Consider the following 230686-nt stretch of genomic DNA (forward strand, 5'->3'; position numbering starts at 1 on the left):
CGGTAGTTCAGTTGGTTAGAATACCTGCCTGTCACGCAGGGGGTCGCGGGTTCGAGTCCCGTCCGTTCCGCCACTTATTAAGAGCCCTGAGCATTAGCTCAGGGCTTTTTCTTTGCCTGCAATTTAATTATTGCTACATCCGCAAAAATCCTCTGCATTTATCACTCTTTTTCTATAAAGAGCTGGAAGTCATAATCCTCTTAGTTGATGAACATAGTGATTAAAAAGAGGAATTCTATGGCTATCCCTGCATTCGGTTTGGGTACTTTCCGCCTGAAAGACGACGTGGTTATCGCTTCTGTTAAAACGGCGCTTGAGCTGGGCTACCGTGCTGTCGACACTGCGCAAATCTATGATAATGAAGCGGCTGTTGGTCAGGCGATTGCCGAAACCGGCGTACCGCGTAACGAACTGTACATCACCACCAAGATCTGGATTGAAAATCTCAGCAAAGAAAAACTGATCCCAAGTCTGAAAGAAAGCCTGAAGAAACTGCGTACAGATTATGTTGATTTGGTGCTGATCCACTGGCCATCTCCAGGAGATGCTGTATCTGTTGAGGAATTCATGTTGGCGCTGCTCGAAGCAAAACAGCAGGGACTGACTCGTGAAATTGGTATCTCAAACTTCACCATTGCGCTGATGGAAAAAGCCATTGCCGCAGTAGGCGCAGACAATATTGCGACCAACCAGATTGAGCTTTCTCCGTATCTTCAGAGCCGTAAGGTGGTTGACTGGGCGAAAGCACACGGTATCCACATCACCTCTTACATGACGCTGGCTTACGGTAACGCGCTGAAAGATGAAGTGATTACGCACATTGCCGCTAAACATAACGCGACCCCGGCGCAGGTTATTCTGGCATGGGCAATGGGGGAAGGTTACTCCGTAATTCCTTCTTCTACCAAACGTGAAAACCTGGCAAGCAACCTGCTGGCGCTGGAACTGCATCTGGATGCCGAAGATAAAAAAATGATCGCGGCACTGGACTGCAACGATCGTCTGGTCAGCCCGGAAGGTCTGGCTCCTGCCTGGGATTAATTGCCCGAGCCTGTGTATCCCTTACCCCTCTTTTACAGCTCCTTCGGGAGCTGTTCTTATATATTCACTTAAAAAGTCTATAAATGCACGAATACGTGTACTGACCGCACGATCGCTGTAGTAAACGGCGCTGAAAGGCATTTTTACCGGCAGACGTTTATCGGCCAGCAGTTCCACTAGCTCTCCCTGCGCGATCTCTTTATCTATCATATAATCTGAAAGACAGGCGATGCCGTTGCCGTTCAGGCAAAGCTGTTTTAGCGTTTCCCCACTGTTGGAAGAAATTCCACACTCGACCTCATGCAGCTGTCCGTCGCTACAGGCAATTGGCCAGGTATTGAGCGAAACCGGTTCGGAAAACCCCAGACACAGATGCTGTTTTAACTCCTCGACGGTCTCTGGTCTACCAAAACGAGCAATGTACTCCGGTGAGGCAATAATCTTGCGATAGCTGGTAAATAACGGACGCGCACGTAGACTCGAGTCAGTCAGTGTACCCGCTCGTATAGCAACATCCACTTTTCGTTCAATAAGATTGATGAATGTTTCCGAGGAGACGAGAGACAACGTCATCTCGGGATACCGCTCCCGGAACGGTTTGATTAGCGGCATCAGGAAATGCAACATCACCGGTGTTGCTGCGTCGATGCGCAGCAGGCCGCGCGGAGTATTACGCGACTCCATGATTTCCGTTTCTGCTGCAGCCATCTCTTGCAGTATCTGCTGCACCCGCCTGAAGTAGCGCTCTCCTTCCTCAGTGAGACTTAGCTGTCGGGTCGTTCGATTAAGCAAACTGACGCCCAGTTTCATCTCCAGCTTTTTTACTGCCCGACTGACCGCGGAATTGGCTTGTCCAAGCTGTTCTGCCGCCCGGCTAAAGCTGCCGCTTTCCACTACCGCTACAAAAATCGCAAGTTCTTCAGAGGTTGCTTTCATTTTTGCACCTGACGCAAAATTATATTGAGATTTTGAATATTTTTGTCATTAAAACATCCAGGCATACTGCGTGTCATCTGATTACTGATGTTACGGAGTTATTTATGCCTCTCGCTTTATTTGCACTAACAATTAGTGCCTTCGCTATAGGCACTACTGAGTTTGTGATTGTTGGTCTGGTGCCGACCATCGCTCAACAACTGGCGATCTCGTTACCTTCCGCCGGGATGCTGGTTTCCATCTATGCGCTGGGTGTGGCGATTGGCGCACCGGTACTGACCGCTTTGACCGGACGCCTGCCACGTAAACAGTTACTGGTTGCGCTGATGGTTCTGTTTACGGCGGGGAATTTGCTGGCATGGCAGGCTCCCGGGTATATGACACTCATTGTCGCTCGTCTGCTGACTGGGCTGGCACACGGCGTATTCTTCTCGATAGGTTCTACCATCGCGACAAGTCTGGTGCCAAAAGAGAAAGCGGCCTCCGCCATCGCTATTATGTTTGGTGGCTTAACGGTGGCGCTGGTAACCGGCGTGCCGCTGGGTACGTTTATTGGTCAACACTTTGGCTGGCGCGAGACTTTCCTTGCGGTATCAATGTTAGGCGTGATTGCACTGATCAGTAGCCAGTTGTTGATCCCCGCCAATATTCCCGGTCGTGCAGCCGCCAGCATTCGCGACCAGGTGAAGGTGCTGACTCATCCCCGTCTGCTGCTGATTTATGCCGTTACGGCACTGGGCTACGGCGGTGTATTCACGGCATTCACCTTCCTGGCACCGATGATGCAGGATCTGGCGGGATTCTCTCCGGCAGCAGTAAGCTGGATCTTACTGGGTTACGGTGTTTCAGTGGCTATCGGTAATATCTGGGGTGGTAAGCTGGCGGATAAGCATGGTGCCGTTCCTGCGCTGAAATTCATTTTCGCCGCGTTGTTTGTTCTGTTGATGGTTTTCCAACTGACGGCTTCTACGCAGTATGCCGCGCTGGCTACCATCCTGGTAATGGGGATCTTTGCCTTTGGTAACGTACCGGGGTTGCAGGTCTACGTGGTACAGAAAGCGGAACAATTTACGCCTAATGCTGTAGATGTGGCGTCAGGGTTGAACATTGCGGCGTTTAACATTGGCATTGCACTGGGTTCAGTGATTGGTGGACAAACGGTCGAGCATTATGGTCTGGCGCAGACGCCGTGGATTGGCGCACTTATTGTCCTGGTTGCTTTCCTGCTGATGGGACTCAGCGGTCGTCTTGATAAGCCCGCGCGCGTTGCTTTGGGGTAAATCATTGATGTAAGCGCCCACTTACAAAACAAACTGCAATTGTTCGTTGAAAGTGAGTGCTAAAATCCCTATAACAGAAGAACCAGTCCGGCTGCGGACTGGTTGACGTTACAGAGGTTTGAAAGTCTAAAGTGCGAAAAAACACCTATGCCATGCGTTATGTTGCCGGACAACCCGCCGAGCGGATTTTACCGCCGGGGTCGTTTGCGCATATTGGCCAGGCATTACCCGCAGGCGTTCCGTTAAGCAGTGAAGATCGCATTCGCGTGCTGGTATGGAATATTTTTAAACAGCAGCGCGCAGAATGGCAGTCGGTGCTGAAGAATTTTGGCAAAGATGCGCATCTGGTGTTATTGCAGGAAGCACAAACCACGCCAGAACTGGTGCAGTTTGCGACCGCTAACTATCTTGCTGCTGATCAGGTTCCGGCCTTTGTGCTGCCTCAGCATCCCTCTGGCGTCATGACGCTCTCTGCTGCTCATCCTGTTTACTGCTGTCCATTGCGCGAGCGTGAGCCTATTTTACGGCTGGCGAAATCGGCGCTGGTGACGGTGTACCCGTTGCCTGACACTCGGCTGTTAATGGTGGTGAATATCCACGCGGTTAACTTTAGCCTTGGCGTTGATGTCTATAGTAAGCAGTTACTTCCCATTGGCGATCAGATTGCTCATCACAGCGGTCCGGTGATCATGGCCGGCGATTTTAATGCCTGGAGCCGTCGACGGATGAATGCGCTGTACCGCTTTGCGCGTGAAATGTCGCTGCGCCAGGTTCGCTTTACTGACGATCAGCGCCGCCGTGCGTTTGGTCGCCCTCTCGATTTTGTGTTCTATCGCGGTCTGAACGTGAGTGAAGCCTCTGTGCTGGTCACCCGCGCATCCGATCACAACCCGCTACTCGTTGAATTCAGTCCCGGCAAACCTGAACAATAACGGTGTGTCAGGTCTGCCATAGGGCAGGCCTGTGATGGTTGCCCTTCATATTTCTCAACAACCGAAGGACAACACAATGACAACACGCTCTCACCATGACAACGTCGAAAAACAGTTTGGCTCTCAGGCTAATGCCTATTTAACCAGTACGGTGCACGCCTCTGGCCGTGACTTGCAACGTCTGGGGGAAAGGTTGTCGGCATTTCCACAGGCTCGCGTATTGGATATGGGATGCGGAGCAGGGCACGCCAGCTTTGTGGCCGCGCAACACGTAAAGCAGGTCATGGCTTATGATTTATCGTCGCAGATGCTTGAAGTGGTTGCTAAGGCGGCAAAAGACCGAGGTCAGGATAATATCGTCACACGGCAGGGGTATGCTGAAAGCCTGCCATTTGAAGATAACGTATTTGATGTGGTGATTAGCCGCTATTCCGCGCATCACTGGCATGATGTCGGGCGCGCGCTGCGGGAAGTGAACCGCGTTCTGAAGCCCGGTGGTGTACTGATTGTGATGGATGTGATGTCGCCTGGCCACCCAGTACGTGATATCTGGTTGCAAACCGTGGAGGCGTTACGCGATACCTCACACGTACGCAACTATTCCAGCGGAGAGTGGTTGTCGTTAATCAATGACGCCAATCTGATTGCCGATACCTTGTTAACCGATCGTCTGGCGCTGGAATTCAGTTCGTGGGTGGCGCGGATGCGTACGCCTGCAGCGTTGAGCGACGCGATTCGTGCCTACCAACAAAGTGCTTCTGCACAAGTGAAAGACTACTTTGCGTTACAGGAAGATGGTTCGTTTACCAGCGACACGATAATGGTTGAGGCACATAAAGCGGGATAAATAAAAAAGGCACTGGGGGGAAACCAGTGCCTTCATTTCTACAATGCTATCAGGAGTCCGGCATGTCGTTGTTTTTCACAAACAACGTTAGCTGATCGCCTGGCTGTAGATTATTCGTATCGCTGTTCCAGCGCATCACATCCTTGATGTTAACCCCGTGGCGTTTGGCAATACTCGAGAGCGAGTCGCCTTTACGCACACGATAGGTGATGCTATCGCTGTTGTTCGCCAGTCGCTGTGCGCTGCTACCAGCGCCCACCGTCAGATTCTGGCCTACTTTCAGCGACGACCCGCGCAGATTATTCCACTGCTTAAGGTCATTGATGCTCACGCCAAGACGTGAAGCGACGCCAGAAAGCGTATCGCCAGAGCGAACTTTGTAGCTACGGCTGTTCAGCGGCGTGTTATCCGCGACCAGCGTTGACTGCACGGCTGCAATTTCGCCTGAAGCCAGAGACTCACGCAGCTTCTCTGCATGCTTCTTTGGCACCATCACATATTGCGGGCCGCTGGCACCCAACGTGGAACCTTTCACGCCTGCATTGAAGGTCTTCAGCTTGCTGACGGAAATACCCGCCATATCGGCAACCTGAGCCATCTCAACCGGGCTACTCAGGCGAACACGTGCCAACGCGCGGCTTTCGTCTGTTGTTGGCAGACGTACGCCATAGCGTTTGCTGTTTTTGAGTATATCGCTCAATGCCAGCATTTTGGGCACGTATAGCTTCGTTTCCTGAGGCAATGGCAACGACCAGAAGTCAGTGGGTTTACCACGAGCTTTGTTCGTTTTGATTGCCTTCATGACACGACCTTCACCGCTATTATAAGCAGCAACGGTCAGCAGCCAGTCGCCATCAAACATCTTGTTCAGACGCTGCATCATGTCCAGCGCGGCGGTGGTGGAAGCCACAACGTCGCGACGTGCATCATAACTGCGGGTCTGTTTTAAACCATAATTGCGCCCCGTGCTCGGAATGATCTGCCAAATACCTGCGGCATTGGCGCCAGACGTTGCGTGAGGATCAAAAGCGCTCTCCACTATGGGTAGTAGTACCAGTTCCATAGGCATGTTACGTTTCTTAACCTGCCCGGCAATCCAGTACATATACGGCTCTGCCCGTAAAGTTACATCGTGGAGATAGCTCTTATTGCGTAAATACTTCTGTTTCTGTTCGCGAATCCGGCTGTTTTCCGGAATTCCCATCTTTAGCTCGTCACCAATGAAAGCCCACAAATCTTGATCAGCAGCGATAGATGTTCCGTCGTCCATCCATCGCGCCTGACTTGTAAACTTTCCTGCTTCCCCTTGACCAGCTGCAGAAAGGCTCTGTGCGTGTTGTTGGACGTTACCAGTATTCTGGCACCCAACAAGCAGGACAGAGGCGAGTAATATCGCTTTTGCCTTCATGTGTGTGTCAATAGTTGCTTAAAAGACGACCGATCATAACGGCGAAGTTTTCAAAAGGCAACCCGGAATTGTCAGAACGTATCTTTCTTTGACCTTAACCAGGCAAAACGCTCCTCAGGTTGTTGCAATATTGTTTCTTTGTTAATTTCATTAATTAAATCAATATCTTCCGTTCTTAAAAAAAGATTATTTCGCCGCTCATTTTTCAGAATTACGGGTAGTGTCATTTGTTTTTTTACGCGTAACTCATTAACTTTACGATAATATTCATTTATGAACGAATCGTGCGGGAGAATGCTTAAGGAAAACTTCATGTTTGCTAATGTGTACTCATGTGCGCAACAAATTAATGTATCGTCAGGAAGGGCGTTGATTTTTTTAAGTGATTGATACATTTGGGTTGCGGTGCCTTCGAAAAGTCGACCGCAACCGCCAGAAAAGAGTGTGTCACCACAAAATAAGTAAGGATGGCTAAAGTAACAGATATGTCCTAAAGTGTGACCCGGAGTAGCAATTACCCTAAATTCATGCCCCAAAACGAGTGCAATATCGCCATCTTCGACTATGTGTGTCGTTCCCTTATCTTGCGTTTCAGCCGGTCCGTATACCACTATTTGTGGGAAATGCTGCAGAAGTTCTTTCACTCCGCCCACGTGATCCTGATGATGATGGGTTAGCAGAATGGCTTCAGGCACCCAGTTATGCTCTGCAATGGCTTTCAAAACAGGAGCCGCTTCACCCGGGTCCACAATCAGACAATGCTGGTCATTATTTGACAAGACCCAGATGTAATTGTCCTGAAATGCAGGAATACTGTTAAGATTCATATATTACCTCTCAATGCGTAACGGAAGGTTGTGATGAAACCGGCAAGGATCCCTCAAACTGTCGTAGCGCCCGTTAGCTGGGATGATCTACCCTGGGGCGAACACTATCGTGAGGCGCTGGAGTATCAGCTTAACCCGTGGTTCGCAAAAATGTACGGTTTTCATCTGCTTAAGGTTGGTAATTTAAGCGCAGAAATCGATTCCGAAGCGTGCGCGGTTTCTCATCAGGTAAATGTTTCTTTGCAGGGTTCTCCCATGCAGGTGACGGCCGATCCTTTGCATCTTCCCTTTGCCGATAAGTCCGTGGATGTCTGTTTATTGGCCCATACGTTACCGTGGTGTTCTGATCCGCATCGCCTACTGCGTGAAGCCGATCGCGTGTTGATTGATGACGGTTGGTTGATTTTGAGCGGCTTTAACCCGGTAAGCCTGATGGGTTTGCGTAAACTGGTGCCCGTATTGCGTAAGACATCGCCCTATAACAGTCGGATGTTTACCCTCATGCGTCAATTGGACTGGCTATCATTACTGAATTTTGAAGTGCTGCACTATAGTCGTTTTCATGTTCTGCCCTGGAATAAGAAGGGCGGGAAAATGTTAAGCACCCATATCCCCGCGCTGGGCTGTTTACAGCTGGTGGTTGCGCGCAAGCGAACCATTCCGCTTACACTCAACCCAATGAAACAAAATAAAAGCAAAACGCCTATCCGTCATGCCGTTGGCGCGACCCGGCAATACCGTAAACCGGACGCTTAAGCCTCAGTCTGATACCCAATATCATCCTGAGTCGGGCTCATGGCCGCGGTGCGCGCAAGCTCATCGCAGCGTTCGTTTTCCGGATGGCCCGCATGGCCTTTAACCCATTCCCATTTGATTTGATGAGGGCCTAAAGCGGCATCGAGACGCTTCCACAGATCGACGTTCTTCACTGGTTTTTTATCTGCTGTTTTCCAGCCACGCTTCTTCCAGTTGTGGATCCACTGCGTAATGCCCTGGCGCACATACTGGCTGTCCGTGCTGAGTATCACTTCACACTGTTCTTTCAGGGCTTCCAGCGCAACGATTGCTGCCATCAGCTCCATGCGATTATTAGTTGTAAGGTTGTAGCCTTCGCTAAAGGTTTTTTCGCGCCCGCGATAGCGTAAAATCGCCCCATAACCACCCGGTCCGGGATTTCCCAGGCAAGAACCATCGGTGAAAATTTCTACCTGTTTAAGCATCTCTGGTAGACTTCCTGTTTTAGCAAATCGAAATCAAACGATAAGTCTGACATAAATGACCGTTATGAGCACTGGAATTACACGACAGATCGTCCTCGATACCGAAACCACCGGTATGAACCAGATTGGCGCCCACTATGAAGGCCACAAGATCATTGAGATCGGTGCGGTTGAAGTGGTGAACCGCCGCCTGACCGGCAATAACTTCCATGTTTACCTGAAGCCGGATCGGCTGGTGGACCCGGAAGCGTTCGGCGTACACGGAATCGCAGACGAATTCCTGCTTGATAAACCCACGTTTGCTGATGTAGCCGACGAATTTCTCGACTACATTCGCGGCGCGGAGCTGGTCATCCATAACGCATCGTTCGATATCGGTTTTATGGATTACGAATTCGCGAAGCTCAAGCGGGACATTCCGAAGACGAACGAATTCTGCAAAATAACCGATAGCCTGGCGCTGGCGAGGAAAATGTTTCCTGGCAAGCGAAACAGCCTTGATGCGTTGTGCTCGCGCTATGAGATAGACAACAGTAAACGAACCCTGCACGGCGCATTGCTTGATGCCCAGATTCTGGCCGACGTTTATCTGATGATGACCGGCGGGCAGACCACGATGGCGTTCTCAATGGAAGGCGACAGCCAGCAGAGGAATGACACGGGGATCCAGCGTATTGTGCGCCAGTCCAGCAAACTACGTGTTGTTTTCGCCACTGATGAAGAGTTAGCGGCCCATGAGTCACGCCTTGACCTGGTGCAGAAGAAAGGCGGAAGTTGCCTCTGGCGGGCATAGTTTGTACATTTACCGTATGAAAATGGCCATTCGGGTGATTTTTGCAGCAAACGATTAAAAAACGTGAGAAAAAGCGTTGACGAGGTGCGAGGCAATCCGTAATATTCGCTTCGTTCCCAAGCGGAACACAACGCGGAGTGGTAGTTCAGTTGGTTAGAATACCTGCCTGTCACGCAGGGGGTCGCGGGTTCGAGTCCCGTCCATTCCGCCACTATTCAGAAAGCCTGAATCAGAAATGATTCAGGCTTTCGTCGTTTTAACCCACCAAAAATAATAATCTCATTCTCACGTTCTATCGACCGCGCCCGTGCTTTCGGGTGGGCAACACATCAGGTCATCCTTAACCCGACGCATATCCAGAAGGCGATTAACTCGCGAAGTGATTCATCACGCAGGCGAAGCGGGGTGAAAAGTTATCGCCAATAAGAACCGTTTCCTCATTCAGGTGCTTTAGCATATACAGCTTGTCGGCACGTTCGTAAGCGTCAAAGAAAAGATAATCTATAGCATCCGTTGCTTCATCATCCGGGGATTTTTCGCGTCCGTCGGGGGTGAGCATAAAAACGCCGGCGGTATGGCCGAGTGGTCGGGCATAGCGAAAGAACAGTTTTCGGTTAACAGCAAACTCGCCATCATCACTTTTGAGTTTCCCTTGTACTGACAATGAGAGGTGTCCAGAGTTGTAGCTGGTGATCAGCATTATTCCGTGGAGTTCCTTTTTGGTGTTTTGGATGTCGAGTATCGACGTGAATTCCGAGGAACAGGAAAAACTGATTTCTTGTTTTTTCGCATTCCCGGCGATAATAAAAAAAGCGATAGTCGCCAGCCCAAAAATGGCAATCACGACTGACCATAGTAAAGGAGAGTGATCGCTTTCCTGCTTCATATCATTCCTCATGATGGCGATACTGGCTGATGCAATGGTAATAGCCGAGGTTTAGCCCACATTCAGCGGCAAACGACCACTCAACCAGATTATGGTTGCTCGCCCAGGTATTGAGATACAGATCTTTTGGATACGAACAGTTAGGGTTAATACCCACGGACTTGAAAATATCCAGCGCTTTTTTTTCGGTAATGGTGTCGGTGAGGGCGTTTCCTAATATATGCACTCGGCATTGCTCGTAGTCGATAGTCCGCAGGATCGCTGCGTCCGTCATAGCGATTTTATTGGGTATCCATGTTAACCACGCTGTCGCCAGCACGGCGATGCCGGTAATTAACGTTGTTATCATGACAGGCCACAGGTTTCGTTTCTTTTTCCTGGGCATCAATGCAACATTGGCTATTCTGGTGGGTGCTTGTGCTTCCTCCAGTTGCTGAATATTGATACTGGCGTCGCCCATCCGAAATCCTATTCGCGGAATGGTGACGATCAGTTCTGCAGGATGGCCCGTAGACGTTATTGCTTTGCGCAGAAATGAAATGTGCTGATTGAGATTAGCATCCGTCGCTCTGGCGCCATTATGCTGGAAAACATTCTGCAGAATTTCATCGCGCGAGGATATCTCTTTACCATTTTGCAACAGATAGAGCAGTAATTGTGTTGCCACATTATTCAATGTGGCCATTTCACCAGACGCCAGGTCTTTTAGGGTATTTTTATGTGGTCTGAAAACTAAGCCATCACCAATAATTACGGATTTGATTTTGTTTATTGGTATATGAGAAATCACTGATGTCTCCTTTAAAGCAGGATATCTCGCATTCGAGTGGGGGAAGCAATAGCATAACATAATTCATTTATAAAAAATGATTGTACTATAGAACTCTTTATTAATATTTATATAACAATCTTTTAATATATCTAATAGAATCCTCCTATGTCCTTCCTCTCTTTCACTATCTTATTGTCATTACTCGCTTTTGATACCTAATTTCATTTTTACAAAACTTTCATAAATACATTTTGCCTGTTCTTCTGGCTAAATAAAAAAATATTTGATAGATAAAAACTCTATAAAAATTATAAATAATAGCAATTAACACTGGGTGTGGTGTGTTTTTTGGCTGTTTTTTAGGTAAACGATCGCTCGACAGACAGTGTTACAACACGATTCCCTGAGTTTGATTAATACCGGATTTTTGCATTGTGTCATTTTTTCGTCGACTTAATATAAGTCCCGAAACAGCGTAAACACCTGTGGACGGTATTTCGGATGGAATACCAATGAAGTTCAAAATACGGGGTGGCTTGAGATGGATTGTTTGCAAGGATATGCACTACCGCCACCTGCAGATCAGGATTTCCCTTGCATTGATTGTCTGCGGAAATAGATCGTCGGAATAACCAAAAAAAAGATATAAGGTTAAGTAGTAATATGAAAATGAAAAACGTGGCTGTGGCCTGTGCGCTGATGGCGGGAATGACTTTTACTGCATCTTCTGCTTATGCTGCAAAAAATGTTGAACCGACTAACGGTAAAATTCACTTCACTGGTTCTCTGGTTAATTCCGCATGCGGTCTGGCCCCAGAATCCAGCCCGGTGCAGGTAAATTTTGGTGAAATCCCAACCTCTCAGTTAAAAGACAACCAACGTGCAGGCGTTAAGCATGCCAAAATCGTGCTGCAGGGCTGTGATACGACCGTCGCGAAAACGGCTACTGTGACCTATACCCCGGCAACAATTGATTCAGATAACAACGCGCTGGCCGCGTTCACCTCGGGTACTGCAAAGGGTGCGGGCATCGGTATGGTTGACAGCGGCAACCAGGACGTGGAATGGGGCAAAGCGGCCTCTCAGGTCAACATTACCGATGGCGAAACCGACATTGATTTCGTCGCTTACCTGCAGGCAAACAACGCATCTGCAGCGGTAACTCCGGGTGATTTCGAATCTACCGTTAATTTCCAGATCGACTACCAGTAACGATCTGCAGCAGGCGCAATTATGCGCCTGCCTAACCCTTCCTGCGAATAACTGAAAGGAAATGCGGTGATGCCTGGATGGCGTATTTTACTGCTTTTTATCTTTATATCGCCTGCATGGGTTTTGGCTGACACTCATCGTCTTGTCAGTACGCCCGGCAAAATGCGCATGCGGGGAAATATTATTGAAGCTGCCTGTTATGTCGATCCGCGCGACCGGTCGCTACTGGTTGAATTTGATGACCTCTCAGCCAGAGATATTTCCGGTAAACCTGAAAAAGTATCTGCGCATGATTTCAGCATTCATTTGCTGGGATGTTCCCTTGGGGATTCTCAACATCCGGGGAGTCTGTTTCAACGCGCCAATATTACCTTTTCCGGCGCACCCGATAGTGACAATCCTGATTATCTGAGCGTGCAATCGGAAACTGAAAATTTAGCGATAGAAATATATGACGGCAAAGGACAGCAAATTCATCTGGGTGAGCCATCACCGGACTATGCGCTTAACCCAGGGAAAAACACGCTCAATTTTACGGCTTATTTGATCTCCCGTGACGGAAGAATGACATCCGGCGAATTTACTGCGGTCACGCATTTTGTTGTGAATTATCTCTGAGCTGCACTGCAATTCGGGTATCTGAAGGTTTGCGAACGAAAATGATCACGCTGAAAACAGATAAAAAACGTCTGGCGCTTTTTATTGCTCTGGTCTGTGCCTCTTCATTTGTTGAAGCGGATGAGGCCATTGAATTTAATACCGACGTACTGGATGCCAGCGACAGGCACAATGTCGATTTGCAGCGTTTTTCCGAAGGCAACTTTGTGACTCCCGGAGAATATCTGCTGGATGTTCGTATTAACAGCCAGGAGATCCCTCAGCAGTCGATTCGTTATATCGTCGACCCTGCCAACCCGCATAAATCCATGGCCTGTCTGACGCCACAACAACTTGAATTACTGGCGCTCAAAGAAGAGGCGCTGACCTATATTCACCCGATCAGCGCGGCCTGCTATGACATTTCCCGCCTGCCGGGTGTGGTGCTGAATAATAGCGCCGGCGTACTGGACATTACCGTGCCTCAGGCATGGATGAAATATACCGATCCAGACTGGACGCCGCCGGAGCGTTGGGATAACGGTGTCGCAGGGCTAATTTTTGACTACAGCGTTTCAGGCCAGGCCACACATTACGAGCAGGGCGGCGATCGTTATCGCTCTCTGTCTGGCTATGGGCAGACTGGCTTTAACCTCGGCGCGTGGCGTTTTCGTGGCCAGTACCAAGCCAATTACGCTTCGGATGAGAACCGAGGGCGAATCGATTGGGATCAGATCTATGCCTATCGCCCGTTACCGATGCAGGCGGCAAAACTGACGCTCGGCGAAATCTACCTGAATTCTCAGGTTTTTGATTCGGTACGTTTCACCGGGGCGAACCTCGCCAGCGACGAACGCATGCTGCCGCCGAATTTGCAGGGCTACGCGCCCGAAGTACATGGCATCGCGCGCAGCAATGCGAAGGTCACTGTCAGTCAGCAGGGGCGTGTTATCTATCAAACCACCGTTCCTGCGGGGCCATTTAATATTCAGGATCTGCACGGCTCGGTACGCGGCACGCTGGATGTTCGCGTCGAAGAGCAGGATGGCAGTGTACAAACCTTTCAGGTCAATACGGCCGATATTCCTTACCTGACGCGCCCGGGCTATGTTCGATACAACGCCGCGGTCGGTAAGCCATCGCGTTATAACCACGACGTCCAGGGGCCTGCGTTTTATAGCGGTGATTTTTCCTGGGGGGTCAGCAATGCGTGGTCGCTGTATGGCGGCGCGTTGCTCACTGGCGATCGTTATAACGCCTGGTCGATGGGGATTGGGCGGGATTTGAGCTGGCTGGGTGCGCTGTCGGCTGACGCGACGCAATCCGTGAGTCGGGTGAAGCATCAGGCTGAACAAAAAGGGATGTCCTTTAAGCTCAGCTATGCCAAAACCTTTGATGAGTACAACAGCGCCATCACCTTTGCTGGTTACCGCTTTTCACAGCGTAACTTCCGCACCTTCTCGCAGTTCCTTGACGAGCAGTATGAAAATAACAACAGCGCCGGCAACGAAAAAGAGATGTACACCATCACCGGTAACAAGACCTTTTTTGCTGACGACCCGCAATTAGCGACCACGCTGTACCTGACCTATACCCACCAGAATTACTGGGATCGTGGCTCTCAGGATCGTTACGGGTTGTCGATGGGGCACAGCTTTTCGTTCGCAGGCATTCAGGGGATCAGCGCCAACCTTGCTGCTTACCGCTCTGAGTATCAGGGCAAACGGGACGACAGCCTTTCGCTGTCCATTTCTGTGCCATGGAGCGATGGCCGCTCCATGGATTATGAAGTGCAAAACAGCGGCAACCAGACCAGTCAGATGGTTTCGTATTCCGATAACCGCGACCGTAACAATCCATGGCGACTGCGCGCAGGGGTTTCCGGTGAAGGGCACACCGTGTTTGATGGTTACTACAAGCATCGCAGCATGATGGCTGAGCTTGAGTCTAACGTCAGCTGGCAGCAATCACGTTATTTCTCCGTTGGCGGCACGATGCGCGGCGGCTTTACCGCAACGCGTCACGGCGCGGCGCTGCATAACAGCCAGGCGTCAATGAATACCGCCAGGGTGATGGTTGATACCGACGGTGTGGCGAATGTACCGCTGAACGGTGAACAGGCGCACTCAAACCGTTTCGGTATTGCCGTCGTACCGGACGTCGTCAGCTATCACAGCTTTGATACCCGTATCGATGTGGACGCAATGGACGAGGATATTTCCGCGACCAAAGCCATCGTCACCAACACCCTGACGGAAGGCGCGATTGGTTATCAGCGCTTCGTCTTGGCGCAGGGGCAAAAAATGATGGCGCTGCTGCGCCTGAAGGATGGCTCTGTACCGCCGTTTGGTGCCGAAGTGTTTAACGCCAACGGTGTCAGCGTCGCCATGGTGATGGAAAACGGCATGGCCTGGATTGCGGGTGTGAATCCAGCTGAGCGTCTTTCTGTTGCCTGGGGCGGTCGTGCTCAGTGTCACTTACAGGTGCCGCAACAAATCAACCCGGAAGGTAACGTGCTGTTGCCTTGTGAATAATTTCAATAACCTGAATGAATTTTGTCATGAAAAATCAAGCTTTTTACTCCGTGCAGCGTTGGCTGAAACCCGTGGCCTGCGGTCTGCTTTTTATTGCAGAGATCAACGCCTCATGGGCGGGTATCGCACTTGACCGTACCCGCCTGACCATCACCGGTGATGCGCGCTCTGTCAGCGCGAACTTAACCAACACCAGTCCGAGCATTCCGTTTCTGGCTCAGTCGTGGGTGGAAGACGCCAATGGAACAAAAATTACTTCGCCGCTGATGGTTTTACCGCCGCTACAACGGATTAACGGCGGGCAAAAGGGCATTGCACGTGTGACGAAAACCAGCGGTATTAACGCTCTGCCACAGGATCGAGAAAGTCTGTTCTACCTGAACGTGCGCGAAATTCCGCCCAAGCCGGATAAGCCGAACGTGCTGCAGCTGGCGATGCAGTCGCGTATCAAACTGTTCTACCGTCCGACCGCCATCGTGCCGGAAACACCGGGCGCCGTGTGGCAAAACCAACTGGTCTTTCATAAGCAGGGCCTGCGCTGGAGTGTGGATAACCCAACGCCGTACTTCGTCACCTTGATCGGCTTAAGCCGCAAACCTGAAGCTCAGGGCGGCGACAGGCTGACTGACTTCCCTGGGGTTATGGTTTCACCAAAGTCATCTCGCGATTTCAGCGTGACCGACGGCAGCGTTAGCCAGTTCAGCATGATGTATGTGAACGATTTTGGCGGTCATCCCGAATTGAAATTCAGCTGCACAGGCAATGTGTGTAAAGCATTGCCAATGGAGCAACAGCCCCGGTAACAGGATTCGTAAATGAAAAAGATGCTTTGCGCTCTGCTGATGGCGGGCATGGCCTGCTCGGTTCAGGCCACAAGCGGTCGCCAGGATATGAGCAACGTGTCCGGTGAGTATGGCAATGTCCGCTTTCATGGTCGGGTATTCGTTTCGCCGTGCGTGCTGGATATGGCCTCCCGCGATCAGACTATCGATCTTGGTGATATTTCCGCCAGCCGATTTCGCCAGGGCGGCGATCGCAGCGATCCGGTATTGGTCACGCTGTATCTGAACGGCTGTTTAAAGGGCTCCGGTCATACCTTAAGGGATTTTCCCGGGCAGACCAGTGAGATGCCTGAGCTTGCTTACAGCACGGTGGAGCGTGGTGTTTCGATGACGATGATGGCTGAAGGCGCACCTGAAAACAGCGATTTGGGGCGCATTCGTGGCGATGTTCGCGGCGCGGGCATCCGGCTACTGACTGAACGTAAGCAGTTGATCCACCTGAATCAACCGCAACGCATGTGGATCCTCAAACCGGGCGATAACGCCATTCATTTTCTTGCCGCGCTGGAATCTTTTGGGCGAGAGGTGACCGCCGGAGAATTTAACGGTCTGGTCAGACTTAAGCTGGAGTATCTATGAGCGTATTGCGCAAAATGCTGCTGTGGGGGGTGCTGGCAGGCTGTCCTCTGGCCGGGCATGCATTTACACAGGGAGAAGGTGAGCCGGAAGGTGGGTCGCCGCATCAGTACGATATTGAACTGAACTCGCTGGATGTCAGCAAAAACCACGTGGGCGGCAGAACGGAGCCGTTCCCCTGGAATCTTGGCAGTTGGTATGTAGTGGATTTTCACTGCGAACAGGCTGACATCTCCCGACAACCGATTTACTACACCACCACGACCACGATGCCGCCTTCCAATCAGGGAGCGAACCGTTTTCGTCTAAACGAGTATCTGGATGTGGAAGTACAGGTGTGGGTCGCCGGGCGTTATAACAACTACGTTCAGGCACCTTTTACCAATTTTTCAAATCGTTATAACGATCATAGCTGCAAAAAGCGCAAAGGTTACGAGCGGGCTACCAACATAGAAAGTGGTTCAAAAGGGAAAGTGACGTTTATTGTCACAAAACCCATTATTAATGGCATCAATATTACCTCCCAGTCGCTGGTGGAGGTTGCTGGGCGCTTAGGGGATGCTGGTCCTACGCCGACAACGCCAATTTCCCGCGTGGTGATTAAATCCGGGCTGATTACCGTACCGGACAAATGCACCTTCAACCGGGGAGACAAAATCAGCATTGAGTTTGGCGATTTGCCAGGATCCGCTGCCCGGCTCAACGGCACTAACTATAGTAAGCCAATCCCTATACATGTGGTGTGTGAAGGCGGCAGCTTCGATCAGGGCGCGCTGAATATCAATCTTGGCGTGCAAACGACCACGGCGTCAGGCACGGCGGGATTTAACGGTAATCTCCTCGGCACGTTAAGCGGCGGACAAAAACGCGACGATCTCGGCATTATGCTTAAAGACGAGAGTGGTGGCACCGTCGTGCCCAATCAATTTTACAACGTGAAGGGGTTTTACCAGAATCAGGGCGACTGGAATCTCACCGCCGCGCCGGTGGCAAAGCCGGGCGTGGGAAGCGTGAAGGAAGGTGAATTTGAAGCCTCTGCCACCGTTGTCGCGCAGTTTCAGTAGGGGGATGTCATGAGATTCTCGGCGTTATTCGCGACCGGTATGTTACTGCTTGGCAGCATGGCACAGGCCGACACCAAACTGGTCGGCGGCGATATGTATTTTCACGGCACCATCAGAGCGCTGGCCTGCAGCCTTGCACCGGGTGGCGACAAAATCGAGGTCGATTTCAAGCAAATCGCGACGCAGGATCTCTATCTCTCGGGGCGCAGTAAGCCGGAAAAATTCAGCATCCAGTTACGCGACTGCAATCCTGAGGTTTTCCGTGGGATCTCGGTTACCTTCAGCGGTCGTGAGGATGCGGAGCTGGCCGATCATCTGGCGCTGGATAGCAGTGAACAAGGCGGCGCGTCAGGGATCGGGATTGGGATGAGCGAAGAGGACGGCACGGCAATCCGCCTTGATGAGAGCACATCAGTCAAAGAGATAACAGAAGGTTCGATGACGCTGAATTTTTTGGCGTGGGTCGCAGCGGAGCCATCGGCGATAAAAAATCAGTCTCTCGAATACGGTCCGTTCAGCGCCAGCGGGACCTGGACGTTGAACTACCAGTAGCATGATGAACGTACTGAATCGCATTGCGCCGCTGCCTGCGCAGAAATTATTGCTCGGTATTAGTCTGTTTTTCTGGTGTGGGGCCATGCATCTCTACTGGCCGAACAACGGCGGCAGCGGTCTGTCGTTGCCGCTTAATATTACGAGCTGGATCTACGCTGTTGTACTGGCTGCAAGCGCATTGATGCTGGCGCCTCGTCAACGCTGGCGCATCACTTTGCCAACTGCGGGTTTTACGATCGGGGCGTTCATCCTGATGTTGCTTTGCCTGCTAACACCTGACGTCAGGCAGGCCGAGGCACTACTGGTGGCGGGGGCGTTACTGGGAGGTGTGAGCGTCTATCTGGTCACATTGCAAATTCCTCTCACGGCAAACACCCTGACGGCACTGCTGGCCCTGCTATGGGGGGCGTGCGTGATTGAATGTCTGGTGTTTGTCTATCAGTACTGGCATTTGCCGGGCGTGGATTACTGGGAGTTTGCCTGGCGACGTGGTACACGGCCTTACGGCATTTTTCAGCAGGTCAACCTGCTGGCCAGCTTTACGGCCTGTAGCGTGTTGCTGTCAGCCACGCTCTTTTTACGGCTGCGCGACGGGTATCGAATTGTCATCGGGGTTGGCCTGGTGATGATGGGATTTGTGCTGCATGAATCCCAGTCGCAAACCGGTTACCTGTCTCTGGTAGTCGGTGAAGTGCTGCTGCTGGCGGTTTTCCCGGCGCAACGGCGTACGTTGTTACTACTCCTGTTGCCGTTGGCGTCAGGCATGGCGGCGGGGTCGCTCGTTCGCCATTTTTTGTCCGTTGCAACGGTCGATCACTTCACCACTTCCCAGGTGCGCTGGACGGTACTCAAAACGTCGTTGGCATTATTTGCCGAACGCCCGTGGACGGGGTGGGGCGTGGGCAGTTTTGCCGCCGTGTTTCTCGAACGTGCGGGACCGTTGGGGTTGAGCAGCATCTCGCATCCGCACAATGAACTGGTGTTATGGCTGGTGGAGGGCGGTCTGGTTGGGCTGGTGGGAGCGCTGTGTTTTATTGCGAGTGGTTTCTGGCTCTGGATGCATGGAAATCGTTGGCGTCGCGCCTGTCTGGTGGCGGCGCTGCCGGTGGTGATTCATATGCTGACGGAATACCCCGTCAGGCAGTCAACGCCGCATTGGCTACTGCTGATCCTGTTGCTTCGATGTGCAGACAGCGACCGAGCTGGAATACGCCTGGTGCTTACGTCGACGTGGCTGATTCGCGCGCCAGGGGTTATCTCGCTACTGACCGTCGCGCCATTGCTGCTTCTCACGCTGCATACGCAACAGCAACTGACGCTGGCGGAAAGGCAGTCATCGCAGTGGCATCTTGCCGAATCGCTCCCTGTAGGAGGCTGGCTTCTTACCAGTCGCTATCGGTTTGATGTCCAGATGGGGTATCTGCAACGGTATCAGCGTACCCGGGACGCTCGTTGGCTGGAGGCGGTTCGCCGCTGGGCGCCTGACTATGTGCGCGTTCACCCAGACCCTAATGTCTCCTTCACGCAAATCTTGCTGGCGTTGCAACAGCGCGACCTTGTCGAGGCGCATCGTCTGGCGACGCGCTTTTGCCTGATATACCCGAACGATCGCCGTATCCCGTGGCTGCAGGATGCACGACGTCCTTTTAATAAAATAATGGAATGATATGAACAGATTCAGCGAACAGGCCCGTTATGTGCCAGAACTTCCCCGCAACGCCGAACTGCTGCAGATCACTGGGATCCGTTTGCAGCGCATTCATTTTTTTGATGACGTATCGCTGGATGTCTGTGAAGTGTTAAGTCAGGTACGCACTCCGCTCCCACTGGATTTGTTTTTCAAGCACCTTTCAATTGCGGCAAAACAGCAGCTTTTTCTATGGCAAATGCAACGGGTGCTGGCTCTTTCTGGAAGCTATTCGTTGAATTTATCCGTCAGGATGCTGACCTGTCTATCATGGGTCACGCGTCTCACAAAGCAGGTGCATCAGGGGCGGATTGTTATTGAGATTCAGGATCCGGGCTCCATGATGCGGCTGGAGAAGGCAGAGCAGCAGGCCGTATGCATCGCCGTAAAAACGCTGGTGCGTCACGGGTTTCGCGTGTGGCTGGATGATGTTTCACCTGAGCTATTTTTTGTCTGGCGGCTGTCGGGCATCCGTTTCGATGCCATCAAAATTGAAAGTGGAATGTTTCATCAGTTCAGAACATCGGAGTGGCAGTTGAGGGTTCTGGTCAATCAGTTTCGTGGGCTGGGTGAACGGGTTGTCATTGAGGGGGTAGAAACGCCACAGGATTATGCCATTTGCCGTATGAGCGGCGCAGATGCTGTACAGGGTTTTCTGTTTGAACAGGCGATTTTACCGAAAAGCCTGAATCATTGCTGATCCAGGCTCTGGCAATTACTCGCTTAGCGTCTGGGCGATGTCTTTTTGCACCTGCTGGCGCTGTTCTGGAGTCAGCACTTTGTTCAGGTCAAAATAGTATTTCACGCGATAATAACGCGCCTGCTGTTCGATGTTGCTGAATGCCGAAAGCTGTTTTTTGACGGCTGCTTCATCCCACTTCCCGGACTTGATGACGTCAATCAACGCGCCGTCTTTAACATCCTTCACCGAAATCTGGCTTACGTTGGTTTCAAGCTGCTGGTGCAGTTTTTTAATCTGCGCAACCTGGTCAGTGCTCAACTTAAGATGTTGTACTATCGGATCCTGGGCTGGAGCCGGAACATTAGATGTGGTTGCTGCAAGCGTGCTAAAAGAAGCGCCAGCCACGGTAACTGCCAGCAAAGTCATGCGTAAGAAGTTCTTCATGTCGAGATCCTGATAAGGGAATTATTAACATTGTCAGTCACTCGCTGGTTACGAGTGATTATCTTTTGCAGGATACGATGCCCACCGCATGTCGCCACGCGAATTTGTTTTGCGGTTGGTTACGGAGTGAAACAATCCCGCCACGGAAAAACGTTGTGCAGCGGGAGTTAAGGCGATAGTTATAGCGTGAACGGGTCGGCGTCCTGCCAGGCGGGAAATTTCTCGCGATATTCACGCAGCGCTGAGAGAGACAGTTCTGCGTCAATGCGTGTGGCCTGATGCGGCTCGGCGGTGGCGATAATCTCACCCTGCGGATTAATCACCCGGCTGTCACCGCGATAATGATGCCCGTTACCGTCAGTGCCCACGCGGTTACATCCTGCTACATAAGCCTGGTTCTCAATCGCTCGTGCGGCGAGCAAAACCTGCCAGTGTAGCGAACGCGGCGCAGGCCAATTGGCAACATACAACGCAAGGTCGTAATCGTTGCGATTGCGCGACCATACCGGAAAACGCAGGTCATAACAGACCAACGGCAGAATGCGCCAGCCGCGCCATTCAACAATAACGCGCGTGTCACCCGCCTGGTAATGCTGGTGCTCATCCGCCATGCGGAACAGATGGCGCTTGTCGTAGAAATGCACATTACCTTCGGGTTCAACCAGCAAAAAACGATTCACCGGCCCCCGTTCAGACTGTATCGCCGCGCTACCTGCTATCAGGGCATTTGTCTGCTGCGCTTTGCTACGCATCCAGCTTACAACTTCTTCTTGCGACAACGATTTATTTGCCGCTTCCATGGCAAATCCGCTGGTAAACATCTCAGGCAATACAATGACATCACGTCCGGCGACGGTTTCCAGTTGTCGGTCAAAATGGCGCAGGTTGGCCGGGCCATCCATCCAGATCAATGGTTGTTGCAGCAGAGTAATTTTCAAACCAGGCACGATCGAGGCTCCTCGTTGAACAACATTTTGACACTGTAGCATGAGCATTAATGAAAATGTGGCAATAAAAAGCCCCGCATTAAGCGGGGCTAAACGTCGTGCGAGTGTCGTTATGCGGCTTCGACTTTACGCACTTTCTCTGGCAGCTTTACCGGCTGAGTCGCCAGCTCCTCGGGTTCAAAGTCATCCACGTTGATACTGCGCAGGCGGCTCGCTTCGGCTTTCACCAGAATCGCGGCTTCATCTTTATCAATCAGCCCTTTCGCCAGCGCATTGTGCGCCAGTTCGTCGAGACGGGTAAATGGCAGGTTTTTACCCAACTCTTTACAGATCCGCTGGTGGATTGGGTCGGCTGCAATCACGTCCAGCAGCGCCTCTTCCAGCAAACCAACCGGGTTATGCTCGCTTGGCGTCAGATATTGACCGCGACCAATACGAGAACGAGTAGCGCTTGGAACCTGCAAAATCTTCGCGACTTTATGATCCAATTTGTCAGACGGTGCATGGTAGTGGCGACCGGTAGGGAAGATAACCACATTCAGCAAGCCCGCGACCAGACGGTTCGGGAAGTTCTTCAGCAGATCGTCCATCGCCTGTTCCGCTTTGTACAACGCATCCTGAACGCCCCAGTGAACCAACGGCAGGTCCGCTTCATGACGGCCTTCGTCGTCATAACGCTTCAGCACCGCGGAGGCCAGATACAGCTGACTTAACACATCGCCCAGACGTGCGGAGATACGTTCACGACGCTTCAGACTACCGCCCAGTACAGCCATCGACACATCTGAAAGCAGGGCCAGGTTGGCGCTCAGACGGTTCAGGTGCTGGTAGTAACGTTTGGTCGCATCGCCAGTTGGCGTGCTGCTGGTTAAACCACGCGTCAGGCCAAGCCAGAAGCTACGCACTTTGTTACTGCCGACGTGACCGATGTGTTTGAACAGCAGCTTGTCGAACGCATTCACATCGTTACTCTGTGCCGCAGCCATCTCTTCCAGAACATACGGATGGCAGCGAATCGCACCCTGACCGAAGATCATCATGCTACGGGTCAGAATGTTGGCACCTTCAACGGTAATAGCGATTGGCGCACCTTGATAAGCACGGGCGAGGAAGTTGCTTTCGCCAAGCATAATGCCTTTACCGCCAGTGATATCCATCGCATCGATGATTGACTGCTGTCCGCGGTGGGTGCAGTGATATTTCACGATGGCCGACAACACCGCCGGTTTTTCACCTAGCATAATGCCGTAGGTAATCAGTGATGCTGCAGCGTCCATCACGTAGGCGTTACCGGCAATACGTGCCAACGGCTCTTCAATACCTTCCATCTTGCCGATAGAGATTTTGAACTGGCGACGAATGTGCGCATACGCGCCGGTGGCCATCGCGACCGATTTCACGCCGCCCGTCGAGTTAGATGGCAGGGTAATACCACGTCCCACAGACAGGCATTCCACCAGCATGCGCCAGCCCTGACCGGCCATTTTCGGACCACCGATGATGTAATCAATTGGTACAAACACATCTTTGCCCAGTGTCGGACCGTTCTGGAACGGCACGTTTAGCGGGAAGTGACGACGCCCAATTTGTACACCTGGCGTTGAGGTTGGGATCAGCGCACAGGTAATGCCAAGATCTTCTTCGCCACCCAGCAGTTTTTCCGGGTCGGAGAGTTTAAATGCCAGACCCAGCACGGTAGCGATAGGCGCCAGCGTGATATAGCGTTTGTTCCAGGTCAGGCGCATACCCAGCACCTGCTGGCCCTGCCAGTCGCCCATACAAACCACGCCGGTATCAGGGATCGCGCCTGCGTCGGAGCCGGCTTCCGGGCTGGTCAGAGCAAAGCATGGGATCTCCTGACCGCGAGCCAGACGTGGCAGATAATGATTTTTCTGCTCTTCGGTGCCGTAATGTTGCAGCAGTTCGCCTGGGCCTAATGAGTTAGGCACGCCAACGGTGATCGCCAGGATCCCGGAAACGCCGGAGAGTTTCTGTAGAACGCGAGCCTGAGCATATGCTGAGAATTCCAGCCCGCCGTACTCTTTCTTAATGATCATCGCGAAGAAGCGGTGTTCTTTCAGATATGCCCACAGTTCCGGCGGAAGATCCGCGAGTTCGTGAGTGATCTGGAAGTCGTTCGCCATGCGGCACGCTTCTTCCACTGGACCATCAATAAACGCTTGCTCTTCAGCAGTCAGATGCGGCTGAGGATAGTTATGCAGTTTTTTCCAGTCAGGCTTGCCCTGGAACAGGTCACCTTCCCACCAGGTCGTACCGGCATCAATCGCTTCTTTCTCAGTACGCGACATCGGCGGCATGACTTTACGGAAACCGCGGAACACCGGTGCAGAGATCATAGATTTGCGCATCGGCGTAAAGTTAAACGGTACGAGAATAATGGCCAGAGGAACCAGCAGCCAGACTGACCACAGGCCAGCCACGCCAAGCGCAGCCGTCCAGGCGAGCAAAATTAAGCTGCTGAGGAATAAGCTCACGCGGTGATAAAACAGAACGCTGAGCAGAACAACCGTAGCGATAATACTCAAAATCATCATAACGAAAAGCTCCCTTGCTTGTAGGAGGTCTGACCACTTGTGATGATATGGTTGTAGTGGATGTAAATTCTTTTAGCAATGTGTTTACAAAATAATTACAACAAAGCTCACATTGTTGCTGTTTTAACCGGCACAAAAAATCAAAAGCCGTAACCATTCCTGTGGCTTGTACTTCTCGCTGGTAGCGCTATCCGGTACACTGCACCTTGTCATTTACATTCATGCTGAAGGATATCCTCATGTACCAGGATCTTATTCGTAACGAACTGAGCGAAGCGGCGGAAACGCTGGCTAATTTTCTTAAAGATGACGCCAATATTCACGCCATTCAGCGCGCGGCGGTCCTGTTGGCAGACAGCTTTAAAGCCGGCGGTAAGGTACTCTCTTGCGGTAACGGCGGTTCCCATTGCGACGCGATGCACTTTGCCGAAGAGCTGACCGGACGCTATCGTGAAAACCGTCCTGGTTACCCTGCTATCGCTATCTCTGACGTCAGCCATATCTCCTGCGTCAGCAACGATTTCGGTTACGATTATGTGTTCTCTCGCTACGTAGAAGCCGTGGGTCGTGAGGGAGATGTCCTGTTAGGCATCTCGACTTCGGGTAATTCCGGTAACGTAATTAAAGCGATTGCCGCAGCGCGTGAGAAAGGGATGAAAGTTATCACCCTGACCGGTAAAGATGGCGGCAAAATGGCGGGCAGCGCGGATATCGAAATTCGCGTGCCGCACTTTGGCTATGCTGATCGTATTCAGGAAATTCATATCAAAGTGATCCATATCCTGATCCAGTTGATCGAAAAAGAGATGGTTAAACCATAAGAAGACGATTGCCGGATGGTGGCTGAAGCCTTATCCGGCCTACATGAGCGCCATGTAGGCCTGATAAGCGCAGCGCCATCATGCAGTTCACGGTTTTAAGGTAGGTGATGTATGTGCGAACTGCTCGGGATGAGCGCCAATGTGCCAACCGATATCTGCTTTAGCTTCACCGGGCTGGTCCAGCGCGGCGGAGGTACCGGGCCGCACAAAGACGGCTGGGGTATTACGTTTTATGAAGGTAAGGGCTGCCGTACGTTTAAAGATCCGCAACCCAGCTTTAATTCGCCTATCGCCAAACTGGTACAAGACTATCCCATCAAATCCTGTTCCGTGATTGCCCATATTCGTCAGGCGAATCGTGGAGAAGTTGCGCTGGAAAATACCCATCCATTTACCCGTGAACTATGGGGACGTAACTGGACGTATGCCCATAACGGGCAACTCAGCGGTTATAAATCACTGGAGACCGGTAATTTCCGCCCGGTCGGTGAAACCGACAGCGAAAAAGCCTTCTGCTGGCTGCTTCACAAGCTGACGGAGCGTTATCCGCGCACGCCTGGCAATATGACGGCGGTGTTTAAATATATCGCGATGCTGGCAGGAGAACTGCGGGAGAAGGGCGTCTTCAACATGCTGTTGTCTGACGGACGTTATGTGATGGCCTTCTGCTCGACCAATTTGTTTTGGATCACGCGTCGTGCGCCGTTTGGCGTGGCGACATTGCTGGATCAGGATGTGGAGATTGATTTTAGCTCAGAGACCACACCCAATGATGTGGTCACCGTGATTGCCACTCAACCGTTAACCGGCAATGAAACCTGGCAAAAGATTATGCCAGGCGAGTGGGCATTATTTTGTCTCGGGGAGCGTGTAGTTTGATGCCAGTTGCGGCTGAACGACTTCGTGGCTCAACGGCTTGCTGACGACGTAACGACCATCGACGACGGAAACGGTCGGTGGCTTACGCGTTTGTTCAAAGTAATCGTATCCTGGCTTTAACTGGGCCCAGAAATCTTTGTAATACGAAAACTTATGGCGCTGCATGTTGGCATCGGTCATGCGGAACGGATAAATGCTGACCTGCACACTGGATTGCCCGAACACCAGCGCGCCGGTGACAAACTGGAAAATCTCATCAATGCCGTTATCGGTCATCGCGTAGCAGCCGACGGAAACGCAGGCGCCGTGGATCATCAGGTATTTACCTTCATAACCGTGTGCGCGATCGTAGGCATTAGGGAAACCAATGTTAATCGCTTTATAGAAGCGGCTATCCGGTTTCAGCTGTCCACGCTGAACGCTGTAAAACCCTTCCGGACTTTTGAAATCACCCTGACGCTGTTTCGGCCCTAAGCCACCGGAATAATTACAGATCTTATAACTGTCGAGCAATTGATACTGTTCGCCCATCTTGACGTACAGATCCAACGTTCGCTCTTCTTTGAAGATCTGGATATAAACGGGGGAGCCCATTAATTGCTGCTTATATTCTTTGCTGACAGGCGTAGTCGGGCTGCTGCTGCTCAGCAAACCGGCAAACGAAACGCACGGCAATAAAAGCATCGCAAGAAAAAATGCGATTTTACGCATACTGCTTATTCCTTGATAAAACGATTACACACGCCAGGACGGCAAAAAGAGTCCCCAAATCGGATAAATCTGGATCTGGAGCGCTCACATTAGCACCAAGAGAGTTTTTCGCAAGTCTCTCGTGCGGCGTTTACACTTTAGTTTTTCTTTATACGGAAAATTGTGCTTAAAGGCAGTCAGACACTGGCTTGTTTTGCTGGTTAGCACACTGCATTTCGTCTTATTAGTGAAGAATGTCTATTCTATTGAATTTAAAAAATTAATTATTTAATAATCGAATATTAAAAAGGAATGATGGGCAATAGCGGTAGACTGCGGCGAACGTGTTTGACCAGGTATTCTTCTTTTCATGTTTTTTGTCTCTGCACCCCGTTGCTTCTTGCCGGGTCTGCTGTCTTTGTGTGTTGTGCTGTCTTTACCGTCTGTCGCCAAAGTTCAGCCCCATTTATCTGACGCCCATGTAAGCTATGCGGCGCACTTGCGGATGCGTAACCGCGCCCGGCTGCTGAAGCAGTATCACGCACAGGTAAAAAAGCAGGCAAGCTACGTGGTGGAAGGCAACGCAGAAAGTAAAAGCGCGCTGCGCCAGCAGAACCGAGCGCTGATTAAACAGCACCCGGAGTGGTTCCCTGGCCCACTAAAAGCCAGCGACCATCGCTGGCAGGAACTGGCTGAGAATGACCATTTTCTCAGTAGCAATCATCTACACAATATCACTGAAGTGGCCATCCACCGACTTGAGCAACAGCTCGGTAAACCCTATTTGTGGGGCGGTACCGATCCGGATGAAGGGTTTGACTGTAGCGGGCTGATTTTTTATGCCTACAACAAAATCCTGGCAGCAAAATTGCCCCGGACAGCGAATGAAATGTATCACTATCGACGGGCTACTATTGTCGCTAACCGCGATCTTCGCCGTGGTGATTTAGTGTTCTTTCATATTCACAGCCGGGATATTGCCGATCATATGGGCGTCTATTTGGGGCAGGGACAATTTATTGAATCACCGCGGACGGGAGAAACAATTCGGGTGAGCAATTTATCCGATGACTTCTGGCAGGATCATTATCTTGGCGCTCGTCGTATTCTTACGGAAAATACGATTCTGTAATCAAAAAGGCGGTGTAATGACACCGCCTCGGCAGGCGTTAACTTAACGCCCCCATGATCTTTAATTCCAGTTCATCCGGAACTTCGTTATAAGACAACACCTGTAGGCCCGGGGCAAACAGGCGCGCATAGCGCGCGAGCAAAGGACGTAACTGCGGTGCGACCAGCAGCACAGGCTCTTTCCCCGCCGCTTTCATCTGTTCTTTTATCTGCGGCATATTGGTCTGAAACTGATTCAGCATATTGGGATCGACCGGCACGCTATCCAGCACCACTTTTCCACTTTGCTGAGCCTGATTCACCACATTCGCCAGCAGATTCTCCAGTTCACTGTTCAGCGTATATACGGCCAGCTCATCTTTGCGCACAAACGGGTGGGTAATGCTGCGACGTAGCGCCAGACGCACATCTGCCGTTAACAAAATATGATCTTTGGTCACGGTGCTACTGGCGACAAGTACGGTGGCTATGGTGACGATATCGCGCAATGACACACCTTCGATAAGCAGCGCCCGGTACACTTTCAAGAGCTGGCTGTAATTCAGCGCTGCGCTCAAATCTTCCGCCAGACGTGGCGCCATAGAAGAGAGGCGGTTATGCAACTGCGTAATATCATCGTAATTAAATAGCTCTGGAATATAGTTACGAATGATCTTATTCACATGCGTCGCAATGACGCTGGCACTATCAATAACCTGGTACCCCATATTTAACGCTTTAGCTTTTTGCGCCGGAACAATCCAGGTGACCGGCATACCATAGGCTGGATCGTGGCCTAAAACACCGTCGATCTCGCCATAGGTTTCACTGGAGGGCAGCGCCATCAGCTTATCTGCGGGAATATCGGCTTCATCGGCCTTGATCCCATTGATAAAAATGGCGTACTGGGTCGGTTTAAGGCGGAAGTTTTCGCGGATGCGAATTTCCGGCAGCAGTACGCCGTTCGTGTCTGAGATCACCTGTCGCACACCGCGAATGCGTTGAGTGAGCGGATTCCCTTTGGATTTATCGACCAACGACACCAGCTTATATCCCAGGCTTAGGCTGATAGGTTCTATTAAGGGGATGGTTTCCCAACTGACCTGCTGCTCGGTGGTTTCAGCGATGGTTTTGGTCAGCGTTTCGAGATTTTTCTCGTCGGTCTCAGCCACCTTCGGTCGCTTGCTCATGCGCCAGGCGGTGAATCCCAGCAGGGCGCTGAAAATCAGGAAGGGGAAATGCGGCATCCCCGGCACCACTGCCAGCACAAACATTATGCTGGTGGCGGTATACAGCACGGAGGGGCTGGCCAGCAGTTGGCTACGCACGTCCGTGGCAATATCGCCGCTGTCGCTTACGCGGGTGACGATGATCGCTGCAGCTGTCGACAACAGCAGAGAAGGGATCTGGGCGACCAGGCCGTCACCGATGGTCATCAGGACGTATTGCTGGAAGGCGGCTTCGGCGCTTAAATCGTATTTAAAGATCCCGATACAGACGCCGCCGATCAGGTTGATAGCCAGGATCATCATCCCGGCGATGGCATCGCCGCGCACGAACTTTGACGCACCATCCATCGCGCCATAGAAATCCGCTTCGCCCGCTACGTCTTTACGTCGCGCTTGCGCCTGCGCCTGATTAATCAGTCCTGCGTTCAGATCGGCGTCGATCGCCATCTGCTTACCGGGCATGGCGTCCAGCGTAAAGCGGGCAGAAACTTCGGAGATACGCTCCGCACCTTTGGTCACTACGATAAAGTTAATGATCATCAGAATGATGAACACCACAAAACCGACGACAAAGTTACCGCCGATCACCACCTGACCGAAAGACTCAATCACCTTACCGGCAGCGCCTGCGCCCATATGCCCATGCAGTAACACCACGCGTGTTGACGCCACGTTCAGCGTCAAGCGCATTAAGGTGGTGATCAGCAAAATGGTCGGGAACAGACTGAATTCGAGCGGGCGTTTTGCGGAAACGGCCACCAGCAGCACCATCACCGCCAGCACGATGTTAAAGGTGAACAGAATATCCAGCAGGGCCGGTGGTAACGGCAGGATCACCATCGCCAGGATACACAGTATGACCAGCGGAATGCCGATGTTACCGTTACGCAGCAGCGCGAGGAATTGTTTAGTTGTTTTCGGCATCCAGTTTAAGAACCTCTTTTGGAATGGAAATATGTCTGTTCAGAGAAGGGCGGGTTTGGGAACCATCACGCCAGTGTTTCATTTGCAGTACATAGGTCAGGACGTGTGCAATCGCCCGATACAGTTGAAATGGGATCTGTTGATTCACCTGGGTGGTGTAATAAACGGAGCGTGCCAGCTTAGGAAACTCAACGATTTCAATATTGCTTTCTGCCGCTACCTGCCTGATATACAGCGCGATTTCATCGGTGCCTTTGGCAACCACGAAAGGCGCTGCGGCGCGTGACTGGTCGTACTGTAGCGCCACGGCATAGTGGGTTGGGTTGGTGATCACCACATCGGCTTTTGGCACAACTTTGCGAATTTGCCCCATCGCCATTTGCCGTTGCAGGCGACGGATCCTGGCCTTAACCTCGGGTTTACCTTCCTGATTTTTATACTCTTCTTTCACTTCCTGTTTCGTCATCTTCAGCCCTTTGGTGAACATTTTTTTCGCCAGAGGGACATCGATCAACGCAAAGAAAACAAACAGTATGACAAAGTTGCGCATGATGCTGCTGTACAGCGCCAGACCATCGCTGATGGCCTGTTTGAAATGAAGCTCTTGTAAGCCGAGAAACGCGGCAACGTAATTGCGTACGCTGATCCATAGCATCACCAGCAGCACTATCGCTTTGAGCGTCATCTTGCCGGTATCCACCAGATGATCGGTAGAAAACAGGCGACCAATCCCTTTGAGCGGGCTTAATTTGCTAAAGTCCGGCAAAATTTTCTTCGGCAGGAATAGCCAGCCTCCCGGAACCAGTGAGGCAAACAGCGCGGCAACCGGCATGGGTAACAGCGTCAGGATGAATTTCCCCAGAATCAGCAGATGGTGTTCAAGGAACTGACCGATGATGTCCGGGTCATTAATGTTCTGCGCGTACTGATGCACGCTGATAAAGCTTTCACGCACGAAATCTTCGTACCAGGGAAAGCTGCTGGAGATCACCATAAACGCGGCAAACAGACTGGCGGCAAGCCCCATATCTTTTGAACGCGGTATTTGTCCCTCTTGTCTGGCCTTACGAAGTTTTTGCGCCGAGGGTTTTTCTGTTTTTTCTTCGCTACTGTTATCCGCCATAGTGCCCCTTCAGCGCGTCAAGCTGCTGTAAGACGAAATTCGCCAGGTGCAAATAGTGGTCTGGCAGGTTGTAAAGCAGAGTCGCAAAGCAGATCAGGCCCGCCAGCATGTTAATGGGAAAACCTAATGAGTACAGATTGAGCGGCGGCGCAATACGGTTTAGCAGACCAAAGCAGCCCTGAACAATCAGCATGATAAAGGTTGTCGGCAGCGCCAGCAGTGTGGCGGCGGCGAATACCCAGCCCAGCGCCAGAGAAATCGTGCGCAGAGATTGCGGATGCAACGCATTGCCAATCGGCCAGTAAGTAAAGCCTTTGAATAAAATGCTCACCAGCAGCAGATGCCCATCCATGGCAAAAAACAGTATCACCGCGTAGATGTTGATCATTTCCGCCAGTACCGTCGTTGACGCGCCGCTGCTGGGGTCGTTCATCACCGCCATGCTCATCCCCATGTTAAAAGAGAGGATTTGGCCCGCCAGTTGTAGCGCTAAAAATAAAAACTGCAGCATCAGGCCGAAAAGCATTCCCCACAGAAACTGCTCCGTGGTCAAAATAATACTGTTCATCGACAGCAGGCTGGTGGGCACCGGGTGGGGGATAAGCGGCGTAATGATAAAGGCCAACGCCAGTGACAAAATAATGCGTATACGTATGGTCAGCGCGGCATTATCCAGTACTGGTGCGTAGTGAATAAACGCCATAATGCGCACGAAGGGAAACCACATTCCCAGTATCAGATTACTTAACTGTGTAATATCGGTTTCGCGCATGTCAGTGCACCAGAATGGCGGCCTGAGTGAACAGATGCACGCAGAGATCGCTCAACTGGACGATCATCCATTTTCCGCAAATACCCAATACCGCGAGGGTGACGATTAGCCTGGGTAAAAAACTAAGCGTTTGTTCGTTAATCTGCGTCACAGCCTGAAAAATGCTGACCAACATACCGACCAGCAGGCTGGGAACGACCAACACACAGACTAAAATGATCACAACTTTTATACCGCTGGCAACGATGTCTGCGGCTACATCAATGGTTAGCATGTCTGATCTCCGTTAGCCCAGTCCCAGACCGCGAATGCTGGAGGTTAGCGTCCCAACGGTCAGCGCCCAGCCATCAATAAGCACAAACAGCATTAGCTTAAAGGGCAGCGAAACGATCAGCGGTGACAGCATCATCATCCCCATCGCCATCAGTACGCTGGCGACGATCAGGTCGATCACCAGGAACGGAATGTAAATCATGAAACCTATCTGGAAGGCGGTTTTGAGTTCGCTTAGCACATAGGCGGGAACGATAATGGAGAGATCCTGATCGACTGCATTCCCTTTCGCGTTGGCGATCTCCATGATCTGCGCAATCGCTTTTTTATTGGTCTGCGCCAGCATAAAGCGCTTCAACGGCGAGGCGGCAGTGCTTAGCGCGTCGGGGAGCGTGATTTGATCGTTTTCAAAAGGGACAACGGCATGATCGTAAATATTGAGCCAGATTGGGCGCATCACCAGCATGGTTAACGACAGCGCAATGCCAATCAATATGCGGTTCGGCGGCGTTTGTTGCAGCCCTAACGCCTGACGCAGCAGGGAAAGAACAATAATAAAACGGGTAAAACAGGTCATCATCAGCACCAGGGTAGGCAGAATGCCCACCAAGGTCATCAGGATCAGGACCTGGATTTTTACGCTGTACTCTTGGCTATTTCCGTGCGAAATCACATTCAGCAACGGGATATCTCCCCCTTGCGCGCAGGCAAAGGGAGAAAGGATGAGTAACGAGATACCCAGTAAGAGCGTGAGTGTTGGCGCGCGTTTCATGGTGCAAGGTCGTTGATTTCATGCGTGTTGAATTCAAGGACGCGCAGGCCATATTTTTCGTTAACCACAACCACTTCAGCCTTACCTAGCAGGATATTATTGACCTTAATATCCAGCGGTTCACCGGCGAGTTTATCCATCTCAATGACGGTGTCGTCATCAATGTTCAGCAGGTCGGCCAGCATCACCTCCACGGACGAAACTTCCAGCGTTAGCGTGACCGGAATACGTTTGAGTAATGACATCGACTCGGAAAAACGGTCTTCTAAACGCGCCACCAGCTTTTCTGTAACAGACGGCGCGGGTGGCGTAGTCGCTTCGGGGGCTAACTCGAAACCTTGCTCTAAAATATCTTCTGGCTTACTCATAGGATTTCTCCGTCTTGCTCGTTAATTCGGACAAAAACAGTTTGTCTTTATCCTCTACGATCAGGGCATTAAATAATTCGGATTTCCCGATATACACAGGAAAAGTATCAGGCATCGCAATCGGTAAAATATCGCCGGGTTTAATCGTCGTCAGGTCGGCAACATTCAGCGGAATTTCTGCAATCTTCACGTTCATGGTTAGCGGCAGCGTATGGATAATTTCTTTGATCAGCGTTTTTTTACGCGTCTCAGCGCTGGCTTTATCAATCTGCTTTTTTTTCTCGCCGTGCTCGCTATGGCGGATTAAATTCAGAATGTAATCGGTATGCGAATCGTCCAGTAAGATGCGGAAACTGCAATTCTCATCATCACCTAATACAAATGTAAGCTGATAAGCCCAGTGGGTTTGTATGGTGCTGCTGTCGGGTTTGAGTGTCAGTGGAATACCGGATATATTTTTATTAAAAATGGTATTACAAATATCCAGCGCCAGTCTGCTTCGCAACCGGATTTCTGTTTTGGTTGGTAAATCATCCTGTGACTTCTCGTCGGCGAGAGATGATGCCAATCCATAAAAGTTACCTAATAACATTAACAATAATGCGCGGTCGATATCAAAGGCCAGATGCCCAACCTGAGAAACTAATAATTCCGCACTTTTATTGATAACATCCATCTCACAGTGTATTTTTTTAAGTGTTATATTTGTGCGATGTTTTTTCAGGAAGTAGTTTCCAAGATGTGATTCAATTGTATCAAAACTTCCCGTAAACATAGTCGGCAGACGATGATATGGACGTCCAAGCCGGTTTCCTTCAAGTTTAAAGATTCCGGGCGTTTGACTATATTTCAGCATGGTACGCTTTCTCAGCTGTAATTTCTGGGGCGGTTGAATTGATATCAAATCCCGCGGTTATCAAAAGAAATACAAATTCGCTTAATTTATTGTTCATCCTTGACGCTATTCTCATAGTGTTGAAGTCCATTAGATACGAAATACCGTACCCACTCACGTCTATGGAGTAGGGCTGGATATTAGATATTTTACCCCTCTCCTCTGCAAGTTATTAATGGCGTTAGGTTGTAATTAAAAAATAATTAATTACATATACGTGATGTTTCTCGCTTACTGCTTGTCGCAGATTAGGCTTCCCCCTTATGTCTGTTTTTTATGCTATCACTAACGTAATGTATTGTTTTTAAATGAATAATGTTTTTATTATCTTTTAATTTGAGATTGTTAATGGTACTGGTGTTAGTATTTTTTTAGGAAAAACCCTATTTGAAAATAGTCTTCAATAGGGCTGCCCTTTGATGGGGTGGTAAAACATGAGCAAGGATGGGATTAAGACATGGCACGGGCGATATCTATTATTCGATGATTGTGCTTTGGAATGATTTGTATATTTCTCGTAACGGATGTTAACTTTACTTCTAAGTGTAAATAATCATGTTTGAACTTATTGCCGAAGCAGCCTCAAGCATTAATGTTTTTTCAATGGCAAGGCGTATTGCTGCTTTTAATGTTCCTGTACTTATCCATGGCGAAACCGGTACGGGTAAAGAATGTATCGCCAAATTTATCCACTCGATTGCATTTGCGCAGGAGGCTTCAGCGCCTTATATCGGCGTGAATTGCGCCGCTATTCCTGAAAATATGCTTGAAGCAACGCTCTTTGGTTATGATAAAGGGGCGTTTACCGGGGCGGTGGCCACCGTACCGGGAAAGATGGAATTAGCCAATAATGGTACATTACTGCTGGATGAGATCGGTGACATGCCTTTGGCGCTACAGGCCAAAATACTGCGTGTATTACAGGAACAACAGGTTGAGCGTTTAGGCAGTAACCGTATAATCAAACTGAATTTCCGTTTAATCGCCTGCACCAATAAGAATCTTGAAGAAGAGGTTGCCGCAGGACGCTTCAGAGAAGATCTCTATTATCGCATGTCAGTGATTCCGTTGACCATGCCACCGTTGCGCGAGCGTATGGAAGACATTATTCCGCTGGCGGAATCCTTTATTAAAAAATATTCCACGGTGTTGGTAAAAAATATCAAGCTTTCTGAATCGTCACGCCGGGCATTACTGAGCTATGCGTGGCCGGGTAACGTTCGCCAGCTTGAGAACGCCATTCAGCGAGGAATGATCCTTAATCGTGATGGCGTTATTTATCCCGATACCTTAGGTCTGCCGTCCATTGAGTCCGATTCCTGGAGCGAGCCGCAATGGCAGCCAAAACCCTCTGCGCAAATCACCACCAGCGACAATCTGGGCCAGCATGGTCGCAGCGCGCAATATCAATATATCGCTGACCTGATGCGCAAATATCAGGGTAATAAAACCAAAATCGCTGATTTATTAGGAATTACTCCACGTGCGCTTCGTTATCGTCTGGCATCAATGCGAAAACAGGGAATAGAAATCTTTTCCTGAATCAGTCTGTGGTACCGAGAACGCTTTTCTAATTTTAAGAGTAGGTCATGAGCATAAATACGATAGCCCCAGCCAGTACGATGCAGACGCAAATGATGCAGGACATGCAGCAGATGAAAGCGGTCGCACAAGCCCCTGTCCTTTCGCCGATGCAGATTAACGCCGTGGGTGCGCAGTCTGCATCATCTCCGGTTTCGTTTGACCGTGTTATGCAGGGCGCGCTCAACCATGTTGATCAATTTCAGCAGGTCGCAGAGCAAAAACAAACGGCCATCGAGATGGGGAAAAGCGATGACCTGGCGGGGGCGATGATCGCCAGTCAGCAGGCATCGTTATCGTTTTCCGCGCTGGTGCAGGTACGTAATAAAGTCGCTTCCGGATTCAACGACCTGATGAGCATGTCAGTCTAACGCTATGAATGAACTAATAAAAAAAGTAACTCAGTTTTTACCCTCGTTCTCTTTCAGGCTGGATGGTAATAAACGCCTGGCATTACTGGCGGCAGCGGCTATTGCGGCCACCGCCATTATTGTCAGCGTGTTGTGGAATGGCAACCACGGCTATGTTTCGCTTTACGGTAGCCAGGAGAATATCCCGGTTTCGCAGATAGTCACCGTGCTGGATGGTGAAAAACTGGAATACCGCATCGATCCGCAAAGCGGACAAATTCTGGTTCCGGAAGAGACTTTGTCTAAAACGCGAATGACGCTGGCGGCGAAAGGCGTGCAGGCCATGCTGCCCAGCGGCTATGAGCTGATGGACAAAGACGAAGTGCTGGGCGCCAGCCAGTTTGTGCAGAACATTCGCTATAAGCGGAGCCTGGAAGGCGAACTGGCGCAAAGCATTATGACGCTGGATGCCGTAGAGAGCGCCCGAGTGCATCTGGCGCTCAATGAAGAGAGTTCCTTTGTCGTCAGCGACGAGCCGCAAAACAGCGCCTCGGTGGTGGTGCGTCTGCATTATGGCAGCAAGCTGGATCTCGACCAGGTGAATGCCATCGTGCACCTGGTATCCGGCAGCGTGCCTGATTTGAAAGCTGCGCAGGTCAGCGTTGTCGACCAGGCGGGGAATTTATTGTCCGATGGTATTGGCGCGGGTGAAGCGGTTTCTGCGGCGACGCGTAAGCGCGACCAGATCCTCAAAGATATCCAGGATAAGACCCGCGCCAGTCTCGCAAATGTTCTCGACTCGCTGGTAGGAATTGGTAACTACCGGGTAAGCGTGATGCCGGATCTCGATCTGAGCAATATCGACGAAACCCAGGAGCATTACGGCGACACACCAAAGGTGAATCGTGAAGAAACGGTACTCGATAGCGATACCAACCAGATCGCTATGGGGATCCCCGGCTCGCTGAGTAACCGTCCTCCATTGGCGGCAAATCAGGTGACGAATGGCGCCAATGGAACCGCGCCAGAGGAGCCTCGCCAGCCCGCTGCGTTGTCAAAGCATAGTGAGAACAAACGCGACTACTCCTGGGACCGCAGCATTGAACATATCCAGCATCCCGGTTTCGACATTAAACGTTTAAATGTGGCCGTGGTACTTAACCAGAGCGCGCCTGCGTTGAAGAACTGGAAACCGGAACAAACCACGCAATTGACGGCGCTGTTGAATAACGCCGCCGGGATTGATGCCAGGCGTGGCGACAATCTGTCCTTATCGCTGCTTAATTTTGTGCCGCAGTCGATTCCCGTCGAGCCGGTGGTCCCCTTATGGAAGGATGACAGCGTTTTGGCCTGGGTACGTTTAATTGGCTACGGCGTGCTGGCGTTGCTGTTGCTGCTGTTTGTTGTACGTCCGGTTATGAAGCGTTTGACCGCCGAACGTCGCCGCACCATAGCACCAGAGCTGGCGCTGGATGCTGCACCGATGGCGATTCCTGCGGATAAGCCCCATTTTGCGGCCGCTGAAGACGAACGCAAAAATATCGAACTGCCTTCTTTCCCTGGTGACGACAGCCTGCCTTCGCAGAGCTCCGGTCTGGAAGTGAAGCTGGAGTTCCTGCAAAAACTGGCGATGAGTGACACCGATCGCGTAGCTGAAGTTCTCAGACAATGGATTACCAGCAATGAGCGAATTGACAATAAATAACGGCAGCAACAACAGCTACCTGGAACAGGCCGCAATTTTATTGCTGTGTCTGGGCGAGGAGGCGGCAGCTACGGTGATGCAAAAACTCAGCCGCGAAGAGGTGGTTCGCCTGAGTGAAAACATGGCGCGTCTGTCTGGGGTAAAAACCAGCATGGCCAAAAAAGTGATCAATAACTTTTTTGATGAATTCCGTGAGCAGAGTGGTATCAACGGCGCATCGCGTTCCATGCTGCAAGGGATCCTCAATAAAGCGCTGGGCACAGAAATCGCCAGTAGCGTGATCAACGGGATTTACGGCGATGAGATCCGTTCGCGGATGGCGCGTTTACAGTGGGTGGAACCGCGCCAACTAGCGATACTGATCTCAGAAGAGCATTTGCAGTTACAGGCCGTATTCCTTGCCTTCTTGACGCCAGAGATCTCGGCTACGGTACTGTCTTACATGAATGAGTCGGTGCAAAACGAGATCCTTTATCGGGTTGCCAAACTCAACGATGTAAACCGCGACGTGGTGGATGAGTTGGATCGCTTGATTGAGCGTGGGTTGTCGGTGCTTTCCGAACATGGTTCGAAAGTGAAAGGGATCAAGCAGGCCGCAGATATCGTTAACCGCTTCCAGGGGAACCAACAGGTGATCCTCGATCAGCTGCGCGAACGCGATGAAGATGTTCTCGAACAGTTGCAGGACGAAATGTACGACTTCTTTATTCTGAGCCGCCAAAGTGACGAAGTGCGCCGTCGTCTGCTCGACGAAGTGCCGATGGAAGACTGGGCAGTGGCGCTGAAAGGTACCGAAGCGCTGTTACGCCGTTCGATTTATGCCGTGATGCCTAAGCGTCAGGTACAACAACTGGAGGCGATAACCTCACGTCTTGGTCCGGTTCCGGTGAGTCGTATTGAACAGATACGCCGTGAAATCATGGGAATTGCCCGCGAGCTTGAGGAAGCGGGTGAAATTCAGCTACAGCTGTTTGCTGAACAGACGGCGGAGTAACACATGGCGATTGAAACCATTCGTGGTCGTTACCGGCTGCATCGTTTTCCCCCTCGCCAGCGCCATCTCCAGGCTGAACAGCTTACGCCGGGGATCACACCGGCGGATTATCAGCGCCAACTGATGGACGGCTTCCAGGAAGGGCTGCAAAAAGGTTTTGAACAAGGGATGACAGAAGGCCAGGAGCAGGGCTTTCAGGAAGGTCATCAGAAGGGACACGATGAAGGCCGTCGTCAGGGATACACTGAAGGCAGCCTGGCCGGGCAGCAGGAAGGGCGCAAGCAGTTTGAACGAGCCGCTCAGCCGCTGGAGGCTATCTCCGGCAAAGTGAATGACTATCTGGCGCACGTTCAGCGCAAACAGCGGGAAGACCTGTTGCAGCTGGTTGAAAAGGTTACCCGCCAGGTGATTCGTTGTGAGCTGGCGCTGCAACCGACGCAGCTATTATCGCTGGTCGAAGAGGCTATTTCAGCCTTTCCGGCGATGCCTGAGTCGCTACAGGTGCTGCTGAGTAACGAAGAATTTAACCGCATTAAAGATGCCGCTCCTGAGAAGGTGGCTGCATGGGGACTGACGCCATCTCCCGATCTGCAGGCGGGCGAATGCCGGGTGATTACCGATAAATCCGAGCTGGATATTGGCTGCGAGCATCGACTCGAGCAATGTATGTCGGCACTCAAAGAGTCGCTGCTGCCGGAGCCGACGGGTGAGTGATCTTTCCAGCTTCGACAACGCGCTGCGTTCCATTGAGTCGATCCCTTTAGCTCGGGTAGCCGGGCGACTGGTGCGCGTGAACGGTATTTTGCTGGAGAGCGTGGGTTGCCCGTTGGTAACGGGCCAGTTATGCCGCGTTGAAAGCGCCAACCATACGCTGATCGACGCGCAGGCGGTGGGATTTAATCGTGATATCACCTACCTGATGCCCTTCAAACACCCCGTCGGACTGATGGCGGGCGCGCGCGTTTTCCCCGAGGAAAAAGCTCAGGAGATCCTGATTAGCGAAAGCTGGCTGGGGCGGGTGGTCAATGGCCTGGGCGAGCCGCTGGATGCCAAAGGCCGTCTGACCGGCAATGATGTGCTGCCGCCGCAGGCACCGTCTATCAACCCCCTCACGCGTCGTTCGGTGAATCAACCGCTGGATGTGGGTGTAAAAGCAATCAACGGGTTGTTAACTATCGGCAAAGGCCAGCGCGTGGGCTTGATGGCCGGCAGCGGCGTGGGAAAAAGCGTGTTGTTGGGGATGATCACCCGCCAGACCAAGGCCGACATCGTGGTGGTGGGGTTAATTGGTGAGCGTGGCCGTGAGGTGAAGGAATTTATCGATCACTCGCTGGGCGCGGAAGGGTTGGCAAAATCTATCGTTGTCGCGGCTCCGGCGGATGAGTCGCCATTGATGCGTTTGAAAGCCACCGAGTTGTGCCACTCTATAGCCGCCTGGTTTCGCGATCGCGGACATCACGTTTTACTGCTGGTGGATTCGTTAACCCGTTATGCCATGGCGCAGCGCGAGATTGCGCTGTCGCTGGGGGAACCTCCGGCAACGAAAGGCTATCCACCGTCGGCGTTTGGCATGATCCCCAAGCTTGTGGAAAGCGCCGGCAACAGCGAAAGCGAAGGCTCAATGACCGCCATTTACACGGTGCTGGCGGAAGGAGACGATCAGCAGGATCCGATCGTTGACTGCGCGCGCGCGGTGTTGGATGGACATATCGTTCTTACCCGTAAGCTGGCGGAAGCCGGGCATTATCCAGCTATCGATATTGGGCAGTCGATCAGTCGATGCATGACGCAGGTTACGCCCAACGAACACCAACAGTCGGCTCGTCTGCTAAAACAAAACTACGCCGCTTATATGGAAATTAAGCCGCTGATCCCGTTGGGGGGCTATGTTGCCGGAGCCGATCCCGGCGTTGATAAAGCTGTCAAAGCGTTCCCCGCTATCGAGCGTTTCCTGCGTCAGGAGGTGAGTGAACCCGCCTCACTTGAGCTGGTGCAAAGTCGCTTACAGGCCCTTTTCCCCCAGGCAAAGAAAACGGAGGGTAAATAATCATGCGACAAATTATCGATACCCTGGCGCAGTTGCAGCGCCTGCGGGATAAATCAGTCAAAGACATGACGGTCCAGCTGGCTAAACAGCAGCAGGTCTGTACCGGCTTTGACAATAACATCAAAGCACTGGGCTACCTGATTCAAAAAACCGGCACTGGCGTAGAGGTCCCTTCCGTTGAGTCTCTCAAAAATGTGACCGGATATAAAGGCACGTTACGCACGGTTATTGCCTGGCAAGAGCAGGAGAAAACGCTGGCTAAAATCAAAGAGCAGCGTATTCAAAAAAATCTGGTTGCCGCGGCTTGCGAAGAGAAAATTGTCTCTATGACGTTGGCAGATAAGCGTTACGCGCTGAGCAATGAAGCGCAGGTAAAAGAGCAAAAAGCCGTTGATGAAATTGCTACGCAGTGCTGGTTAAGACAGAAGACGCTGGGAGTGGTATGAAAACGATCATTACGTTCGGCACGTTTGATGTTTTTCATATCGGGCATCTGCGTATTCTGCAACGTGCCGGGCAGTTGGGGGATCGACTGATTGTCGGTATCTCTTCAGATGCGCTAAATATGCAGAAAAAAGGCCGAGTGCCGGTTTACAGCCAAAGCGATCGCATGGGGATTATTGCCGGACTGAAATGTGTGGACAGCGTGTTTCTCGAAGAGTCGCTGGAGCAAAAAGCGGACTATATTCGCCAGTTTAACGCCGATACGCTGGTGATGGGCGATGACTGGGCAGGGCGCTTTGATAGTTTGTCGTACCTGTGCGAGGTGGTCTATTTCCCCAGAACACCATCTATATCCACCACCTCGATTATTGAGGTAATTACCAACCAAAATTCAAATCTATAAAATAATATGAAAATAAGACTATTCATTGAAACTAAAGAGGTTACGCTGCCGCTTCAAATGTCTAATTTTATTCAAGGTATGGATGGAGTGGTTAATATATTATTTACTTGTTCTGATAAATTGAGTGGGAAATGGCTGGGAGAGAATTCAAATCTTGTTCTTAAATATAATGAATCAACTTTACTGTCTGCGCTGGATAAAATATCGCAAGTGCTCATTAAACACTCGCCAACGACACTAGATATCCATGTTGCACTGGCTGAAAGCTATAATTTACTTATTCCGTTATTAATGAGGTTAAATGCTCTTCGGTCGTTAATCCATCTTCATGTTTATGAAGGAGAGATGGCTGAACTCGTTGCTGCTTCTGCACTTGAAAAAATCCCTGTAAATGTATTAGATAAATTAACTTCTGGGTATGCTAATGCTATAAATATTGCGTTAAATAAAAACCATCATATACCAAAAGAGGATTGGAATATTGCTGCCGGGTATGCATGGCATAAAGTATTAACAACAACATATTATCTACAGGAGAATAGCGCATTTAAAAAATCAATGAAGTTGCCTTGTAGTAATGTGCCGATAGTTGATGAGCGTAAAATAACGGATTTTCTGGAGCTATTCAAGATACCATTTAGTATTTATTCTCAATTAAGAAAAATAAGCTCGTCATCTCTACTATTACTCAGCACTTCGCCTCGCTTTCCCTCTATGAAAAAACAACATCAGGAAGCGCTTGTAGAAGTTATCCTTCATGCAATAAATGAATGTGCGATTACTAAAGATAAAATTATACTCTTTCGTGAACAAAAAGATGGGGAAGTTGATAGTGAAATATTACGTCGGTTAGGCTACATGGTGATCAAGCTCCCAGATTTAATCACCGTCAATTTATTAAAGGTTTTACAAATATTACCTGTAACCGTTGCCGGATGTTTTTCCGACGAGCTGTATCAAGTGCCAGAGAAAAATATTCTCTTTTTGCTAACAACAAACTTACCAAAGGAGACTGATAAATACGTTAGTCAGATCAATCTCGATAGTAAAAAAAATTATTATGTAAATGAGTTGGGAGGTGTTAAAACCGGCTCGTTTAAAAAAAGGCTGTTCTATTGTCCTGGATCTATGGGGGATGCGATCTACGCTTTAGGTTGCCTGACTGCATTTAGAGAACATTATGATGAGGAATTTATCTTTATTGCACATAAATTATATCATGATCTCATCATTTCAAGTCCTATGGTTTCCCAATATTGGGATGCTAATGCATTGACAGAAGAAAATATTATTGATGCTGAGATAGCGCGTCAGGAAGATAAATTTCATTTTCTTGGCCGCTGGGAAGATATTGTTGCATCTCGACATATGACGGATGCATTTATCGGTGATGATATTCAAAACCATTCCTTGAGCAATAAACAGCCTATTATATCATTGGTATCATTAGATAAGAGCAATGTTGATGATTTTATTCAGGTTAATGGATTGCAGAAAGAAAAAATAGTTTTATTGCATCCTAATATTGGTTCTCCGAATAGGACGTGGACCGAAAAAGGATGGAATCAGCTCGCGAAATATTTTATTGCTGCAGGCTGGAAAGTTATCATTATTGGCAGCGATAATAATAAGTATCATGAGAAGAAGATGATGGATATAGATATCCCAGAGGCTATCGATTGCATTAATCAGTTCTCTATGCTTGAGATGATTTATCTGATGGAACGCTGTCAGTTGCTGGTTGCGTGCGACTCTGGCCCAGTTGCGCTTGCTGGACTCACATCAATCGCAATTTGTGGGTTGTACTCCATTATTCCGGCCAGATACCGATTGCCTTACAGGAATGGAAAGTATGGATGGAATGCTATGGGTATTGATACGGGATGCCAGTATGGTCAATGCGGACACCTGATCATGAGTCCGCAATTCTTTAAAAACAAACTAGGTAAAGAATTTATGTCACCACGAGGTGATGAGTTTTCTATCTGGTGTCCAAATGATAAAAAATATCGATGTTTGAAGAAAATTACTGCTGAATATTTTTGGCATCAGATTCAATTATTTTTGAACTCTGATAGCTATGTGGGCAATTTTTAGATGTTTAATTAACTACATTATATGGAGTAATTATGGGTTTTTTAGGGCGATTTCCTTTACACAGAATTGTTGAAGAGCACCAGGTGACACATCTGATTGAAACTGGATACGGTATTGGGAATTCATGTCGAATGGCATTATCAGCTGGTTTCAATCATGCGCTATCTTGTGAGATCTATCAACCATTATATGAAAAAGCATTACAAGAAAAAAATGACAGCATTACGATTTTTCCCGATGATAGTTTATCATTTCTGAATTTGGAACAAGTCAATGGGATTTTGAAAAATCATCGTAGTCTTGTCTTTTTGGATGCGCATTATCCTGGTTCTGATTACTGCAACGAAAAATATCATAGCGACGAATGGGATAAAGATATTCGCTTGCCGCTTATTAACGAGTTGCGAGTGCTGAGAGGTAAAATTGACAATGCAATCGTTATTATTGATGATTGTAGAATATATCTAAAAGATTTTGCAGTAACAAGTGGTTCTTTACCCGAATATGCCGATCATGGGTTCGATAATGCCAGTGAGTTTATTGAATTATTAGAAAGTTTTGCCGATACACACGCCTTATACTGGTATGCTGAAGACACCGGATACGCTGTTTTATGGCCACATGCTTTAGCCGGGGAAGTGATCAAACCTCTAATTTTACCTGGCGATATTACCAGTCAATTTCTGATTAATCGGGGGGTTGTGGGTACGACCAGTATGTCTGTAAATCGCCGACTCATGGATGCCCGGTTTACTTCTCGTTGGTTTGTAGGTGCTGGATTGGATATCGGTGGTGGGCCTGACAGTATTGGTATTTACCGATCGCTTTTCCCACTAATGAGAACTGTGACTGTTTATGACTTACCACAAGGTGATGCCCAATATTTAGACAATGTTAGTGATGATAGTTTTGACTTTGTGTATTCTGCACATTGCCTGGAACATGTGGTTGACCCGTTTGTCGCTATCAATAATTGGATGCGAGTACTTAAACCAAATGGTCATCTCATTATAACAATTCCTGATGAAGATATGTATGAGCAAAAAGTTTGGCCATCGACTTTTAACTCCGACCACAAGCATACTTTCAGTATTTTCAAGAAAAATAGTTGGTCACCCGTTTCGATAAATGTATTGGAATTGATTCAGGCGATAACTACAAAGCATGATGTTCAAAAAATAGAATTGCTTAACCATAGCTACTTAGCAGGGCTTCCTCGATTTGATCAGACACGCACACCATTTGCGGAAAGCGGTATCGAGATTGTTATAAAAAAAACGCCCCAGTAAAATAAAAAACCACCGATTTAACGGTGGTTTTAATAGCTGGTTTATATCAGGGATTAGTTAAACAGTTTTTTCTGTAAACTATGTAAGAGAGCATTTGTATGGACACTATCTGCTTCCGTAAGTAATGCCACGATCTCTTTAGCGGCCCTTTGCCCTGCCTGGCCATCCATAAACGCATCACAATAATGGTGGCGAATTTCGGCTAACGGTGCTTCAAGCGCAGTCCAGTCAAATGCATCAGACAGCGCACTGCGCAACGCCTGTATATCCTGGGCTACCGGGAGAACGTCGCGGATACGTTGATCGGCGCTGTCTGGGGTCGAGAAACTTTGTTGGCCATCCAGCAGCGAGGTCATCTCTGGCCAGCTCAGTAAAATGACGCGTTTATTCATATGAATGGCATCAAAAATAAAGCCGCTGCTGTCCGTCAGGACGTAATCTGCCTGCGCCATAAGCGCCAGCAGGTGCTGCGGATCGTCAATTCGGTTTTTTAAGTAGCGCTGCGCCAGCACCAGCGAGGCACTTTCTTCCGGCCTGTGCAGAGTGCCATGGTGCAGTTTGGTGACGACGTTGTATTCATGGCTTAATCGGCTGAGCTGTTGTGCCCAATGGGGGAGCGAGCTTAGCGCGCCATAGGTTGGCGCATACAGGATGGTCTGCTTTTTCGCATTTAGCTTCACGCTTTTTGGCAGTGCGGTATCGTAAGTATGGTTATGCCATTCATCGAAACGGGGATTACCCACCACTTTGGCGCTGCCGCCAATATCAACCGCGTGCTGGCTATAGTGGCTGTAGCAGAGAATGCGATGATAAAAGGCATTCCACCAGGCATGATTCCACGCTTCTTTCGCCAGTCCATACATCGTCCGTACATGGGTATCCGCCAGCCCGTTCAGTAACGGGGTGTAATAAGGGCTGACAAGACATTTGAAGCGTTGACGTTTCTCAATCACCGCAGAAAGACGCGTTCCGCCCAACAGGGGATCGTTAATGGTTTTAATTGTTGCGGTCATTTCATCCAGAAACGACGCGTGTATTTTGTCGCTGACCAATAGAGAGCAGGTGTGCCCCATCGCCTGTAGCGCGGTTATGATCGGGCGATAGACCGCGTAGTGCAGCGACGTTTCCATATAGAAACCAATAGCATCTGTTCGGGTGGCAGTAGAAGGGAGCGGGGCATCAGTCAGTGCGTTGACGGCATCGGTTTTCTTATTGATTTTATTGAAGTAGTAGCCAATATTATCGGTTTCTTTTTTCTCGATATCGCTATAACCTGGGCGCTGATAGCAGATACTCGGATAGCAGGAAAGCCATTTTCCGTCACGTAGCAGCGGCTGCCACTGTCCTTCGAGGGTCTCTGAAAGGTCATATTCCATTTGCTGAGCCAGAACCGGGTAATAGCTGTTGTTAACCAGATAGGCGCACACCTTATTGCAATCGCGGGCATGAATCATCCCAGTCAGGCTTTTTAATATGCTTCCGCGTTTAATTTCACCGCCGAGGAGAATGACCTCCCACGGAAATTTAGGCAGGGCATTAAGCAGCGAGCTAAGTACCCGAATATGTTTTTCTTGTTTCAGAATAACGGCGTCATCTTCAAGCAGCAGGTAATTTTTCCATCCCATTTGTTGTGCCAACTTGAGTGCCCGAAGATGGGATTGACGGCGACCAATCTGGCCGTTAGTGGCAACTGACGCGGCAATGCGGGTGATCTTTTCCTCTGGGAAATTGAGAAACCCCAGCTCTTGTTGGATGTGCGCTAAACGATCCGGGCGTGAGTCCAGGTTTACGATCACCACCTGATCGATATAATCCCACTGGATCGGTTGATGATGAGTAGCGTTATGCAGGCTTTGATACCAGTTTTTCAGCATCGGGTCGGTAATCGCCTGCGCCAGCGGGGTTTCCAGTGGCTCGCTGCTTCCCAACACAAAGTCTTTGTCGAACGTATTTTGGCTGTGTGAGATACAAATAATGGTACGTTCACCCGGCAATTGCAGCGGGTTCGCGGTGAACTGGTTAGTGAATCCCTTTTCTTCACCTAAATTACACTCATCATCATAGCGGTGGTTCTTCAGGTAATTACGATGGTAACAGAAAGTGCCGTTGAGAATATTTTGTGGGCCAAAGCTGCGTGTTTTGAATATCCGGTTGATGTGGCTGTACCAGATGGGGATTTGATCGGAACCTGAAATCAACGCCCGGTGGCGCTGCATCATGTCGATGGTGTAAGAGATTTTATCCGCTGGATAATAGTCATCATCATCCATACAAAGAATATATTCACCTACCGCCAGCGCATTGAGCATATTGCGCTTTTTACCCAGATCGAGCTTTTCCGGGTGGTAGATATAACGAATATTATATTTCTCTGGGTGGTTCTGCGTTAGCCGGTCAATGATCGACTGATGGCTTTGCGGAGAATCATCCAGGATCACCAGTTCCCGCCGGTCAGCAGGGTAGTCCTGATAACGGAACATATACAGCAAATAAGGTAAGAAAACGCCGCGGTTCCATGTTGGCGTGATAACGCTTACAAACGGTTTTTCGCGGCCAGTGTCGAGCGTTTTAACGATGCCAGTCAGGGCGGAACGTGCTTTAGAGGATTCAGACATGGTGATGTGTATTCGCGGTTCGAAAAAGGACCGGGCATTCGCCCGGCCAACAGGCACTAACGTGTAATCAGGGAGAACGCCGAGAGCAGTGGATCTCCCGGAAGCATGTCCAGAATATGCTGACGTAACGAATGGGCATTCTCGCCGTTGCGCCACGCTTCAAACAACGCGAAAAGGGCGTAAATTTCGTCATGGTTTAGCGCAGAATCATCCATCGTCCACAGGCAAAACAGAGTGCGAATCATAAAGACGTCAGCCGCCAGCCAGAAGAAACGCTGCAGTGTGCTTTCACTCTCATGCTGTGGGAAGGTGTCGTGGTACAAGCGATAAATCAGATAGTTGCTGAAAATCCATGCTTCTTGAGCGAAATGGCGCTCCCAGGTCTGCAGCCACTGATCCTGTAACTGCTGCTGAAGCATGGCTTCACTGTTCGCATCCTGCAGCATCAGCAGGCTGACCTGCAGAGGTAATGTGAGTTTACGCGTACTTTCCGGCAGCAGATCCCAATTGAATTCACAACCGCCCATACGGGTAATTAATTCACGCTGTAGCTGGGGCAGGCTGGGCAGTTGCGCAAATTGCTCCTGCAGTTTTCCTTCCTGTACATGGCCTGCGAGGATCTGTGGCAACGATGCCAGCTTTTCCAGCACCGCTTCACTATCGCCTGGGCATTTTTCGGAAAAAGAGAGCATGATCCCCAGCGCATACAGGCGCAGCTCCGGCGATAAACCTGGAAGTGTGATGGTATGCAGAGCGGATTGATTCAATACCTGATCGCGTGGGGATAGCGCCGGGCTGTCCGGGTTGGCCGCACATTTTGAATGATGCAAGACAAAGGTATTGGGAGCGCCTAATACAGCCTGACAGCTGGCCGGATCGGTTAAGACCAGACTCTGACGCACTTCCGTTTTCCAGCACAGGTTAACCCGTAAAGCGGAATCCGGATGGCGGGATAAAAACAACCGGACAAAGTCAGGTTCATAACAATCAATCATACTCATAATCTGTTCTCAGCAATCCCAATATTCAAAATCTGTTTATGACGTTGCAATATCCATGCCTGAATTTTAATTTCATTTATATCAATTAGTTAGGTGAATCGCGGAAAGCAGGTTTCCGCGTCAGGGAAGGGCGTTTAGCGCTGATAAATAAAATCCGGCTCGGTACCTAAAAAAGCCTGAATAAATTCATACTGGCGGATCAGCAGATCGCCGTTTTTTTCGTTGTACGCCTTGCAGCGTTTCGCTTTTTGCTCAAGGCTTTGCCACCAGCCCTCTGCGGCACTTTTCTGTACGCCCGGCAACCAGCTAAAGACCTGCTCTATCCCTGCACGATTGACGCTTACGCCCAGCAGTTGCAGGATCGAACGGCGCTGTTGGCTGCTGTTTTGCAACTGCTCATAATGCTGTTGAATAAGTTCATTGATGGCCAGCAGCTCGTCGCTGTCGCGACGGATCATACACAGACGTTGTTGTTCCAACTGGTGTCTGAGCGCGTCATACCGCGTTCCGTCTTCACGAATGCCCTGAAGCAGAGTTTTCACCTGCTGTAGCCTGGTGCTCACTGTTGTAGCCTCTTATTTCTGGAAAAAGCTGAGCATGTCCCCAGCCAGTTGATCGGTATCAACCTGCAAATCGCCTGAGGCCAGCATGGCCTGCATTTGCGCCACTTTGTCGTAATCAACGTCACTTTGCGTATCACTGTTCAGCGTTTGCTGCGCCGTTTGTAATCCCGCCTGAGTAATATCATCGGCGGAAAGCGATGCGGAACTGGACGTGCTCGTCTGCACGCTGCTCTTGTCTGCACGTGCCTGTTCAGTTGTCGATGCAGGGCGATTGCCAGGCAGACTCGGGGTAATTTTCATAGCAACCTCGTACATATTCCGTTGGGTTGGTTATCTGTTATTGACTAAAAGCGGCGGCAATAGAGGAAAACTTTAATCCCATCACAAAAAATCCCCGCACTATTCGGCCATCAGCGTGGTGACCACGCCGGTATCGTCCACCACGCCGCTGATGATCCGCTGGCTGCTGCTATTACGAATTTTTATCACATCCCCTTTACGACCATTCTTCAACGCCACGCCCGGCATTGAGGCGGTAATGCCAGCCATATGGGAGACGATCATCACTGGCTGGTCGCGTTTAACCAATACGGGCTGAACCAGCTCGCTACGGGTAATTGGTTTACCCGGTTGCAGGGCACGCTTGCTGGTGAGGCCAATTGCTTCATCCATATTTGTTATCAACCCTTCCCGCTGGTTGCTGATATTGAATTTTTTAAGCTGCAGGTCGTCGGCTGTAATCACCGCATCTCGGGCAATCAACGACTTTGGCATCACTACCGGCACCGACACGTCGGGGCGCACTGCAACGTTATATTTCCAGCCCGCATTGCCTGGGCAGGTCACCATAAAGTTCATTCGTGACAAGGCCATCTCTGGGGAGGCACTGGAGGTGATCTGTGGCGCCGACGCGCATAGCGCGCTGGTACTCACGGCTGAGGGGATATAGATATTGAACGTGTAGCGATAGTCCTGCCACTGCTGTTTGTGCGCCAGTGCGTCGATTTCATGACCGGCGGCAGTCAGAACCAGTGCGTTGATCTGTTCCCGGGCGCTGTGCTGAATGGGATGGACGGCGGCATGTACGGGTAAGACGCAGCATAAAGCCAGCATTATCTCCGCGGCAAAGGGGAAAGAAGGCTTCCTTACGTAGGAGGGTAGTTTCATAAAGTCATTTCTCATCAATCACTTAAAAGTTGGCATAGTTATTGCTAGTAATGGCGATATCTACGCAGGAGTGATGCAAGAAATGGGAATCAGTTTTCAGCAGGCATTGGGTGTACATCCGCAGGCAGTGAAGTTACGTCTTGAGAGGACCGAGCTACTGACTGCGAATCTGGCAAACGTCGATACACCAAATTTCAAAGCCAAAGATATTGATTTTGCCGCTGAGATGCAACGGGCAAGTCACACAAATGTTTTGCCTGAGGCTGACGTGAAATACCGGGTGCCGATGCAGCCCTCAGAGGATGGCAATACCGTAGAACTGAATACCGAGCAGGCCCGGTTTTCACAAAATAGTATGGATTATCAAAGCAGTCTGACTTTTTTGAATCTGCAACTTAGCGGAATCAAAGAAGCCATCGAAGGAAAATAACCATGTCGTTTACTGATATTTACCAGATTTCCGGCTCGGCGATGACGGCGCAAACCATCCGTCTGAATACCGTCGCCAGCAACATGGCGAATGCGGAATCTCCTGCCAGCAGCGAGGCGCAGGCCTATAAAGCGCGCAGCCCGATTTTTGCTGCGGTTTACAACAATAGCCTGATTGGCGCAAACAACCGTCACGGCATTGATGGCGCCAGCGTGCAAGTGCAGGACGTGATGCAAAGTGGCGGGGCGGTGAAGCGTTATGAGCCGCATCACCTAATGGCGGATCAGAACGGTTTTGTCTGGTACCCGGACGTCAACGTGGTCGAGCAAATGGCCGACATGATGTCCGCATCACGTGATTTTGAAACTGATGTTGATGTGCTGAATAACGTCAAAAGTATGCAGCAAAGCTTACTCAAACTGGGAGAAGTGTAATGAATACCCTGGCTCTGTATGCCCAATCTCAGGCGCTGGCTTCTTCTCAGGAGAAGACGACGGTGGCTGAAAATACTGGGAGCGCCACGGCGCAAAGCAACAACCTGGGGGATAGCAGCTCTTCCTCTACCTCGTCAACCACCGATACCAGTGGAACCAGCGGCACACCGACGACGACAACGTCCACGGAAACGTCCGCGGTCGACACGTTTCTGACGCTGTTCGTAGCCGAAATTGAAAACCAGGATCCTACCGATCCGACCGACCCAACGGCCTATATCGACCAGCTTTCTTCCATGGCGCAGGTAGCGATGATGGAAGAGATGAGCGTTCAGGCCAATACCAACGCCGTGCTGATGAGCAACATTCAGGTGATGGCGCTGGGGAATATGGTCGGCGACGACATTATGGTGCAAACCACCTCGCTGGATATCGAAGATAACAGCAAGGACATTCAGGGCCGCATCACGCTGGATGACAGCTGTACCGATGTGGATTTGCACTTTACCGATGAAGCGGGTGATGACTACACCGTGTCGCTGATCCCGGAAGGTGAAACCTCCGTTGGGCCAGGCCAGGTTGATTTTGATATTAACCCCGCGGATTACGGCATCCCGCCGGGTGATTACAGCGTGTCCGTGGTGACCAATACCGGGGAAGAAGAAGTGCCGATTGAGGTGACGGGCAAAGTGGAAGATGTGCGTATTCCGCTCGATGGCAGCACGCCGGTGCTCAACGTTGACGGCGTTGGCGAAGTGCCATTCACCATGATCACCCAGTTTGGCGTACCGGACAGCACCGATGACACCACGCCGCCTGACACTGACGACGGCAGCGATAACGCCGACAGCAATACAGTGCTCTGATTTAGTTTACATTACAGGAAGAAACAATGAGTTATGAAATTGCAGCGACGGGGCTAAACGCCGTCAACGAACAACTGGACGGAATCAGTAACAACATCGCGAACTCCGGGACGGTCGGTTATAAATCAATGACTACCCAGTTCTCCGCGATGTACGCCGGGACGCAGGCGATGGGCGTGAGCGTGGCGGGTTCCGCACAAAGCATCTCCACCGGTGGCTCAATGGTTTCTACCGGTAACGCTCTGGATCTGGCGATCAACGACGATGGTTTTTTTGTCATGTGCGACAGCGCGGGCAACATTTCCTATACGCGCGCGGGTTCTTTCGTCACCGATAAAAACGGCTATATCGTCAATGCGTCCGGTGATTATCTGCAAGGCTATCCGGTGGATGACAGCGGCACGCTGCAAACCGGTACCGTGACCGATATCCAGATTAAAACTGGCAACATCCCGGCGCAGGCTACCGACAGCATGACCTTTACGGCCAACTTTGACGCCAGTGATGAAACGATCGATCGCTCAAGCGTGCCTTTTGATGCCAACAACAGCGATACCTATACCGACAGCTACACCACCACCGTGTATGACTCTCTGGGTAACGAGCACTCGGTCAGCCAGTATTTTACCAAAACCGCGGATAACACCTGGGAAGTGCAGTACACCTTTGATGGTGAAGCGCAGACTGGTGTACCGCCAACCACGCTAACCTTCGATCCGAATACCGGCAAGCTGACCTCTCCGACCACGCCGCAAACCATCACCTTCACCACCAATGAAGCCGCGCCGATCTCGATGACCGTCGACTACTCCGACTGTACTCAGTACGGCTCTGATTTCTCGGTGACCACCAACTCCGCGACCGGTTACGCCTCCGCAACGCAAAACGGCGTGCAGGTGGATGACGATGGCAAAGTGTACGCCACCTACAGCAACGGAGAACGTATGCTGCAGGGCCAGGTTGTACTCGCCACCTTCCCGGACGAAAACGGGCTGGAAGCGGTAAGCGGTACCGCATGGGTGCAGACCGGTGAATCCGGTACGCCGCTGATTGGCACGCCTGGCTCCGGCTCATGTGGCACGCTCTCCTCCGGCATGCTCGAAAGCTCCAACGTGGATATCACCAACGAACTGGTCAACCTGATGACCGCCCAGCGTAACTATCAGGCGAACACCAAGGTGATTTCGACCAGTACGCAGTTGGACCAGGCACTCTTCCAGGCGATGTAAGGCTAAGAAATGGATCGGTTGATTTATACCGCACTAAGCGGCGCCACCCAGACGCTGCTGGAGCAGCAAATTAGCGCCAACAACCTCGCCAACGTCAACACCAATGGTTTTCGTGCGGATATGGCGATGGCGAGTAATGACAAAGTCAAAGGCGGTGGCTTCGACACGCGTTTTATGGCGAAAGAGAGTCCCAGCGGCGTCAATGACAGCACCGGCGTGGCGGAAAAAACCGAGCGTCCGCTCGATGTCGCCATTCAGGGAACCGGCTATATCGCCGTGCAGGATAAAGCAGGAAACGAAGTTTATACCCGCAACGGCAATATCCAGCAGGACGATCAGGGTCAACTGACCATCGACGGCAACATTGTTCTCGGGGATAACGGCCCGATTATTTTACCGCCGAATGCGATTGCCTCTTTCGGTAGCGACGGCACGCTCTCCGTCACACCTGACGATGGCGATGTCACTGCCACGATGGATATCGATCGCCTGAAGCTGGTGGATATTCCGGTCGCCAATCTGGCGAAAAATAGCGAGGGAATGCTGGTGACGGCGGACGGCGTACCGGCACAACGCGATGAGAACATCAAAGTGAGCGGCGGGTTTCTGGAAGGCAGCAACGTGTCTGCGGTGAGCGAAATGATGTCGTCCATTGCGATGAACCGTCAGTTCGAAGCGCAAATCAAGATGATGAAAACGGCTGAAGATCTCAGCGACTCAGGCAACAGGCTGCTACGCGGCTCCTGAGCCGTAGTCTTTAATCAGGGATAAAGTGTTATGAACGCAGCGTTATGGATCAGTAAAACCGGCCTGTCGGCGCAGGATGCTGAGATGAGTGCGATTGCCAACAACATCGCTAACGTCAATACCACGGGCTTTAAGCGCGACCGCGTGATGTTCCAGGATCTGTTTTATCAGACTCAGGAAGCGCCGGGCGCCATGCTCGATCAAAACAACATCATGCCGACTGGAATGCAGTTCGGTAGCGGTGTACGCATTGTCGGTACGCAGAAAACCTTCACCGAAGGGAATGTGGAAACCACCGACAATACGATGAACGTGGCCATCATGGGGCAGGGATTTTGGCAGGTGCAAAAGGCGAACGGGGATATTGCGTATACCCGTGACGGCAACATGCAGGTTAACGCTGACGGCGTGTTAACTAACTCTGAAGGCTTGCCTCTGCAACCGGAAATCGATGTTCCGTCCGGCGCGACTAATGTGGCTTTTGGCGAAGACGGCACCGTGACGGCAATCCTGCCCGGCGACAGTGACCCTACCGAACTGGGGCAACTAACGCTGGTGAACTTCGCTAACCCGGCCGGGCTTTCAGCGGAAGGCGACAACCTGTATCTGGAAACCGCAGCCAGTGGTCAACCGACGGAAGGTATTCCCGGGGAAGATGGTCTGGGGACTTTGCAGGACAGCGCTCTGGAAGGCTCAAACGTGGATATCGTCAACGAAATGGTGGCGATGATCAACGTGCAGCGCGCCTATGAGATGAACGCCAAAATGGTCTCTGCGGCAGACGATATGCTGCAGTTTATTAGTCAGACACTGTAACTCAAGAATGTGAAATGCCGGATGGTACAGCTCCATCCGGCAGAAATAGGCAGAACGTGAAAAATTATCTCTGGCTGATGGTACTGCTTCCCCTGTTAAGCGGGTGCGAATCGCAGGCTCTCCTGGTCAAAAAAAATGACGAATTCTTTGCTCCGCCCAAAACCGAGGCACCGCCAACGGCGGATGGCCGCGCGGGAGGGGTGTTCGAAACGGGTTACAAGTGGTCGCTGACAGCGGATCGCCGTGCCTATCGGGTGGGGGATATCCTGACCGTGATGCTGGAGGAATCTACCCAGTCGAGCAAACAGGCGAAAACCAATTTCGGTAAGAACAATACCGTGGATATTGGCGCGCCGACCCTCTTTGGGCATACCAAAGATAACCTTTCCGCGTCCGTGGACGCTAATCGTGACTTCAACGGGACGGCGACCTCGCAGCAGCAAAACAGTTTACGTGGCGAAATTACGGTGTCGGTACACTCGGTACAGTCGAACGGTATCCTGGAAATTCGCGGTGAAAAATGGCTCACCCTCAACCAGGGTGATGAGTACATTCGCCTGAGCGGCCTGGTGCGCGCCGATGACATTCAGAACGACAACTCCGTCTCATCGCAGCGTATTGCCGATGCGCGTATCTCCTATGCGGGTCGTGGCGCATTGAGCGATGCCAATGCGGCGGGCTGGCTGACGCGTCTGTTTAACCATCCTCTCTTCCCGATCTAATGCAGGATTTTACTATGCAACACTTAAGCGGGCGCTGGATGAAGGCGTTAAACGGCATCGTTATTGCCCTGAGTCTGGCGCTGCCTGGCGCGGCGCAGGCGCGATCTCTGGAGTCGCTGGTCAACGTCCAGGGCGTCAGGGAAAACCAACTTGTCGGCTACAGCCTGGTGGTGGGGCTGGACGGAACCGGGGATAAAAACCAGGTTAAATTCACCAACCAGACTATCACCAACATGCTGCGTCAGTTCGGCGTTCAGTTGCCGAGCAAAATCGACCCGAAGGTGAAGAACGTTGCGGCGGTGGCGGTCAGCGCGATGCTGCCGCCCATGTACTCGCGTGGGCAAACCATTGACGTCACGGTCTCGTCGATCGGCGATGCCAAAAGCCTGCGCGGCGGTACATTACTGCTCACCCAATTACACGGTGCTGACGGAGAGGTTTACGCCCTTGCACAAGGGAGCGTGGTAGTCGGCGGGATGAACGCCACCGGGGCCAGCGGCTCCAGCGTCACTGTGAATACCCCCACCGCCGGGTTGATACCGAATGGAGCATCCGTGGAGCGGGAAATTCCCAGTGATTTCCAGATGGGCGATACCATCACGCTTAATCTGAAACGTCCTTCTTTCAAAGATGCCAACAATATTGCGGCGGCGATCAACGCGTCGTTTGGCGGCATTGCGACGGCGCAAAGCTCGACCAACGTCAGCGTCCGCGCGCCAACCAGTCCAGGGGCGCGCGTCGCCTTTATGTCTCAGTTGGATGACGTCCAGGTGCAGGCGGAAAAAGTGCGTGCCCGCGTGGTATTTAACTCGCGTACCGGCACAGTGGTGATGGGGGATGGCATTGCCCTGCACGCGGCGGCGGTGTCGCATGGCAGCCTGACGGTGTCCATCAATGAAAGCAGCAACGTCAGCCAGCCGAATGCGTTTGCTGGTGGTCGTACGGCGGTAACGCCGCAGAGTAATATTTCGGTGAATCATGCCCGCCCGGGAATGATCAGTCTGCCAGAGTCCAGCAGTCTGAAAACGTTGGTTAACGCCCTTAACAGCCTGGGCGCCACGCCGGACGACATTATGTCGATTTTGCAGGCCCTGCATGAAGCCGGAGCGCTGGACGCCGATCTGGAGGTGATTTAATGGCCGACATCAAAGTGAATCATAGCGGGGGCATTGACGGCAGCGATGCGTTAATGGGCCCGAAAATTAAAGATAACGATTTACAGAAAGCCGCTCAGCAGTTTGAAGCCATTTTCTTACGCAACATGCTGAAAGAGATGCGTAAAACCAATGAGATCTTCGACTCAAAAGACAACCCGTTTAACAGCGACTCGGTACGCATGATGCAGGGATTTTATGACGATCAGCTGTGCAACAGTCTTGCCCAACAACACGGCATTGGCATTGCGGCGATGATCGTCAAACAACTCTCCCCTCATCACAAAGGATAAAGGTTGCGCGGCGGCTTAAGAACTGTGGTTTTTTCGCCGCTCTTAATCGGCAAGGTTGTTAACGACAGACCGGGTGACTGACCGGCGAGGACTCTTTGATGGACATGATTAATATTGGCTACAGCGGCGCATCGACGGCGCAGGTGGAGCTTAATGTAACCGCGCAAAACACGGCTAACGCCATGACCGACGGTTATACCCGGCAGGTTGCCATCACCAGTACCATTGGCGCCAGCTCCGGTTCAGCCAACAGCGCAGGTAACGGTGTGCAGGTGGACAGTATTCGCCGCGTTTCTAACCAGTATCAGGTGAACCAGGTGTGGTATGCCGCCAGTGATTACGGCTATTACAACACCCAGCAGGAGTATTTAACGCAACTGGAAACCGTGCTCAGCGACGATAACAGTAGCCTGAGCGGCGGTTTTGACAACTTTTTTGCCGCGCTAAACGAAGCTACCACCAGCCCGGATGATTCCGCCCTGCGTGAACAGGTGATCAGCGAGTCCGGCGCGCTGGCGCTGCGTGTGGATAACACGCTGGACTACATCGACTCGCAAAGCAGTGAGATCGTCAGCCAGGAGCAGGCGATGGTGGCGCAGGTGAACACCCTGACTACCGGTATTGCCAGTTATAACCAGCAAATTGCGGAAGCTGAAGCCAACGGCGATAACGCCTCGGCGCTGTACGATGCTCGCGATCAGATGGTGGAGCAACTGAGCGGCATCATGGACGTGCAGGTCAATATTGATGATGAAGGTAACTACAACGTTACGCTGCAAAACGGTCAACCGTTGGTCAGCGGGCAGGAGAGTTCCACCATCGAACTGGATACCAACGCCGACGGCACGCAGAGCATGTCGCTGACATTTGCCGGAACTACGTCATCGATGAACACCGATACCGGCGGCTCGCTGGGGGCGCTGTTTGATTATCAGAATCAGGTGCTGACGCCGCTGACAGGGACGATTAACAGCATGGCGGAGCAATTTGCCGATGCGGTTAACACCCAACTGGCGCAGGGCTACGACCTGAACGGAAATCCCGGCGAACCGCTGTTTATTTATGATGAAAATTCATCTGACGGCCCGCTGGAGGTGAACCCTGATATCACCGCCGACGAGCTGGCGTTTTCCAGTTCGCCGGATGAAAGCGGTAACAGCGATAACCTGCAGGCGCTGATCAATATTTCTACCGAACCGTTGGATATAGAGGGGCTTGGTAGCGTAACCGTGGGTGAAGCCTGTTCGTCGATCATCAGTAATATTGGTATCTACAGCCAGCAGAACCAGACCGAAGCGGAAGCGGCGGCCAACGTCTACTCCGAAGCGCAGAACCAGCAGAGCAGCGTCAGCGGCGTCAGCATGGATGAAGAAGCGGTGAACCTCATTACCTACCAGCAAATTTACGAGGCCAACCTCAAAGTTATCTCAACGGGCGCAGATATTTTCGATTCTGTGCTGGAAATGTGTAGCTAACCTGGAGAGGAATGAATATGCGTGTATCTACTCAGCAATCTTATGTGTCCATGACGCAGAGTTTTAACGATCTCTCCAGCGATCTGTCCCATGTCGTTGAGCAAATGGCGACCGGGAAAAGTATTCTGCTGCCGTCTGACGATCCGATCGCGGCGACCCGTATTACGCAACTTAACCGCCAGCAATCGGCCCTCGACCAGTATCAGAGCAATATTGACTCCGCGACGGCGGGCATGAGTCAGCAGGAGTCGATCCTTGATGGCGTGAATAACGATCTGTTGGCGATTCGCGACGATCTGCTGGAAGCGGCGAACGGCACCAATACCGCCGATTCGTTAGCCAGCCTGGGGCAAGATATTCAGTCGATGACCGAAGCGATGGTCTCGGCATTAAATTACCAGGATGAAGACGGGCACTATGTGTTTGGCGGCACGGTCAACGATCGGCCGCCGATTGTCGCCGTGGACGACGACGGTGATGGCGTCACCGACAGCTATACCTACCAGGGGAACGGCGATCATCGCCAGACCACGGTTTCCAATGGCGTGGAAGTCGATACCAACGTGGCGGTCAGTGATTTCTTCGGCGATAGCCTGGACGTGCTGAACACCCTGACGTCGCTGTCGAAAGAGCTACAGGATCCGTCGGTTGACCCAGCCGACCCGCAGGTGCAAAGCGATATTGAAAATGCCATCAATACGGTGGATGACGCTTCCGACTCGCTCAATGCTTCTATTGCCACCATCGGTGAAACGCAAAATACGATGAGTATGCTGAGCGGCGCGCAAACGGATATCGCCACCTCTAACGATCAGCTGATTGGTCAACTGAGCGATCTGGATTACGGCCCGGCTTCCATAACCTTTACCGGTCTGGAAATGGCGATGGAAGCCACTTTAAAAACCTACTCCAAAGTGAGTGAGTTGAACCTTTTCAGTGTGATTTAACAGCGAGCAGTAGCCCAGGAATAGTATGCAGGTCGGTTTAAATACAACATCACTCTCCGGTAGCGGAGCGCTTAATCCTTCTGTACAACAGCATAGCGTTGCGCAGAATGTCCCTGTCCGTCAAAAGTTACCCGCAACGGCGAGTGATTACCCGGCCTCACCGCTTATTACCACCCGGCCTCAGCGCTACAGTGTGCAGCTCAACGATCAGCTCACCACGCTGCAGCAGGCCGATCACTACCTGGGGCAACTGGAACAGCATTTGCTGGATTATCGCCATGCCTCGCGCCGTGGCGGGCAGACGCAGCAGCAAAAGGGAGCTGAGCTTACCCAGTGGCTGGATAAACGAACGGCATTATCCGGCGGCGCGGTTGACCGGCAGCTGCGTCCGGTTCTGCAAGGTGAAGCGCGAGTGACCTTTCACTCACCCGAGCTGGCGCAGATGCTGCAAAAAAATGCCATAAGCTCGCGCATGTTTAGTGTCTCTGACGGACGGCAAACGCAGCACTCTGCGGTGGTGGTCGGTGAAGATCTGGATCCCGGTCAGTACAAAATGATGATGAGCAACGCGCTGCGTCGTGTCGGTGTGCAGGTGCATGACCAACAGGGCGCGCTGAGCTTTTCCACCTCGGAAAAGCAGTGGCCGCAGATCCAACAAACCCTGAGCGTACGCGATGTTGACGCTAAGTCATCAACGTTTACTCCGCTCAAGACATTCGTCGATCCCTCGCGTTCAGAAGAGCTGCTGCAACAGCTATCTCAGGGGAGTAACCGCCCTCAGGATGCTTTACAGCAGGCGCTGGATGCGATTGGCGATCAGCGTGCGCAAATGGCCGCCCAACAGGAAAAGGCGCGGCAACTGATTGACGGGATGGCGCGTTTTCCGCAGGCCGAAAGTGCGGTTAAAGCTTCTGAGTCACTCGGTGGAGTACTGGATCATGCTAATCACAATTATCAGGTATTAGCGCAGGCGGTAAATGGACAAGCCCGGCTTTCCAGCCAGACTGTCCGGAGCTTATTAAGCTAATTTATATGGCATGCTTTTGTTGAAAAAGTAAATGTAGCGGGGTCTGTAACTAACAGACCTCCAACATCCTGAGTAAAGAGCAAATTTTGCTGCGGGTTTAAATGAATCCACCACGTATGCAAGTTGTGCTCAGAGACAAACACCCCGAAATTAGCCAGCCGAGAATCGTTTTGATCGGTTTTGGTAGTGCTAAAGTGAAACTCCCCCTGTTTAGATAAACCTGCAGAATGATTTATACACGATGCGATCTTAAACGTTGATGACATTTTGTTATTTTGCTCCAACGGGATGAGAGTGACGGTCATGTTTTTGTTCAGTGGACTCGTAATGAGTTCATAATGTACGTTTTTGCCAGTATTAAGATCGTAATTGGCAATAACCGTATTTTCAATGTGGGCATGCGCGATAAAAGTGAAAAATAGCGTTAAAACAGACAGGCCAGGGAAAAAGAAATTATTTGCATTTTGGTATTTCATTTAACATTTTCTCCACTTCTTTAATTAAAATACCATTCATTTCATTATCTTTATTTAGCCAGTTGTCAAAGCTTAGGGCTAACTGCCATTTGTCATTGCATTGATTGCTAAGCACAATATCAAGGGCAAGTTTGTTCAGTGAGACCCGATAATACAAAGTCATCGAGGTGTCATGGCTTACCAACAGTGGGTTGAGTTGCTCTATACCGGGAAGAATATGCGGTGAAACAAACGATGACGATTTCTTATTCTCTCCTGAGTCGTAAAGTTGATATACGGTAACACGGTTGGCATTTTCAAGCGTCTCTTTAACCAGTTGTGGAGCTTCTTCCATTTTAGTGACAGACGGTGCTTTAAAATAAGAGATTAAAATAAACAACGACAGCGCGATAACGATAACGGGTAAGGTAATCAGAACGGCTCGGTAAGGATGCCGTCTGATGGTCATTTTTCTCTGGTTTCTTGTTAGTAGTTGACTGTTAAGTAAGGGTATTTCCCCATAGGCTGTTGATGGAGATGTTTCATCAAGCACAAGGGTCTCAACAACCTCGGTACGTTTCTCAGTTTCATCAATGGGACAGTCATTCACCACTGGTTCATTATAGTCAATAGTTTCAGTCAGGTAGTTTTTATTAAATAAATACCCTTTTTTGGGGATGGTTTTTATAATTTCCTGCTGCTTGCCGTCATCATCGATAGCAACACGTAGGGCATGAACCGCTGTTGGTAGGCTATTTCCACCGACGATACGATTCTTCCACACTGCGCTCATTAAATACGACCGAGATAAAACCACATCGGCATTTTTCGCTAATGTCTCTAAAAGAATAAAATGGTATTCGCCCAGGCGACGTATCTCGCCTGTTTCACAATGGATTAGCGCGTTAAGCGAGGAATCCATCCGCCAGTTGTTGACTACGATACTCATCGTTTTGTGTACCCGTGCAAGATTTTATATCCCTGGTATCACACCGTTAAAAATCAGTGCATTAAAATTCTGGAAAAATTGAAGTGTCTTTCTGGCTGTGAAGCTGTAGCCGAATCGCTGTTGAGTGTTTTTTATGCTGTTCAAAAAGGATTTGAAATGTAACGAAAGTGTCCGAGACTCACAATATAAAAATACAGGCTATTTGCAACTAAATGTAAGATAAACATTGGGCGTAGCACCTAAAAAGATTTGCAGATAAGTATAATCTTATTTTTATCATAAAGTTAACCTTGAAAGTGTGTAATCAATCAACCCATGATTAGATGTTTCTAATAATCTTTTAATTAAATTATGGGTGAGTTCTTGCTTAAGTGATGCCTTTTAGAGTGCTTAAGCACGGAAAGCTAAAATAGATGGGCGGGATGTTTGTCTCTTTAGCTAATGAAGTTGTGGGCTCATAAAAATTTTTTCCGCAGCGCTTTAAGTTTTCCGAACGGGTGGTCGTTTTTACTGAGTATCGAAACGAAAACGATTATTCCCAAGGAGCAGTACCATGTTATCGATTAATACTAATACCGCATCAATGGCAGCTGTAAACGCTATCAACAAAAGCAGCGCATCTCTGTCTACTTCGATGGAACGTCTGGCGACAGGTAACCGCATTAACTCTTCTGCTGACGATGCTGCAGGCAAACAGATTGCCAGCCGCCTGAGCGCACAATCCGACGGTATGGGCGTTGCACTGAGCAACATTCAGGACGCAACCGCAATGCTGCAGACCGCAGATAGCATGTTTGACGAAATGACCGACGTGCTGGGTCGCATGAAAGACCTGTCCACGCAGGCAGCGAACGGAACCTACAACAGCGACGACCTGCAGGCGATGCAGGATGAATACGACGAACTGGGCCAGCAGATGTCTGACATGCTGCAGAACACCACCTACGGTGGTACTAACCTGTTCGGTACGGCATCTGGCAGTAATACCGGTGTTTCTGGTCTGTTCCAGAGCGCAGTCACCTTCCAGGTGGGTGCTGAGTCTTCTGACACCATGACCGTGGACATCTCCAGCCAGCTGGGTGATCTGGTGAACGATCTGACAGATGTCAGTGCTGCTTTCTCTTCTGATCAGGCTGGTACTGGTGTTTCTGGTGGTACTGAGCTGACCGCTTCTGGTTCTGCTAACGGTATGATCAGCACTATCCAGACCGCAATGGACGATGTGTCCAAGATCCAGTCCAAACTGGGCGCGTCTATCAACCGTCTGAACGACACCGCAAACAACCTGACCAGCATGCAGGACAACACTAACGTAGCGATCGGTAACATTATGGATACCGACTACGCGACGGAAGCCTCCAACATGACGCAACAGCAGGTGCTGATGCAAACTGGCATCACCATGCTGAAGCAGTCCAACAGCATGTCCAGCATGGTGTCCAGCCTGCTGCAGTAATTCTGTTCTGTGGTGAAATTGCGCCATTCACAACACCGCCGACTGGCGGTGTTGTGCTTTCAGCGGCAGAAGGGGAGTCAGGAAGTTTCCTGTCCAACGGAAATTCGATTTCCATGTGCTTAGTAACTAATTGATTTCAAATAAATTAAAAACTGGCATACATTTTGCTTTAACAACGATAACGTCGCACGGAGTTATTCATGATCAACCCAAGAACTATGGCGAAAGCCGCAGCTTATGCCGATATCGCCACGCAGAGCGCCAACCTGCAACAACAGCAGGCAGAGTTGAATGCTGAAAGCAGCGGGCTGGATTCGCTGAGCACGGCATTAACCGATTTCCAGTCGGCTATTGATGCCTTGAACAGTGATACAGACGGTCCACTGACCTTTTCGGCGACATCGAATAACGACTCTGCGACGGTTTCTGCCAACTCGGAAGCTCAGGCGGGAACGTACTCATTTTATGTCAGCAAGTTGGCACAGGGTCAGCAGTCTACGTTCCAGATGACAGACAATTTTTATGAGGCGACCGGTACGTTTGATCTGACCATGGAAGATGGCAGCAGCATGGAGATCGATCTTTCTACGGCCGATAGCGACGGTGATGGCTATATCGATGCCACCGGGCTGGTAGATGCTATCAATAGTAGTGACGACAACCCGGGTGTTTCGGCTGCGCTGGTGAAAACAGATGGCCAGACAACCATTATGCTGACGTCTGACACTACCGGCGCACAAAGTGGTTTCACGGCGACAGTTAATGGCACGGTCATTGCCAGTCCGGAAACTGCGATGACGACTCCACAAGATGCTGTAATTAATCTGGGAGGTAAGGATGGGCCGGCCATCACCAGCAGCAGTAATACCTTCGATGATGTGATTCCCGGTGTGACCATGACCTTTACGGAGGTCAGCGATCCAGACGATACCAGCGATGTCACGACGATTACCGTGGCAGAAGACTCCAGCGCCTCACAGGCAAAAGTACAAACCTTTGTTGATGCCTATAACACCCTTGTCGACACAGTAGATTCATTAACCAGCAATGGCGGTGATGGTTCTAATCCTGGTGTTTTTGCGGGTGACGCCGGGCTCAGTTCATTAACCAACCAACTTGACGATATCGCCCACTCTTACTACGACGGCGTATCGATTGTTGATTATGGCATCTCGCTCGATTCCGACGGCCATTTAGAAATTGACTCCGATAAGTTTAACGAAGCGATGGAAGCGAACCCGGATGGTCTGACGTCAATTTTTGTCGGTGATGACAGCATGGTCGCGCAGATGGATAACCTGATGGACAGCTATCTGGACTCCAGTACCGGCATCATCACTATGCGTGAAGACAACATTGAGGATCAGCAGAGCAAAATCCAGGACGAAAGCGATCAGCTTACTGAAACCTATAACACCAATTACGAACGCTACCTGGAAGAGTACACCAATACGCTGATTGAAACGTACACCATGAAAGTGAGTATGGCCGCGTTTATGTAAGCGACCGGTTTAGTAAAAGAATAGAGAGTCAATATGTACGACACGCAGGATGGTTATTCGCAATACAAAGAGATGGATCTTGCTGCCCGTACGGCAGCTGCATCGCCTTTAGAACTGGTGCTGGTGCTGTTTTCCGGTTTGATGGATGAACTGGAACGCGCCAAAAGCCACATTGAGAACAAACGCTATGAGCGTAAAGCGCAGAGCATTAATAAATGCATCGATATTCTCAACGCCTTAACCAGCTCGCTGGAGTTTGAAACCGGCGGTGAGCTGGTGGTGAATCTCTCCCGACTTTATGACCACTGCGTCTATCGCCTGTATGAAGCCAGTGGTGAATTGTCGTTAGAAAAAATTGATGAAGTGATCCTGATCCTGACGAATCTGCGCACAGGTTGGGAAGGTCTGTCGGCAAAACTGGGGTAAGGCGATGGAAAGAGAGCGCCAGCAACAACAGCTTTATGCCCTGGTAAAAGAGATGAATGACGCCCTCGATCAAAAGCGTTGGCGGCGGCTACCCAGCCTGCATCAGCAGGTAATGCGTGTTTTTCATGAATATGAAGCCTGGGAAACGGATGTCAGCGCGTTGCGCAAGGTTAAAGACAACATGCTTTCGGCATTTGAAGCGCTGATTGCGCGACGAACTCAGCGTGCGGAAGAACTTAAAGCGCGAATGGATAAACATCAGCAAAACCAGGAAGGAATGTTGGCGTATTCAATGGTTAATTTAATTTCGGAGAAGGCATGAATCCTGTATTACTGGCCTCGGTCAGTGCGTCGGCAGAGGCCACACCGGAAAAGGCAACTGTTTCGGCGTCGGCGGCCCCTGCAAGCAGCGGCACATTTTCTTTACCCCAGTCGGGGCTTAACGCCGCGGCTGAGCGGCTGATTGGAGCAAAACTGAGCCATCAGCAGACATCGGCGGCTGCACATAAACCAGACGACGCGAATCCGGCAGCCATGCAGGCATTGCTGGCGATGCTATTGGCGCAACCGACTCAGGCAGCCCCGGCCGATTTACAAAAGCAGCCTGATGGCGACATGTTGAGAATGCTGGCGCAGGTGCAAACCACCCATTCTGGGTCATCACTGTTGCGCCAACTGGCGAGCGCCATGGCCCAGCCGGAAAAAACGTCCACGCCATCTGCTGAGCAGCATACAACTGACTTATCGTCACTGCCGCCTAAGCTGCAAACGTTATTGGCGTCACTCAGCGAGGATTTGCCGCCAGCAACTCCGGATCAACAGGCTAAGCTGGCGACGTTTTCCGCCCAGGATCTGCGTGCGATTGCGCCGGAGCCTGCGTCACTCTCGACCACCCAACAAATTTCTGCTCGGGTGAAAGCAACCCAGAACGCCAGTCCTCGCCCGGTGGTGGAGAGGAAAAACGCTGGAGTGACGGTTAACCCGGCGCTCTCTACGCAAAGTTTGCTCAATACCGCGGCGCAGGGAAATCAGCCGGTGAATCCGCTGATTGACCATAACATCGTGTCGACGCAAGCGTCCTCGCCAGTGACGATGTCAACGGAGGAGCTCGGGGAGAAACTCACCGCGCTGCTTAAAGACAGAATTCAGTTCCAGATTGGTCAGCAACAGCAGGTGTCGACCATTCGTCTTGATCCCCCTTCGCTGGGCAAACTTGAAATTGCCGTGCAACTGGATGCAGGCAAGCTGATGGTTCACATCGGCGCAAATCAGAGCGATGTCTGCCGCTCATTGCAACAATTTAGCGAGAACCTACGCCAGCACCTGACGGCGCAGAACTTCATGGAAGTCAATGTTCAGGTCTCTTCAGAGGGGCAATCGCAGCAGCAAAAACAGCAGTCAGGTCATCAACAGGATGAGGTGACGTCGGCATTAGTGCTCAATGATGAACCTCAATTTCAACGGAATGAATCCGTTCTGATCAAAGTGTAAAAGTAAAATGAAGAAAATTGTTATCGCGTGTGTGATCAGCTCCGTTGTGGCTCTGGGTATTGCGGGGGGCGCAGGATGGGGCATTTATCATTCTATGAATAAGCGAACTACGGCTGCAGCAGAGGTTCCTGCCCATGAAGCGGAAGACAGCCAGGATGAATCCAGCAGTATTTTTGTCTCCCTGCCGGAAACGGTGGTTACGCTGCATGATGATGAAGGGAGCGATCGCTATATGGTCGCTGAGCTGGTAATGGTCGTTGATTCAGAGAAAGATGCTGAAAAAATTAAGAAGGACGAACCGCTCTATCAAAGTATTACCGTAGATGAGCTTTCGAATATGAAATATGAAGATATTCGGGCGCTGAAGATCTCCGATATCAGAAAGAAAGTATTTGAGAATCTGAAAGTCGAATTAGCGAAACGCAAAATGGCGACACCTTATAAGGACATATTGGTGAAAAAAGTCGTGTTCCAATAAGCGACAAGCCAGGAAATAACATGATACAGGATGCTTACGAGTCAGAAGACTTTAATGCGACGCCCGTGCTCACGCCAAAGCAAGAGAGCCATTATTTACAGGCTTATCTACCTTTGGTGCGCAAAGTGGTGCGTCAACTTGCGCCGCAATGTACCTGCGTTATGGACAGGCAGGATATGGAACAAACGGCGCTGATGGGATTGCTGAACGCGATTCGCCGCTACGGTCAGCCAGACGAAGGTTTTGCCGGTTATGCTGTTCACCGCATACGTGGCGCAATTCTGGATGAGCTGCGCAGTCTCGACTGGCGGCCTCGCCAGTTACGGCAAAAATACCATCAGATTAAAGATTTGATTCGTGATGCGCGCACACAGCTTGGGCATGAACCCTCATGGGAGGAGTTGTCCCGGCTGGGATTATCGTCTGAGGATTATCAGGAATATCAACAGTTGGAAGGCGCCGAAACGCTGGCCAGTCTGGATGAATTACTGAATGGCGATATGCCGATTGCACCGCTCGAAGGGCGGGGGCTTGAGGAGCAATTCGTCACCCAGGAAATGTTGAGTTACGCCCTGAGCCAACTCAGCGAAAAAGAGAGCCTCGTGCTCTCAATGTATTACCAACACGATATGAATTTAAAAGAGATCGCGTTGGTATTAGGGCTGACCGAAGCCCGAATTTGTCAAATGAATAAAAAAATCACGCACAAGATTCGTGATTGTTTATATCCAGATTAACAATTCCGAATCAACATGCGGAGGACGTAATGCAAAAGATTTTTGGTTTATTAGTGGTTTTGGGCTGCGTATTTGGCGGCTACTTTGAGGCTGGTGGGCAGTTAATTGCTATTTGGCAGCCAGCAGAAATTATTATTATCGTCGGTGCTGGTCTGGGGGCGATGATTATTGGTAACCCGGTACATGTACTGAAAGAGATCGTCCACCAGATCAAAGGGGTAATCAGTAAAAAGAAAATGGGGCCGGAGTTTCAGCGTCAGCTACTGATGTGCCTGTATGAGCTGCTGGAAATGGTGCAAAACGGCGGTCTGCGTATGCTGGATCAGCATATCGAGCAGCCGGAAGAAAGCACCATTTTCCAGAAATACCCGCTGGTGCTGACTCAGAAGCGACTGGTGACATTTATCGCCGATAACTTCCGTCTAATGGCGATGGGTAAAATCGATGCCCATGAACTGGAAGGGATCCTCGATCAGGAACTGGATACTGCGGAAGAATCTTTGTTAACCCCTTCGCGCTCCTTGCAGCGTACCGCAGAAGCGATGCCTGGATTCGGCATTTGTGCTGCGGTATTGGGCATTATCATCACCATGCAGTCCATCGATGGCTCCATTGCGCTTATCGGTTTGAAAGTGGCCGCGGCGTTGGTGGGGACATTCTTAGGGGTATTCATCTGTTATTGTCTGATGGACCCGCTGGCAAACGCCATGGAACAGCAGGCGCGGGCAGAGCATTCGCTGCTCGAATGCGTACGTACCGTGCTGGTGGCGCAAGCGGGCGGTAAACCGACGCTACTGGCGGTCGATGCTGGCCGTAAGCTTCTCCATCTGGCCTCTAAACCCACTTTCGCCAATCTGGATGCATGGGTTAATGCGATGCTGGAGCAGGAATAAGCATGAGGAAGGGGCCAAATCGTCGCGATCGCGGCGCGAAAACCACCATTATCCGCCGACAAATTAAAAAGCATCATGCAGGTCATCATGGCGGGGCGTGGAAGGTCGCCTTTGCTGACTTTACGCTGGCGATGATGGCGCTGTTTATGACGCTGTGGATTGTGAACAGCGTCAGCAAGGCTGACCGAGAAAATATTGTGGCGGCGCTGCACGGCCAGTCAATCTTTAACGGTGGCGGTATGGCACCTTTAAACAAGCTGGGCAAGCAGCCGATAGCGCCGGGTGCGCAGAAGAAAAACGTCACGCGCAACAAGCTGGATAAAACGGTTACCCCGCAAGAGACGGCGAAGATAACAGAAGATAACGCCAAAAAAGCGCTGGATGTAAATGAAAAAGCGGTGTTGCTGAAGCAAAAATCAGCGCGTGAATTGGGCGAGCTGGCGACCGATATTAACGTCATTGCCCGCAACGCACATATGGAAACCAACCTCGAGATGGAGATTGTTCCTCAGGGGTTGCGCGTACTGATTAAAGATGACCAGAACCGGAATATGTTTGAACGCGGCAGCGCCAAAATTATGCCGTTCTTTAAATCGCTGCTGGTTGAGCTGACCCCCGTGTTTGACTCGCTGGACAACAAGCTCATCATTACCGGACATACGGATGCGATGAGCTATAAGAGCAACATTTACAACAACTGGAATCTCTCCGGCGACCGTGCTTTGTCAGCACGACGCGTGCTGGAAGATGCCGGCATGCCGCAGGATAAAGTCATGCAGGTTAGCGCCATGGCGGACCAAATGCTGCTGGATGCGAAAAACCCGGAAAGCGCAGGCAACCGCCGTATTGAGATCATGGTGTTAACGCAAAGTGCTTCCGATACGCTGTATCAATATTTTGGTCAGCACGGCGAGAAAGTGGTTCAGCCACTGGTTGATAAGCTGGACAAACAAAAGCAGGTGACTTCTTTACGTCAGCCCTCTGCTCCCGTCATTCATTAATTCTGTTTTCCGCCCCCCACGCAACGTGGGGGCAAATTATCCCTCAGGAAGGTAATGTGATAGATGTAACCCATATTATTCCATTGGATATTCATACTGATAACGTCACTGATGGGGCTTGTCAGGGCGCGCATTTCGACCCGGTTTCAGGTATCTGGTACACCGAGCCTCATGTGTTAAATGAGGGGCTTCGTGACTATGTCTACAACACCGACAGTTTTAACATCGTTGCGCCGTACTATCTGGTGATTACCTCGAAGATGCACTGCTGGAGCTGCCACCAGCTCACCCATATTCACGGGGTGATGTTTACCCGCTTTATCAGAAAAGATCAGGATGGCAAAGGCTGGCAATCTATTCGACGGAATACCTTTCTGTTCCACATTAATTCTCTGCCTGAAGAGATACAAAAGAACATCAAAGCCAGCAATTACTATCTGGATAAAAGTAAAACTACCGGACTACGTTACTGGATGAATCATTGTGAAATTTGTGGAGAACGTCTGGGCGACTATGAGCTTTTCTGCGTGGAAAATGATGCATTTCGCCTGATGACCATCGAAAAATTGCTGCGGGCAAAGATTCGCAAAGTGAATAAACTTTTTGTCAGTACGGCGGGTAATCCAGCAGAACATAAGATCACGGACATCGTGCGTTACCTGTGCGATGCACGCTTCGTCATGAATGGTCCGGCGTAAGGCATAAACAGACTTCTCACAATATAAAAATACTGTATACTTAAACAGTGTTGTGGGAGGCGAGCGATGCGCAAAATCATACATGTTGATATGGACTGCTTTTTCGCGGCGGTGGAAATGCGCGACAACCCCGCCTTGCGTGATATTCCCATTGCTATTGGCGGCAGTCGTGAACGTCGGGGAGTCATCAGCACGGCCAATTACCCGGCGCGCAAATTTGGTGTGCGTAGCGCAATGCCGACCGGAATGGCGTTAAAACTGTGCCCCCATCTCACGTTATTACCTGGTCGTTACGAGGCCTATAAAGAAGCCTCCCGCCAGATTCAGGCTATTTTCTCCCGTTATACCTCGCTGATAGAACCGCTTTCGCTGGATGAAGCCTATCTGGATGTGACTGACAGCACTCACTGCCATGGCTCAGCTACGCTGATCGCTCAGGAGATCCGCCAGACAATTTTTACCGAGCTACAGTTAACCGCCTCTGCCGGAATTGCGCCGGTCAAATTTCTGGCAAAAATAGCTTCCGATCTCAACAAACCCAATGGGCAATATGTGATTACCCCTGCCGATGTTCCTGAATTTCTCAGAACATTACCGTTAGGCAAAATTCCCGGCGTTGGCAAAGTCTCTGCCGCTAAGCTGGAAGCGATGGGGTTGCGAACCTGCGAGGATGTTCAGAAATACGACCTGGCCATGTTGCTCAAACGTTTTGGTAAGTTTGGTCGCGTGTTGTGGGAACGCAGCCAGGGCATTGATGAACGCGACGTCAACAATGACAGACTGCGCAAATCAGTCGGCGTCGAGCGTACTTTGGCAGAAGATATTCATGAGTGGGCTGAATGTGAGGAGATTATTGAGCGGCTATATCCCGAACTGGAACGACGTCTGGCCAAGGTAAAACCGGATCTGTTGATCGCCCGGCAGGGAGTAAAACTCAAGTTTAATGATTTTCAGCAAACCACGCAGGAGCACGTCTGGCCGCGCTTAAGTAAAGATGACTTAATTGCGACGGCGCGCAAAACCTGGAATGAACGTCGGGGAGGGCGGGGCGTAAGGCTGGTGGGATTACACGTCACGCTGCTGGATCCACAGCTGGAAAGGCAACTACTGTTGGGGCTGTGATGTTGATGTATTGCCGGATGGCTGCGTAAAAACTATATCCGGCCTACAAATCAGCATGTAGGCCGGATAAGCACAGCGCCATCCGGCGTTTAGCGCAGACTTACTTCGCCGGAATAGACTTCAGCAGTTCAGTCAGCAGCGTCCAGTAATGGCCGACGCTTTCGATATGAACCTGTTCATCCGGGGAGTGTGGACCGGTGATGGTTGGCCCGATGGAAACCATGTCCATATCTGGATACGGTTTCTTGAACAGACCACATTCCAGACCGGCGTGGATGATTTGGATGTTAGGCGTTTTGTTGAACAGACGCTGATAGGTTTCACGAACCAGGTGCATAACCGGAGAGTTGGCATCCGGCTGCCAGCCTGGATATCCGCCTTTTGCCTGGGTTTTCGCGCCAGCCAGTTTACCCAGTGAATCCAGCATGCTCACCACGTAGTCTTTACCGCTGTCGATCAGAGAACGGATGAGGCAGTGAATTTCAACGTTGTCGTCAGTCATGGTTACAACGCCGACGTTCAGGGAAGTTTCTACCACGCCTTTGGCGACGTCGGAGTTGCGGATAACACCGTTCGGGGTGGCGTTTAGCAGACGCACAAAGCTGTCGCGAGACTCAGCGGTCAGCGCGGCTTTGTCTTGAGTAACGGCATCCAGCAGCAGAGCCAGGTTCTTCTCTTTGGCTTCCAGTTCGTTTTTCAGGATTTCCTGATAGGTGGTGACCAGCGCTTTTAACGCATCAACTTTATCTGCAGCCACGGCCAGGGTGGCAAAGGCTTCACGCGGAATTGCGTTACGCAGCGTACCGCCGTTGAAATCAACCAGACGCAGATCCAGCTCTTCAGCGTGGCCCGCCAGGAAGCGTACCAGCAGCTTGTTCGCGTTACCGAGACCCACGTGGATTTCGCCGCCGGAGTGGCCGCCTTTCAGGCCTTTTAACGTCAGCTTAAAGCTCTGAAAGCCAGCAGGGATTGCTTCACGGGACAGCGGCAGGTTAGAGGTAAAGTCGATACCGCCTGCGCAACCCATGTAGATCTCACCTTCTTCTTCTGAGTCGGTGTTGATCAGGATATCTGCCTGCAGCCAGTTAGCCTGCAGACCAAACGCGCCATCCATACCTGCTTCTTCGGTCATGGTCAGCAGCACTTCCAGAGGACCATGTACCACGCTGTCATCAGCCAGAACGGCCAGCGCGGACGCCATACCGATACCGTTATCCGCACCCAGCGTGGTGCCACGGGCTTTTACCCATTCGCCATCAATATAAGGTTGGATAGGATCTTTGGTGAAGTCGTGCACGGTGTCGTTGTTTTTCTGCGGGACCATATCCAGGTGCGCCTGCAGAACGACCGGTTTGCGGTTTTCCATGCCTGCGGTAGCGGGTTTGCGAATCAGGATATTACCGACTTGATCGCGCTCGACGTGGAAACCTTTTTCCTGGGCCCAGCTCAGAATGTGTTCAGCGAGCTGCTCTTCATGATAGGACGGATGAGGAATAGAACAGATTTTGGCAAAAATATCCCATAGCGGTTGCGGGGATAATTGAGACAGTTCAGACACGTTGAGTCTCCTTGGCGATGTCCTACAAAACTTGCTTGCAGGCCACGGGGTTAGCAGAATTAAAAACACCACAAGTCAGGCTTGCGCGATGCGATTGAGAATACCACTTTCTCCGCTGACGGCTAGCATAAAGCATGCAAAAAGAGGCGCGGATTCCGCGAAACACTGGTTTTTAGTGCGTCAGATCTCTATAATCTCGCGCAACCTATTTCCCCCTCGAACACTTTTTAAGCCGTAGATAAACAGGCTGGGACACTTCACATGAGCGAAAAATACGTCGTCACCTGGGACATGTTGCAGATCCATGCACGTAAACTGGCAAGCCGCCTGATGCCTTCTGAACAATGGAAAGGCATTATTGCCGTTAGCCGTGGTGGTCTGGTACCGGGCGCATTGCTGGCGCGTGAATTGGGTATTCGTCATGTCGATACCGTATGCATCTCCAGCTACGATCACGACAACCAGCGCGAACTGAAAGTGCTGAAACGTGCCGAAGGCGACGGTGAAGGTTTCATCGTAATCGATGACCTGGTTGACACCGGTGGTACCGCCGTTGCGATCCGCGAAATGTATCCTAAAGCGCATTTCGTTACTATCTTCGCTAAGCCGGCAGGTCGCCCACTGGTGAATGATTATGTTGTTGATATCCCTCAGGATACCTGGATTGAACAGCCGTGGGATATGGGCGTGGTGTTCGTCCCGCCGATCTCTGGTCGCTAATCTAAAAAGTTTTCAACGCCTGGCAACTGCCGGGCGTTGTTCTTTTTGTGCAGTGTCAGGTTACACTATGCCTTAGTGAGTACTCATGGAGGCTGCAATCATGTCACAGGCTAACCTCAGCGAAGTCCTGTTTAAACCCCGCTTCAAACACCCTGAAACGTCAACGCTGGTTCGTCGTTTTAATCACGGCGCGCAGCCGTCCGTACAATCTGCCCTGGATGGTAAAACCATTCCCCACTGGTATCGCATGGTGAATCGTCTGATGTGGATCTGGCGTGGCGTCGACCCGCGTGAAATCCTTGAGGTGCAGGCACGTATCGTGATGAGCGAAGCCGAACGTACGGATAAAGAACTCTACGATACGGTTATCGGCTATCGCGGCGGGAACTGGATCTATGAGTGGGCGAAGCAGGCGATGGACTGGCAACAGAAAGCGTCTATGGAAGAGGATCCGCAGGTGAGCGGACGCCACTGGCTGCATGCGTCTACGTTGTACAACATTGCCGCTTACCCACACCTGAAAGGCGATGAGCTGGCAGAACAGGCACAGGCTTTGGCCAATCGCGCCTATGAAGAGGCCGCGCAGCGACTGCCGGGGACATTGCGCGAGATGGAATTTGCCGTTACCGGCGGCGCGCCAATCACTGGATTCCTGCATATGCCAAAAGGCGACGGTCCGTTCCCGACGGTGCTGATGTGCGGTGGCCTCGATTCCATGCAAACGGATTATTACAGTCTGTATGAGCGCTACTTTGCTCCACGTGGCATTGCTATGCTGACGCTGGATATGCCGTCGGTTGGGTTCTCATCAAAATGGAAACTGACTCAGGATTCCAGCCTGCTGCATCAGCACGTATTAAAAGCGCTGCCTAATGTTCCCTGGGTGGATCACACTCGCGTGGCGGCCTTCGGTTTCCGCTTTGGCGCTAACGTAGCGGTACGTCTGGCATATCTGGAATCATCACGTCTGAAGGCGGTGGCCTGTCTGGGACCAGTGGTTCATGCGCTGCTTAGTGACCCGCAGCGTCAGGCGAGCGTCCCGGAAATGTATCTTGATGTACTGGCTAGCCGCCTGGGGATGCATGACGCCTCCGATGAAGCGCTGCGCGTTGAGCTTAATCGCTATTCATTAAAAGTGCAGGGCCTGCTGGGGCGACGCTGCCCGACGCCAATGCTTTCGGGGTTCTGGAAGAACGACCCGTTTAGCCCGGAAGAAGAGTCACGTTTAATCACATCTTCATCTTCAGACGGTAAGCTACTGGAGATCCCCTTCAATCCGGTGTATCGCAATTTTGACAAAGGGTTGCAGGAAATAACCAGTTGGATCAATCAGAGATTGTGTTAAAAGTTTGCTAAATTTTATCGATTTGGTAAAACAGGTGCTTCACCTAAGGAGATCGTAATGACGTTACCGAGTGGGCATCCGAAAAGTAGATTGATCAAGAAATTCACCGCGCTTGGCCCGTACATCCGGGAAGGGCAGTGCGAAGATAATCGATTTTTTTTCGATTGTCTGGCTGTTTGCGTCAACGTGAAACCCGCCCCTGAGAAACGCGAGTTCTGGGGCTGGTGGATGGAACTGGAGGCGCAGGAAAAACGCTTCACGTATAGTTATCAGTTTGGTTTGTTTGATAAAGACGGTAACTGGACTGCGGTGCCGGTGAAAGAGACTGAAGTGGTAGAGCGACTGGAATACACCTTACGTGAATTCCATGAAAAATTACTTGGCTTGTTAACGACGCTGAATCTGGCGCTGGAACCTGCTGACGACTTTAAGGATGAACCGGTTAAGTTAACGGCATAATGAACAGTGAAAAGCCGGATGGCGGCGCAACCCCATCCGGCTTTTTTTATGCTATATCAAAACTGGTAGACCATACCGACGGCAACGATATTATCATCGTTGATGCCCAGCTTATTATCGCTATCGAGCTGGTTGATTTTATAATCGACAAACGCGGACATATTTTTGTTGAAATAGTACGTTGCGCCGAGATCAATATAATTCACCAGATCTTCATTGCCGACGCCTTCAATATCTTTCCCTTTAGACAGCACATAACCCAGTGACGGACGCAGACCAAAGTCAAACTGGTACTGAACTACCGCTTCGAAGTTCTGTGTTTTATTAGCAAAGCCACCGGAAATTGGCGTCATATTGCGCGTTTCAGAATAGAACGTTGCAATATAAATATCGTTAGCATCATATTTTAAGCCCGTTGCCCAGGCTTCTGCTTTATCGCCTGTACCGCGAGTTTGCAGATTCTGCTGGTTAGTACGATCGGAGTTGGTATAAGCGCCGCTCACCGCAAAATCGCTGCCGCCAAAGTCATAGGTAACAGAAGTACCAAAACCGTCGCCGTTCTGTTTTTTCACATCGCGGTCCTGGTTTTTACCCTGATATTGCAGGGTCAGATCCAGGCCATCCACGACGCCGAAGAAGTCGGTGTTACGGTAAGTTGCCAGGCCGCTGGCACGTTTGGTCATAAAGTTATCGGTTTGTGCGGAGGAGTCGCCGCCGAATTCCGGGAACATATCGGTCCATGCTTCCACGTCATACAGCGCACCCAGGTTACGACCATAATCAAACGAGCCAAAATCTTTTAATTTCACACCGGCGAAGGCCAGACGTGTTTTTTGTTGGTTAGAATCGCTTTCAGCTTTATTGCCGGCGAATTCAGCCTCCCAACGACCATAACCGGTCAGTTGATCGTTAATTTGCGTTTCGCCTTTAAAACCTAAACGGATATAGCTTTGGTCACCATCTTTGCTGTCATAATCCGTCATGTAATGCATGGCTTTTACTTTGCCGTATAAGTCCAGCTTATTACCGTTCTTGTTATACACTTCCGCTGCCTGTACGGATGCCGACGTAACAATTCCCATCACCACTAATGCCAGAGTGCTCTTTTTCATTTTCATTCCTGATTAAAAGTACGCGCTAATATTCACTGGGTGTGATCCCCGTTAAAAGACAGGAGGGTTTTTAACGTCTGGCAATGAACGTTTTATGACAAAGTAAGAATATTTTTAAAAAAGGATGTTTTTTTGTTTCTGTAATAAATGCGTCAAAATCTGCCGCTACGCTTGCTGATCCTGCGCAATAAAATTTCATGCTTTGTGCGCTGGTTGTTGGCAACCGGGGCCAGTCCTGCTAAAACGTTCGTTTGATATCATTTTCCCCAATTTTGAATGGCAGAGAATCATGAGTGACAGCCAGACGCTGGTGGTAAAACTTGGCACCAGTGTGTTAACGGGCGGATCCCGCCGCCTGAACCGCGCCCACATCGTAGAACTGGTTCGCCAGTGCGCGCAGCTCCATGCCGCAGGGCATCGTATTGTTATTGTTACCTCAGGCGCGATTGCCGCCGGACGTGAGCATCTTGGTTACCCTGAACTCCCGGCAACGATAGCCTCGAAACAGCTGTTGGCAGCGGTAGGGCAGAGCCGACTGATTCAACTATGGGAACAGCTTTTCTCGATTTACGGTATTCATATCGGGCAGATGCTGCTGACGCGTGCGGATATGGAAGACAGAGAGCGCTTCCTCAATGCCCGCGATACGCTGCGCGCGCTGCTGGATAACAACATCGTTCCGGTCATTAATGAGAACGATGCGGTGGCGACCGCTGAAATTAAAGTGGGTGATAACGACAACCTCTCAGCGCTGGCGGCAATTCTGGCTGGAGCCGATAAGCTGTTGCTGTTGACCGATCAGCAGGGGCTGTTCACCGCCGATCCGCGCACCAATCCGCAGGCGGAGCTGATTAAAGACGTGCACGGTATTGATGATGCGCTGCGCGCCATTGCCGGAGACAGCGTCTCGGGTCTGGGAACCGGCGGGATGGGAACAAAACTGCAGGCCGCCGATGTCGCGTGCCGCGCCGGGATCGACACCATAATTGCCGCAGGCAGCAAACCGGGCGTCATTGGCGACGTGATGGAAGGCGTTTCCGTTGGGACGCGTTTTCATGCTCAGGCATCTCCACTGGAGAACCGTAAACGCTGGATCTTCGGCGCGCCGCCTGCCGGAGAAATTACTGTTGATGAGGGCGCTACCGCAGCGATTCTGGAACGCGGCAGCTCATTATTGCCAAAAGGCATTAAAAGCGTGACAGGCAACTTCTCTCGTGGTGAAGTGATCCGCATCTGCAATCTCGAAGGGCGTGATATTGCCCACGGCGTCACCCGCTATAACAGCGATGCGCTGCGCCGTATTGCCGGACATCACTCACAACAGATCGACACCATCCTGGGCTACGAATACGGCCCGGTCGCTGTCCATCGTGACGACATGATCACCCGTTAAGGAACAGGCATATGCTGGAAGAAATGGGCATTGCTGCCAAAGCCGCGTCATATAAGCTGGCGCTGCTCTCTAGTCGCGAAAAAAATCGCGTACTGGAAACCATTGCTGATGAGCTGGAAGCGCAAACCGAAAGCATCCTCAGCGCGAACGTACAAGATGTTGAGCAGGCGCGAGCCAACGGCCTGAGCGATGCGATGCTCGACCGCCTGGCCCTGACGCCAGCGCGTCTGAAAGCGATTGCTGACGATGTACGCCAGGTGTGTAATCTCGCCGACCCGGTCGGGCAGGTGATTGACGGTGGGCTGCTGGACAGCGGTCTGCGTCTGGAGCGTCGTCGCGTCCCGCTGGGCGTGATTGGCGTAATTTATGAAGCGCGCCCAAACGTCACCGTTGACGTTGCCTCCCTGTGCCTGAAAACCGGCAATGCCGCGATCCTGCGCGGTGGGAAAGAGACCTACCGGACGAACGCTGCCACCGTGGCGGTTATCCAAAAGGCGCTGGAAGCCTGCGGTTTACCCGCGGCTGCCGTACAGTCGATTGATAACCCGGACCGCGCACTGGTCGCTGAGATGCTACGGATGGATAAGTACATCGATATGCTGATCCCTCGCGGTGGCGCGGGCCTGCACAAGCTGTGTCGTGAGCAGTCGACTATCCCGGTCATCACCGGCGGCATTGGCGTATGTCATATCTATGTTGATGATACCGCGGAGATCGCCCCGGCCCTGAAGATTATCGTCAATGCCAAAACCCAGCGTCCGAGCACATGCAATACTGTCGAGACGCTGTTGGTGAATCAGAGTATCGCTGAGCGCTTCCTGCCTGCTCTAAGTCAGCAAATGGCAGAACGCGGCGTGACGCTTCATGCAGATGATGCTGCGCTGGCTATGTTGCAGGCCGGACCGGCAAACGTCGTAGCGGTAAAAGCTGAACAATATGACGATGAGTTTTTATCGCTGGATCTGAACGTGAAGATTGTCGTCGATCTGGATGACGCCATTACCCACATCCGCGAGCATGGTACCCAGCATTCCGATGCGATCCTGACGCGTACGCTACGCAACGCCGATCGTTTTGTGAATGAAGTCGATTCTTCAGCTGTGTACGTTAACGCTTCTACGCGTTTTACCGATGGCGGCCAGTTTGGACTGGGCGCGGAAGTAGCGGTAAGTACGCAAAAACTGCACGCGCGTGGTCCAATGGGGCTGGAAGCACTGACTACATACAAATGGGTTGGCTTCGGCGACGACACGATTCGTGCGTAATTGAAAACGGGCGATTCCATAATAGCACTCTGATTTTCAAGGCTATTAAGGCATCGCCCTGTTAATTCCAACCTTCACTCCACTGCCACATTTTTCTATCCTGCGTTTTAACATCATCAGTCTGGTTTTGACCCATGCGTCCCTGTGCCAGAAAGGCGATGTATCACAGAATTTTCCCTGCCAGCATGAATTTTCCTGGTCTTCAGTTCACGTATTGTTCCCATGGCCCGATCTATTAGAATCAGTCTCATTTTTATGAGGAGTTGTTGCGTGAAATCGGATATTCACAAACATCGCATTCCTGTAGTGCCGCTCGGCAACCCGTTTCCCCCCCGCCATTGTTCGCTGTGTCCAAAGGGAGCGGCAATTGATCGTGATAATCAACACCGATTAATAGACAAAAGAAGAAGGTTTAAAGCAGGGGAGATACTCGCCCGGCAGGATGAAGCCGCAAACATGCTTTTTGTTATTCACGAGGGATACTGCAAGTCCAGCGTGGAATGCGGTGATAACGATTTTATCAGTCGATTTTATGTTCCGGGAGATATCATGGCGCTGGATGCTGTCGAAGGGGGGAAGTACCTGACAACGATTAAGGCGGCAACGGCTGCGGAGGTATGTCATATCGATATTGCGCGGTTGTTCAAAGTAGCAGAAAAGGATCCGTCGGTTGCTGCCGCAGTCATCAAGTTTCTCTGCAGGGACAATGGATTCATTGTTGAAAAACTGCGGCGCTATGCGAATAAACATGCTGAGGCCAGGATCGCTGCTTTTCTGGTGGAGTTTTACGAGATGCATTTACGTATTGGCAGGCCAGAAACGACGCTTCACTTGCCATTCTCCCGGGAGGAAATTGCCAGTTATCTCGACCTTAAAATTGAAACCGTTAGCCGGTCATTTAAATCCCTCGAACAACAAAATTTGATTACCCTACATCGGGTGCGAACGGTAACACTTAATAGTTATTTGGGATTAAAAGGTTTCAGCTAAATCTCTCCTGTTGAGCGTTATATAACTCTTGATATTCCAGGAATATTCTTTTTATATGGAAAATTCCTGGTTTTATTTATATGAAATAATTATCAATTCGAATACTAATCCTCCAGCTTAGCGATTATTTTATAAGAATATTCCCCCTCATATGAATATTTCATGAGAATTTTCTTGTGAAGTTAAAAAATTAGCATAATTGCAACAAATAATAAGCATTATAGAGAAAATATGGAGGCGTTAATTATCTTTATGTTTTGTAAGGGTTTTGCTTAGGTGGTATTTGTATGATCTTTTTGATATTTATCAAAAACATAAAAAAGATGAATTGTTTGGTATTGCTTATTTGTGTGGGTGATAATTCTGAAGCAAGGCACATTTCAAGTAATTCTGTCTTAGGAGACTTCTTAGATAAAATTTTTTGTGGGAAAATTCTTAGTTTTTTGTAATTTTTGCGTTTCAGGGTTTGTTGAGATGTTACTTAATTCAAATGATAATTTTTTGGCGCGGCAATTCTGGCTCGCAATTAATGGAACCGCTGGAGTGACTTAAAAATAAGACTCGGTGGTGAGTTTGTTCTTAGGAGAAGATAAAAATGAAAAAATTATTATTAGTAACCTCTCTGGCTTCTGTATTTGTTGCAGCAAATGCAATGGCAGATGTTACTGCTTCTGCAACTGCCTCGTGGGACGCGACGGCAACAAAAGATACCACCAGTATGTTGGTTGTCACCCCGCTGAACTCTTTGACTTTCCAGTATGCTGAAGGACTGAAAGCCTTCAACTCTCAGGACGGTGCTTTTGATGTGACTATTCAGGGTCAGGAAACGGCAACTGATTTTGAGCTGACTGCTCAGATCATTAGTAACACGCTGACCAACGCCAGTGGCGATGCGTCTACCCTGAACGTAGGGGTGGCATGGAATGGCACCGCGCTGACTAACTCATCAGATACTGTCCTGGTTAACTCCAGCTCGACTTCTGGTCTTGAAAGCCTGATGGCTGATGGCGCTTATAACGGTGCTGCTCGTGTCAGCGATCAATCCAACTTCAAATTCACCATCGCGTCAGCGACTTCTGATGGTAGCCAGGCAGTAACGGATTACTCTGCTCTGCCAGACGGCTATTGGACTGGCGATGTAAAAGTACAGTTTAATGCAACCTGGACGACTCCGTCTGCCTAAGTAATAAAAATTCGGGAGAATTTTTTCTCCCGAATTTATCAGGAATGGCGTCATGAAAAAATATTTACCGGCAGTGATGTTGGTAGGGTTAGTAGCATCTTTTCCCGGATGGGCAATTAATGTGGGTGAAATCACATCGATAATGACTTCTGCTGAGAGTTCATTATCGAAAGAAATTACTAATACAACTGATGCGGCGCGTTATGTCAGTGTTTCGGTAAAACAATTGTCATCACCTTTGGCGGGGGGAGTCGAAATAAAGCCTGTCAATTCCGGAGAGTTACTTTCTACACCTGCCAATCTTATTCTTCCTGGTCAAGCAAAGGATGTTTTCCGCTTCTTTTATAAAGGACCAGCAGATGATCTCGAACGTTATTATCGTCTGCAATGGATAGATGAGCCGGTCACCGAGAGCGCGGAAACCCGGGCGAATAAAATGGCGGTAGCAACAGCGTCGGCAGAAATTGGCACTATTCTGGTGGTCGCGCCGCGAAAAGAACGTTTTGAATATAGCCGAAATGGCGATGTTATTACCAATACTGGCAATGTTTCGTTTCGTGTGATCGCCTATGGCGCCTGTAAGGATAAGGCTCGCGATCAGGGACGAGGTTGTCGCGAACGCTATTACATTATGCCAGGTACAAAAATAAAACTGCAGTTCACCGACATTAGTAATAGCCGCTCACGCATTGGTATCTGGCACGGTAAGCAGTTTATTACAGTGAAGTGATGGTCAATAGCAGCCATCTGTACGGGATAAATAAAAATACCGGATTGTAAGGATGCATATGACAACAAAATATATTGTCGGCGGTAGCATTTGTCTTTTTCTTGCGCTGACACCAGGAACTTCACATGCAGCCCCAGTAAAAGTGGGTAATTACGTTATTCCCAGCGCTTTCGCCCGTTCACTGGAGCAGGGAATGACGGTGCCGGTATATATTCGTTACAACGAGACTGACGAGAAAAGTCAGCAAAAAATTGCCGATGCGATGATTTCGCTTGTTGATGGCAATATTACAGTTAAAGCCCTGACTCTTGCTGAATTGCCTAATAATGCCGTGTTATCTGGAAAAACTCGTGCGTTGGTAGAAAAAATTCGTGATGTGAAATTTCACGATAACACCAATATCGAGCTATCGGACAATGCACGCCTGCAACTCAACGTCTCTTCATTTCACCTGGAGATGATAGTCAGCAAAGATGCGTTAACTGAAGCGATTGTCGCACGCAGTAGCCTGCTTGGACCTTCCAGCGTGGAGTCTCTCTCTAACGTCCTGAACTATAACTTTGGTACCTACTACAACGATTATCATAATGGCAGCAGTACCCGCAGCTATCTGACGGTGGACAATACAACATCGCTGCGTGAGCACCATATCAATATTAACGGTTCGTTTTACGGCATCGGCGACAGCAACGGCACCAGTAAACTCTATCGTGCGATGTATGAGCGTGATTATGACGGGTATCGACTGGCGCTCGGGATGCTCGACACCTGGAACGTGCAGTCTATTGCTAGTTTGAATGCGTTGAATGGTGGGAAAATTTACGGTGTGAGCTACGGAAACAAAGGAAGTACGGTTGTTGAGAATACCGCGCTTTCACTCACGCCGATTACCGTATTTTTGCCAGCCGCTGGCGAGGTTCATGTCTTCCGTGATGGGCGTTTGCTCAGCGTGCAGAACTTTAATATGGGCAGCTATGAAATTGATACCAGTCGCTTTCCGTATGGTGTTTATGACGTCACGGTAGATATCGTGGTCAATGGCCGGACAATTAATAGTCGTATTAGCAGGGTTAATAAAATCTTTGCCCGCCAACAAGCCGCCGGGATTGATCAGCTTTCGTGGCAACTGTTTGGTGGCTCACTGGATTATGACCGTGTGAGTTACAAGCGAAATCATTATCAAGATTTGGGCAACGAGCAGACCTGGATTGCCGGGGGGGCCGCATCGGTGACGCTGGCGATATTATCGGGGCTGGGCCTGAAATCCACGCTCTACGGTTTTGACAACAATGCGGTTAATGAAACGGATGTCACGCTCAATGTGAGTGAATACGTAAGCATTGGCAATCAGACGCTAGTGGCGAACGATTCGTCATGGCGAAATATCAGTAACATCAACCTTAATGTCCCTGAGGGATACGGTTCCCTATGGGCATCTCGTGAAGACAGTAAAATTGGCGATCGTCTGCCTATACAGGAGCGTGATAATTATTCCATTGGCGGGACTCTTAACCTCGGAAAGTTTATTCCTCATGGCGGCTCGCTCACCGTGAGTCAGACGGAGAATCGCTACTCGGGAAATAAATATCGTAATCTGGACTACAGCACGACCCTTTATTCAGGCAGGTATGCCACGGTTGGGTTGCGTGCAGGTATTCAGCGTTATTACTACAACAATCGGAATGACGATGGGCGACAGGAACGTTATGTCAGTCTGGATTTATCATTGCCGTTGGCGACCTGGTTGAGCATGGGCGTCTCCCGGGATCGTTATGGCAGTACTCAGGGTAATCTCAGCGCGCGTAAGCAGTATGCTGAGGGCCCGATTAAATCGGTCGGATTGTCGGCATCAACGCGTCTGAGTGGCGAACAGTATTACGACAATAATTATTCGGTAAACGGCAATTTGAGTTATGACACGAAATATAACGCCGGCACCGTATCGGTAACGCGTTCTGCTGACAACTCCACCAATATGAACTTCTCTTCCCAGGGTTCTCTGGCGTGGGCAGGTAAAGATTTCGGCCTGAGTAAAGAGCGGCAGCGGTCCGGCATCATTGTGAAAACAGATTTGACCGGTGAAGGGAAACTGGCTGCGAAGATTAATAACCGCAATTATCTTCTCAGCGGTAAATCAAATTTCATTGCACTGCCGCCCTATGCTCAGTACAAGCTGGAAATCCTCAATGATAAAAACTCTGAGGACAGCTTCGATATTGTTTCAGGACGCAAACAGGAGCTGACGCTATATCCGGGTAACGTGGGTGTTATCAATCCTGAAGTGAAAAGCATGGTCACTGTATTCGGGCGCATTCGTTATCCCGATGGACAATTGGCTGCAAATACCGATATCCATAACCACATCGGTAAAACGCGTACGGATGAAAAGGGTGAGTTTGCTATCGATATCGATAAAAAGTATCCGGTCATCACGTTAATTTCAGCCAATGGCAGCATATGCGAAGCCGATCTTGATTTGGAAAAAGCACGCGGCGCAGCGTGGGTTGGCGATGTGAAATGTGCAACGCAAACCACGATGGCGCAGAGGTAATAAAATGAAAGTATTAATTAAATTAGCTACTGTAATCTGTGCCGTAGGGAGTTTTTCACCTGTGCCTGCTTTGGCGTTGAATGCAATCTCTTCCGGCTCAGTTAGCAATAACTATTTGTTTATCGAAAATGCCATTGATAGTGAATACTTTATTACCCCATCGGCACTTGATCCGCGTTTCAGCGGGTCAAACACGTGGATAAAATACGGTACCTCTCAGGTGAGTCTCGGGTATTTAGGTTTTGTCGGCTGGACTGCGCCTGGAAATTATTATCAGGACATGTGGATTGATAACTCCCCGATTAACGGGCCTTTCCGGGGAATCCGTTGTTATAGTGGCACCCAATGCCCATCAACCGGGTTTATTGCCGGATTGGGCACTGACAAAAACGGTTTTTATCATGCGCAGGTCGGCTCTGTCGCAGGCGTTATTGGTGGCGCCTACGGATTCGCTTCCCTGACCGATACTGCTTATGAGTACTTTCGCAATGTGCCTACCGGTAGCAGCGAAACCTACGTGTTCAACCGCTGTTATACTTCTGTAAACTATGATTATTCTTCCGGGCAACGGTGCAAAGACCAATCGACAGGATCATGGAATTACGTCAATTACACGTTAACTAAACGCGGTCATCTGTCACTTGTCTCGACTAACGCATTTCAGGAGCTTTGGGTTGCCAGCGACGGTACGCCGAGCATCACCAAAGACTCTGGTTATTGCGAACTTGGCGTGGTAGGCGGTACTGACGGTGTGATTTGCAAAATGGTGAGTTATAACCTGCAACAAACGGCCAATCTGACCGCCTCCTTGACGTTTCGCGCTTTTGTCGATACGGCGATGCTTGGTTTTACGCCCGGAGCGGCCACCGTGAGATACTCCGGGAATGGTTCAAACTGGTATAACTATGGTACTTCAACTGCTTATTACAACGTTTTTACGACCTCCGGAGAATACATTTATATTTTTCTGTCAAAAGCATTTTTGAAGAATCTTGTCGATTCAGGGATCAGCATTACTAACAGTCAGCCCTTTACCTTCGGCTTTTATAATGGCTTAACACCAGAGTCAGGACACTACCAGTTTACCCCTTCGCTACAGCTCAATATTGTGCCGAAGGAGTATGGGATCAGTATCGTCTCTTCGGACAACACAGCTTCTGCGAGCGGTAGTGGCACGATTGGCGATGCCGCTCCTATAGAAATGGAGTACACCGTAACCGTCTCAGGCCCCCGTCAGGCAGACAGTATCACCGCGCAAGTTATTGGGGAAAGTACGACGATAAACAGTGTCCCTTACTGTCTGTTTACGTCTGCGCAAGGCGGGCTGTCCGTCCCCATTCCCGCTTTTCTGCAGTACAACAGTCAGTCGGGGGGCGTGGTGCAAAAACGAAATAGCTGCAGTGAAGCGGCAGTCAGTATGAGAGATGCGCAGTGGCAACAGACGCCCTGGGACGCAAATAACAATGACGATGGAAGCTATTATGCTACTGATTTGAAATTGCTTTTCCCAATGAATGATTCGCGTTCGATGTTAACCGTTTCCGGCGCTGACTGGGAAGGTGTCGTCAGCGCCAGTGGAGAGATAAAAGTCACGGCGAATTGGGTGGGAGTGACGCCATGAACCGCCGTCGTCTGGCGCTTAGATGGGTATTTATTCTACTTTCCGGTCTGACAGCATTCTCTACACAGGCAGTCTACCTGGAGTCGACCATTTATGAGATGCCATCGGATAAAGCATTTATCAGTAAACGAATCTATAACGATAGCCAGAAACAGAATTTATACAGTATCGGCGCAGTAAAAATTGATAAGCCGGGACCGGGAGGTGAAAACAGAAGTGCTATTGCTGAAGGCGAACTTCTGTTTACTCCGCTGAATTTTTCACTGGCTCCGCAGGCGAGTGAGTTTTTTAAGATTTTCTACCGCGGGCCGCAGGATGATAAAGAACGCTATTACCGAATTCTGTTTCGTGAAATGCCGATCACGCTGTTTACCGAACGTAATCAAGGGAAAGGCGGGCAGGCTCTCCCGGTAATCGCTATGGACACCATATTGGTTGTTCGCCCGAGAAACATAAATCTGGCCTACACCATTGATGAGGCTAACGGAACACTGAAAAACACTGGGAATACTTTTTTTAAAATCATCGTACACCAAGGGTGCAATTCAACCGATGATGAAGCCACCATGCGTTATGTGTTGCCGGGTGAAACCTGGCGTAGTAGTGAGCTCAAAACAAAAAACCGAAAGTTTATCGTAGCGTTGCAGAAATACATCCCAGTAGGTCAGGGGTGCTTCAAACTCAATCAATAGTAAGCATTGAGTCTGATCCGATATGTCATGGTTAGATATCGAACCTATACTGTAACTATCTTTATACAATGCAGTATTCAGCTCAGCACAGATGAAACTTTGGTCATTTGTACTCCATGTCACGGTATTCAAGAGTCAGGTAGTATGAAAAGTATAATTAATGATCAGGTTGAGTACGATTCCACCAGAAAAAGCCTGAAACATCGCGATACTACAATAATCCTTTCGGCATCTACAGCGAGACTACTTGAGCTATTCATTGCCCATAAAAATCAACAACTCCATCGTGAGTTTATCATTGAAGAAGTATGGAAAAAGTATGGCATGGCCCCATCGGGTCATAGCCTTAATAAAAGTATCAGTATATTGCGAAAAGCATTTAGTGAGTTGGGGGCCGATAATCCCATTGAAACATTGCCCCGGCAGGGATTTTTGTTCCATGCTTCGGTCAATGATGAACAGTCATCTTTCAGTGGAGATGTACCTGTTCGTTCGGTAACAGAAACGGTGAACTCACCCGCAACACCGAAACGCAAAAATATTGTTCTGTTCATTTTATTGTTTGCCTTTCTTGGGAGCTCTGTTTTGATATTGCCAGCTCTTAATTCAGGTGCCACGAATTTTATCTATATCAGGGCAATAGGTGATTGTGAACTTTACACCGCCGATGACAATAATGCTGATAAAACGAAAGCGTTTTTATCTTCTGATATGTGGCGAAAAATAAATGCGACTTGTCATGATGGCAAGAAAACAATTGTTTTTTATGATGATAATAATTTATCGGCAGGTAATGATCTTAAAGAGAATTTTTTGGGGATCTGTACGCTGGATAAAGGAGGGGCTGCCCGTGAATGCGAAAATTATCTTTATTAGCGGGACGATCTTTCTTGCGGTGATAACAGCATACTTTTTTTATCGCCATCAAGAACCTGAGACGCTGACCTGCTCTGCCAAGAATTACCTGCATCTGGAGGCGCAAACTCAGGGCGTAAAAATTGAAGGTGAAGTTCTGTTGGTTTTTCGTATTTCTTCCGCTACCGAAGGGCGGGTATCCCAGATAGGGAGCCTTAATATTCAGGGTAAGCACTATGCTGTAGATCGTAATGTTGTCCTGAATTTTATTGGCAAAGACCGCGACGGATATCTGCAGACTCGTCGCTTGGCTATTGTCAAAAATAAAAATGACAATGTTCCCGATGACATTACCGAACTGCTTATGTCTCAACAGGATATTTTCTATTATAAGGTCATCCGTATCGCAGGAAATGTCTATGCAATAAGAGATCTGCGACGTACGCTCATGGTTTGTCGGGCAGCATAAATCAAGGTAATGTGTTAGTATTTTGATTTTTGTGGTTGTATATTTTGTCGTTGCTTGCATTCGTGGTTTTTTGTTTTGCCTTGTAGTGAAAATGAGTAAAAGGATTTGTACTGATGAAAATTAGGAATTTTCCTTTTTTGATATTTAAAATGGATTTACCATTTAATGGGAATACGCATATGGATAATTGTGATTATAAACTCTGAAATTACGTGACATGGCTTATGGATAAAGTTAATTCACGAACCGCCTTATAATTGCTGGAGGCTGAAGGTGTTGTATATTCTCTCGTGTATATAACGAGGGACCTGCTATGCCATAAATTTAAGTTGGTGGTAACTATGAATACGAAAAAGGTTTTTCTGCTCAGTTATGATATTTTTCTTTTCTCAGGGATAAAAGCGTGGCTGCCAAATCTGGTACTGGTTGATGCGCGATCATTTATTTCTGGTACACAGTCAGTTATTCCACGATACCCGTCCTGTTTGCTGGTGATCGATAACCGGTTACCATTGCTACTGGTCAGGAAATGGTTTCAGAGAAATAGCACGCAGTTTATCAACATCAACTGTATTGTTCTTCGGATGAATGAAACTCGTTCTGTTAATCGAGGATACGAGGAGTATGCTTTCATTAATGGACGAGAATTATCTGATCAATTGATTTCTCAGCTAAGAGCCAATTTAATGGCACCCAATGAGGTTGTGGAAGTCACTAAAGGTTCGACGATTTTTGATTTTCATTTGACTGAATTTGAAGAGGAAATGTTGTATTCATCATTCACAAAAGAAAAATTGCACGACTTTTGTATTGCTAACTCACTAACAACTAAGTCAGTGTATCGATATCGGGAGCGGATAACCGCACGTCTGGGATTTTCTCATTTTAATGAAACTATCATTTTTTTAACCAGGAATAATTTATTGCATGAAGGTTATCCGACAAACAGTCATCCTGGTGAGAATGTAATTTATGGTGATGCATATGATGTTTCAGATTCTGGCCGACTGAGTATGGCAATAAGGAATGAAGAAATCATTCCTTATTTTCAGCCCATCGTAAATATCAATGGGGACGTCTGTGGTGTTGAGGTTTTGGCTCGGTGGCCACAGGGCCATAATTATGCGATTTCTCAGCGTGAGTTTATACCTCTGGCTGAAAAAAGTGGCTTAATGAATGAGTTAACGAGCTATTTAATGACCACCGTCGCGCGTAATCTGGTTGACGGAAGCGAGGATATCAATAAAACGCTATTCGTCTCCTTTAATGTCAGTCCATCAGGTTTAAGTAATCCTGTTTTTTATTGGGAATGCCTTAACTTTATGGAGATAACGCAAAGACTACCGATAAAATTAATGATTGAAATAACCGAAAATCAGACTCTAACGATCACTCCAGCTATCAAAGAGCTGATACGATCGTTGCGAAACAGAGGGGTACTGTTTGCTTTAGATGATTTTGGCACGGGATACGCTAATCTCTGCTATCTCAATGAGTTAGACCTGGATGTAATCAAAATTGATAAAACGTTCATCAAGGCTATTAAAGAAGTTGAGCAACATATCCCTATGCTCGAGTCAATCATTCATCTTTCCGGGCTCCTGGGATTACGCATGGTGGCGGAAGGCGTTGAATATGGCTATCAGCAGCAATGGTTGCGGAAAAATAATGTGGATTACCTGCAAGGTTATCAATTTTTACCGCCAGTGATGTTTGATGATTTTATGCGTTTTTACAAGCAGTCTGTAGGGCTGTTTGAATCAGCGTCGGATTCAACTTTTTCAGCGTAAACCTGTCGGGAACATCAGGGGCGGATGCCTCTGATGCCGGTTTTTTTGCCGAGGTTGGTACTACAGATCCTGCCTGTCTGGTGAAGACGATAGCCAGTTCTGAGTGAAACATTGTTTGTTTATGTGTCTTTTACAGGGTATTTATAGCGGTATCAGCGTTAATCAAACCGCTTCCGAGGTTAGTCTATAGCCATGCGTCATTTCCTGACAAAATTAAGAGTCTGGCTTCCACCACCACTCATCTTAATATTATTCCTCATCGCGGATGCGTTGACGGCGATCCTGCGTTTCACATTTGGCGCGGCGACTATTGTAATAAGTGCATTGTTGGCTAGCGCCAGTTTGGCGATGATACTGCATACCGCGTGGCAGATGCGGAAGAAACGTACGACGCTAAACCCACTGCATGCAGAGAAATCGACCACGCTTGTTACTGGCGGATGTTATGCCTGGAGCCGCAATCCAATCTATCTTGGAATGAGTGGACTCCAGTTAGCTTTTGCTCTCTACGTCGGTAGCCTGATTGGAATATTGGTTGCACCACTGTTTATGCTGGCGGTTGCCAGATTGCACATTGATTTTGAAGAGGAACAACTGCGAAAACATTTCGGGCTGGAATGGAAACACTATGAGCAGCGTGTTCGCCGCTGGTTATAGCGTTCCCTTGCTGCGTACAGGATGCCTGTGACGACACGATTCGTGCGTAATTGAATCCGGATGATGCAAAAATAGGCGTTTGATTCGCAAGGCCATTGACGCGTCGCCCGGTTAGTTTTAACCTTCTACCCCGTGCTCACATTCGTGGACATGTCCTTTTCAGGGCCGATATAGCTCAGTTGGTAGAGCAGCGCATTCGTAATGCGAAGGTCGTAGGTTCGACTCCTATTATCGGCACCACCTTTTCTCGTAAAATCATCAAGTTACTATTGCAGTGTTTTGCTTTGTTCAGCACTAATGTGCATTTTGCGCGTTGCGGATGTGACAAAATTGAGGCAACTGATGATCAATATATTTGTTTCAATGAGTTGAACAATGCAAAGTGGGAGTTTTGTAAGACGTGCAATCGCAGGTCCTCGCCATTCTGTGAGCGGAGGTTTTAGCTCCGAATTACATGAAAACCACAATTTTACTTAGGGATGGGGTGATTTTACATGAATAAGAACATTTACCTAGAAAAAACAAACGACTAACATAAACTTCTTGGCAGAAATCCTTGTCATCTTGCGCTGTATTTTTTAATCTATCTTCAATATCTACCAGAAGATAGGCCCCTCATGAAATTCCAGGACATTGCTACTTTTTCCGGAAATATTCTCACCTTTTTGGGATTGCCAGCACTGATTTTTTTTAATTTTTCCTCTTTTTTGTTTTTTCTGAATGAATGGAAGATTCCTTTCATATGTGGTTCTGTTGTCATTCTAATAACTACATTAATTTATCATCGAAAAAAAAGACGTTATCCCAACAAGTCGAGTTGTTTCTCATTGCTTGTGTTGTTTTTTGCAATGGGTTGTGCGATTTTCTACCAACCATATCCTGAATTTGCACAGATAAGCATTTCTGGCTTCTATAATGAAAAAGATGGGGGGTGGAACAGTAGTAATACAGATGAAAATGCTTATGACATCACTCACCAGATGGAGGAGACATGGAAAAGGGCCACATCTAAAGAGAATCCTTCATTCCAATTTGTGCCCCCGTTTGCGGTTGAGAACTGGCAATTTCCGACATTGTTTTTGACTCATCGTTCTAAACAGCAAATAATTAATTTGGCTGAAGCGAATTCTCGCTCAGTCGTAACGTTGGTAGGGTTTACACGTGATAATAAAATAGAGAAAATCCACTATAGTTTGAACGGGAAGTTGTTATCACCCAATGCGCATAGCATTAATTTAGAGAGTAGATGGTTTAATCAGATTTTTGATAAAATTATTTCGCAATCACAGTTAACTGATGCTCAAAAGCGAGAGATAATAGCTAAGATCCTCTTCATTGATATAAATGCCCGTACACTAAGTGCCCGAAAAGATGAAATGGACGCTATTGGTATGGCTAACCTGGTCGTAAAGATAAGGAGTGAGGTCATTGATTTAAAAGGGAGATATCCTTTTATAGACGATGAGCTCAACTTTTTGATGGCTGGTCTGACAGCTTCTTTCGTAGATGTTTATAGTGCAGAACTATCTGATGACGTCGCTGCTGGGTTTTTAGTGCAGGCACTCAGCTTTCATCCTTATTATCCTTATCCAGATAAGGAGAGTTTTCAACGCGCTTATGTCAAAAATAGTTATGATAAATGGAAACTAACTAATGACGCTGAAAATGATGTGACTTTATTGAGCCACCTGGCGCAGTTGACATATTTTATAGAAGATACTAAGGAAAAAGAAAAGATCATTGATGACTTTAAAAATCAGGTTTTTCTTCAAAACCAATCGCCTACGATTTTTTATTCAATGCTAGAAATGATCAAAACCAGTAATTCACTGCTTGATATACCAGTTAAACAAATTCATGAAATTAAAGAAATAGAAGATTATACGGATAATTTTCTTTATCAACATCCAGGCATGGATGATGAATTCATTGAGTTAAAAAGCGCATTGTTATACGGTGTATGCCATACCTGGTATGTTAATCATAATCGAAAAAAAGATGCTTCAAGGTTATTGAGAAAATTCACAAATATTGTGGATAATAATCCTAATGTGTTGCATTTTTTAATGAAAATGAAACAAGAGGATAGTGAATGAAAATAATAGTGCCTGAATCCTCGTTTTAGCTTGTAATAGCAAAAACGCGCTTAGACGCCCCTGTCTGTTGGTGGCTAACTGGTACTATATCACTTGGTTTTTCATTAAAATGGCTGATAATATCGAGCGGCCCTGCGCCAGGGCCGATTCGTTTACTGAGCAGATTTAGCAAGATGTAAATGCAATACGCTTCAACCCCTCTACTGCTTTTTCGAGGTAGGCGCGTGGACATCCCATGTTCAGGCGGATAAAACCTTTTCCAGCAGGACCAAAGCTATTTCCCATTGAAGGCGCAATACCGGCAACATCAAGCATTACCCATTTGAGCTGCTCATCATCCAGTCCAAGCGCTTTGCAATCTATCCACAGTAGATAAGTTGCCTGGGAAGGAACAACCCGAGCCCACGGGAGATGTTCATCAATTTGTTGAATAAACCAGCGTCGATTTTCAGCCAGATAGCCAAGTAACTCGTCTAACCATGGTGCACCATGTTGCCATGCTGCCGTACTCGCTTCGACGGATAGCGCATTGAATACATCCAGCCCATGTGCATCCAGACGGCGTAAAAAGTGTTCACGCAATGCCGGTGCCGGTATCAGAAAATTAGCAATACGCAATGTCGACAAACCAAACGTTTTACTGGCTGAAGTGGCTGAAATTATACGCGAATGCCAGCGTTCTCCCAGATGCAGAACTGAAGTAAATTGTTCTCCAGGAAGCAATAAATCTGCCCATATTTCATCAGACAGCAACGTCACATCATAGGTTTCGCACAGCGTAAGTAGCTGTTCCAGCTCCTGAACAGACCAACAACGGCCGGTTGGGTTATGCGGATTACATAAAATCATCAACGGTGGACGTTCAGTCCGGAATAACATTTCCAGGTGAGCAAAATCCATTTGATAACCGGTAGCCGGGTCCTCATACAACGGATTTTCCAGCAACTGTCTGCCGTTCAAAGAGATAATTTTAGCGAATGAGCCATAATAAGGCCCCTGAACGACCACACCTTCACCGGGTTGGCTCAGCATTTGTACGAGTAGCGATAATCCCGGAACAACACCTTCAATACTGCAGATCCACTCTTGCTTGATTTCCAGCTGATGCCGGGTTGAGAGCCATGAGATTAATGAATCAAAGTAGCTTTGTGGCCGTTCGCTGTAACCAAAAATACCGTGCCCGACGCGGTGAGTTAAAGCCTCCTGAACAGCGGGCGGGCAAGTAAAGTCAAAATCAGACACCCACATTGGCAACAGTTGATGTGTATCCTCGCCGAAATATCGCGCCATAAAGTCCCATTTCAGCGATGCGGTATCGTGGCGATCGATAATCTTATTAAAATCCATTACATGCTCTCCCTATTCTGTTGCCGTAATATTTTTTTCTGTTTCTGTCACTGATGGCGCCTTCGCAATACCGATTCCCGTGAAGCCGTAAATCAAGGCGAAGAAGATTGCGGCATAGCACTGAATCGCCCATGGCAATAAATCCAGTGTGCTCACTCCTAATGTTGTGGCCATATAAACTCCGGCGGCGGTCCATGGCAACAACGGCTCAATGACGGTGCCAGCGTCTTCAATTGTGCGGGACAGATTTTTGGTATCCAGTCCCATGCGGCGGTATGCGTCTTTAAATAATTCAGCTGGAACCAGAAGAGCCAGCTTGCCGTCGCTTGTCGCTCCGGTAACAAGAAGGGTGGTACCAATGGTTGCCGCAATTAACTGACCGACGCTGTGAATGACCGTCAGTAAGCGGTTAATGATAATGTTGAGTGCGCCCGTTAACGTTAAGGCACCGGCAAAAGAAAATGCGCAAAATACCAGAAGAATAGTGCTCATCATTGAGAACATTCCGCCACGGTTCAGCAGGCGCGGAACATCAGCAATAATGCCCTCACTCCCTTGCGGGAACATAGTAATGTTGAACCCATCTATAAAGGCATCCAGCCCCTGCTTGATGCTGAGTCCTTGCATGACAACGCCCAGAATCAGGGCTAATACGCATGCGCTCAGCATTAAAGGAATGACCGGCTTTTTACGAATCGCGCCCCACAACACAATAACCGGTGGCAAAATCAGAATGATATTGAAGTGGTATAGCGACTCCAGAGCGTTGACAATATCGGTAACCCGTTGCGGCGTGGCGACCTCGCCGAGCATATTGCTGTGGCCCGCAATAAGATAAACCACGGCGGCAAGCAGAAAGCTGGGAATAGTGGTCCACAATAAGTGCTGGATATGCTCGAAAAGGGTGGTATCTGCGACAATGGCCGCAAAGTTGGTGGAGTCTGACAACGGCGATATCTTGTCACCGAAGTAAGCGCCAGAAACAACGGCACCTGCCGCTGCTGCCAATGAGACATCCAGTCCGGCGGCAACCCCCATCAGCGCTACGCCAACCGTTCCGGCGGAACCCCAGGAGGTTCCGGTACACACCGATACGACGCTGGTCAAAAAGAACGCGGCGATGAGAATGTATTCGGGGCTGATGAGTTTAAGTCCCCAGTACACCATGTAAGGGATGGTGCCGCTGAACATCCATGTACCAATCAGGCCGCCAACACAGATAAGAATCATGATAACCGGCATTGCTTTGGCGAGTTTATCCACCACCGAATTAATGATGTCTTCCCAGCAATACCCTTGCCACCAGGCCATGCCCGCGGCGACTGCAGCAGAACAAAGCAATAAAGGTTCAATACGTAGCCCCATGATGCCGTAGCCAATAATTAACAGCAGTAGCATGGCTAAAATAGGGATCACTGCCAGTCCAAATGAGAGTGCTTTTTTCTGATTTTGAGAGGCATTCATTCATGAATCTCCAGTCTGTAAGGTCGCTCAAGAGTAGAGAACACTCTTTTGTCTGACTGTGATCGTTCATTGGCCCTCATGTAAGCGATTACATGAGGGCGCTAAATTTGAAGTCGATCACAACTCAGGGTCTTGACGATTTACGCATTGATTTCAGAGAGAGGGGGGAAGAACAGAATCGCGGATCACCAGCTCTGCAGTGAAACTATTCACGCTGGGACGCTGAGTTGCGCCCTTAAAAAGCTGTATCGCCAGCTGCGAAGCGCAGCGAGCCATGCGCTCAACGGGATAATGCATTGTTGTGAGTGCAGGGTAGAGATAGCGGGCCATCACCACATCATCAAATCCAACGATCGAAAGCTGTTGCGGAAGTGTAATTCCCTGCTGATGGAGGATGCGCATAATCCCGGCGGCCATCACATCATTAAACGTCACCGCTGCGGTGAAAGGAATGCCGCAATTAAGCAGCTGATGTGCAGCGCGTTCGCCACCTTCTTCATTAAAGGGCACGCTAATCACCCAATTTTTATCTGGCGTAATACCATATTCAGCCAGCGCCTGGCGATAACCTTCCAGCCGCTCACGGCGATCGATAATCGGTAAGTCACTTGTCACGCAGGCAATACAACGGTGTCCTTGCTCCAGGAGGTGTAGCGTGGCTGTTTTAGCTGCTTGACTATTTTCCAGCCACACGCAGCGATTGGCCATCCCGGCAATATAGCGATTTACGACCACCATGGCAGGAAAATGAGCGGCATATCGCAACAGTTCCTTTTCAGACAGTCTACTGGCATGGACCACAATAGCTTCGCAGCCCTGGTTTATCAGGAAATCGAGTCCTGATTTTTCCATTCCTTCATCGTGGCCGCCGCTGCATACCATCAGCCGAAACTGCTGCTGGCGTGATACTTCTTCCACGCCTCGGGCAAGCCTGGCAAAAAAGGGATCGGCAAGATTGCCGGTCAATAACCCGAGCATGTCACCGCTGCGTTTCGCTAATGCAATAGCGGCAGCATTGCGATGATAGTTCAGTTCGCGCATGGATTTTTCAACACGCTCACGCGTCACGGGTTCAACCCATGCGGTTTGATTAATAACACGTGAAACTGTTGCGGTGGACACTCCCGCTGACTCTGCAACATCTTTTATCGTTGCCATGCTGGCTCTTTACCTTTTTAATTCTTAAGAATTTGCTTATCGCTGGTTTTTTTCCTTATCTTATTCAGGTTGGGGGGATTTGTCACCGATACATCCTCTGAGTATATCTACTCAGAGGCTTATTTTTAGTATTTAATTATTCAATACTATCCTGAGTATTATTATACTTACATACGATATTCGATCATCCCGCTCTTTTTGGCCACCCAGTCATACAGACGTTGCCCACGGAGATTGGTTTCATGCGTATGCCAGTATAATCTTGACGCGTGATGTTTTTTGGCTTGTTGTTGGACATATTCGATAAGTTGTTTACCGATGTGTTGGCCGCGTACATCTTCGCTAACAAATAAATCTTCGAGATAGCAATAGTTTGATTCTGCCCAGGTTGAGCGGTGAAAGAGATAATGAACCAGTCCCACTATTTTCCCATCATATTTTGCAACAGCACAATAAACAGGTTCGCTCGGGGTAAAGAAACGCTCCCACGTTAATTTTGTTACTTCATCTGAAATTATAGTGCGGTAAAATGTTTGATAGTTTATCCATAAAGGAAGCCAGCTGGCGTAGTCTTTTTGTTCTGCACTTTCAATAGTAACGGCATTCATGTTAATCATATATATCCTGATATTTTATACGAGTAATGTGTTAGTATGATGATACTAAGAATTTTATAAACTCTCGTAAAGAGACACTTTCGATATATTGATAGGATCCACTTTAGTATAAAGGTTAATACAATGAAGAAAAACAATGCGCCTTTATTTCAAGGATTTGTTTTAGGAAAAGGTGCGGTTAAGGAGCAGGTTTACCACATCCTCCGCGATCACATCCTCGAAGGGCGATTGCCGCCAGGAACAAAAATGCCGTCAACCAGGGCGTTGTCCGAAATGATGTCAATTTCACGAAACTCAGCGATCGCCGGTTATGACCGGCTATTAGATGAAGGGTATATCCTGACTCGTAAAGGGTCTGGAACGTATGTCTCACATCATATTCCGGATCGGAGTATCAGCAATAGCTATCCAGAGATGGCGTTGGTGGACGTCGTATCGCCTGATGAGCAGGTTCACAGCCGAAATAATCCTGCTCGCGATTTATGGTCAAATGAGTATGAAGGGCGCGGCATGAACCGTCTATTTGCAGTTGGTGTCGGGTGTACCGATCTCTTCCCGCATGGGTTATGGGGAAAGCTACTGCAACGAGTCTGGAGACAATCCCGGCATCAACTGGGAGCCCACACTCATCCTTGCGGGTACCTTCCTTTGAGAAAAGCGGTTTGCCGCTACATTAAAACAACGCGTGGAGTGAACTGTAACGAAGATCAAATAATCATCGTAAATGGTATTCAGCAGGCATTGAACATTACTGCACGAGCATTGCTGTCGGCAGGAAATGAAGTTTGGCTGGACGACCCGGGTTACAAAGGCGCCCGCGGAACCTTCATGTCTGTTGGTGCTATGGTGAGGCCGGTACCGGTAGATAGCGAAGGAATGAACGTCCGCTATGGTATTGATCATTTTCCTGACGCTAAGCTGGCCTATGTCGTCCCGTCGGATCAATATCCATTAAGTGGAACGTTGAGTTTATCCCGGCGTTTTGAGTTGCTGGAATGGGCGAAGTCGAATCAGGCATGGATATTTGAAGATGATTATAATAGTGAGTTCCGTTATGCCGACCGTTCTTTACAAGCTCTGCAAGGATTAGATCAGAATCAACGCGTAATCTATGCCGGAACATTTTCTAAAATGATGTACCCGGAATTCCGTTTAGGTTTTTTAGTTGTTCCGCCGGGTTTACAAGAACAGATTATGGTGACCAAATATTATTCCGATCTCGGTACCAGTTATCTTGAACAAGCAGTGATGGCAAATTTTATTGAGGAGGGGCACTATGCCAGTCATGTGCGTCGAATTCGCAAAGCATGCTATGAAAGAAGAACTGCGTTGGTCAATGCTATTCAATACTATCTTGCTGATAAAATGATTATTCAACCTTCAGACTCAGGCGTTCATATCGTATGTTGGTTGCAAAATGGGATGACTGGGAGTGAAGTTGAAGAGAAAGCCAGATTACTAGGGATGGGAATACTATCACTAAGTCGTTATTACCAGAGCGATGTCTCACGACAGGGGATTTTGATTGGTTTTGCAAATCATCCGGTAGAGGCAATTGTTGATGGGATTCGCCGTCTGGCTCAGGTTATTTAACTTATAATTTATTCAGCTCTTAGCATTAATGCAGTAAATACGTTTCTTTTGCTACGTGTAAAAATGTTGCGCCTGTTTTTTGTACAATTAAATAGTGTGGATCTGTTAAAAACACCCATTGTGGTTCTTTTGGACTGTCCAGTTTGATCATACTCTGCGCTGGTTTAGCCCTGTTTTGTAAGAGGTATGGATATGTCGGGCATCTTTAATCAATTTCATCAACCCGTTGGTATGACTTTGTCTGACTGGAAAGGCGCACCCTTTCCACAGGCTCAGCAAATTACAGGTCGCTATTGTAAGCTTGAACGTATTAACGCCGAACGCCATGCAAAAGAGTTGTATGAAGCGTACAGCGAAGCAAGCGATTGTCGTGACTGGACATATCTCGCGGTCGGGCCTTTTGAGACCTTCGATACCTTCCTGGATTATGTAAAAAAGATGGAAGAACAGACCGATCCGATGCATTTTGCTGTGATCGATTTAACCAGTATGAAACCTGTTGGTACGTTTGCACTGATGCGGATTGATCCCTCAAATGGCGTGATCGAAGTTGGCCATGTTTCCTACTCCGTACGCATGAAACGTTCGCGAATCTCAACAGAAGTCATCTCATTGCTTTTAAAGTACGTTTTTGAGGATCTGGGCTATCGCCGTTTTGAATGGAAATGCGATGCTCTCAATGCTCCTTCCCGTGGGGCGGCGGAGCGCTTTGGCTTCAGTTTTGAAGGCATATTTCGTCAGGCTGTCGTCACGCGGGGGCGTAATCGAGATACCGCATGGTACTCAATCATTGACGGTGAGTACCCGTCACTTCGACCGGCCTACGATATGTGGCTCGATGAGCGTAATTTCGATAATCAGGGACGGCAGATTAGGCGTCTTGGCGAGCTGATGGAAAGGGGATAAAAAAGCTCCCCGAATAAACCGGGGAGCCAGAAAGCGTAGCGCCCGTGTAGAATTATCTCTGCCGCGACTCAAGCCAGACCAGCGCCAGCGTGGAGAGTCCGCACATCAGCAGAATGCCGACAAACCAAAACAGATACCACATCGTACAGTCCTCCTTAATAAAGTTCGTGGTTGTGGCGGCGGATCGTTTCTACATTGATGCGCCCGAGCATTTTGTAATAACTCCACACGGTATAAAGCAGAACGATCGGTAGAAAAATCAGCACAATAACCAGCATGATACTGAGTGTCATCTGGCTGGAGGTGCTGTCCCACACCGTCAGGCTGGAGAGCGGATACGCGCTTGAAGGCATCACAAACGGAAACAGGGTGATTCCAGCGGTGAAGATCACGCAGGCCTGGCCCAGTGAAGCAAACAAAAATCCCCATACGGCCCGACGTTGTCCGCAGGCATAGATCGCGAGCATCGGGAAAATCATGCCAAGCAGCGGAATAATTAACAGCAGTGGTGACTGATAAAAGTGCGCCATCCACGCGCCCGGCGAGGTAGTTACTGCTTTTAATAGCGGGTTGGAAGGACCATTAGGATCCTGGCTTAGCAACACATAGCCATCGATCCCCGTCCATAGCCAGTAACCGGCTAACAGAAAGCAGAGCACGACCAGCATCGCGCTGCGGCGGGTAGCAGACAGCGCACGTTGGTGAAGAATGCCGTCGGTCTTCAACTGGAGCCACACGCCCCCTTGCAGAATAACCAGCATCAGGCTTAATGCGCCGCACAGCAGGGCAAAGGGTGAGAGTAACTGCCAGAAGGTGCCCAGGTATTGCACATGAAGCTGTGGAGTGAAGATAAAAGGCACGCCCAAAAAAAGGTTGCCGAACGCGACGCCGAAGATAACTGGAGGGACCAGACTGCCAATCACCAACCCGGTGTCCCACATGGCGCGCCAGCGTGCATTGGCTATTTTTCCACGATAATCAAAGGCCAACGGGCGAAAGAAAAGGGCGCACAGCACCAGAATCATCGCCACATAAAACCCTGAAAATGCCGCGGCATAGACCCGCGGCCAGGCCGCGAATAATGCACCGCCCGCCAGAATGAGCCACACCTGGTTACCTTCCCAGTGCGCTCCGACGCTATTGATTAGTACCCGACGCTCATCATCGTTACGCGCGATCAGCGGCAACAGGCAGCCAACCCCCATATCAAACCCGTCGGTGACCATAAATGCCACCAGGATGATGCCAATCAGCAGCCACCAGATGAGCCGCAACGTTTCATAATCCAACATGATTATCTCCTTTATCCCTGTTGTTGCGCTGGTTGTTGGTTATGCATTGCATCCGGGCCAAGGCGCGCGTATTTCTGCATCAGGTAGACTTCGGCAATTAAAAACAAGGTGTAAAGCGTGAGAATTAGCCCCATGGAGAAGGCCAGTTGGCCTGCGCTTAACGCGGAGTGGGCGTACCAGGTCGGCAAAATATCCTGAATCGCCCACGGCTGGCGGCCAAACTCCGTCATAAACCAGCCCGCTTCAATGGCAATCCACGGTAGCGGCAAGCTCCACAGTGTCATGTGCAGTACCCAGCGATGCTGGTCGATACGCCAGCGTAAGGTCTGTATCAGAGCAATCGCCATCACCAGCAGCAGAAGTGAACCGCATGCAATCATGATGCGAAAACTCCAGAATACCGGTGCTACTTGCGGGATCGCACCGCGTTGCGCGGCCTGATATTGCTCCGGAGTGACATGGTTCATATCAGGTGCGTAGTTCGCCAGCAGGATGCCGTAACCCAGATCTTTCTCCACAGCGTGAAAAGCGTTCAGTACCTGAGGCGTGCGGTTACCTTTGGCGATTTCCTGCATCAGCAGCCACGCTTTCCGACCTCGTTGCAGGCGGGGAAGAGCATCCTCCATCAGATTTTTCAGCCCCGGAACCGGCGTGTCTAAAGAGTGCGTGGCCAGGATGCCCAGCAGAGCCGGTATCTTCACAGCAAAGGCGTTACGTTCTTGCTCCTGCTGCGGCCAGGCGATGACATGAAAGGGCGCGGGTGCCGGTTCGGTTTGCCATTCGCCTTCCATTGCCGCCAGCTTTACCGGCTGGCGTTGGGCAACCTCATAGGCTGAGCTATCACCCAGTTGCAGGGTGCCGAGGATAGCCAGCGTGCCAAAAACGGAACCCACCGCGAAGGAACGCCGGGCGAACTCGCGATTGCGACCGCGCAGCAAATACCAGGCGCTGATGGACATCACAAACATGGCGCCGGTGACATAACCGGACATCACGGTATGCACAAATTTCACCTGGCTGATGGGGTTAAAGACCAGCTCGCTAAAGCTGCTCATCTCCATACGCAGGGTATCAATATTAAAGTGAGCGCCGGTTGGATATTGCATCCAGCCGTTGGCGTTGAGGATCCACAGGGCCGAGATATTGGAACCAAACGCGACCAGCCAGGTGACCATCAGGTGTTGGTATTTGGTTAAGCGCTGCCAGCCGAAGAAGAACAGACCAACAAACGTGGATTCGAGGAAGAAGGCCAGCAGGGCTTCCATTGCCAGAGGCGCGCCAAAAATATCGCCCACATAGTTAGAATAGAGCGACCAGTTAGTACCGAACTGAAACTCCATGGTCAGGCCGGTTGCCACGCCGAGCGCAAAGTTAATCCCGAATAACTTGCCCCAGAAACGTGTCATGTCGCGGTAGACTGTTTTGCCGGTCACCACATAAATGGTTTCCATGATGGCCAGCATAAAAATTAGCCCCAGCGTCAGGGGAACAAACAGAAAATGGTACAGCGCGGTCAGCGCAAACTGCCAACGCGATAAGTCAATGACGTCCCACATGCGAACTCCATCAGGCATTAGAGAGTGAATAGATAAGGAAGAAAACGCCAGACCCGCAGCATAAAAGCATGCGGGCCGGGAGAGGGGGTCAGGCCGGTGGACCGGATGCCAGCCAGCCGCAGACTTCATCCAGGCGCTGGAGCGAGTCGCGAAGATCTTCCGGCGCAGCCTGCACCAGTTCCGGTAATGGACAGATCTCATAACTTTCGAGCAGAAGCCCTTTCAGGGTATCCAGACAGCGCACATGCCAGACATGGCGCAGCGCCGTGGCGTCGATTTGGCTCTCGCCGTAGCCGATAGTGCGGATCTGGATGTGTCCTTCGCCACATAACCGAGCAAGAAACAGGCGATCCGCATCGCTAATTGGCAGTTGTGTGAGGTTAATGCTATGGGGTTGCAAGGCCGGATCGCGCACGTGCGCCAGCAGTTCCTGAGCCAGTGTCAGGCCATTCATTAGCCCGTCCACTGGCGGGGGCAACAGGCTGTCGTCCGGCAGTGTATTGAACGTTGCCGCCAGCCACAGTGCCCGCGGCGCGCTGCCTGCTTCCAGATGCTCCTCCCATTGTCCCTTGTCATTCTGACAACGCACCCGCCAGATGCCGCAGAAAATCGACTCCTGGATCTCGCACGCTCTGCCGTCAGCATGCTGGATGCGCACTGAAACTTCGCCTTCGCCGAGCAGCGTATTCAAAAACGTGAGATCGTCTGCGTTGAGCGCGGATAAATCCCATCCCAGCACGTCCTGTTTGGCGGGAATGCGCCTCCTGAGCTGCTGGCGCACATCGGCTAACAATGCCATCACCGCCGGACTGTGCGGGCAGTTTTCCAGTGATGCCATGCTGGGGTCGCTGTTAACCTGGCAGGTGAGGGGTAAGGGATTCATGCTGAAGCTGTCATCGTCCGGCTGCGTTCCCGGCCCCAGCAGATGAAAAAAAGTGTCGCTCATCGTTCAGACTCCGGCGGCGTGCGTGGTTCAACTAAGGGGCGCATCAGGTTGAGCAGATCGGCCCACGGGTGGATGCCGCTGAGAATGCCGCGCAGCTCACCTTGGATAAACACCAGTGTGGCCGGGAAGCGGAATACGCCAAAACGATCGCCAATCGCCTCGCTATGCTCGAGATCCGCCATGGCGATGTGCCAGTCAAACTGGGGAAACTCGCGGAGCAACTCGGCAATCATCACCGGATTATCGCTGACTTCCGGTGTACGGCGGGGATCGCTACTGAGTAACACCACACCGTTGCGAACGTGGGTTATCCAGTCATCCAGTTCGGGCGCGGTTAGCGGCTGCCAGCCTCGTGCCAGCATACGTTGCCATAGAGCAGGAAAAGGGTTGTCATTCAACATGTTGCTTATCTCTCCAGCGTTACGCGATACTGGCGAATATGCACGCCTTCATAGTTTTCCATCGACAGGCATTCATAGTTCAGGCAACGCGTTTCATCGTTGGTCTGTGGCACAATCCCCCACGCAGCCAGTTGCGTAAGTGCGGCCTGCTCCGCCGCCGGAAGCTGAGCACGCGCGATGTCGGTCAGGCTGCCGCCATAGTCGTCCAGCTGTACCGGTTGAAGTCCTACAAGGGCGATGTGCGGGGGCAGATGGCCGCGAATGTCCGCCAGCGCCAGCACTTCGGAGAAACTGTTCTGATGCAGACTCATTTTTTTGGCGCTGAGGTAACTGGGGACTTTTTCACCGGCGTAGGTTTGCAGGGTGCCCGGCGCGAGACCGTAGTCGATGGCGTCCAGCAACAGCAGATGACTGGCCTGCTCAACGTAGCCCAGCAGATTCAGCCCCTGCGTGCCGCCGTCGACGATCTCAACGTATTCCGGCCAGTGATAATGGGCGTACAGGCGTTCGGCGACGCGAATGCCAAAGCCTTCGTCTGCCCACAGCAGGTTGCCTAGACCCATCACGATGACGTGTGGTTCGCTCATGACGCCTCCTTGTCGTGCTGACCTTTGGGAAATTTGTGGCTACGGTAGCCATTGACCATGGTGGAGATGACGGTATCGTCAGACATGATGTCCTCACGAATCGCCATATACACATGGCCTACGATGAAGGCGGCGATGAACCACATCCCCAACCGATGCCAGCTGTGGATATCGAGAGAGTTCCCACCGGTCCAGTAGAAAAACTCCGTCACATAGCGGAAAGGGGTAAAAATGGCGTACTGGCTATGTTCGCTGTATAAGGCAAAACCGGTGAGGATCATAAAAACGGAGAGCAGGAAATAACCGCACATCGCCGCCTGCGCGATGGGGTTATGACCGATATCATCTCCCGGTTTTTTTTCCAGAAACAGATACCAGCGCACCACCGAAAACGCGCCTCGCCACCAGCTGCGCCGCCAGACCGGCACGATAAACAACTCGCGTGAATAGCGGTTACCGACAAAGGCCCAGTAAATGCGCATCAGCAGGATCACCGTGAATACCATGGCGGCGGAGAAATGTATCAGCCGGATGTCGCCCATATAGAACAGATAAGTGGCCTCACCGCTGACCGACGGCAGCGGTCGACCAATGAAGTATCCGGTCACCATCAACACCAACATGCAGCCCACCGTCAGCCAGTGCCACAAGCGTACAGGCGCTTCAAACACATAGTGGCTGATAGCGGTATCACGCGCCTCCCCGACGCGTGGGGATGTTTTTCCAGTCATCGTTCCGTTCCTTAACGCTTAGCGAACCTGGACGGCGATAAGTTCGCTGCCGTCGTCGCCGAGTACGTGGGTTGAACATGCCAGGCAGGGATCGAAGCTGTGCAAGGTGCGCAGGATCTCCAGCGGTTGATCCGGTATCGCCATTTGGGTGCCCATCAGCGCCGCCTCGTAAGCGCCAATTTGTCCCTTCGGATCGCGCGGGCTGGCATTCCAGGTGGTCGGCACCACACACTGATAGAGATCGATTTTCCCGTCGCGAATCGATGCCCAGTGACCTAACGCGCCGCGCGGTGCTTCGGTAAAGCCGATCCCGCGGCACTGCTGCGGCCAGCTTTCAGGCTCCCATTTTTCGGTGTTTGCGGTCGCCAGATTGCCGTTTTTCAGGTTGGTCATTAGCTTGTCGAAGAAATATTGCAGTTTGCTCACGGCCCACTGGGCTTCGTGCGCGCGGCACAGAATACGCCCCAGCGTCGACTGCATACCCGAAAGCGGCAGCTTGAGGGCAGACATCATGCGATCGACGGATTCAATCGTGGCGGCATCCCCTTTGTGATAGGCAATCAGCGTGCGCGCCAGTGGTCCAACTTCCATGGCGTGTCCGCGCCAGCGCGGGGCTTTAATCCACGAATAGCGTTCCTGTTCGTTGAGCTGTTTGATATCAATATCGCTGCCTTTGACATCGCCCGGGTTATACCAGGGTTCAGTAATCCCTTCGAACGGGTGACGACCTAATTGATCGTCCGGATAACGGTACCAGGCATGATCGACAAACTCCTGAATTTGTTGCGGATCGGCCAGATCCACTGGCAGCACGTTTTTAAAATCACCGTTAATCACCGCACCGCCTGGCATCAACAGGCTCTTCGCGCTGAAGTCATTGGCGATATCCGGGAACGCGCCGTAGCTCAGGACGCACTTATCAGAAAGCCCGGTGCCAATCTGGCTCCAGGACTTATTGAACTGGCCGATAGCCAGCGCGTCAGGCACCATGACGTTGTTGATGAAATCAGTGGTGCGGGTGATGATCGACTGCACCAGGTTCAGGCGTTCCATATCGACTGCGCCAACCGCGCCGCGCTGATCGATATTAATCGCGCACGGCATACCGCCGACAATCCAGTTAGGATGCGGGTTCTTACCGCCAAACACCGTATGGATTTTGATGATCTCGCGCTGAAAATCGAGTGCTTCCAGATAATGGGCAAAGCCCATCAGGTTAGCCTCAGGCGACAGTTTGTACTGCGGGTGACCCCAATAACCGTTGCGGAAAATCCCCAGTTGACCGCCGTCGACAAATTTCTTCAGGCGATTTTGGACGTCAAAAAAGTAGCCCGAGGAGGACTTCGGCCAGGCAGAAAGGCTTTGCGCCAGCTGTGATGTGGCGCGCGGATCTGCTTTCAGGGCATTCAACACGTCAATCCAGTCCATTCCGGCTAACTGGTAAAAGTGCACCAGATGGTCGTGGCACCACAGTGTCGCCAGCATAATATTGCGAATGATGTTGGCGTTGTCGGGCACCTTGATGCCAATGGCATCTTCAATGGCATACACCGATGCCAGAGCATGTACGCCGGTGCATACTCCGCAAATCCGTTCGACAAAGGCCCAGGCATCGCGCGGGTCGCGCCCCTGCAGAATGATCTCCAGTCCGCGGAACATGGTGCCGCAGGAAACCGCGTTGGTGATGATGTTCTGCTCATCAATGTTCACTTCACAACGCATATGGCCTTCAATGCGGGTTATGGGGTCCACAACCAGGCGGCGACCCGCATTGTTTAACGTATATCCCTGGGTTTGATACGAGTTGCTCATGCCTGGTTATCCTCTTTGTCCGGCTGCGGTTGTTCGGCTTCTGTTAACTGCTGTTTGTGGCGGTTATGTTGATTGACGGCGCTGGCGACTGCGTGGACGCCTACACCAGCCGCCACTACGCCGAGCGCGGTGAGGCCCACGGTGTCAGCGGTAGAATGCGTTCCCATCTGTGGAATATCGACCACACGGCTGTAGAACGAACCGCGATCCCAGAAGCCGTTCTCCGAACATCCCAGACAACCGTGGCCGGACTGGATGGGGAAGGAAACGCCACCATTCCAGCGGGTGGTGGAACAGGCGTTATAGGTGGTTGGCCCCTTGCAGCCCATTTTGTACAGGCAATAGCCTTTGCGGGCAGCGTCATCGTCCCAACTTTCAACGAACTCCCCGGCGTCAAAGTGGGCGCGGCGGTAGCATTTGTCATGAATACGCTGACCATAAAACATCAGCGGACGCCCCAGACGATCGAGTTCCGGCAGCCTGTCAAAAGTCACCATGTAGGTAATGATGGCGCTCATGACGTCTGGAATCGGCGGGCAACCGGGCACTTTCACGATCGGCTTATCGGTAATCACTTTATCGATCGGTGTTGCCTGAGTTGGGTTAGGCCGGGCAGCCTGCACGCAGCCCCAGGAGGCGCAGGTGCCCCAGGCGATAATCGCGCTGGCACCGGCGGCGGCTCTTTTAAGCTTTTCAATAAACGGTCGCCCGCCGCTAATGCAGAACATCCCTTGTTCTCCCAGCGGAGGATTACCTTCGACGGCCAGAATGTATCGGCCGTGGTAGCGGCTTAGAATGTCTTCAAAGACCTCTTCGGCCTGTGTTCCGGCGGCGGCCATCAGAGTGTCGTCGTAATCAAGGGAAATCAGAGAGAGGATGACGTCTTTGGCGAGTGGGTGAGAGGAGCGGATAAATGATTCGGTACAGCAGGTGCATTCCAGACCGTGGATCCAGACGACCGGGATCCGGGGTTTGTTTTCCAGCGCCCAGGCGATTCTGGGCGTCATTCCGGCCCCCAACCCTAGCGATGTTGCCGCGAGGCTACAATATTTAAGAAAACTGCGTCTGCTCACGCCCTTGCGGCGCATCGCCTGATAAAAGGTCTCCTCGTTATTCGTATTCATAACACGCGTTTCTTCCCCCGTTTAGTTCTGGCGCACGCCGCCAGCGATAATCTAAAAAAGCCTATCCGATTAGCGGGGAGAAACAATGCAAAGTGTGTGGTTATGTCCTATTGCGATATTTTCGTGCCTGTTATCTGTTTTTCGCTTTTCGGCAATAAAAAAACGCACAGGGGGGACCGCCCTGTGCGTCGGGTTTATCGCGGAAGAACTTAAACCCCAAGGCGATCGCGTAAGCTGTAATAGGCCGCGCCCATGGCGGTAAACGGAATGCGCAGGCTGCGGCCTCCCGGGAACGGGTAATGCGGCAGTTTGGCGAACGCGTCAAAACGCTCGGCATCCCCGCGCAGCAGTTCCGAAATCAGCCGTCCTGCCAGGTGGGTACAAGTCACGCCGTGGCCGCTGTAGCCCTGCATATAGTAAATGTTGGTATCAAGACGGCCGAACTGCGGCATGCGCGACAGCGTTAACAGGAAATTACCGGTCCAGCGGTAATCAATTTTTACCCCCTGCAATTGCGGGAAGGTCTTCAGCAGTTTCGGCATCACCAGACGCTCAATATCGTCCGGATCGCGAGCGCCGTAGACTACACCGCCGCCGTACAGCAGGCGGTTATCGCCGGTCAGACGGTAGTAATCCAGCAGGTAGTTACAATCTTCAACGCAGTAGTTTTTCGGGATCAGCGAGCGCGCCATCTCCGCCGACAGCGGTTCGGTGGTTAACACCTGCGTGCCACACGGCATGCTGCTTTTTGCCAGCGCAGGTTCCAGTTTGTCGCCGAGGTAGGCGTTGCCCGCGACAATCACAAAACGTGCCGTAACCTGACCTTTTTCGGTGCTGACCACTGCCGGGCTGGTGTGCTGAATACGGGTGACTGGCGACTGTTCGAACACGCGCCCGCCGTTCAGACGAATGGCGTTAGCCTCGCCAATCGCCAGGTTTAGCGGATGAATATGACCACCGCTGTGGTCGAGTAGCGCGCCGACATAACGATCGCTGCTGACTTCGCGGCGAATTTCGCTGCTATCCAACAGTTCAAGCTGCGTATTGCCGTAGCGTTCCCAGTTCGATTTCTGCTCCTCCAGCGTTTCCATCTGTTTGTGGTTCAGGGCCACAAACAGCCCGCCAGGACGATAGTCGCAGTCGATCTGATAACGTTTGATACGTTCGCGAATGATATTGCCGCCTTCAAACATCATACTGCCAAGCATTTTAGCGGCGTCCGGGCCGTAGGTGCGTTCAATGACGTCGATATCGCGACTGTAGGAGTTCACCAACTGGCCACCGTTGCGCCCGCTGGCTCCGAAGCCAATTCGTGCGGATTCCAGTAGCACCACGTCGTAACCCATCTCTGATAAATGCAGGGCGGAGGAGAGTCCGGTATAACCACCGCCCACGACGCAAACATCACAGCTTACCGATTCGCTAAGGGTCGGGAACGGTTCGTATTGATTGGCGCTTGCGGCGTAATAACTGCTGGTATGTTCAGTCATGATTAAGACTCCAGGGAGATCCAGATGGTTTTTAATTCGCTAAATTTTTCCAGCGCATGCAGGGATTTATCGCGTCCATTACCGCTTTGTTTATAGCCGCCGAATGGCACGGTCATATCACCGTCGTTGTAGTTATTCACGAAGACCGAACCGGCCTTCAGGCGGCGACTCATGCGGTGCGCGCGCGACAAATCGCGGGTCCAGACCGCGGCGCCCAGACCGTAGTCGCTGTCGTTGGCCAGCGCCAGAGCTTCGGCTTCACTGCTAAAACGAGTGATGACCAGTACCGGACCGAAGATCTCATCGCGGCTGACGTGGGCTTGCGGCGCGGTGTCGACAAAAATAGTCGGGCCGATGGCCGCCGGGTGTACGTGGCTGCGGCCATCCAGCGCCAGCGTGCCTTGCGCTTCACCGTCGCGAATAAAACTGTGAACGGTGTCGGCATGCGTGTTGTCGATAAGCGTGCCCATCGTGGTTTCCGGATCCAGCGGGTTGCCCGGCTGCCAGTTTTTCGCCTGCTCTTTTAAAAGCGCGATAAACTCGTCGGCAATACTTTCTTCCAGCAGCAGACGTGTACCGGCGATACAAACCTGGCCCTGGTTATAGAAAATACCTGCCGCTGCATTAGCGGCGGCTTTCGGCAGATCCGGGCAGTCGGCAAATACGATGTTGGCACTTTTACCGCCGGCCTCCAGCCAGACGCGTTTCATGTTGCTGTCGCCAGCATCTTTGAGCAGTTGCTTGCCGGTGCGGGTCGAGCCGGTAAAGGTGATCACATCAACATCCGGATGCAGCGACAGTGCCTGGCCCGCTTCGTGACCGTACCCGCTCACAACGCTGAGCACGCCATCGGGCAAACCTGCTTTTTTAGCCAGTGCGGCCAGGCGAATCGCGGTCAGCGGTGATTTTTCGGAAGGCTTGAGGATCACGCTGTTACCCGCAGCCAGAGCCGGGCCGAGCTTCCAGCATGCCAGCAGCAGGGGAAAATTCCATGGCACGATGGCCGCAATCACGCCCACCGGTTCGCGGACAATCAGCGCTAAATCGTTCACCGAGGTAGTGGCAACTTCACCATAGACTTTATCTATCGCCTCGGCGTACCAACGGATGGCGCGTGCCGCGCCGGGAATATCATCACGCAGGCTATGGCGAATCGGTTTACCGGTGTCGAGCGTTTCCAGTAGCGCCAGTTCCTCGTGATGCTGCTCCATTAAATCGGCGAGTTTGTGCAGCACCGCTTTGCGCTCTGCGGGTGATGCCTGCGACCAGTCCCCGCGTTCAAACGCGGTGCGGGCTGCGGTGACCGCGCGGTCAACATCCGCTTTTTTGCCGCGGGCGACTTTGGCGAGCGGGCGTTGTCCTGCCGGATCCTGGGTAATAAAGGTTTCGTTATCGGCGGCGGCACAATATTCGCCGTTAATAAATAAACGGGTTTCCGGTGAATAATGGCTGGCTTTCTCACGCCAATATTTAAGATTCTGAAAGTTCATAGCTACTCCTTTTATATCAATAAGATAAAGTTCGTTGCTGATCTTTTTCAGGCAAAATCAGGCTGCACGATACCCCAGGGATGTACCCTGTTAATGCGCGTTATTTAAGAAGGCCTGAGAAACTCAGGCCGTTACTGATTAGAACGTGGTGGGAGTGTGGGCACTGATGATGCGGCAGATCCCCGCCGAGGTGTTGCTGAAGCTGTGTGGTATGCCGGTGTTAATGGCATAGCTTTGCCCTGCAACAAGAGGATACGTTTGACCGTTGATGGTCAGTATCACTTCACCTTCCAGTATTGTGCCAATCTCTTCACCCTGATGTTTAATTCTCTCCCCGGTTGTCGTGCCTGGCTGATAGGTTTCAAACATCATTGCCAGCGTACGATTCGGATTTCCGTTGTGTACCAGCTTCATGGATACTCCCTGACTCCCGATCTCAATCAAATCATCCTGATTGATAACCACCTGCGGTTCGTCAGGCTTTTCCGGTTCCGCGAAGAACTCGGAGAGCGACAGCCCATATACTTTCAATAGCTTTTGCAGCGTACTGATGGCAGGACTGACTTTATCCTGCTCTATGGTGCTGATGGCGCTATGCGTTAACCCAGACAGTTCGGCGGCACGACGCTGCGAAAGACCCAATTGCTGGCGGATCTCTGACAAACGTTTACCCGGCGCCAGGCCGTCATCGCTCATAATTGCATTTCCTTAACTGTAGTGGTCAGAGTCGCTGTTTTTCAGCGAGGTGGTTCTGACAAGCGGTGATAAAACCTTCAAGTAACAAACGCGACAGGGCGTATTCGCTACTGTTCCATTCCGGGTGCCACTGCACGCCGAGCGCGAAAGGATGGTCATGGACGCTGGCAGCTTCCACTAATCCATCCTGCGAGCGTGCTTCCACGCGCAGCTGCGGGCCAAGGGTTTTTGCTCCCTGACCATGCAAGGAGTTAACCCAAAACGTGCTGCAACCTGGTATTAACTGAGATAGCAATCCTCCCTGTTGAACCTGGACTTCATGAGATGGCGCATATTGCTGCTCCACCGGGAGTTCCGCATCTTCACGATGTTCCAGGAACTGTGAGTGATCGCACAGGCGACGATACAGAGTCCCGCCAGTGGCGACAACTAATTCCTGTAAGCCCCGGCAGATGGCGAAAATGGGAATGCGCCTTTCGAGCCCGGCGGTAATTAGCGCCATGCTCAGAAGATCACGCCCGGGATCGGCGTCAGACTCATCGCCATTTTCACCATAGAGGTGCGGCTGCACATTGCTTGGGCTTCCTGGCAGGAAGATACCATCCAGTTTCGGTAACAGCGCGTTCAGCAATTCGGGTTCCGCGAGCGCATGGGGCAGCGCTATCGGTAATCCACCGGCATTTAATACCGCATTCAGGTACTTTTCTTGCAGAGTCTGGGTCTGGTGACCCTTAAGCCTGTTCCTACACATCACTACACCAATAACTGGCTTGTCAAATATATTGCCCATGATCGACCTCACGTTTTGGAATAAATTATTGCCAAACGGTTCCTTGTTGTGCAATTCCGTTCATTATTTTCTCAATCTAGCAGCGGAATAACCTTCTAGCAAACTTAATTTAACATTTGACAAACAATTTGTTTGCATCCAGAGTCGAATGGTGGACATTATATTTAACAGTCAAATCACAGAGCAGCTTACCAGGCCAACGGCGGTGAATCATGGAAACCAATATCGTAGAAGTTGAGAATTTTGTTCAGCATTCTGAAGAGAGACGAAGTAGCGCGTTTGCACGCGAAGTTAAGCAGTATCTGGAACGCTATCCTAATACGCAGTATGTGGATGTGCTGTTAACCGACCTTAATGGTTGTTTTCGCGGTAAGCGCCTTCCGGTTGCTGGATTGCATAAGTTAGAGAAAGGCTGCTATTTCCCGGCATCTGTTTTCGCGATGGATATTCTTGGCAATGTGGTCGAAGAGGCGGGATTAGGCCAGGAGCTTGGCGAACCGGATCGGACTTGTGTACCGGTGGCAGGCACGTTAACCCCTTCGGCCGCCGATCCTGAATTTATTGCACAGATGATGCTGACGATGCTGGATGAAGATGGCGCTCCCTTTGACGTTGAGCCGCGGAACGTACTGAACCGACTCTGGCAGAAACTTCGCCAGCGCGGTCTGTTCCCCGTCGTAGCGGTAGAGCTGGAGTTCTATTTACTCGATCGTAAGCGCGATCCCGAAGGTTATCTGCAGCCGCCGTGCGCGCCGGGTACGGACGATCGCAATACCCAAAGTCAGGTTTACTCGGTTGATAACCTGAACCATTTTGCTGATGTGTTAAACGATATCGATGAACTGGCCCGTTTACAGCTGATCCCGGCTGACGGCGCAGTGGCTGAAGCCTCCCCTGGGCAGTTTGAAATCAACCTCTACCATACCGATAACGTGCTCGACGCCTGCGATGACGCGCTGGCGTTGAAACGTCTGGTACGGCTGGTGGCGGAGAAACATAAGATGCATGCCACGTTTATGGCAAAGCCTTATGAGGAGCATGCCGGTAGCGGGATGCATATCCACATCAGCATTATGAATAATAAAGGCGAGAACGTGCTGGCCGATGCGAATGGCGATGATTCCATGTTACTTAAGCGTGCGCTTGCCGGGATGATTGATCTGATGCCCGCATCAATGGCGCTGCTGGCGCCGAATGTGAACTCTTATCGCCGCTTCCAGCCGGGTATGTATGTGCCGACTCAGGCTTCCTGGGGGCATAACAACCGTACGGTGGCGCTGCGTATTCCCTGCGGCGATCGTGATAACCATCGGGTTGAATATCGCGTGGCGGGGGCGGATGCCAACCCGTATCTGGTGATGTCGACCATCCTGGCGGGGATCCTTCACGGTCTGGATAACGATCTGCCGCTGCAGGAAGAAGTGGAAGGCAACGGACTGGAGCAGGAAGGGCTACCGTTTCCTATCCGCCAGAGCGATGCGCTGTGGGAGTTTATGCAAAACGACAGTCTGCGTGAATTATTGGGTGAGCGTTTTAGCCACGTGTATCACGCCTGTAAAAACGATGAATTAATCCAGTTTGAACGTCTTATCACCGACACTGAAATTGAGTGGATGTTGAAAAACGCCTGACAGTCGTACAGGTCATTTAAAAAGAAGTCGCATCATGCGGGCTGAGCGGAGCCAGCCCGTCAAAATTGCAGGAATACCTGCCATTTCCCGGATGTCGCGTAATGGAGCGCGGGCGACAACGGGTCTTCAGATAACCGACAGAGTTTGTGACGAGGAAATGTGATGATGCCAATGTTTAAAAACCAGCCCCGCGTGAGCATCCATGGCTCCCGCAGTAAGTACGGACCGCATCTGTGCCGTGCAACATTGACGCCTTTCTTATGGCTTTCTACCCCGATACGACCCAGGTCTGCTGTTCCCACATTTCGAACGCAGATCTGGGCTCGTCGCGGGGAGGAAAGCTATGTCGACTAATTCTTCTGTGGATCTTGCAGCCCAGCCGGGCAAAGCACAGCTGCGTAAATCTCTCAAGCTGTGGCAGGTAGTGGTGATGGGGCTGGCCTATCTCACGCCGATGACAGTGTTTGACACCTTTGGCATTGTTTCGGGTATCAGCAATGGCCATGTTCCAGCCTCCTATCTGCTGGCCCTGGCGGGCGTACTGTTTACCGCCATCAGTTACGGAAAGCTGGTGCGCCAGTTTCCGCAGGCCGGTTCGGCCTATACCTATGCGCAAAAAGCGATTAATCCGCATGTGGGGTTTATGGTCGGCTGGTCTTCACTGCTTGACTACCTTTTCCTGCCGATGATTAACGTACTATTGGCGAAAATTTACCTTTCCGCGCTATTCCCGGGGGTTGCGCCATGGATTTGGGTAGTGCTGTTTGTGGCGATCCTTACCGCGGCCAATTTGAAAAGCGTTAACCTGGTGGCGAACTTCAATGCCCTGTTTGTCCTGGTGCAGGTGGCGATCATCGTGGTGTTTATTTTCCTCGTGGTGCAGGGGCTGCACAAAGGCGAAGGGGTCGGGACCGTCTGGTCGTTGCAACCGTTTATCAGTCAGAATGCGCATTTGATTCCGATTATCACCGGCGCGACCATTGTCTGCTTCTCGTTTCTCGGCTTTGACGCGGTAACGACCCTCTCTGAAGAGACGCCAGATGCTGCGCGCACCATTCCAAAAGCCATTTTTCTTACCGCGCTGTACGGTGGACTGATCTTCATTGCCGCCTCGTTCTTTATGCAACTGTTCTTCCCGGACATTAGCCGATTCAAAGACCCGGATGCGGCGCTGCCGGAGATTGCGCTGTACGTCGGCGGCAAGTTGTTCCAGTCTATTTTTCTGTGCACCACCTTTGTGAATACGCTGGCGTCAGGTCTGGCGTCGCATGCCAGCGTTTCTCGCCTGCTGTATGTGATGGGCCGCGATAACGTCTTCCCGGAGAAGTACTTTGGTTATGTCCATCCCAAATGGCGTACTCCCGCGTTGAACGTCATCATGGTCGGGATTGTGGCGCTGTCGGCCCTGTTTTTTGATCTGGTGACCGCTACGGCGCTGATTAACTTTGGCGCGCTGGTGGCCTTTACCTTCGTTAATTTGTCCGTGTTTAACCACTTCTGGCGTCGTGAAGGACGTAAGCATACCTGGCAGGAAAAGTTGCACTATCTGGTATTGCCAATGGTCGGTGCCGCCACGGTAGCCGTACTATGGGTGAATCTGGAAGTGACATCGCTGACGCTGGGACTGGTATGGGCCGGCGTTGGGCTGGTGTATCTCGCGTACCTGACCGGACGCTTTCGTAAACCGCCGCCGCAGTTTGACGCCGCGAAATCTGAGCGCGCATGGGAGTGATGGAAACGGAATCGGCAGAGATCTGGTAATGACGATTAATATTTAGCAGTGGCCAGATTTACACCATCGGATGTGAAAGTCGGCCGTAGCTTTCGGCTAGTCAAATGAAAACGGTATGCCACGGTGGAAAGTCGTGGCATACCTGCTTAGCGGTGTTGTTTACTGAACCGCAAGTCGATTTTTTTCCCTGATGCGATTGATCAATTCCATTTGCTCGTGGGTTGCCCTTACCAACAAACCGTCCAGAACGGCATCGTTATATTGTTCACTTGAATAGGTTAATTCAAATAACCCCATCTTAATGATAATATCGCGAACCGCTTCATTTGGATCGTTAGCAAGTCTCAGTCGGATTTTCTGGCTGCTTCGTGGAGCAAGGAGCCCACTAAACAGGCACCGAGCCAAATCGCTTCGAATCGTGACATCAGGATCATTTGCCAGTTGCTCTTGCACCAGAAGAGAGAGCGGATTCATGCGATCTGATTCTTCAATCAACTTTCTTTTAACGCTGTTATCTATATCCTTTGCTAACAATATCTGGACCTCTGGCGTTAACCTTTTATTTTTCGCCAATGCGAGCCTTATTCTGAGATCGTTATCTTTTATCAACCGATGCTGCACTTCTTCACTCAGTGGCGAATTGAAGAGTCCTTCCGAACCTCTAGCCAGTGCTTCCCTAACACAGATGGCATCATCTTCTACCAGTATGAGTTGTGCCGACGGATGCAGTTTAGGATAAGAGGCCATTTTCTGGCGAATTGACAGATCGCTATCTCTGGCAAGAAGGGTTTGTGTTAGAGGATTCAGTGTAAAGAGATAGTTTTCCTCCTCTGGTATCAGGTGGGCACGTACTCTTTGGTCTCTATCGTTTGCCAATTTCACCTGAACTGCTTTTCCTGGGCTTTGTGAGGCCGCAACTGCGCAGCGTACTTTGACCGATTTATCGTTCGCCAGTTGCCATTCGATCTCGCGATCTGTCCACCAATCACGTAACAGGGCGATGCGAACCTTGTCTTCATCATCAAGGAGCAGCTCGTGGAGAATCTTAGTATTCGTATTTTGGTTGGCCGCCAGTTTCTGACGCACATTGGCCTCTTTGTGCGTAACCAACTCTTCTTGCCCATCCCTACTCAACGCCGGGTTACTGGCTAACGCTTCGAGTATCTCTACGCTGCAGTTCTCCAGATTCAGGATTTTATTCTGTAGGGCTTCCGATAGCGCGGAATTACCAGCCAGCGCTAGCGCGATTTTTGTCACACTCTTCGTTGATGGTAAACCTGAGTTTGCCCTCATGCTGGCTAAAATCGACTGTACGCTTTCCATCGCCGTGGCCAGATTGTTTACCGCCAATTCTGTTTTATAGATGCGTTCCATTAACGGTTCGCCGATTTGTGGGTTGCCCGCTAGATTCTCGCGTATCGCAGCTGAGCCCGAGTCGTAAAGCTGCGTATAGTACTCTTCATTGAGATGCTGATTTAGTGCAAGCGCCAGTTGTACTTCCTCTTCATCCTTTATTAATTTACCAATGATTGGAGCGGTAAGGGCATTGTTCCTGGCCAGTTGAACACGGATTTCGCTATCATGCATTTCAGCGAGCTGCGCCATGATTGGACCCGTCAGGTTGCGATTACCTGCTAACGCGTAATGCACTTCCTGGTTACCGTTATCCAGTAATTGCTGTTGAGTTAATGCACTTATAGTGGCGTTACTTGCCAGCTCTTTTTGAACATCGTAGATATCATTGGCTAGTCGCTGCTGTACTTCACTCGGTAGATTTTCAGTGTAAGCCAACGATTTTCGAACCTGATGGTTTTGATCCATCGCGAGATGATGTATAGCTTTCTCTGGCAGCGAATTGCGCCAGTGTACCAGGCGTGCACGAACATCATCATCGCTATCATCCATTAAGGTACAGATCGTGTCGTCCGCAATGTTAGCATTGCCAGCTAATGTCTCACGTACTTCTGTGCAGCTGTCTTTGGTCAGTTGTTCCTGAACCTCAGGGTGAAGAGCGTAATTGCTGGCAAGGGCAATACGAATTTTTTCTGACGGATGCTGGCTCAAATTGTTTTGCAACAGGGCGCTATCAAAGTGTTTGCTACCGGCGAGTTCTCTAAGAACTTCATCTGTGTCCTGGAGCAAAGAGTTTAATGCGGGATTGGATAGATTAGGGTGTTCGGCAAGCTTGCGACGAACCGAGACACGCGTATCCTGAGTCAGCCGTATCTGTGCAGTTGCAGTCAGGTTGGGGTTAGACGCTAATGACTCCCTAACTTCCGTACATTCATCTTTTGCTAACTCTAGTTGTACAGCTTCCGCGAGTAATCCTTCACGGCGGCGTTTAGCCAGTGTTTCACGCACGTCCTGATCGCTGTCCAGCGTCAGGATCTGTTGTACCTTTTCGCTAAGCCCATCAAGATCTGCTAGATCTTCACGCACGGTAAAATCGCGGTCCCTTGCCAGTATTTCTTGCGCCTCAGGGTGAAGATTGCTATTGCGCGCCAAACGTCGGCGAATAGAGACCCTGGAATCCTTCGCAAGTTGTAATTGCATTAATTTACTGAGATTTTTATTGGTAATCAGCATCTCGCAAACGTCTAATTCTGGATCACGCATTAAATGTTGAAGCAATGTACTATCTGTGCTGTTGCTGGCGAGCTGGAGTCGATGTTGAATAGTGAGCTGAAGCCGTTCGAATTGTGTTGCCATCAGATCATGCGGTGCATTTGCATGTATACAGGCCAGATGTAAAAGATCGATGTCAAACTCAGGCTGGTCATTAACAATGTTAATACGTTGGGTGAGTATCTGCTCAGGACAGTTCGGGTTACGATATACTGCTTTGCGTACGTTCAGGTCTGCATCTGCCGCCAGTTTTTCCAGTAAATCATCCGGACAATCTTCGCTATTAGCGACCTCTGCGCGGCGCAACGAGTTTGCACTATCCGCCATCTGAATCATCTGCGCTACGCTAAGACCATCGCTGGTGGAAGCTGGTTTGAGCTTGAGTTTCTCAAACAACTCTTCGTATTGGGCAACCTGTTCACGCAGGGTCTCACGTAACGGAACTGTAAGCTGGATAGCAGCTTCCAGATCTTTCAGCTCCAACTGGCGGTTTTCAAGGAATGCTATTTCTCGAGCTTCGTTGATAGCATTCTGAATATCTGCACCTGCATAATCACGGCACTGTGTTACCAGCTTATTGCGTTCATTCTGGGTCAGTTCAAGCGACTCACCTTTCAGATGGATGTCCAGAATAGCTGCTCGCTCTACGCCGTTGGGGAATCCGACGTAAAACACCTCATCGAACCGTCCTTTACGCAGCAACTCTGGAGGGAGCACGGTAATATTGTTAGCAGTGGCAATGACAAATACCGCACCGGTTTTTTCTTGCATCCAGGTCAAAAAATAGCCGAAAAGTCGTGAGGAAACCTCCGAACCACTGCCACTGTTCATGCCGACAAAGGCTTTTTCCAGTTCGTCGATCCACAAAATACAGGGGCTAATTGATTCTGCCATTGTTAGCGCCCGACGCATATTATGTTCACTTTCTCCGACGTACTTACCCAATAATGAGCCGATATCAAGACGTAGGAGTGGCAACTGGAATAAACCGGACGCTGCCTTGGCTGCAAGAGACTTCCCACAACCGGGCATACCGGCGATAAGTACACCTTTAGGCGCCTGTACGCGTGAATCGCGAGCTTCACTCAGGCGGCGGAAAATCTGGGCGCGGCGAGTGAGCCAGGTTTTAAGGTTCTCAAGACCGCCGATGTCAGTTGCATTTTCGATTACGTGCAGCATCTCAAGCACGCCACTTTTTGCGATAATCTGCTCTTTCCCATGCTGGATAAGAGCCAACGCCTCGTCATTAATTTGTTCATGCTGTTGACGAACTAGTGCTAATACTGATCGGATCTCTTCCTGGTTCAGTCCGCAACACGCAGTATGCAGACGCTGATGCATATTTTCCGGGACAAACAGATCAAGCATCTGGCAAAAACTGCTGAGCTGCTGGTTAATTTCCTCACCCTGGGGCAGTGACAGGGGGAGCAAGGTGATTTGCGACTCGATTTGTACTGGGATGTGCAAAGTTTCTGAAACAAGTACTACAGCCGTTTTGCTCCGGTGGTGGCGCTGAATGCGGTTGAGCAATTGCTTTAACCGTGCAACGGCGAGTGGCTGGTTTTCCAGTGCACTGCGGGCATCTTTAATGATGAGGAGTTTTCCGTCCAAATCGTCATCGAGCAGCGAAGGTAAACTTTCTGCTAGTTCGGTGGCCTGACTCTGCGTGTTCCGAGGCTGCTTGTTATGGAAATCAACCCAGCCATATCCAAGGTTCCACTCTTTGGGAGACAGTGTCAGTTCTGTACTTATTTCCTGCAATAGCGTATCAACTCGGCTTTCTTCGCCGGAGTGGATGTAAAGCCCTGGATATCCAGCGAGGATATGGGATTTTATCTTGGTCTTAAGTTCGAGCAGATTCATCAGTATTTACCAGAATGAGAAAAGGTTTGAGGCAAAGTTACTGATACCCCGGCTAAAGGACTTAATGACATGACTCGTATTTTCAGTAACACTGGCAATGACTTTGGCAGCTGTTTTGGCAACAACCTTGCCCGCGTTATAGACGATTTCACCAATTTGCCCACCCGCTATACCACCTGCGACACCGCCAACAAACCCTCCAACGGCTGTACCGACTGGACCAAATACGGTACCAATCGCTGCGCCCAACGTGGCCCCCTCAGTTGCACCAGCAATAGCCATTGTCGTGGTTATAGTGGTGTTACCGATGGCATCGAGTGCTTCCTCTCCAGTCAGTTCACCTTTGCCCAGTTTATAAAGTACCTTTGCATTCTGTATGCCCACGCAGACGATATTGGTAATTAGGCCCGCAGGTGTACTGCGTAAGGCTGCGCCAAGAAAGCCGTTCTTGACAGCGACTACGACCGCTCCGGAAACAGCAACCTGTATAGCTGTTTGCGTACCGGTACGCAGCGAGCTTTCGAAAAAATCGTTGAGGTCTTCACTAGTGGATGGATTTTCACGACCGTTCAGGCGATTCCAGGCACGCCTTGCAAGGATTCTGGTTCCCTGCATACCCACCGCAATACAGGCACCGAGCACAGCCTGTTTACCAATTTGCTTGGCAATATCAATACGATTAGTGTCATTCCAGTCGTACTGACGTGCTTCGGCATCTTGTTGAGCTTTTTTCTGTAATTCTTTTGCTTTCTCTTTAGAAAGTGGCTGAGAAGACACTCCGTCAGCTTCAATAACCTCTGTGCTGTTGACCACATCTGCGCCTTGCCCCTCGGGAACTAGCGCTTGTTGATCGTTATAGTCGCCCCGATTGAGCTGTGTATTTGTGGCGTTTGAGTCAGCACCATATTTCGACTGATATTTGCAGACCACATTGCCGTTGCCGTCAACAATCTCAATATCAACGGAGTTTAGCTCCTGTGAACCAACAACCCGTGCACGATACGGACTGCCTTTGGTGGTTGCATCGATATTAAATGTATCGACGTGATGCTGTTCCGCAACAAGACCATCTAGATTGGGGTTTTGGTTGATATTCCCGGCCAGCGTGGTGATTGTTTTGCGCGCATTTTCGTTAGCGTCTACCAAGGCGCTATCGATAAGGCTGGCGTATTGGCCTACGTGTACCGAACCGGAAACTGCTGCATTTTTTTCTATCTCGCCAGCCAACCAGGAGGCACGGCTACGACCTTTATCCATATGCTGCTGTAATGAGTCGCGAGACTGATTAAAGGCTTCCGTAGAGCGTATTATCTGCCGACGAGTGTTTAGTAACTCTTCTTCGTTTTTCCAGATCTGTGGATATTTACGAAATTCATCATCCAACCATTGCCCCAATGGCTGATCGCCGCGAGCCTGGCAGGAGGTTACGAAAGAGCTAATAATGGATGCGGTCTGCTCGGGAGCATTAATCTCCTCTACAACTTGCAATTCTACCTGTGTGATGGAGGAAAATTCATCATCGTTAATATTCTGAGCGAGATTATTATTTTGTTGTGTCATCATTTTTACCGTTAAATCTGCTGTGTGATATATCATCAAATGACTATGATAATTGACGCAAATGATATTAGCCGTAATGCTAAATGCAGACTAGCGCAGCGATCACTAATATTGATTATGAACTCTATGACTGAGGTAGCCAAAATCTTCAGGTTGCCACCCGATTTAAAGCTTCTTGGTCAGTTTCTCATTAGGGATTAATTTCGGGGAAATACCACGTTTTTAAGGCTAAACCAGCCTATCATGCAGGAAAGTCCTTCTCGCCGTTTTTTTTGCACAATACAAAACCTCCATATGGAGGAGCATTAATCTCCATATAAATTTCAAAGATCCTCTAAAAAAACCCTTATTTTTAGGAGGGGGAGGCTCTACAACTCATGGCTGTATGGCAATATCTGTAGACTGATAGGTAGCAACAACACGATGTTATGACGTTAAGTTGTATAGTGTTTTGCTTAATTAATATGCAGTTTTAGTTAAGGGAATAAAAAACCGGCACGGGAGCCGGTAAGTGGAACAATGTAGGAATATAATTATTATTATAATTCAGCCAACTCAATAGGAACGGGTTTCCCTATATGGTATCCCTGTAACCAACCAATACCCATGGTAATTAGCATCTTTTCAATTTCCTCATTTTCAACAAACTCAGCTACCACTTCCATATTTTTGAGTTTTGCTACTTCGCAGAAGGATCTGACGGCGCATCGACTAAATTCATCGGTCAGTATATTACGGATGAAGGAGCCATCAATTTTCAGAATATCTGCGTCTAATGTTCTGAGTCGTGAATAGCTTGACGCCCCTGTGCCAAAATCATCAATAGCAATTTTAGAACCGGCTTTACGTAATGCTCTCAGAACATCAGTGACATTAGCGTTGTCAATGATATCTGATTCAATGATTTCAAAAATTATACGTTTAGGTGCGATGGAATATTTTCTAAACAATGTGAAAACATTATCAAGGAAATCAATTTTATTAAGCGAGTCAGGTGTCAGATTAATGGAGAAATGACTGCTCGGGTCAGATTTCTGCCGTGACTGTATAAAACGAAATGTTTGCTCTATAACAGTGATATCCAGTGCAGGAAGTAATCCTGCCTCACGAGCAACGGGTAGGATGGTGTCTGGAAAGATTAACTTACCATCAACCATTTTTATCCGAATAAGTATCTCGTGATAACGTGTCAGTCCCGTAGTTGAAACGATAGGCTGAACAACCAGCATCGTTGATACGATGGGTTGAGCCATAAGCTCAAACGATTTTCTGTCAATTGCTTTTTGCAACATATGACGAATGACAGCATGACTGACAATTTTATCACCTGGCACCTGCGGGCTGAGTAACAACGGTTGCCCCTGCATTAACGAGATGTAGCTTTGGGTATTAAGATGTTTAATTGCTTGTGATAAATTTTTAATCAGGTTTTTCTCGGTGGTATATGCCACACCACAAGATAGTCCCAATTGGTAATCCTTCCAGATAAAACGAAAAGAGTTTAGGTCTTTGTAAAGAGTAGGAATGTCAGGGACAGTATTAAGGCGAAGAATTATTCCATGACCAGGTGCGTAATAAATGTTACCTGTATCCTTAATCAATTTACGTACATATGCGCTTAGCGCTTTTACAAATTCAAAACGGAATTCTATTCCATGAGTTTGCTCCAGCGTATTCAACTCTGTACAACGGATGTAACACAAGCACTCTGTTGCGTGTTTACGGATGTCCATTTGCAGGGCCTGAAAGTTAGGCAGTCCGGTATTAGGCTCTGATCTAAAAAGTTGTTTGAGGCGGCGGAGATATTTTCGGTTGCGGACCACAAGTACACCGGTAACAACAATCGTAAGAGAAAAGACAAACACTATCGTGGAGGAAATCACGAGACTATGTAAATAATTATTATAGTTATCCGGCGAAATATAACTGTTTATATAATATCCCAACAGGATGAGCATTGTTACCCATACAGGGGATATAAAAGCATGGCCAATGCAGATCACTCCCCACAGCATTACTGGAAGTAACCACAGTAATGAATAGTCTGTAAATATAAGAATATCTTCTCTGATGACGATCAAAGCGGACATAATGCAGAGTAACAGCACCAGCCATAATACTTGATACAGAATAGGAGGGCCGGATTTTATCAGCGTCTTCACTTGTCTGATGTATAAAATGCACCATGCAGGGTTTTGAACGCTTCTAAGCAACAGATAACAAAAAGGGATGCCAGTCAAGCAAGAGTTCATCAACCACTGTAAGTTAATTAGTGTTTGTAGTGTAAAAAGGTTTGTGATCGGTGCTGAGGCAGTGTTCGACTGGAGCCAGTAATCAATCGAGATGAATAGTAAGGCGTTGCAACACACGAGCCAGACAATACGCAGGGTTGTAAGCTGGCTACGACCAAAGCTAACCGCGCCTCGTTTACCTGTCGAGAAAAAGTAGAGTGTCTGGCTAATGAGAGCAGCCAGCAGTTGAGCCGTTAGCGTGAACACCGAAGATAAAGAGTAAGAATAAAGGGCATACAAGAAAAAGGCACCCAAAATTGGCAGCGCCTTTTGCCGGTATAAAACCAGCAGTGCAGAAATAAGAGGTAAAGTGAGATCGTAAAAATGCAGTGTTATACCCGCAACATCCTCTTGCTTACTGAGATGACCAGCGACCAGCTGTAATGCAAAAAACGCGATGCCTACACAAAAATAGTCTCTAAATGTATTAATAAAATTTATATTTTCAGTTTTTCTTAGCAATATCATCATTCGCAATTCTCAGTGAGTTATCACCGTTCTCGATTTAAGTCATCTACTTAAAACAGGTTAGACTGGAGGTTTGAAATGTGTATTTTTGGATGTTTTCGCTAATTGAAAACCATTCTAAAATATGTTATGTAAGTTTTTTAAAGGTAACCCTCGATAATTTCCGTGTGTTTCACAACACAGGGAAGAACAATCTTTATGGCTGTGCTGATAATAAAAATTCCGTCAGTAGCCATTATTTAAGACAGAATAGGCGATCGATAAAAACGATCAATATAAATCTTTTGATAGATTTTATCGATAGGTTTGGCAGATCATAAATACCACGAAAGATCGATAAAAGCTATTAAAATGTTGTTTTTTAATGGTGTTTATTTCATAAATGTTAATTGATCGCTTTGTTTATTAAAAATTAACCTATGCAGGCATCCTTCTAAAGGAATTATTATGATATTGGCGGGAAAGTGAGTTTCCCCACCTTCCCACAATACACTCAATTGTTAATCATTAACAAGGTTGCTGCTGTGTCGCGCAGTGAATGCCGCCGCCGCCAGCCGCAATGCCATCAATATTCAGTTGTATAATTTCACGATCGATAAACAGCTCCTGCAAAATAGCATGGGTATTACGATCGGTGCGCTTATCGCCAAATTGTGGTGCAATGACGGCATTATTACACAGATAAAAATTGATATACCCTGCGGCAAAATCATCACTCGCATAAGTCTGGCGGATGGTAGAAGGTCCTTCCAGCGTGACTACCTTCAACCGTCGGCCTTTGGCATCCGTGGCGGCTCGTAATATGTCCAGATGACGTCGGGTGATCGCGTAATCAAAGGACGACGGATCCTGCTCAAGACCTGTCACCACCGTACCCGGATGCGTGAACCTGGCATAAAAATCTGTATGGCCGTCGGTAATATCCTTGCCGGCAATACCCGGCAACCATATGATTTTCTCCAGACCTAGCAGTCGCTTAAGTTCTTCTTCGCATTCGGCTTTGCTGACGCCGGGATTACGGTTGGAGTTAAGCACGCAGCTCTCGGTAATAATCGCCGTGCCTTCGCCGTCTACCTCAATACCGCCACCTTCCAGAGTCAGCGCCGAGCGGATGAACTCGGCATGAACGTAATCAGTAACGAATTCAGCCACATCGGCATCACGTTCGTGCTCTTGCTTATTGCCCCAGCCGTTGAAATTAAATCCCACACCGCCGAGCGCACCGCTGGCGCTTTTCACAAACACCGGCCCGGTGTCGCGGATCCACAAATCGTCTATCGGGTGAACCAGAAGATTGACCGACGGTCCGCACAGACGCGCGGCGAGTTCGCTGTCTTCTTCGCGTACCAACATATTTAAGGGTTCAAATGCGGCGATGGTTTTAGCAACTAGCGCCAGGTTTTCCTGCACCGCCGGTAGCAGATGAGGCTCCCAGATCTCGGCACTGGCACCAAACGCCATCCAGGTTGCCGCATGCGGTGCGCCTTCATCCGGCATTTGCCAGCAGCGGTCCTCTGTTGCGCGGGCAAATTGGCTAAAACTGATGCCTGTCATACCGGCGAGTAGCATACTCGTTGAAGTCACCAGACCTTGCCAGACGAACGAACGTCTTGTCACCATAGGATTAACCTTTGCGTATATTTATCTGATATTGGATGAATAAAATAATAATAGATAATTAATGTTCTGCGTATTTTAAATATTGAATAATAAATAAATTGATTGCGGGTAAGTTTCATGCGGAATATAGCACAGGAGATATTCGTTGCAATCTCTTCGTTTTATATTATGAGAGAGGTTGACTACTATTAAAATTTATCAACTATATATTTATATATAATTTATATTTATCAGCATGAACATGTGTCACGCCGTAGGCTCTGAAGCCTCGTCTGACGGGCCTTGCCGCGGATTGTGATCTGGCCGATTGTTCTGTTGTATTTATTAATGCCATGAACCGTGTGGACTATAGTAAAGATGGCCGTTATTTCTCATCATTAATAACCGTGAGTGGGGGATGTGAATGAAGAAGATACTGATGCTGGTCGGAGATTATGTCGAAGATTATGAAACGATGGTGCCTTTTCAGGCTTTGCAAATGCTTGGGCATCGTGTGGATGCCGTCTGTCCGGATAAAAGTCAGGGTGACTACGTTCAAACCGCCATTCACGATTTTGATGGGGCGCAGACATACAGTGAAAAGCCGGGACATCGCTTTACGTTGAATGCGAATTTTGCCGAGGTGCGGGCCGCCGATTACGACGCACTGTTGATCCCCGGCGGGCGTGCTCCGGAATATCTTCGACTGAATCCAGATGTCATTAAGCTGGTGCAAGATTTCAACACTGCCGGTAAGCCTATCGCTGCGGTTTGTCATGGGCCCCAACTATTAGCGGCGGCGGGAGTGTTAGAAAACCGGACCTGTAGCGCTTATCCGGCCTGTGCGCCTGAGGTTCGTCTGAGCGGTGGACATTATGCCGATATTGGCATTGATCAGGCCCACGTTGATGGCAATCTGGTGACGGCACCAGCATGGCCCGCGCATCCGCAATGGTTAGCTAAATTTGTTGAAGTATTAATGAAGTAAGCGACGATGAGATGAAAAAGTCGGTATAACCAGCCTGGCTATACCGACAGGAGATATTACCTCCGCATGAGTGCGAACACGCCCCACCCGATATATTCCCGGGTGAAGGTAACGTGGCGTGCTGGTGAACTTCTCAATTGCTCTCTGACTTCGACGGCAAACTCATCGTCCGGATTTGCCTCCAGCCACCGGCGCATCGTCAACCATTTTGCCGCCTCGTATCTGTCCCAACCCTCCTGGTCCGCCAGTACCATTTCAACCACGTCATAACCGAGCTGGTCGAAAGACGAAACGCGTTCTGGCAGAGAGAGAAAATCAGTCACTGAAGTCGCGCCGCAAGACTTAGCGACCTCCTCCGTTGCGGGTATCTGACGCCAGTACGGTTCGCCGATGAGCAAGATCCCGCCTGATTTGAGACTTTGTTCCAGCTGTTTGACCGTTCCGGCAACGCCGCCGGCAATCCAGGTTGCACCAATGCAGGCGGCAATATCGAATTTTTCTTCGGCGATATAACCTGTTGCATCGGCATGAATAAGACGCACGTGCTCAGTGACGCCCAATTCACTTGCCCGCAGGGTGGCTTGCTCGCTGAATAACTGGCTCATATCGATACCAACGCCGGAAATTCCATGATCGCGTGCCCAGGTGCACAACATCTCGCCAGAGCCGCTGCCGAGATCCAGGATGCGGGTTCCTGGGGCCATCCGTAAAACCTGACCTAACGTTGCATATTTCTGCGCGGTGAACGGATTATGAATGCGATGTGCGCTTTCGCTGATTGTAAAAATCTTCGGGATATCCATCTCTCTCTCCTTAGCGATTATCCAGTTGGGCGCGAACGTTGTTCAGCCCAGTGGTATTGATGCGGTAGGGCTGACCATTGACGGATTTGATCAGTTTTTTCGTTCTGAGCTTTTTGAATACATCGAGCGTGCAGTCGCAGAGCAGTAACCCTTCGCGGCTATAGCATTCGACGGAAGTGACACGGCCTGATGCATCACGGACGTGAGCAATACGGCCACCTTTGGCGAGTACGTGTAAGGTACGTTGTTCCTGACGGGATAAATTCATACTGGAAAACCTGTTTAATCATCATGTGCAAAACGTGCAAACACACAGCGGTGTCCGCATTCGATTTCGGCGCATTGATAACCAGTCCGGCCTGAAAAGGTCGGTAAGCTGATTATCTGATGATTACATTCTCCAGCATCAAAGCCTCGGGTTGAGTTGATAGATATTTACCTGCTGAATCATACCAGCCTGGACGAGTAGGGGAATCGTCCTGTCGGGAAAATGTGATCTATGACGAAAAATGCGTTTAGATTATTTTATAATTTTTTAACTCTCAGCTAGCTGAGCGGTGTATGAATGTATTAAATTTATTGAATTTTCAGACATTGTCAGTAGCGGTATTGGTCGTAATGATGTGTAGTTGGTCTCACTTGCGTCACACTATAGATTAGTGATATTTAATCTTTTCTTATCTTAATTTTGTTTTATTTGATAAACAGGTCTTTATTATAAAAAGAATTTTTAATGGTGTTTGTGTTTAATTCTATTTAGGAATTTTCTTAACGTCATGAAGTGTGTATACTCAATCCTGCAAGAAGCTCTTCTGTTATCATCAAAACTATAAAAATGTCCTTAACACCCGTATTACCTCTGCCCTGTATCTCTTCTCAGGGGAGAGGTTTTTTTCTGTATATTATTTTGATAGTCGTCATAAATAGATAGTTTAATATTATTGTTCTTGTTGCTTTACATTAGTGATGACGACAGATTTTTTTCTGTGAACCATACGGTACTATTGAAATAGTATCGCTATGAATCTATTTTATAGTGAATAGTGTAATTTTGTATTTATTTATAATGGTATTATATAGTTTTTCTTATAACTGCCTGTTTTTCAGCGTTATGTTAATTCTTGCTTTTGAAATAATTGTGATTTTGTTCACGGATTTTAGTGCGTTAAGTAGCTATTTGTAGAGAGGTGCAAACGGTTGCATTTTGCTGTTACAGCATTCGTTCATTAAAAAATATAGCGATGGTATATCTTGTGTCGGTATTGGGTGCAAGAATCTAAATGATTTTTATTATCTCTTAGATATACGAATACTGTTTATGACTTCTGTTAGCTTAACACCATGGAAAATGCAGTAAAAACAGACAGGGAATATGATTTTATCAATCAGAACGGAGCTTTTAATTACTGGCATAATTACTGGCTTTTTATCTTCCTTTTTATAAATCGTTGTCGTAATGCCCATAAAATCAGCATTCTGGGATGAATGCTGATTTTATTTTGTTCTCAGATTATTCAACCCACGCTGTATGCAGGTCTTCTCTTGCAGTACCTCGTAAATGATACATTAAAGGATCTCCTGGAATGGATATTGTTGAACGCTTTATTAACTACACGAAAATCAATACCACGACCTCAAGGGAAAATGGTGCTAATGGGATAATGCCTTCTTCACCTGGTCAAATGGAACTGGCAAAACTGCTGGCAGTAGAACTTGAAGCATTAGGAATGGAAAACATTGAGGTCAGGGATACCGCTATTGTGACAGCGACATTACCTGCAAATACGGACGACGCGATCCCTGTCGTTTCCTTTTTTGGTCATCTCGATACCAGTGCGGAACAGACTGCGGACACAAAAGCACAACGTCTTCACTACAGCGGTGGGGATTTGTGTCTGAACCAGGAGCTAAAAATTTATCTGCGCGAAAGTGAATTTCCAGAACTGAAAAATTATATCGGTGATGACCTGCTGGTGACGGATGGTACCAGTCTGTTGGGGGCAGATGATAAAGCCGCCATCGCCGCGATTATGAATGCCCTGGAGTACCTTGTCGCACATCCGGAGATTAAGCATGGGCCAGTGAAGGTCGGTTTTGTTCCTGATGAAGAGCAGGGATTACGAGGTGCAAAAGCATTTGATGTTGCGGCGTTTGGGGCTGATTTTGGCTATACCCTGGACTGCTGCGGCATTGGAGAATTTGTCTATGAGAACTGGAACGCGGGTGATGCGGAAATCATCTTTACCGGCCAGTCCGCACACCCTATGTCGGCCAAAGGTAAGCTGAAGAACTCTCTGCTGATGGCGCATAAGTTTATTGCGATGCTGCCCGGAGGAGAGGCGCCTGAGTATACGGAAGGACGCGAAGGGTATTACTGGGTAAAACAACTTCAGGGTAACAGCGCCCGTACGGTACTTAAGCTGGATATCCGGGATTTTACCGAAGAGGGGTATAAGGCGCGTATGGCATATATCCGCCAGCTGGCCGTCAGCACCTGCGCGCTGTGGGGAGAAAACAGCGTGGTCTGCCATTTAACCGATCGCTATGCCAATGTGTTCAATAGCTTGCAGGGCGATGCTCACTACCCGATTGATATTGCGTTACGCGCGTATCAGAAGTGTGGCATTACCCCGCAACCTGTCGCCATGCGTGGTGGATATGATGGCGCAGTGTTATCGCAGAAAGGACTACCTTGCCCGAATATTTTTACCGGTGCCCATAACTTTCATTCGATTTATGAATACCTGCCGGTGCGTTCACTGCGGGCCGCCAGCGATGTCGTGGTAGCGGTCATTGAGGAAACCTTTGCTGAGTTCGCGCAGGGGAGAACTCAGTCATGATTCAGGTGTTAATTGCCCTACTGGTTATCGTAGTGGTCGCGCGTCTTATCCTGAAAGGTTATCGCGCTGAACCCGTGTTGTTCATTGCTGGCCTGGTGTTGATGATTTGTACGGCGTTAACCGGATGGGGTTCTGTATTACCGAAGGGTGTTGCCAGTACGGGGATTTCATTTCTCGATCCTTTCGAGGTGATGCGCGATCTCTTTAGTACGCGTGCCGCCGATCTCGGCCTGATGATCATGGCGCTCATGGGATTTGCGCATTACATGGATCATATCGGGGCAAATGAAGCGGTTGTGCGGGTTGTGACGAAACCTTTGCGCGCGCTGCGTTCGCCCTATGTGCTTCTATTTTTCTCCTATCTGCTCGCCAGCCTCCTGCAGTTGGCCATTCCATCCGCCACCGGGCTAGCCGTGTTGCTGATGGGGACGATGTTCCCCATTATGCTGGGGTTAGGGCTTTCTGCGGCCTCAGCCGCTGGGGTTATTGCCACCTCGCTTGGTGTGGCATATACCCCGACGGCCATCGATGCTATCAGGGGATCTAAAGCGGTCAATATGGATGTGGTGGAATACGTTGTTTACCACCAGGGACCCGCAGCGCTGGCAACCGTGCTGGTCGTCGGCGTCTGCCATTTCTTCTGGCAGCGGCATTGCGACCGTAAAGCGGGGACGCTTCCACGAGAAATCGGTAGCGCTGAGGTGACTGACTCAGGAAAAGCCCCGGCTTTTTATGCGCTGCTCCCGATGCTTCCGATACTGATGGCGGTGGGATCATCGGAAATGTTTGTCAGTGGTATTAACCTGAATATTATCACCATTGTGCTCATTTCGATGGCTGTCTGTATGTTGATTGAATGGCTGCGGGTGCGTGATTTAAAGTCAGTATGCGAAGGATTCAGCCATTTCCTTAAAGGCATGGGCACTGCCTTTACCGGGGTAGTTGGGCTGCTGGTTGCGGCAGGTGTTTTTGCTCACGGGATTAAAGTTATTGGTGCCATTGATCAATTAATCCTGATGGCGGAGCACGTGGGATTACCCCCATTTGCTATGGCGGTGGTGTTTGCGCTGGTGACGCTGGCGGCAGCAATTATTATGGGATCGGGTAATGCGCCATTCCTTGCTTTCGTTGAGCTGATCCCGCAAATCGCGGCAAGTATGGGCGCTAACGCTGTTGCCATGATCCTGCCGATGCAGCAGGCATCACATATGGGGCGGGCAATTTCACCGGTTTCCGGCGTGGTGATTGCCGTTTCCAGTGGGGCGAAAATAACGCCATTTGATGTGGTTAAACGTACCGCCGTACCGCTGATTGTGGGCTTTGTAACTCATACCCTGATCATCGGTATTTTCTATTAACTTCGTTTGTAACAAGCAAACTTCCGGCTTGCTAAATGTCCGGTAGTTTGCTTTTTCTGATTACAGCTCTCATCACCGCAGATGATATTGATTACTGGTGATTATTATTAACTTTTATCTTTATCGCATTATTCTTATTGGACATTGTTGAGCTATTCTGGATTAATGATTAATAAGTATGATGTATTGTATTTGCACGTTTATTACATAGGGATAAGTTAACCTGGATCATATTTTGGCGATTTTAGTTGTAGTAATTTTTTAATAGAGTAATACAAGAATAACGTGGAATAACAATGACGATTTATTTGGGCAGGTTTAAGTGGTAAGGGATTCTGGAAGAGTTAGTACGTTACGACATCATTATCAGGATGATCTGGAAACATTTACCTGGAGTGCGTTAGTTGCAATTGGTATCGCAATAAAGGATCATAAGATCTACTCCAAAATGTCAGAGCATCTATTCATTATGCATTGGCTGGCTATTGCCAAAAAAAGAAAAATATTTTCGAAGAGCATTGTCAGTGAGCTTCAGTGGCTAATTGATGAGGGGAAGAAAAAAAGCATCAATGCACAACTTAAATTTAAAATAGAATATTTGTACGCCACGTCGAGTGGTGACGTGACAATGCAAAACGACTATTTTAAATTTACTCATACGATTGAAATATTGAGAAATAATGGATGGGAGAGCTTTCTGCTCACTCCAGAGAAGTGGCAAGGACTTCATGAAAGTATTAAGGTCAGAAAAGGTGACTTTATCTTTATGGATGATGCCCGGCTTCAGGAGTGCTTTGGCGTGCAGGGCGAGATTGTCAAACCTTTCTGTATTCGAGTGTACGGCGATGTTGAGTTTGCAAAGTTAACGTTCATCAAACATAACCTGCCGGTTGAATTTGTGAAACACATTTCGAATGAGTTTCATTATTTCAATTTTCTTTCTGTTAAGTAATGCTTAATTGATATAGAGGAAAAATTTCTGTTTGTTCAAAGAGTAGTGATCTACTTGTGAAAGTATCGGATATATACCACGCGCAAAGGATAGCGAATGTTTACTCGAAAGTTAGTGATTACAACCGAATGGATAAGGTTGTCGGATACGTCAGACAATATGTCCATTTCTTTTCGGGGCGTTCTTGAGATCGGTGAAAGCACAGTTGTGCCAGATGACAATACACCTCTACTTCGTTTAGAAAATGACATGGCACCTATCGCCGTTGATGCGTTATCATGGGTGAGGGTGCCAGTTGAACGCCATGAAAATGTTATCGTCTATATTTTCTGAATCCGGGCTTATTAATCCATTAATAATATTAATGTCGATTTGTTCTTATTTTATCCTTCCCGGTGCAAGATGAGATGTCTGGCTGAACAATTTGTTGAGGATCACATCACGGGTGAGAGCATTTGTAGTGCGTGTACATTATAAATAATGCCAAACACCGCCACCGCGAGCAGAAAAAGAGAGGAGATAAAACCGCTGCATCTGGCAAAGCGCGCTGGTATCCAGCGTTTGAAAACCACGATGTAAAAAGACAACACCGTAACATCAAAAATAACCCACACCAGCGTTAGCGTCAGAATGCTGGTGGTGAAATCTTGCGTAATGGCAATGAACTGGGGGAAAAAAGCTACGAAAAACAAAATGTCCTTTGGGTTGGCGACCCCGGTCAGAAATCCGTGGATAAGCCCGCTGTTATCGCGCTTTCGCGCACCCAGTCCGGGTTTTGAGGCCCTGGTCTGCAGGCCGTTAATCGCCATCACTCCGATATACAACGATCCCACAAGACCCAGTACGCCAAGCCATATCGCAGAGATTGAAACCACGCCAGCTAGCATCAGTGCAGCCAGAGCAATCAGTACTAAAGAAGCGCCGTTAGTGCCAATCAGCGTGAGAAAAGCCCGGCGATAGCCGTGCTGCACCGCGGTGGTGGTAATCAGCGCCACGACAGGACCCGGCGTTAACAGCAGGGTTACTACGCTGAGGCTATAGGCAGCCAGTAAAGTGAAATTCATACCTGATTATCCTGATGATATTTTCCACCAGTATTCCGTTTACGTAGCGCATTGAAAAACGAATAAAACTGCGCTCTACTGTGAGTAAAACTCAACATAGAAACTCACGATGACGCTACCTCCGTTGTATGCCCTGAGGGCTTTTGAAGCCGCAGCCCGTCTGGGATCGTTCAGCAAAGCCGCTATTCAGCTTAACGTGACGCCGGGCGCGGTAAGCCGTCATATTCGCACGCTGGAGGCATGGTTTGGCTGTGAGCTATTTATCCGCAGCGGCCCGCGTATCGAGATAACACCTTCTGGCCAAGGGTTAGCGCAGCAGTTGACGGCTGGGTTTCAGAGTCTGGAACACGCGTGTCATGCCTTTCGCAGCAGCAGTCATGAGCTGCGGCTGAAAGCGCCGTCTACGTTGACAATGCGCTGGCTTCTGGATGTGCTGCGTCTTTTCCGTGAAGCGCATCCGACCCCGGTGATCGAAATTTCCAGCGTCTGGATGGATACCGATTCGGTATCCTTCAGTCGTGAACCGTATGACTGTGCGATCCTGTTAGGGAATGGCCATTTTGGTGACGATACCGACAGCCGGTTGCTGTTTCAGGAGTGGCTTATCCCGGTGTGTTCACCCGCACTGCTGGTGCAGGCGCAGCGCGATCTTTCTGCCTGTGAACTGATTCATCCCTCAGCGGATCGCCGCGACTGGCGTCGGTGGCTGCAACGCACTGGGAAGTTTCCGGCGTTGAATCTTGCGCGAGGCAAAGTGTTCGACACCCTGGAGCAGGGTAGTCTTGCCGCGATGAGTGGTCATGGCGTGTCTGTTGCCGACCTGCTGTTAAGCCTGGCGGCCATTCAGGCAGGGATGTTGGCGTTACCGTTTAAAGATGCAGTGGCGACTGGCGAGGGGTATTACCTTGTCTGGCCAAAGGCTTCAACACGGCTCAGAAATATTGAGCTGCTGTATCGCTGGTTAAAAGAGGCTGCGCCGTGTGCCTCCTCGGCAGATCTAAACTGGCTGGATTAAGCTGTTAATTTTGCTGATTACCCATATTGATAATGGTTCTCATTATTATTGTCGTATTGTGCAGGTAATGGTAATGTTGCTTCAGTTATAAACCGTTAATCCCATTTCCTGTGCAGAAGACAGCATGAACAACACCACCGCCCTGAATGCCTCCGGACGCGTCGCTCGCACTTTCTCTGTCAGCGAGTTTATGGATTTTGGTGAGCGCTACGGGATCGATTACCGCTTTCCCCTGTTGGCACAAAGACCGGATTTGCCGTCTGGCAGCCCTGTTCTGCAAGGTGAAATTGAGGAGATGACTCTCCCCTGCGGGATGTGCGTGACGCACTCCGACGTACAGGTATTGCAACCCTACGAAACCACTTCTCGCCACGACAGTCCTCTGTATATGCTGGTGGTACTGGAAGGCTGCGTGATCCTGACGCTTAACGGACAGGAGCATGTGGTGCGCTCCGGCATGGCGTTTAGCTCGCGCCTGAGTGAGCATCAGACGATGCGTGCCCGTCATCATGCTGATTGTAAACTCCGGACATTATCGCTCGGTTTATATCCCGACGGCGCGTATCGCACGGGGTTGCTTGAATCGTTGATGCGCGAGTGGGAAAGATGCCAGACGCCGACGCTTATCTGGCAGGTGCCGGGGTTTTTACTCAGCGGGCTGCAGTACGCGCAGCAGAGTACGATTAGCCATGTTTCTCGTCAGCTGATGCTGGAAGGGCTGATATTACAACTGTTCGGTCATGGTCTCAGCATGTGTCAGGTCGAGAGCGGTAAACGTCTTGCGGCGAGCGGTGAGCAGCAGCGGCTGGAGGTCGTTCGCCGACTGCTGGAGGAGAGTCCCGAAAATGACTACACCCTTAATGAACTGGCCCAACGCGCGGCGATGAGCCCCAGCAGTCTGCGCAGTAAGTTCCGTGCAGCCTATGGCTGTTCGGTATTCGACTACCTGCGCGATTGCCGTCTGGAACATGCGCGCGGCTATCTACTGGAAGGATATAGCGTACAGCAGGCGGCCTGGATGTCGGGTTATCAGCATGCCACCAACTTTTCTACCGCTTTTCGTCGTCGTTACGGCTTTTCGCCCGGCGATTTGCTCAAACCTTGCTAATCCATATTTGCGTTTTACGCACGTGATTTCCTGACAATTTGGCACTGCGCATAGGCAACCTGGCATCCGGCATAGCTATCTCCGTCAGCAAAAAGGTAATAATTCTCACTTACAATTAGACATGCCTTTGGAGATATTCATGTTCGCGAAGACTCGCTTGGCGCTGCTGGTGGGATGGGTGACCGGCAGCGTGGCTTTTCCTCTGCTGGCGCAGGAAACAACAAAAAACGATACGGTGGTTGTCACCTCGCAGATGCAGAGCGGGGCCACGAAGCTTGCCACGCCGGATATTGAAACGCCGCAGTCGGTATCGATCGTTACCCGTGAACAGTTTGAAGAGCAAGGCGCAACCAGCGTGCGCCAGGCTGTCAGCTATACGCCGGGGGTGTACAGCAATCAGATTGGCGCCTCCAACCGCTTTGACTACATCGTGCTGCGTGGCTTTTCTGACGGTAGCCTGGATAACGTCTATCTCGATGGTCTGAAGATGATGGGCGACACCAACTCACACAGCTCGCTGGTGGTTGATCCGTGGTTCCTCGAAGATATCGAAGTCGTACGTGGCCCGGCTTCCGTACTGTATGGCCGTTCCTCCCCGGGCGGTATTGTGGCGCTGACCTCACGTAAGCCATCGTTTGATGCGGGCGGCGAAGTGAAGATGTTTGCCGGCAATAATAACCAGCGCGGCGCGGCGTTTGACGTCACCGGGGCGCTGGATGATAACGATCGAGTGGCGGCGCGATTGAGCGGGATGACGCGTTACGCGGACTCGCAGTTTGGTCCATTGAAGGAAGAACGTTACGCGCTGATGCCCAGCCTGACCTGGCGTATCACCGACCAGACGCGTCTGGATCTGATGGCCTATCTGCACCGTGACCCGGAAGGCGGAAGCCACTCCGGTCTGCCGTATGACGGCACCGTGGTTCCGCATTACGGGCAAAAGATCTCCAATACCTTTTACGAAGGCGAGAATGATTACGACAAATACGATCGCCGTGAAAACATGGTGGGCTACAACATTGAGCATATGTTTGATAGCGGTTGGTCGGTGCGGCAAAAGCTGCGCTATCTGCATACCGACGTTGAGCTGAACCAGGTGTATGCGGCGGGCTGGTTGAATGAAACCGAGCTTAATCGCGGCTACTCCGGCTCCGATGAAAAAATGTCGGCGATTACGCTGGATAACCAGCTCGACGGCAGCTTTGATACCTGGCAGGTAAACCACCGTCTGCTGGTGGGATTCGACTATCAGGATCGCAGCAACAATACCACCGGCTACTACGGGGCTTTCCCGCCGATTGACGCCTTTAATCCGGTGTACGGCGCGAAGCCTGATTACATCGACATGTATGCACGTGAGAAACACAAGCTGCGCCAGACGGGTTACTATTTGCAGGATCAGATGTCATGGGATCGCTGGCGTATTACGCTCGGTGGTCGCTACGATCAGGTCAGCGTTTCTAATATTGATAAGATCAAGGATACTCGCAGCGATCTGGATAAAAACAACTTCAGCACCCGCGCCGCGTTGCTCTATTTGTTCGATAACGGCTTTGCGCCGTACGTGAGTTACTCCACTGCCTTTACGCCCACCAGTTTTGCCGATGAGAACGGCAATCTGCTGGATCCGATGAAAGGCAAGCAGTGGGAAGCCGGGCTGAAATATGAGCCGGAAGGTCTTAACAGTCAGTTCAGCGCGTCGGTGTTCCGTATCAATCAGACGAATATAGCCACTAAAGAAGAGCCGACCGATCCATACCGCTCGATTGGGGAAATTGAATCTGAAGGGGTGGAGCTGGAGGCAATTAGCCAACTGACGGATAGCTTCCGTTTGCAGGCGGCGTATACCTATACCGACATTCGCTATAAGAAAAGCAGCCCGGAAGAGCAGGGCAAGCGCGCAGTGTACGCCCCGCGTAACCAGGCCAGTGCCTGGCTGAGCTACGATGTAAAAAGTGGTCCGCTGGACGGTCTGACGTTGGGTTCAGGCGTGCGCTACGTTAACGGTATTACCAGCGATCGCCTGAATACTCACACCCTGCCGTCCTACACTCTGGTGGATATGGTGATTGGTTACGACTTAACGAATATCGGTATTAAAGGGTTGAGTGCGCAGTTGAACGTTAACAACCTGACCGACAAGCGCTACGTTGCGGCCTGTAACTCGCTCTCATACTGCTACTTCGGCGCCGAGCGCAGCATTGTCGGCAGTGTGTCCTGGAAATTCTGATGTTTTAGCCGGATGCAGCGCTGGCGCCTTATCCGGCCTGGTGCAGTGTGCAAATTGTATGCCTGATGAGCGTAGCGCATCAGGCATAGTGGATTGCGGTTATTGTGTAAAACCGTTTTGCATACAAATCTGCGCGCTGGTTTTCAGAGTAAAGGCGACTTTGTCTGGGTACTGACTGTAATAGTTATGCTCTTCTTCCAGCCCTTTTGCCTGCGCCAGACGTACCGTTTCCAGCGAGCAGGTACGGTAGATCAGGTCTTTATTCATATTGGTCTGCTTCTCGCGCTGTTTATCTGCGGACAGCGCCAGCCAGTTTTCGGACAGTGAGTAATCGTAAACCACCCGATTTCCTTTCGCCTGCACGTTCTCAATGGTAATAAATTCGTCGATTTTCAGTCTTGGCTGCCCACGCATTTTTTTCTTATCTTCTGCGGCGGCATATTGGGCCAGCGCATGAATATCCATACTGGCTATTTTCTGTTTATAAGCATCTACATAGGCGGTAGGTTGCTGATAATGCTGAGCGTAAGCGTTTCTTAATTCTCCGTCACTCATCGTACAACCTGCCAGAAACAGAGGTAATAGCAGTACCAGTTTTATTTTAGTCATGATGTTATCCCGTTCATTATTTTGATCCCAGTCGCCCATAACAAAATAGAAAAATTATTACGGATGATATTTAAGGTTGTATAAACGAGAGCACGATGGCACAAGTTCAATTGTCTTAAAATGGCAGGACAGACGGGAAACCCTGCCAGAATTGGCAGGGTTTTGAACATACTGATACAAAAATTAATGGCCGATCATCTTTGCCTTCGGGATCAGCTGGAAATACATATGATCGGGTACTGGCGTATCCCAGACATTGGCATAAACCGCATAACCAATGGTGGCAAACAGAATGCCAAGCACCAGTAGCGTCATGGCAACACCTGACAGCGTCCTCTGACGCCATAACGATTTACCACCGTTGCCTTGTGCTCCAGGCGGAGTCTTCAGTGAAAAGCTCAGCGTTGAGGCTACCGGGCAGGATTCAACGCAGGTCATGCAGCCAGTGCATTCCACGGTACGCACCTGAATCAGTCTGTCGACCGGGATATTCGACGGGCAGTTTTTCGCGCATTTTCCGCAGTCGATGCAACTGTCTGCGTTACGGCGGATTTTAAACGGCGAGAATAGCGAGAACAGGCCGAGCAGCGCGCCATAAGGGCACAGATAACGGCACCAGGCATTGCGAATAAACAGGCTCAGGACGCTGATAACGACAACAAAGATGAGCGTAGCGGGGCCAATATGGCGAAAGAAATCGAGCATCTTCACGTCGATAATCATGCCATAGGCCGACATTAGAAAATACTGAATCCCCTGTGCAGGCATCGACAGGGCGATATACAAAAAGAAACTCAGCAACAGATACTTCAGACTGAGCAGCGGGATATCCAGCCAGCGCGGCAGCGTGAAGTTGCGACCAAAGACTTTTTTCCCCAGATTGCCGAGCAGTTCGGACAGTGTGCCCACTGGACATAACCACGAACAGAAGGCTTTTTTTAACAACAGACTAATCAGGATAAACGCAACTAACAGCAACATGGAGGCGGCATGGATGGGAGGAAGAAAACCAGTCTCCAGCGTATAGCGGATATTCATCAAGCCCGCGATCGGTAGCCATCCCTCAATACCACCAGGCCTTGGAATATAGACGCTGGTGCCGGCGGTTTCGAAATAGCGGACCCAGTAATAGAACGTTACGCCAATATAAATATTAATAGCCAGCAGGAGAAACTGGGTGGCTTTTCGCCAGCTGCTGGCATTTCGCCAGTCATTCCACGGCAGTTTGCCTCCGATCGTGCCAGGACGGCGCTGCCAGCGCGTTCTCTTCTTCCCATTCATGATTTTATACTATCCCTCATATTTCCCCTTCTGCATTCAGAAGGCGTTATCACCGGGATATGCTAGCGCTATTTAGATTTGGTGTATTTGATTTGCATCTTATTACGTGGCTGTTATTTTCATCATGCAAATATGCCTGAATAAAAATAACAGCTCGATATTTATCGCAAGCCAGATAAATACCCTGAACGGGGTATTTATTTCTCTGCAGGGCAATGGTTATTCCTGATAAACCTCAACGCGGTCGCGACCATTACTTTTTGCCAGATAAAGTGCGCGATCGGCTTTATCAACCAGCTGTTTGTAGTCGGGATGATAATCATATTCGGCAATACCGATACTGACGGTAATAGAAAACGTTTCTGTCGCAGAGGCTGCCATGCGCATCCCAGCAATTTTCATGCGCAGCGTTTCCAGAATAATACTGGCCTGCGATTCATCTGACTCGACGAGCAGAATCATAAATTCTTCACCACCGTAGCGGAACACGTAATCGCTGCTACGGATATGTTCATAAATGACCGCTGCGACATTTTTGAGCGTCAGATCGCCGATATTATGCCCGAAGTTATCGTTAATTTGCTTGAAGTAGTCGATATCCAGCATCGCCAGGCTAAAAGGCTTACGCGCATGTAACGCCAGCGAGATTTCACGTCGCATGATGGTCGGAATAAAGCGGCGATTAAGCAACTGGGTCAGCGAATCTTTACCATTTTCCTGCTTAACCAGCGCCTCAAACATTGAAGCGAGCAGGAAATGGATTTTTGCCGACAGCTGGCGAACATCCTGTAATAAGCTCATCCGCTCGGGGTCTGTCGGCTGATGCTGAGGTGATAGGGTTGTCGTCAGACGGGTGTCGATCTCTGCAATCAGTGATTCCATTTCTTTGAGCAAATTGCTGTTGCCAAGAATATGTTTTCCCTTATGCGAGAACCACATACCAAAATCAGAGTTCGCCAGAAACACCATTTCACCGAAAGGCATTCCGGTGGCAATGTTATAGATAAACTGGTTTTCCCAGTCGGTAAACGAACGGATTTGCCGTTCGCGCTCGACGTTAACGTCATCGTAAATAGTCTGCAGACGATACTGCTCTTGTGTATGCAGGGAGTTTTGGTAGCTTGGGGAATAGGAGACGGTCATGGCCTCCAGCGCAGTATCCATTGCCAGACTGCTGAAACAGATAGCATTGCTCAGCAGGGAAGACGAGTCGTCAGCTTTGGTTTTCAACACCCGATACAGCTCATCTTTGAGCTTACGCGCGCCGCGGTTCACCAGATCGATGGGCAGACCGATACGGGCATGCACTACGCCAATTTTGCGTTGTTTGGCCAGCAGCTGTGAGAGATCTTCGTGCGCGCTGCCGAGCACGCTGCGTAACCAGTCAAACATACTGCCGCTGAGGCGGGTACTGACCTGTTCTGTATTGAGGAACAATGCACTCTGGGCATGAGAGAGCATATAGTCATAAAAAACGGTCACTAAATGGTGGATCTCTTCATCGCTTAACGATGTGAGGAGCGTGTGAACGTCAGGCGATGTTTGTCGTATCAGCGCCTGCCATTCTGTAAGGAGTAATGTGTCGTTTACCGGTTCAATCTGTTCCATCTCGCTGCCACTCAACATGCGATTAAAAATTCAGGCAGTATTACGGACAATTACCTCACGATGGTCAAGTTAAACTCTTTTATCGATGGCTAATACCCTCATAAATAAGCCTGAGCGCGAAGACACCTATTATTGCGCCAATGATTCGGCTGGCAACGCATTGGATGCGACCATACGCCCGTCGCACTGCAGGCAAAGAAAATGCCTGGCTGAGAAAAATACGCCAGATAACGGAAGACAACACAATACCTGCCCAGGCCATCAGTCTGGCCCACGTAGGTGTGTCTGCGCTTAAGGTGACCGAGAAGATACTAATAAAAAACAGTACGGTTTGCGGGTTCGATAAATCCGTTAGTAATCCTCGGCGGAAAAATACATACCAGGGGGCGGAAATCGGCTGCTGTAGCGTGGGCATTTGCGGTGTGGCCTGATGGCGGATGCTGTTCCAGGCAAACCACAGCAGATAGACGCCGCCGACAATCTTAATCAATGAAAATATCTCTTCACACTGGGTGATTAGCGTTGCCATACCAAAAAGCCCAAGGCCGGAGTAAAACGCATCACCTAAGGCGACCCCCAGACCGGTCATCACACCTGCGCGTCGTCCGGATGCCAGGCTAGTTTGTACCACTACGAACAGATTTGCGCCGGGGTTAAAAAAGGTTAAAACAAACAGGCTAACAGTGAGCATGACGGCGTGTAGCGGTTCCATAGGCAACCATTCCTCAAATATTCATAAAGTTAACACTATAATTTCAGCGAGCTGGCTGTTCTGAGGATCAACTCACACTGGCTATTGAAACTTTGATCTGGTTGATGTGCTGATACTCGACGGCCGGTTTTTCTGCGCTGCAAAATTTCTATATATTTCTGCTGAGTGTGGATTTTTTATCCAGGCTGGACTAGTTATTAATCATCCTTGAATCGCGTTATCTCATGTTCAGGGATCGATGATGGCGTCATAACAAAACCTGGAGCTGGTCTATGAAAACTGGAATTAAAGTACTTATTGGTGCGTTAGCTTTTGTCGTGACCAACGCATATGCCGCGGAGTTTATGACAAAGCTTGAGTTTGAAAAGGTTGAGTCGCAGTACACAAAAATCGGTGATATCTCAACGAGTAATGAAGTTTCTGTCGCAGATGCCAAAGAAGAACTGCTGAAGAAAGCCGAAGAGAAAGGTGCCGATGTTGTGGTATTAACTTCCGGTCAAACGGATAATAAAATCCATGGCACAGCCAATATCTACAAGAAAAAATAATACGCTGCTGTAAAAATCACGATTCCCGCCGGTCATTGTACCGGCGGGTTTCCTTTTAATCTGCGCCAGAACGTGGTTCTGCTAATTCCGAGATAGCGTGCAGCCGCGGTTTTATCACCATTGAATTGTGCCAACACCTGCTGCGGCGTCAGCAATGACGATGATTGTGGTGAGTCTGCAACAATGGCCAGTTCCGGTAATAGCTGTTGTAAAAAATCAACATTCAGCTCCGGCTGCGGCTCGACGCTTAAAAATAGCGCCAGGCGCTCCATCATATTACGCAGTTCGCGGATATTCCCCGGCCAGCCATAATTCAGTAACGTCGGCTGACTTAAACCCAGCCCCTTGCGTACTGGCTCAGAAAACGGCACATCCAGTTCCGCCAGCGACTGTTTTAAAAAACCTTCCGCCAGCGGCAGGATATCGGGCAAGCGCTCGCGTAGCGGCGGCAGCTTGAGGCGTAAAATGCTCAGGCGATAAAACAGATCGGTACGAAACTCCCCCTGTTTCATCTCCTGCTCCAGATTACAGTGTGTGGCGCTAATCACCCTGACATCGACCGGAATAGGCTGATGCCCACCGACTCGGGTGACCTCTTTTTCTTCCAGTACGCGCAGCAGCCGGGTTTGTAACGGCAGCGGCATCTCGCCTATCTCATCAAGAAAAAGGGTTCCGCCATGAGCAATTTCAAACAGGCCCGCGCGTCCTCCCCGACGAGAGCCGGTAAAGGCACCATCTTCATAGCCGAACAGCTCCGCTTCCAGCAATGATTCGGTGATTGCTCCGCAGTTGACGGCAACAAACGGCGGCGAGGGTTTACCGCGCCGATTCTCCTGACGAGTGAAAAACTCACGGTGAATGGCCTGTGCCGCCAGCTCTTTGCCCGTACCGGTTTCACCCTGAATTAGCACCGGCGCACGCGAGCGGGCGTAGAGCATAATGGTGTGTCGCACCTGTTCCATCTGCGCAGAATGACCGCGCATATCACCGAGCGCGTAGCGGGTGCGTAACGTATCGCCAGAAGCGTACTGACCGTTTCTACGCAGCGTCAGGCGGGTCATATCAAGCGCATCGACAAAGGCCTGGCGCACGGTGGCCGCCGAATAGATAAAGATGCCGGTCATACCTGCTTCTTCTGCCAGATCGGTAATCAATCCCGCACCAACTACCGCCTGCGTGCCGCCAGCCTTCAGCTCGTTGATTTGCCCGCGGGCATCTTCCTCGGTGATATAGCTGCGCTGTTCAAGCTGCAAATTAAAGGTTTTTTGAAAGGCGAGAAGCGCAGGAATGGTTTCCTGATAGGTAATGACGCCAATCGACGAGGTGAGCTTTCCTGCTTTTGCCAGCGCCTGTAGCACGTCAAATCCGCTGGGTTTAATCAGGATCACCGGGATCGATAAACGGCTTTTCAGATACGCCCCGTTGGAGCCAGCCGCAATAATGGCATCACAACGCTCGGTAGCCAGTTTTTTGCGGATATACGCCACCGCTTTTTCGAAACCAAGCTGAATGGGGGTGATGGTCGCCAGGTGGTCGAACTCCAGGCTGATGTCGCGAAACAGTTCGAACAGGCGCGTGACAGAAACCGTCCAGATAACCGGTTTGTCGTCGTTCACCCGCGGTGGAAGATGCGTATCAGCCATAACTAACCCAAAAAGTAAGGAACCGAGTATTAGGGTTTAGTTGTGTTTCATAAATGTTGCAATGAAACATGAAGGAACGTTTCATGAAACGATAGCTGACACGCTTTTGTGCAATAAAGATACAGTAACTTATATTAATATATTGTTTTTTAAGGAAAATATATAAATTAATTAAAAATTAAGGTCTTTGGCATACCCCTTGCTTTAAGTAAATCAACGAATGCTAACAAGTTGATAACAAGAGGACGGGATATGTCTCTACACTCCCCAGGGCTGGCGTTTCGCGCTGCGCTCAGCAAAGAAAATCCATTACAAATCGTGGGCACCATCAACGCCAATCACGCTCTGCTGGCCCAACGTGCCGGGTATCAGGCGATTTATCTCTCCGGCGGCGGCGTCGCTGCGGGGTCGCTGGGGCTGCCGGATCTCGGTATTTCAACCCTTGATGATGTGCTGACTGATATTCGTCGCATTACGGATGTTTGCCCGCTGCCATTGCTGGTGGATGCGGATATCGGGTTTGGATCGTCAGCGTTCAACGTGGCGCGTACCGTGAAGTCGATTTCCAAAGCGGGTGCTGCAGCGCTGCATATTGAAGATCAGATCGGCGCTAAGCGCTGCGGCCATCGCCCGAACAAAGCGATCGTCTCTAAAGAAGAGATGGTTGACAGGATCCGCGCCGCGGTGGATGCACGTACCGATCCCAACTTTGTCATCATGGCGCGGACCGATGCGCTGGCGGTAGAAGGGTTAGAGGCAGCCATCGATCGTGCCCAGGCGTACGTCGAAGCAGGCGCGGACATGCTGTTTCCGGAAGCTATCACCGAGCTTGCGATGTACCGCCAGTTTGCCGACGCGGTGCAGGTGCCGATCCTCGCCAACATTACCGAATTTGGCGCTACGCCGCTGTTCACCACCGATGAACTGCGCAGCGCAAACGTCGCGATGGCGCTGTATCCGCTGTCGGCTTTCCGCGCTATGAACCGCGCTGCGGAAAAGGTTTACAACGTGCTGCGTCAGGAAGGAACGCAAAAGAGCGTGATCGACATTATGCAGACGCGCAACGAACTGTACGAAAGCATCAATTATTACCAGTTCGAAGAGAAACTCGACGCGCTGTACACCAAAAAGTAGGCCGGATAAACGTAGTGCCATCCGGCATTGCCTGATGGCGGCTGCGCCTTATCAGGCCTACTCGCACACCCTCAGCACCCTACATATTATAAAAATGACGAGGACAACATGAGCGACACAACGATCCTGCAAAATAGTACCCATGTCATTAAACCTAAAAAATCGGTTGCGCTGTCAGGCGTTGCCGCCGGAAATACCGCGCTGTGTACCGTAGGCAAAAGCGGCAACGACCTGCACTATCGTGGCTACGATATTCTCGACCTGGCGCAGCAGTGCGAATTTGAAGAAGTCGCGCATCTGCTGATCCACGGGAAATTACCCACCCGCGATGAACTCACCGCCTATAAAAGCAAACTCAAAGCGCTGCGCGGACTGCCTGCTAACGTACGCACCGTGCTGGAAGCGCTGCCTGCTGCCTCGCATCCGATGGATGTGATGCGCACCGGCGTCTCCGCGTTGGGCTGTACGCTGCCGGAAAAAGAAGGTCATACCGTCTCCGGCGCGCGCGATATTGCCGACAAGCTACTGGCATCGCTCAGTTCAATCCTTTTGTACTGGTATCACTACAGCCATAACGGCGAGCGTATTCAGCCGGAAACTGACGATGATTCCATTGGCGGTCACTTCCTGCACCTGCTGCATGGCGAAAAACCGTCGCGAAGCTGGGAAAAAGCGATGCATATTTCGCTGGTGCTGTACGCCGAGCACGAATTTAACGCCTCCACCTTTACCAGCCGCGTGATTGCCGGGACCGGCTCCGATATGTATTCCGCGATTATCGGCGCGATTGGCGCACTGCGTGGACCGAAACACGGCGGGGCGAATGAAGTGTCGCTGGAGATCCAACAGCGCTACGAAACGCCGGACGAAGCCGAAGCGGATATCCGTAAACGCGTGGAAAACAAAGAAGTGGTGATTGGCTTTGGTCATCCGGTTTACACCATCGCCGACCCGCGCCATCAGGTGATCAAGCGCGTGGCGAAACAGCTTTCTCAGGAAGGTGGTTCGCTGAAAATGTACAACATCGCCGACCGTCTGGAAGACGTAATGTGGGAAACGAAAAAGATGTTCCCCAACCTCGACTGGTTCTCGGCGGTCTCTTACAACATGATGGGCGTTCCCACCGAAATGTTCACCCCGCTGTTTGTCATCGCCCGCGTCACCGGCTGGGCGGCGCACATCATCGAACAGCGCCAGGACAATAAAATTATCCGTCCTTCCGCCAACTATACCGGCCCGGAAGATCGCGAATTTGTCCCGATTGAAAAACGTTGCTAATTCAAAACCTCATACCCTAAATAATTCGAGTTGCATGAAGGCGGCAAGTGAGTGAATCCCCAGGAGCATAGCGAACTATGTGACTGGGGGGAGCGAGCGTAGCCAACGCGCATGCAGCTTGAAGTATGACGGGTATAAAGATAAAAAACAGGAAATGTACCCTATGTCCGCATATATTTCGAACGTCCGCCCCGAATTTGACCGTGAAATCGTTGATATCGTTGATTACGTCATGAACTACGAGATCACCTCGAAGGTGGCGTATGACACTGCGCATTATTGCCTGCTTGATACCTTAGGCTGCGGCCTGGAAGCGCTGGAATATCCGGCCTGTAAAAAACTGCTGGGGCCGGTCGTCCCAGGTACAGTGGTACCGAACGGCGTGCGCGTACCTGGCACCCAGTTCCAGCTCGACCCGGTGCAGGCGGCGTTTAACATCGGTGCGATGATCCGCTGGCTGGACTTCAACGATACCTGGCTTGCTGCTGAGTGGGGTCATCCTTCTGATAACCTCGGCGGTATTTTGGCCACGGCTGACTGGCTGTCGCGTAATGCGGTGGCGGTGGGGAAAGCGCCGTTGACCATGAAAACGGTGCTGACCGGGATGATCAAAGCTCATGAGATTCAGGGCTGTATCGCGCTGGAAAACTCGTTTAACCGTGTTGGTCTCGATCACGTCCTGCTGGTAAAAGTGGCCTCCACGGCGGTGGTCGCTGAGATGCTTGGCCTGAACCGGGATGAAATTCTTAACGCCGTGTCGCTGGCGTGGGTCGACGGCCAGTCGCTGCGTACTTATCGCCATGCGCCAAATACCGGCACGCGTAAATCCTGGGCCGCAGGCGATGCGACCTCGCGCGCGGTACGTCTGGCATTGATGGCTAAAACCGGTGAGATGGGGTATCCGTCTGCGCTGACGGCGAAAACCTGGGGCTTCTATGACGTCTCTTTCAAAGGCGAATCTTTCCGCTTCCAGCGCCCGTACGGCTCTTATGTGATGGAAAACGTGCTGTTTAAAATCTCCTTCCCGGCCGAGTTCCACTCTCAGACCGCGGTAGAAGCGGCCATGACGCTGTACGAGCAGTTACAGGCCGCAGGTAAGACTGCTGCCGATATCGAAAAAGTGACCATTCGTACGCACGAAGCCTGTATCCGCATCATCGATAAAAAAGGCCCGCTGAATAACCCGGCGGACAGGGATCACTGTATCCAGTATATGGTGGCCATTCCGCTGCTGTTCGGGCGCTTAACGGCGGCAGATTACGAAGACGGCGTGGCGCAGGACAAACGCATTGATGCACTGCGCGAGAAGATCAACTGCTTCGAAGATCCGGCCTTTACCGCCGATTACCACGACCCTGAAAAACGCGCCATCGCCAACGCCATCACTCTGGAATTCACCGACGGCTCACGCTTTGAAGAAGTGGTAGTGGAATACCCAATCGGCCATGCGCGTCGTCGTACTGACGGCATGCCGAAGCTGGTCGAGAAGTTCAAAATCAACCTGGCGCGTCAGTTCCCGACTCGTCAGCAGCAGCGCATCCTGGATGTCTCCCTGGACAGAACTCGCCTGGAGCAGATGCCGGTCAATGAGTATATGGATCTCTTCATTATTTAAACCAGCGTGCAGCAAGGCGTAAGTTCAACAGGAGAGCATTATGTCTTATAGCGAGTTTTATCAACGTTCTATAACGCAACCGGAGTCGTTCTGGGCCGAGCAGGCCCAGCGTATTGACTGGCAGCAGCCGTATACGCAGGTACTGGACCACAGCAACCCGCCGTTTGCCCGCTGGTTTTGCGGCGGCACGACCAATCTGTGCCATAACGCTATCGACCGCTGGCTGGAGAAACAGCCTGACGCGCTGGCGCTGATTGCTGTGTCATCAGAAACTGAAGAAGAACGCACTTTTACCTTTCGTCAGCTGTATGACGAAGTGAACGTCGCGGCGGCGATGCTATTGTCGCTGGGCGTACAGCGTGGCGATCGGGTGCTGGTGTATATGCCGATGATCGCCGAGGCGCACATTACGCTGCTGGCCTGCGCACGCATTGGGGCAATTCATTCGGTGGTGTTCGGTGGTTTCGCCTCGCACAGCGTGGCGGCGCGCATCGACGACGCCAGACCGGTGGTTATCGTCTCGGCGGATGCCGGGGCGCGCGGGGGCAAGATCCTGCCGTATAAAAAGCTGCTCGATGATGCGATCGAACAGGCGCAGCACCGACCGCGTCATGTGGTGCTGGTCGATCGCGGTCTGGCGAAAATGGCGCGGGTCGAGGGACGTGACCTCGACTTTGCCGCCCTGCGCCAACAGCATCTCGGCGCGCGGGTACCAGTTGTCTGGCTGGAATCAAACGAAACATCCTGCATTCTCTACACCTCCGGGACAACCGGTAAACCGAAAGGCGTCCAGCGCGACGTTGGCGGCTATGCGGTCGCGCTGGCGACCTCGATGGACACCATTTTCGGCGGTAAAGCGGGCGGCGTGTTCTTCTGCGCGTCGGATATCGGCTGGGTAGTTGGGCATTCGTATATCGTGTATGCCCCACTGCTGGCGGGGATGGCGACGGTGGTTTACGAAGGTCTGCCAACGTATCCGGACTGTGGTGTATGGTGGAAAATTGTTGAGAAATATCAGGTCTGCCGGATGTTCTCCGCCCCGACCGCCATCCGCGTGCTGAAGAAATTCCCGACCGCGCAAATCCGTAATCACGATCTCTCCTCGCTGGAGGTGTTGTATCTGGCGGGGGAACCGCTGGACGAACCAACCGCCAGTTGGGTAACAGAAACGCTGGGCGTCCCGGTTATCGATAACTACTGGCAGACCGAATCCGGCTGGCCGATTATGGCAATTGCCCGCGGGCTGGACGACAGGCCGTCGCGTCTGGGCAGTCCCGGCGTGCCGATGTACGGCTACAACGTACAACTGCTCAATGAGGTGACCGGTGAACCTTGTGCGGCGAATGAGAAGGGTATGCTGGTGATTGAAGGGCCGCTGCCGCCGGGCTGTATCCAGACTATCTGGGGGGATGACGCGCGGTTTGTGAATACCTACTGGTCGCTGTTTTCTCGCCAGGTGTACGCCACCTTTGACTGGGGCATTCGTGACGCTGACGGCTATTACTTCATTCTGGGGCGTACGGATGACGTGATAAACGTGGCAGGGCACCGGTTGGGGACGCGCGAGATCGAGGAGAGTATTTCCAGCTATCCGAACGTTGCGGAAGTGGCGGTAGTCGGCGTGAAGGACGCGCTGAAGGGGCAGGTAGCAGTCGCGTTTGTTATTCCGAAACAGAGCGACAGCCTTGAAGATCGCGACATCGCACATTCGGAAGAGAAGGCGATTATGGCGCTGGTGGACAGCCAGATTGGCAACTTTGGCCGTCCGGCACACGTCTGGTTTGTGTCGCAGTTGCCGAAAACACGTTCCGGTAAAATGCTCAGACGGACGATCCAGGCGATCTGCGAAGGCCGCGATCCCGGCGATCTGACGACCATTGACGATCCCGCGTCGCTGCAGCAAATCCGTCAGGCGATCGAGGAGTAACATCGTGTGATGCCCGGTGGCGCGATGCTTACCGGGCCTACGTTCTAATCCACTTTCTTATACGGCCCGTGATAGTAATCAAACGGCGCATAAACCGTATCGGCCACGAACGATAACGGCACATCAACAAACAACAGCGCTAAATCGAAATAGTTATAATCGTAAGCGCCTGGGTTTTTTAGTTTATCAATATCATGATGCATACCCACGTAATAGGTATCTGAATTCTCGCCTGCCGTGCGTGCATCAATGCTGCCACATCCTGAAAGTAGTGCGCTGATAAAGAGCGCCGTTACCGCAATTGTCTTTCTGCTCATGCTATGACCTGGCTTCTCACCCCGTTTTACCATAACGGTAAAAAAGCGGTTTGTTGCCCGCAGAACTTAAACCTCCAGGTCAGGATGGTCGTGTGAAGATGACGCGTTGTAGGCCGGATAAACCACGTGAGTGGTGCATCCGGCAAAGATGCTTTTACAGCACGACGCTTTCGCGACGACGCAGCAGGGAAAACGGCCCCGGCCCACTTAGGGTAAATACGGAAATCAGCGTGAAGCTCAGCGCAATGATCCCCAGCACCAGATAAGCTCCCTGGAAACCAATACTTTCATACATTTTTCCGGCCAGAACTGACATGAAAATCATTGCTAACTGTTTGAAGAAGCAGAAACACACCAGATAAATCGTCGCCGAGAAACGCACTTCAAACTGACTGGTGATGTATTTGAAGCAACCGACGATCAGGAACGGTATCTCAAACATATGCAACGTTTTGAGAATAACGACTTCCAGCGCAGTGGTGGCGAATGAGGAGCCAATAATCCTTACTGACATGATCGTACCAGCCAGCAGCAGGGCGTTCTTGCCGCCGATGCGATTCACAATCAGCGGCGCAAAGAACATGATTGAGGCGTTGAGTAATTCTCCCATCGTCGTGACGTAGCCAAACACGCGGGTACCCTGTTCGCCGGTGGCAAAGAACGAGGTAAAGAAGTTGGCGAACTGCTGGTCAAACACATCGTAAGTACAGGAAACGCCAACTACGTACAGGGAAAGGAACCAAAGTTTTGGTTGTTTAAATAACTCCAGCGCCAGCTTCAGGCTGAATGCCGAGTTATTGGCGCCTACCGCATCCGCGACTTTTGCAGAAGAGGGGACATCTGTTTTTGAAAATAACAGCAGCAATGCCAAAATGACCGCGCATCCGGAGCCTAACCAAAAGACAAATTGGTTATTGATGGTGAACATAATGCCGGCAATCGAGGCGCACAGCGCCCAGCCCACGCAACCAAACATGCGCGCGCGACCAAATTCAAAGTTGCTTCGGCGGCTGGCTTTTTCAATATAGGCTTCAATCGCCGGAGCGCCGGCATTGTAAATAAAGCCAAGGTAAATCCCACCGACAATTGAACCCAGTAAAATATTAACTTGTAATAACGGACCAAAAACGTAAATAAAGAACGGGGCAAACATTACCAGCATGCCGGTAATTACCCACAGTAGATGTTTACGCAGGCCAAGCTTGTCGGATAGTAGTCCGAAAATTGGCTGGAATAACAAAGAAAACAGTGAGATACAAGCGAAGATGATGCCGGTATCGCCTTTGCTTATATGGTTTACCTCGTGTAACCAGATAGGGAAGAAGGGGAAATACGCGCCCATAATAAAAAAGTAAAAGAAGAAGAAAAAGCCGAACATCCAAAAGTTAGTGTTTTTTAAATAATACATAACAGACTTCCTATAAATGCGGGCAGGTTTGGGCCTGCCCAACTTATATTATTATTTTTGGCCCCAGACGAACTGGAAGTGGTAGCGTCCGGCGCTCAGCAGAAATTCCGGCGACACGGAAGGGCTCCACGAATCATCGCCGCCAACGCCCATATGGAAGCCATCAATATTGAGCCAGGTGCCCGCCTCAGGTTGCAGCAAATGGCGGTGGCTGGTTGCCATCAGTTGCTGCTGGCTAAAGCGGCTGATGTTGAACAGGAAGTCCCCACGCCACTGGTGCGCGCCGTAGTGCAGTTCGCGCGTGCCGCAGCGCAGACCGTTTTCAGTTGGGAAAACATACGGGGTGTACATCTCATCAAGCGACAGATCCCAGCGATCAAAACAGGCGGCGCCCAGACGGTCCGGGTAGTTCTCATGTGGACCGAGACCTAACCAGTTCACTCGCTCTGCGATCTGCACTAACTGGCAGCTCAGGCCGATGCGGGCCGGATGCGGCGTACCGCTGGCAACGTCGACATCCACCGTTATCTGCATTTCACCCTTGCCGTCAATGCGGTAGCTTTTTCGGCTAATGAACAGCGTTTCGCCCTGATACTGCCACGCATGTTCAGTGGTGATCAGTACCGCATCGCTCAGCGTGTCGGCAGCACAGTGTAGTAACGTTGCTTCAGCCTGATAGTGACCGGCGGCCTTCCAGCGTTCGACCCAGGCGTTAGGGTCGATGCGGGTTGACTCGCTCACGCCGATGTCGTTGTCCAGCGGGGCGCGGGTGAACTGGTCAGTAAGCGGAGTCAACAGTTGGGCTGAATCGCCAATCCAGTACTGTGTCAGCAGGCCAGACTGACGGTCGAATTGCCAGCGCTTGTTGTCGTTCTCAACGGTAAAGACGTTTTCGCTCACATTGAGCTGTGGCGCGGTGTGGGCAGACGGCAGTTGCGTCAGGCTGAGCTTCTCTTGAAGCTTCCATTGCTGCCAGGCGCTGATGTGCCCGGCGTCTGACCACGCGGTTGCCTGAGGTTGTTCTACGCGTACCGTCAGCCACAGCTGACCTGCGGTTTCCGGCATCGGGACATCTGGCAGGGTAATCACCAGGCGACCCTGTGGAGCGATATCCAGAACGATTTCTCCGGCGGCCAGCGGGTTGCCGTCCTGGGCAATAGACCAGTGCAGAACTTCGTTATCGCTGCGGCGGAACAGATATTCGCTGGTCACTTCAATCTGGCGTTCAGTGCCCGGCAGTAACGTGAACTGGAAAAACTGCTGTTCATGTTTGGCCTCGTATAACGCCGGGTGTGGGGTGCGATCGGCGAACACCAGCCCGTTCATGCAAAACTGACGATCGTTAGGTGTGTCGCCAAAATCGCCACCGTAGGCTGACCATGCTTTGCCGTTCTCATCATATTTGGTTAGCGACTGATCCACCCAGTCCCAGACAAATCCGCCCTGCAGGCGCGGATACTGACGGAATGCTTGCCAGTATTTGGCGAAGCCACCGAAACTGTTGCCCATGGTGTGGGCATATTCACAAAGGATCAGCGGACGGTGCTCGCCGGGCATCGACAGCCACTTTTTAATCGACCATTTGGGGACGGCGGGGAAGGGCTGATCTTGATCGACGCGGGCGTACATCGGGCAAATAATATCGGTCGCTGCGGTATTTGCGCCGCCGCCTTCATATTGTACCGGGCGTGACGGGTCTTCTGATTTTATCCAGCGGTAGAGCGCGTCGTGATTGACGCCATGGCCGGATTCATTGCCCAGAGACCAGATAATAATGCTCGGATGGTTGCGATCGCGCTGCACCATGCGCGTGACGCGCTGGCTCATGGCAGGCAACCATGCGGGATCGTCGGTGAGGCGATTCATCGGCACCATGCCGTGGGTTTCAATATTGGCTTCGTCGACGACATACAGGCCGTAACGATCGCACAGGGTGTACCACAGCGAGTGATTTGGGTAATGGGAGCAGCGCACGGCATTGAAGTTATTCTGCTTCATCAGGATGATGTCTTGCACCATCGTCGCCTCATCCATCACCTGACCGTTGATCGGATGGTGCTCATGGCGGTTGGTACCGCGAATCAACAGCGGCTTACCATTGAGTAACAGCAGTCCGTTTTCAATGCAAACCTGACGAAAGCCGACGTCACAGGCCTCCGCTTCTATCAGCGCTCCGTCCGCGGTGCGCAGCTGCACAACGGCGCGGTACAGATTGGGCGTTTCGGCACTCCACAGAGCCGGTTTTTCGACGTTCAGACACAGAGTCACCCGGTCATGATAAGCACCGCGTTCATCAATAATCTCACTGCCGAGTGGGGAATTCGTTTCGGCTGTGAGCGTTTCTCCCTCCCACAATTGCAGGGCTACGCGTAAATCTTCGCTCTCGTTGCTCGCTACTCTGACTTCCACTGCCAGCATGGCGCGGCTGAAGTCGTCGTTAAACCGGGTATTAATGCGCAGGTCGCGAATTTGCGTTGTGGGCTTATGCAGCAAAGATACGTCGCGAAAAATACCGCTCATGCGCCACATATCCTGGTCTTCCAGATAGCTGCCATCGCTCCAGCGCAGCACCATCACCGCCAGACGGTTTTCGCCATGCTGCAGATAATCGCTAAGATCGAATTCAGATGGCAGGCGGCTGTCCTGTCCGTAGCCGACCCAGCGGCCGTTGCACCACAAATGAAATGCGGAGTTCACGCCGTCAAAAATAATGCGCGTCTGACCCTCATCTAACCAGGCATCGTCAATATGAAATGTGAGCGAGTAACATCCCGTCGGGTTCTGTGCCGGAACGTACGGAGGGTTAACCGGGATTGGGTAGGTGACGTTGGTATAAATTGGCGCATCGTAACCGTCCATCTGCCAGTTCGAGGGGACGTTGACAGTATCAGCTTGTGGCAGATCGCTTGTAAGCCAGCTTTCCGGCACAGCCTCCGGCGCGGCAAACCAGGCAAATTGCCACCGGCCATTCAGCGAGCGTAACTGACTTGAACGCTGATTCGTACGTGCGTCATCTGCTGAACGCCAGCTACAGAACGGTGGATGCGCCTCCAGGCGGTTGAGCTGCGTGACGCCGGGATTTTCCCAGTCACGGCGGGCCAGAACAGCGGAGAGTGAATCTGTGTTCAGGTTCATAACGGTATCCTGTTTGAATTTGTTATTCGCTCACAATTTCAATCAAAATACGGATAAGCGATCCCAACTGTAAAGGCTGGGGCGTTCAATGAGTGAACTGACTCACACAATTGTTGTGCGTTCACAATTTGGGGGCGAGCTGAGAAGCTTGCCGCGCGAGCTGGATCAATGAATCGGCCAGCGCCTGGGGTGAGGTGGTTTGGGTGTTGGGTGGCAGAACCGTTTTGCGCTTAACCAGGGTGACGGGCAGCAGTTGGTTGCCCACGGTTGATTCGCCACGGGGAAGTTGCAGCAGCCTGTCGACGCTGGTTTCACCCAATAACGGAAAATCTTGCCTGATGGTGGTCAGCGGTGGAATGTAGCAGACGCTGTCTTCGGTATCATCGTAGCCAATCACCGAGATATCTACCGCCACCCGCAGACCGAACTCGCTGATTGCGCGCATCGCGCCCAGCGCCATTTGATCGTTAGCGACCAGCATGGCGGTAGGGAGGTTACCGTTATTCAGCATATGCATCGTTTGCTGAAAACCAGACATCGCGCTCCAGTCGCCTTCCAGCTCCACAACGGGTTGTAGCTGGTAATGTGCCAGATACTTGTGCCAGCCCGAACGGCGAAGCCTTGCCGAAACGGAAGTGTGCGGTCCGCTCAGCAGGGCGATACGCTGATGTCCGTACTGCACCAGATGTTCAACGCCGAGGCGCGCGCCGTCGTCATGCGAGAAAATCACGCTGTTAATTGGCGTCAGGTCAGAGACATCGAGAAACAGCACCGGCACCGTACCGCAGGCGGCGGCCACGGCAATGGCGTCTTCTTCATCCAGTGGATAGTTGATGATAAGCCCGGTTACGCGCTGAGAAAGCAGGTTGTGGACCGCGGCTTTACATGCCTCAACGCCGCTGCGCTCGACCATGGCGATCACCACGCTGGCACCGGACTGGTCGGCACGGGATTTTATGGCGGCAACGATTTGTGAGGGGGCATGCAGGGCAAGGTTCGCCGTCACAACGCCAATCAGCGGCGTCTGTTTGCCAGCCAGCTGCTGTGCGACGCGGTTAGGGATGTAATTGAGTTCCGCCATCGCGGCCTCAACTTTTTGTCGGGTTTTTGCGGAAACGTGGCTGGCCTGATTAACGACGCGCGAGACGGTCTGGTAAGAGACACCTGCATGGTCTGCCACATCGTATAGCGTTACCGGTTTCACGTTTATCACCCCTGTCATGACGTTATCTGCGCGCTATGATGCCACAGCGGGACGGTTTTGGGGGATTTACGCATAGGTTCTGCGAGGCGCATTCCAGGGTTGCGGATCGTGTGCTGGAGCATTTATCGTCGTTCTTCTTAACAGAAGAAAAAAGTGAGGACATTGTGAGCGACTCTGCGGCAAATAATATTCTGTCCATCTACCGACGTCATGCGGATGCCTTTGCCAGCCAGCGCTCGCGCACCTTGTTCGAGAAAAGCTGGCTCGATAAATTCATTTCCGTGATGGGCGGGCAGGGCAGCATTGTGGATATTGGCTGCGGCAACGGTCAGCCGATTGCCGGTTATTTTATCCAGCAAGGTTTTCAGCTTACCGGCGTTGATGGTTCCCCGGCGATGCTGGCGCGGGCCCGAAACACTTTTCCCGCACAGCGCTGGCTGGAGCAGGATATGCGCGAACTGGCACTCAATGAGACTTTCGATGGTCTGATCGCCTGGGACAGTTTTTTCCATTTAACTCAGCAGGACCAGCAAAAGATGTTCCCGATTTTTGACCGCCTCAGCCATCCCGGCAGCGCGCTGATGTTTACCAGCGGTACGGACAATGGCATCGCGATGGGGCAATTTGAGGGTGAGCCGCTGTTTCACGCCAGCCTCGCGCCGGACGAATACCGCGCATTGCTGTCAGCGCATGGTTTTGCGGTAGTCGAGATGGTGATGGAAGATCCGCACTGCGCCGGGCACACCGTCTGGTTGGCGCAAAAAAGAGGCTAATCGCCGCGAAAGGTTTTACGCCATTCAGCCGGGCTAACACCAAAGTGGGATTTAAAATGCTGACGCCAGGTGACAGGCGACTGAAAACCAACCTGTTCTGCAATGCGTTCAACGGGTAACTGGCTGGACTCCAGCAACGTCTGGCTACGGCGCAGGCGCTCGGCAATCAACCATTCGGCTACGCTTGACCCGGTGGCCTTCATAAAATGACGAGTGAGGGTACGACGGCTCATCATCACTCGCTGCGCCAGCTCGTCGAGATTATGCGGTTCGTGGAGATGCTGGCGCAAATAGTCGAGCAGGGCGTTGATGCGCTGATCCTGGGTATTTTTCGCTACCGGTTGTTCGATAAACTGTGCCTGGCCGCCCTCGCGATGTGGCGGCACAATCATCCGTCGGGCAATCTGATTCGCCACCGTGCTGCCAAAACGCTGGCGGATGACGTACAGGCAGCAATCCAGCGCGGCTGCGGTCCCTGCCGAGGTAATAATACCGTCGTCATCCACGTATAGCGCGTTGATATCCAGACGGGCCGCCGGAAATCGCGCCTGAAAATCCTGCTCGAACTCCCAGTGCGTAGCTGCCCGTTTGTCATCCAGCAGACCGGCATAGCCGAGAACAAACGCGCCCAGACATAACCCAACAATTTGCGCGCCGTTTTGTCGTGCGCAGTTGAGCGCATCAAGCAGTCTTTGTGGTGGTCGATGTGCCGTGGTGCCCCACCAGGGGATCACTACAATGTCGGCGGCCTCCACTGCTTCATAGCCGTAGGCTGCGGTAATGGCGAAGCCATCCTGCGAGGAAACTATGCCCGGCTGTTCGGCGCAAAGTTGTACCTCAAAGCGCTTTTTCGCCGCCACTTTGTCACTGAAAATAATGCACGGCACTGAGAAGTGAAACGGGCTGAAATCTTCCACGGCGACAATGGCGACGTTAAGCGGTTGCATACGATTCCTCTGTGGAGTTTAAAACGTCAGGGTTTCGCCATCTTCCGGCACGTTAATGAATTGCGCAATCTGGTTGTCGCGGGCGTACTCTTTCAAGGCCGCGCGGGTCAGCAGACAGTGGTTAATCGCCTCCATGTGGGTCGCCACAATTTGTGCCTCAGGTAGTACGAAGTGGGTTTTTAGCACATCTTCCGCGCCCATGATAATTGGGCCAAACCCGATAACGTGGGCAAAGCCTGCGTTCAGAATGACCACGCCTGGTTGAAAAGTCCGCATGTTGGTTTCCACCTCGTCGCGCCAAATGGTGTCCCCGACCAGATACAGCGTTTTTTCCGCCGGATGCTGGAAGATAACCCCGCAGGCATCACCCAGACGCTCAGCCATTTGCGGGATGGCGTAAGCGCGATCCGAACCGTGCTGGCCGCCGGTTTTACGCAGGGTGATATCACCAAGCGCGGTGTTTTGCGTCAGTACGGTCAGTTGCGTGAAACCTTGTTCCCGCAGTACCTGCGCATCGCGATCGTTTTGCACATAAATCGGTTTGTCTTTCGGCACGACACGAGCCGCTGCTTCATCCCAGTGGTCTTCATGCAGATGGGTCACGATCAGCGCATCAACGTTGAGCAGCGTGTCGATATCGACAGGCAGATCAACGGTCGGGTTGCGGATCTCGGCGCGAGCCGTTCCGGCAAAGCCCGGATAAGTACCTTTATCCGCTAGCATCGGATCAATCAGAAAAGTTTTACCGCCAAAGGTGATGTGCTGCGTGGCGTTACGGATTTGCGTGATGTTCATGATGTTTGCTCCACGTGTTGGATCAGTGGTGTCATCGTAGAGTGTTGTCCAGAAGATGAATGTGGGCAAATGGGCGACTAGCGATGGGATTGGGCCAATAACAGATTACATATATCAATTATGTAATTAAAGTAATTTAATATTTCCTTTGTAACTCGTTATTTAATTTGCTGCCATTATATCGAAATGAATAAGAGTGCTGTTACTTAAATACGGAAAATTTTATTAAATACGAAGCAGTGCCAGAAAACATTATTGATATATGTAATGCATAGTGACCAATAAAACAGATCGCGAACCATGAAATAAGAATGCTATCATTCACATCAGACGCGGCAGGCAACTGCTGGCACACGCATATCCCCCCGGAGCAACTGATGAACAACGACATTCCGCTTAAATATTATGATATCGCCGACGAGTACGCGACCGAGGCCGCAAAGCCGGTGAGCGACACAGAACGTGACGCGCTGGCGCACTACTTCCAGCAGTTGATTACCCGTTTGATGAACAACGAAGAGATCAGCGAAGAAGCGCAGCAGGAGATGGCAACCGTGGCCGGTGTCGACGCTCAGCGTATCGATGATATCGCGGAGTTCCTCAATCGTTGGGGTAACGAGTAGCCAAAGGTATGGCCTGTGTTTTACACTGCGCGCAAATTGAGTAGGTATACTCTACGAGTAATAGGTTTAATCAGGCGGAAACAGCAATGAACGGAACAATCACAACGTGGTTTAAAGATAAAGGCTTTGGATTTATCAAAGATGAAAACGGCGACAATCGCTATTTTCATGTGATTAAGGTTGCTAATCCTGAGCTGATCAAGAAAGACGCGGCGGTGACTTTTGAGCCCACCACCAATAACAAAGGCTTGTCTGCCTACGCGGTAAAAGTCATACCAGACAGCAAGTACATCTATATCGCAGGCGAGCGTCTGAAGCTCACCTCGATCAAGTCATTCCTGGTCTACAGCGAAGAAGTCCCTGTAGAGACCCGTATCGACAAAGAAAATGCAGTGCTGTCTGTCGGCGTGCTGATGAACAGCATCCGACCAAAATCAGATGTGAAGCCTGGTGAAATGCGCACGCTGAAAAAGCTGGCTATCACCACCTTTCAGGGCACGACGCTGATTTTCTCTGAAGATGAAATCGACATTGACGAGACGGTGAAACTGCTTAAGGTCTGAAGCCCTTCAGACTGAATAAAAACCGGAACGCTGCTCTTTTCAGAGCGGGTTTCGGTTTAGTATTGTGTGAATGGGTTGAAATAAGAATAGCTTTCTTTGACAACCCTAATCACACTTGCAGCAGCATAAGAATGCTTTTGATTATATTGAATTGTTTTGTAAGCATTCCAGATGATACAGTTATCCCGAAAGTGACTAAACCGAGGTCTGATGCTTACCTCATTATGAGGACATAAATGTCTGTCGGAATTGATCACTTCGTAATGAGTTTATATGAATTTTTCGGGCGAAAGATGAAAATATATAAAATAGTGATCATTATAGCGGGTTTGTTTGTTTTGCAGGGTTGTGATAGTCAGGAAACGAAAGTTAAAAAATTACTAAAGTGTGGTTTGGCAGTTAATGAGATAGGTAATTCCCTGGCACAAGAAAATTACGAAAAAAACGGTGTCACGGCTATATTTGGCCGCTCACCACCGCATATTAGCTCTTATGACATGATGAGAATAGGTCAGGATGCCAGAGATGAGTTATGGATGAATGGCCGAAACCGTAGAGGAGAGGCCCAAAGAATAATTGAAGAGTATGAAGAGAGCTACTGTGTTGACATACACCAGGTTCCGGATGATGAAAATATTAAAAAATTAAAATTGATGTTGCGATTATGAAAAGCAGAAGGAGAGACTATTGACGCCACTCTTTATTGATATGGCCCTGGCCTCTTTACAAGAGACCAGGTTCAGCATCTGGCTACTTAAGCTTGCCTCGTAATCCTTCATAGACATCCAGTGCTTTCTGCACATTTGCCTCGTCCATCGATATCTCTGAGAAGTCGATAAACCAGGTACCGGAGCTATGTTTATTAATGACAAAGAGCTTTTTGCTCTGAACAACACGATACTCAACATCGTATTCTTTGTTAAACGTTGAGCCTGTATCAGGAATGGTGAACGTTGTTGTGACACCTGAATCATTTGGATCCCATTTTAAGAAGCCAGAATAAAGTGTGATCCAGTTTTCAAGATTGCTTTTCGTGACATAGCCGAATTGGGTAACCACATTACCGCCGTTATAAATAACGATCATTGCATAATCGCCATCGTCGTCGAGGCGTAAAGTCCCATGGAAAGCATCATTATATTTAGGATCTTTTGGCAGCTGAATATCGATGCCCGTTTTGTACTGTGTCCAGGGGTAGTAAAAGGCTGGTTTGCCTGGTGTGGAGCATCCTGTTAAAAACATAATTAATAGTAAACCAAGTACTTTCTTCATTACCTATCCTATTTCTTAATTATGATGTGACCGTTGGATTTACCACGCCATCCATCAATATGTAACGTGCTTCCTGTCGCGTGTATTGATCAATTAACGGTACAAGTCGTCGGAAATGCTCACTGGCACAATGTTCATCGAGAGCCGCATGGTTTGGCCATTCTTCGATAAAAATAAAATGACCCAGATCTTTTTCATCAATATAGAGGTCGTAAGCAATACAATGCGGTTCTTTCTTCGTTGCCGATATTAGCTCACGATACAACGGGAGAACGGTTTCAATAAACTCAGGTTTGATGAAATCCTCAGCAATGACCTTTAACATGCAGCCTCCTGGCAGAAAACGAATGCACACTATGTAATGTAGATATCACTTGGGCAAGACACCACAATGTTATATCGGCAGGTGAGTGAGTCATCCCAGCTATCAATCAGATGATCCGCATAACTGTGATCCATCTCACCTCCCGGCCACCAAAATCTCCTGCGACTCGACGCCGTCCTCTATCTGTTTCGCCACCTTTTGTAAGGCCGGAAGATGCTTTTCCGCGGCCTGTTCGATGGTCATGGCGCTGGCCATATACACCAGATTCAGGCAGCCGATCACCCGCTGTTCGCTACGGATGGGGACAGCGATAGAAGCGATTTTCTCCTCCTGATCCCAGCCGCGAAAGTTCTGGCCAAAACCGTCTTTTCGCGCCCGGGTTAAAATGGCATTGAGCTTCAGCGGTTCGCGCGCAAGCTGGAACTCTTCTCCTGGTCGGGAGGCCAGCATTTCAATCAGTTCCTGACGTTCATTCTCCGGACAGAATGCCAGCCAGGTCAGGCCGGATGCGGTTTTCAGCAATGGCAAACGACGCCCGACCATCGCCCGGTGAAACGACAGGCGGCTGAAGCGGTGGGTTGTTTCACGTACCACCATCGCGTCCACATCCAGCGTGGAAACGTCGGTCGGCCAGATGACCTCGCGCAGCAAATCCCCCAGCAGCGGGGCGGCGAGTGCGGAAATCCACTGCTCGTCACGAAATCCCTCGCTGAGCTGGCGGACTTTAATGGTTAAGCGAAAGCTGTCATCGGACAGGCTGCGCCGAACATAACCCTCATCCTGCAGGGTTTCCAGCAGCCGTCTGACCGTGGTGCGATGCAGGCCGCTTAACTCAGCAAGTAAGCCAACACTGGCCCCACCATCGAGCCGGTTTAACATATTTAATAACATTAATCCGCGCGTTAATCCGCGTACGGTTTTGTACTCAGTGCTCTCGTCATTTTTCATATTCATTGACAAATCTACAGGTAAAACAACGTTGTGCACTTAGTGCACATCCAGGCATGTTTTGATTGTAGCGCAAAAACTCACTCCTATACTGACCGCACAACAAAAAATTATTCACATATTTTTAACAAAACAAATTGCGCCTCACCAGGGTCCGCAATTGCGTTTTGTCCGAGTCGTGAGGTTCTGAAATGACAACAAAAAACCCGGATATCCAACCCGCTGTGCAGCACACCGTTCAGGTCGCGATTGCTGGTGCCGGCCCGGTGGGGCTAATGATGGCCAACTATCTTGGCCAGATGGGCATTGACGTGCTGGTGGTGGAGAAGCTCGACACGCTGATCGACTATCCCCGAGCCATCGGCATTGACGATGAAGCGTTGCGCACCATGCAGTCTGTGGGGCTGGTCGAGCGCGTTTTGCCGCACACCACGCCGTGGCACGCGATGCGCTTTCTCACGCCGAAAGGCCGCTGCTTTGCTGATATCCAGCCGATGACCGACGAATTTGGCTGGTCGCGCCGCAATGCGTTTATTCAACCACAGGTGGATGCGGTGATGTTGGAAGGGCTGTCGCGTTTTCCCAACGTGCGCTGCCTGTTCTCCCGCGAACTGGAAGCCTTTAGCCAACAGAACGGTGAAGTAACGCTGAATCTGAAAGCTCCGGACGGCCAGCGCGAAACGGTGAAGGCCCAGTGGCTGGTGGCATGCGACGGCGGCGGTAGCAACGTCAGACGCTCGCTGAATGTGCCGTTTGAAGGCAAAACCGCGCCGAATCAGTGGATTGTGGTGGATATTGCCAACGATCCGCTCAGCACACCGCATGTGTATCTGTGCTGCGATCCGGTGCGCCCGTATGTCTCCGCTGCGCTGCCGCACGCGGTGCGTCGCTTTGAATTTATGGTGATGCCGGGGGAAACCGAAGCGCAGCTCAGTGAACCGCAGAATATGCGTCAGCTTTTGAGCAAAGTGCTGCCGAACCCGGACAACGTCGAACTGATCCGCCAGCGCGTTTATACCCATAACGCCCGTCTGGCCGAACGTTTTCGCATTGACCGCGTGCTGCTGGCGGGCGATGCGGCGCACATTATGCCGGTCTGGCAGGGGCAGGGGTACAACAGCGGCATGCGCGATGCTTTCAATCTGGCGTGGAAACTGGCGCTGGTCATTAAGGGCAAAGCCGGTGATGAGCTGCTGGATACCTACCAGCAGGAACGCCGCGACCACGCCAAAGCGATGATCGATCTCTCCGTGACCGCTGGCAACGTGCTGGCGCCGCCAAAACGCTGGCACGGCGCGGTGCGCGACGGGGTTTCCTGGCTGCTGAATTATATTCCGCCGGTCAAACGCTACTTCCTCGAAATGCGCTTTAAGCCGATGCCGCAATACCATGTTGGAGCACTGGTGCGTGAGGGTGACGCGAGAACGTCTCCGGTCGGCAAGATGTTTATCCAGCCGAAGGTGACGCTGGAATCGGGCGAAGTGACGCTGCTCGACAACGTTATTGGACCGAATTTCGCGGTGATTGGCTGGGGCTGTAACCCGCTATGGGGCATGAGCGAGTCGCAGATCCAACAGTGGCAGGCGCTGGGGACGCGTTTTATCCAGGTCGTGCCGGATACGCAGATACATACCGATCAGGATAACCACGACGGCGTTACCCGCATTGGTGATACGCAAAACCGCCTGCGCGCGTGGTTTGCCCAGCACAACGCCGCGCTGGTGGTAATGCGCCCGGACCGCTTCGTGGCCGCCATCGCCATTCCGCAAACCCTGGGCAGCACCCTGAATAAACTGGCGTCGGTGATGACACTTACCCGCGCTACTGCCGATATTCCTGTTGAAAAGGTTGCCTGATATGCACGCTTATCTTCACTGTCTTTCCCACTCGCCGCTGGTGGGCTATGTCGACCCGGCTCAGGCTGTGCTTGACGAGGTTAACGGCGTGCTCGCCAGCGCCCGGGCACGTATTGCGGCGTTCGACCCGGAACTGGTAGTGCTGTTTGCCCCCGATCACTACAACGGTTTTTTCTACGACGTGATGCCGCCGTTCTGTTTAGGCGTGGGAGCCACGGCGATCGGCGATTTCGGCAGCGCGGCGGGGGAACTGCCGGTGCCGACAGATCTCGCTGAAGCCTGCGCCCACGCGGTGATGAAAAGCGGCATCGATCTTGCCGTGTCCTACAACATGCAGGTCGATCACGGCTTCGCGCAGCCGCTGGAGTTTTTGCTCGGCGGTCTGGATAAGGTGCCGGTGTTGCCGGTGTTTATTAACGGCGTCGCCACGCCGCTGCCGGGCTTTCAGCGTACTCGCATGCTCGGGGAAGCGATTGGCCGTTTCGCCAGCTCGCTGAATAAGCGCGTGCTGTTTTTAGGCTCCGGTGGTCTATCGCATCAACCGCCGGTCCCGGAGCTGGCGAAGGCTGATGCCCATATGCGTGACCGCCTGCTCGGCAGCGGCAAACAGTTACCTGAAAACGAGCGCGAGCTGCGCCAGCAGCGGGTGATCAGCGCCGCCGAGAAGTTCGTGGTCGATCAAAACACGCTGCACCCGCTGAACCCTGTCTGGGATAACCGCTTTATGAGCCTGCTTGAGCAGGGGCGTTTGCAGGAGCTGGACGCGGTCAGTAACGAAGAGCTGTCCGCGATGGCGGGCAAATCAACGCACGAAGTTAAAACCTGGGTTGCCGCCTTTGCCGCCATTTCTGCCTTTGGCAGTTGGCGCAGCGAAGGTCGTTATTACCGCCCGATCCCGGAGTGGATCGCCGGATTCGGCTCTCTGAGTGCCACTACGCAGAACTAAAACAGAACTGAATATGCAGGAGAACATCATGACTTATCAACCGCAAACCGAAGCCGCTACCAGTCGTTTTCTGGAGGTGCAGGAAGCAGGCGAAACACTACGCGTGCATTTCAATGACTGTGGACAGGGCGAAGAGACCGTCGTGCTGCTGCACGGCTCCGGTCCTGGCGCGACGGGCTGGGCAAACTTCAGCCGCAATATTGATCCGCTGGTACAGGCCGGATACCGGGTGATCCTGCTGGATTGTCTTGGCTGGGGCAAAAGCGATGGGATCGTTAACCGCGGTTCGCGATCTGATCTCAACGCTCGCATTCTGAAAAGCGTAGTCGATCAATTGGATATTCAAACAGTCCACTTGCTGGGTAACTCGATGGGCGGTCACAGTGCTGTGGCGTTTACCCTGAGCTGGCCGGAGCGCGTGGGCAAACTGGTGCTAATGGGCGGCGGAACGGGCGGCATGAGTCTGTTTACCCCGATGCCGACCGAAGGTATCAAGCGCCTGAATCAGCTATACCGCGAGCCGACCATCGAGAACCTGAAGCTGATGATGGAGATCTTTGTCTTCGACACCAGCGACCTGACCGAGGCGTTGTTTGAGGCACGCCTGAATAACATGCTGTCGCGTCGCGATCACCTGGAAAACTTTGTCCAGAGTTTGGAGGCCAACCCGAAACAGTTCCCGGATTTCAGCCCGCGTCTGGGTGAAATCAAAGCCCAGACCCTGATTGTCTGGGGACGCAATGACCGCTTTGTGCCGATGGATGCCGGTCTGCGCCTGCTCTCCGGAATTGCCGGTTCTGAGCTGCATATCTACCGCGACTGCGGGCACTGGGCGCAGTGGGAGCATGCGGATGCCTTTAACCAGCTGGTGCTGAATTTCCTCGCACGCCCTTAAGGAACGGACATGACGAATCATAATATTGAGCAGCTGGCCGCCGATTTACGTCAGGCTGAAGAAAAAGGGGAAGCTATCGCCCCACTGCGTGAATTGATTGGTGTGGACAACGGCGAAGCGGCCTACGCCATTCAACGCATCAACGTGCAGTATGAAGTGGCGCGCGGGCGTCGCGTGGTCGGGCGCAAAGTAGGGCTGACACACCCGAAAGTGCAGCAGCAGCTTGGCGTCGATCAGCCGGACTTCGGTACGCTGTTTGCCGACATGTGCTACGGCGATAACGACACCATTGCGTTTGAGCGCGTGCTGCAACCGCGTATTGAAGCGGAAATCGCGCTGGTGCTGAACCGCGATCTGCCCAATGCCGACACTACTTTTGACGAGCTGTATAACGCCATCGAGTGGGTGCTGCCCGCGCTGGAAGTGGTCGGCAGCCGTATCCGTGACTGGTCAATCAAGTTTGTTGATACCGTGGCGGATAACGCCTCCTGCGGGGTGTATGTGGTCGGCGGCCCGGCACAGCGTCCGGCAGGATTAGATCTGAAAAACTGCGCGATGAAAATGACGCGCAACAACGAAGAGGTTTCCAGCGGACGCGGCAGCGAATGCCTGGGACATCCGATCAACGCCGCCGTCTGGCTGGCGCGCAAAATGGCCAGCCTCGGCGAGCCGCTACGTGCCGGAGATATCATTCTCACCGGTGCGTTAGGCCCGATGGTGGCGGTGAATGCGGGCGATCGTTTCGAGGCCCATATCGACGGTATTGGTTCAGTTGCCGCCACTTTTTCAGCGGCGGTTACAAGAGGAAGTCAGTCATGAGTAAGCGTAAAGTCGCCATTATCGGCTCCGGCAACATCGGTACCGATTTGATGATAAAAATTCTGCGTCACGGGAAGCATCTGGAAATGGCGGTGATGGTCGGTATCGATCCAGATTCTGATGGTCTGGCGCGTGCCCGACGCATGGGCGTTGCCACCACCCATGAAGGGGTGACAGGGCTTATCGCCATGCCGGAATTTGCCGACATCGACATTGTTTTTGATGCCACCAGCGCAGGCGCGCATGTGAAGAACGACGCCGCGCTGCGCGCCGTTAAACCAGCGATCCGCCTGATCGACCTGACCCCCGCGGCAATCGGCCCGTACTGCGTGCCTGTGGTGAATCTGGAGGCCAACGTTGATCAGCAGAACGTTAATATGGTGACCTGCGGCGGGCAGGCGACTATCCCGATGGTGGCGGCAGTTTCTCGCGTGGCAAAAGTCCATTACGCCGAAATTATCGCCTCGATAGCCAGTAAATCTGCGGGTCCAGGCACGCGCGCTAATATCGATGAGTTTACCGAAACCACCTCGAAGGCGATTGAAGTGGTTGGCGGCGCGGCAAAAGGTAAAGCGATTATCGTCCTTAATCCAGCCGAGCCGCCGCTGATGATGCGCGACACGGTGTATGTGCTGAGCGAAGCGGCCTCTGAGGTTGAAGTTGAAGCATCGATTAATGAGATGGCGGCGGCGGTGCAGGCGTACGTGCCGGGCTATCGTCTGAAACAGCGTGTCCAGTTTGAAGTCATCCCGCAGGATAAACCGGTCAATCTGCCGGGCATCGGCCAGTTCTCCGGGCTGAAAACCGCGGTGTATCTGGAAGTGGAAGGCGCGGCGCACTATTTACCTGCCTATGCGGGCAACCTCGACATTATGACCTCCAGCGCGCTGGCGACCGCTGAGAAAATGGCGCAGTCACTCACTCGTCAGGCAGGAGAAGCAGCATGAACGGTAAAAAACTCTATATCTCTGACGTGACCCTGCGCGACGGCATGCACGCCATTCGTCATCAATATTCGCTGGAAAACGTGCGCCAGATTGCCAAAGCGCTGGACGACGCGAGGGTGGATTCCATTGAGGTGGCGCACGGCGACGGTCTGCAGGGTTCCAGTTTTAACTATGGCTTTGGCGCGCACAGCGACCTGGAGTGGATTGAAGCGGCGGCGGACGTGGTCAAGCACGCCAAGATCGCCACGCTGCTGTTGCCGGGCATCGGCACGATTCATGACCTGAAAAATGCGTATCAGGCTGGGGCGCGCGTCGTACGCGTGGCGACCCACTGCACCGAAGCGGACGTGTCGGCCCAGCATATTCAGTATGCGCGTGAACTGGGCATGGACACCGTCGGCTTTCTGATGATGAGTCATATGACCACGCCGGAAAACCTCGCACAGCAGGCGAAACTGATGGAAAACTACGGTGCGACCTGTATCTATGTGGTCGATTCAGGCGGGGCGATGAACATGTCTGATATCCGTGACCGCTTCCGCGCCCTGAAAGCGGTGCTGAAGCCGGAAACAGAAACCGGGATGCACGCCCACCACAACCTGAGCCTTGGCGTGGCGAACTCGATTGCTGCGGTAGAAGAGGGTTGTGATCGTATCGATGCCAGCCTGGCCGGTATGGGCGCAGGCGCAGGCAACGCGCCGCTGGAGGTGTTTATCGCCGCGGCGGATAAGCTTGGCTGGCAGCACGGCACCGATCTGTATGCGCTGATGGACGCCGCCGACGATCTGGTGCGTCCGCTGCAGGACCGCCCGGTGCGGGTGGACCGCGAAACGCTGGCGCTGGGCTATGCCGGCGTGTACTCCAGCTTCCTGCGCCACTGCGAAGTGGCGGCGGCGCGTTATGGCCTGAGCGCGGTAGATATTCTGGTTGAACTGGGCAAACGCCGGATGGTGGGCGGCCAGGAAGATATGATCGTCGACGTGGCGTTGGATCTGCGCAACAGAAAATAAAAATGATTACGCGGCTGGCAATGTATCAGCCGCGATTCACCTGCATCGTGACCTCAGAGGTACATCTTATGACTACCCGTACCCCCGCATCCTCATCCCGCCTGACGTTGACCGTCGGGCTGTGTTTTTTAGTCGCCCTGATGGAAGGGCTGGATTTACAGGCCGCCGGGATCGCTGCCGTCGGTATCGCCCATGCGTTTGCATTGGATAAAATGCAGATGGGCTGGATCTTCAGCGCGGGCATTCTTGGGCTGCTGCCCGGCGCGCTGGTGGGCGGCATGCTGGCCGATCGCTATGGCCGCAAACGCATTCTTATTGCCTCCGTGGCGCTGTTCGGCCTGTTCTCACTGGCAACAGCGATATCCTGGGATTTCTCATCGCTGGTGTTTGCTCGCCTGATGACCGGTGTTGGGTTGGGTGCGGCGTTGCCGAATCTGATCGCGCTGACTTCTGAGGCGGCGGGCCCGCGTTTTCGTGGTACGGCGGTGAGCCTGATGTACTGCGGTGTGCCGATTGGCGCGGCGCTGGCGGCAGCGCTCGGGTTTAGCGGTCTGGCCTCTGCCTGGCAAACCGTGTTCTGGGTCGGCGGGGTGATCCCGCTGCTGCTGGTTCCGCTGTTAATGCGCTGGCTGCCGGAATCACAGGTTTATACCCAACAAACGCAGGTGGCTGCCGCGCCGCTGCGCGCTCTGTTTGCGCCAACCACCGCGACAGCCACGCTGCTGCTGTGGCTGTGCTATTTCTTCACCCTGCTGGTGGTGTATATGCTGATCAACTGGCTGCCGATGCTGCTGGTCGAGCAGGGCTTTCAGCCCTCGCAGGCAGCAGGAGTGATGTTTGCTCTGCAAATCGGCGCGGCCAGCGGGACGTTAATTCTCGGGGCGTTGATGGACAAACTGCGTCCGGTGGTGATGTCACTTTTGATCTACACCGGGATGCTGGCATCACTGCTGGCGCTGGGCACGGTATCGTCATTGAGCGGCATGCTGATGGCGGGATTTGTGGCGGGGATGTTTGCCACCGGTGGGCAAAGCGTGTTGTATGCTCTGGCACCGTTGTTTTACAGCACGCAGATCCGCGCCACCGGCGTGGGTACCGCTGTCGCCGTCGGGCGTCTGGGTGCAATGAGCGGTCCGCTGCTGGCAGGGAAAATGTTAGCGCTCGGCACCGGAACGGTAGGGGTGATGGCGGCTTCTGCGCCGGGGATATTGCTGGCAGGGCTGGCGGTATTTATCCTGATGAGCCGCAAATCGCAGATGCCGATCCCTGCCAGCGGTGCTTAAGCGCTCATTCGGTAGTATGAGCAGGGAGATACGGTTCCCACTTCCGGGTGAACGCCAGTCGATGAGGACGTTGCCAGAGTTTACATAAAGCCTGGCAACGGAGGCGTTATGAGCTGGCGGCCCTTTTTGTATTTGATTATTAATCCCCACCCGATATTAAGCGCCCGGCGCGGGCATTTGCGCCTGGTGCAGGGTTGACTTTGCATTCTGTTAACAAACACGGTATAACAAACCTTCTTTGGATGTTTAGATGTCCATACGTTTAGAAGGTTATATGCAAACAACACAACAAAATGCGCCACTGAAGCGCACAATGAAAACGCGTCACCTGATAATGCTCTCCTTAGGCGGCGTGATTGGCACAGGGTTATTCTTCAATACCGGGTACATCATCTCCACTACCGGGGCGGCGGGAACGCTGCTGGCTTATCTGATTGGCGCGCTGGTGGTCTGGTTGGTTATGCAGTGTCTGGGCGAGCTTTCGGTCGCGATGCCGGAGACTGGGGCGTTTCACGTCTATGCTGCGCGTTATCTCGGCCCCGCAACGGGATATACCGTAGCCTGGCTCTACTGGCTGACCTGGACTGTGGCGCTGGGGTCGAGCTTTACCGCCGCCGGATTCTGTATGCAGTACTGGTTTCCACAGGTGCCGGTTTGGGTCTGGTGTGTGGTGTTCTGCGCGATTATTTTTGGTCTGAACGTCATCTCCACGCGCTTTTTTGCCGAAGGGGAGTTCTGGTTCTCGCTGGTAAAAGTGGTCACTATCATCGCCTTTATAATCCTCGGCGGGGCGGCGATTTTTGGTTTTATCCCGATGCAGGATGGCTCACCCGCGCCTGGACTGAGTAATATCACGGCGGAAGGCTGGTTCCCACACGGTGGCTTACCGATCCTGATGACGATGGTGGCGGTGAATTTTGCTTTTTCGGGAACCGAGCTTATCGGCATTGCCGCCGGAGAAACAGAAAACCCGCGCAAGGTCATTCCGGTAGCGATTCGTACCACTATCGCGCGACTGATTATTTTCTTTATCGGCACCGTGTTTGTGCTGGCGGCGCTGATCCCGATGCAGCAGGCGGGCGTGGAGAAAAGCCCGTTTGTGCTGGTGTTTGAGAAGGTGGGTATTCCTTACGCCGCCGATATTTTTAACTTCGTGATCCTGACGGCTATTCTATCCGCGGCGAACTCCGGGCTGTATGCCTCCGGGCGCATGCTGTGGTCGCTGTCGAATGAACGTACGCTACCGGCCTGTTTTGCGCGAGTAACGAAAAACGGCGTGCCGCTGACGGCGCTGTCGGTCAGTATGCTCGGTGGTGTACTGGCGCTGTTTTCCAGCGTGGTGGCCCCGGATACGGTATTTGTCGCGCTGTCGGCAATCTCCGGGTTTGCGGTGGTGGCGGTGTGGCTGAGTATTTGCGCTTCACACTTCGTCTTTCGCCGCCGTCATCTGCAGCAGGGTAAGGCATTGAGTGAATTGCATTATCGCGCGCCGTGGTATCCGCTGGTGCCGGTACTGGGATTTGTGCTGTGCCTGGTGGCTTGTGTCGGGCTGGCATTCGATCCAGCGCAGAGAATTGCGCTGTGGTGCGGGTTACCGTTTGTGGCAGTGTGTTATGGTGCTTATTTCCTTACTCAACCGCGTAAAACCAAACAGGAGCCCGAACATGTCGCAGAATAATCCGTTAAGCGCCATCCTCGATAAACAGGATTTCCTGCTGCTCGATGGTGCGATGGCGACGGAGCTGGAAGCGCGTGGCTGTAACTTAGCCGATAGTCTGTGGTCAGCCAAAGTGCTGGTCGAAAATCCGGAGCTTATCCGCGAAGTCCATCTCGATTACTACCGGGCGGGGGCGCAGTGCGCGATCACCGCCAGCTATCAGGCGACGCCGGCGGGCTTTGCCGCGCGAGATCTGGATGAAGCGCAGTCGAAAGCGCTGATTGGCAAAAGCGTGGAGCTGGCGCGTAAAGCCCGCGAAGCGTATCTGGCAGAGAACCCGCAGGCGGGCACGCTGCTGGTAGCAGGATCGGTCGGGCCTTACGGTGCGTATCTGGCGGATGGTTCTGAATACCGTGGTGATTACCAACGTAGCGCTGAAGAGTTTCAGGCGTTTCACCGCCCGCGCGTGGAAGCCTTGCTGGATGCCGGGGCCGATCTTCTGGCCTGTGAAACCCTGCCAAATTTTGCCGAAATTAGCGCGCTGGCTGAGTTATTGACTGCATATCCGCGTGCGCGGGCGTGGTTCTCATTTACCCTGCGCGACAGCGAGCACCTGAGCGACGGTACGCCGCTGCGTGACGTGGTTGCGTTGCTGGCGGATTATCCGCAGGTGGTGGCGCTAGGTATTAACTGCATTGCGCTGGAAAACACCACCGCTGCGTTGCAGCATTTACACAGTTTAACGGCGCTTCCGCTGGTGGTGTATCCGAACTCGGGCGAGCAGTATGATGCCGTGAGCAAAACCTGGCATCATCACGGTGAGCATTGTTCGCATCTGGCGGATTATCTGCCGCAGTGGCAGGCCGCTGGCGCACGGTTGATTGGCGGGTGCTGTCGCACCACGCCGAAAGATATTGCCGCGCTAAAAGCGCGAAGCTGAGAGTTTATCGGGCCTGCATCGTTCACTGTAGGCCTGATAAGCGCATCAGGCATTGCTGGATCGTAACACTGACCTCTATCGATCCAGTTAGTCATATGGCTATTGTTATTTTAGGTAACAGACCACATTCGCCAGTAGCCGATCCTAAAGTGAATCCAAATGTTTTTTTAGTGGGTTATTACCTGCTGCTACTTACGGATGGATTGTTGATAAGATATATGGGGCATTGAAATAAGTTGAAAGAAGGAACTTTTATAAAGTCCCTTCTTTCAACTTACACTATATTTTCAATACAAATCAAACCAGATATTAGCATAATCAATACAAACCACACAGCCGCTTCTACTCTAAAACCTGTAATCAGACCACTTGGTAAACTGCGAATAAATCTATACCCTTCCATGCTCATATCATGATTCGTAACACGATTATATGGAAATATTAGGCTACCCATTATAAAACCAATTTTTGCATGATATGCTGCCGGGGTACCGATCAAACTTGCCCCCCTTGCCATACGTGCTGTCAGAGGTAAATGGTCAAATTTCTCCTCATATAATTTCACGATTTTCTCATAGCTATTTTTATTAATTACATATGAAACAAATACTAATACAAAAAAACTAAATAAAATAGCCGTAATAAATAAAAATCTTATATTATCGAAGTTTTCTATCAAAAAGTTTTTCATATATTAATATACCTGCTTCTTCATTAAACGTGTCGGGTGAATGGGTTAACTTATCTGGATTATTATCTATCGCATTATTAATAGTTTCTCCCCAATACTCCCCCCATCCTTCACCTTTTTTCTCTGCTACTTTTCCAGCTACAATTCCCGTACCGATTCCAGTTGCCAGGCACAGTCCCGCACCAATTGCCCCCGCTTCTGCTGTGATAAGTCCTAATGCCCACATACAGATTGCCCTTGCTGCTGGTCCAGCGGCACCTCCCGCAGCAATACCCACTATCTGTTTAGAGCCAAATTTACTATACTCCGTTATTGCTGCTTTTCTACATTCGCTCTCTCGTCCCTTTGCGCAAGCGTCATACACATTTGTTGTATAGCTGGCAAAATCAAGACCAATACCAACATAGCCTGTTGTTTTCATTATTTTTAGAAGTTTGGCAGATTTTTCTATGTAGCTTGCATAACCTTCAATATCTTTCACACCTGTTTGATCCCACTTATGCATAATGGATTTTGTGGATAAACCCAATGCGTCTTTTATTTGTTCGTATTGTTTTAAATTCAATTGTTCTTTTGAAAATTTATTCAAAATACCATCTAGCTTTTTAAATAACCTTTCTCGCCGACCAAAAAACTCCTCTCCAGAAATGCGTCCAGAATTTTGGTTATATGTTTTTTTATAAAGCTCCTGAATTTCGTTTAGTATTTTATTTATTTCTTCATAATAACCTCCTCCAGCATCCTTTATATAACCAAAAATATCCCCGCTTTGTCCTAAAGCATCGCTGTATATATTAGATGAAAATATATCTATTGGGGTTCTGTTTTCATACAGTAATTTGGCTTCCTCAGTAGTCAGTGGTTCAAGTGCTTTATCAATTCTGTCCCTTGCTGTTTGTACTTGCGCAATTTTTTCAGGCGATTGGGATAGTGGATCAGCAACAACTAAAATTGAACCGGGCTTTTTCTTTTTTTCTGGATTCAACTGATGATATAACTCTTTTATTCCTGATGGTGGACTAACCATTAATTCACATTCATATGATTTTGGTGTTGTCAATTCTGGTACTACACAAAATCCCGGTTCAACTGATTGTCTCGACTCTGCAATTTGTTTTGCTGCGCGAACTGGTGGTGTTGAATTTTGAGGCCTGTTTGCTGCTTCATAACTTGCTAAAATATAATCATCATATCTGTATGTAATATTCAAATGGGGTATAAATCGACATTGGCAAGGACATGTACCTCTGCTATGTGCTGAACCTGCCAGCAGGCATATGATTTCTGTCTCGTATTGAGACATATCACGCCCCATTATTAAGTAATGATTATATAATTCATTACTTATTCTGGTTCGGAATCGGAGATTAGATGTTCTATGTGAAAAAATATCTTCTTTTTCATTATTAAGGATTGTTCTTTTTCTCAGATTTATCGTTCCCCCCGCGCTTCCGACAAATCTACTACGTTCATTTATGTTTTCAGAATCCCGAAGATAGTCGGGTTGACGCCTGTACAACGATGTTTCTTCTTTGAGTCGCTTTATCCTTGATGATGGTGATTCTATTTTTCGACCCTCCGAATCAATATCACTATCCCAGGAACTTAGGCTTGTTCGACGAAATAAACCCTTCTCTCTTTCAATCCATGAACCTTTCGGTACGCCACCTTTTATTTTATATGTTCTGCCATTTGCTCCACATACATACTCATCCATTTCATATGCTATTTCCATTCCTTCGACAATATGGAATTCCTTATTCCTTATTATAAATCCACCACAACTTGTTTGATCTCCTGGCGATAATAAAAACCCTTCAGAACGCCAATTAATAGATCTCATAACTAAAGTTCTCGCATGCAATGTCAAACTTTGATATCAGACTATTTTTATTGCTTTTATTGTGATACCAATCTCAAACTTCAAAAAAAAACCTGAATTCTTACATTAAAAATTCAGGTCGTAAATATCATTCAGGTGATTCATTTGCCTTGTGTGTTAAAACTCTTGTTTCTTTTTAATTGACAATTGAATATCAGTAACCCATCATTTGATGGCAGTATCTGGATTGCTTTCTTGCATTTTATTGTTGTCTCACTTTTTTCAACGATATAATCGTAACTATCATAATATTCACCTATACTTTTATGTATATGCTGATTAACAATATCTTTCTCATTTTCAGTAAAATGAAGAATCTCTGATAATGTTTTAAAAGATCATCTTATATCACGCATTAAACAATAGACTCCAAAATTTTTGCATTATAGGCATTTCGTTGCTTTCGTAATTGCATAACAGCAGGGTATGTTGTTACTTTAAAATTGTATGCTCGTATTTGAGATTTCACACCTGTTAAATCCATCGTAAAATCATAGTATTACGATGGATTCGCAATTGAATTATTGTCAATAGTTTTGAAAGATGTAGGCCTTATCCGGCCTACAAAGCCACAAAACGTTATGCTGCATCCGCCAGAACAAACATGCCGTACGGATGGATTTCGAGATAATACTGCTCGCCGACGTCCGGCTGTAAACGCGTAGCGTTGACCTGCAATAAGATCTCCTGCCCGTGCCATTCCACCGTGACTTCATACTGGGGGCCCATATAGGCCACGTGGCGGATCACGCAGCGCTGACTCTCTTCGCCGCGATCGCTGAGCGTGATCGCTTCCGGGCGCACGCCGACCATGCCTTCGCCTTGCGTATCAAAGTGCAGCGGGCGCGGCAGGTGGTAGCCGTAGATATCAACGTATTGGTCACCGAAGGTGGCCGGGAACAGGTTGGCGTCACCCATAAAACTTGCCATAAAGCGCGAGGCGGGCTGGCGGTATAGATCCTGCGGTGAACCGATCTGCATGATGTGCCCCTTGTTCATCACCAGCACGGTATCGGAAACCGCAAAGGCTTCGCTCTGATCGTGGGTGACGTACAGCGAGGTGATATCAAACTGCTTTTGCAGTTCGCGGATCTTGTCGCGCATGCTGCGACGCAGGTTGGCGTCGAGGTTACTCAACGGCTCATCAAACAGCAGCACTTTCGGCTTGAGGATCAACGCGCGGGCCAGCGCTACGCGCTGCTGCTGACCGCCGGAGATCTGATCAACATAGCGTTCTTCGAATCCTTCCAGATCGACCATCGCCAGTGCCTCTTTGACACGGGTTTTCACCTCAGCGCGGGATACGCCGAGCATCTTCAGGCCGTAACCCACGTTCTCTCCCAGCGACATATGCGGGAACAGGGCATAGGACTGAAACACCATACAGATATCACGCTGCTGAATTGAGCGATGGGTGACGTCTTCGCCATCAATGAAAATCTGCCCTTCGCTCGGTTTTTCCAGCCCGGCGACCAGGCGCAAAATGGTGGTTTTGCCACAACCGGACGGGCCGAGCAGCGTCACCATTTGCCCCTGTGGGATGGTGAGGTTGATATTGTCGATTACCGTATTACTGCCAAATCGTTTGGTGACGTTGCGCAGTTCAACGAAATTTTTCTGAGTCATAGTGCGCTCCATTACGCCTGGTTTTTGGCTTTTGAACGGGAGGTACGTGATTCACCGATCAGCCAGTCAAAGATGAAAATAATCGCCAGCATCACCACGATCAGAATGGAACCGTAGGCAATCGCCACACCGTATTCGCCGTCTTCCACGCGGTTAAGGATGTAGGCCGTCGCTACGCGGGTATCCGGCGTGACGAGGAATACAATGGCGCTGACGGTGGTAATGGCGCGCACAAAGCTGTAAATCAGCGCCGAAAGGATCGCCGGGCGTAGCAGCGGCAGCAGGATATGCGTAATGGTACGCAGCGAACCGGCGCGCAGGCTGAGCGAGGCTTCATCCAGTGATTTATCGATCTGGCCTAAGCCCGCGATACCCGCCCGAATGCCGACCGGGACGTTACGCATTACCATCGAGATAATGACAATCGCCGCCGTACCAGTGAGGTACACCGGGGCGCTGTTAAAGGCCAGAATGTACGATACGCCCGCGACGGTGCCTGGAACGGCAAAGCACAGCATGGTGGTGAACTCGATGGTCTTCTTGCCCTTAAACTGTTGGCGCACGACTACCCAGGCGATCAGCAGACCGAAGATGGCGGTGATCGGCGCGGCAATACCGGCGTAGAGCAGGGTGTCGAGCAGTGAAGGCCATGCGCCGTCGCTCATCCCCTGACCGAACAGTTTGGTAAAGTTCGCTAACGTCAGGGTGTAGTCCACGCCCCAGTTAACGGTGAAACTGCCGTAGAAAATGCTGCCGTACAACAGGGCGTTAAAGGCAATCCACACCGCCAGCAGCGCGACCACGCTCCATACCAGCGTCACAGGTAACGGCTGCACGTCGCCCCGGTAGGATTTACCGGAAACGGTGACGTATGAGCGTTTACCAATCCACATATATTGCACGCAGAACACCAGCAGCGAGAACAGCAGCAGGAAGGCACCCAGCGTACTGGCGGCCTGGTAGTCGAGCTGCGAACCGGTGATGTAGAAGTAGATTTGCGTTGCCAGCACGTCGAAGTTTCCGCCGAGCACCAGCGGGTTACTAAAGTCAGCCAGCGATTGCACCACCACAATCAAAAAGGCGTTGGCCAGTGCTGGTTTCAGTAGCGGGACAAACACGCCGTTAAAGGTCTGCCAGCGGCTGGCACGCAGGGTGTATGATGCTTCTTCCAGCGACGGATGAATGGTTTTGATTGCTCCGTCGAGGATCATAAACGCCATCGGAGTGAAGGCCAGCACCTGCGCCAGCCAGATGCCGGTAAAACCGTACAGCCAGTTGGTGTTGGTTAAGCCAAACCATTCGACCATAAATTCGGTGATGTAGCCGGAGCGTCCCATCATCAGCGTGACGCCTAAACCCACGACAAACGGCGGGGTGACGATCGGCAAAATCGAGAAGATACGTCCGATTATGGCGCTGCGTCTGGCGATACGGGTAGTATAGATAGCCAGTACCAGACCAAAGAAGGTACAGCCGACGCCGACGGCAATCGACAGCATAATCGAGTTGAGGATCACCTGAATGATATGTGCCTGCGACAGCACATTCATAAACGCCAGCGGGGCAAATTCCCCGGCGTCGTTGGTGAACATCGGAATAAAAATAGCGATACTCGGCCAGACGATAAAAATACCGATTAGCGCGACAATCGCGGTGAGCGAACCGATGACGAAACGGTCGCCGCCCAGCCATTCCAGACGGGTGAGCGCCAGGGTCATGATCGCGCCAAGTGCCACAAACAACACAATGGTGGCATAGCCTAAGCCGCGCCCCTCAAGAGTCGCGCTGGCGACGATAAACGCCATACAGAAAAAAGCCCAGCCCGCATCAAGATAATGGCGGCCGCGCTGTTCGCGCCTGGCCTCATGGAACGGACGCACCAGTAGCAGGCTCGGCAGCAGATACCATAACCAACTGATATTGAACTGTGACCAGCCGTAGGCGGCGAGTATTTCCTCGCCTGTCGACTCCAGCAGACCGTAGTCCAGGCTCCAGCTTGGCAACAGGGCAAACGCCAGCCAGCCAAGCAAAACCCAAAGAAATATCGCATCCCGTTTTTTCACAGGATGGAGTGCAAGTGTGTGTGACATAGCGGTTCCGGTATTCCAGGCCGGATGCGGTATTTACGCCGCACCCGGCAAATGATCGCCGATGTAGGTTTATTTACCCATCTTCACTTCGCTGACCCACTTATTGATCAACGCTTTACGCACGTCGGTCGAGCCGTACTTATCCATGTCGTAATTGATAAGTTTCAGGTCGTCGAGCTTCAGCGAGTTAGGAGACGTCTCGGCGGTGGTGTTGGTCAGGATCTGATAGGACTTACCTTTCTTCCACGCCAGTTCCTGGGCATCTTTTGACAGTACCCAGTCAACGAACAGTTTGGCGTTATCGAGGTTGCGCGCGCCTTTCAGAATGCTAACGCCGCCGATCTCATAGCCAGTACCTTCGCACGGTGAAATTAGCTCCAGCGGTGCGCCCTGTTCTTTTTCCAGCGAGTAGTCGTGCAGGAAGCCAATGCCAATCGCCGTTTCGCCACGAGCGGCGTTACGCGCTGGGGCAATGCCTGATTTAGTGTATTGAGAGACGTTGGCGTTGAGCTGTTTCAGGTAGTCAAAGGCCTGATCTTCACCCCACAACTGGGCAAAAGTCGCCAGCGCGGTATAGGCGGTACCGGAGCTTTGCGGGTCAGCAATCTGGATTTCACCTTTGTATTCCGGTTTGGTCAGATCCTTCCAGCATTTTGGCACCGGCAGGTTTTTCTCTTTCAGGCGCTGGGTATTGACGCCAAAGCCCAGAATACCGACGTAAACCGCCGAGGAGAGATTGCCTTTCACCTTCGCGGGATCGCGGAATTTCTCCATGATCTGTTCGAGATTGGGTGATTTATACGGCTGCAGCAGGCCCATTTCCCCGGCCTGGGACTGCGGATCCAGCGTACCGCCGTACCAGACATCCGCCTGCGGATTTTTCTTCTCGGCATCCACTTTCGCCAGCGTACTGCCCGAGCCGTTGCGAATGAATGAGGTTTTCACATCATATTTTTCACCGAAGGCTTTGGTTTCGGTTTCGCACATCTCGTTAGTGGCGCTGCAATACACCACCAGACGGCCCTGCGCCTGAGCTGCATTGCTGAAGGCTGCCAGCGTCAGAGCGGAGGCAATTAGTGTAGAGGTAAGCGTCAGTTTCATTGTTTTATCCTTTGACTGAGAGAAGGGGTAATGCCTGCAATGAGCAGTGGCATCAGCAATAAACCCATAAAGACAGCGGCGACCGAGAGCAAACTGAACATTCCCGACCAGCCGTAGTGTTCTATGACCAGCGACAGCGGCCAACCCGCCAGCGCGGCCCCCAGATAGGCGAACAGCCCGAGAAAACCGGTAATTGAACCTGCTGCCGCTTTGTGTCCGCACTCCACTGCCGCGAGGCCAATCAGCATCTGTGGGCCAAACACAAAAAAGCCCACCGTAAAGAAACACATTGCCAGTAGCGCGTAGTGGTGCACCGGCGCCAGCCACAGCGCGGCGACGGAGACCATCAGCCCCAGCGTGAACAGCAAAATCATCGGCGCACGCTGACCGCTGAACAGCAGATCCGATCCCCATCCGGCAAACAGCGCCCCCAGCAAACCGCCAACTTCAAACAGCATCACCGTGGCATTGGCGCTGAGCAGATTCACGCCGTGGCTTTCCGTCAGCCAGATGTTGCCCCAGTCGTTGAGCGCAATGCGGATCAAATAGACCAATACATACGACACGCCGAGCAGCCAGATCATCGGGTTTTTCAGCATGGTGGTACGTAACATTTGCCACAGCCCCATCGGCGGACTTTGCTGTTCCTGACGCAGCTCCAGCGGGTCATGCCGCCATTCCCCAACCGTCGGTAATCCCTCTTCCCGGGGCGTGCCTTTCAGTTGCAGAGTGAGCCAAATGCCTAACGCCATGCTGATAATCCCCGGTGCCAGCATCGCTGCCTGCCAGCCCCACCAGTGGGCGGCAAAGGCGCTAATCAGCGGGATAACTGCCCCACCAATGTTGATCGACATATTCCAGCAGCCCCACCAGAATCCGCGTTCGTTGCGCGAGTACCAGTGGGTCAGTAGTCGGGCGCAGGGCGGCCAGCCCCAGCCCTGAAAAAATCCGTTCAGCGTCCAGACCACCAGCAGTAGCGTCAGCGATTCACCAAAGGCGAACAGCACATTCAAAACACCGGTGGCGAAAAGGCCAATGCCCATAAATGCGCGTTGTCCGTGGCTGTCGTGCCACAGGCCGGCGGTAAATTTCGACAGACCATAGGTCAGGTAAAACAGCGACCCCAACAGACCGATATCGCCTTTATCCAGACCGAGGTCCGTTTGTAGCGCCGGGAGGACGTAGTTAACGCTTTTGCGCGTCAGATAAAACGCTGCGTAACCAATGACCATACACATCAGCAGCCGAGGGCGTAGCGCCCGGTATTGTTGGTCTGTTTCGCTGGCTGGACGTGCGTGCATGGCTGTCTCCGTTTGTGCTGACTATAGGAAAGTGAAAGCAAAAGAGGATGAGAGAAAGTCCAGAGTGGCTAAGACTTTTTCCTGGTTAGCGGCTGATTTGTTGCAAATTTGTGGGCAGGTTAACAATTACCCGCGTGCCGCCGTTTGATTCGAGCGTCAGTTCGCCGCCAAGAGCGCTGACCCGCTCACGCATTCCCTGGATACCGAAACCGGGAATTTTTTCCGGCAGAATACCCACGCCGTTGTCAGCGACGTCCAGAAACAAGCTATGTTCCTGCTGGCGCAGCGTAATCGACACATCGCTGGCATCGGCATGTTTACAGACGTTATTGAGTAACTCCTGCAACAGACGATACAGCGTGAAGCGCACCGTTTCGTTTTCTGGCGTATTCTCTAGCTGATAATCAAAGCGACAGCGAATGCCCCGTTCAGCAAAAGCAAATTCATTCACCAGATGATGTAGTGCATCTTTAAAAGACAGTTCATCGAGCGCGGGTGGACGCAGCTGGCGCAGCAGCTGGCGGGTGGAGTGGTGAATACGCCGGGCCAGGTCGTTGATCTGATTTGCCGCTTCAAGCGTTTGCTCGCGACCCGGTGCGCGTTTGACCAGTTGTGATTGAATTTGAATGGCGGTGATGTTCTGACCAATTTCGTCGTGCAGTTCCCGCGCCAGGCTTTTGCGCGTGTTTTCTTCGGTGCGGATCAGCTGTTCGGTCAGCGCGCGACGCGCCGCCAGTTCAGTTTCCAGACGCTGGCGATAATGGTGCAGGTTTTGCGCCAGATGCTGCTGGCGGCTGATGGCGATCCCCAGCCCTATGCCGAGCAGCGCCTGGGTGGCGAGGAAAATCTCCAGCTCCAGTAAATTACTGAACCCGACGCCGATTTGCCGGGCGATGGTGATCATCATACTGCCGAGCAATCCGGACAACACGCCGCCCTGCCAGCCAAATTTCCACGCCATCACCACGTTCGGTAAGAACACCACGATCAGCAACAGGCGCTCGATCTCCGGCGACAACACCATTTGGGTGCCGATGCCAATAATAAAAAACAGGCTGCACCAGATGATAAGCGAGGTGCGCAGCGGGGGATTGGTGGTATCCAATCCGAGCAAATGATAGCGGTGCTGCTGGCGCAAAAATTCATAGATCAGATAGACAAACGGCGTCAGCAGCACGCCGCCGGTAAACGACGCCAGGCCAATTAACGTTGCCGGACTTTGGATAAACGGTGAAAGCAGGGCGGTATTGAGCAATGAGGTGAGCGTCACTGCGGCCAGCAGCAGCGTTAAGCGCTGCCAGTAAAGGGGGAAGCGGTGCCAGTATGACTGGCCGATGCTCGCCGGAATCAGGCTAATTAACGGCGCGGCCAGCAGGATATAGCCATTCAATAATTGCTCACTGTGCAGCCAGAACAACATCAGCACCGGCGGCAATACCAGCGCGGGCCAGTAACGGCGAGAAAGCAGGATGAGCAGCGCGAGATAGACGCCGTGTGGCAGGAACAGCGCCGCCTGCTGGCCGTTGTGGGTCAGGTAAAACCCCAGCGTCCACAGCATCAACCAGCCCGATCCCCAGGCCAGCAGAATAAACAGAGAAATAACCCAATGCCGAAGGCTACGCGACATTAATGCCCCGTTAATAGCTGGTGGTCGAGGGCAAAATGCACCAGATCGATGGTGCTGTGGCATTGCAGTTTGCCCAGCACGTTCGCCCGATGAACGTGCACCGTCTTGTGGCTGAGGTCGAGCTTGAAGGCGATCTCTTTTACGCTGTCGCCTTTGACCAACAGCTCAAACACTTCGCGCTCGCGTGGGGTCAGTACTTCCAGTACCTGCGCGGGCTGTTCGCCGCCGCGTAGCGCCCGCAGCGCATCGGCGCACAGGTAATGCCCGCCCATACCGACCGATCGTACCGCCTGCACCAGCTCCTCTGGTCCGCAGCGTTTGGTCAGGTAGCCACTGGCGCCGGCATCCAGCGCACTTTGCACAAACGTGGGTGAGTCATAGATGCTGAGAATGATGGCGCGAAAACCGGGCTTCTGTGCCCGCAGTCGTTTTAACAGGCTCAGACCATTTTCATCCGGCATGGCGATATCCATCACCGCAACGTTGACGTCATCATGCAGAAGTGCAGGCCAGGCCTCCGCTGCGCTGCTGTACTGACCGGTAACGTTGAGATCGTCTTCGAGACTGAGTAATTGCGCAAAGCCGGAACGCACCACCACATGGTCATCCACCAGCACAACATGAATCATGATTTTACTCTCTTGCCTGATAATGGCGTCTATGATGCCGGTCAGCGCCGCGCTGGCAATCATCCAGGTGTAGTTATGTAACGAATGTAACAAAATCGCAATAATTTGCCGGGTGCTGTAGGCCTGATGGCGCTGCGCTTATCAGGCCTACGAATTCCATCTGTAATGAGCAAAATCACTAACTATTGCCGCTTTTTTTCTAAAAACGCTTTGTTCTTAGCCAGAATTTTTAATTCCTTTATCAAATTGTGCCGCAACGAAATACTGCCTCCATAACAAGACAGGGGAGCAGACAATCATGGCTATTTCATCGCGTAACGCACTTCTCGGTGCACTGGCATTCATCGCATTTCAGGCGCAGGCGGTGAACGTAACCGTCGCTTATCAGACCTCCGCCGAACCCGCCAAAGTGGCGCAGGCGGATAATACTTTTGCCAAAGAGAGCGGCGCTACCGTTGACTGGCGCAAATTCGACAGCGGCGCGAGCATCGTCCGGGCGCTGGCCTCCGGCGACGTGCAGATCGGTAATCTTGGCTCCAGCCCGCTGGCGGTCGCCGCCAGTCAGCAAGTACCCATTGAAGTTTTTCTGCTGGCGTCAAAGCTTGGTAACTCCGAGGCACTAGTGGTGAAGAAAAACATCAGTAAACCGCAAGATTTGATTGGCAAACGCATTGCGGTGCCGTTTATCTCCACCACCCATTACAGCCTGCTGGCGGCGTTGAAACACTGGGGGATTAAACCCGGTCAGGTGGAGATTGTGAACCTGCAACCACCTGCGATTATTGCCGCATGGCAGCGCGGGGATATTGACGGCGCGTACGTCTGGGCTCCTGCGGTCAATGCACTGGAAAAAGACGGCAAGGTGTTAACCGACTCATCGCAGGTTGGTGAGTGGGGCGCACCGACGCTGGACGTGTGGGTGGTACGCAAAGATTTTGCAGAGAAGCATCCTGAGGTGGTGAAAGCCTTTGCCAAAAGCGCTATCGATGCGCAGCAACCTTATATCGCTAATCCCGATGAGTGGCTGAAGCAGCCGGAGAATATCAGCAAATTGTCGCGTTTAAGTGGCGTGCCGGAAGCGGATGTGCCGGGACTGGTGAAAGGTAACACTTACCTGACGCCGCAACAGCAGACTGCCGAACTGACCGGACCGGTGAACAAAGCCATTATCGACACCGCGCAGTTCCTCAAAGAGCAGGGCAAAGTCCCCGCTGTTGCGACGGATTACAGCCAGTATGTGACCGATCGCTTCGTGCAATAAATAAGGAGGCGCTGATGCTGCAAATCTCTCATCTTGCCGCCAGCTACGGTGGAAAACCGGCGCTGGAGGATATCAACCTGGCGCTCGATAGCGGTGAGCTGCTGGTGGTACTCGGACCTTCCGGTTGCGGGAAAACCACATTGTTAAATCTGATTGCCGGATTTGTGCCGTATCAGCATGGCAGCATCATGCTGGCGGGTAACAGGGTTGATGGTCCGGGGGCAGATCGCGGGGTCGTATTCCAGAATGAAGGTCTGCTGCCCTGGCGTAACGTGCAGGCCAACGTGGCTTTTGGTCTGCAGCTGGCGGGGGTGGATAAACCACAGCGTCAGCGTATTGCCCTGGAGATGTTGCAGAAAGTCGGGCTGGAGGACGCGGGAAAACGCTTTATCTGGCAGCTTTCCGGTGGACAGCGGCAGCGCGTCGGCATTGCGCGGGCGCTGGCGGCCAATCCACAGTTGTTGTTGCTGGATGAACCTTTTGGCGCGCTCGACGCCTTTACTCGTGAGCAGATGCAAACCCTGCTGCTGAAGCTGTGGCATGAGACTGGCAAACAGGTGCTGTTGATTACGCACGATATTGAAGAAGCGGTGTTTATGGCGACAGAGCTGGTATTGCTGTCGCCAGGCCCAGGCCGGGTACTGGAGCGTCTGCCGCTGAATTTCGCCCGTCGCTTTGTGGCTGGAGAGTCGAGTCGCAGCATTAAGTCCGATCCGCAGTTTATCGCCATGCGCGAGTACGTGTTAGGTCGAGTCTTTGAACAACGGGAGGCATTTTCATGAGCGTGGTGATTAATGATAAACCCCGTCGCCAGCGCGCGCTCAACTGGCGCTGGCCGTTCTCGCGGCAGATTACCTTAAGCCTTGGTACGTTGGCCGTCATTTTGGCGTTGTGGTGGACGGTGGCGGCGCTGCAGTTAATCAGTCCGCTGTTTTTACCGCCACCGGGACAGGTTTTACAAAAGCTGATCGTTATTGCCGGTCCGCAGGGATTTATGGATGCCACCCTGTGGCAGCATCTGGCGGCGAGTCTGACACGTATTGTTATCGCGCTGCTGGCGGCGGTGCTGCTGGGCGTTCCGGTTGGAATCGCTATGGGGCTGAGTCCGACGATGCGCGGCATTCTCGATCCGATCATTGAGCTGTATCGTCCGGTTCCGCCCCTGGCCTATCTACCGCTGATGGTCATTTGGTTTGGCATTGGCGAAACCTCCAAGATCTTGCTTATCTATCTGGCGATTTTCGCCCCTGTAGCGATGTCGGCGCTGGCGGGAGTGAAAAGTGCGCAGCAGGTGAGAGTGCGCGCCGCGCAATCGCTGGGAGCCAGCCGTGCGCAGGTGCTGTGGTTTGTTATTTTGCCGGGGGCATTACCTGAGATCCTCACCGGATTACGGATCGGACTTGGGGGGGGCTGGTCGACGCTGGTGGCCGCAGAGCTGATTGCCGCCACGCGAGGCTTAGGATTTATGGTCCAGTCTGCCGGTGAGTTTCTGGCAACGGATGTGGTGCTGGCGGGGATCGCGGTGATTGCCGTTATCGCGTTTATTTTAGAACTGGGTCTGCGTGCGCTTCAGCGCCGTCTGACGCCCTGGCATGGAGAAGTACAATGAGTGAACGTCTGAGCATAACCCCGCTGGGGCCGTATATTGGCGCACAAATTTCTGGCGCGGATTTGGCGCGTCCGCTGAGCGATAATCAGTTTGAACAGCTTTATCATGCGGTATTGCGCCACCAGGTGGTGTTTCTGCGCGAGCAGGTGATTACGCCGCAACAACAGCGGGCGCTGGCGCTGCGTTTTGGCGATCTGCATATTCACCCGGTCTATCCGCATGCCGAAGGAGTAGAAGAAATTATCGTGCTGGATACCCATAACGATAATCCGCCGGATAACGACAACTGGCACACCGATGTCACCTTTATCGACACGCCGCCTGCCGGGGCGATTTTAGCGGCGAAAGAGCTGCCATCAACCGGGGGCGACACTCTGTGGACCAGTGGGATTGCCGCTTATGAAGCATTGTCTGAGCCGTTCCGTCAGTTGCTGAGTGGCCTGCGGGCAGAGCATGATTTCCGTAAATCATTTCAGGAATATAAATATCGCAAGACCCCAGAGGAGCACCTGCGCTGGCTGGAGGCCGTCGCTAAACATCCACCGTTGCTGCATCCGGTGGTGCGCACGCATCCGGTGGGCGGGAAGCAGGCGCTGTTCGTGAATGAAGGATTTACCACGCGAATTGTTGATGTCACGGAAAAAGAGAGCGAGGCGTTACTGAGCTTTTTGTTCGCGCATATCACCAAACCGGAGTTTCAGGTGCGCTGGCGCTGGCAGCCCAACGATGTGGCGATTTGGGATAATCGCGTGACGCAGCATTATGCGAATGCGGATTATCTGCCGCAGCGGCGCATTATGCATCGGGCAACGATTCTGGGAGATAAGCCGTTTTATCGGGCGTGATGATTACCGGAGACGCTTCACTTGCCGGGCCTACGACCTGTAGGCCCGGTTAGGCGTTATTAACGCAGAATTTTTTTCTCAGCCAGATCCAGTGCGAAGTAGCTGAAGATCAGATCCGCGCCAGCGCGTTTGATCGACCCTAAGCTTTCCAGCACCACTTTCTCTTCATCTATAGCCCCCGCCAGCGCCGCGAATTTAATCATCGCGTATTCACCGCTGACCTGATAAGCGCCAATCGGCAGCTCGGTGCGCTCGCGGATATCACGCAGAATATCGAGGTATGCGCCAGCCGGTTTGACCATCAGGCAGTCTGCGCCCTGGGCTTCATCCAGCAGCGATTCGCGAATCGCTTCCCGACGGTTCATCGGGTTCATCTGATAGGTTTTACGATCGCCTTTCAGCGCGGTGCCCGCGGCTTCACGGAATGGGCCGTAAAAAGATGAGGCAAACTTAGTGGAGTAGGACATGATAGCGGTATCGGTGAAGCCCGCGGCGTCCAGCGCCTGGCGAATCGCCTGTACCTGACCATCCATTGCGGCGGAAGGCGCGATGAAGTCCGCACCCGCTGCGGCGGCAACCACCGCCTGCTTGCCGAGGTTGGTAAGGGTTAAATCGTTATCCACGCCGTGATCGCATAACACGCCGCAGTGGCCGTGTGAGGTGTATTCGCAGAAGCAGGTGTCGGACATGACGATCATTTCCGGCACGGTCTGTTTGCAGGTACGCGACATGCGCGCCACCAGGCCGTCTTCTTTCCAGGCATCGCTACCGGTGTCATCCGTATGGTGGGAAATGCCGAAAGTCATCACCGAGCGGATGCCAGCATTAGCAATGCGTTCAATTTCGCGCGCCAGGTGCTTCTCTGGAATACGCATCACGCCTGGCATGGCGTCGATAGCTTTGTAATCGTCGAGTTCTTCTTCAACAAAGATCGGCAACACCAGGTCATTTAAGCTGAGTGTTGTCTCTTCAAACATAGCGCGCAGCGCGGGAGATTTGCGCAGGCGGCGAGGGCGTTGGATTAGGTCTGTCATGGTATGCCTGATGTTTGTGGAATCGAAGGCCGTAGTATACCCGAACCTGAGGGCGTGTGGTTTACGAAAGTTGGCGTTATATCTGGATTTCCTGTAACGAAGGGATGAATCATTAGCACAATTTATTCACAAGCATAGCAATTTATTTATATTCATTATTTTGTTTATTGTTTTTTTATTATTTTAAATATCTATGTGTTTGCTTTTATAGCGTGGCGTATAGATTTTGTTTATTTATTGGCTATATATTTGTTTGCGTTCTGATTCATTAGTGAATTGTATGGTTTGAATGTTGGTTAGCTTTTAATTGATTGAAAGTGTTGGTTTTTATATTTCTTAAATGGCGTAACTTGGATTTATTACGTTGTCCGTTTTCGGACAACGGGCAAAGAATAATTGAACCTTTCCTTAATGAAACCGCATAATCGTCCCTGCGAAACATAAAATGTTTTCTTTGCATTGATAATTGATGGATCAACTATATTACGTCCCTGAGGAGGGATGACAAATGCACACTTGGAAAAAGAAACTCGTAGTCTCACAATTAGCATTAGCCTGCACTCTGGCAATCACTTCTCAGGCGAATGCTTCTACTTACGATACCTGGACCTACTACGACAATCCAACTACGGCCCTGAACTGGGACAATATGGATGCAGCCGGAACTGTAGATGGTAACTACGTGAATTATAGTGGTTTTGTTTACTATAATAATGCGGCTGGTGATTTTGATCAGTCTTTTAACGGCGATACCGTTAACGGCACGATTTCTACCTATTATCTGAATCATGACTACACTGATGGCGCAGTGAATCAGCTGAATATCAGTAACTCTGTTATTCATGGTTCAATTACATCTATGTTGCCACGCGGTTACTACGATCGTTTTGATCAATTAGATCATGACGATTTAATTGAATTCTATTCGTTCGACAATGGTACCGCTGTTGACGGAAACTGGTATGACGGTGATATTTTTACTCTGAATATTGCTAATTCCACCATTGATGATGACTATGAAGCGTTGTATTTCACCGATTCTTATTTATCTGGTGATGTGACTAAATACACCAATGAAACGTTTGATACCAGCGAAGGTGTTGCAGTTAATCTTGATGTAGAAAGCAATATCAATATTTCCAACAACTCACGTGTTGCTGGCATTGCTCTGTCTCAAGGGAATACTTACAACAACACCTATACGACGGAATCCCATACCTGGGATAACAACATCAACGTCTACAACTCAACTGTAACTTCTGGCTCAGATTACATTCTGGAATCGAATACTGCTTTCTTTGGTAATTCCGATGAGCCAAGTGATTACACTGGTCCGGGCGATGTTGCATTGTCTTTCACCGATAGCTCTTCTTCAGACTATGCAATGAAAAACAATGTGTACTTCAGCGACTCAACGCTGATTGGTGATGTTGCATTTACCAGTAACTGGAATGCCAATTTTGACACTATTGGTCATGATTCCAACGGTGATGGTGTGGCGGATACCAACCTTGGTTGGGCTGACGATAGCCTGAATGTTGATGAACTGAACCTGACTCTTGATAATGGTAGTAAGTGGGTAGGCCAGGCTACTTTCGATGCTAAGACTATCTACCCAGCAAATATGTTTGATGTTGCAACCAATAGTCTGACTCCGGGTGGAACCGCTGAAGCCAATGGTTGGGGACGTGTTGTTGATAATAAAGTCTTCCAGAGCGGTGTGTTTAACGTAGCACTGAACAACGGTTCTGAGTGGGATACCGTTGGGGATTCATTAGTTGATACTCTGGCTGTGAACAATGGTTCTCAGGTTAATGTCTCTGATTCAATGCTGACTTCAGATACTATTGATTTAACTAATAGCTCTTCATTGAATATTGGTGAAGGTGGTCGAGTTGATACAGATCATCTGACAATTAACAGCTATAGTACTGTTAATTTGACCGAGTCGACTGGATGGGCGACGGGTTCTAACCTGTATGCCAATACCATCACTGTAACGAATGGTGGTGTGTTGGATGTTAATGTTGATCAATTTGATACTGAAGTATTCAACACCGATAAACTGGAACTGACCAGCGGCAATTATGCTGATAACAGCAACCATGTTGTTTCTGGTGTATTCAACATCCACAGCAGCGACTATGTTCTGAATGCCGATCTGGTGAACGATCGTACCTGGGATACCACTCAGGCTAACTACGGTTACGGTACTATCGCAATGAACTCTGACGGTCACCTGACCGTTAACGGTAACGGCGATATCAACAATGGCGACGAACTGGATAACAGCTCTGTTGACAACGTTGTTGCGGCATCCGGTAACTACAAAGTGCGTGTCGACAATGCGACCGGCGCTGGCTCCGTTGCTGATTACAAAGGCAAAGAGCTGATCTACGTTAACGATGTGAATACCACTGCCACCTTCTCTGCAGCCAACAAAGCTGACCTCGGTGCTTACACCTATCAGGCACAGCAGCAGGGTAACACCGTTGTTCTGCAGCAGATGGAACTGACAGACTACGCGAACATGGCGCTGAGCATCCCGTCTGCTAACACCAATATCTGGAACCTGGAACAAGACACCGTTGGTACTCGTCTGACTAACGCACGTCATGGTCTGGTTGATAACGGTGGCGCATGGGTAAGCTACTTCGGTGGTAGCTTCGATGCAGATAACGGCACCATTAACTACGATCAGGATGTTAACGGCATCATGGTTGGTGTTGATTCCAAAATTGATGGTAACAATGCTAAGTGGATTGTCGGTGCTGCAGCAGGCTTCGCGAAAGGTGATATGAGCGACCGTACCGGTCAGGTGGATCAGGATAGCCAGACTGCCTACATCTACTCTTCTGCTCGCTTTGACAACAACATCTTTGTTGACGGTAACTTAAGCTACTCCCACTTCAACAACGATCTGTCTGCTAACATGAGCAACGGTCAGTATGTTGATGGCAGCACCTCTTCTGATGCCTGGGGCTTTGGCTTGAAACTGGGTTATGACCTGAAGCTGGGTGACGCAGGCTACGTAACGCCATACGGCAGCGTATCCGGTCTGTTCCAGTCTGGTGATGATTATAAGCTGAGCAACGACATGAAAGTTGACGGTCAGTCTTATGACAGCATGCGCTATGAACTCGGTGTAGATGCAGGTTATACCTTCGCCTACAGCGAAGATCAGGCGCTGACCCCGTACTTCAAACTGGCCTACGTTTACGACGACTCTAACAACGATTCTGACGTAAACGGCGATTCTATCGACAACGGTGTAGAAGGTTCTGCGGTACGTGTTGGATTGGGTACTCAGTTCAGCTTTACCAAAAACTTCAGCGCCTACACCGATGCTAACTACCTCGGTGGTGGTGATGTAGATCAAGACTGGTCTGCAAATGTTGGCGTTAAATATACCTGGTAAGACATCTCTCGTTGTTAAAGAAAAGATAATCTAACTCAGAAAAATGCCCGTCACGGATTTGACGGGCATTTATTGCAAGGAATGCTCAGATGTTGTCTGCAAATAAACCGCTTGTGGAATTTGGTAAGCTTGATAAATGTTTGTCGAAATATGGCAAACACTTTGAGTGTGATAACGATAAAGAAATAATTTATTCCAGTGATATAAACAGTGACGATACCTTTATCATTTTAAATGGTGTAATTTCCCTGAGGCGAGGGGAGAATGTGCTGGTCGGTATTGCACAGGCGCCATTTATTATGGGGCTTTCAGATGGCGTGATGAAAACAGATATACAATACAGATTAATCACGGAAAGCGATTGTACGGGATACCATCTACCTGCCTCACAAACAATTAATATAATTGAAGAGTGCCAGCTTTGGCGTGAAGCTTTTTGTTGGTTGGCATGGCAAAATTCCATGCTTGAATTGCGAGATCTGCAGTTGATCGGCAATAACTCCTACGATCAGATTCGCGCGACGCTGATATCCATGATGAAATGGGACGACGTACTGCGTTCGCGTATCGGCGTCATGAACTATATTCACCAACGCACGCGAATTTCCCGCTCGGTTGTCGCTGAGGTTCTCGCGGCTTTGCGTAAAGGTGGTTACATTGAAATGAATAAAGGCAAACTGGTGAGCATTAACCGTTTGCCTTTTGAGTATTAACTCAGGATGCGGGAATAACCTGCGGTTTGTTCCCGCTCAACTCTGCAACCAGATCGTTGATACCGTCACTCATATTGGTAAAACGGGTTAGCGGAGAACGGGTCACCACGATAAACGCCCCGACGTTTTGTTGTGGGATCATCGCCATATAGGTGATGAAACCTCCACCGCCGCCGGTTTTTTGAATAATTCCCGGTCGGCCATTCTTCGGCGCCATGTAGACCCAGCCCAAACCAAGCGCATCGGCTCTGCCTGGAACATCCATTCCCACCACTTTAGTTAACTGCGTACGCTGATAAATCAGCGTCTGCATCCGGTCGGCCTGCTGGCTACGATGATAAAAGTCAGAAGAGAGATACTGCTGCATCCAGCGCATCATATCGCCGGGCGTAGAATAGACACCGCCGCTGCCCATTGCCGCCAGCGTATTGTTACAGGGGCTGGCGCCTTTTTCCGCGACCATCAGGCGTCGGCATTGATCGGGGGACGGGGTAAAGGTGGTGTCTTTCATCCCCAGCGGACGGGTGATTTTTTCTTCAAACAGCTGCGGATAAGGCTTACCAGAGGCCGCTCCCAGCGCATCGGCCAGCAGGTCAAACGCCAGGTTGGAATAAGATGCCTGTGAACCCGGTGCGGCTTTCAACGTGGCAGTAGAGAGATAGCTCCAGCGCTGCTCGCGGGTTGGCCAGACAAACACCGGGCGCTTTGCCGCGCCGCCAGGCTGCTCGCGCGGCAGCGCGCTGGTATGCGTCGCCAGATTCACAAGCGTAATCGGCGTGCCCTGATAAGTCGGCACGCGTGCACCTGGAGGTGCATATTTACTCAATGGATCGTTGAGTTTGACCGTGCCCTGATCGAGCAATTTCACCAGCATTTCGCTGGTCATTAATTTAGTGATTGAGGCAATTCGAATCACGGAATCAAGCTGTGGATGGACGTTGTTACCGGGACGCGTTTCGCCAAAGCTGCGAAATACGCGCTGATTACCATCAATCACCACGAGCGCCATCCCCGTAGCACCACTGCCGTAAAATATATGGTCGGCATAACGATCGACGATATCGGAGGCGAAAACCGGATCGGTTATAGGCTGTGCCGCCTGGACTGATGTCAATGACGCCGCACACAGCGCGGCAGAAAAAAGCAGACTACGTTTCAACGGTGGTGTCCATGAGTTAGAGAAAGTGAAAAAGGATGTCGTGCGTATGCGTATTTATACTACTCATCGGCGTATTGCAAAGCGCTTATCAACCAATGATAGTGGGAAAAACGTAACGATGAGTAAACGTAGGAGTTTCCTGGATTGCGGATGTTCGCTTTTGTGATCTTACGCTGTGATAATCTGCACATACTGGAACGTTGTCGAGTGTGAAAACCACAGAAACAATTCTTCATAACCGAGGTGCGAACTAAGTGCCTCGGTTTTGGTCACAATTGTCGGTTTCAGCTTGTGTTTTTGGGCGTAAGCCGTCTGGCCTCCGCACTCCACGGTGGCAAATGCACAGCAGTCGTCATAACGATAAGAAGTTAGCAGGAGAGCACTATGTTTAAGTCTTTTTTCCCAAAGCCGGGGCCGTTCTTTATTTCGGCATTTATTTGGGCACTTGTCGCCGTTGTATTCTGGCAAGCAGGTGGGGGAGCCTGGGTTGCACATATTACCGGAGCGTCGGGAGACGTACCTATTAGCGCAGCGCGTTTCTGGTCGTTGGATTATCTGATTTTTTATGCGTACTACATTCTTTGTGTCGGGGTGTTCGCGCTGTTCTGGTTTCTCTACAGCCCACACCGCTGGCAGTACTGGTCTATTCTGGGCACATCGCTGATTATTTTTGTGACCTGGTTTCTGGTTGAAGTCGGCGTCGCTGTCAACGCCTGGTACGCGCCATTTTATGACCTAATTCAAACTGCGCTCAGCACACCACACAAGGTGAAGATTGAGCAGTTCTATCATGAGGTTGGCATTTTTCTCGGCATTGCGCTGATAGCCGTGGTCATTGGCGTGATGAACAACTTCTTCGTCAGCCACTACGTATTCCGCTGGCGTACCGCGATGAACGAACACTATATGGCGCACTGGCAGCATTTGCGTCACATCGAAGGCGCAGCGCAGCGTGTGCAGGAAGACACCATGCGTTTTGCTTCTACGCTGGAAGATATGGGCGTCAGCTTTATCAACGCGATTATGACGCTGATTGCCTTCCTGCCTGTACTGGTTACGCTCTCTGCCCATGTTCCTGACCTGCCGATTGTTGGACATGTGCCTTATGGCCTGGTGATTGCCGCGATTGTCTGGTCGCTGATGGGAACCGGTTTGCTGGCCGTGGTCGGGATAAAACTTCCAGGGCTGGAGTTTAAAAACCAGCGCGTGGAAGCGGCCTATCGTAAAGAACTGGTCTATGGCGAAGATGATGGCAACCGTGCGACGCCACCGACGGTGCGTGAACTGTTTCATGCGGTACGCCAAAATTACTTCCGTCTCTATTTTCACTATATGTACTTCAATATCGCCCGTATTCTTTACCTGCAGGTTGATAACGTTTTCGGTTTGTTCCTGCTGTTTCCGTCGATTGTTGCCGGTACGATTACGCTCGGCCTGATGACGCAAATCACCAACGTGTTTGGCCAGGTGCGCGGCTCGTTCCAGTATCTGATTAACTCCTGGACAACGTTAGTGGAACTGATGTCTATTTATAAGCGTCTGCGCAGCTTTGAACGAGAGCTTGATGGTCAGGATATTCAGGAAGTTACCCATACACTGAGTTAATAATAAGGAGATGTTATGTCGACGGTTTCCCGTCTTTACCCCTTGTCTGGTCTTGCTGCACTGGTGCTGGTGGGATGTAGTAGCCAACCCGCGCAGCCGCTAAAAAAGGGGGAGAAAGCCGTCGATGTGGCGAGCGTGGTGCGTCAGAAAATGCCCGCCAGCGTGAAAGACCGGGACGCATGGGCGCAGGATTTGGCAAAGACTTTTGAAAGCCAGAAGCTGGCGCCGACGGTTGAAAACATCTGTTCGGTGCTGGCGGTCGCGCAACAGGAGTCAAATTACCAGGCGGATCCAGCCGTGCCGAACTTAAGTAAAATCGCCTGGAAAGAGATCGATCGTCGTGCCGAGCGTATGCACATCCCGCTATTTGTGGTGCATACCGCGCTGAAGATTAACTCGCCAACGGGGAAAAGCTACAGCGAGCGCCTGGATACGGTGAAAACCGAAAAACAGCTTAGCGCGATCTTTGATGATTTTATCAACATGGTACCGATGGGGCAGACGTTATTTGGTTCGCTTAATCCGGTGCATACCGGTGGGCCGATGCAGGTTAGCATCGCCTTTGCTGAGCAGCATGCCAGCGGCTACCCGTGGAAAATGGCGGGAACCGTGCGCCAGGAAGTATTTAGCCGCCGCGGTGGGCTGTGGTTCGGTACGTATCATCTGCTTAACTACCCGGCGAATTACAGTGCGCCAATTTTCCGCTTCGCCGATTTCAATGCCGGGTGGTATGCCAGCCGCAATGCAGCTTTCCAGAATGCGGTCAGTAAAGCCAGCGGCGTGAAGCTGGCGATGGACGGTGATTTAATTCTCTATGGCAGCAGCGAGCCGGGCAAAACGGAGCTGGCGGTACGTAAACTGGCCGGGAAGCTGGACATGAGCGAGAGTGAGATCCGCCGTCAGCTGCAAAAAGGCGACAGCCTGGCCTTTGAAGAGACCGCGCTGTACGAGAAAGTCTATAAGCTGGCGGAAGCGAAGGCGGGGAAAACGCTTCCCCGTGAAATGCTGCCTGGCATTCAACTGGAAAGCCCGAAGATCACACGTAACCTGACTACCGCGTGGTTTGCTAAACGCGTGGACGATCGTCGGGCGAAATGTATGGGTCAGTCATCGTTATGATGACGGCGGCGCCAACGCGCGAATGCCGCGATGGCGCCAAGAATCAGGCTTCCGGCGAGAAAAGGGACCAGTCCAAAAAGGGTTCCGACGCCCAGGCCGATTTCAACTCGCGGGCGCCCTGTCTCTTGCATTTGCAACTGCATCAACTGCTCATAGATGCCGGGAGCGTGGGCCAACAGATTTAAAATCTGCGCGCCCGCCCAGAAGCAAAACAGCACAAATACGGCATACGCAATGTTGCCGGGCAGGGAGGAGGGATCCCGATGCTTGCCCTTAAACAGGGATTTTGAGAGCGTAAAATCAGCCATAAAGACCTCCGGAAATAACCTGCTTTTTTTGACGTAATGCCTGTAACTGAAAGTGAGTCTGACAGGTGATCGGCAATGTCAATATCAGAATGATGGTAATTTCAGGTAGAGATTATTCCTGGATTTCGGTTTTTTGCTTAGCATCACAATTACGCAACCTTAAGTGAAATTAATTTACATTTCAGAAATTCCGCACAGGCCACAGACGTGTATGAGGAAATGTGCGAGGATGCGTTTTCATGTTGTATATCCACCGGAGCCGTTATGAACCTGCCTGTTAAAATCCGCCGAGACTGGCACTATTATGCCTTCGCTATTGGGCTTATCTTTATTCTCAACGGCGTGGTGGGCTTACTCGGTTTTGAAGCGCAGGGGTGGCAAACCTATGCGGTAGGGCTGGTGACCTGGGTGATTAGCTTTTGGCTGGCCGGATTAATCATCCGTCGCCGCGTTGAAGATGATGAAGTAAAGGATGCCCAATAGCTATATCAGGCATCCTGGCGGGTTTACATACTGGTTTTCAGCGCGCTATCCGCAGCATGGCGTTCCAGCGCCAGTTCGATCAGGCGAGTGATCAAATCGGTATAGCCTAAACCGCTCGCCTGCCACAGCTTCGGATACATACTGATGTTGGTAAAGCCTGGCAGCGTGTTGATCTCATTGATCACAACGTCGTTTTCAGCAGTTAAGAAAACGTCCACGCGCGCCATGCCGGCACAGCCCAGTGTCTGGTAGGCCTGAATGGCGATTTCGCGGATCTTGTCGTTAATCTCTGGTGCAATTGCTGCCGGAACGACAACTGTGGCACCGTTATCGTCAATGTATTTAGTGTCGTAAGCGTAAAAATCGCTGTTCAGCACAATCTCTCCACAAGTACTGGCCTGCGGATGATCGTTGCCCAGTACCGCACATTCGATCTCGCGGCCTTTGATCCCTTGCTCCACCACGACTTTATGATCGAATTCAAATGCCAGCGCAACGGCCTGATCGTATTGGGCTTCGCTGGTTACTTTGCTGACGCCAACGGACGATCCCTGGTTGGCCGGTTTTACAAACAACGGCAGACCCAGGCGGGATTCCACTTCGCTAAAGCTGATGCTGTTGCGATTGGCGCGAGTGAGCGTAATAAATGGCGCGATGTTTAATCCGGCATCACGCAGCAGACGTTTGGTCACGTCTTTATCCATACAGGCCGCAGAACCCAGCACATCAGAACCTACGAACGGTAGGTTTGCCACGCGCAGCATGCCCTGCAGAGAGCCATCTTCACCCAGAGTGCCATGTACGATCGGGAAAATAACATCGACCGTCGGCAGCGGTTGACCGTTTTGTGCATCGATCAACTGGTGCGCTTGTTTACCCGGTACCTGCGCCAGGCTGGTCTCAGAAGGTCGCAACGCAATATGCGCCGGGTCGTCTGAATTGAGCAGATAATTACTGGCATCGCTGACGTGCCATTGCCCTTGTTTATCAATACCTAACAGCACAACGTCAAAGCGAGTCTTGTCGATGGCATCGACAATATTTTTTGCCGATTGCAATGACACTTCATGTTCCGCTGATTTACCACCAAATACGATTCCTACCCGCAACTTTGCCATCTTAAAAACCCATTCCATGAATGCAAAGCACATACATTACCACGACAAAACGCAGGTTTCCTCGGCTTCTGGCAGATTGTTTTGGCTGACGACAGGGGAATAGAACAGAACAAACAAGAGGCCCGCACGCGAAGCATAATCCCCTGCTTATATTATGGGTTTGATGTGAGCTGTATCACAAATATGATGAGCGGGAAGATAAAATACTAAACTGTGATTTATCGCACCTGTGGACCCTTATTCAGCTAAGTAATTTGTTAAGCTGCTCGCAGTTTTCAGCTACTTATCGTTATGAGTCCTTATGGAATCCTGGAGAGTTAACCTTATTTCCGTTTGGTTCGGGTGCTTTTTTACCGGACTGGCGATTAGCCAAATCTTGCCTTTTTTACCACTCTATATCTCCCAACTGGGCGTGACCTCGCATGAAGCGCTCTCAATGTGGTCCGGATTAACGTTCAGCGTCACCTTCCTGATTTCAGCTATTGTCTCTCCAATGTGGGGCAGTTTAGCCGACCGCAAAGGACGCAAGCTAATGCTGCTGCGGGCCTCACTGGGTATGGCCATTGCGATTTTGCTACAGGCATTTGCTACTAACGTCTGGCAGCTTTTTCTGCTGCGCGGGGTGATGGGGTTAACCTCCGGTTATATTCCTAATGCGATGGCGCTGGTCGCGTCACAGGTTCCGCGTGAACGCAGCGGCTGGGCGCTGAGTACGCTGTCGACGGCGCAAATTAGCGGTGTCATTGGTGGACCGTTAATGGGGGGCTTTATTGCCGATCACGTTGGCTTACGGGCGGTATTCTGTATTACCGCCGCTTTGCTGGTGGTGAGTTTTCTGGTCACACTGTTTTTGATCAAAGAGGGCGTTCGTCCGACGATTAAAAAAAGCGAACGTCTGAGTGGGAAGGCCGTATTTGCCTCGCTTTCACATCCGGCGCTGGTGATCAGCCTGTTTTTTACCACCATGGTGATTCAACTTTGTAACGGTTCAATTGGGCCAATTCTGGCGCTGTTTATTAAATCAATGGTCCCAGATAGTTCGAATATTGCCTTTCTCAGCGGGCTGATAGCCTCAGTACCGGGCATTTCTGCTCTGATTTCCGCGCCTCGACTTGGTAAATTAGGCGACCGTATTGGTACTGAGCGGATTTTAATGGCGACGTTAATCTTCGCGGTGGTGCTGTTTTTCGCTATGTCGTGGGTCACCACGCCGTTGCAGTTGGGAGTTCTCCGTTTTCTGCTTGGCTTTGCCGACGGTGCGATGTTGCCGGCGGTGCAGACGCTGTTACTGAAATACTCCAGCGACCAGATAACCGGGCGCATCTTTGGTTATAACCAGTCATTTATGTATCTCGGCAACGTCGCCGGGCCATTAATGGGGGCGACGGTTTCGGCAATGGCGGGGTTCCGTTGGGTGTTCATTGCTACAGCAAGCATTGTGCTTATCAATATCTGGCAATTGGCTATTGCGTTGCGACGTCGGCGCGGGGGGCGTTGAGCTCCTGATTAACAACGCTGCCTGTCAGCGTTGTTAATCCATAATTGTGTATTGTATATTTATGTGATTATTAATTTTCTTACCTTTTTATATTGAATCATTCTGCGTCAAGACGCATTTACCCTTATTTTGTGTTGTGATTGTTTTCGCAAATCGTTTTATTACTTATAAAAATACAACTTTCATCCTCTAGGCAGTCGTGAGCCTTAATGATAACGTGACCCATATTTTGTTAAGGGAATAGGCAAATGAAAAACCTCGTCACTGAGTTGTTACTTAAACTCGCGCAAAAAGAAGAAGAGTCGCAAGATCTGGCGGTACAGGTCGAAACGTTAGAGCGGGTAATCATCGAAATGCTGCGCAATATGGCGTGGAACGATCGGCAAATATTTATTCGTCAAATTGAGGGGGCGCTGGCTGATGTAAACCGCATGCCCGCGTTTCTGACGAACATACATAACGCTTGCGAGATCGTACCAAAAGCGTTTTGAACCATCTGTGGCGGGGCACCCACAAATTATCATAAAAGTGTCACATCAAATACTTATAGTCGCTTTGTTTTAATTTTACCGTATTTATACATGGAGAATATAAAGTGAAACAAAGCGCACTCGCTATTGCCCTGTTACCTTTGCTGTTTACCCCGGTTATTAATGCAGAAACATCTACTGTAGCGGTTTTGGATAATCGTGCCGCTCAAGGTGATATCTCCACGCCGGGTGGCGCTCGCCGATTGTCTGCCGACCAAACCGCGGCTCTGCGCGAATCGCTGAGCGACAAACCGGCCAAAAATATTATTTTACTGATTGGCGATGGGATGGGTGATTCCGAAATAACGGCAGCGCGAAATTATGCTGAAGGCGCGGGCGGCTTTTTTAAAGGTATTGATGCTTTACCGTTGACCGGACAATACACACATTATGCGTTGGATAAGAAAACCGGCAAGCCCGATTATGTGACAGATTCTGCAGCATCGGCGACGGCGTGGACGACCGGTGTTAAAACTTACAATGGTGCTCTGGGCGTTGATATTCATGAGAAAGATCACGCTACTATTCTGGAAATGGCCAAAGCGGCGGGTCTGGCGACAGGTAACGTTTCCACGGCTGAATTGCAGGATGCCACGCCTGCCGCACTGGTTGCCCATGTCACTTCGCGTAAATGCTATGGCCCGAGCGTGACGGCTGAAAAATGCCCGACGAACGCGCTGGAAAAAGGCGGTAAAGGGTCGATTACCGAACAATTATTAAAGGCCCGTGCGGATGTTACGTTAGGTGGCGGGGCAAAAACTTTTACTGAAACAGCTACGGCAGGTGAGTGGCAGGGTAAAACGCTGCGTGAACAAGCACAGGCCCGTGGTTACCAGATGGTGAGTGATACCGCGACGCTGGCGGCGATTACCGAAGCGAATCAGGATAAACCGCTGTTGGGTCTGTTCTCTGACGGTAATATGCCAGTGCGTTGGGAAGGCCCGAAAGCGTCTTATCACGGAAATCTGGATAAGCCGGTAGTGACCTGCACGCCAAATCCAAAACGTAACGACAGCGTGCCGACTCTGGCACAGATGACGGATAAAGCGATTGAGCTGTTAAGCAAAAATGAGAAAGGCTTCTTCCTGCAAGTGGAAGGCGCGTCAATCGACAAACAAGATCACGCCGCTAACCCGTGTGGACAAATTGGTGAAACTGTCGATCTGGATGAAGCGGTGCAGCGTGCGCTTGCTTTTGCGAAGAAAGATGGCAACACCCTGGTCGTGGTAACCGCTGACCACGCGCATGCCAGCCAGATAGTCGCACCGGATACTAAAGCACCCGGTTTAACGCAAGCGCTGAACACCAAAGATGGTGCGGTGATGGTCATTAGCTATGGCAACTCTGAAGAAGAGTCCCAGGAGCACACCGGCAGCCAACTGCGTATTGCAGCCTATGGCCCTCATGCGGCGAATGTGGTTGGCCTGACCGATCAAACCGACCTGTTCTACACCATGAAAGCGGCGTTAGGACTGAAATAACCCGACGCCCGGCGGCAATACTTTTGCCGTCGGGTGGTATTTTTATCGTTAGCAGCCAAACTTACCTGTGTGTCGTCGTTCAGAAAAGGATGGTGCTATGAAAATTACATTATTAATGACGTTGCTTTTTGGTCTTATTTTTTTAACTACCGTCGGTGCTGCCGAGAAGACATTAACCCCGCAACAACAACGTATGACCACCTGCAATCAGCAGGCAACGGCGCAAACCTTAAAAGGGGATGCGCGTAAGACGTATATGAGTGATTGCCTGAAAAACAGTAAATCTGGGCCTGAGGAAAAGAGCCTGACGCCGCAGCAGCAGAAAATGCGTGAATGCAACGTCAAGGCGACGGAGCAGTCTCTGAAAGGCGATGATCGTAATAAGTTTATGAGTGCTTGCCTGAAAAAATCTGCTTAGCACTTCCGGGTGAGCAGATAAAATCGCTCACCCGAAATATCATACTTCCGCCGCCAGACCCCTTCCTATAATTTGGGAAAATTGTTTCAGAATATTCCCAAATACGATGAATGATGAAAATTTTTATCAAAAGAAGGTCGTCTCAAATGAAGCATTTATATTGCTTCATCAAAATGACCACCAACGTTCCGGTCTGCGATTTGCCCGACGAATCAGGCTGCCGCGAGCGGTGGGACTGGGGGGGATGTTTTTCCCTATCGCATCGGTATTAGTTTCTCAGCCAATAACCGGAGGCTGGTGGCTTTTGCTGGTGGGATGGGCATTTGTCTGGCCACATCTGGCATGGCAATTGGCAAGTAAAGCTGTCGATCCACTGCATAGCGAATATACCAACTTAAAAGCCGATGCCATCCTCGCCGGGATGTGGATGGGGATTATGGGGATAAACTTGCTGCCATCCACGGCGCTGTTGATGATTATCTGTATCAACCTGATGGGCGCAGGAGGTATGCGAGTCTTCATCGCAGGCGCCGTGTTGATGGTGGTTTCCTGCCTGGTGACGTTACAGTTAACGGATATCCCCATGGCTTTTAGCAGTACGCAGCTGAGCGTGCTGCTGTCACTGCCAGTGTTAGTGGTTTACCCGTTGCTGTTTGCCTGGGTGAGTTATAAGACGCTCATCCGGCTGGCAGAACATAAACGTCGCTTACAGGTTATGAGTACGCGAGATGGGATGACCGGGGTGTATAACCGACGTCATTGGGAACTGTTGCTGCGTAATGAGTTTGATAATTGTCGTCGCCATCAGCGTGATGCCACGCTCCTTATCATCGATATCGACCATTTTAAGAGTATCAATGATACCTGGGGCCATGACGTAGGGGATCAGGCCATTGTTGCACTGACCCGCCAGTTACAGATGACCTTACGCGGTAGCGATGTGATTGGGCGTTTTGGCGGTGATGAGTTTGCGGTAATCATGTGTGGCACGTCGGCGAGCAGCGCGATTGCAGCGATGTCTCGTGTTCACGAACGGCTTACCCAACTGCGTTTATCTTGCGCGCCGCAGGTTGACCTGCGCATTAGCGTGGGCGTTGCGCCGCTGACATCTGAAACTGAACACTATAGAGAATGGTTAAAATCAGCAGATATGGCGCTCTATAAAGCAAAGAATTCCGGACGTAACCGCACTGAAGCGGCGGCATGACGTCCGGCGGTGTTAACTCAGGAGCGGCTGAGTTTTTCCGATTGCTCCATGCACTTAATCATCGCTTCAATTACTGATGAACGGAAACCGCGTTCTTCCAGGACGCGTACCGCCTCAATGGTGGTTCCACCTGGCGAGCACACCATATCCTTTAATTCGCCAGGATGTTTACCCGTTTCCAGCACCATCTTCGCCGAACCCATTACCGCTTGTGCCGCAAATTTATAAGCCTGCGCGCGGGGCATTCCCCCCTGAACGGCGGCATCTGCCATTGCTTCGATAAACATAAATACATAGGCCGGTGCTGAACCGCTGACACCAACGACCGGATGAATCATTGCCTCCGCAATGACTTCAGCTTCGCCAAAGCAGCGGAAGATATTCAGCACGTCAGCCGTATCTTCCGGCGTGACTAAGGCGTTTGGCGTGACGGAGGTCATTCCGGCGTTCACCAGCGATGGCGTGTTTGGCATCGCGCGAATGATTTTACGGTCGTGACCCAGCGCGCGGGCAAGCTGATCGAGGGTGACGCCTGCGGCAATTGAGACGACCAGGGAGTCTTTGTTCAGGCTGGAGGTAATTTCGCTCAGCACCTTAATCATAATGCCTGGCTTTACAGCCCCAAAAACAATATCAGCGATCTGCGCGACTTCTTGTGCAGACTGCGCCGCATTAATGCCGTACTGGTCGTGTAGCGCGGCGACCTTATCGGGGGAAGGGGTATAGACCCAGATTTGTCCGGGGAGAACCTGACCGCTGGCGATCATGCCGCCAAGAATGGCTTTGCCCATATTACCGCAGCCGATAAAACCAATTTTCTTGTCCATCTTGTCACTCCCTATGGATGATATTCATTGTTTTATACCCTAATTACTTCAAGTAACTTGAATTATTTGGGGTAAACCTGGGAAAGCTAAGCTTAGCGCGGAATGAATATGTTCAGAAGGAGAAACAGCACTTTGCCTGAAAGTAAAAGCACGCGACAATGTGCGGCAGCACAACAGTGGGGAGAAGTTATGACAATATGGGTGGATGCCGATGCGTGTCCGAATGTGATTAAAGACATTTTGTACCGCGCTTCTGAGCGCATGCAAATGCCGCTTGTTTTGGTGGCCAACCAAAGCCTGCGCGTCCCGCCTTCGCGTTTCATCAGCACATTACGTGTGCCTGCGGGCTTTGACGTGGCTGATAACGAGATTGTGCGTCAGTGCAGTGTTGGTGATTTAGTTATAACGGCAGATATTCCGTTGGCGGCTGAAGTGATTGAAAAAGGTGCGGCGGCGCTTAACCCGCGTGGCGAACGTTATACCGAAGCCACGATCCGCGAGCGTCTGATGATGCGTGATTTTATGGATACGCTACGCGCTAGCGGTATTCAGACCGGGGGGCCGGACAGCCTTTCGTCCCGCGACAGACAGCATTTTGCAGCTGAACTGGATAAGTGGTGGCTGGAAGTTCAGCGTAGAAAATAGTGTGTGTAATTTATTATTTACACTTTATTCGTTGTGAATTCTTGTTATAGTAGGGGTTAACTCATCTCGCCATTCTTTATGTAATTTTTTCTTTACGGTTTTGGCGGTGTACTAGTTTGATGATATGATTATATTTTTAACCGCATCAGATCCCGCTTGTTGGCGGTTCTCTGGGGAAATTCTGTGATGACGCAACCTCTTTTTCTTGTTGGCCCCCGGGGGTGTGGTAAGACGACAACCGGTATGGCGCTGGCAAAGGCTATTGATTTCCAGTTCGTTGATACCGATCGCTGGTTGCAATCGCACGTGCAAATGACCGTGGCGGAAATCGTCGAAAGAGAAGGGTGGGAAGGGTTTCGTGCCCAGGAAACGACCGCTCTGCAGGCTGTCACAGCACCAGCAACGGTTGTTGCGACTGGCGGCGGTATTATTCTTACCGAATTTAACCGTCACTACATGCGCAGCCACGGCGTGGTTATCTATTTAAGCGCACCGGTATCGGTACTGGTTGATCGTCTGGAGGCGACGCCTGAAGAAGGATTACGACCGACCTTAACCGGCAAGCCGTTGACTGAAGAAGTGCAGGAAGTGCTCGCCCAGCGAGATGTTTTGTATCGCGAAGCCGCGCACTATATCGTTGATGCCACTAATGCGCCTGCGCAGGTGGTGGAAGACATTCTTGGGATACTGGCGCAGGCAGCGCCACGGTTGCAGGGCGGTGTCTATACTTAATGTTCATCCAGTGAAAAGGAAGAACTATGCCGACACAACCACCTTACCCACGTCAAGCGACCATTGTTACGGTTGAAAAAGGGACGCCAGGCCAGACGGTAATCTGGTATCAACTTCGTGCCGATCACCCTAAACCGAATTCGTTGATCAGTGAGCATCCTTCGGCTCAGGAAGCGATGGATGCTAAAAAACGCTACGAAGACCCCGATAAAACCTGATACGAAGACCGCCCTGGCACGAGTCTTAAAAGTGCCAGTCCGGGCGTGCATCACATTTTTTTAAATTTCGCTGTATACAGTAAAAATTGAAAATTAAACAATAACAATCCAGTACTGGAATGATCTGGAATCTTTACACAATACACCGCCGATCTACTGCTACGCTTTTGAGCATTTGTAGCACAGGTTAGCGTCCGGCACGTGTCCGGGATTTCACAGCAAAGTAAGAAAACGGTGGAGCAACAAATGAGTACGTCGTTGGCTATCCTCACGATTGGCGTTGTGCCGATGTGTGAGGTGTTACCGCTCCTGACGGAATATATTGATGAACAGCACATTACTCACCACAGTCTGCTGGGGCAGATGCAGCGAGAAGATGTGATGGCTGAGTACGGAGCTTCACCCGGTGATGAGCTGTTATTAACGCTGCTTAGCGACCATCAGCTTGCACATGTCTCGCGCCTGAAGGTAGAACGCTCGCTACAAAGTATCGTGGAGGTGCTGGATAATCAGGGCTTTGACGTGATCCTGCTGATGAGTACCGCTTCAATCACCCGTCTGACCGCCCGCAATAGCATCTTGTTGGAACCCATACGCATTATTCCCCCGTTAGTGGCTTCGATTGTCGAAGGGCATCAGGTTGGGGTCATAGTACCTGTTGCTGAATTGCTCAAAGCCCAGACACAAAAGTGGCAGGTGTTACAAACGCCGCCAGTGTATGCCGTAGCGAATCCAGTAGAAGGTTCTGAACAACAGCTGATTGATGCCGGAAAATATCTCCTTGAGCAAGGCGCTGATGTTCTCATGCTGGACTGCCTGGGTTTTCATCAACGCCATCGTGATTTGCTGCAAAAGTCGCTGGATGTCCCGGTTTTGCTGTCCAATGTGTTGATTGCTCGACTGGCTTCGGAATTGCTGGCGTAATTTTGCGTGACAGGTGGAACGTCAGCCCCCTATATTGGTTCCTAACTTAATCACGAGATAGGGCCAGTTGTATGCTTCAAAGTAATGAATACTTTTCCGGCAAAGTAAAATCGATCGGTTTTACCAGCAGCAGTACTGGCCGCGCCAGTGTAGGCGTGATGGCTGAAGGTGAATATACCTTTGGTACTGCGGCGCCTGAAGAGATGACGGTGGTTAGTGGCGCACTGAACGTGCTGCTGCCAGGGGAAACCGAGTGGAAAGTATATGCCGCAGGAGACGTGTTTAACGTACCGGGCAACAGTGAGTTTCATCTGCAGGTAGCAGAGCCAACATCCTATCTTTGTCGCTATTTGTAAGCGTAAAAATGACGAATGGCGATATTGTGTCGCCATTCGCTAAACAGGGCTAACGTTGCGCTTCGCCGCCTAATCCTTCCACCAGACTTTTAATCAGCGCCGCCAGTTCACCTGTCATCAGGATGAAATCGGCATCAAAACGCTGAGCATAATCTTCACGGTCGATATCTTCGTTCTGATCGCGCAGCTCGTCGCTGAACTTCAGACGCTTAATGGAGCCGTCGTCACACATAACGAACTGAATACGCTGCTGCCAGTCGAGGGCCAACTTGGTGACCAGTTTGCCCGCCTCGATATGCACGGCGATTTCGTCGCAGACCAGATCCTGCTTTTTCGCGCGGATCACACCGCCGTCTTCAAGGATCGCTTTCAGTTCAGCTTCATCCAGTAACTGGAACCCTTGTGCTGTTGTGCCGGAGCGAACCCATTCGGTCAGCGTCAGCTCAATAGGGTTTTCCATCGTCAGCGGAACGACCGGCAGCGAACCGAGGCTTTTACGCAGCAGCGCCAGCGTATCTTCCGCTTTTTTCGCGCTTGCACAGTCGACCATGATCAGATCGTTGACGGTGTCGATCCACATCATTGTCTGGCTGAAGCGGCTAAAGGCGCGCGGCAGCAATGAGTGCAGAACTTCATCTTTCAGTGAGTCTTTTTCGGTCTTCTTGAGTTTGCGACCTTGCTCAGCTTCCAGTTTGAATATTTTGGCTTCCAGCGCCTGTTTGATAACCGGCGACGGCAGAATTTTTTCTTCTTTGCGGGCGCAGATAATAATTTGGCCATTGGCGGTATGCGTTAATGCATCGCTGTGCGATCCCATCGGCGGAACCCAGCCCATTTTTGCCATATCCTGGCTACCGCAAGGGGTGAACGTCATTGATGCCAGCTGTTTTTCCATCTCTTCGGCACGCAAAGAAACATCGCGGCTAAGACGGTAAACCATTAAATTTTTGAACCACAGCATGATAATTTCCACGGCCTTGTCGTTAAATCCAGCGGGCATGATAGCGAATTGTCGCTATGCTTGCATTGTTAATCGGGAAGAGGAGCAAACAGTGCGTATAGGTATCGATTTGGGCGGTACGAAAACGGAAGTTATTGCGCTTGGCGATGCGGGCGAACAGCTTTTTCGCCATCGCCTGCCCACGCCGCGTGATGATTATTGGCAAACGATAGAAACCATCGCCATGCTGGTGGAGATGGCGGAAAACGCTACCGGGCAGACGGGAACCGTGGGAATGGGCATTCCCGGTTCAATCTCGCCCTACACCGGGGTAGTAAAGAATGCCAACTCGACCTGGCTTAACGGGCAACCTTTTGACAAAGACCTGAGTTCGCGTCTGAATCGCGAAGTGCGGTTGGCAAATGATGCCAACTGTCTGGCGGTTTCTGAAGCGGTGGATGGTGCGGCGGCGGGGGCGCAAACCGTGTTTGCGGTGATTATAGGCACCGGATGTGGCGCAGGCGTGGCGCTGAATGGTCGGGCACACACCGGCGGTAACGGTACCGCAGGGGAGTGGGGGCATAATCCGCTGCCGTGGATGGACGAAGATGAGCTGCGTTATCGGCAGGAAGTCCCCTGTTATTGCGGCAAAAAAGGCTGCATTGAAACCTTCATTTCCGGGACCGGTTTTGCCACCGACTACCAGCGCCTGAGCGGTAAGCCGCTCAAAGGCAGTGAAATTATCAGCCTTGTTAGTGCGCAGGATACTCTTGCGGAGCAAGCGTTGAGCCGCTATGAGCTTCGTCTGGCGAAATCACTGGCACATGTGGTGAATATTCTCGATCCGGACGTCATTGTGCTGGGTGGCGGAATGAGCAATGTCGACCGACTGTATCAAAACGTTCCGACGTTGATGAAGCAATTTGTTTTTGGCGGCGAGTGTGAAACGCCTCTACGCAAGGCGTTGCATGGTGACTCCAGCGGCGTGCGCGGCGCGGCCTGGCTGTGGCCGCACGTATAAACGGTTGTTATGTCGCGGGTGCAACCTGTTGTTGCACGCCGCGCTTCAGGCGACCATAGAGCAGCAGCGAGGACATCGCAGAAAACGACAGCAGCGCAGCCGGCAGCGTCACGTAGTTGTAGGCAAATCCCAGCGTCAGCATCATGCCACCGCAGTACGCGCCAATCGCGCTGCCGAGATTGAAGGCAATTTGCCCGCCAGCCGCGCCCAGTAGTTCTCCCCCTTTAGCATTTTGCAGCAGCAAAATTTGCAACGGCGCCGACAGAGCAAACAGACCCGCGCAGCAAATGAAAGCGAAGGTCAGCGACGCGGCTTTGATGCCGCCAAAGGCAAAGAGCAGCAGCAGAGCCAGCACAATCACGAAGTCGGTTATTACCGCAATTCGCAGCGGCGTATAACGGCCTGACAGCCTACCGCTTAGCAGATTTCCCAACACCATTCCCAATCCCACCAGCATCATGATGAAGGTCATTAGTGCCTCGGAGAAGCCGGAGATATACATCATGTACGGTTTGACGTAGCTGAACCAGGCGAAAACCCCGGCGTTCCCAAACATGGTGGCGGAAAAAATGAACCACGGGGCGGGGCTTTTCAAAAAGTGAAATTGTTCGCGCAGTTTCCCTTTTACCTTATCGCTAATGTTGGGGACCCAAAAAGCGACCGAGACCATTACGGCGATATTAAAGACGGCTATCAGCAGAAACGTGTAGCGCCAGCTAAATTCCTGGCTCAGCCAGGTGCCGACGGGAATGCCAACCAGATTGGCAACGGTCATCCCCGAAATCATGCCCGCGACGGCGGCGGTGACTTTTCCTGGACGGGCTAGCTTCGACAGGATAATCGCGCCCACGCCGAAAAATGCGCCATGAGGGAAGCCGGAAACCAGCCTGCCCACCGCCAGCATAAAATACGAGGAAGAGAGGGTGAAGATGGCGTTGCCAATCACGCACAGGGTGACCAGAAACAGCAAAATATGTTTGAGCGAAAAGCGATTGGAAAAGAGCGCAATAATGGGCGCGCCAAGCACTACGCCAAAGGCGTAAAACGAAATCATATGGCCAGCGGCAGGAATGGAAATTCCCACGTCCCGCGCCAGCTCAGTGAGGACACCCATGATGCCAAACTCGGCCATGCCCAGCCCAAATGTTCCGAGCGCTAAAGAGAAAATGACTTTTTTCATACCACCTGCCAACAAGAAAGACGCAGGATATGCGTCATAGCGACGAACGTTCGCCGCCAATAGCGATAGCTTGCGGATAAGCGAAGTGGAATGCCATTTCATATCCGTCCCTGAGTATGCAATATTGTGCTACATAGCGTGCCGGATAGCGTTAGCGCTTATCCGGCCTGTGACACCATATCCGCTGGCCGATTACTCCACCGCAAACATTTTGTCGAGTTTGCTGTAGCCCAGACCGTTGATTTTTTTCACCTTGATCTGCACCGGAATGCGTTCTTTCATTGCTTCGACGTGGCTGATCACGCCAATGGTTTTACCGGTAGCGTTGAGCGCATCAAGCGCGTCCAGGGCGGTATCCAACGTTTCACTGTCCAGCGTGCCGAAACCTTCGTCGAGGAACAGGGAGTCAATTCGGGTTTTGTGGCTGACCAGATCGGATAATGCCAGCGCCAGCGCCAGACTCACGAGGAAGCTCTCGCCGCCGGAAAGCGTACGCGTATCACGTACGGCATCGGCCTGCCAGGTATCAACCACTTCCAGCTCTAACGCTTCGCTGGCCTTGCGCTGCAACAAATAGCGACCGTGCAGACGGGTTAACTGGTTGTTGGCAAGCCAGACGAGGTTATCCAGCGTCAGCCCCTGGGCAAATTTGCGGAACTTATCTCCCTCTTTCGAGCCGATCAGTGCATTCAAATACCCCCAGTCTTCGACCTGCTGCGCGACTTTTTCAATCTCCTGCATCAGCGCCTGCTGCTGCTGACGGTTTTCAGCATCTTGTTTGAGCTGCTGGCGAATTTCGCCCTGACGAGTAGTGTTATCGCGTAGCAGTTGGGTGAGCTGCGCCAGCGCGTCGTGCAGATGCTGCGCCGTCAGCGTGAGATCCACTTCTGTTGGTTGCTGCTGTTGATGAGCCGCCAGTACCTGCTGGGCCTGATTAACCAGCGTTTGCGCCTGCTGTCGCTGGCCTTCCAGTGATTGCTTCAACTGCTCCAGGCGATTAAAGGTCTCTTCGTCCAGCAGGGCGGCAATAAAGGCGTCGCGATCGGCAAAGATGCTGGCCTGCAATGCGGCATCAAACTGCGTCTGGATTTCCGCGGCGCGCTGAACGTCCTGCGCCTCCTGCTGTTGCAAGGTTTGCCACTGTCCCTGTAAAGAGAGGCAATCGTCGTGCACCTGCCGCCAGTTTTCCAGCGACAAATCCTCAATGTTTTCAGAAAGCGCCTCGGTTTCAGGCAGCGTTTCCAGCAGCGGCGCAAGCTGGGCAATCCGGGCCTGTAACTCGGTCAGTTCATTCTGACGCTGTTGCCACATTTGTGCTTCGTTCGCCCGTTCGCTTAGCCATGAGGCGACGTCATCCTCGGGCGGAAGGGCCAGACCATAACGGGAAAGCTCAGCGGTTAGCGTCGCCTGGCGCTGGTCAATATGCAGCTGGAGCTGGGTAATCTGCTCGGTATGCGCGGTGATTTGCGCCTGCAGGGTATGACGCAGGCTCAACTGGTGAAGCTGTTGTTCGTGCTCTTCCTGAGCGGCCAGCCACGGGGCAATGTCATCCTGCGGTTGTAGCGTGACGTTGAGGCTGGCGGTGACGGTCAGCCACTCTTGAGTAAGTGCTTGCTCCTCCTGAGAAAGCGTCTGTGCTTCGCGTTCATCCCGCTGAAGTTGCTGGGTTATCGCCTCAAGCTGGCCGCGTAGCGTTGAACCCTCATCGGCCAGCGTTTTGACCTCTTTTTCCAGTGCCTCACGCCGCGTCTGATTCACGCTCAGTTCGAGCGTTTGATAGCGTTCAATCGCCGGATGTGCGATGGAGCCGCATAGCGGGCAAGGCATGCCGGATTGCAACAATGCCCGTTGGCTTTCCAGATCTTTGATGCGGGCTTCTTGCTCGCAAATGACTCTCACATCGGTAAGTTGCTGATTTTTATCTTTATAGCGCTGACGTTTTTCGGCAAGCACCGCGTTGCGCTGGGTCAACTCTTGTTGACGCTGTACAAGCGTGGTGCGTAACTGTGCCAGTTGTTTTTGCTTCGGGGTGATTTGCCCGTGTAAATTGCTCAGCCGCTGGCGTAATGGACGAAGCTGCACATGTTGCGCCAGCGCATCCGTTACCTCCTGCGGCGAAAGGGTCAGTGCGGGAAGCGTTAGTGCATTGAGCTTACGCGTGTCGTTCTCTCGCAGCTGCTGCCATTGGCGTAGCTGGGCGCTGGCGTCGGACTGTTGGGCCAGCAGCGCTTTCCATCCTGCCAGTTCGCTACTCCATAAGCGGAAGCGATCATGCTCATTAAGCCAGTCGGTTAACGTCTGTTGTTCGGCTAGTATCAAGGTCGACTGCATTTGCGCCTGCTGACGAATACGCCCGCGTAGCGTTAAGCTGCTTTGTAAGCGAGCATTCACTTCCTGAATCTTCTGGCGTGTACGCTCGATAGTAGCCGTTTGTTCCTGAATTCGCTCCCAGTGCGGGCGTAACGCCCTGGCCGGCAGTGCCAGACTCAGTGCCGCCAACTGCGGCTGCGCGTCTTCTTGCGCCTGAAGCGCTGCCTGTAATGCCTGCTGGTGACGGTTTATATCCGTTTGTAGCTCATTTTGCCGAATGAGCCAGTTGAGGTGCTGTTGCTGGGTTTGTTGGCTGGTAAGGTATTGTTTTTCTTCGTCAGTAAGTACCTGCAAACTTTCCGTCAGGGATTGCACCTGCTCTGGCGCTAACAGCGCCACGCCGCTGGCCTGGGCCTGTAGTTTTTCCAGCTCCGTACGCGCTGATTTGTGCTTTTCAAACACCATAGCGGAGATTTGACCGTAAATCTCTGTGCCGGTCAGCTCTTCCAGCAGTTCGGCGCGCTCTTTTGGTTTGGCATTAAGAAATGCGGCAAACTGGCCCTGAGAGAGCAGCATGGAACGGGTAAAACGACCGTAATCCAGCCCGGTAAGCTCGGCGGTCATCTCCAGCTTGTCTTTGACTTTATCGGCGAGGATTTTACCGTCGGCGCAGCGGGCCAGCTCTACGCGCGGGACCTGCAGGTTGCCCTCAGGCTGGTTGCGTGCCCGGTTCTGGCTCCAGAATGCGCGGTAGGCTTCGCCCCGCACTTCAAATTCCACCTCGGCCAGACACTCCGCTGTGTCGCGGGTCATCAGGTCGTTTTGCGACTGTGACACAGTATTCAGGCGCGGCGTTTCGTGGTACAGCGCAAGGCAAATTGCGTCCAGCAGGGTGGTTTTCCCCGCGCCTGTGGGCCCGGTGATGGCGAACAGCCCGTTGCTGGCAAAAGGTTCTGCCGTGAAATCGACTTTCCATTCTCCCTTCAGGGAGTTGAGGTTTTTCAGGCGCAGGCTGAGAATTTTCATGCTTCAGCCTCCCCGGCAAGCGTCTGTACGGTTGCGCTAAACAGCTGATTAAGCCGCTCGCGCTGCGGTTCTTCGAGTTCTTCCAGCGCCAGGCGGCGGTCAAAAACCTCCGCCACGCTCAGCTCGCTTAATGTTTCACGACGTTCATTGGCCATAATGCGTTCGCGCTGTTCGCGACTGCGGCGCACCAATAACACCTCTACCGGTAAATCTTCGGTCAAGGCCTGGATTTTACGCTGCATATCATGCAGATAGTCATCGGTGGTAATTTCAATATCCAGCCACACCGGCGGCTCTTGCTGTACGTTGCGCCACTGCTCAAGCTGGGCGGTAATGGCGGCGAGATCGCCTTTCAGTACCGCAAGCGGCTGGGTGACCGGTACGGTGAGGTTCTCGACGGCGTTGAGTTTCCCTGCTTCAAAGCTCACCAGATGCACGCATTTGTTTTTGCCGCACTCGTCAAAACTGAGAGCGATCGGCGAGCCGCAGTAGCGAATATGCTCCGTGCCGCCGATAACCTGCGCCCGGTGAATATGGCCCAGCGCGATGTAGTCCGCCGGAGGGAAGTTTTGTGCAGGGAAGGCGTCCAGCGTACCGATATAAATGTCACGGACGGCGTCACTTTTACTGGCGCCGACGGTGGTCAAATGCCCGGTCGCGATGATGGGCAGATTCTGATCACCACGCAGCGTGCAGGCATCCTGATACTGCTGCTGGTAATAGTCGGTGATGGCTGACAGCAAATGTTGCTGTTTTTCTTGCCCGGTTAGCCCGGCCTGGCTGGTAATGATGTCGCGTGGACGTAAAAAAGGAACCGGGCACAGAATCGCCCCCGGCGTGCCGTCGCGTTGCGGCAGTACCTGCGGCGCATGGCCGGCGCTGGCAACGACCGTGGTGTTGAGAAACGCCAGTATATCGCGGGATTCATTGAGTGTGGCGACGGAGTCGTGGTTGCCTGCCAGCACCACCAGATGACACCCGGTTTGCTGTAAATTCACGACAAAACGGTTATACAGCTCACGAGCGTAGCTTGGCGGTGAGCCGGTATCGAAAATATCACCCGCCACAATAATGGCATCCACCTGATGGGATTGTGCCGTTTCCAGCAGCCAGTCGAGAAAGGCCTGATGTTCAGCGGCGCGGCTCTTGCTGTAGAAATTTTGGCCCAGATGCCAGTCAGACGTGTGAAGGATGCGCATAAGAGTTCCATGACGATAAAACAGTGGTGGGGATTATAACCTTTCAAGGACGGTAATATCTTGTCTCCGGGCTGTCATAATTCGCCGGGCTGCGTTAAACCTGGGCTATCTTTTCATAAATCTGTCATAAAACTGACGCATAATGGCACCGTATTGATGGCAAACGATTTAATTATAAACAGGGCAAATCATGGCGAGACGTATTCTGGTCGTAGAAGATGAAGCTCCAATTCGTGAAATGGTCTGCTTCGTGCTCGAGCAAAACGGTTTTCAACCCGTAGAAGCCGAAGACTATGACAGTGCTGTGAACCAACTCAATGAACCCTGGCCGGATCTCGTCCTGCTTGACTGGATGCTTCCCGGCGGCTCGGGTCTGCAGTTTATTAAACATCTCAAGCGCGAAGCCATGACGCGGGATATCCCCGTGATGATGCTGACGGCGAGAGGTGAAGAGGAAGACCGCGTCCGGGGTCTGGAAACCGGTGCGGATGATTATATTACCAAGCCGTTTTCTCCCAAGGAGCTGGTGGCGCGTATTAAAGCGGTTCTGCGTCGTATTTCACCGATGGCGGTGGAAGAGGTTATTGAGATGCAGGGGCTAAGCCTTGATCCGACCTCGCATCGCGTGATGACCGGCGAGGATCCGCTGGATATGGGGCCGACCGAATTCAAACTGTTGCACTTCTTTATGACCCACCCTGAGCGCGTCTACAGCCGTGAACAACTCCTCAATCATGTCTGGGGAACCAATGTCTACGTGGAAGACCGGACAGTGGATGTGCATATCCGCCGCTTACGTAAAGCGCTGGAGCACAGCGGACACGATCGAATGGTGCAGACAGTTCGCGGGACGGGATATCGTTTTTCGACCCGCTTCTGACTGACAAGAATCAGGGCCTGATGGATTAGGCCGTTTATGGAGTAAGACGTTTGCTAGAACGATTGTCATGGAAAAGGTTGGTACTGGAGCTGATCCTGTGCTGCATACCGGCATTTATCCTTAGCGCTTTTTTCGGTTACCTGCCCTGGTTTTTACTGGCGTCGGTAACGGGCCTGCTTATCTGGCATTTCTGGAATCTATTACGTTTGTCCTGGTGGCTATGGGTCGACAGAAGCATGACGCCGCCGCCGGGGCGAGGCAGTTGGGAGCCGTTGTTATATGGGCTGCATCAAATGCAGCTGCGCAACAAAAAACGCCGTCGAGAACTGGGTAACCTGATCAAACGTTTTCGCAGCGGGGCGGAATCACTACCCGACGCGGTGGTATTGACCACCGAAGAAGGCGGTATCTTCTGGTGTAACGGACTGGCTCAGCAGGTTCTGGGACTGCGCTGGCCGGACGATAGCGGGCAAAATATTCTTAACCTGCTGCGATACCCGGAATTCACACAATATCTGAAAACGCGCGACTTTAGCCGGCCTATCAATCTGGTGCTCAATACCGGACGGCATCTGGAAATTCGCGTGATGCCCTACACGGATAAGCAACTGCTGATGGTGGCGCGCGACGTTACCCAGATGCACCAACTGGAAGGTTCACGGCGAAACTTTTTCGCCAACGCCAGCCATGAGCTGCGCACACCGCTGACGGTGCTGCAAGGTTATCTGGAAATGATGCAGGAGCATCCGCTGGAAGGGACAACGCGCGAAAAAGCGCTGCATACCATGCGCGAACAAACGTACCGTATGGAAGGCCTGGTGAAACAGCTGCTGACGCTGTCAAAAATTGAAGCTGCTCCGACGTTGCAACTGAATGAGAAAGTCGATGTGCCCATGATGCTGCGCGTGATCGAGCACGAAGCGCAAACCCTGAGCCAGCATAAACATACGTTTACCTTTGATGTCGATAACAGCCTGAACGTGCGGGGCAACGAGGAGCAGTTGCGTAGCGCTATCTCGAATCTCGTGTACAACGCGGTGAACCACACACCAGCGGGAACGCACATTACCGTACGCTGGCAGCATGTGGTCTCGGGGGCGGAATTTTGTGTGGAAGACAACGGTCCAGGCATTGCCGCCGAGCATATTCCACGTTTGACCGAGCGTTTTTATCGGGTAGATAAGGCGCGATCGCGGCAAACGGGCGGTAGCGGGTTGGGCCTTGCCATCGTGAAACATGCGCTGCATCATCACGACAGCCGTTTGAATATCGAAAGCGAACCAGGCAAAGGGACGCGATTTAGTTTCGTGATCCCGGAACGTTTGATTGCCAAAAGTAACGGTTAAAGCACATTCGTAAGATTATCTTTCCAAAAGCCAGCACAAGCTGGCTTTTTCTATGCGGTCAATATATGACTCCTGAATTTTACGACGTTTGATTGTTTTTTGTTCGAACTATTACCCATACCTTTTTCCATGAAATGGTGTTTTGTGCTAACCCAATTTTTCATATCGCTATATTGTTCTGGTTTTTGGATCCCACCTTGCTTTAAAACGTTATAAGCGTTTAAATTGCGCTCCAGGTGCTGTCATACCGACTGCATTTACGCGGTAAATCGAAAAACTATTCTTCGCCGCGCCAGGTCGGGAGTGTTTCCCGCTGGAATTGAGCAAAAATGCCGCTGTATTGTCCCCCAGGGAAAGGCAAAAATTTACTACTTTCAACACCACATCCACAGGCAGTAAGACTTTATGACCCATCAGTTAAAATCGCGCGATATTATCGCTTTGGGATTTATGACATTTGCACTGTTCGTTGGTGCAGGTAACATCATCTTCCCCCCAATGGTTGGTTTGCAGGCAGGTGAACACGTCTGGACTGCGGCTTTTGGCTTTTTGATTACCGCCGTTGGCCTGCCGGTACTTACCGTTGTCGCGCTGGCGAAAGTCGGTGGTGGTGTGGACCGACTGAGCACACCTATCGGTAAAGTTGCTGGTCTGCTACTGGCGACTGTTTGCTATCTGGCCGTTGGGCCGTTATTTGCTACCCCGCGTACCGCGACGGTCTCTTTCGAAGTCGGGATTGCACCGCTGACCGGTGACTCTGCGCTGCCGCTGTTTATCTATAGCGTTATCTATTTCGCGATTGTGATTCTGGTTTCGCTGTATCCGGGCAAACTGCTGGATACGGTGGGTAATTTCCTGGCGCCGCTGAAAATCCTGGCGCTGGTTGTTCTGTCTGTCGCCGCAATCGTCTGGCCAGCAGGCCCGATCAGTAATGCGATGGAAGCCTACCAAACTGCGGCATTTTCTAATGGCTTCGTGAACGGGTATCTGACCATGGATACGCTGGGCGCGATGGTGTTTGGTATTGTTATCGTTAACGCCGCTCGCTCGCGTGGTGTTACTGAAGCGCGTCTGCTGACCCGTTACACCGTTTGGGCGGGTTTAATGGCGGGTGTGGGCTTAACGCTGCTGTATCTCGCGCTGTTCCGTCTGGGTTCAGATAGCGCGATTCTGGTCGATCAGTCTGCTAACGGCGCGGCGATTCTGCATGCGTATGTTCAGCACACCTTTGGCGGTGCAGGAAGCTTCCTGCTGGCGGCGCTGATTTTCATCGCCTGTCTGGTCACCGCGGTTGGCTTGACCTGTGCGTGCGCAGAGTTCTTTGCCCAGTACGTTCCACTGTCTTATCGTACGCTGGTATTTATCCTCGGCGGCTTCTCGATGGTGGTTTCTAACCTGGGTCTGAGCCATCTGATTCAGATCTCTATTCCGGTGCTGACGGCTATCTATCCGCCATGTATCGCACTGGTTGTATTAAGCTTTACCCGCTCATGGTGGCATAATTCTTCCCGCGTCATTGCACCTGCGATGTTTATCAGCCTGATTTTTGGTATCCTTGATGGCATTAAAGCTTCTGCAATTGGCGACGTGTTACCGGCCTGGACCCAGCGTTTACCGCTGGCGGAGCAGGGGCTGGCGTGGTTGATGCCAACAGTCGTGATGGTGGTCCTGGCAGTTATCTGGGATCGCGCCGCGGGTCGACAAGTGACCTCCAGCGCACACTAATATCACTGACAATAAGTTTTAACCACGGGGCTATTAACATGGCCCCGTGGTTTTTTTATTGTGTTAACAGGTTAGGAATCGATGGAAAGTAATAACAAGCTAAAGCGTGGGCTGAGCACCCGGCACATCCGCTTTATGGCATTAGGTTCAGCAATTGGTACCGGGTTGTTCTATGGCTCGGCCGATGCCATCAAAATGGCGGGGCCAAGCGTGTTGCTGGCCTATATTATCGGCGGCGTAGCGGCGTATATTATTATGCGCGCGCTGGGCGAAATGTCTGTTCATAACCCTGCAGCCAGCTCCTTCTCGCGCTATGCGCAGGAAAACCTCGGACCGCTGGCAGGCTATATCACCGGCTGGACCTATTGTTTTGAAATCCTGATTGTCGCCATTGCCGATGTGACTGCCTTTGGTATTTACATGGGCGTCTGGTTCCCGGCCGTACCGCACTGGATTTGGGTACTTAGCGTAGTGCTGATTATCTGCGCCATCAACCTGATGAGCGTGAAGGTGTTTGGCGAGCTGGAGTTCTGGTTCTCGTTCTTTAAAGTCGCCACCATTATCATCATGATTGTCGCCGGTTTCGGTATCATCATTTGGGGGATTGGCAACGGCGGGCAACCGACCGGTATCCATAACTTATGGAGCAACGGTGGCTTCTTCAGCAACGGCTGGCTCGGCATGGTGATGTCGCTGCAAATGGTTATGTTCGCTTACGGCGGGATTGAGATTATCGGGATTACCGCAGGCGAAGCCAAAGACCCGGAAAAATCTATTCCGCGCGCTATCAATTCCGTACCAATGCGTATCCTGGTGTTTTATGTGGGGACGTTGTTCGTCATTATGTCTATCTACCCGTGGAACCAGGTGGGTACCGACGGTAGCCCGTTCGTTATGACGTTCCAGCATATGGGCATTACCTTTGCTGCCGGGATCCTCAACTTTGTGGTTCTGACTGCGTCGCTGTCGGCAATTAACTCTGACGTCTTCGGTGTGGGACGTATGCTACACGGCATGGCGGAGCAGGGCAGTGCCCCAAAAATGTTTGCCAAGACGTCGCGTCGTGGCGTGCCTTGGGTTACGGTGATGGTGATGACCATCGCGCTGCTGTTTGCGGTTTATCTTAACTACATCATGCCGGAAAACGTCTTCCTGGTGATCGCCTCTTTGGCAACGTTCGCCACGGTTTGGGTGTGGATTATGATCCTGCTGTCGCAGATTGCTTTCCGTCGTCGTCTGCCGCCAGAAGAGGTCAAAGCGCTGAAATTTAAAGTACCGGGTGGGGTAACGACGACCATTGTTGGCCTGATTTTCCTGGTCTTTATCATCGCGCTTATCGGCTATCATCCGGATACCCGCATTTCGCTGTACGTCGGCTTTGCGTGGATTGTTCTGCTGCTGGTCGGCTGGGGATTCAAGCGCCGTCGCGAGCGCCAACTGGCTGAAGCACAGTAATATTTTTGCCGGGTAACTTTGCGTTACCCGGCAATTTTCTCCTCCCCCGAACTCCTCCCCCAATAAACGTTAAGATGATGAGTGATCCTGCACTTCGCTATGGCAAGGTGACGTCATTATCATCAAAGGGGATACGTGATGTTGAACGCCTGGCACCTTCCGGTTGCCCCATTTGTTAAGCAAAACAAAGATCAACTGACGATTACATTATGGCTGGCGGGGGAAAATCCACCCCAGCGGGTGACGCTACGCGCAGAAAACGATAACGAAGAGATTTCGCTAGCTATGCACAAGCAGCGCAGCCAGCCGCAGCCGGGTGTGACCGCGTGGCGAGCGGCGATCGATCTCTCCAGCGGGCAGCCTCGTCGACGCTATAGCTTTAAATTACTTTGGCTCGATCGTCAGTTGTGGTTCACCCCACAGGGATTCAGCCGTTTTCCGCCTGCGCGTCTGGAGCAGTTTGCCGTCGATGTGCCGGATAACGGTCCGCAGTGGGTCGCTGACCAGGTCTTTTACCAAATTTTCCCGGACCGTTTTGCCCGCAGCCAGTCGCGTGAAGCGGGCCAGGATAACGTCTATTACCATCACGCGGCCGGGCACGACATCGTGCGGCGCGAATGGGACGAACCGCTTACGGCTCAGGCCGGTGGCTCCACGTTCTATGGCGGTGATTTAGACGGCATCAGCGAAAAGCTACCGTACCTGAAAACGTTAGGTGTCACGGCGCTGTACCTGAATCCTGTGTTTACCGCGCCGAGCGTGCATAAATACGATACCGAAGATTACCGTCATGTTGATCCGCAATTTGGCGGCGACACGGCGCTGCTACGCCTGCGGCACAACACCCAACAGCAGGGCATGCGCTTGATTCTGGACGGTGTTTTTAACCATAGCGGCGATTCGCACGCCTGGTTTGACCGGCATAGTAGGGGAACGGATGGGGCGTGCCATAACCCAGAATCCCCCTGGCGCGACTGGTATCATTTCTCAGCCGACGGCGTTGCGCTCGACTGGCTGGGGTATTCCAGCCTGCCCAAGCTGGACTTTTCTTCGGAAAGCCTGGTAAATGAAATTTATCGCGGCGAAGACAGTATCGTCCGTCACTGGCTGAAAGCGCCGTGGAGTATGGACGGCTGGCGTCTTGATGTGGTGCACATGCTGGGAGAAGCAGGAGGCGCACGTAACAACCTACAACACGTGGCCGGCATTACGCAGGCGGCAAAAGAAACCCAGCCAGAGGCGTATGTGGTGGGTGAACATTTTGGCGATGCTCGCCAGTGGTTGCAGGCCGACGCGGAAGATGCCGCCATGAACTATCGCGGCTTTACTTTCCCTCTCTGGGGATTCCTCGCCAATACCGATATTTCATACGACCCACAATCTATTGACGCTCAGACCTGTATGGCGTGGATGGATAACTACCGCGCGGGGTTGTCGCATCAACAGCAATTGCGCATGTTTAACCAGCTCGACAGCCACGATACCGCTCGCTTTAAGTCTCTGCTCGGTAAAGACGTCGCACGTTTACCGCTGGCGGTGGTGTGGCTATTTACCTGGCCTGGCGTGCCCTGTATTTACTACGGCGACGAAGTGGGGCTGGATGGCAACAACGATCCGTTTTGCCGCAAACCTTTCCCATGGCAGCCTGAAAAACAGGACGCTAACCTGCTGGCGTTGTACCAGCGGCTGGCAAAATTACGCCACCAAAGCCAGGCGCTACGCCACGGTGGTTGTCAGGTGATTTACGCCGAGGATAACGTGGTGGTGTTTGTACGGGTGCTAAACCGCCAGCGCGTGTTAGTGGCGATTAACCGTGGCCAGGCTTGTGAAGTGGTCCTGCCAGCCTCGCCATTACTGAGCGTGAGTCATTGGCAGCACAAAGAGGGCAAAGGTGTGCTTGCCGACGATATCCTGACGTTGCCGGCGATTTCCGCCTCTGTATGGTCAGGTCATTGATATAAGTGCGCAATCGCCGGGCTTGCCAGCAGCGCGTCTCGCCACCAGCGCTGCGCCAGCCCATCACGGTTATTACGCCATGCCATATAGGCCACGTCTTTTTGGCGAAATGAGATAACTGTTTTTTCCACCAGCTCGCCCGTAGCAAGCCACGGGCTGGCAATATGGCGGGGGAGAAATCCGCAGCCCATGCCGGCTCGCAGTAGCATCACTTTACTGTGGAAGTCATCGACACGGATCTGCGCCTGCTCCTCCATCAGATTGGTTTGTAACGGATGGCAGAAGCGGGCGCTGTCGCTGATAACAATCGCCCGATGCAGGCACAACTGCTCGTTGGTCAGGCCATCAGGTGCTGTGGCCAGCGGATGCTCAGGTGCCACGACAAATACATTGTCCAATGTACCGAGCATTTTGTAGGACCAGGCCGCTGACGTTGGTGGTTCATTAATCGCCCCCAGAATAATATCTGCTCCATTATGGGTCAGCTCCTCCCAGGAACCCGCCAGCGTATGATGGGTAAAACTGAGGCGGGTTTGCTTATTCAGCGCGTGAAATTCATCGATAATGGGTAACAGCGAGGCGAAAGGAAAGGAGTCGTCCAGCGCAATCGCCAGCTCTTTTTCCCAGCCTGAACTCAGCTGTACCGCCTGTTTTTCGAGATCTTTTGCCGCACTTAGCAATAAACGTCCCTTTTCCAGCATCATCTGTCCGGTGTCGGTAAATTTAGCCCGGTGTCCGGAACGGTCAAGCAACTCGATATTCAGGTCGCTTTCCAGCTTTTGAATCATATAGCTGAGTGCCGCAGGCGTTTTAAACAGCGATTCGGCCGCCGCGGCAAATGAACCCTGTTTGTCGAGTGCGTCGAGAATAAGCAAAACATCCAGATTAATGCGCATAAGCAGAAAAGATCCTGAAAATTAAACCCTTCTGTTGTACCGAATGAAGAAAAACAATGCCAGTGAATAAATTAGATGAATCATGCGCATTTTTTTGATGTTGTTTAGGATATATCGCAACACAGAATTAATAGTTTCACAGGATGGTAAGTTTTCTTTAATAACTCGTTAGAAATTTCCCGCTATACTCAACAAGCTTTCTGATTCAGGATCCTGCTGCTGACGGCAGATACAGACCGTTGCCTTTTAACTTATTGATTAAGAAGGTGTGATATGTCTATTCGGGAACTGATTGACCCTCAAAACTCTACGCTTATTTTTATTGATCATCAGCCGCAAATGTCATTTGGTGTAGCGAATATCGATCGCCAGACTTTAAAAAATAATACCGTGGCATTAGCGAAAGCCGGGAAAATATTCAATGTTCCGGTGATTTATACTTCTGTTGAAACGAAAAGTTTTAGCGGATATATCTGGCCAGAATTGTTAGCGGTTCATCCTGATGTAAAACCCATTGAACGCACCTCGATGAACTCCTGGGAAGATGCGGCGTTTGTGAAGGCCGTGGAAGCGACTGGGCGTAAAAAACTGATTATCTCCGCGCTGTGGACCGAAGTCTGCCTGACTTTCCCGGCACTGATGGCGCTGGAAGCGGGTTATGAAGTATATGTGGTGACCGACACTTCCGGTGGCACGTCCGTGGATGCCCATGAGCGTTCTATCGACCGCATGGTACAGGCTGGTGCCGTACCCGTAACCTGGCAACAGGTTCTTCTTGAGTACCAGCGCGACTGGTCCCGCAAAGAAACCTACGACGCCGTCATGGATCTGGTACGCGAGCACAGCGGCGCCTACGGTATGGGCGTGGATTATGCCTATACCATGGTGCATGGCGCGCCAGAACGTAAAGCCTAAATACACGTCATCCTTCATGTTGCATCTTTGTTGGCTTCGCTTGCGTACCCCGGTCACTTACTTATGAAAGCTCCCGGGGATCCACAACCTTGCCGCCTCGATGCACCATGAATGATTTTGTGTATTGCTTTCCTGGCCTAAGCGGCCTGTTTCCTCTCAACAAGGAACCCTTCATGGCGCAGAACAAACATGTGACGTTGGTGATTACCCACACCCTGCTGCCTGAGCAGGCGCAGCGGTATGAGCAATGGCTGGGGAAAATTATGCCGGTGGCGGCCGAGTTTCCCGGTCATCTCGGGGCGAACGTGATTCGCCCTGCGGATGGCGACAACCTGTGGAATATCATTATTCGCTTCGACACGCTTGAGCATCTGTATAACTGGACCCAGTCTGATACGCGCCGCGTGCTGGTGGAAGAGATCGTCCCACTGCTGGCGGAAGGTGATAAAACCGAAATTCGTACCGAAGCGGCATTCTGGTTTACGCCGCCAGTGCCCCATGTACGCCAGCCCAAACGCTGGAAACAGTTTCTGATAACCCTGCTGGTGATATTTCCTAGCACCAATCTGGTGCCGTGGTTGACCGGCATTGTGCTGCCTGCAATGAAGGGCTCGTTACTCCTGCATCTCATCAATGATGCCTGTGTGGTTGCGCTGGTGGTCTGGTTCTGGATGCCCATCGTAACCCGTCTGTTTGCCGGATGGCTGAAAAAAGCCTGACCGGTATCTCAGGAGATTGTTATGTCTCAAACTGCCACACTGATTCTGATTCACGGAAAAATTCATACTCTCGATAGGCAACGCCCGCAGGTCGAGGCGGTGGCGATTGCCAACGGAAAGATCCTGGCGACCGGTAGTCACGAGCGGGTAATGAGCTTTGCTGCCGAAGGGACGCAGGTTGTCGATCTGCAAGGACATACGGTGATCCCGGGCCTGAACGATTCGCACCTGCACCTTATTCGTGGTGGACTGAATTACAACCTGGAATTACGTTGGGAAGGCGTGCCGTCGCTGGCGGACGCCCTACGTATGCTCAAAGACCAGGCGGACAGAACGCCGTCGCCGCAATGGGTACGCGTGGTGGGCGGCTGGAGCGAATTCCAGTTTGCCGAACGTCGCATGCCAACCCTGGAAGAACTGAATGAAGCTGCTCCGGATACCCCGGTTTTTGTTCTGCATCTCTACGACCGGGCTTTGCTGAACCGCGCTGCGCTGAAAGCCGTCGGCTACACCAAAGCGACGCCGGATCCGGCGGGCGGTGAGATTGTGCGTGATAGCAACGGCAACCCGACCGGGATGTTGATCGCTAAACCAAACGCCATGATCCTTTATTCGACGCTGGCAAAAGGACCAAAACTGCCGCTGGAAATGCAGGTTAACTCGACCCGCCAGTTTATGCGTGAACTGAACCGTCTGGGGCTGACCAGTGCCATCGATGCGGGCGGCGGCTTCCAGAACTATCCGGAAGATTACGAGATCATTGAGCAGTTACACGCCAACAAGCAGATGACTGTGCGTATTGCCTACAACCTGTTTACCCAGCGTCCAAAACAGGAACTGGAAGACTTTGAACGTTGGACCGATATGCTCAAACCGGGGCAGGGAACCGATTTCTACCGCGCCAATGGGGCCGGGGAAATGCTGGTCTTTTCGGCAGCGGATTTTGAAGATTTTCTCCAGCCGCGCCCGGACCTGCCGGAGGGTATGGAAGATGAGCTGGAGCGCGTGGTGCGACACCTGGTGGAGCACCGCTGGCCGTTCCGCCTGCACGCCACCTACGATGAATCTATCAGCCGCATGTTGGACGTGTTTGAGAAGGTGAATCGTGATATCCCGTTCAATGGCCTGCACTGGTTCTTCGATCATGCCGAAACCATTACTGAACGGAATATCGAGCGCGTTAAAGCGCTGGGCGGCGGGATTGCTGTTCAGCACCGAATGGCGTTCCAGGGCGAATATTTTGTCGATCGTTATGGCAAAGATGCGGTCAAACACACGCCGCCTGTGGCGAAAATGCTGGCGGCTGAAGTTCCGGTAGGGCTGGGGACTGACGCCACCCGTGTGGCTAGCTACAACCCGTGGACCGCGCTCTATTGGCTGGTTTCGGGCCGCACCGTTGGCGGTATGGCGATGTACGATGATAACAACCGCTTGCCGCGCGACGTGGCGCTGGAACTGTGGACCGCTGGCAGCGCCTGGTTCTCCAGCGAGCAGGGTAAGAAAGGGCGAATCGAGAAAGATCAACTGGCCGACCTGGTGGTGCTGTCTAAAGATTACTTCAACGTGGCGGAAGAAGAGATCAAAGGCATTGAGTCAGTGATGACCATTGTCGATGGCAAAGTCGTGTATGCGGCAGGGCATTTCACCCCGCTGGCACCACCAGCCATCCCGGTTGTGCCGGACTGGTCGCCGGTGGTGAAGGTGCCGGGGCACTATCGCTCAGCGCCGCCTGCTGCGGCAAAAATTGGCGCAATGGTGCAGATGCATCAGTGCTGTGGTAGCTGTGGCGTACACGGTCATCAGCATGATATTGCGCGTCAATCAGGCATTCCGGTGTCAGATGACCGGGCTTTCTGGGGGGCGCTTGGCTGTTCCTGCTTCGCGTTCTGACTGTAACGTTTTTAATGCCGGATGGTGACGCTTTGCGTCTTATCCGGCCAACAAAGAATCGCAACTTCGATAAGTTAGATAATCCTTGTAAGCCTGCTATGCTGAGTGCCATCAGGCAATGGGGTTCATACATCTGCATTTCGCTTTGCTACAGCCAATTGTCTACGGTTGCCACAAAACCATCTTCCTAAAGGTCGCTATGCCATTCTTACTACGGCGTAAAGCCGGGGCCGTGTAATCTTCTCTATCCGCACCAACATAGTTATATTTTCAATGTAAGAATGTAGTTCTTATGATTATTTGTATTGTTTGTAAAGTGTAAATTTTATTTTTTATTATTGGCTATCAAAGCTTGATTGCATAATTAAATCAATCAAAATATGAAGGTAGCTCACACAATATTACTAACCATAAGTTAAAATAATGCGTGATTAATTACAATAATGAGTTGTTATTAATTAAATGAATATTATTGGTGACGTGTTTAGTTGGGTAGTAAAGCATTTGTAATTGTAGGAGCTGAAATGCCAGTAAATGATATATCTTTAGGAAAAACCAGAAGATCAAATGACAATGGTGAACCCAATGTTGTTCATGTTGCAATTTCACGACCTATTCGATATGACGTGATGATAGCCTATGGTGGACACGGTGGTGCCGAGATGTTGAAAGCGGCGGAATTCAAGAAAAAGCGGCTTGAATCTAAGTATCCCAAAGGTGAAGTAAAAGGACCGATGATCTTCAAGAGTTTGGCCGACTTCGAAAAAATTTGGACCGCGATATTCTATGATATTTGCAAGCTAAATAAATCAGGTCAACCTAAATATGATTTGTGTGAAATTCAATTTTTTGCTCACAGCAATCCAGATAGGATATCAATTAAGAAGGGGGAGCATATTACGGCTGAGGTGGTTGAATCTCTTGAAAATTTAATCTGGAATCCTGAAAAGGGTTATTTGGTATTACATAGTTGCCGATCTGGTCGATATGAAAGTGATAATTTAGATCAGCGTAGTGGTGGGGAGTGTATTGCTCGCGCATTTTCCAGACATGAATCATCAGCATATGTTATTGGCCAAATGGTTTATGCGTCATTTAACTATGGCCCCGGATTGGAAGACTGCAAATATAGAAAAACAGTGAATGATTATGTAGCAATAGATTTGTTTGGAAAGCAAGAGCTATTATTATGGGGCTATAAATCCGGAAGTAAAGTGAAGAAACGATTTTCAAATGATAGAGAGTATGAAAGCTTAGTTGATGGTCAGATCTGGCCATGCAGAAAATATCGAAATGGTGAGAAGTTAGATAGGACCGTTACCAGTGATGTGTTTAACTATGATGATTTGAATTTTGTTTGAATGTTCTGGATGTTGATAAATTTTATCATTCATAGCGACTAAAGGAAATTTATATGGATTATGTCATCGCGGCCGCATTACTTCCGCAAGATAAGTTATGGACAGTTGAGTATTCATGGAAAATGGTAGAGGCTATAACACCAGAAATACCACAAATTGAGGATGAAACAGAACTTATTGAATTGATTCGTCATGCCTGGTTGTGGGATAAAAATGCTATGATTCAGTATGCCAGAATTCAGAAAGAAGTTGGTGACGATGATGTTTTAGATGATTTCATCAGGAGCAATGCTCACAGATTAGTGAGTTATGATGGTTTGTCTCTTCGACGGCCTGATGTATTTAATATGAATTATAGTGAATTTATCACCCGACTAGCTGATTTACAGTATCCCTTGGCGAGCAGGCTTGCTGCTAATGGCCTTTTATGGAGTGCGGGTGAGACAAATTCGACCTTCAACCCGTTAGCACAAGATGTACGAAAAAGGTTGATTCGTTATACTCGTTACGCCATAAAGGGAGGCTATCATATCCATTCTTATCTGGCTGATTGCATTTTATTTCCTTCCGGTTTTTCGTATAAAGATAGTAATAATAAGCAGCTAAATTCTCTGGAAAACAGAATAGATAATTTAACAAGAGAAGAGCTTGAAGATAGTTTTTCTGCTTATAAGGTGAGTGGAA

Annotated in this window: 209 protein-coding genes, 2 tRNA genes and 1 pseudogene (1 of these 212 cut by a window edge); 130 read left to right on the forward strand and 82 right to left on the reverse strand. The window is 50.8% G+C overall.

Annotated features, from left to right (window positions below):
- Positions 1-237: 237 nt before the first annotated feature.
- Positions 238-1041, forward strand: coding sequence for a 2,5-didehydrogluconate reductase DkgB (gene dkgB / locus OGV98_RS13850; protein WP_057101153.1), 804 nt, complete (start codon positions 238-240; stop codon positions 1039-1041).
- 21 nt (positions 1042-1062) lie between these two features.
- On the opposite strand, the gene yafC is transcribed toward dkgB, so the two are convergent.
- Entirely contained in the window at positions 1063-1977 is a 915-nt protein-coding gene (gene yafC / locus OGV98_RS13855) for a DNA-binding transcriptional regulator YafC (protein ID WP_003843865.1), read from the reverse strand.
- Between the two features lie 104 nt (positions 1978-2081).
- On the opposite strand from yafC, the gene OGV98_RS13860 reads away from it, so the two are divergent.
- The 3 genes from OGV98_RS13860 (at position 2082) to OGV98_RS13870 (ending at position 5036) form a co-directional block, all read left to right on the forward strand.
- A complete protein-coding gene (locus tag OGV98_RS13860; protein WP_003838907.1) occupies positions 2082-3257 on the forward strand; it encodes an MFS transporter in 1176 nt (391 codons plus the stop codon).
- 131 nt (positions 3258-3388) lie between these two features.
- Positions 3389-4189: an endonuclease/exonuclease/phosphatase family protein gene (locus OGV98_RS13865; protein WP_003031427.1), complete on the forward strand. Its 801-nt coding sequence runs from the start codon at positions 3389-3391 to the stop codon at positions 4187-4189.
- A 76-nt stretch (positions 4190-4265) separates the two neighbouring features.
- Entirely contained in the window at positions 4266-5036 is a 771-nt protein-coding gene (locus tag OGV98_RS13870; RefSeq protein ID WP_286551618.1) for a class I SAM-dependent methyltransferase, read from the forward strand.
- 49 nt (positions 5037-5085) lie between these two features.
- Here OGV98_RS13870 and mltD read toward each other — a convergent pair whose 3' ends face one another.
- Positions 5086-6444, reverse strand: coding sequence for a murein transglycosylase D (mltD, locus tag OGV98_RS13875; protein WP_003031421.1), 1359 nt, complete (start codon positions 6442-6444; stop codon positions 5086-5088).
- 71 nt (positions 6445-6515) lie between these two features.
- Positions 6516-7271 carry a hydroxyacylglutathione hydrolase gene (gloB, locus tag OGV98_RS13880; RefSeq protein WP_049016140.1) on the reverse strand — a complete coding sequence of 252 codons (756 nt, stop codon included), beginning with the start codon at positions 7269-7271 and terminating at the stop codon, positions 6516-6518.
- A gap of 33 nt (positions 7272-7304) precedes the next feature.
- Here gloB and OGV98_RS13885 point away from each other — a divergent pair, with 33 nt between their 5' ends.
- Complete coding sequence (locus OGV98_RS13885) at positions 7305-8027, forward strand: class I SAM-dependent methyltransferase (RefSeq protein ID WP_003031413.1); 723 nt, start codon at positions 7305-7307, stop codon at positions 8025-8027.
- Here the strand turns inward: OGV98_RS13885 and rnhA are convergent.
- Entirely contained in the window at positions 8024-8491 is a 468-nt protein-coding gene (gene rnhA, locus OGV98_RS13890; RefSeq protein WP_003838896.1) for a ribonuclease HI, read from the reverse strand. The two genes, OGV98_RS13885 and rnhA, sit on opposite strands and share 4 nt — an antisense overlap.
- A gap of 64 nt (positions 8492-8555) precedes the next feature.
- On the opposite strand from rnhA, the gene dnaQ reads away from it, so the two are divergent.
- Together dnaQ and OGV98_RS13900 are read left to right on the forward strand one after the other, a co-directional pair.
- Positions 8556-9284 carry a DNA polymerase III subunit epsilon gene (gene dnaQ / locus OGV98_RS13895; protein ID WP_003031410.1) on the forward strand — a complete coding sequence of 243 codons (729 nt, stop codon included), beginning with the start codon at positions 8556-8558 and terminating at the stop codon, positions 9282-9284.
- A 134-nt stretch (positions 9285-9418) separates the two neighbouring features.
- Positions 9419-9495: transfer RNA gene (locus tag OGV98_RS13900), tRNA-Asp, on the forward strand.
- Positions 9496-9651: 156 nt separating this feature from the next.
- On the opposite strand, the gene OGV98_RS13905 is transcribed toward OGV98_RS13900, so the two are convergent.
- Both OGV98_RS13905 and OGV98_RS13910 read right to left on the reverse strand, forming a co-directional pair.
- Positions 9652-10170 (reverse strand): FidL-like protein, encoded by a 519-nt coding sequence (locus tag OGV98_RS13905; protein ID WP_003838893.1) that lies wholly within the window; start codon positions 10168-10170, stop codon positions 9652-9654.
- A 1-nt stretch (position 10171) separates the two neighbouring features.
- Positions 10172-10960, reverse strand: a complete 789-nt coding sequence (locus tag OGV98_RS13910; RefSeq protein ID WP_032948574.1) for a winged helix-turn-helix domain-containing protein — start codon at positions 10958-10960, stop codon at positions 10172-10174.
- A 645-nt stretch (positions 10961-11605) separates the two neighbouring features.
- On the opposite strand from OGV98_RS13910, the gene OGV98_RS13915 reads away from it, so the two are divergent.
- From OGV98_RS13915 to OGV98_RS13955, 9 genes are all read left to right on the forward strand, one after another.
- Positions 11606-12154: a fimbrial protein gene (locus OGV98_RS13915; RefSeq protein WP_044714304.1), complete on the forward strand. Its 549-nt coding sequence runs from the start codon at positions 11606-11608 to the stop codon at positions 12152-12154.
- Between the two features lie 69 nt (positions 12155-12223).
- On the forward strand, positions 12224-12772 hold the full coding sequence (locus OGV98_RS13920) for a fimbrial protein (RefSeq protein ID WP_003838886.1): 549 nt from the start codon (positions 12224-12226) through the stop codon (positions 12770-12772).
- Between the two features lie 41 nt (positions 12773-12813).
- Positions 12814-15285 carry a fimbria/pilus outer membrane usher protein gene (locus OGV98_RS13925; protein WP_202580758.1) on the forward strand — a complete coding sequence of 824 codons (2472 nt, stop codon included), beginning with the start codon at positions 12814-12816 and terminating at the stop codon, positions 15283-15285.
- A gap of 14 nt (positions 15286-15299) precedes the next feature.
- Positions 15300-16088, forward strand: a complete 789-nt coding sequence (locus tag OGV98_RS13930; RefSeq protein ID WP_202580757.1) for a fimbrial biogenesis chaperone — start codon at positions 15300-15302, stop codon at positions 16086-16088.
- 12 nt (positions 16089-16100) lie between these two features.
- Positions 16101-16706, forward strand: coding sequence for a fimbrial protein (locus OGV98_RS13935; protein ID WP_032948581.1), 606 nt, complete (start codon positions 16101-16103; stop codon positions 16704-16706).
- Positions 16703-17767: a fimbrial protein gene (locus OGV98_RS13940; RefSeq protein WP_044714309.1), complete on the forward strand. Its 1065-nt coding sequence runs from the start codon at positions 16703-16705 to the stop codon at positions 17765-17767. The genes OGV98_RS13935 and OGV98_RS13940 overlap by 4 nt, the downstream gene beginning before the upstream one ends.
- 9 nt (positions 17768-17776) lie before the next feature.
- Entirely contained in the window at positions 17777-18319 is a 543-nt protein-coding gene (locus OGV98_RS13945) for a fimbrial protein (protein WP_044702515.1), read from the forward strand.
- Between the two features lies 1 nt (position 18320).
- Complete coding sequence (locus OGV98_RS13950) at positions 18321-19988, forward strand: O-antigen ligase family protein (protein ID WP_044714312.1); 1668 nt, start codon at positions 18321-18323, stop codon at positions 19986-19988.
- Between the two features lies 1 nt (position 19989).
- Complete coding sequence (locus OGV98_RS13955; protein ID WP_003838873.1) at positions 19990-20709, forward strand: EAL domain-containing protein; 720 nt, start codon at positions 19990-19992, stop codon at positions 20707-20709.
- Between the two features lie 15 nt (positions 20710-20724).
- On the opposite strand, the gene OGV98_RS13960 is transcribed toward OGV98_RS13955, so the two are convergent.
- The 3 genes from OGV98_RS13960 to fadE all read right to left on the reverse strand — a co-directional run bounded on the left by OGV98_RS13960 (position 20725) and on the right by fadE (position 24637).
- The gene (locus tag OGV98_RS13960) at positions 20725-21135 is read right to left on the reverse strand and encodes a Spy/CpxP family protein refolding chaperone (RefSeq protein ID WP_016149590.1); all 411 of its coding nucleotides are present in this window, start codon (positions 21133-21135) and stop codon (positions 20725-20727) included.
- Positions 21136-21314: 179 nt separating this feature from the next.
- Positions 21315-22082 (reverse strand): amidohydrolase, encoded by a 768-nt coding sequence (locus OGV98_RS13965; protein WP_016149591.1) that lies wholly within the window; start codon positions 22080-22082, stop codon positions 21315-21317.
- 110 nt (positions 22083-22192) lie between these two features.
- Positions 22193-24637 (reverse strand): acyl-CoA dehydrogenase FadE, encoded by a 2445-nt coding sequence (gene fadE / locus OGV98_RS13970; RefSeq protein WP_003031392.1) that lies wholly within the window; start codon positions 24635-24637, stop codon positions 22193-22195.
- Between the two features lie 239 nt (positions 24638-24876).
- Here fadE and lpcA point away from each other — a divergent pair, with 239 nt between their 5' ends.
- A complete protein-coding gene (gene lpcA, locus OGV98_RS13975) occupies positions 24877-25458 on the forward strand; it encodes a D-sedoheptulose 7-phosphate isomerase (RefSeq protein WP_003031390.1) in 582 nt (193 codons plus the stop codon).
- Between the two features lie 111 nt (positions 25459-25569).
- On the forward strand, positions 25570-26337 hold the full coding sequence (locus tag OGV98_RS13980) for a class II glutamine amidotransferase (RefSeq protein ID WP_003031388.1): 768 nt from the start codon (positions 25570-25572) through the stop codon (positions 26335-26337).
- Here OGV98_RS13980 and dpaA read toward each other — a convergent pair.
- A complete protein-coding gene (gene dpaA / locus OGV98_RS13985; protein WP_003830823.1) occupies positions 26308-27048 on the reverse strand; it encodes a peptidoglycan meso-diaminopimelic acid protein amidase in 741 nt (246 codons plus the stop codon). The genes OGV98_RS13980 and dpaA overlap by 30 nt on opposite strands.
- Before the next feature lie 349 nt (positions 27049-27397).
- On the opposite strand from dpaA, the gene OGV98_RS13990 reads away from it, so the two are divergent.
- Positions 27398-28159 (forward strand): C40 family peptidase, encoded by a 762-nt coding sequence (locus OGV98_RS13990; RefSeq protein WP_049001910.1) that lies wholly within the window; start codon positions 27398-27400, stop codon positions 28157-28159.
- Between the two features lie 37 nt (positions 28160-28196).
- Here the strand turns inward: OGV98_RS13990 and flhA are convergent, their stop codons facing one another.
- From flhA to OGV98_RS14025, 7 genes are read right to left on the reverse strand one after another with little or no spacing between them, the layout of a single operon-like run.
- Positions 28197-30290, reverse strand: coding sequence for a flagellar biosynthesis protein FlhA (gene flhA, locus OGV98_RS13995; protein WP_003838865.1), 2094 nt, complete (start codon positions 30288-30290; stop codon positions 28197-28199).
- Positions 30274-31413: a flagellar biosynthesis protein FlhB gene (flhB, locus tag OGV98_RS14000; RefSeq protein ID WP_286551621.1), complete on the reverse strand. Its 1140-nt coding sequence runs from the start codon at positions 31411-31413 to the stop codon at positions 30274-30276. Before flhB ends, flhA begins: the two co-directional genes overlap by 17 nt.
- On the reverse strand, positions 31403-32185 hold the full coding sequence (gene fliR, locus OGV98_RS14005) for a flagellar biosynthetic protein FliR (protein WP_003843839.1): 783 nt from the start codon (positions 32183-32185) through the stop codon (positions 31403-31405). Before fliR ends, flhB begins: the two co-directional genes overlap by 11 nt.
- A gap of 1 nt (position 32186) precedes the next feature.
- Positions 32187-32459, reverse strand: coding sequence for a flagellar biosynthetic protein FliQ (locus OGV98_RS14010; RefSeq protein ID WP_003838859.1), 273 nt, complete (start codon positions 32457-32459; stop codon positions 32187-32189).
- Between the two features lie 12 nt (positions 32460-32471).
- Entirely contained in the window at positions 32472-33230 is a 759-nt protein-coding gene (gene fliP / locus OGV98_RS14015; protein ID WP_049001917.1) for a flagellar type III secretion system pore protein FliP, read from the reverse strand.
- Complete coding sequence (locus tag OGV98_RS14020) at positions 33227-33598, reverse strand: FliM/FliN family flagellar motor switch protein (RefSeq protein WP_003838856.1); 372 nt, start codon at positions 33596-33598, stop codon at positions 33227-33229. Before OGV98_RS14020 ends, fliP begins: the two co-directional genes overlap by 4 nt.
- Positions 33591-34454: a FliM/FliN family flagellar motor switch protein gene (locus tag OGV98_RS14025; protein ID WP_003838855.1), complete on the reverse strand. Its 864-nt coding sequence runs from the start codon at positions 34452-34454 to the stop codon at positions 33591-33593. Before OGV98_RS14025 ends, OGV98_RS14020 begins: the two co-directional genes overlap by 8 nt.
- Before the next feature lie 594 nt (positions 34455-35048).
- On the opposite strand from OGV98_RS14025, the gene OGV98_RS14030 reads away from it, so the two are divergent.
- Genes OGV98_RS14030 through OGV98_RS14075 form a run of 10 tightly spaced genes read left to right on the forward strand, consistent with a single transcriptional unit; the run spans position 35049 to position 45403 of the window.
- Complete coding sequence (locus OGV98_RS14030; protein ID WP_044714449.1) at positions 35049-36035, forward strand: sigma-54 interaction domain-containing protein; 987 nt, start codon at positions 35049-35051, stop codon at positions 36033-36035.
- A gap of 47 nt (positions 36036-36082) precedes the next feature.
- Complete coding sequence (gene fliE / locus OGV98_RS14035) at positions 36083-36445, forward strand: flagellar hook-basal body complex protein FliE (protein WP_016149599.1); 363 nt, start codon at positions 36083-36085, stop codon at positions 36443-36445.
- Positions 36446-36449: 4 nt separating this feature from the next.
- A complete protein-coding gene (gene fliF, locus OGV98_RS14040; protein ID WP_202580756.1) occupies positions 36450-38129 on the forward strand; it encodes a flagellar basal-body MS-ring/collar protein FliF in 1680 nt (559 codons plus the stop codon).
- Positions 38107-39123, forward strand: a complete 1017-nt coding sequence (locus tag OGV98_RS14045; protein WP_003838846.1) for a flagellar motor switch protein FliG — start codon at positions 38107-38109, stop codon at positions 39121-39123. The genes fliF and OGV98_RS14045 overlap by 23 nt, the downstream gene beginning before the upstream one ends.
- A 3-nt stretch (positions 39124-39126) precedes the next feature.
- Positions 39127-39837 carry a flagellar assembly protein FliH gene (gene fliH, locus OGV98_RS14050; protein WP_003838845.1) on the forward strand — a complete coding sequence of 237 codons (711 nt, stop codon included), beginning with the start codon at positions 39127-39129 and terminating at the stop codon, positions 39835-39837.
- A complete protein-coding gene (fliI, locus tag OGV98_RS14055) occupies positions 39830-41170 on the forward strand; it encodes a flagellar protein export ATPase FliI (RefSeq protein WP_003843825.1) in 1341 nt (446 codons plus the stop codon). The genes fliH and fliI overlap by 8 nt, the downstream gene beginning before the upstream one ends.
- Positions 41171-41172: 2 nt before the next feature.
- Positions 41173-41616: a flagellar export protein FliJ gene (fliJ, locus tag OGV98_RS14060; protein ID WP_003838841.1), complete on the forward strand. Its 444-nt coding sequence runs from the start codon at positions 41173-41175 to the stop codon at positions 41614-41616.
- On the forward strand, positions 41613-42017 hold the full coding sequence (locus tag OGV98_RS14065; RefSeq protein ID WP_003838838.1) for an FAD synthase family protein: 405 nt from the start codon (positions 41613-41615) through the stop codon (positions 42015-42017). The genes fliJ and OGV98_RS14065 overlap by 4 nt, the downstream gene beginning before the upstream one ends.
- A 57-nt stretch (positions 42018-42074) precedes the next feature.
- On the forward strand, positions 42075-44114 hold the full coding sequence (locus tag OGV98_RS14070) for a glycosyltransferase family 9 protein (protein WP_202580755.1): 2040 nt from the start codon (positions 42075-42077) through the stop codon (positions 44112-44114).
- A gap of 32 nt (positions 44115-44146) precedes the next feature.
- Positions 44147-45403: a methyltransferase domain-containing protein gene (locus OGV98_RS14075; protein WP_003843821.1), complete on the forward strand. Its 1257-nt coding sequence runs from the start codon at positions 44147-44149 to the stop codon at positions 45401-45403.
- Positions 45404-45456: 53 nt separating this feature from the next.
- Here OGV98_RS14075 and OGV98_RS14080 read toward each other — a convergent pair whose 3' ends face one another.
- From OGV98_RS14080 to flgA, 5 genes are all read right to left on the reverse strand, one after another.
- Positions 45457-48018, reverse strand: coding sequence for a glycosyltransferase (locus tag OGV98_RS14080; protein WP_202580754.1), 2562 nt, complete (start codon positions 48016-48018; stop codon positions 45457-45459).
- Between the two features lie 56 nt (positions 48019-48074).
- Positions 48075-49019 carry a hypothetical protein gene (locus tag OGV98_RS14085; protein WP_049001941.1) on the reverse strand — a complete coding sequence of 315 codons (945 nt, stop codon included), beginning with the start codon at positions 49017-49019 and terminating at the stop codon, positions 48075-48077.
- A 134-nt stretch (positions 49020-49153) separates the two neighbouring features.
- Complete coding sequence (flgN, locus tag OGV98_RS14090; protein WP_003843816.1) at positions 49154-49582, reverse strand: flagellar protein FlgN; 429 nt, start codon at positions 49580-49582, stop codon at positions 49154-49156.
- A gap of 12 nt (positions 49583-49594) precedes the next feature.
- Positions 49595-49882: a flagellar biosynthesis anti-sigma factor FlgM gene (flgM, locus tag OGV98_RS14095; RefSeq protein ID WP_003838827.1), complete on the reverse strand. Its 288-nt coding sequence runs from the start codon at positions 49880-49882 to the stop codon at positions 49595-49597.
- A gap of 99 nt (positions 49883-49981) precedes the next feature.
- The gene (flgA, locus tag OGV98_RS14100) at positions 49982-50749 is read right to left on the reverse strand and encodes a flagellar basal body P-ring formation chaperone FlgA (protein WP_149911839.1); all 768 of its coding nucleotides are present in this window, start codon (positions 50747-50749) and stop codon (positions 49982-49984) included.
- Between the two features lie 82 nt (positions 50750-50831).
- On the opposite strand from flgA, the gene flgB reads away from it, so the two are divergent.
- The 12 genes from flgB to OGV98_RS14160 all read left to right on the forward strand — a co-directional run bounded on the left by flgB (position 50832) and on the right by OGV98_RS14160 (position 60889).
- Positions 50832-51179 (forward strand): flagellar basal body rod protein FlgB, encoded by a 348-nt coding sequence (gene flgB, locus OGV98_RS14105; protein WP_003838822.1) that lies wholly within the window; start codon positions 50832-50834, stop codon positions 51177-51179.
- Between the two features lie 2 nt (positions 51180-51181).
- Positions 51182-51613 (forward strand): flagellar basal body rod protein FlgC, encoded by a 432-nt coding sequence (gene flgC / locus OGV98_RS14110; RefSeq protein WP_286551627.1) that lies wholly within the window; start codon positions 51182-51184, stop codon positions 51611-51613.
- A complete protein-coding gene (locus OGV98_RS14115) occupies positions 51613-52479 on the forward strand; it encodes a flagellar hook capping FlgD N-terminal domain-containing protein (protein WP_044714331.1) in 867 nt (288 codons plus the stop codon). The genes flgC and OGV98_RS14115 overlap by 1 nt, the downstream gene beginning before the upstream one ends.
- A gap of 26 nt (positions 52480-52505) precedes the next feature.
- Positions 52506-53708: a flagellar hook protein FlgE gene (gene flgE / locus OGV98_RS14120; RefSeq protein ID WP_044714333.1), complete on the forward strand. Its 1203-nt coding sequence runs from the start codon at positions 52506-52508 to the stop codon at positions 53706-53708.
- A 9-nt stretch (positions 53709-53717) separates the two neighbouring features.
- The gene (locus tag OGV98_RS14125; RefSeq protein WP_003838815.1) at positions 53718-54455 is read left to right on the forward strand and encodes a flagellar basal body rod protein FlgF; all 738 of its coding nucleotides are present in this window, start codon (positions 53718-53720) and stop codon (positions 54453-54455) included.
- Positions 54456-54485: 30 nt separating this feature from the next.
- Positions 54486-55271, forward strand: a complete 786-nt coding sequence (gene flgG, locus OGV98_RS14130; RefSeq protein ID WP_003838810.1) for a flagellar basal-body rod protein FlgG — start codon at positions 54486-54488, stop codon at positions 55269-55271.
- 56 nt (positions 55272-55327) lie between these two features.
- Entirely contained in the window at positions 55328-55993 is a 666-nt protein-coding gene (gene flgH / locus OGV98_RS14135; RefSeq protein ID WP_003838808.1) for a flagellar basal body L-ring protein FlgH, read from the forward strand.
- Between the two features lie 14 nt (positions 55994-56007).
- Complete coding sequence (locus OGV98_RS14140; protein WP_003843806.1) at positions 56008-57129, forward strand: flagellar basal body P-ring protein FlgI; 1122 nt, start codon at positions 56008-56010, stop codon at positions 57127-57129.
- Positions 57130-57137: 8 nt separating this feature from the next.
- Complete coding sequence (locus OGV98_RS14145) at positions 57138-57440, forward strand: rod-binding protein (protein WP_029139422.1); 303 nt, start codon at positions 57138-57140, stop codon at positions 57438-57440.
- A 98-nt stretch (positions 57441-57538) separates the two neighbouring features.
- Positions 57539-58915 (forward strand): flagellar hook-associated protein FlgK, encoded by a 1377-nt coding sequence (gene flgK / locus OGV98_RS14150; RefSeq protein WP_046669755.1) that lies wholly within the window; start codon positions 57539-57541, stop codon positions 58913-58915.
- Between the two features lie 17 nt (positions 58916-58932).
- Positions 58933-59862 (forward strand): flagellar hook-associated protein FlgL, encoded by a 930-nt coding sequence (gene flgL / locus OGV98_RS14155; protein ID WP_003843804.1) that lies wholly within the window; start codon positions 58933-58935, stop codon positions 59860-59862.
- A 25-nt stretch (positions 59863-59887) separates the two neighbouring features.
- Positions 59888-60889, forward strand: a complete 1002-nt coding sequence (locus tag OGV98_RS14160; protein WP_202580752.1) for a flagellar hook-associated protein — start codon at positions 59888-59890, stop codon at positions 60887-60889.
- Here OGV98_RS14160 and OGV98_RS14165 read toward each other — a convergent pair.
- Positions 60886-61365 carry a hypothetical protein gene (locus tag OGV98_RS14165; protein ID WP_057101172.1) on the reverse strand — a complete coding sequence of 160 codons (480 nt, stop codon included), beginning with the start codon at positions 61363-61365 and terminating at the stop codon, positions 60886-60888. The two genes, OGV98_RS14160 and OGV98_RS14165, sit on opposite strands and share 4 nt — an antisense overlap.
- Positions 61343-62293, reverse strand: a complete 951-nt coding sequence (locus tag OGV98_RS14170) for a transcriptional regulator (protein WP_202580751.1) — start codon at positions 62291-62293, stop codon at positions 61343-61345. The genes OGV98_RS14165 and OGV98_RS14170 overlap by 23 nt, the downstream gene beginning before the upstream one ends.
- A gap of 553 nt (positions 62294-62846) precedes the next feature.
- Here OGV98_RS14170 and lafA point away from each other — a divergent pair.
- From lafA to dinB, 11 genes are all read left to right on the forward strand, one after another.
- The gene (gene lafA / locus OGV98_RS14175; protein WP_003843798.1) at positions 62847-63749 is read left to right on the forward strand and encodes a lateral flagellin LafA; all 903 of its coding nucleotides are present in this window, start codon (positions 62847-62849) and stop codon (positions 63747-63749) included.
- A gap of 200 nt (positions 63750-63949) precedes the next feature.
- On the forward strand, positions 63950-65251 hold the full coding sequence (fliD, locus tag OGV98_RS14180; protein WP_003843796.1) for a flagellar filament capping protein FliD: 1302 nt from the start codon (positions 63950-63952) through the stop codon (positions 65249-65251).
- Between the two features lie 33 nt (positions 65252-65284).
- Positions 65285-65677: a flagellar export chaperone FliS gene (fliS, locus tag OGV98_RS14185; protein WP_003843794.1), complete on the forward strand. Its 393-nt coding sequence runs from the start codon at positions 65285-65287 to the stop codon at positions 65675-65677.
- 4 nt (positions 65678-65681) lie between these two features.
- Positions 65682-65999 (forward strand): hypothetical protein, encoded by a 318-nt coding sequence (locus OGV98_RS14190; RefSeq protein ID WP_003843792.1) that lies wholly within the window; start codon positions 65682-65684, stop codon positions 65997-65999.
- Positions 65996-67168, forward strand: coding sequence for a flagellar hook-length control protein FliK (locus OGV98_RS14195; protein WP_121539760.1), 1173 nt, complete (start codon positions 65996-65998; stop codon positions 67166-67168). Before OGV98_RS14190 ends, OGV98_RS14195 begins: the two co-directional genes overlap by 4 nt.
- 7 nt (positions 67169-67175) lie before the next feature.
- Positions 67176-67646: a flagellar basal body-associated FliL family protein gene (locus OGV98_RS14200; RefSeq protein WP_003843790.1), complete on the forward strand. Its 471-nt coding sequence runs from the start codon at positions 67176-67178 to the stop codon at positions 67644-67646.
- A 20-nt stretch (positions 67647-67666) separates the two neighbouring features.
- Entirely contained in the window at positions 67667-68383 is a 717-nt protein-coding gene (locus OGV98_RS14205; protein ID WP_016149617.1) for a FliA/WhiG family RNA polymerase sigma factor, read from the forward strand.
- A gap of 29 nt (positions 68384-68412) precedes the next feature.
- A complete protein-coding gene (gene motA / locus OGV98_RS14210) occupies positions 68413-69276 on the forward strand; it encodes a flagellar motor stator protein MotA (protein ID WP_003843786.1) in 864 nt (287 codons plus the stop codon).
- Between the two features lie 2 nt (positions 69277-69278).
- Positions 69279-70277 (forward strand): putative lateral flagellar export/assembly protein LafU, encoded by a 999-nt coding sequence (gene lafU / locus OGV98_RS14215; RefSeq protein WP_202580750.1) that lies wholly within the window; start codon positions 69279-69281, stop codon positions 70275-70277.
- A 56-nt stretch (positions 70278-70333) separates the two neighbouring features.
- A complete protein-coding gene (locus OGV98_RS14220; protein ID WP_003838789.1) occupies positions 70334-70975 on the forward strand; it encodes a hypothetical protein in 642 nt (213 codons plus the stop codon).
- Positions 70976-71041: 66 nt separating this feature from the next.
- Positions 71042-72097 carry a DNA polymerase IV gene (dinB, locus tag OGV98_RS14225; protein WP_003031382.1) on the forward strand — a complete coding sequence of 352 codons (1056 nt, stop codon included), beginning with the start codon at positions 71042-71044 and terminating at the stop codon, positions 72095-72097.
- A gap of 100 nt (positions 72098-72197) precedes the next feature.
- On the opposite strand, the gene pepD is transcribed toward dinB, so the two are convergent.
- Entirely contained in the window at positions 72198-73655 is a 1458-nt protein-coding gene (pepD, locus tag OGV98_RS14230; RefSeq protein WP_044714353.1) for a cytosol nonspecific dipeptidase, read from the reverse strand.
- A gap of 261 nt (positions 73656-73916) precedes the next feature.
- Here pepD and gpt point away from each other — a divergent pair, with 261 nt between their 5' ends.
- The 3 genes from gpt to crl all read left to right on the forward strand — a co-directional run bounded on the left by gpt (position 73917) and on the right by crl (position 76179).
- A complete protein-coding gene (gpt, locus tag OGV98_RS14235; protein WP_003031380.1) occupies positions 73917-74375 on the forward strand; it encodes a xanthine phosphoribosyltransferase in 459 nt (152 codons plus the stop codon).
- A 100-nt stretch (positions 74376-74475) separates the two neighbouring features.
- Positions 74476-75720, forward strand: a complete 1245-nt coding sequence (gene frsA / locus OGV98_RS14240; RefSeq protein WP_003031378.1) for an esterase FrsA — start codon at positions 74476-74478, stop codon at positions 75718-75720.
- Between the two features lie 57 nt (positions 75721-75777).
- Positions 75778-76179, forward strand: a complete 402-nt coding sequence (gene crl, locus OGV98_RS14245) for a sigma factor-binding protein Crl (RefSeq protein WP_003031376.1) — start codon at positions 75778-75780, stop codon at positions 76177-76179.
- Positions 76180-76235: 56 nt separating this feature from the next.
- Here crl and phoE read toward each other — a convergent pair whose 3' ends face one another.
- Positions 76236-77291: a phosphoporin PhoE gene (phoE, locus tag OGV98_RS14250; protein ID WP_003843783.1), complete on the reverse strand. Its 1056-nt coding sequence runs from the start codon at positions 77289-77291 to the stop codon at positions 76236-76238.
- A 289-nt stretch (positions 77292-77580) separates the two neighbouring features.
- Between phoE and proB the strand changes: the two genes are divergently transcribed.
- The 14 genes from proB (at position 77581) to OGV98_RS14320 (ending at position 93583) form a co-directional block, all read left to right on the forward strand.
- Positions 77581-78684, forward strand: coding sequence for a glutamate 5-kinase (gene proB / locus OGV98_RS14255; RefSeq protein ID WP_003031373.1), 1104 nt, complete (start codon positions 77581-77583; stop codon positions 78682-78684).
- 11 nt (positions 78685-78695) lie between these two features.
- Positions 78696-79949 (forward strand): glutamate-5-semialdehyde dehydrogenase, encoded by a 1254-nt coding sequence (proA, locus tag OGV98_RS14260; RefSeq protein ID WP_202580749.1) that lies wholly within the window; start codon positions 78696-78698, stop codon positions 79947-79949.
- 270 nt (positions 79950-80219) lie between these two features.
- Positions 80220-80939, forward strand: coding sequence for a Crp/Fnr family transcriptional regulator (locus OGV98_RS14265; RefSeq protein WP_016149621.1), 720 nt, complete (start codon positions 80220-80222; stop codon positions 80937-80939).
- Between the two features lie 595 nt (positions 80940-81534).
- Positions 81535-82122, forward strand: coding sequence for a common pilus major fimbrillin subunit EcpA (ecpA, locus tag OGV98_RS14270; protein WP_003031365.1), 588 nt, complete (start codon positions 81535-81537; stop codon positions 82120-82122).
- 52 nt (positions 82123-82174) lie between these two features.
- A complete protein-coding gene (locus tag OGV98_RS14275) occupies positions 82175-82852 on the forward strand; it encodes an EcpB family pilus assembly chaperone (RefSeq protein WP_003031363.1) in 678 nt (225 codons plus the stop codon).
- Positions 82853-82910: 58 nt separating this feature from the next.
- Complete coding sequence (locus tag OGV98_RS14280; RefSeq protein ID WP_003843781.1) at positions 82911-85403, forward strand: CS1-pili formation C-terminal domain-containing protein; 2493 nt, start codon at positions 82911-82913, stop codon at positions 85401-85403.
- Between the two features lie 4 nt (positions 85404-85407).
- Complete coding sequence (locus OGV98_RS14285; protein WP_008324500.1) at positions 85408-87024, forward strand: fimbrial adhesin EcpD family protein; 1617 nt, start codon at positions 85408-85410, stop codon at positions 87022-87024.
- Positions 87021-87716, forward strand: coding sequence for a fimbrial biogenesis chaperone (locus OGV98_RS14290; RefSeq protein ID WP_003031358.1), 696 nt, complete (start codon positions 87021-87023; stop codon positions 87714-87716). The genes OGV98_RS14285 and OGV98_RS14290 overlap by 4 nt, the downstream gene beginning before the upstream one ends.
- A 144-nt stretch (positions 87717-87860) precedes the next feature.
- Entirely contained in the window at positions 87861-88592 is a 732-nt protein-coding gene (locus OGV98_RS14295; protein WP_202580748.1) for a winged helix-turn-helix domain-containing protein, read from the forward strand.
- Positions 88567-89040, forward strand: a complete 474-nt coding sequence (locus OGV98_RS14300; protein ID WP_202580747.1) for a FidL-like protein — start codon at positions 88567-88569, stop codon at positions 89038-89040. The genes OGV98_RS14295 and OGV98_RS14300 overlap by 26 nt, the downstream gene beginning before the upstream one ends.
- Positions 89041-89381: 341 nt before the next feature.
- A complete protein-coding gene (locus tag OGV98_RS14305) occupies positions 89382-90830 on the forward strand; it encodes an EAL domain-containing protein (protein ID WP_286551635.1) in 1449 nt (482 codons plus the stop codon).
- A gap of 192 nt (positions 90831-91022) precedes the next feature.
- The gene (locus OGV98_RS14310; RefSeq protein ID WP_202580745.1) at positions 91023-91487 is read left to right on the forward strand and encodes a methyltransferase family protein; all 465 of its coding nucleotides are present in this window, start codon (positions 91023-91025) and stop codon (positions 91485-91487) included.
- A 164-nt stretch (positions 91488-91651) separates the two neighbouring features.
- Positions 91652-91727: transfer RNA gene (locus tag OGV98_RS14315), tRNA-Thr, on the forward strand.
- A gap of 377 nt (positions 91728-92104) precedes the next feature.
- A complete protein-coding gene (locus tag OGV98_RS14320; protein ID WP_032941279.1) occupies positions 92105-93583 on the forward strand; it encodes a hypothetical protein in 1479 nt (492 codons plus the stop codon).
- 165 nt (positions 93584-93748) lie between these two features.
- Here OGV98_RS14320 and OGV98_RS14325 read toward each other — a convergent pair whose 3' ends face one another.
- From OGV98_RS14325 to OGV98_RS14340, 4 genes are all read right to left on the reverse strand, one after another.
- Positions 93749-94930, reverse strand: a complete 1182-nt coding sequence (locus OGV98_RS14325) for a MalY/PatB family protein (protein ID WP_279279033.1) — start codon at positions 94928-94930, stop codon at positions 93749-93751.
- A gap of 12 nt (positions 94931-94942) precedes the next feature.
- A complete protein-coding gene (gene nhaC, locus OGV98_RS14330; RefSeq protein ID WP_003838742.1) occupies positions 94943-96394 on the reverse strand; it encodes a Na+/H+ antiporter NhaC in 1452 nt (483 codons plus the stop codon).
- Positions 96395-96547: 153 nt separating this feature from the next.
- Complete coding sequence (locus tag OGV98_RS14335) at positions 96548-97552, reverse strand: LacI family DNA-binding transcriptional regulator (RefSeq protein ID WP_202580742.1); 1005 nt, start codon at positions 97550-97552, stop codon at positions 96548-96550.
- A 167-nt stretch (positions 97553-97719) separates the two neighbouring features.
- A complete protein-coding gene (locus tag OGV98_RS14340) occupies positions 97720-98169 on the reverse strand; it encodes a GNAT family N-acetyltransferase (RefSeq protein ID WP_003838738.1) in 450 nt (149 codons plus the stop codon).
- Positions 98170-98292: 123 nt separating this feature from the next.
- Here OGV98_RS14340 and pdxR point away from each other — a divergent pair, with 123 nt between their 5' ends.
- Together pdxR and OGV98_RS14350 are read left to right on the forward strand one after the other, a co-directional pair.
- Entirely contained in the window at positions 98293-99762 is a 1470-nt protein-coding gene (pdxR, locus tag OGV98_RS14345) for a MocR-like pyridoxine biosynthesis transcription factor PdxR (RefSeq protein ID WP_057101188.1), read from the forward strand.
- A gap of 192 nt (positions 99763-99954) precedes the next feature.
- On the forward strand, positions 99955-100668 hold the full coding sequence (locus OGV98_RS14350) for a GNAT family N-acetyltransferase (protein WP_071696922.1): 714 nt from the start codon (positions 99955-99957) through the stop codon (positions 100666-100668).
- A 52-nt stretch (positions 100669-100720) separates the two neighbouring features.
- Here the strand turns inward: OGV98_RS14350 and cbdX are convergent, their stop codons facing one another.
- The 13 genes from cbdX to puuD form a co-directional block, all read right to left on the reverse strand.
- Entirely contained in the window at positions 100721-100810 is a 90-nt protein-coding gene (cbdX, locus tag OGV98_RS14355) for a cytochrome bd-II oxidase subunit CbdX (RefSeq protein ID WP_003838732.1), read from the reverse strand.
- A 13-nt stretch (positions 100811-100823) separates the two neighbouring features.
- The gene (appB, locus tag OGV98_RS14360; RefSeq protein ID WP_003838730.1) at positions 100824-101960 is read right to left on the reverse strand and encodes a cytochrome d ubiquinol oxidase subunit II; all 1137 of its coding nucleotides are present in this window, start codon (positions 101958-101960) and stop codon (positions 100824-100826) included.
- An 11-nt stretch (positions 101961-101971) separates the two neighbouring features.
- The gene (appC, locus tag OGV98_RS14365; protein ID WP_016149645.1) at positions 101972-103516 is read right to left on the reverse strand and encodes a cytochrome bd-II oxidase subunit 1; all 1545 of its coding nucleotides are present in this window, start codon (positions 103514-103516) and stop codon (positions 101972-101974) included.
- Positions 103517-103604: 88 nt separating this feature from the next.
- Positions 103605-104462, reverse strand: coding sequence for a hydrogenase expression/formation protein (locus tag OGV98_RS14370; RefSeq protein WP_032937039.1), 858 nt, complete (start codon positions 104460-104462; stop codon positions 103605-103607).
- Positions 104459-104863: a hydrogenase-1 operon protein HyaE gene (gene hyaE / locus OGV98_RS14375; RefSeq protein ID WP_202580741.1), complete on the reverse strand. Its 405-nt coding sequence runs from the start codon at positions 104861-104863 to the stop codon at positions 104459-104461. The genes OGV98_RS14370 and hyaE overlap by 4 nt, the downstream gene beginning before the upstream one ends.
- 5 nt (positions 104864-104868) lie before the next feature.
- Positions 104869-105450, reverse strand: coding sequence for a hydrogenase 1 maturation protease (gene hyaD / locus OGV98_RS14380; protein WP_003838722.1), 582 nt, complete (start codon positions 105448-105450; stop codon positions 104869-104871).
- The gene (gene hyaC / locus OGV98_RS14385; protein WP_003838720.1) at positions 105447-106181 is read right to left on the reverse strand and encodes a Ni/Fe-hydrogenase b-type cytochrome subunit; all 735 of its coding nucleotides are present in this window, start codon (positions 106179-106181) and stop codon (positions 105447-105449) included. The genes hyaD and hyaC overlap by 4 nt, the downstream gene beginning before the upstream one ends.
- A gap of 18 nt (positions 106182-106199) precedes the next feature.
- Positions 106200-107993: a Ni/Fe-hydrogenase large subunit gene (gene hyaB / locus OGV98_RS14390; protein ID WP_286551641.1), complete on the reverse strand. Its 1794-nt coding sequence runs from the start codon at positions 107991-107993 to the stop codon at positions 106200-106202.
- Positions 107990-109117 carry a hydrogenase 1 small subunit gene (hyaA, locus tag OGV98_RS14395; RefSeq protein ID WP_016149649.1) on the reverse strand — a complete coding sequence of 376 codons (1128 nt, stop codon included), beginning with the start codon at positions 109115-109117 and terminating at the stop codon, positions 107990-107992. Before hyaA ends, hyaB begins: the two co-directional genes overlap by 4 nt.
- A gap of 209 nt (positions 109118-109326) precedes the next feature.
- Positions 109327-110607, reverse strand: a complete 1281-nt coding sequence (locus tag OGV98_RS14400; protein ID WP_046669776.1) for an NAD(P)/FAD-dependent oxidoreductase — start codon at positions 110605-110607, stop codon at positions 109327-109329.
- A gap of 2 nt (positions 110608-110609) precedes the next feature.
- The gene (puuC, locus tag OGV98_RS14405; protein ID WP_202580740.1) at positions 110610-112097 is read right to left on the reverse strand and encodes an aldehyde dehydrogenase PuuC; all 1488 of its coding nucleotides are present in this window, start codon (positions 112095-112097) and stop codon (positions 110610-110612) included.
- A 138-nt stretch (positions 112098-112235) separates the two neighbouring features.
- Positions 112236-112793: an HTH-type transcriptional regulator PuuR gene (gene puuR / locus OGV98_RS14410; protein ID WP_003830877.1), complete on the reverse strand. Its 558-nt coding sequence runs from the start codon at positions 112791-112793 to the stop codon at positions 112236-112238.
- A 25-nt stretch (positions 112794-112818) separates the two neighbouring features.
- Positions 112819-113583 carry a gamma-glutamyl-gamma-aminobutyrate hydrolase gene (puuD, locus tag OGV98_RS14415; protein WP_043015313.1) on the reverse strand — a complete coding sequence of 255 codons (765 nt, stop codon included), beginning with the start codon at positions 113581-113583 and terminating at the stop codon, positions 112819-112821.
- Between the two features lie 212 nt (positions 113584-113795).
- Between puuD and OGV98_RS14420 the strand changes: the two genes are divergently transcribed.
- The gene (locus OGV98_RS14420; protein WP_008321000.1) at positions 113796-115214 is read left to right on the forward strand and encodes a glutamine synthetase family protein; all 1419 of its coding nucleotides are present in this window, start codon (positions 113796-113798) and stop codon (positions 115212-115214) included.
- A gap of 343 nt (positions 115215-115557) precedes the next feature.
- Entirely contained in the window at positions 115558-116946 is a 1389-nt protein-coding gene (locus OGV98_RS14425; protein WP_003838705.1) for an APC family permease, read from the forward strand.
- A gap of 159 nt (positions 116947-117105) precedes the next feature.
- On the opposite strand, the gene OGV98_RS14430 is transcribed toward OGV98_RS14425, so the two are convergent.
- The 4 genes from OGV98_RS14430 to OGV98_RS14445 all read right to left on the reverse strand — a co-directional run bounded on the left by OGV98_RS14430 (position 117106) and on the right by OGV98_RS14445 (position 127373).
- Positions 117106-121434 (reverse strand): AAA family ATPase, encoded by a 4329-nt coding sequence (locus tag OGV98_RS14430; protein WP_196006296.1) that lies wholly within the window; start codon positions 121432-121434, stop codon positions 117106-117108.
- 6 nt (positions 121435-121440) lie between these two features.
- Complete coding sequence (locus tag OGV98_RS14435; protein ID WP_032937030.1) at positions 121441-122997, reverse strand: hypothetical protein; 1557 nt, start codon at positions 122995-122997, stop codon at positions 121441-121443.
- A gap of 536 nt (positions 122998-123533) precedes the next feature.
- Complete coding sequence (locus OGV98_RS14440) at positions 123534-125756, reverse strand: EAL domain-containing protein (RefSeq protein ID WP_202580739.1); 2223 nt, start codon at positions 125754-125756, stop codon at positions 123534-123536.
- Positions 125757-126260: 504 nt separating this feature from the next.
- The gene (locus tag OGV98_RS14445) at positions 126261-127373 is read right to left on the reverse strand and encodes an agmatine deiminase family protein (RefSeq protein ID WP_286551644.1); all 1113 of its coding nucleotides are present in this window, start codon (positions 127371-127373) and stop codon (positions 126261-126263) included.
- Between the two features lie 403 nt (positions 127374-127776).
- Between OGV98_RS14445 and OGV98_RS14450 the strand changes: the two genes are divergently transcribed.
- A complete protein-coding gene (locus OGV98_RS14450) occupies positions 127777-128340 on the forward strand; it encodes a DJ-1/PfpI family protein (RefSeq protein WP_003847702.1) in 564 nt (187 codons plus the stop codon).
- 56 nt (positions 128341-128396) lie between these two features.
- On the opposite strand, the gene OGV98_RS14455 is transcribed toward OGV98_RS14450, so the two are convergent.
- Both OGV98_RS14455 and OGV98_RS14460 read right to left on the reverse strand, forming a co-directional pair.
- The gene (locus OGV98_RS14455; RefSeq protein ID WP_202580738.1) at positions 128397-129143 is read right to left on the reverse strand and encodes an SAM-dependent methyltransferase; all 747 of its coding nucleotides are present in this window, start codon (positions 129141-129143) and stop codon (positions 128397-128399) included.
- 10 nt (positions 129144-129153) lie between these two features.
- The gene (locus OGV98_RS14460) at positions 129154-129411 is read right to left on the reverse strand and encodes a YjhX family toxin (RefSeq protein WP_003021255.1); all 258 of its coding nucleotides are present in this window, start codon (positions 129409-129411) and stop codon (positions 129154-129156) included.
- A gap of 1315 nt (positions 129412-130726) precedes the next feature.
- Between OGV98_RS14460 and pepT the strand changes: the two genes are divergently transcribed.
- The 4 genes from pepT (at position 130727) to OGV98_RS14480 (ending at position 134626) form a co-directional block, all read left to right on the forward strand.
- On the forward strand, positions 130727-131983 hold the full coding sequence (gene pepT, locus OGV98_RS14465) for a peptidase T (RefSeq protein WP_046669782.1): 1257 nt from the start codon (positions 130727-130729) through the stop codon (positions 131981-131983).
- Positions 131980-133341, forward strand: a complete 1362-nt coding sequence (gene dcuC, locus OGV98_RS14470; protein WP_003830889.1) for a C4-dicarboxylate transporter DcuC — start codon at positions 131980-131982, stop codon at positions 133339-133341. Before pepT ends, dcuC begins: the two co-directional genes overlap by 4 nt.
- Positions 133342-133663: 322 nt before the next feature.
- Positions 133664-134293, forward strand: coding sequence for a DUF2913 family protein (locus tag OGV98_RS14475; protein ID WP_008320988.1), 630 nt, complete (start codon positions 133664-133666; stop codon positions 134291-134293).
- A gap of 96 nt (positions 134294-134389) precedes the next feature.
- Positions 134390-134626, forward strand: a complete 237-nt coding sequence (locus tag OGV98_RS14480) for a hypothetical protein (protein WP_003838687.1) — start codon at positions 134390-134392, stop codon at positions 134624-134626.
- 101 nt (positions 134627-134727) lie between these two features.
- On the opposite strand, the gene OGV98_RS14485 is transcribed toward OGV98_RS14480, so the two are convergent.
- A complete protein-coding gene (locus OGV98_RS14485) occupies positions 134728-135357 on the reverse strand; it encodes a LysE family translocator (RefSeq protein ID WP_065945003.1) in 630 nt (209 codons plus the stop codon).
- A 109-nt stretch (positions 135358-135466) separates the two neighbouring features.
- Between OGV98_RS14485 and OGV98_RS14490 the strand changes: the two genes are divergently transcribed.
- The 3 genes from OGV98_RS14490 (at position 135467) to foxA (ending at position 139710) form a co-directional block, all read left to right on the forward strand.
- Entirely contained in the window at positions 135467-136372 is a 906-nt protein-coding gene (locus OGV98_RS14490; RefSeq protein ID WP_049002688.1) for a LysR substrate-binding domain-containing protein, read from the forward strand.
- A 124-nt stretch (positions 136373-136496) separates the two neighbouring features.
- Positions 136497-137480, forward strand: a complete 984-nt coding sequence (locus tag OGV98_RS14495; RefSeq protein ID WP_044714399.1) for a helix-turn-helix transcriptional regulator — start codon at positions 136497-136499, stop codon at positions 137478-137480.
- 121 nt (positions 137481-137601) lie between these two features.
- The gene (foxA, locus tag OGV98_RS14500; RefSeq protein ID WP_139153759.1) at positions 137602-139710 is read left to right on the forward strand and encodes a ferrioxamine B receptor FoxA; all 2109 of its coding nucleotides are present in this window, start codon (positions 137602-137604) and stop codon (positions 139708-139710) included.
- A 99-nt stretch (positions 139711-139809) separates the two neighbouring features.
- Here foxA and OGV98_RS14505 read toward each other — a convergent pair whose 3' ends face one another.
- The 4 genes from OGV98_RS14505 to OGV98_RS14520 form a co-directional block, all read right to left on the reverse strand.
- Positions 139810-140319 carry a hypothetical protein gene (locus OGV98_RS14505; RefSeq protein ID WP_231865353.1) on the reverse strand — a complete coding sequence of 170 codons (510 nt, stop codon included), beginning with the start codon at positions 140317-140319 and terminating at the stop codon, positions 139810-139812.
- Positions 140320-140502: 183 nt separating this feature from the next.
- Positions 140503-141600, reverse strand: a complete 1098-nt coding sequence (locus tag OGV98_RS14510; protein WP_049002690.1) for a 4Fe-4S binding protein — start codon at positions 141598-141600, stop codon at positions 140503-140505.
- 219 nt (positions 141601-141819) lie between these two features.
- Positions 141820-143208, reverse strand: coding sequence for a diguanylate cyclase (locus OGV98_RS14515; RefSeq protein ID WP_275378721.1), 1389 nt, complete (start codon positions 143206-143208; stop codon positions 141820-141822).
- 79 nt (positions 143209-143287) lie between these two features.
- Entirely contained in the window at positions 143288-143920 is a 633-nt protein-coding gene (locus OGV98_RS14520; RefSeq protein ID WP_003838673.1) for a LysE family transporter, read from the reverse strand.
- A gap of 272 nt (positions 143921-144192) precedes the next feature.
- Here OGV98_RS14520 and yahO point away from each other — a divergent pair, with 272 nt between their 5' ends.
- Entirely contained in the window at positions 144193-144468 is a 276-nt protein-coding gene (yahO, locus tag OGV98_RS14525) for a DUF1471 family periplasmic protein YahO (RefSeq protein ID WP_003021310.1), read from the forward strand.
- Positions 144469-144500: 32 nt separating this feature from the next.
- On the opposite strand, the gene prpR is transcribed toward yahO, so the two are convergent.
- Entirely contained in the window at positions 144501-146111 is a 1611-nt protein-coding gene (gene prpR / locus OGV98_RS14530) for a propionate catabolism operon regulatory protein PrpR (protein ID WP_171862861.1), read from the reverse strand.
- Positions 146112-146363: 252 nt separating this feature from the next.
- Between prpR and prpB the strand changes: the two genes are divergently transcribed.
- From prpB to prpE, 4 genes are all read left to right on the forward strand, one after another.
- The gene (prpB, locus tag OGV98_RS14535) at positions 146364-147245 is read left to right on the forward strand and encodes a methylisocitrate lyase (RefSeq protein ID WP_087879015.1); all 882 of its coding nucleotides are present in this window, start codon (positions 146364-146366) and stop codon (positions 147243-147245) included.
- A gap of 108 nt (positions 147246-147353) precedes the next feature.
- Positions 147354-148523 carry a bifunctional 2-methylcitrate synthase/citrate synthase gene (gene prpC / locus OGV98_RS14540; RefSeq protein ID WP_003838667.1) on the forward strand — a complete coding sequence of 390 codons (1170 nt, stop codon included), beginning with the start codon at positions 147354-147356 and terminating at the stop codon, positions 148521-148523.
- Between the two features lie 163 nt (positions 148524-148686).
- Complete coding sequence (locus OGV98_RS14545; RefSeq protein ID WP_202580736.1) at positions 148687-150138, forward strand: bifunctional 2-methylcitrate dehydratase/aconitate hydratase; 1452 nt, start codon at positions 148687-148689, stop codon at positions 150136-150138.
- A 40-nt stretch (positions 150139-150178) separates the two neighbouring features.
- A complete protein-coding gene (gene prpE, locus OGV98_RS14550; RefSeq protein ID WP_003838664.1) occupies positions 150179-152065 on the forward strand; it encodes a propionate--CoA ligase in 1887 nt (628 codons plus the stop codon).
- A 44-nt stretch (positions 152066-152109) separates the two neighbouring features.
- Here prpE and OGV98_RS14555 read toward each other — a convergent pair whose 3' ends face one another.
- The 4 genes from OGV98_RS14555 to OGV98_RS14570 form a co-directional block, all read right to left on the reverse strand.
- Positions 152110-152382 carry a YceK/YidQ family lipoprotein gene (locus OGV98_RS14555; RefSeq protein ID WP_003838662.1) on the reverse strand — a complete coding sequence of 91 codons (273 nt, stop codon included), beginning with the start codon at positions 152380-152382 and terminating at the stop codon, positions 152110-152112.
- Positions 152383-152536: 154 nt separating this feature from the next.
- Positions 152537-153790 (reverse strand): MFS transporter, encoded by a 1254-nt coding sequence (locus OGV98_RS14560; RefSeq protein WP_200002987.1) that lies wholly within the window; start codon positions 153788-153790, stop codon positions 152537-152539.
- Positions 153791-153841: 51 nt separating this feature from the next.
- Positions 153842-156925 (reverse strand): beta-galactosidase, encoded by a 3084-nt coding sequence (locus tag OGV98_RS14565; protein WP_202580735.1) that lies wholly within the window; start codon positions 156923-156925, stop codon positions 153842-153844.
- A gap of 121 nt (positions 156926-157046) precedes the next feature.
- The gene (locus OGV98_RS14570) at positions 157047-158129 is read right to left on the reverse strand and encodes a LacI family DNA-binding transcriptional regulator (RefSeq protein ID WP_286551654.1); all 1083 of its coding nucleotides are present in this window, start codon (positions 158127-158129) and stop codon (positions 157047-157049) included.
- Positions 158130-158293: 164 nt separating this feature from the next.
- Here OGV98_RS14570 and OGV98_RS14575 point away from each other — a divergent pair, with 164 nt between their 5' ends.
- Positions 158294-158902 (forward strand): class I SAM-dependent DNA methyltransferase, encoded by a 609-nt coding sequence (locus tag OGV98_RS14575; protein ID WP_088902679.1) that lies wholly within the window; start codon positions 158294-158296, stop codon positions 158900-158902.
- Here the strand turns inward: OGV98_RS14575 and OGV98_RS14580 are convergent.
- Positions 158899-159849 carry a GlxA family transcriptional regulator gene (locus OGV98_RS14580; RefSeq protein ID WP_044714418.1) on the reverse strand — a complete coding sequence of 317 codons (951 nt, stop codon included), beginning with the start codon at positions 159847-159849 and terminating at the stop codon, positions 158899-158901. The two genes, OGV98_RS14575 and OGV98_RS14580, sit on opposite strands and share 4 nt — an antisense overlap.
- A gap of 18 nt (positions 159850-159867) precedes the next feature.
- On the reverse strand, positions 159868-160644 hold the full coding sequence (locus tag OGV98_RS14585; protein WP_057101208.1) for an MBL fold metallo-hydrolase: 777 nt from the start codon (positions 160642-160644) through the stop codon (positions 159868-159870).
- 377 nt (positions 160645-161021) lie between these two features.
- Here OGV98_RS14585 and OGV98_RS14590 point away from each other — a divergent pair, with 377 nt between their 5' ends.
- The 3 genes from OGV98_RS14590 to OGV98_RS14600 all read left to right on the forward strand — a co-directional run bounded on the left by OGV98_RS14590 (position 161022) and on the right by OGV98_RS14600 (position 162498).
- Positions 161022-161267 (forward strand): YmjA family protein, encoded by a 246-nt coding sequence (locus OGV98_RS14590; RefSeq protein ID WP_003021350.1) that lies wholly within the window; start codon positions 161022-161024, stop codon positions 161265-161267.
- Between the two features lie 86 nt (positions 161268-161353).
- Positions 161354-161830 carry a cold-shock protein gene (locus tag OGV98_RS14595; protein ID WP_003021353.1) on the forward strand — a complete coding sequence of 159 codons (477 nt, stop codon included), beginning with the start codon at positions 161354-161356 and terminating at the stop codon, positions 161828-161830.
- A gap of 236 nt (positions 161831-162066) precedes the next feature.
- Complete coding sequence (locus OGV98_RS14600) at positions 162067-162498, forward strand: hypothetical protein (RefSeq protein ID WP_003838647.1); 432 nt, start codon at positions 162067-162069, stop codon at positions 162496-162498.
- Between the two features lie 82 nt (positions 162499-162580).
- Here OGV98_RS14600 and OGV98_RS14605 read toward each other — a convergent pair whose 3' ends face one another.
- The 3 genes from OGV98_RS14605 to OGV98_RS14615 form a co-directional block, all read right to left on the reverse strand.
- Positions 162581-163102 carry a hypothetical protein gene (locus tag OGV98_RS14605; protein ID WP_003838645.1) on the reverse strand — a complete coding sequence of 174 codons (522 nt, stop codon included), beginning with the start codon at positions 163100-163102 and terminating at the stop codon, positions 162581-162583.
- A 19-nt stretch (positions 163103-163121) separates the two neighbouring features.
- Positions 163122-163427 (reverse strand): putative quinol monooxygenase, encoded by a 306-nt coding sequence (locus OGV98_RS14610; RefSeq protein WP_057101209.1) that lies wholly within the window; start codon positions 163425-163427, stop codon positions 163122-163124.
- Between the two features lie 135 nt (positions 163428-163562).
- Entirely contained in the window at positions 163563-164375 is an 813-nt protein-coding gene (locus tag OGV98_RS14615; protein WP_003838640.1) for a DNA-binding transcriptional regulator, read from the reverse strand.
- Positions 164376-164566: 191 nt separating this feature from the next.
- On the opposite strand from OGV98_RS14615, the gene OGV98_RS14620 reads away from it, so the two are divergent.
- The 10 genes and pseudogenes from OGV98_RS14620 to OGV98_RS14665 form a co-directional block, all read left to right on the forward strand.
- On the forward strand, positions 164567-166231 hold the full coding sequence (locus tag OGV98_RS14620; protein ID WP_049002701.1) for a bifunctional 3-(3-hydroxy-phenyl)propionate/3-hydroxycinnamic acid hydroxylase: 1665 nt from the start codon (positions 164567-164569) through the stop codon (positions 166229-166231).
- 1 nt (position 166232) lies between these two features.
- Positions 166233-167177 carry a 2,3-dihydroxyphenylpropionate/2,3-dihydroxicinnamic acid 1,2-dioxygenase gene (gene mhpB, locus OGV98_RS14625; protein ID WP_049002702.1) on the forward strand — a complete coding sequence of 315 codons (945 nt, stop codon included), beginning with the start codon at positions 166233-166235 and terminating at the stop codon, positions 167175-167177.
- A gap of 28 nt (positions 167178-167205) precedes the next feature.
- Positions 167206-168072 carry a 2-hydroxy-6-oxonona-2,4-dienedioate hydrolase gene (mhpC, locus tag OGV98_RS14630; RefSeq protein WP_139935140.1) on the forward strand — a complete coding sequence of 289 codons (867 nt, stop codon included), beginning with the start codon at positions 167206-167208 and terminating at the stop codon, positions 168070-168072.
- Between the two features lie 9 nt (positions 168073-168081).
- Positions 168082-168891, forward strand: coding sequence for a 2-keto-4-pentenoate hydratase (gene mhpD, locus OGV98_RS14635; protein ID WP_061549853.1), 810 nt, complete (start codon positions 168082-168084; stop codon positions 168889-168891).
- Positions 168888-169838 carry an acetaldehyde dehydrogenase gene (gene mhpF / locus OGV98_RS14640; RefSeq protein WP_003838629.1) on the forward strand — a complete coding sequence of 317 codons (951 nt, stop codon included), beginning with the start codon at positions 168888-168890 and terminating at the stop codon, positions 169836-169838. The genes mhpD and mhpF overlap by 4 nt, the downstream gene beginning before the upstream one ends.
- A complete protein-coding gene (mhpE, locus tag OGV98_RS14645) occupies positions 169835-170848 on the forward strand; it encodes a 4-hydroxy-2-oxovalerate aldolase (RefSeq protein WP_003021379.1) in 1014 nt (337 codons plus the stop codon). The genes mhpF and mhpE overlap by 4 nt, the downstream gene beginning before the upstream one ends.
- Before the next feature lie 68 nt (positions 170849-170916).
- Entirely contained in the window at positions 170917-172131 is a 1215-nt protein-coding gene (gene mhpT, locus OGV98_RS14650) for a 3-(3-hydroxy-phenyl)propionate transporter MhpT (RefSeq protein WP_008320943.1), read from the forward strand.
- Positions 172132-172405: 274 nt separating this feature from the next.
- Positions 172406-173809 (forward strand): S-methylmethionine permease, encoded by a 1404-nt coding sequence (gene mmuP, locus OGV98_RS14655; protein ID WP_046669946.1) that lies wholly within the window; start codon positions 172406-172408, stop codon positions 173807-173809.
- Positions 173796-174728, forward strand: a complete 933-nt coding sequence (gene mmuM, locus OGV98_RS14660) for a homocysteine S-methyltransferase (RefSeq protein WP_061549851.1) — start codon at positions 173796-173798, stop codon at positions 174726-174728. The genes mmuP and mmuM overlap by 14 nt, the downstream gene beginning before the upstream one ends.
- Positions 174729-174784: 56 nt before the next feature.
- Positions 174785-174963, forward strand: a pseudogene (locus OGV98_RS14665) (penicillin binding protein PBP4B); the annotation flags it as partial.
- 39 nt (positions 174964-175002) lie between these two features.
- On the opposite strand, the gene OGV98_RS14670 reads toward OGV98_RS14665, so the two are convergent.
- From OGV98_RS14670 to OGV98_RS14705, 8 genes are all read right to left on the reverse strand, one after another.
- Positions 175003-175419, reverse strand: a complete 417-nt coding sequence (locus tag OGV98_RS14670; RefSeq protein WP_061549850.1) for a hypothetical protein — start codon at positions 175417-175419, stop codon at positions 175003-175005.
- Complete coding sequence (locus OGV98_RS14675; protein WP_202580732.1) at positions 175388-177262, reverse strand: hypothetical protein; 1875 nt, start codon at positions 177260-177262, stop codon at positions 175388-175390. The genes OGV98_RS14670 and OGV98_RS14675 overlap by 32 nt, the downstream gene beginning before the upstream one ends.
- Positions 177263-177880: 618 nt before the next feature.
- Complete coding sequence (gene fbpC / locus OGV98_RS14680) at positions 177881-178927, reverse strand: ferric ABC transporter ATP-binding protein (protein ID WP_003021390.1); 1047 nt, start codon at positions 178925-178927, stop codon at positions 177881-177883.
- A gap of 11 nt (positions 178928-178938) precedes the next feature.
- Positions 178939-181017, reverse strand: coding sequence for an ABC transporter permease (locus OGV98_RS14685; RefSeq protein WP_048216772.1), 2079 nt, complete (start codon positions 181015-181017; stop codon positions 178939-178941).
- A gap of 69 nt (positions 181018-181086) precedes the next feature.
- Positions 181087-182118: an ABC transporter substrate-binding protein gene (locus tag OGV98_RS14690; protein ID WP_003021397.1), complete on the reverse strand. Its 1032-nt coding sequence runs from the start codon at positions 182116-182118 to the stop codon at positions 181087-181089.
- On the reverse strand, positions 182115-183419 hold the full coding sequence (gene uhpC / locus OGV98_RS14695; RefSeq protein ID WP_044714438.1) for an MFS transporter family glucose-6-phosphate receptor UhpC: 1305 nt from the start codon (positions 183417-183419) through the stop codon (positions 182115-182117). Before uhpC ends, OGV98_RS14690 begins: the two co-directional genes overlap by 4 nt.
- A gap of 85 nt (positions 183420-183504) precedes the next feature.
- Complete coding sequence (locus OGV98_RS14700; RefSeq protein ID WP_061549848.1) at positions 183505-185046, reverse strand: MASE1 domain-containing sensor histidine kinase; 1542 nt, start codon at positions 185044-185046, stop codon at positions 183505-183507.
- The gene (locus OGV98_RS14705) at positions 185046-185675 is read right to left on the reverse strand and encodes a response regulator transcription factor (protein ID WP_003021406.1); all 630 of its coding nucleotides are present in this window, start codon (positions 185673-185675) and stop codon (positions 185046-185048) included. Before OGV98_RS14705 ends, OGV98_RS14700 begins: the two co-directional genes overlap by 1 nt.
- 298 nt (positions 185676-185973) lie before the next feature.
- Between OGV98_RS14705 and tauA the strand changes: the two genes are divergently transcribed.
- Genes tauA through tauD form a run of 4 tightly spaced genes read left to right on the forward strand, consistent with a single transcriptional unit; the run spans position 185974 to position 189390 of the window.
- Entirely contained in the window at positions 185974-186936 is a 963-nt protein-coding gene (tauA, locus tag OGV98_RS14710; protein WP_003838610.1) for a taurine ABC transporter substrate-binding protein, read from the forward strand.
- A gap of 14 nt (positions 186937-186950) precedes the next feature.
- Positions 186951-187718, forward strand: coding sequence for a taurine ABC transporter ATP-binding subunit (gene tauB / locus OGV98_RS14715; protein ID WP_202580730.1), 768 nt, complete (start codon positions 186951-186953; stop codon positions 187716-187718).
- Complete coding sequence (gene tauC / locus OGV98_RS14720) at positions 187715-188545, forward strand: taurine ABC transporter permease TauC (RefSeq protein ID WP_138828258.1); 831 nt, start codon at positions 187715-187717, stop codon at positions 188543-188545. Before tauB ends, tauC begins: the two co-directional genes overlap by 4 nt.
- Complete coding sequence (tauD, locus tag OGV98_RS14725; protein ID WP_202580729.1) at positions 188542-189390, forward strand: taurine dioxygenase; 849 nt, start codon at positions 188542-188544, stop codon at positions 189388-189390. The genes tauC and tauD overlap by 4 nt, the downstream gene beginning before the upstream one ends.
- 59 nt (positions 189391-189449) lie before the next feature.
- Here tauD and hemB read toward each other — a convergent pair whose 3' ends face one another.
- On the reverse strand, positions 189450-190424 hold the full coding sequence (hemB, locus tag OGV98_RS14730) for a porphobilinogen synthase (RefSeq protein WP_136345790.1): 975 nt from the start codon (positions 190422-190424) through the stop codon (positions 189450-189452).
- A gap of 508 nt (positions 190425-190932) precedes the next feature.
- On the opposite strand from hemB, the gene OGV98_RS14735 reads away from it, so the two are divergent.
- Together OGV98_RS14735 and iprA are read left to right on the forward strand one after the other, a co-directional pair.
- Positions 190933-193842 carry an autotransporter YaiT-related protein gene (locus OGV98_RS14735; protein ID WP_138828259.1) on the forward strand — a complete coding sequence of 970 codons (2910 nt, stop codon included), beginning with the start codon at positions 190933-190935 and terminating at the stop codon, positions 193840-193842.
- Positions 193843-193931: 89 nt separating this feature from the next.
- Positions 193932-194555 (forward strand): hydrogen peroxide resistance inhibitor IprA, encoded by a 624-nt coding sequence (gene iprA / locus OGV98_RS14740; protein ID WP_003847633.1) that lies wholly within the window; start codon positions 193932-193934, stop codon positions 194553-194555.
- Between the two features lies 1 nt (position 194556).
- Here iprA and ampH read toward each other — a convergent pair whose 3' ends face one another.
- A complete protein-coding gene (gene ampH, locus OGV98_RS14745) occupies positions 194557-195714 on the reverse strand; it encodes a D-alanyl-D-alanine-carboxypeptidase/endopeptidase AmpH (protein ID WP_003021428.1) in 1158 nt (385 codons plus the stop codon).
- Between the two features lie 384 nt (positions 195715-196098).
- Between ampH and sbmA the strand changes: the two genes are divergently transcribed.
- Positions 196099-197319, forward strand: coding sequence for a peptide antibiotic transporter SbmA (sbmA, locus tag OGV98_RS14750; RefSeq protein WP_003836023.1), 1221 nt, complete (start codon positions 196099-196101; stop codon positions 197317-197319).
- Between the two features lie 15 nt (positions 197320-197334).
- The gene (locus tag OGV98_RS14755) at positions 197335-198438 is read left to right on the forward strand and encodes a DUF1615 domain-containing protein (protein ID WP_003847631.1); all 1104 of its coding nucleotides are present in this window, start codon (positions 197335-197337) and stop codon (positions 198436-198438) included.
- Here OGV98_RS14755 and OGV98_RS14760 read toward each other — a convergent pair.
- On the reverse strand, positions 198423-198746 hold the full coding sequence (locus OGV98_RS14760; protein WP_003021437.1) for a DUF2755 family protein: 324 nt from the start codon (positions 198744-198746) through the stop codon (positions 198423-198425). The genes OGV98_RS14755 and OGV98_RS14760 overlap by 16 nt on opposite strands.
- A 264-nt stretch (positions 198747-199010) precedes the next feature.
- On the opposite strand from OGV98_RS14760, the gene OGV98_RS14765 reads away from it, so the two are divergent.
- A complete protein-coding gene (locus OGV98_RS14765; RefSeq protein WP_003021440.1) occupies positions 199011-199229 on the forward strand; it encodes a DUF2754 domain-containing protein in 219 nt (72 codons plus the stop codon).
- Positions 199230-199252: 23 nt separating this feature from the next.
- Here OGV98_RS14765 and ddlA read toward each other — a convergent pair whose 3' ends face one another.
- Positions 199253-200347: a D-alanine--D-alanine ligase gene (gene ddlA, locus OGV98_RS14770; RefSeq protein WP_003847629.1), complete on the reverse strand. Its 1095-nt coding sequence runs from the start codon at positions 200345-200347 to the stop codon at positions 199253-199255.
- A gap of 301 nt (positions 200348-200648) precedes the next feature.
- Between ddlA and OGV98_RS14775 the strand changes: the two genes are divergently transcribed.
- The 5 genes from OGV98_RS14775 (at position 200649) to adrA (ending at position 205481) form a co-directional block, all read left to right on the forward strand.
- On the forward strand, positions 200649-201845 hold the full coding sequence (locus OGV98_RS14775; protein WP_202580728.1) for a multidrug efflux MFS transporter: 1197 nt from the start codon (positions 200649-200651) through the stop codon (positions 201843-201845).
- 248 nt (positions 201846-202093) lie between these two features.
- Positions 202094-202336, forward strand: a complete 243-nt coding sequence (locus OGV98_RS14780) for a sigma-S stabilization anti-adapter protein IraP (protein WP_003021448.1) — start codon at positions 202094-202096, stop codon at positions 202334-202336.
- Between the two features lie 104 nt (positions 202337-202440).
- Positions 202441-203856, forward strand: coding sequence for an alkaline phosphatase (gene phoA, locus OGV98_RS14785; protein ID WP_102190796.1), 1416 nt, complete (start codon positions 202441-202443; stop codon positions 203854-203856).
- Positions 203857-203953: 97 nt separating this feature from the next.
- Positions 203954-204274 carry a phosphate starvation-inducible protein PsiF gene (gene psiF, locus OGV98_RS14790; protein ID WP_003021454.1) on the forward strand — a complete coding sequence of 107 codons (321 nt, stop codon included), beginning with the start codon at positions 203954-203956 and terminating at the stop codon, positions 204272-204274.
- Positions 204275-204365: 91 nt separating this feature from the next.
- Positions 204366-205481: a diguanylate cyclase AdrA gene (adrA, locus tag OGV98_RS14795; protein ID WP_085954043.1), complete on the forward strand. Its 1116-nt coding sequence runs from the start codon at positions 204366-204368 to the stop codon at positions 205479-205481.
- Positions 205482-205498: 17 nt separating this feature from the next.
- On the opposite strand, the gene proC is transcribed toward adrA, so the two are convergent.
- Positions 205499-206308 carry a pyrroline-5-carboxylate reductase gene (proC, locus tag OGV98_RS14800; protein WP_003021462.1) on the reverse strand — a complete coding sequence of 270 codons (810 nt, stop codon included), beginning with the start codon at positions 206306-206308 and terminating at the stop codon, positions 205499-205501.
- 189 nt (positions 206309-206497) lie between these two features.
- On the opposite strand from proC, the gene OGV98_RS14805 reads away from it, so the two are divergent.
- The 5 genes from OGV98_RS14805 (at position 206498) to ppnP (ending at position 209183) form a co-directional block, all read left to right on the forward strand.
- Entirely contained in the window at positions 206498-206953 is a 456-nt protein-coding gene (locus tag OGV98_RS14805) for a YaiI/YqxD family protein (RefSeq protein ID WP_185229122.1), read from the forward strand.
- Between the two features lie 186 nt (positions 206954-207139).
- On the forward strand, positions 207140-207685 hold the full coding sequence (gene aroL / locus OGV98_RS14810) for a shikimate kinase AroL (RefSeq protein WP_003836009.1): 546 nt from the start codon (positions 207140-207142) through the stop codon (positions 207683-207685).
- A 26-nt stretch (positions 207686-207711) separates the two neighbouring features.
- A complete protein-coding gene (gene yaiA, locus OGV98_RS14815) occupies positions 207712-207903 on the forward strand; it encodes a protein YaiA (RefSeq protein WP_286551658.1) in 192 nt (63 codons plus the stop codon).
- Between the two features lie 246 nt (positions 207904-208149).
- On the forward strand, positions 208150-208827 hold the full coding sequence (locus tag OGV98_RS14820) for an AroM family protein (RefSeq protein WP_003021474.1): 678 nt from the start codon (positions 208150-208152) through the stop codon (positions 208825-208827).
- Between the two features lie 71 nt (positions 208828-208898).
- Entirely contained in the window at positions 208899-209183 is a 285-nt protein-coding gene (gene ppnP, locus OGV98_RS14825; protein WP_003021477.1) for a pyrimidine/purine nucleoside phosphorylase, read from the forward strand.
- Between the two features lie 49 nt (positions 209184-209232).
- Here ppnP and rdgC read toward each other — a convergent pair whose 3' ends face one another.
- On the reverse strand, positions 209233-210144 hold the full coding sequence (gene rdgC / locus OGV98_RS14830) for a recombination-associated protein RdgC (RefSeq protein WP_003021479.1): 912 nt from the start codon (positions 210142-210144) through the stop codon (positions 209233-209235).
- 91 nt (positions 210145-210235) lie between these two features.
- Between rdgC and mak the strand changes: the two genes are divergently transcribed.
- Positions 210236-211144, forward strand: coding sequence for a fructokinase (gene mak, locus OGV98_RS14835; protein WP_202580727.1), 909 nt, complete (start codon positions 210236-210238; stop codon positions 211142-211144).
- A 7-nt stretch (positions 211145-211151) separates the two neighbouring features.
- Here mak and araJ read toward each other — a convergent pair whose 3' ends face one another.
- The 3 genes from araJ to sbcD all read right to left on the reverse strand — a co-directional run bounded on the left by araJ (position 211152) and on the right by sbcD (position 216859).
- Positions 211152-212324 (reverse strand): MFS transporter AraJ, encoded by a 1173-nt coding sequence (gene araJ / locus OGV98_RS14840; protein ID WP_275378766.1) that lies wholly within the window; start codon positions 212322-212324, stop codon positions 211152-211154.
- 192 nt (positions 212325-212516) lie between these two features.
- Positions 212517-215660 (reverse strand): exonuclease subunit SbcC, encoded by a 3144-nt coding sequence (sbcC, locus tag OGV98_RS14845; protein ID WP_202580726.1) that lies wholly within the window; start codon positions 215658-215660, stop codon positions 212517-212519.
- A complete protein-coding gene (gene sbcD, locus OGV98_RS14850; RefSeq protein WP_032936985.1) occupies positions 215657-216859 on the reverse strand; it encodes an exonuclease subunit SbcD in 1203 nt (400 codons plus the stop codon). The genes sbcC and sbcD overlap by 4 nt, the downstream gene beginning before the upstream one ends.
- 190 nt (positions 216860-217049) lie before the next feature.
- Here sbcD and phoB point away from each other — a divergent pair, with 190 nt between their 5' ends.
- The 5 genes from phoB (at position 217050) to malZ (ending at position 224221) form a co-directional block, all read left to right on the forward strand.
- A complete protein-coding gene (phoB, locus tag OGV98_RS14855; protein ID WP_003021496.1) occupies positions 217050-217739 on the forward strand; it encodes a phosphate response regulator transcription factor PhoB in 690 nt (229 codons plus the stop codon).
- A 50-nt stretch (positions 217740-217789) separates the two neighbouring features.
- A complete protein-coding gene (gene phoR / locus OGV98_RS14860; RefSeq protein WP_003021498.1) occupies positions 217790-219085 on the forward strand; it encodes a phosphate regulon sensor histidine kinase PhoR in 1296 nt (431 codons plus the stop codon).
- 405 nt (positions 219086-219490) lie between these two features.
- Entirely contained in the window at positions 219491-220810 is a 1320-nt protein-coding gene (gene brnQ, locus OGV98_RS14865) for a branched-chain amino acid transporter carrier protein BrnQ (RefSeq protein ID WP_003021501.1), read from the forward strand.
- Between the two features lie 81 nt (positions 220811-220891).
- A complete protein-coding gene (gene proY, locus OGV98_RS14870) occupies positions 220892-222265 on the forward strand; it encodes a proline-specific permease ProY (RefSeq protein WP_032948680.1) in 1374 nt (457 codons plus the stop codon).
- Between the two features lie 138 nt (positions 222266-222403).
- Positions 222404-224221 carry a maltodextrin glucosidase gene (gene malZ, locus OGV98_RS14875; RefSeq protein WP_032941218.1) on the forward strand — a complete coding sequence of 606 codons (1818 nt, stop codon included), beginning with the start codon at positions 222404-222406 and terminating at the stop codon, positions 224219-224221.
- Here malZ and OGV98_RS14880 read toward each other — a convergent pair.
- Positions 224215-225117, reverse strand: a complete 903-nt coding sequence (locus OGV98_RS14880; RefSeq protein WP_044699345.1) for a LysR family transcriptional regulator — start codon at positions 225115-225117, stop codon at positions 224215-224217. The genes malZ and OGV98_RS14880 overlap by 7 nt on opposite strands.
- Before the next feature lie 273 nt (positions 225118-225390).
- Between OGV98_RS14880 and OGV98_RS14885 the strand changes: the two genes are divergently transcribed.
- The 5 genes from OGV98_RS14885 to OGV98_RS14905 form a co-directional block, all read left to right on the forward strand.
- A complete protein-coding gene (locus OGV98_RS14885) occupies positions 225391-226032 on the forward strand; it encodes a hydrolase (protein WP_003021513.1) in 642 nt (213 codons plus the stop codon).
- A gap of 173 nt (positions 226033-226205) precedes the next feature.
- Positions 226206-226751 (forward strand): antibiotic biosynthesis monooxygenase, encoded by a 546-nt coding sequence (locus OGV98_RS14890; RefSeq protein ID WP_286551659.1) that lies wholly within the window; start codon positions 226206-226208, stop codon positions 226749-226751.
- Between the two features lie 21 nt (positions 226752-226772).
- Positions 226773-228641, forward strand: coding sequence for an amidohydrolase (locus tag OGV98_RS14895; protein ID WP_202580724.1), 1869 nt, complete (start codon positions 226773-226775; stop codon positions 228639-228641).
- A gap of 524 nt (positions 228642-229165) precedes the next feature.
- Positions 229166-230002, forward strand: a complete 837-nt coding sequence (locus OGV98_RS14900; protein WP_202580723.1) for a hypothetical protein — start codon at positions 229166-229168, stop codon at positions 230000-230002.
- 53 nt (positions 230003-230055) lie between these two features.
- Positions 230056-230686 carry the 5' portion of an SEL1-like repeat protein gene (locus OGV98_RS14905; RefSeq protein WP_048233177.1) on the forward strand. Its footprint extends 344 nt past the window's final position, so only the first 631 of its 975 coding nucleotides appear in the window; it begins with the start codon at positions 230056-230058; the stop codon falls past the right edge of the window.

It is taken from the genome of Citrobacter sp. Cf136, assembly GCF_030333815.1.
GTDB classification, from domain to species: Bacteria; Pseudomonadota; Gammaproteobacteria; order Enterobacterales; family Enterobacteriaceae; genus Citrobacter; species Citrobacter freundii.

Bases quoted from the DNA above. Each gene is read 5' to 3' on its own strand.
- OGV98_RS14325 (WP_279279033.1), bottom strand. From the start codon at position 94,930: ATGGATTTTAATAAGATTATCGATCGCCACGATACCGCATCGCTGAAA.
- OGV98_RS13950 (WP_044714312.1), top strand. From the start codon at position 18,321: ATGATGAACGTACTGAATCGCATTGCGCCGCTGCCTGCGCAGAAATTA.
- OGV98_RS14515 (WP_275378721.1), bottom strand. From the start codon at position 143,208: ATGGAACAGATTGAACCGGTAAACGACACATTACTCCTTACAGAATGG.
- dcuC (WP_003830889.1), top strand. From the start codon at position 131,980: ATGATTCAGGTGTTAATTGCCCTACTGGTTATCGTAGTGGTCGCGCGT.
- OGV98_RS14480 (WP_003838687.1), top strand. From the start codon at position 134,390: ATGTTTACTCGAAAGTTAGTGATTACAACCGAATGGATAAGGTTGTCG.
- flgK (WP_046669755.1), top strand. From the start codon at position 57,539: ATGGACATGATTAATATTGGCTACAGCGGCGCATCGACGGCGCAGGTG.
- nhaC (WP_003838742.1), bottom strand. From the start codon at position 96,394: ATGAATGCCTCTCAAAATCAGAAAAAAGCACTCTCATTTGGACTGGCA.
- fliF (WP_202580756.1), top strand. From the start codon at position 36,450: ATGAATGAACTAATAAAAAAAGTAACTCAGTTTTTACCCTCGTTCTCT.
- lpcA (WP_003031390.1), top strand. From the start codon at position 24,877: ATGTACCAGGATCTTATTCGTAACGAACTGAGCGAAGCGGCGGAAACG.
- pepT (WP_046669782.1), top strand. From the start codon at position 130,727: ATGGATATTGTTGAACGCTTTATTAACTACACGAAAATCAATACCACG.
- tauD (WP_202580729.1), top strand. From the start codon at position 188,542: ATGAGTGAACGTCTGAGCATAACCCCGCTGGGGCCGTATATTGGCGCA.
- araJ (WP_275378766.1), bottom strand. From the start codon at position 212,324: ATGAAAAAAGTCATTTTCTCTTTAGCGCTCGGAACATTTGGGCTGGGC.
- OGV98_RS14115 (WP_044714331.1), top strand. From the start codon at position 51,613: ATGAATACCCTGGCTCTGTATGCCCAATCTCAGGCGCTGGCTTCTTCT.
- ddlA (WP_003847629.1), bottom strand. From the start codon at position 200,347: ATGGCAAAGTTGCGGGTAGGAATCGTATTTGGTGGTAAATCAGCGGAA.
- OGV98_RS14495 (WP_044714399.1), top strand. From the start codon at position 136,497: ATGAACAACACCACCGCCCTGAATGCCTCCGGACGCGTCGCTCGCACT.
- OGV98_RS13920 (WP_003838886.1), top strand. From the start codon at position 12,224: ATGCCTGGATGGCGTATTTTACTGCTTTTTATCTTTATATCGCCTGCA.
- appC (WP_016149645.1), bottom strand. From the start codon at position 103,516: ATGTGGGACGTCATTGACTTATCGCGTTGGCAGTTTGCGCTGACCGCG.
- OGV98_RS14160 (WP_202580752.1), top strand. From the start codon at position 59,888: ATGCAGGTCGGTTTAAATACAACATCACTCTCCGGTAGCGGAGCGCTT.
- OGV98_RS14080 (WP_202580754.1), bottom strand. From the start codon at position 48,018: ATGTCTGAATCCTCTAAAGCACGTTCCGCCCTGACTGGCATCGTTAAA.
- OGV98_RS14620 (WP_049002701.1), top strand. From the start codon at position 164,567: ATGACAACAAAAAACCCGGATATCCAACCCGCTGTGCAGCACACCGTT.
- flgA (WP_149911839.1), bottom strand. From the start codon at position 50,749: ATGAAACTACCCTCCTACGTAAGGAAGCCTTCTTTCCCCTTTGCCGCG.
- OGV98_RS14445 (WP_286551644.1), bottom strand. From the start codon at position 127,373: ATGGTGACAAGACGTTCGTTCGTCTGGCAAGGTCTGGTGACTTCAACG.
- OGV98_RS14290 (WP_003031358.1), top strand. From the start codon at position 87,021: ATGAACCGCCGTCGTCTGGCGCTTAGATGGGTATTTATTCTACTTTCC.
- OGV98_RS14085 (WP_049001941.1), bottom strand. From the start codon at position 49,019: ATGAGTATGATTGATTGTTATGAACCTGACTTTGTCCGGTTGTTTTTA.
- OGV98_RS14285 (WP_008324500.1), top strand. From the start codon at position 85,408: ATGAAAGTATTAATTAAATTAGCTACTGTAATCTGTGCCGTAGGGAGT.
- mmuM (WP_061549851.1), top strand. From the start codon at position 173,796: ATGTCGCAGAATAATCCGTTAAGCGCCATCCTCGATAAACAGGATTTC.
- prpR (WP_171862861.1), bottom strand. From the start codon at position 146,111: ATGGCTGATACGCATCTTCCACCGCGGGTGAACGACGACAAACCGGTT.
- mltD (WP_003031421.1), bottom strand. From the start codon at position 6,444: ATGAAGGCAAAAGCGATATTACTCGCCTCTGTCCTGCTTGTTGGGTGC.
- OGV98_RS14485 (WP_065945003.1), bottom strand. From the start codon at position 135,357: ATGAATTTCACTTTACTGGCTGCCTATAGCCTCAGCGTAGTAACCCTG.
- hyaB (WP_286551641.1), bottom strand. From the start codon at position 107,993: ATGAGCAACTCGTATCAAACCCAGGGATATACGTTAAACAATGCGGGT.
- proA (WP_202580749.1), top strand. From the start codon at position 78,696: ATGCTGGAAGAAATGGGCATTGCTGCCAAAGCCGCGTCATATAAGCTG.
- fliH (WP_003838845.1), top strand. From the start codon at position 39,127: ATGGCGATTGAAACCATTCGTGGTCGTTACCGGCTGCATCGTTTTCCC.
- malZ (WP_032941218.1), top strand. From the start codon at position 222,404: ATGTTGAACGCCTGGCACCTTCCGGTTGCCCCATTTGTTAAGCAAAAC.
- gloB (WP_049016140.1), bottom strand. From the start codon at position 7,271: ATGAATCTTAACAGTATTCCTGCATTTCAGGACAATTACATCTGGGTC.
- OGV98_RS14420 (WP_008321000.1), top strand. From the start codon at position 113,796: ATGGAAACCAATATCGTAGAAGTTGAGAATTTTGTTCAGCATTCTGAA.
- OGV98_RS14430 (WP_196006296.1), bottom strand. From the start codon at position 121,434: ATGAATCTGCTCGAACTTAAGACCAAGATAAAATCCCATATCCTCGCT.
- proB (WP_003031373.1), top strand. From the start codon at position 77,581: ATGAGTGACAGCCAGACGCTGGTGGTAAAACTTGGCACCAGTGTGTTA.
- lafA (WP_003843798.1), top strand. From the start codon at position 62,847: ATGTTATCGATTAATACTAATACCGCATCAATGGCAGCTGTAAACGCT.
- mmuP (WP_046669946.1), top strand. From the start codon at position 172,406: ATGCAAACAACACAACAAAATGCGCCACTGAAGCGCACAATGAAAACG.
- OGV98_RS14600 (WP_003838647.1), top strand. From the start codon at position 162,067: ATGTCTGTCGGAATTGATCACTTCGTAATGAGTTTATATGAATTTTTC.
- OGV98_RS14675 (WP_202580732.1), bottom strand. From the start codon at position 177,262: ATGAGATCTATTAATTGGCGTTCTGAAGGGTTTTTATTATCGCCAGGA.
- flgB (WP_003838822.1), top strand. From the start codon at position 50,832: ATGGGAATCAGTTTTCAGCAGGCATTGGGTGTACATCCGCAGGCAGTG.
- OGV98_RS14020 (WP_003838856.1), bottom strand. From the start codon at position 33,598: ATGAGTAAGCCAGAAGATATTTTAGAGCAAGGTTTCGAGTTAGCCCCC.
- OGV98_RS13860 (WP_003838907.1), top strand. From the start codon at position 2,082: ATGCCTCTCGCTTTATTTGCACTAACAATTAGTGCCTTCGCTATAGGC.
- mhpC (WP_139935140.1), top strand. From the start codon at position 167,206: ATGACTTATCAACCGCAAACCGAAGCCGCTACCAGTCGTTTTCTGGAG.
- OGV98_RS14295 (WP_202580748.1), top strand. From the start codon at position 87,861: ATGAAAAGTATAATTAATGATCAGGTTGAGTACGATTCCACCAGAAAA.
- aroL (WP_003836009.1), top strand. From the start codon at position 207,140: ATGACGCAACCTCTTTTTCTTGTTGGCCCCCGGGGGTGTGGTAAGACG.
- OGV98_RS14805 (WP_185229122.1), top strand. From the start codon at position 206,498: ATGACAATATGGGTGGATGCCGATGCGTGTCCGAATGTGATTAAAGAC.
- OGV98_RS13930 (WP_202580757.1), top strand. From the start codon at position 15,300: ATGAATTTTGTCATGAAAAATCAAGCTTTTTACTCCGTGCAGCGTTGG.
- puuR (WP_003830877.1), bottom strand. From the start codon at position 112,793: ATGAGCGATGACGGCCTGGCGCCGGGTAAACGTTTGTCAGAGATCCGC.
- yahO (WP_003021310.1), top strand. From the start codon at position 144,193: ATGAAAACTGGAATTAAAGTACTTATTGGTGCGTTAGCTTTTGTCGTG.
- OGV98_RS14700 (WP_061549848.1), bottom strand. From the start codon at position 185,046: ATGTCGCGTAGCCTTCGGCATTGGGTTATTTCTCTGTTTATTCTGCTG.
- fliP (WP_049001917.1), bottom strand. From the start codon at position 33,230: ATGAAACGCGCGCCAACACTCACGCTCTTACTGGGTATCTCGTTACTC.
- OGV98_RS14565 (WP_202580735.1), bottom strand. From the start codon at position 156,925: ATGAACCTGAACACAGATTCACTCTCCGCTGTTCTGGCCCGCCGTGAC.
- OGV98_RS14545 (WP_202580736.1), top strand. From the start codon at position 148,687: ATGTCCGCATATATTTCGAACGTCCGCCCCGAATTTGACCGTGAAATC.
- OGV98_RS14590 (WP_003021350.1), top strand. From the start codon at position 161,022: ATGAACAACGACATTCCGCTTAAATATTATGATATCGCCGACGAGTAC.
- OGV98_RS14045 (WP_003838846.1), top strand. From the start codon at position 38,107: ATGAGCGAATTGACAATAAATAACGGCAGCAACAACAGCTACCTGGAA.
- rnhA (WP_003838896.1), bottom strand. From the start codon at position 8,491: ATGCTTAAACAGGTAGAAATTTTCACCGATGGTTCTTGCCTGGGAAAT.
- uhpC (WP_044714438.1), bottom strand. From the start codon at position 183,419: ATGCACGCACGTCCAGCCAGCGAAACAGACCAACAATACCGGGCGCTA.
- fliE (WP_016149599.1), top strand. From the start codon at position 36,083: ATGAGCATAAATACGATAGCCCCAGCCAGTACGATGCAGACGCAAATG.
- pdxR (WP_057101188.1), top strand. From the start codon at position 98,293: ATGAAGAAAAACAATGCGCCTTTATTTCAAGGATTTGTTTTAGGAAAA.
- fliS (WP_003843794.1), top strand. From the start codon at position 65,285: ATGTACGACACGCAGGATGGTTATTCGCAATACAAAGAGATGGATCTT.
- sbmA (WP_003836023.1), top strand. From the start codon at position 196,099: ATGTTTAAGTCTTTTTTCCCAAAGCCGGGGCCGTTCTTTATTTCGGCA.
- OGV98_RS14450 (WP_003847702.1), top strand. From the start codon at position 127,777: ATGAAGAAGATACTGATGCTGGTCGGAGATTATGTCGAAGATTATGAA.
- foxA (WP_139153759.1), top strand. From the start codon at position 137,602: ATGCCTTTGGAGATATTCATGTTCGCGAAGACTCGCTTGGCGCTGCTG.
- sbcC (WP_202580726.1), bottom strand. From the start codon at position 215,660: ATGAAAATTCTCAGCCTGCGCCTGAAAAACCTCAACTCCCTGAAGGGA.
- OGV98_RS14195 (WP_121539760.1), top strand. From the start codon at position 65,996: ATGAATCCTGTATTACTGGCCTCGGTCAGTGCGTCGGCAGAGGCCACA.
- OGV98_RS14685 (WP_048216772.1), bottom strand. From the start codon at position 181,017: ATGTCACACACACTTGCACTCCATCCTGTGAAAAAACGGGATGCGATA.
- flgE (WP_044714333.1), top strand. From the start codon at position 52,506: ATGAGTTATGAAATTGCAGCGACGGGGCTAAACGCCGTCAACGAACAA.
- OGV98_RS14425 (WP_003838705.1), top strand. From the start codon at position 115,558: ATGTCGACTAATTCTTCTGTGGATCTTGCAGCCCAGCCGGGCAAAGCA.
- flgM (WP_003838827.1), bottom strand. From the start codon at position 49,882: ATGAAAATTACCCCGAGTCTGCCTGGCAATCGCCCTGCATCGACAACT.
- OGV98_RS14070 (WP_202580755.1), top strand. From the start codon at position 42,075: ATGTCTAATTTTATTCAAGGTATGGATGGAGTGGTTAATATATTATTT.
- OGV98_RS13980 (WP_003031388.1), top strand. From the start codon at position 25,570: ATGTGCGAACTGCTCGGGATGAGCGCCAATGTGCCAACCGATATCTGC.
- proY (WP_032948680.1), top strand. From the start codon at position 220,892: ATGGAAAGTAATAACAAGCTAAAGCGTGGGCTGAGCACCCGGCACATC.
- dnaQ (WP_003031410.1), top strand. From the start codon at position 8,556: ATGAGCACTGGAATTACACGACAGATCGTCCTCGATACCGAAACCACC.
- phoE (WP_003843783.1), bottom strand. From the start codon at position 77,291: ATGAAAAAGAGCACTCTGGCATTAGTGGTGATGGGAATTGTTACGTCG.
- mhpT (WP_008320943.1), top strand. From the start codon at position 170,917: ATGACTACCCGTACCCCCGCATCCTCATCCCGCCTGACGTTGACCGTC.
- prpB (WP_087879015.1), top strand. From the start codon at position 146,364: ATGTCTCTACACTCCCCAGGGCTGGCGTTTCGCGCTGCGCTCAGCAAA.
- dkgB (WP_057101153.1), top strand. From the start codon at position 238: ATGGCTATCCCTGCATTCGGTTTGGGTACTTTCCGCCTGAAAGACGAC.
- flgC (WP_286551627.1), top strand. From the start codon at position 51,182: ATGTCGTTTACTGATATTTACCAGATTTCCGGCTCGGCGATGACGGCG.
- flgL (WP_003843804.1), top strand. From the start codon at position 58,933: ATGCGTGTATCTACTCAGCAATCTTATGTGTCCATGACGCAGAGTTTT.
- OGV98_RS14340 (WP_003838738.1), bottom strand. From the start codon at position 98,169: ATGATTAACATGAATGCCGTTACTATTGAAAGTGCAGAACAAAAAGAC.
- OGV98_RS14335 (WP_202580742.1), bottom strand. From the start codon at position 97,552: ATGGCAACGATAAAAGATGTTGCAGAGTCAGCGGGAGTGTCCACCGCA.
- puuD (WP_043015313.1), bottom strand. From the start codon at position 113,583: ATGGGCAATATATTTGACAAGCCAGTTATTGGTGTAGTGATGTGTAGG.
- fadE (WP_003031392.1), bottom strand. From the start codon at position 24,637: ATGATGATTTTGAGTATTATCGCTACGGTTGTTCTGCTCAGCGTTCTG.
- proC (WP_003021462.1), bottom strand. From the start codon at position 206,308: ATGGACAAGAAAATTGGTTTTATCGGCTGCGGTAATATGGGCAAAGCC.
- OGV98_RS14435 (WP_032937030.1), bottom strand. From the start codon at position 122,997: ATGATGACACAACAAAATAATAATCTCGCTCAGAATATTAACGATGAT.
- OGV98_RS14555 (WP_003838662.1), bottom strand. From the start codon at position 152,382: ATGAGCAGAAAGACAATTGCGGTAACGGCGCTCTTTATCAGCGCACTA.
- hyaC (WP_003838720.1), bottom strand. From the start codon at position 106,181: ATGACTGGAAAAACATCCCCACGCGTCGGGGAGGCGCGTGATACCGCT.
- appB (WP_003838730.1), bottom strand. From the start codon at position 101,960: ATGTTGGATTATGAAACGTTGCGGCTCATCTGGTGGCTGCTGATTGGC.
- flgG (WP_003838810.1), top strand. From the start codon at position 54,486: ATGAACGCAGCGTTATGGATCAGTAAAACCGGCCTGTCGGCGCAGGAT.
- OGV98_RS14580 (WP_044714418.1), bottom strand. From the start codon at position 159,849: ATGCAACCGCTTAACGTCGCCATTGTCGCCGTGGAAGATTTCAGCCCG.
- OGV98_RS14885 (WP_003021513.1), top strand. From the start codon at position 225,391: ATGTCTATTCGGGAACTGATTGACCCTCAAAACTCTACGCTTATTTTT.
- lafU (WP_202580750.1), top strand. From the start codon at position 69,279: ATGAGGAAGGGGCCAAATCGTCGCGATCGCGGCGCGAAAACCACCATT.
- flhA (WP_003838865.1), bottom strand. From the start codon at position 30,290: ATGCCGAAAACAACTAAACAATTCCTCGCGCTGCTGCGTAACGGTAAC.
- OGV98_RS14440 (WP_202580739.1), bottom strand. From the start codon at position 125,756: ATGATGATATTGCTAAGAAAAACTGAAAATATAAATTTTATTAATACA.
- OGV98_RS14585 (WP_057101208.1), bottom strand. From the start codon at position 160,644: ATGAACATCACGCAAATCCGTAACGCCACGCAGCACATCACCTTTGGC.
- OGV98_RS14615 (WP_003838640.1), bottom strand. From the start codon at position 164,375: ATGAAAAATGACGAGAGCACTGAGTACAAAACCGTACGCGGATTAACG.
- OGV98_RS14280 (WP_003843781.1), top strand. From the start codon at position 82,911: ATGACAACAAAATATATTGTCGGCGGTAGCATTTGTCTTTTTCTTGCG.
- OGV98_RS14030 (WP_044714449.1), top strand. From the start codon at position 35,049: ATGTTTGAACTTATTGCCGAAGCAGCCTCAAGCATTAATGTTTTTTCA.
- OGV98_RS14010 (WP_003838859.1), bottom strand. From the start codon at position 32,459: ATGCTAACCATTGATGTAGCCGCAGACATCGTTGCCAGCGGTATAAAA.
- rdgC (WP_003021479.1), bottom strand. From the start codon at position 210,144: ATGCTGTGGTTCAAAAATTTAATGGTTTACCGTCTTAGCCGCGATGTT.
- OGV98_RS14170 (WP_202580751.1), bottom strand. From the start codon at position 62,293: ATGAGTATCGTAGTCAACAACTGGCGGATGGATTCCTCGCTTAACGCG.
- OGV98_RS14735 (WP_138828259.1), top strand. From the start codon at position 190,933: ATGCACACTTGGAAAAAGAAACTCGTAGTCTCACAATTAGCATTAGCC.
- mhpE (WP_003021379.1), top strand. From the start codon at position 169,835: ATGAACGGTAAAAAACTCTATATCTCTGACGTGACCCTGCGCGACGGC.
- brnQ (WP_003021501.1), top strand. From the start codon at position 219,491: ATGACCCATCAGTTAAAATCGCGCGATATTATCGCTTTGGGATTTATG.
- dinB (WP_003031382.1), top strand. From the start codon at position 71,042: ATGCGCAAAATCATACATGTTGATATGGACTGCTTTTTCGCGGCGGTG.
- OGV98_RS14400 (WP_046669776.1), bottom strand. From the start codon at position 110,607: ATGACTGAACATACCAGCAGTTATTACGCCGCAAGCGCCAATCAATAC.
- OGV98_RS14490 (WP_049002688.1), top strand. From the start codon at position 135,467: ATGACGCTACCTCCGTTGTATGCCCTGAGGGCTTTTGAAGCCGCAGCC.
- frsA (WP_003031378.1), top strand. From the start codon at position 74,476: ATGTCACAGGCTAACCTCAGCGAAGTCCTGTTTAAACCCCGCTTCAAA.
- prpE (WP_003838664.1), top strand. From the start codon at position 150,179: ATGTCTTATAGCGAGTTTTATCAACGTTCTATAACGCAACCGGAGTCG.
- hyaE (WP_202580741.1), bottom strand. From the start codon at position 104,863: ATGTTGAATGACAACCCTTTTCCTGCTCTATGGCAACGTATGCTGGCA.
- tauB (WP_202580730.1), top strand. From the start codon at position 186,951: ATGCTGCAAATCTCTCATCTTGCCGCCAGCTACGGTGGAAAACCGGCG.
- OGV98_RS14205 (WP_016149617.1), top strand. From the start codon at position 67,667: ATGATACAGGATGCTTACGAGTCAGAAGACTTTAATGCGACGCCCGTG.
- OGV98_RS13960 (WP_016149590.1), bottom strand. From the start codon at position 21,135: ATGAAGAACTTCTTACGCATGACTTTGCTGGCAGTTACCGTGGCTGGC.
- tauA (WP_003838610.1), top strand. From the start codon at position 185,974: ATGGCTATTTCATCGCGTAACGCACTTCTCGGTGCACTGGCATTCATC.
- OGV98_RS14320 (WP_032941279.1), top strand. From the start codon at position 92,105: ATGAAATTCCAGGACATTGCTACTTTTTCCGGAAATATTCTCACCTTT.
- OGV98_RS14760 (WP_003021437.1), bottom strand. From the start codon at position 198,746: ATGGCTGATTTTACGCTCTCAAAATCCCTGTTTAAGGGCAAGCATCGG.
- psiF (WP_003021454.1), top strand. From the start codon at position 203,954: ATGAAAATTACATTATTAATGACGTTGCTTTTTGGTCTTATTTTTTTA.
- mhpF (WP_003838629.1), top strand. From the start codon at position 168,888: ATGAGTAAGCGTAAAGTCGCCATTATCGGCTCCGGCAACATCGGTACC.
- OGV98_RS13955 (WP_003838873.1), top strand. From the start codon at position 19,990: ATGAACAGATTCAGCGAACAGGCCCGTTATGTGCCAGAACTTCCCCGC.
- OGV98_RS14165 (WP_057101172.1), bottom strand. From the start codon at position 61,365: ATGAAATACCAAAATGCAAATAATTTCTTTTTCCCTGGCCTGTCTGTT.
- OGV98_RS13940 (WP_044714309.1), top strand. From the start codon at position 16,703: ATGAGCGTATTGCGCAAAATGCTGCTGTGGGGGGTGCTGGCAGGCTGT.
- yafC (WP_003843865.1), bottom strand. From the start codon at position 1,977: ATGAAAGCAACCTCTGAAGAACTTGCGATTTTTGTAGCGGTAGTGGAA.
- OGV98_RS14605 (WP_003838645.1), bottom strand. From the start codon at position 163,102: ATGAAGAAAGTACTTGGTTTACTATTAATTATGTTTTTAACAGGATGC.
- OGV98_RS14775 (WP_202580728.1), top strand. From the start codon at position 200,649: ATGGAATCCTGGAGAGTTAACCTTATTTCCGTTTGGTTCGGGTGCTTT.
- OGV98_RS14890 (WP_286551659.1), top strand. From the start codon at position 226,206: ATGGCGCAGAACAAACATGTGACGTTGGTGATTACCCACACCCTGCTG.
- ecpA (WP_003031365.1), top strand. From the start codon at position 81,535: ATGAAAAAATTATTATTAGTAACCTCTCTGGCTTCTGTATTTGTTGCA.
- fliD (WP_003843796.1), top strand. From the start codon at position 63,950: ATGATCAACCCAAGAACTATGGCGAAAGCCGCAGCTTATGCCGATATC.
- tauC (WP_138828258.1), top strand. From the start codon at position 187,715: ATGAGCGTGGTGATTAATGATAAACCCCGTCGCCAGCGCGCGCTCAAC.
- OGV98_RS14560 (WP_200002987.1), bottom strand. From the start codon at position 153,790: ATGTATTATTTAAAAAACACTAACTTTTGGATGTTCGGCTTTTTCTTC.
- OGV98_RS13870 (WP_286551618.1), top strand. From the start codon at position 4,266: ATGACAACACGCTCTCACCATGACAACGTCGAAAAACAGTTTGGCTCT.
- OGV98_RS14690 (WP_003021397.1), bottom strand. From the start codon at position 182,118: ATGAAACTGACGCTTACCTCTACACTAATTGCCTCCGCTCTGACGCTG.
- OGV98_RS14200 (WP_003843790.1), top strand. From the start codon at position 67,176: ATGAAGAAAATTGTTATCGCGTGTGTGATCAGCTCCGTTGTGGCTCTG.
- mhpB (WP_049002702.1), top strand. From the start codon at position 166,233: ATGCACGCTTATCTTCACTGTCTTTCCCACTCGCCGCTGGTGGGCTAT.
- OGV98_RS14455 (WP_202580738.1), bottom strand. From the start codon at position 129,143: ATGGATATCCCGAAGATTTTTACAATCAGCGAAAGCGCACATCGCATT.
- OGV98_RS14125 (WP_003838815.1), top strand. From the start codon at position 53,718: ATGGATCGGTTGATTTATACCGCACTAAGCGGCGCCACCCAGACGCTG.
- phoB (WP_003021496.1), top strand. From the start codon at position 217,050: ATGGCGAGACGTATTCTGGTCGTAGAAGATGAAGCTCCAATTCGTGAA.
- fbpC (WP_003021390.1), bottom strand. From the start codon at position 178,927: ATGACTCAGAAAAATTTCGTTGAACTGCGCAACGTCACCAAACGATTT.
- OGV98_RS14505 (WP_231865353.1), bottom strand. From the start codon at position 140,319: ATGACTAAAATAAAACTGGTACTGCTATTACCTCTGTTTCTGGCAGGT.
- gpt (WP_003031380.1), top strand. From the start codon at position 73,917: ATGAGCGAAAAATACGTCGTCACCTGGGACATGTTGCAGATCCATGCA.
- yaiA (WP_286551658.1), top strand. From the start codon at position 207,712: ATGCCGACACAACCACCTTACCCACGTCAAGCGACCATTGTTACGGTT.
- OGV98_RS14765 (WP_003021440.1), top strand. From the start codon at position 199,011: ATGAACCTGCCTGTTAAAATCCGCCGAGACTGGCACTATTATGCCTTC.
- OGV98_RS14670 (WP_061549850.1), bottom strand. From the start codon at position 175,419: ATGAAAAACTTTTTGATAGAAAACTTCGATAATATAAGATTTTTATTT.
- OGV98_RS14520 (WP_003838673.1), bottom strand. From the start codon at position 143,920: ATGGAACCGCTACACGCCGTCATGCTCACTGTTAGCCTGTTTGTTTTA.
- mhpD (WP_061549853.1), top strand. From the start codon at position 168,082: ATGACGAATCATAATATTGAGCAGCTGGCCGCCGATTTACGTCAGGCT.
- crl (WP_003031376.1), top strand. From the start codon at position 75,778: ATGACGTTACCGAGTGGGCATCCGAAAAGTAGATTGATCAAGAAATTC.
- dpaA (WP_003830823.1), bottom strand. From the start codon at position 27,048: ATGCGTAAAATCGCATTTTTTCTTGCGATGCTTTTATTGCCGTGCGTT.
- flhB (WP_286551621.1), bottom strand. From the start codon at position 31,413: ATGGCGGATAACAGTAGCGAAGAAAAAACAGAAAAACCCTCGGCGCAA.
- OGV98_RS14065 (WP_003838838.1), top strand. From the start codon at position 41,613: ATGAAAACGATCATTACGTTCGGCACGTTTGATGTTTTTCATATCGGG.
- prpC (WP_003838667.1), top strand. From the start codon at position 147,354: ATGAGCGACACAACGATCCTGCAAAATAGTACCCATGTCATTAAACCT.
- sbcD (WP_032936985.1), bottom strand. From the start codon at position 216,859: ATGCGCATCCTTCACACGTCTGACTGGCATCTGGGCCAAAATTTCTAC.
- OGV98_RS13935 (WP_032948581.1), top strand. From the start codon at position 16,101: ATGAAAAAGATGCTTTGCGCTCTGCTGATGGCGGGCATGGCCTGCTCG.
- motA (WP_003843786.1), top strand. From the start codon at position 68,413: ATGCAAAAGATTTTTGGTTTATTAGTGGTTTTGGGCTGCGTATTTGGC.
- OGV98_RS14610 (WP_057101209.1), bottom strand. From the start codon at position 163,427: ATGTTAAAGGTCATTGCTGAGGATTTCATCAAACCTGAGTTTATTGAA.
- cbdX (WP_003838732.1), bottom strand. From the start codon at position 100,810: ATGTGGTATCTGTTTTGGTTTGTCGGCATTCTGCTGATGTGCGGACTC.
- OGV98_RS13990 (WP_049001910.1), top strand. From the start codon at position 27,398: ATGTTTTTTGTCTCTGCACCCCGTTGCTTCTTGCCGGGTCTGCTGTCT.
- OGV98_RS14595 (WP_003021353.1), top strand. From the start codon at position 161,354: ATGAACGGAACAATCACAACGTGGTTTAAAGATAAAGGCTTTGGATTT.
- OGV98_RS13885 (WP_003031413.1), top strand. From the start codon at position 7,305: ATGAAACCGGCAAGGATCCCTCAAACTGTCGTAGCGCCCGTTAGCTGG.
- hyaA (WP_016149649.1), bottom strand. From the start codon at position 109,117: ATGAATACGAATAACGAGGAGACCTTTTATCAGGCGATGCGCCGCAAG.
- OGV98_RS13945 (WP_044702515.1), top strand. From the start codon at position 17,777: ATGAGATTCTCGGCGTTATTCGCGACCGGTATGTTACTGCTTGGCAGC.
- OGV98_RS14880 (WP_044699345.1), bottom strand. From the start codon at position 225,117: ATGCGCATTAATCTGGATGTTTTGCTTATTCTCGACGCACTCGACAAA.
- OGV98_RS14460 (WP_003021255.1), bottom strand. From the start codon at position 129,411: ATGAATTTATCCCGTCAGGAACAACGTACCTTACACGTACTCGCCAAA.
- OGV98_RS14140 (WP_003843806.1), top strand. From the start codon at position 56,008: ATGCAACACTTAAGCGGGCGCTGGATGAAGGCGTTAAACGGCATCGTT.
- OGV98_RS14190 (WP_003843792.1), top strand. From the start codon at position 65,682: ATGGAAAGAGAGCGCCAGCAACAACAGCTTTATGCCCTGGTAAAAGAG.
- OGV98_RS14820 (WP_003021474.1), top strand. From the start codon at position 208,150: ATGAGTACGTCGTTGGCTATCCTCACGATTGGCGTTGTGCCGATGTGT.
- OGV98_RS14900 (WP_202580723.1), top strand. From the start codon at position 229,166: ATGCCAGTAAATGATATATCTTTAGGAAAAACCAGAAGATCAAATGAC.
- fliR (WP_003843839.1), bottom strand. From the start codon at position 32,185: ATGCGCGAAACCGATATTACACAGTTAAGTAATCTGATACTGGGAATG.
- OGV98_RS14305 (WP_286551635.1), top strand. From the start codon at position 89,382: ATGAATACGAAAAAGGTTTTTCTGCTCAGTTATGATATTTTTCTTTTC.
- iprA (WP_003847633.1), top strand. From the start codon at position 193,932: ATGTTGTCTGCAAATAAACCGCTTGTGGAATTTGGTAAGCTTGATAAA.
- OGV98_RS14895 (WP_202580724.1), top strand. From the start codon at position 226,773: ATGTCTCAAACTGCCACACTGATTCTGATTCACGGAAAAATTCATACT.
- OGV98_RS13925 (WP_202580758.1), top strand. From the start codon at position 12,814: ATGATCACGCTGAAAACAGATAAAAAACGTCTGGCGCTTTTTATTGCT.
- ppnP (WP_003021477.1), top strand. From the start codon at position 208,899: ATGCTTCAAAGTAATGAATACTTTTCCGGCAAAGTAAAATCGATCGGT.
- OGV98_RS13915 (WP_044714304.1), top strand. From the start codon at position 11,606: ATGAAAATGAAAAACGTGGCTGTGGCCTGTGCGCTGATGGCGGGAATG.
- OGV98_RS14780 (WP_003021448.1), top strand. From the start codon at position 202,094: ATGAAAAACCTCGTCACTGAGTTGTTACTTAAACTCGCGCAAAAAGAA.
- fliJ (WP_003838841.1), top strand. From the start codon at position 41,173: ATGCGACAAATTATCGATACCCTGGCGCAGTTGCAGCGCCTGCGGGAT.
- OGV98_RS14755 (WP_003847631.1), top strand. From the start codon at position 197,335: ATGTCGACGGTTTCCCGTCTTTACCCCTTGTCTGGTCTTGCTGCACTG.
- puuC (WP_202580740.1), bottom strand. From the start codon at position 112,097: ATGAACTTTCAGAATCTTAAATATTGGCGTGAGAAAGCCAGCCATTAT.
- OGV98_RS14350 (WP_071696922.1), top strand. From the start codon at position 99,955: ATGTCGGGCATCTTTAATCAATTTCATCAACCCGTTGGTATGACTTTG.
- OGV98_RS13905 (WP_003838893.1), bottom strand. From the start codon at position 10,170: ATGAAGCAGGAAAGCGATCACTCTCCTTTACTATGGTCAGTCGTGATT.
- hemB (WP_136345790.1), bottom strand. From the start codon at position 190,424: ATGACAGACCTAATCCAACGCCCTCGCCGCCTGCGCAAATCTCCCGCG.
- hyaD (WP_003838722.1), bottom strand. From the start codon at position 105,450: ATGAGCGAACCACACGTCATCGTGATGGGTCTAGGCAACCTGCTGTGG.
- OGV98_RS14510 (WP_049002690.1), bottom strand. From the start codon at position 141,600: ATGAATGGGAAGAAGAGAACGCGCTGGCAGCGCCGTCCTGGCACGATC.
- OGV98_RS14370 (WP_032937039.1), bottom strand. From the start codon at position 104,462: ATGAGCGACACTTTTTTTCATCTGCTGGGGCCGGGAACGCAGCCGGAC.
- OGV98_RS14075 (WP_003843821.1), top strand. From the start codon at position 44,147: ATGGGTTTTTTAGGGCGATTTCCTTTACACAGAATTGTTGAAGAGCAC.
- OGV98_RS14310 (WP_202580745.1), top strand. From the start codon at position 91,023: ATGCGTCATTTCCTGACAAAATTAAGAGTCTGGCTTCCACCACCACTC.
- OGV98_RS14275 (WP_003031363.1), top strand. From the start codon at position 82,175: ATGAAAAAATATTTACCGGCAGTGATGTTGGTAGGGTTAGTAGCATCT.
- OGV98_RS14025 (WP_003838855.1), bottom strand. From the start codon at position 34,454: ATGCTGAAATATAGTCAAACGCCCGGAATCTTTAAACTTGAAGGAAAC.
- OGV98_RS14705 (WP_003021406.1), bottom strand. From the start codon at position 185,675: ATGATTCATGTTGTGCTGGTGGATGACCATGTGGTGGTGCGTTCCGGC.